Consider the following 230686-nt stretch of genomic DNA (forward strand, 5'->3'; position numbering starts at 1 on the left):
TTTCCTCGACTTCATTCCTAAAGGTTCAAAACAACAAGTAGTGAAGCAAAATATGTAATATCAATGGTTTGTTCAGATGCACTCTTGCCTGAGCTGAAAATTGCTGATAGTATTTACTGATAGTTCAAATGAACAGTTCAGCAGGATCAGAACATTATATTATAAACGATTAGCGAATCATCCAGGAACTCTATGATTTCAGACATCGACAACTTACGAAAAATCCCTGATTCAAAACCAGTTCGAATATTTGTTCCGTTAATCGACAAAGCTGAAAGATATAGGGCCAGTTGTGTACTGCAACAGTCGACTCCACCGAAGTTCAATCTGCTATTCAAACCCGGTGTTCTTCCTGCAGAGCTTATAAATACTAAAGAAACATGCCTGATTAACATAGACATGGGCGGTCCGAATGTATCTTTAGAAGCAAAGATCAGGAATATTGTCAGCGATCAATCTCTTGAAATGACTCTTGTTAAAACCATCAATCATGAGCAGATGCGAGAATTTTTCAGGGTTGATGCAAAAGCAAAGGTCATCAGCAGCTCATTTCACCCTGAATTTTATGACACTCCTAAAGACCCATGGTCAATTGAGGGTAAAACCCTGGATATCAGCGGCAGTGGTGTCCTGGCTCTCTTTAACACTGCTCCTCCAAGAGATAAACAGGTACGTCTTTCAATTATGCTCCCCAATAAAGATCTAGAAGTCATAAATGTACTGGCTCACCATGTCAGGATTCAACAAATAGGTGACGACCAATATGAAGTAGCCTATCATTTTGATGACATCAGCAGTGAAGACAGAGACAAAATAATTGGTTGTTGCCTCGTCATTCAACGTAAGCTGCTTCGTTTGAAGGTACAGGTTAAAAACTGAACATTTTTTCAGCACGTAAATATTTTTCATATATGCCTGAATCCGAACTAATTAACCTCATAAAGTCGATAAAAGACAGCCAGTCTGCCACTATTAAGTTGCACACTATCGGTGGAGCGGACATTCATCTCGATTGCATTTATAAGGAATCAATCGCACCAAATTTCTTTGTCGTTTTCCCTCCTGGTAAGATCCCTGAAAATCTAGACCCAAAGAAAGCCTGCGCTATTTCTTTTCATGATGACAACAAAGAGTCACCTGCGCTCAATGCAAAGATTACCGATATAACAAACGATAGAACAATTGAACTCACAGGCACAACGACAATCGATCCCTCAAGTCTTCGTGAATATTTTCGTGTTGATTTCAGGACCAGGATATCAATCAGTTTTGAGTCAAGAGCAAAGACGAGTAAAGCCCACAGCTGGTCGATAATTGGCCAAACACTCGATCTTTCCGGCTCAGGAGTTCTGTCATTATTCAACGAAAAACCACGCAATAATCACAGCATCTTTATAGAAATCGCTCTTACGCACCCTGTAAAGAATATACTTTGCATTGGCCATGTCGTAAGAATCCGTAGGCTTCGTCGTGGAAATTATCAGGTAGCCATACATTTCGATAACTTAACACAGAAAAACAGAGATGCTCTGATAACCAATTGCTTCTGGGAGCAACGTAGACAACTTCGGGAAAGAATTCAAATAAACTAATCGTGATTATCTTCTGTATAACACATTATACAGTAGCTGATTTTGCCCGGATTTTTCATCAAGAGTTTTTTGATTCTAAACGGAAAACATGCCGTTATTTGAGATAGTCATTTTTTTAATATAAAATCATATAGTTGAGTTTGTAATCAAAAAGATAAAGAAACGTCCGGATTACATCAAATGGTAGATCAGACTGCGACACGTATGCCCGAACGTATAGGATCATCTCCCCTTAATCGTTAACTTTTCGCTTCTCAGGGTCGATAATACACTATGAATATTATTACCCCACTTCAATCAATTAACCTCCCAGGGAAAACCAGTCCACAGGTCCCCACAGAAGGACGATCTCCTTTACAGATTCAACCGGGACAGCTATTAAAAGCGCTCGTTGTAGAGGCACGAACCGACAATAGCATTCTTCTAAAGATTGGAAATAATGAACTCGTAGCAAAATCTGAAGTACCTCTGAAGCCTGGTCAACAACTTCAGCTACAAGTCACCTCAACCTCGCCACAACTCCAGCTCAAAATCGTAGGCGATACCGTAAACCAATTTCTAGGACGCTCACTCACTCTAGTCGGTAACACTATAGATATCAAAGCACTCTTCCAATCATTACAACAACCATCATCTCTATTCGATAGCCTCAGCCTGAACAGCAAACAGTCACTTGAGAGCTTTTTTTCACTCCAGCAAACTAACCTTGCCTCAGGTAACGGTGGTAATGTCGTAAAACAAATGATCGATAACCTCGGACTCTCTTTTGAGAATGCCATAGCACGAGGTGATACAGGCAAGGCGGCATTAACTCTGAAAGCTTCGCTCATCGAAATACTCTCTTCGTTTGCCAAGGGAAGTCAGCCTTCTGAAAATGCCAACCGCCTTCTTTCAACGGTCGAATTCTTCCAGCTGGCGCAACTGCATGCAGACAGTAGTCAGCAATTTATCTTCCCGCTTCCGCTATCATTTCTTGAACAGGGTTTTCTGCTTATCGATAGAAATACAGACGATGAACAAGGCAACGGAGACTACGATAACCAGGAATACCGGTTTTCACTTCACATCAAAATGACCGAGCTTGGAAATATGCAAATAGATTTTTTCCACAGCACGGAAGGACTCTTTATTCGCTTTCATACAGACTCAAAAGAAAAAGCGGAATTTATTTCATCATTTAGTGATCAACTCAAAGAAGCCATTACTGATACACCGATACTCGGATTATCATTTGCCACTGACGCAGAAGATCCTGCGACAGAACTAGCCCGCCTGATTGTACCTGAAGGCAAATCGGTTCTCAACACTACTGCATAAAAATGTCAGAAAGAAAAGGTCCTCAAAAGGCTGTTGCCATTATTTATGATGATGCCGAATCTTCAGCACCGAAAGTTCTCGCCAGCGGCCAGGGACTTATTGCTGAGAAAATTATTGAAAAAGCTGAAGAAGCAGGCATTCATATCTATGAAGACCCCAACCTTATAGAGTTACTTGCAAAGGTGCCTGTAGGTGATGAAATTCCGGTTGAATTATACCAGACAGTCGCTGAAGTTCTCGCATTCGTGTATCAGGTCAATGAGAAGTTCAAGAATAAGGTACGAAAATAAAATATGATCGCATTACAAATATTTACCTGTTTCTCAAGAGAACTCCCAACAACAACCAATCAGAATTACGAAAAAAAGCGCGCAGATGCGATTTAAGGCATATGACCCACACATTAATGAGCGGTGAAATACCATAATCTAATTAAGCTCAGGCTGAATTCTTCAATCGTTGGATAATAATGAAAGCCAGAGCGGCTAATTCGTTACGGGATAAATCACCTTCAAGCTCTTTCAATCTTTTCTGGATTTTGGGGGATGCTTCTTTATCATCTTCAGCTAGCCGAATCGCCTCAGCCATTTGCTGTTCATTTATGCAGTGGACTGACTTCCCACCTAAAAGAGGAATAGGGTTAAGAGCCACAGGTTGCGCCTCCTTTATCAAATGTTGGAAAACCGGAAAGGGTAAAACTTGCACCACAGCCACAGGATGATTCATTACTGCTGTTACTGAATCTGAAACCTGCAGAGATAAGATCATCAGAATAATCTATTACAAGCCCTTTAAGAAACCCTATACTTTCCTCGTTTGATACTATACCGATATCTCCATCAGTCAGGACAGTTTTCTCACCATCTAGTTTTTTATCATCAATCTCAGCATCATAGGTCATTCCTGCACAGCCACCTGATTTCACTAATATACGCAGGAATTTTTCACCTCCTGCGCCCTGTTGATGAAGAACCATTCTCGCTTTATCTGTAATCGTAAGCATGTTATACCCTCATAGTTAGTGCCCCACCGAAAACCGCCAATTTCCCGTAATTGTTCGTTGGTCTCAAATTTTAATCTTCTAAATACTTAGTGTATTCAACTGCTTAAAATTCTCATCGCCTTGAACTTGAAAAAATTTGCAAATTTTCGTTCAAACACTCTTTTGACATTTCAAATCATATACAGAATACTCTGTTTGTAGGTGATACAATATGCCTTTTTTACCAAAGGGAAAGGGATGACAAATCTATTTTGTGCAAATGCTTACCATGAAGATGTAAAAAAAAAGCCTTCCGGAAGTACATCCGGAAGGCTAAAAAACTCGTACTATTTATGTGGTAGGTTACCAGCCGAGCGTCAGATAGTCGTGCATAGAGTTTGCAGCAGCACGGCCTGCACCCATAGCCAGAATAACAGTAGCAGCGCCGGTTACGATATCTCCACCAGCCCAGACACCTTTCATGGTTGTCTTGCCGTTTGCTTCATCAGCATCGATATTACCCCATCGATTCAGTTTAATATCAGGGGTCTCTGCAGTGAGTAGTGGATTAGCACCGGAACCGACAGCAACAATACAAAGATCAGTATCAAGCTGAAATTCAGAACCTTCAATTGCTACCGGGCGACGTCTTCCGGAAGCATCCGGCTCACCAAGTTCCATCTTCAGACATTCCATACCAATCAGGCGACCATTCTCGTCACCAATATACTTAGTCGGGTTGGTCAGCAGAAACAGTTCGATTCCCTCTTCTTCAGCATGATGAATTTCAGCACCACGGGCTGGCATCTCATCACGTGAACGACGGTATACTATACGAACTTTTTCTGCACCAAGACGCATTGCAGTACGTGCAGAATCCATAGCAACGTTACCTGCACCAAGAACTGTTACACTTTTTCCTTTTGGAATTGGCGTATCAACCTCAGGGTATTTGTAAGCCTTCATCAGGTTTGCACGTGTGAGATACTCGTTAGCAGAAAGGATGCCAACCAGGTTCTCGCCGGGAATGTTCATAAAACGCGGCAACCCTGCACCAACACCAACGTAGATAGCATCAAAACCCTGCTCGAATAATTCTTCAAGGCTCACAGTCTTTCCTACAACTGCGTTACATTCAACTTTAACACCAAGCCGCTCAAGAAAATTCACTTCCTGGGCTACGATATCTTTTGGCAGACGAAATTCAGGGATACCATAAACAAGAACGCCACCAGGCTTATGAAATGCTTCAAAAATGGTTACATCATGTCCTTTTACAATCAGATCGCCTGCTACGGTCAATCCAGAAGGACCGGAACCAACAACTGCAACTTTCTTACCGGTAGGCGCACCTACTGGCGGTGTCTCTCCGCTACCATTTTCGCGCTCATAGTCAGCACAGAATCTCTCAAGGTTACCGATAGCAACCGGCTCACCTTTTTTTCCGAGGATACAGAGACCTTCGCACTGTACTTCCTGGGGACATACACGGCCGCATACTGCTGGCAATGCATTCTTTGTCCATAAGTTCCGGATAGCGCCGGTCATGTCACCCTGGCTGAGCAGATCAATAAATCCCGGAATATCTACTCCAACAGGACAGCCCTGAACACAGGCAGGTTTTTTACATTGCAGACAGCGTGCAGCTTCTTCCTGAGCCATTTTCGGGGTATACCCGGTAGGTACTTCAAGGAAATTTCGAGCCCTGATTTGTGGCTCTTGTTCGGGCATCGCAATTCGTGGGTTCTTCACTTTCTTCGCAACTTTCTCGGCCATTATTGCCTCCATATATAGAAACGATAGAACTCGCTACTTATTGTTAAGGTAATTGCAGTCGTTAACACCTTCGACTGTAGCTCGGCGCTGTATAATTACTTAGCATCCCGAATAGTGCAGTAGTCATTGTGGCACTGTTTCTCATCTTCCTGATATGCGCGCAGTCTAAGCATAAGCTCATCATAATCAACCTTATGGCCGTCAAATTCGGGGCCATCAACGCAGGCAAATTTTGTTTCGCCGCCAATGCTTACACGACAGCCGCCGCACATCCCGGTTCCATCAACCATGATAGGATTAAGGCTCACCAGAGTCTCGACGTTATATTCCTTGGTGATATTACTGACAGCCTTCATCATAGGAACAGGACCAATGGCAACAACAAGCTTCACACCACCTTCTTCAAGAACCTCTTTCATTACTTCTGTAACAAAACCGTGATGACCGTAAGAACCATCATCAGTACAGATACGAAGGTCGTTACTTGCGCTTCTCATATGATCTTCCATCATCAGAAGACCTTTATTTCTAGCACCGATGATACAGGTAACATCGTTACCTACTTCTTTAAGCGCACGTGTAATCGGATGTAAAACCGCAACACCGGTTCCACCACCAACACAAACCACTTTACCAACTTTTTCAATGTGAGTGGCTTTACCGAGAGGTCCAATCACGTCCTGATAGCCCTCGCCAACTTTCAAGTCTCTGAAGAGGGCAGTTGATTTTCCTACAACCATATAAATAATTGTAATGGTGCCTTTTTCCGGGTCAGTATCTGCCATAGTCAGAGGAATACGTTCTCCTTCCTCGTTCGCCTTCAGGATTACAAATTGACCGGGTTTTGCTTTCTTCGCAATGAGAGGTGCATCAATTTCATTGAGAATCACCGTTCCTTCAGCCATCTCTTCACGTTTCACAATCTTAAACATATTTTTCCTCCGGGTTGAAAAATACTATTGGGCTGAACATATTACTAACAGTTCAGTTTATACATCAACACGAGCAAATCTGTTTACCTGCACGTAATTTAATGCGACACAATCTCTTGTGAGGCAGCAAATGCAAATTTTGATGACGAACGTACCGGGAGATAGTGAGATAATCAGTTTTCATCCCGATCTTCACGCTCTTATTACACCTGCCAACGCTTAGTCGATTTTCTGTGCTCTAGTCAAGGCAGAAAATCTCTTTTAGATAAATTAGTTATTTTATAATGCTCTATCAGGTTAGGCAAGACTTTGTTTTGTGCATACTAAACGTCTTGTGCCTCAAAATGTGGTTAATTTGTCGTCATTCTTCGTTTCAATTACGAAAAATAGCCCGTACGGGTAATACTCCTTGACCCATGGTACACATGTGTATCATATGGTTCATATGTGAACATTCCCGTTGTCGTCTTGTAACTTACCAGATTGGCAGCCATCCTTAAACCGTTATCCTGTATTTTTGTGGAGGAAAATCCATTATGAGTAAGCTCTACGAATTGTACCAGGCAGTCGGCAATGATGCCTTTTCAAAAGAAATCTCAAAAATTGCACCATATTTCTCAACAATAGACCCAATGTTCGTTGATCTCAAACCGGGATACGCCGAGATCACCATGCCTAACAGTCCGAAAGTCCATAACCACCTCGGCACAGTACATGCCATAGCAATGTGTAATGCTGCAGAAATGGTTGCAGGACTGATGACAGAAGTTTCGATTCCAAAAAATTATCGCTGGATTCCAATTGGCATGAACGTTAAATATCTCGCCAAAGCGACAACCGACCTTCGTGCGATTACAGTTGGGAGTGATATAAACTGGAAAAGTCCTGGCGAAAAAACAGTACCTGTCAAAATTACAGATACTCATGGGGTGGAAGTCTGTTTTGCCGAGATAACTGTTCTTATCAGCGAGAAACAGTCATGACTGAGATTGTGGCAGACTATATGCTTTTTTTTAAGCTCAATCTCTCCCAGAGAATTTTGCTTAAGTGGTCTGATCGAGAGCTAACCAGCCAGGTTGGTGCCACAACCACCCAGATAGCTGCAATCTTTTACCTCATGGGAAATGATGGTTGTCAGCTCGTGGACCTCAGTCGTGAATTACTTCAGAACAAATCTGCAATCACCACCCTGGTTGAGCGGATGGTAAAAAATGATCTCATAATTAAAAGCCCGTCATCAACCGACGGTCGTGCCTCCCATCTCTTCCTTACTGATAAGGGACGGAATATAGGTAAGAAAGCTATGCCGTACGTACTTGAGTACAATAGAGAATTAGTTAAAGGATTTTCCAGCACAGAGACAGAGGTAATCAACCGCTTTTTCAATTCGATTATTCAGCGGTTTGAAACTACCCCCGACAACTATTTCAAACAGCAGATTGGCAATATAGCTGTCGATTAATCAGCTGATTTGTATGCTAAAAAAGAAACAGCCGTGCAGGATCTATCCTGCACGGCTGTTTTTACGTATTTCCTACTGAAATAGTGGCAGTTACGAGAGCCTCTCCCTGATCTTTGCCGAAACATCACGTGTCAACTCAAGCACTTTAACGGCCTGCGCCCTGGTTACCGTTCCGGTTCCGCAACTCGGAGTGATAAAGCTCTGATTAAAAACTGTCTGCTGCGGAATACCGATAGCTTCGAGTTGAGCAGTCTGCTCAAACCACATATCAACAAGAGCGTCAACACTGGCTGTTTCAATCAGCTCTGCATCGGTCGGCACTATTCCTGTTGCCAGGATACCACCTCGAGCAAAAAAATCTTTTATCTGATCACGATAGAGCACCAGACGATCGAAATACGAATATGCATCGTAGCTGACAACATCAACACCTGCATCAAAGAGCAGCGACCACTCAGTATTGCCGCAAACATGAACGCCTGTAAGTCCATTCTCAGCCTTAACAGCAGCGAACACCTCTGAAAAAATGTTGATAACATCTTCTTTGCTGATAGTGATAAATGCAGAGGTACCGAAACCGGACAGACCAGGCTCATCAAAAAACACAATAGAAGGCGTACTGATCTCAGCCATTTTGCGCGCCTGAAACTGCGCTTTGAGTGCCAGCATTTTTACCGCCGCATCACGAAGCTGCTCATTATAAAAGATGGCGCGCCCTGCCTGATCAACAACGCCTGTACAGAAGGTGAATGGTCCGGTAATCTGGCCTTTAAGACCTTGCAAATCACTTTTCCGATCCTCTGCAATTTTCAGGAACTCAAAAAAGCCTTTTGCTACATCCGACGAAAGAGCAAATCTTGAATCTTCCAATGGTGCCCCGCCTTCTGTTACCATTAGAAATTCCTCAAAAAAAGCAAGAAAATCCATATCGAATTTTTCACCTTCACCATTAATAAACACCTTGCCATCACACTCATCAACACCCGGAAACCCAGGAAGAAACTGAGGGATCATCCCCTCTTCCTTAAATGCCGGCAATTGAGGCCAGATGGGAACTTCAGGCGTATGGTTAAAAATAAGCTCTGCAGCTTCTTTATGGTTATCAAGGGGAACACTTCCGATCAGAAGCGGGAGACAATTAGGGGTAAAATGAGACATCTTCTCAACCTTTTATTAATTCTTGATTTCTTGCGATTTATTCAGACTAAACGAGTAATAATGGTAATATCACTCTCGGATTTGTCACGATGTTTTTACAGTGTCAAATGCATTATCACTGATTAACGAAAACCAGTTGACCTACATATAAATAGGATCGCCACCCGGCTGCATGACGTTTTTCATCAATATTTGGACAGATAGCACAAAAGCCTAACTAATCAGGAAAAATTATTACTTGCCAAGAGCGCCGAAGTTACAGATACCTTCACATATTTGAAGAAATATTTTACACACCTGCCCTTTCCCTCTCCACACTCATTTGCTATTGTATGTTATGTATTTAATCACGCGTTTCTTTTTTCATGCATTTCATTTAGCTGTACGTAGCAACAATGGCAACTGAAGAGGATGGTGAAACGGGCCATCCCCGTGCAACCATCAGGTTTCAGCCCTCAAGTCATTACCAGAGTGGCACTGAAACTTCAAGAGAATGACTTTTTCAACCTTGAGGAAAATCTATGAAAATTGAATTAGATAAAAATGTTGTAGAGATTACCCCTGAGAATGAGCAGGAAGCAGAACAGCTCGACACCCTCTGGAAAGTCGTTGTTGATTGTGCCGGTACAAACAAGAAACTCGCACCTATCGGTGAATACATTCCCGTAAAGTCAACACTCGCCCGTTTCGTAATCGAATAATAACAGGCACTTTTTGCTTTAAGCGATTTAACCTTAAGCGCCCGGCAGATTCTTTTCCGGGCGTTTTTCATGTCAGTAATCCCTCTCCTGTGGTTGCGCTATTTCTCTACCTTTGCTCAAGCAATCGTGTGATTCATCACCCTCCACTTGATTTTCTTCATCAAAGATACCTATATTGTTGCTAATATCAGGTTGTTCTATTTATTAGCGCCGCATTGATGGTGAGTTGTTCAGGCACCGGTTCGTCTCCAGACGTTTCACTCCTCCGCATCAAACTCTCTTCGGCTTTTCGTAGTTTTATTCTTTGTATGACGTATTACATATTATGAAACCAGACTTTATTACCTACATTCAGGATCGGGTCATTCTTGGCGATGGCGCACTTGGCGCATATTTATACGAGTGCGGTATCAGCAGGGAGAAGAACCTTGATCTCCTCAACATACAATCCCCTGACACAGTATTTACCGCCCATGAAGAATACATACGTGCAGGTAGTCAACTCATTGAAACCAATACTTTCGGAGCAAATTCTTTCAAACTTGAACATATTGGCTTTGGCGACAAAGTCAGAGACATAAACCGTGCTGGAGCTGATATAGCCAAAAAAGCTGCTGGCAAAAAAGTGTATGTAGCCGGATCAGTCGGCCCTACTGGTACTCGCTTTCCGCTTGTAGACGATGAAACGACCATTGAAGACATCTCATCATCATTTACAGAACAGTGCATGGGTCTTGCCGAAGGCGGTGTTGACGCTCTCATTTTAGAGACATTCTCAAACCTCGAAGAAATGAAGCTGGCTCTTGCTGTTGCACAAAAATGCGTTCCTCACTTACCAGTTATCGCACAAATGGTTTTCCCAACAGGAGACACCACGCCTTATGGTGATGATATCATCACCTGCACACAAGAACTTCTTAAAGGCGGAGCATCAATCATTGGCACAAACTGCGGACGGGGTGTTCATTCTGCAGAGACTGCTATTCGAGCGATGGCACAGGCAGCACCTGCAAAAACCGTTCTTTCAGCCTTCCCTAATGCCGGGGTCCCTGAGATGATTGGAGACCGAACCATCTATCCCGCTCAGCCTGACTATATGGCTATGAGAGCCGCAGAGATGATACGCACAGGTGTACATCTTATTGGCGGTTGTTGCGGAACCACTCCTGCACATGTACACCGATTTAAATCAATTCTAAAAATTAAGCCGGTTCATGCAAAAGCGTCAATCCAGATAAAGCAGCAGAATGATCCAGGTAAACATTCCAGACGTAACAAGCCTGGTAAGTTTCTTAGCAACATAGAAAGAAATCGTTTACCCATAATCGTTGAACTTGATCCTCCAACCCACCTTGATGTAGAGCATATCTTAACGGGAGCCGAACATCTTGCAGCAGCAGGTGTGGATGCAATCTCACTTGCCGAAAACCCCCTGGCAATTCTGCGCGCAGGTAATCTTGGCCTTGCCTCACTTATACGGCAAAGAACATCACTTAAAACGATCCTGCATCAGACAGGCCGTGACCTCAACGCACTCGGTTTACAGGCACGAATGATGGAAGCACATCTGCTTGGTATCGAATCAGTTCTTGCTATCACTGGTGATTCAGCAACCGGTACTGACCAGCCTGGAGTGAGCGGTGTCTTTGATCTTCGTTCACATGGACTGATCAATATGCTGAGCGGTTTGAATAACGGAGTAAATATGGCTGGCAAGGATCTCAAAGGCCAAACTGATTTTTCTATTGGAGCTGCCTTTTGTTTCAAACCCGAAAACCCTGATATGCAAATTCGCCGTCTTGAGAAAAAGGCTGAACTCGGGGCTCGTTTTGCAATGACTCAACCACTATTTTCTGCCAAAGCCGTCATGCAGATGCTTGAGAAAACATCGCATATCGACATGTGTATTTTTCCAGGGATTTTTCCGCTTATTTCCCTACGAAATGCAGAATTTCTTCACAACGAGGTACCGGGCATTTATGTGCCGGAAGATATACGAAAGAAACTCGCAAAATATGACACTGTTACCGACCAGAAAAAAGCCGCCCTTGAATATACAGATCAAATGATCAGTGAAGTAGCTCAATTTGTCGATGGATTATACCTCATAAGTCCACTCAATAAATGGGATATAATTCTTGATTTCGTCAAAACTATTCGGGAAAATGCGTATAGTGGCAGTGGTAAAATCCACAATGTTCGTTAACGCTCGTATAAGCCAATTGCTCACCCGTACGTAAAAGTCGTATGAGACATTGTGGTAGTTCCACAATGTCTCATACGACCCTGTCCCACTCAATGCTATACCACTCTGTATCATTCAAATATATTGCAAAAACTATTCATTTTTATTGATATTTCCCACCAGCCCTATTACAACACTCAAATGTTAGAAACATCTAATATGCGCAATTGCCCATAACCACTATCACAGCGCTTACTTTACCTTCTGTTTCCAGTGTCTCTTACATTGCCAATTCGTACCTTCGTACAATTATCCCCTCAATCTAAATAATTGACTTTTAAAAAACCTGTCTGTAGATTCGATTTTTGCTTAATCACCAAAGACGGGAGATACACTGGACATAACTTGTATTTACTTCACCTATCTATAGGGACTGTACAGGTAACTCCACAAAAAGGATCACTCTCAACAGGAAATAGCGGCATGGTAATGTTTAGACCATCACAATTTCCGCTGTACTCTTATCCCGGCATTTCTATGTCGCTGGTCGGTGTATTGTTGTCTCAACCCTCCCGTCATCAAAAAATTTCCTCCAATCATTCTGCCTTAAGGTTTTTGCTATGATTCCGCATTACCTCAGGCATACCGAAATTTCACATCATCCTGCACAGGCTGATGTTACGTTTTTCTCGCATTTTGCTCCACCTCACCATGTAGCTAACCGTCATTTCGATACACATCGTCACGACGTTTATGGCATAACTTCGAACGTGCGTTCCCATTGGTGCGTAGATGGTTGAATCATTTCATCATGGGAATAAACCGAAACCATCTGATTCTATTATGGAGGTATAATTTTACAATATCAGCGGCTTAACAGACCGCTGCCTGAAGTGTGATGTTGTTTGTTCTGACTGACAATCGAGTTTAACCTGTGCCGCACTGCGGGCAGGGCAGAAAGAGGATTGAGTTTATGGCAGAAAGCAGTATCAAAATCAAAGGCAAGAAAGAGAGTTTCTTCATAGATAAGGTTAAAGATATCCTCCCTCAGGATGGTAATCTGAACCTTTGCCTTACCTGCGGCGCATGTGCTTCCGGTTGCCCGGCAACCGGACTGGCGGATATGGATCCACGTAAATTCCTCCGCATGTGTGCAATGGGTCTGGATGAAGAAGCTACTAAATCCCCATGGGTCTGGATGTGCACCATGTGTCAGCGGTGTATATATGTATGCCCCATGCAAATCGACATTCCCCAACTCGTATTTAACGCGAGGGCAACATGGCCCCGTGAAGATCGACCAAAAGGCATTCGCGATTCCTGCGACATGGCCTTAAGAAATCCTTCAAACAGTGCAATGGGTACCGCTCCAGACGATTTTATATTTGTCGTTGAAGACGTGCTCGCAGAGTACCAGGAATCACAACCTGAGTTTAAAGATATGGTTGCCCCTATCGACAAAGAGGGTGCCTTTTTCTTTCTCAATCAGAACTCAAGGGAGCCGGTAACAGAACCGGACGAACTTGTTCCCTTATGGAAAATCCTGAATCTTGCAGGAGTTGACTGGACCTACGGCAGTAAAGGCTGGGCAGCAGAAAATTACTGCTTGTTCCTGGCTGACAATGAATGCTGGGAAAAAGTAACCAGAGTATCTGCCAACCAGGCAAACGAACTCGGGTGTAAGGTCTTTCTAAATACTGAATGAGGACACATTACATTCTCAGTCCGGGCTGGACTGAAAAAATTCGGTATTGAGCACAACTTTGAAGTTGCATCTATCTATCAGTATTACGCGAAGTGGATCCGTGAAGGACGCCTGAAAGTCAATTCCGACTGGAATAAAGACAGAAAGGTCAAGTTCACTATCCAGGACCCGTGTCAGATAGTTCGTAAGGGCTATGGTGAATCAGTAGCTGACGATCTTAGATATGTTGTCCAATCTGTAGTTGGAAAAGAAAACGTCATTGAAATGACGCCAAACAGATCCAACAACTATTGCTGCGGCGGCGGTGGCGGATTCCTGCAATCAGGTTATCCGGAAGAACGACGTGCATATGGTAAAAAGAAGTTTGATCAGATAATTGAAACCGGTGCAGACTACTGCATTACCGGTTGTCATAACTGTCATGCACAGGTTCACGATATTGGACACCATTTCGGTGGCTCATATAGCACAGTTCACCTTTGGACACTCATCTGTCTTTCTCTTGGAATCTTAGGACCAAATGAGAGAGAGTACCTTGGTGAAGACTTAAAGGATGTAGACGTATTTCACCCTGAGTCATCTTTGTTTTAATAAGGTTTTAAACTCAGAAGTTGAAACGATCTCACTTGAACTGAATTAAAGGGAGCAAAGACGTATGAGTTTTCAAAAACGATTAGCAGCGAACGAATTCGTCGTCCTGGCAGAAATGCACACTCCGAAAGGAGTGAATATCTCCAGATTAGTCAGCGACGCCAAAAGAGTTAAAGGTAAAATAGACGCGGTAGTCATCCCTGATATGGATAACGGTATTATGCGCATGAGTGCATTGGCCGGTGGTGTCCTTATGCAGCAACAGGGAATCGAAACCATCATGCATGTCTATTGTCGTGACAGAAACAGAATGGCTCTGCAGGGTGATATCCTTGCTGCTCATGTCCTGGGTGTTCAGAACCTTCTTGTCGCGCATAGTGAAGATATCACTGAAGGTGATCACCGCGAGGCCACCGCAGTTAACGATATCGATGAAGTGCAACTGCTTGAGGCTATCGCTAAACTGCAAACCGGAAAAGACATGGAAGGCTTTGAGCTTGATGGCATTCCATCGTATACAGCCGGCTGCACGCTTGCACCTTTTAGTAATGACAAAGGGCTTGATGAACAGCTTAAACTTGCTCAGGCCAAAGTTAAGGCCGGCGCAGCGTTTATCATTACCCCACCAGTCTTCGACATGGTGCATTTCAGCGGTTTCTACTCCAAGGTTAAAGAACTTGGTGTACCTGTAATTCCTACAGTTTTTCTCATCAAATCACTTGCTATTGCTCAGTATATCGCTACCACCGATCCAGGTTCCAATATATCTGAAGATGTCATCAAACGTATTCGCAAATCATCTGATCGCGAATTGGAAGGCATCAAAATTGCCGGTGAGACCATCGCAGCGTTACGTGAGGTTACCCAGGGCGTGCTGATTCAAACTCTGGGTTGGGAGTACAAATTGCCCGACATCCTTGACGCAGCAGGAATCTGATTGAAGAGAGAACTTTGCAGAAGGAATGACCGATTATATCGTTTACCCCTGCGTAACCTTGTCAAATGAAGGGTAGAAATGCAGAACACAAATAGACTTCAAAGCAGCAACAAGGTACTTGTTATCGGCGGAGGTCTTGGTGGTATAAGAACGGCGCTCGATCTGGCTGAAGCTGAAAAGGATGTTATTTTAGTCGATAAGGCTCCCGCAATAGGCGGCCTTATGACCCAGCTCGACCGTACTTTTCCAACCAATAACTGCGACCTCTGCACGCTTGCTCCTAATCTCTCCGAGAGTAGCAGGCAGCAACATATTCAACTTTTGGAGCTGACAACTGTCACCGATGTTAAAGGTGAAAAAGGCAACTTTACAGTTAGCCTTACAACAGCTCCCAGGTACGTTAACCTCGACAAATGTACAGCCTGTGGCGAGTGTCATAAAGCCTTTCCGGAGTGCGTTACCTTTACTCCCGGTTTAGACCACCGCGCTCCGACCTGTATGCGTTATCCTCAGGCAACACCCCAGGCGTACGCTGTAAACCTCGACAAATGCAACGATGTTCAGGCTTTGATGAAGGTTTGCCCTGCCGGTGCAATCAATCCCGATGATATGGGTAGAATGCAGGAGATCAAGTGTAGCTCTATAGTGTACAGTCCCGGCGCTGCACTTTTTGATCCAAGTCATCTGGATTACTTGGCATACGCAACTCAACCAGATGTAGTAACCAGCCTGGAGTATGAGCGCATTCTCTCAGCTTCCGGTCCAACCATGGGAAACCTTGTTCGCCCGTCCAATGGTGAGCAACCGAAAAAAATTGCCTGGATTCAGTGTGTCGGCTCCAGGGGACTACAAAAAGGTGCAGGTGAATATTGCTCCAGCGCCTGTTGTATGTTCGCCTTAAAAGAGGCAATGGTTACCAGAGAACGTTTTGGTGATGATATCGAAACAACTATATTCTATATGGATATGCGTACTTTCGGTAAAAACTACGAGCTATACTTCGAGCGTGCAAGAGACGAGTTCGGTGTACGATTTATTCATAGTCGGCCTCACAGTATAGTGCAGCCGGAGGGTGAAGAAAAGCTCCTGTTGTCATATACCAATGATGGTTCTACCAAGCAGAACGATGAAGCTTTTGACATGGTTGTACTCTCCACCGGTTTCAAGGTGGCTGAAGATGTAAAAGAGCTTTCTGCAAAAATGGGACTTGAACTTCATACTGATAGCTTTCCAAAGACTGACAACTTCAATCCTCAGGCAACATCGGTTCCCGGTATTTATGTCAGTGGAACGTTTGAAAGCCCTAAAGATATCCCAGAAACAATGGTTCAGGCCAGCGCAGCTGCTTGTCTGGCGGCACGGGATGTTGAGACAGTTAAAGCTGATGAAAATGACGAAAGTGCCTTCCCTGCTGAACGCGACATAAGCGATGAAGAACCAAAGGTTGGAGTATTTATCTGCGATTGTGGTGAAAACATTGGCAATACCGTTAATGTAGATACCCTCGTTGAAAAAGCCTCCTCTCTCAAGCATGTTGCTGTAGTTAAAGCTGCAGGGCATGGTTGCAGTCGCGAGTCAATGGCAATGATCAAGGAGACCATTGAAACTGAAGGTCTCAACCGTGTGGTTATAGGCGGGTGTTCTCCACGATCTCATCAGGAGAAATTCCAGGATCTTATTCGCTCTGCTGGTCTCAATAAATACCTGATCGAGATTGCAAATATTCGCGAGCAGGCTACCTGGGTACATACAGGCGAACCAGAGAAAGCAACCACAAAGGCTAATGAGCTCATTCAGATGGCTGTCGGAAGTGTTGTCAAAGCACAGTCTCTGGCGGATTACTCACTACCGATCAATAAAGATGTACTGGTAGTCGGTGGTGGTGTTAGCGGAATGACAGCAGCTCTTGAGCTTGCTGACCAGGGCTCTAAAGTGTATCTGGCCGAAAAAACCACTGAACTTGGTGGTGTAGCAAAAAGCCTCAAGAAAACCCTTGAGGGTGGTGATGTTCAGCAATACCTGAGTGGTTTGGTTGAAGAAACTACAGCCCATGAAAACATTGAAGTTATTACCGGTGCATTACTTGTAGATCACGCCGGAATGCCTGGCATGTTTAAAACTGGTATGCAGGTTGGCCGTCAGCTTTTCTATCGCCAGATAGAGCACGGAATCACGATTATTGCTACCGGTGCTAAACCTAATCGCCCGAGCGAATATCTGCTTGATGAGTGTGATCAGGTTGCAACTCAGCTGGAAATTCACAAAATTATCCATGAACAACCTGAAAAAGTTAAGGGTTGGGACAATGTGGTAATGATCCAGTGTGTTGGCTCCAGAACCGAAGGCAATCCCAACTGCTCTCGCATCTGCTGCCAGAATGCAGTGAAAAACGCACTGTCCATTCTTGAGATTAACCCGGAAGCACGGGTATTTGTGCTTTACCGCGATATGCGTACATATGGTCGACAGGAAGAGTATTACCGTAAGGCCAGAGAGAAAGGTGTTATTTTTGTACGCTACGATCTGGACAGTAAACCACAGGTTGAAGCGGTTGACGGCAAAGTCGATGTCAGCTACACCGACCAGATTCTTGGCATGCAGGTAACAGTCAGTGCAGACTTCCTCTGTCTGAGCACCGGACTTATCGCCGATCAGGACTCAAACGAAGAACTTGCAATGACCTTCAAACTACCTCGTACAGAGGACGGATATTTTCTTGAAGATCATGTGAAACTGAGACCTGTCGACCTGCCACTTCCTGGCTTTTTTGTAGCAGGTACTGCACATTCACCGAAATCCATTCGTGAAAGTGTATCCCAGGCTCGTGCTGCAGCCTCTCGCGCTCAGACAATGCTCGCAAAAGACACAATCAACCTCGGTGCACGAATAGCCAGAGTTGATAGTAAAAAGTGTGCATCATGTCTCGTTTGTGTTCGCGAATGTCCTTACGACATCCCATTTATCAATGCAGACGGCTACTCGGAAATCGATCCGGCGCTCTGTCACGGTTGTGGAGCGTGTGCTGCGGAATGTCCTGCTAAAGCTATCCAGTTAATGGAATTTGAAGATGACAGGATACTGGCCAAGCTGGATGAACTTTTTGAGAAGGTGGTGGCATAATGGAAAATTTCGAACCGGTAATTGTGGCATTCTGCTGCCACTACTGTGCGTATACTGCGGCCGATATGGCAGGGACTCAGCGCCTTGCCTATCCATCCAATGTGAAAATTATTCGTGTCCCCTGCTCCTGTAAAGTTGACGCATTACATCTGGTCAAAGCGTTTGAAAAGGGTGCAGACGGTGTCTATGTCGCCGGTTGTCTTAAAGGTGATTGCCACTTTAAAAGCGGTAACGACAAAGCTGCGAATAGGGTGAAATACGTAAAACAGTACCTAGAAGAGATTGGTATTGAAAGCGAAAGGCTGGAGATGTTTCGCATGTCCGCAGGTATGGGATACCAATTCGCCCAGACCGCAAAGGACATGACTGAAAAAATCCGTGAGCTCGGTCCAAGCCCGATCAATATTGCCATTGCCCAGTTGAACGGGCAGGCAGCGTGATTGCAGGTAAATATAAGAAGGAGAGTGAATTACAATGATCACCGCTGAACGTAAACCTCTAGAAGAACTCATAGACTACATCTCGCCTTACAATAAGATTCTTCTTATTGGCTGTAACGAGTGTGTCACTGTTTGTGCTGCCGGTGGACGTAAGGAAGTCGGGCTGCTCGCATCCGGGTTACAGATGGCCATGTTAAAAAAGGGTAAAAGCGTTGAAATTCGAGAGCATACTCTTGAGAGACAATGTGACCCTGAATATGTAGAAGAACTGGTAAGCATGATAGATGGTGCTGATGCCGTCATGTCAATGGCCTGTGGCTGTGGTGTTCAATCCATCGCTGCTCGTTATAAAGACAAGCCTGTTTTTCCTGCTGTTAACACCAAGTTCATGGGTGCCTCTGAAAGTCAGGGTGTCTGGGCCGAACGATGCCAGGGTTGCGGTAACTGCCTTCTGGGTCAGACCGGTGGCGTATGTCCGATCGCCAGATGTGCCAAGCGATTAATGAACGGCCCTTGCGGCGGATCCACCAAGGGCAGTTGCGAGATCGATGAAAATGTCGATTGTGCATGGCAGCTTATCTGGGATCGTCTTAAGGCGCTTGGCCAGACCGAGAACTACGTAGAGATTGCTGCTGCCAAAGATTGGCGTACAGGCAATGGCAATGGACCCCGTAAGATCATCAGAGAGGACTTGGCAGAATGAAAACAGAAAGTAAATTAGAAAAAATACTGGCCGCAGGTCATCTTGCAGTAACCGGCGAGTGTGGTCCTCCACGTGGTGCCAATGGCGACAAGGTTCGGGAAAAATCCAAATACCTTGAAGGTGTAGTAGACGCCGTAAACATTACAGACAACCAGACCGCAATGGTACGTATGTCAAGCTTTGCAGCTTCTGTCATATGTAAACAGGAAGGGTTGAATCCACTGTTGCAAATGGTGACCCGTGATCGTAACAGACTCGCTATGCAAGCTGATATTCTTGGTGCCTATTCTTTGGGTATCGACACCATGCTCTGCCTGTCTGGTGATCACACCAAATTCGGTGACCATCCAATGGCCGCAAACGTCCATGATATCGACTCTATCCAGCTTATCCAGATGGTTAAGCAGATGCGGGATGAGGGAACATTTCAAGGTGGCGCGGAAATTAAAGCAGGCGCTCCCAAGATGTTTATCGGTGCAGCTGCAAATCCTTTCGCCGATCCGTTTGAACTTCGCGTGATGCGTCTTGCCAAGAAGATCAACGCCGGTGCTGACTTTATTCAGACTCAGTGTATCTTTAACGTACCCAAGTTTGAACAATGGATGGAAGGTGTTTGTAAGATGGGTCTCCATAAAAAGACCTATATCATGGCGGGTGTCACTCCAATGAAATCGGTTGGTGCAGCACGCTTCATGCAGAAAAGAGTACCAGGAATGGATGTCCCACAAGAGATAGTCGACCGCATGGCTTCAGTGCCAAAAGAAGAGCAAGCTGAAGAAGGCGTAAAGATCTGTGTCGAGACTATCGAGAGGCTCAAAAAAGTGGAAGGTGTTTCAGGTTTCCACATCATGGCCATCGAGTGGGAAGAAAAAGTTGAAGAAATTTGCGAAAGAGCGGGACTTCTTCCCAGACCTCAGGTATAAAAAGTGTTAGAAAAAATTCAATCCAACCTTGTCTAAGGAGGGAGTACACGTGAGCGATAAGCAACTGATTTTGGTCGTAGACGATGATACAGATCTCGTGGAAATGGTCTCCATGAAGCTGGAAAACGAGAATTTCAGGGTAGCAAAAGCGTATGACGGTCTCGAGGCAATGGACAGAATTAATGAAGAGCGGCCTGCTCTCATTATCCTTGACGTTATGATGCCTCGAAAAGATGGCTACACTCTCTGTGACGAATTGAAAAATTCGGACAACTACAAGGATATTAACATTATCCTGCTGACCGCTGTTACAGAAGCGATCGGCACAACCAACTACACCCATATGGGTGGCAAAACGACCTTGGCCGATGACTTTATTGCAAAGCCTATCGATCTTGACAAGCTCGTTGAAATTGTTAAAGACAACCTGTAAGATCCCCGGCCGGCCTCTTTCTATTTGAGAGGCCGGCCACTCTGCTTGCTACCTGGAGACACATGGATAGTCCCTCAGGGATACATCCCGAAAGAATTAGAGTCGGCGGGATTAAGATCAGTCCAGAGCTAGCTCAGTATATTTATACCCGCCCATCCAACAATCGGTGTGGACTCCAATCCGCTCTGGAAAAAATTGCATCACTCAACATCAACATTTCCTACCTGACACTCTCATCTGCTACAGATTCAATCAGCACCAGTTTTTGTGTTGCTGCAGATAATCTCAGCACGGTGCAGGGAATACTTCATAGTACCAGTGACATTTCTGACCAGGTTGAAATCATTCCATCTGTAGGTAGTCTCACACTTTTTCCCCACAGAAACAGTATGTTCATGCTTGGTAGAGTGCTTAAACTTTTTGGTAATCATAATCTCAAAATTTATGGAATCTGCACATCTATTTCTGCCCTCACGCTCATCACAGATTTTTCGCAACTCAATCAAGCCATAACTGCACTCGAAGAAATAGTGGAATTGCCTGAAAATCACTCGCCATTTCGCCAGGAATTTCAGATCCGCCAGATTGGTCAATAAATCTCAATATCAGACAGGAGCTAAAGTTGGAGACAATCGCTGTTTATTGGGAACCGGTCATTAGGGTTTATGGCATTGAGACACGAGTAGATGTTGCATTTATAGAACTGAATTTCCCTCTTGATGAGCTGGATTTCCACGGTAGCAATATCGAAAAGCTAGCAGGAACCTGCAACGATTTCATTATGGTGCTCCTCCAATATGTTGACCAGAAATCCGCTAAGATCTGCATTGCTTTAAAAGTCCAATATGCCAAGACGCTATATCACCATCTTGATCGATTAGCGGAAAAAGGATACAAGGTAACTGTCCACTTAAAAGAACATGTAGATATGGTCTTCTTTCATGGCCCTCATTTTCAGGACAGGTATGGAATTGCCGAAACGGCTTTCAGGGTTCTGGATCTTGAAACTGTTTCTCTTCTGGCAGTTGGTTGTACTGGAACCAGCGTCTATCTCGTGGTCAATAACGGTGAGGCAGACTTGGCAAGACATATGCTTTCCAAAGGTTTTATCATTCCAGATCACATGCAGAATAAACATTAACAGGTCTTCAATGCAAAGCTGAATACCATGGCTACCCCGTATGGAACAGATCCTTAACGAACTTGATTGGCGAATTCGAATTTTTGAATCCCTTTCCTACCCCACCCGGATTCTTAACGCGAATCGTGAAGTAATAGCCGCCAACCAGGTCTTTTACGATAGATTTCAAATAACAAAAGAGGATCTCCTTGGCAGAACCTGCCACGACGACAGCCTGCCTTACGCTTCTATCTCACACTTCCCATGTTCATCCGACAAATGCCCGCACCTCGCTGCACACGAAAGCTGTAAATCTCAATCAATTGAGGTACAAACCTGGGACAAAAATGGTAACACGATATGGGAAGAGCGAGTCTTTTCACCGATTTTAGACGATAAGGGCAAAGTAAAATATATAGTTGAAAGCATACGTGACATTACGCGTATAAAGCATCTTGAGAAAAGATACAGCGAGATGCGCGAGCTTATTGATAAAGTCGTGCAAAGTTCTGTCAGCGCTATAATGGCCGCAGACAGGGAGGGTAACATCATCCTCATGAATGAAGCTGCCGAAAAGCTCTTTGGCTACTCAGTTCTTGATGCAAACGAAATTAATATAGAAAATTTTTATCCATCAGGTGTTGCACGCGAGATAATGCGCAAGCTTCGTGATGAAGAGATTGGCGGCAAAGGGAAATTACCCATCACCAATGTGGACATTGTTAAGCAAGACGGAGAAAAAATTCCTGTAGAGATGACTGCCGCAATCATCTATGAAGGAGAGAATGAAGCTGCAACTGCAGCTATATTCAACGACCTAAGAGAAAAACAGGCTGTTGCAAAAAAGCTGGAAAATGCAGAAGTACAATTATTACAGTCGGAAAAACTCGCTTCCATAGGTCGGCTTGCGGCCGGTGTTGCCCATGAAATCAATAATCCACTTACCTCTATTCTCATGTACGGCAACATGATGTATGAAGAGCTGGATGCAGATCATCCGCTCATTCAACATCTTCGATATATTCTTGAGGATGCTGAAAGGTGTACAGGTATTGTCAAAAACCTGCTGGCATATTCAAGACAGGCGAGTCCATCAAGGGCCGTATTTTACTTAAACAATATGGTCAATGAGAGTTTAGGGCTTATAAGGGATCAGAAACTCTTCATGAATGTTCAGGTCGTTAAAAATTTCGACGACCATCAAATACTCGTTAATGCGGACAAAAATCAATTATGCCAGGTTGTGATCAATCTACTGATCAACGCCTTTGATGCAATGGAAGGTAGCGGCACTCTTACCCTGACAACCTATCGCAACGACTCACACCGCGCATTTATTGAAGTAAGTGATACTGGTTGTGGAATATCCGATGAGGATGCCTCCAAAATATTTGAACCATTTTTTACAACAAAGGAACTGGGGAAAGGTACAGGACTCGGATTGAGTATGGCTTACGGTATAATGCAGGAAAATGATGGAGGAATTTCCATAAAATCTACAGGGCCGGAAGGAACAACAATCGTGCTTGAACTCCCCGAAGAACCGGTGACCGATGAATTCACTTTTGTATCTATCGGCTGATACTGTTGTATTTGCGTTCTTTTGAAAATTCACCTGTACAATCTAGTGCTGTTTTCTATATCAATTTTATTGCCATTTATTATAAGAATTGTGGAATAAAAGCACGATACCAGTTATAAGATATAGAGAAAATAACCTGCCTCAATCTTTATGTGCATCCTGATGTGCATACCCTTTACAAAGGAATGGCACCCCGTGTCTCGGCCATAAGGAGGGAACCCGCCACACATTCACATTACACTTTAATAATACATGATATTCATGTGCATATAGAGTTCTGTGAATTGCTAGTCCGATAAATCCATTAACATTACAGAGGGAAGAGAGACTTATTATGAATTTCAACACACTTCTGGCATTGTCTGTTCTTATCTGTCTGGTTGGTTTGGCGTTACGGTTGTACGCATGGTTTACTCAGGGAATCCATCCCCCCTCTCCCACGATCCCTCTAGGCGACAGAATACGTAGCGGACTTCAAAGTATTTCCCATACGCTCTTTGGCGGAAAGGCTGTAACTCTCATTAAATCGTTCTTTGTCGACCTCATCTTCCAAAAGAGAATCATTCAAAAATCTGGCTTGCGCTGGACGGCACATACCCTCATATTTTTTGGTTTTATCTTTCTTCTACTGATGCACGCTATGGAAGCCGTGGTTAGTGAGAATATCTTTTCGAACTACTACTCCACGCTCAACCCATATCTCTTTTTACGAAATGTTTTTGGCCTGATGGTGCTCATCGGTGTCGGTCTTGCAGTATATCGACGGATTACTCTGGCAAATAAACGATTAAAAACCTATCCCAGCGATTGGGCAGCACTCATTCTGGTTGGTGGTATAATCCTCTCAGGAATGCTGCTGGAAGGTTCGCGTATTTCATCATACACCGTCTTTAGCGGAATGGTAGACGAGTATGGAGCATTTGATGATAAGGAAGTCCTTGATCTTGAAGCTTTCTGGGTTGCAGAAAATGGCCTTGCTGCGACCAATGTCGTTAAACCAATCTCAGCAGAACAAATTGAACTGGGACGCGAAGCAAATGAATCCAGTTGTATAGAATGTCATGCTGGAAACAGCTCAGCATTTGCAAGTTTTACGCTCAAAGGATTAACCAGGCCTTTTGCCTGGATACTTGGTGACAATGCAGCAGTTAACCTGTTTAGTTTTCTGCATATCCTTTTCTGCCTTGTTTTCCTTGCCTGGCTGCCATTCTCAAAGATGTTCCATATAATTGCAGCACCGATCAGTTTGTTGATTAACTCCATCATGGGCAAAGAGAATGCCACTGACACTGCCAATGTGCTTAATCGGCAAATGGTCGGTTTATCAGCCTGTACCCACTGCGGTTCATGTTCAGTTGAATGCTCTTCCAGTATGTTTTTTGAGTCATTCAAAAACGACTTCATCCTGCCTTCTGAAAAGGTACAGTACCTAAAAAACATTGCTGCTGGTAAAGAAATTGACGCCGCCACTCGAAAACAACTCCAGGAGGGACTATACGTCTGCACCAGTTGTGACAGATGCTCGGATATATGCCCATCTGGTATAAATTTACGTGATATCTTTGTCAGTGCTCGTTACGCATTACTTGAACATGGTGTTCCTGAGAAAACGCTCTTCAGCCATTTTTCATTTCCACTTGCTCTGGCGCAGCGTTTCTCCGGTGATCACCTAAAAGCGCTTAAAGCAGTTGAAGAGCTCTTCAGAAAGACTTTCCAGAAGATATCCGATCTCTCCCTGCCACTGTCACTCACACGTACCAGCGGAATGATGAACGAAAGCTATAAGAGTTGCTATTCGTGTCAGCGCTGTACAAATGTCTGTCCTGTTGTCCGCAGTTATGAAAATCCGGTCGAGGCTCTGGACATGTTACCTCATCAGCTGATATTCAGTCTTGGTATAGGCAACAGGGAAGTCGCCATGGGCTCAAAAATGATCTGGAGTTGCTCAACCTGTTATCTATGCCAGGAGCATTGCCCTAATCAGGTAGAGCTGACAGACATTTTCTATAACCTGAAAAATGCTGCATTGAATAAAATCGATTCAGGAGAGAATTCATGAAATATGCTTTTTTTCAAGGCTGTAACATTCCTATTCGAATTCAACAATATGCCCTGGCGACTGAGGCAGTATTTGCCAAATTTGATATAAAGCTGCAGGTAATGCCTGAGTTTAACTGTTGCGGCTATCCGATGCGTAACGTAGATGAGAAATCCTACATCCTTCCTTCAGTACGCAACATGGCACTGGCAGAGCAAGCAGGACTTGACATTATGGTCATCTGTAACTGCTGTTTTCAGAGCCTAAAAAAAGCCCAGAACGTCCTCAAAAATAATGATTCTCTTGCAGCAGAGATAAATGAGATTCTCGCAAAAGAAGGTTTGAAATACTCTGCTAAAACAGAAATCAAACATTTTCTTACTATATTACATACGGATATAGGCATTGAAACTATCAAGCAGAAGCTTGCATACAAATTTAAGGGATTGAATAGTGCCGTTATTCACGGTTGCCACCTGTTGCGCCCACGTGAAATAACCACTTTTGATAACTCTTTTGTTCCGATGATAACCGAGGAACTCATGCAGCTGGCTGGAGCGACCAGCCTCGACTGGCAAGGCCGACTCGAATGCTGTGGTGCTGCCCTTGCTGGCTATAATGACGAATTATCAATCAAGTTGCTTGAAGAGAAACTCAATGGCGCCAAGTCTGCTGGAGCCGATTTTATCACGCCTATCTGCTCGTATTGTCACCTGCAATTCGATACAGCACAACTCAACAACTTAGCGGATAAACCTGAAGCATCACCAATGCCAGTATTACTCTATCCGCAACTGCTCGGCCTGTGTCTTGGAATAGACGCCCAATCACTCGGTATTGCAGATAATAAAACAATATCAAATGACAATATTTCAACTCTGGTTTCTCTATTAGGCCCACCAGTCGAAGAAAAAAAACGACGTAAAAAAGCCAAATCAGCAGCCTGATCCCAGCTAATTACCCTGTAAAGCAATTACCTTATAAAGCAAAAAGCCGCCCTGCTCCATTGCAGGGCGGCTTTTTACTTTAATAAATCTCAGGAATGGTTATATCTATTGAGTGTCAAACACGAGCTGTACGACCACATGTCATACTAACACCCCACAAGGGGGTATACGTGTCTTAGTGGTTTAAAATAGTTCTAAGTATTCAAGTTCTCCGCGTTTTCTTGTTTTTTTTATACCCCTCAAGGGGATACTGTACTGAGTGACAGTTTTTCAGGAGTAAGGCACTAACCTTGAATGGAGATTATATGGGCAAAGTAATAGCATTTGCAGGAAAAGGAGGAGTGGGTAAAACCACCGTTGCATCACTCGTCATTCGTCATCTGTCAAAAACAGGAGAAACTCCCATCCTGGCAGTCGATGCTGATCCAAACAGCAACCTCGGCGAAACAATGGGGATTGATGTTCCAACAACTATTGGAGACATCCGTGAAAATTACATGCGAGACCCTCAGGGTATTCCATCCGGAATGGATAAAATCAACTACCTTGAAACTCTCGTAGAGCAAGCCTTGATAGAAAAACCTACCTTTGACCTGCTGGTCATGGGACGTCAGGAAGGCCAAGGTTGCTATTGCATGGTTAATAACATTCTGAACAACTTTACAGACAGACTCACAGCCAGCTATAAATACCTTGTTGTCGATAATGAAGCAGGTATGGAGCACTTGAGCAGACGAACTGCAGGTAAAGTTGATATGCTCTATTTAGTAACCGATTATTCCTTACGTGGCCTGCGTGCAGTACGACGTATTCATGACATGCTTGACAGCCTTAAACTTGAAATTAAGGATATGGGTATTGTTGTCACCAGAGCACCGGAACAACTCGGTGATGCATTCCTTGCAGAAGTAGATGAAATTGGTGCTAAAATTGTTGGCACTATCCCTACCGACCCTGCACTTCTTGAGTTCGATATGGAAAGAAGGTCACTCATGGATCTGCCCGACGATTCTCTTTCAGTTTTAGCCGTAAAGCAGATAATGTCTGAGCCTGTCACCGCATAACTGTTTACTTCTTAACAGGGGCGAAGAGTACGTATTACTCTTCGCTCCTGTGCCTAGTTCTTCATCCAATAAAAACAGCACTACTTGACCCAAGTCAAACGCAAGAGTTCAGTAATACTGTAATCTGAGTTTACAGTAAGAAAATACGCGTTATCGTTTCTTTGTTTGTTTTCTATTCGAGCGAAACATTGACAAAATTAGAGGTGCCCGATGAAATGCCCAGGTCAGGACATGCAGTATTGGAACTCCGAAGCAATCTTTGAAGTAAACTGCCCCAAATGTGGCAAGCATGTTGAATTCTATAAAGATGACACCACTCGCAAATGCAATCATTGTGGTAATCGATTTGTTAATCCCAAGATGGATTTCGGCTGTGCGGCATATTGTCAATTTGCAGAACAATGCCTGGGCACATTGCCTGAAGAATTTGTTGGCAGCCAGGATAATTTGCTTAAAGATAAAGTCGCAGTAGAAATGAAACGGCATTTCAAAAGTGACTTTCAGCGGATTGGTCACACCACCAGAGTTGCCCGATATGCAGAATCTATTGCTAAGGAGGAAGGTGCTAATGTTCCTATAATTCTCTGTGCAGCATATCTCCATGATCTTGAAGACGACAATTCAGCAGAAAAAGAACTCGTCACAGCACGAGAGATTCTAACCAAATTACATGCTAAAGAAGCGATGGCAGAATCAGTAATTGCCCTTTTGCAGTCGCAGGACCAACTGTCTTCAAACACATCAATCGAATTGCAACTCTTGCAGGATGCTAAACATTTAGCTACGCTGGAAGAACGGCTGAAAGCTCCAAGTACCCGTGAGGGGCTTGACACAGATGGAATTACATCCCATCTCAAAACAACTGCTGCCAGCAATACTGCCAAAAGCATTATTGAAAAATACAGTGCATAACAGAGATACCTCAGCTATTTGCCGGATAACCAATTTTACAAAAGTTAATCCGGCAAATGGCAGCTATGGTTTCTTCATCAAATCTGCAGCCACAATCTTAAGCGTAAATTTCCGCTGATTAAAACTCATTGTTCAACTAACGTACCTATCATCTCTTTTTTGAATGATTCAGCCTGGCCTTGTGTCGGAATTTCAGATGCCAGCAAACCAATAATGGTTTCAATATCTCCTGCTGAATCAAAATGGTCTTCACAAATGATAGCAGCCATCGGCCCGATATACCCGGCAAGTCTCTCTTCCAAAATCTGTTTGTGTTCTTTGCTTAAAACAGCTGCATGTACTTTTCTATCGTCAACATTTGCAGTGTCGGACAACTCTGTAACCAGCCCGTTAACAGGGTCCAACCCTGCTGCTGCAGCAAGATACCGTAAAATATCCTCTGTTCGTGGAAGCTCTGTGCGAAGAGACGAACTGCTCCCTTCCTGAAATCTGAAACGGCCGGAATCTATTTCAGCTAATGGCCTCAGGGCATCCCTACCCCGTTTATTAAAGAAATAGATGAATACAATTTCTCCATTATCAAGCATTAACTGTGCTGACTGATTCTCCTTTGAAGTGATATACATAACTCCAGTCTTGCCGTCAGCGCATAGAACTTTAAGTTTGGATACTATCTCAGCCAAAGGGATATAGTCTTCCTGTTTCATGTCTTTTTCCGCAGCCTGTCAAACGCCATTTGTAAACTCACGCCCATGCGTTCAATCGCCCTTGCAAGAGCACCTATTTCATCTTTGCGATTAACTTCCTGAATTACAGCATTGAGATTACCTCTACTTATTTGCTCTGCAATAGAGGTAAGATTTCTAATTGGAGTGCTAAGTCGTTGAGCAAGTAGAAATGCGATCAATACCACCATGATCAGTGTTACACCAAGAAGCATCAAAGCCTGCAGCCGTGCTTTATTTGCAGAACGATATGCCTCTTCGTAATCCTGCTGAACAATCAGTTGCCAGCCAAAGGCTGTCGTTAATGTATATCCGACAATTTTCTTCCCTTGATACTCAAATACAAATGAATTTTCGTCTAAGCGGGCTGTTGATTTAAGGACAGGGTGATTGCTCATATCCTGTAATTCGTTTGCTATCTTGCCCTGTCCATGGGCAATAAGTCTCTTCCTGTCATCCACAAGAATTGCAAACCCGGTTTCTCCAATCCGGGTTTTAGTGACTGTCGCTGACAGATCTTCAAGTGTCATGGCTATAGCCAGAACCCCTGCATTTTTATTTCTATCTGAAACAATTGGAGATGACAGGATATATGCAGGTTTGCCGGACGTTTTTCCCAACAGCACCTGCCGGCCAAAATCTTTCCCGCCCATTACCTGTTTAAAATAATCCCGATCTCCATAAAATTTAACTGGTTTACCATCGCTTCTACCAATATTCTCACCATCCGGCTGGATTGTGAAGGCAAGATAAATCCAGTCATAGGCATCAGTAATTGATTTGAGTACAGGATTTTGAGAGTCAGCATCCATAGCTCTCAAATCTGGTACCTTACTGTTTTGTTCTAGAAGTCTGAGGTTCATTGCTGTCCATTCATCAACCCGCTCAGACAACGACACAGTGTTACCAACCAGCGTGCGATAAATACTGGCAGACCAATCCTGCCTTGCTTTATGAATACTGATATACCAGAGGCCGCCCAGAGGAATAAGGGCAATAATCATCATTGTGATTAAAATTTGGTACCGGATTGTAAATCCACTAACGTTATCTTCCGATGCATTTGACGCTTCCATTTCTCTCCTCTTCAAACATTAAGATCTCCTATCAAAACCGTAATACGCGACTACGGTACCACATAAAATGAAACCTGGTTTCCAAAAGAGAGAAGGTCAAAAAAAATGCAGGACGATATAACGCTATCAACCTGAACAGCTACTGCTTTGAGTGAAATATTCTGTGACGCAACAACGGGGGTAATTCAAAATTCTCAAAGTGACCAGTAGCACGCAAAAGACCTGCAAACACAATCAACTCCACACCAACCTTGAACCAAGTTGCAATGACAGATTAGTCGAAATGACAATACCTGGCAAGATATTTTCATAGTAATACAGACGCTTACGGGACATACCTGCATTGCAAACAGGTATTTCACGGTATCGTTTTGTTAGCGTAGTCATACAATGACAACAAAATATTGCTTGAGCATGTTTCAACTGGAATTTCTTTGACTACTTTCAGAATATTCACCAAGACATAACTGATGTGGCAGTTCGTTTTGGTGTTTAGAAGTGTATTAATCGCCTGGCAATAACAATAAAAATTGGATCGTTATCAATAGTTGAAGACTTCAGAGGAACGATGGATGATGAGAGAATATATCACCTGAAGAATACATTGGGTGCTTATGTCACAGAGAACGTTGGGATCGGGATTGTATTTTTTTACCGTGATACCGGTCTTTAACAAAATTGCGTTACCACTATCAACCATGTGATACTAGTGTCATGTCATGTGTCAAATGTCGTAATAATGCGAAGCTTTTTCTCTTCCTGCAAGGCATGACTGATTGAGCATAGCAGCGCTATGTAACAGAAGGAGTAACGAAGTCAGGAAGTGAAAAGGGCGAGCAGAATTAGACATCTGATGCATGACAGGACACTAGGCCGGGATGAACAGTAGAAACAAAAAGGTATGCTTAAATTGATGTATGCATTTTAATAAATTCCTGCTCTACATTATATAGAGTTGTCACTGTATGGATTTACCAAAAAGAATGGCCGTTGAACGCTTTAAATAGTGTTCAACGGCCCAGCATAAAGGTAACACTTACTTCAATAAAAAATGCTCTAAATCACACTTTTCCCACCTGAAATCAAGTGTTAGCGCACGTCTTAGGGTCTACTTGCGCTTTACAGGCTGGGCATTTTGTTTTCTTTTCCATCTCATCTGAAAACACTTCAAATACTTTTCCGCAATCGGGACATGTAACTTTCACTTCGTTAAGACTCTTATTGCTTTCAAAACCTGGACAATGTTGGTCTGTCATAACACTATTCTCCCGTGATAAGGTTTACTTTCTCCCGGATCGTCTCAGACGCCCGGACAAGGATGCCAGTTACCGATTACTACCATTACTACCTAGTTCAATAGTCATCACACAAGAGCTGATGGCTCACAACCTCATTAAGCGTAGTAAAAAAATATGTCAGATTCTAAATACTAATAAGTTTTCCGGATAATAATGTTCCGGTCATTGCCAGACATTCCATATCAAGAAACTCTGCTGCGGAAGCTCTGTACAATATAGAGCAGTTTGCTGGAAAAAGATCATCAATATCATTAAAATTCAATACTATAGGGACACGCGGCAATGCCTTAAATACAAATGAACAATCGTATGAAGGATCGCGTCTTTCCTCGCCTCCAAACTCTCTGCATTTACTTCTTAATAGATTGAGCCTGCCGGAAAAAGTTGTCTCAAGTGTTTTATTCGTGTTCGTTGTAAAATATGAGATAAGCGGTGACGCACCTTTAAAATCTCTATACGTCATCAGCGGGTCACCAGCTGCCTGGTCAAACTCGTTACACGTAAGTACATATTTAGCTATTATTACTCTAACAGCAGTGGTTACCGGCAAGTCATCTTTCGCAAAAATACCATCTGATGAAACTATATAATTTCGGTTATAGAGCGGCACAATAAGCGAGTCATCCTGTATTTTAACCAGCAGCAGTTCTGCCTTAGCTAAAAAATCAATTGCTTGTATTTTAGAAATATAGTTTTGATACGTCTCTTCAAAAATCGTATTTTTTGTCATATCGAATCAGCATAATATATTCTGGAGCTTTTTAAGGAGTAAATCCCGCTCATCTTCAAGGGCCAGGAGTTCATGCATTACCGGAGGTTTAACGGAATGAGCAGGTAACCGCCCCATAACATCTTCTATTGCTTCATCGAGTTCGCTGATTTTCTTTTTCAATTCTTCTCTGGTCACACGAATTACCTTATTACGCTCTTAATACAATCATAGTATGCTTTGTGATCTTACTTCAAGTCAGCAAGCTCTTTTTCTATCAGCTTTTTTTCGCCCACAAGGGGCCTACGTTTTTCAGTCCGATAGAAATAGTTTTCCCCAAGACGACCACTTTCTGAAAAAACAATAACTTCGAATTCTCCGGAATTATCAATAACTTCTTCGGCCCAGAGTACCTTCTCGAAATCAATCGAAAAATCACTGCAAATATGCTTGGCAAACTTCTCTGGGTTTGAAGAGATCGAGACCCCCTCTCCCGTTTTTGAGTAAATACAGATATAGGGTTTAAGGTGCTTTACTGATGTATTGCTACTGGAAATATTAAATATTTTTAAGTTATACGTTCCGGGAAACCAGGCAATAGGCTCCTGATTATCATGTTTTTTACCATCCCAACTGTAACGCCCTGCAAATACCTTCATAAAGTACCTCCTGCTAACCTTTTTCCCAATACTATCTGTACTGTCATGACGAGTAGTATATGCCACCACCCGTCATGACAGAGTGCTCATCTTACAACGCCCTTCTGTCGGCCATATCGACAAGAACCCTTTCACGGACCTTGTCAATTCCAAGCTGCTGACGTTTTTTATCAATGTGGGCAATCATCTGTCTTGCCATTTCGATTGGGTCTGATGCAAAGCCCCACTTACCAAATCCTTTCCCTTCAAGTTCTTCAAAGAGATGACGTTCAAACCTGGTTCCTTTGGTAATAGGAAATGTGTGGCCAAAAACGGTGAAGACACCGGAAGCAACAAAATATTGACCAATAGCAATAGCCTTTTCACTCATCCATTCAGGCGCACATCCTGCGACCGGAAGATCCGCAATAGCTTCACCTAGCCCGCCTGTCTTAACCATCTCTGCAAGAATCATTAAAATACGACTATTATCCACGCAGGCGCCAAGTCCAAGCACTGGTGGAATACCTACAGTTTCGCATACCTCAGCCAAACCAGGTCCGGCCATAGCAGCAGCACCAGGTGTGGTGAGACCAGCCTTTGCCAATGCCATTTGTGAACATCCCGTCTGAACCACAAGCACATCATTCTTGATAAGCTCTTTAACCAGTTCTACATGTGAGAAGTCCTGTTTAGAACGTGGATTCGTACAACCGACAACTCCTGCAGCACCACGTATACGCCCGTTAATAATATTGTCATTTAACGGCTCATATCCACTCCTGAATGAGCCCCCAAGCATGTATTTAATATATTCATGGGAAAACCCATGAATACCTTTAGCTGTTCTTTTGGGTATCTGAATAGTTTTCGAACGATTCTTATACCGGCTTATGGCCTTAATTATAATCTCGTCAGTACAGTCAAGAGGCGAATGCTCATTCATTTCAATATGCATCGCACCTTCAATTTTTGCCCGATAATTTGTGGTGATAAACATTGTATCGTAGCATTCACTGACTCGAAGAAGATCCTGCTTTATACATTGTATATCAACAGTCATTGCGTCAACGGCTCCAGAGACAAGAACCGCCTCTGTCGATGAAAAGTTACCAGCATGTGGTATACCATGCCTAGAAAGGACATCAAGACCAGAGCAACACATACCTACCAGATTGATACCTTTCGCACCGGCGTCTGTTGCCATCCTCTTAAGAGATGGAGCACCAGCTGAAACTATCATTGCCTCGAGAAGAATCGGTTCATGACCGTGGACTATGATATTTACAAAATCCTCCTTAAGGACACCCATATCAACTTCAACCTCTACAGGAGAAGGCGTTCCAAAAAGAATATCCGATATATCTGTTGAGACCATTGAACCACCCCAACCGTCGGCAAGGGCTGTTCTTGATATCTGTTTAGTAAGGTTTTCATAATCCTGGTCTACACCCATTGCCGTGCGATGCATCATTTCCATGATCTCACGCATGGCTCCCCGTGGTACAATTCCTTCCTGTCTCCACGTCTCAAGAGTCTTTTTCGGAACGCGTTTCACTAGTGGAATCTCACCTTCTACCTGAGTATAGGTCAACTCCAGAGCCTTATACAAATCCATTGCCACTTCCTTAAGTGGTCTGCCTTCTGTTTCAATATCAAGTGACTCAGCAACCTCACGAAGCTTAACAGGATCTTTAATTTCAAAATCTTTAACCGTCCCGTCAATAACACCACGAAACAGATCCAGCATTGCCATTCCATGATCGGTGTGAGCAGCAGTTCCGGCTGCAACCATCCTTCCAAAGTTTCTCGCGACTATAGTATCTATGGTAGCACCACAAATACCAACTCTGGAGTATGGATCTTTTGTATTAAGCCTGCATGGCCCCATCGAACAATGTTTACAACATGCTGATTCATTCCCTATTGGACAAGGCCGCATATTCTCCGCCCTATCAAAAAACAGTTCGACACCATCCTTTCGAGCTTTATGAATCATTTGCTGTGTTGAATCACAGGTAGTGATGTCCTCTGGTCGAATCAGATCTTTGAGCTTAGCCATGGTTCCTCCGATGCCAATGAAATTATCTCACAATGATGACGCGTGCTCAAGGATATGCATACATACATCCCTTTCCGGTGATGTTTGAAGATACTGCTCCAGACACACCTCTCACGAATCAATCTAATGCAGCAACTGATATGATTTACCATATAATAATCACTCTCAGCTATGTATAAGATATATCGCTACAATGTGGTATTGTCAATGTCGATCGTTTGTTTTATTGCCAGAGAAATGAAAAGACTATTTCTTGATGACTTTCTAATGATCGCTTACTTCATGGAAGAACTGACAATAACGTAAAAGCAGGCAGAACTTACGAGAGGAAACAGATTTGAACACACAATATATGGGAAAAGATTGTTTAAGGATAAGCGGAGATAAAAATGAAACTCCCCGCAGAGATACACTCTATCTTCTGCAGGGAGGAAACACAGGAACAGCTACGATAAATCAATATCACTAATGCATACTATTGATTGTCATATGATCGTAATTTTTCAGCAACTGCAAACAGTTCTTTAGGGGCTTTTTGAATATCAGACTCAAATGGACGTGTACCATCTCTATCAGCAGAAACAATTGCGTCGTCCTCAGGCAAAAATCCAAGAATCTCGAAATCAGGTAACGATGATCTGATCAGTTCTTCGTCCTCTGGACCACGCACCCGGTTACCAAGTATCACGATATTTTTGATCCCGATATCCTGACCAAGTTGTCGAATCTTATGTGCCGCATTTCTACTGCGAGCACCTGGATTGACAACCACCACAAGCGCATCAACAGAGCCGGAAGTTGCTCTACCCAAATGCTCAACTCCAGCTTCCATGTCCATCAACACAATATCATCACGGTAAAGCACCAGATGAGTCATCAGGGCTTTAAGGATGGTACTTTCGGGACATATACACCCGGAACCACCACTTTGAACCGTCCCCATGACCAGAAGTTTAACACCGTCCCTTTCTTTTGAGAATCTGTCTGGAATATCATCAACCTTGGGATTCAGAGTGAAAAATCCACCCATAGTACCGGGTTTAGCTCCGGTTCGTTCACTGATCAATTCAGATAGTTCAGCAATCGGGGTAATAGGCTCGTCTTCTGGGATACCAAGCCCTGCAGCCAGGTTAGCAACGGGATCAGCATCTATGGCAATGACCTTGTTATTTTTATCAGCAGCCAGGCAACGAGCCAGTAATGCAGTTACTGTTGTCTTACCAACCCCACCTTTACCACCAATAGCAATCTTGAGACTCACGAGTTACATTCTCCTGTCAACACTGGGTTAAAGTTCTTCAAAGCTACTTGATAATTTTTCCGTTTTTATCTACCAACGCCACAACAAATTGATTTTGAGCAGCCTCTCTCTCCAACTCTTCCACATGAACAGCCTGCACTTCGTACTTTATGCCTTTTTCACGCGGCATTGTCAGAAAGCACTCATTAGCGTCATCTTTAGATGCAAAGGCAGGAATGAAATTCACTTCCTGCTCTTCGTTATAGAGGCCGAGAAATGTCTCTTTGACGCCTGATTTACTGACAAACACATATACCCAACTCGCATCGTTCTTATCAACAGTCATCTTTCATCCAATAAGCTAAAGTTATCTCAGTAAAATCAACTTCACCAAGCCAGCAAAACTCAACATTTTTTTCTGTATGAGATGTATACCGTAATACATCTTCACCTTGTAGCAAATATATATATTTACGGTTATTATTTTATTTCTTAGATAATGTTTTACCAGCCTAAAGCAAAAAAGGCCCCACCCTTTTCAAGGTGAGGCCTTTATACTCATGGTGTAACTAAATCAGATGTCAAGATATGAATCAGAGAACAGGTTTTCACCTGTGATAACCTTTACGGTTTTCACGTAATCACCAAGTTCTTTGCTCAGACTACTAATATCAGGAGCATTTCCATCCATGGTCTGATAGACAACATCGACGATATCCTGACGCTTACCTTTTGCTACGGCGGTAAGATTCTTATCAAGAGGATCGGATATTACAGACTTCATACCATATCTTCCGAGCATAACCATATAGGTAGTGTTCAAGATCGGGCGAAGCTCAACTGGAGGTCCGTTGGAGATATTAGACAGACCACAGGTAGACATTGCACCAGGAGCGATATCTTCAAGCATCATCTGAAAATTCAACAAGCTCATACACTGCTGTTGCTGAATATTCACTGGAGTAACAATACCGTCAACCCAGATTTTCTCATTTGGAATTCCTGCTTCATTCGCAGCATAAAGAAGCTCAACAGCAAGAGCTGCACGCTCATTTTCGTCACGAGGCAATCCATCAGGTCCCCACATAAGTGCTACAATGTCTGCTTCGTACTTTGCAGCCATAGGTAACATCACGGTGTAACGCTCAGGACGTGCCATGATTGAGTTCACAATATGTGGCTTTGCACATGGCTTCAGAACCTTCAGTCCTTCTTCAATGGCAGCTATATTAGAACTATCGAGAAGCAGAGGAATCTCAGGTACTACTTCCTGTACGACTTGGCAAACCCACGGCATCAATTCGTGGCCGTCTTTTTTAGCAGGTCCGAGATTGATGTCAATATAATCCATTCCCAGCTCTTTCTGCTCTAGGCACTCTTCCTGGATTGGTTTCGGATCACGCTCCTTGTATGCTTTTCCTATTATTGTAGAAATAACATTCAAGCTTTCACCAAAAAGAATCATTGTACTCCTCCGTTACTGAGTTCGTTGTCAGTATCCCTGCTTCAGGGACATATAATCTCAAGTGACACGATATATTAATATGTCACCGGATATTGTTAACTCTGCCGGAATAATTCCGACAGAGTTTTGTTCATTATTACACTTTCGCCTTCAGGAAACCTGCAAGGTGAGCAGATTCACGCGGTCCGACTGTAATCGTCCAGCCAGCAAGTTCTTCTTCAACATCACCAGCGATTGCTGCAGCATAACCTGGAATGACAAGCTCGGTGTGCTTAACTTTGTCCATGATACCGCATTTCTTCACAAACATTCCTACATCATCACCACCGAATTTACCAGCAGCCCATGCTGTAAGAACAGACAGGCCTTCCGCATCCTTAATCAGTAACCATGTAGGAACCTTACTTGCTTCAATCTCACCGGATACGATGAAGTAGGTAAGTGCAAAGTTAGTGGTAACGAGAACAGGTGAGTTCTCGTCTGGATTTCCGATAGGATAGATGCCCTCGGTTACCGTCATTGGTCTCTGAGGATCGGTGAAGATGTTCAGGCGCTCAAGCAGCAGCGGGAACACAACCTCAGTTTCCAGGCTGGAAAGCACAACAATACCGGCATACTTGGATACAAACATGCCTGCTACGAGGGCTTCCATATCCTTATTGGACGCCATCTCTGAAGCAAAAACGATTGTTGGAAAACCAACTGAACGATTATTGTCTTTCAGTGCTGAACGTCTGATTGCTACCTGATCTTCCAATGCCTGCTTCAGCTCGCGGGTACCTGTATCGATTACCAGATCCTTCAAGCCCATGCCGGTCAATTTCTCAGTTAAAGCGATGATACCGTCAATATTATCAGCTTTGACTGCCAGTGGCAGATCGTTATCAAGCGCAAGTTGTCCCATTGCATCAGCGTTTGCCTCTGTGGCAGCGTAGATGAGAGGACGTTTGAAACCACATGTTTCAACTGCTGCACTGATAACTGTAGCATCATCACTCATAAGAATGAGGTTAAACTCAGATGTCTCTGCAATTACTTTTGCAAGCGCAGCAAAAGCAGCTTTATCGCCATTTGTATCTTTTAACGCGATAAGCTCTGGACGCAGATTGAAACCAACACGCTCATACTGTAATGCATTCCAAGCTTTCAGGGTCGTCTCAACATCTGCTACAGATGTGTCAGAAGTTAAAGTCCCAGCAAAAAGTGTTGGATTAAAAAATGTTTTTTCATGTCTGAACATGACGGTTTCACCGCCAGTGGTCGCCTTCCGCACACCTTTACCAACAAGTACCGGACGAATAGGGGGAGCTGACGCCTCAGCCAGCTGTGCCCTTGCCTCATCAGATACGTACGGACATGAATCCAACTCCGCTTTACCGGAGGCCAGATTCATAGCAAACGCCAGACAGGTGGGAACACCACATTCCTTACAGTTGGTCTTCGGCAGGAGTTTAAAAATCTGTATACCTGTTAACGCCATTTGTGTTATCTCCTTATCAATATGTCAACTCGGTTTGCCCACTCATCCATACACTGGGATGAGCGAGCAAACTGTAGAGTAATTTAGCCAATAAGCGGATCCATGGTCATCGCAGGATGTCCCTTCTCCTGGAGCCATGGCATGATCTCCTCTTCAGTGATACCGACAGTTTCATCGGCTATCAAATCTGCGAAATTCTCAACGCCCATCTGAGCACCCCTGGCGTTAATTCTCTCACGCAACTCCTCTTTCAGCATTTTCGGCATCCAGACCATACGGAGTAATCCACCATCGCCCAGGATGAATTTACCCTGAGTAATGTTGAATTTGGAGTGACCTACAAAACCAGGTGAAGAAGCACCGCCACCCATAACACCAGCAAGTGTAGTGAACTTCATTCCAGATGGAGTCTCGCCTGCATAATCACGACCAACAGTCATGATACCGTTACAGCTAGGAAGCATCGCGGCGATACACTCACAGCAACCACAAGTGGTCATTGGAGCCTGAACCATTGAATAGAAGTTGTATGTATCAATAGCGCCTTTTGAAGCACTCTTAATAAATTCATCAACACCTTCAAAACGTCCAAGTAACGGATCAAGAACCTTGCCTTTCTGAATAGGCTGGTTAGGTCCGGTAGGATTGATCTCAAACGATGCTTTACAATCCATCCAGTTATACGCACCACAAAGACCGGTACGCTCAGGACTTACAGTACAAACATGACTTGGAGCAAAAGACTGACAAAGACTACAGCTGTAGAAGGTCTCTACATCTTCATCTGTCATGGTGTCAACACGCTCATCACGAGTTTTGTACTCAGCGCGAGCTTTAGCGGTCAACTTATCAACGTCTTCTTTATTGGTGTACAGAGTAACCTGAACCTTGTCGACAATCTTCTGGAAATCCTGATGAAACTTAGCGTGCAGTACGACACCGATATCTTTCAAGGTAAAACCTTTATCGATAGCAGCCTTACTTATACGAACCCAGGAAATATCCCTCTGACCGATATGCATAATGCCCTGGATATAGTTAACCAGATGATGAATCTGACGCTCCATGATAGGCTCGAAATCAGACTGGAACTCACGACCTGCAATCTGCACAAAAATACCGAGAGGCAGTGTGTCACCTTCTTTCATATCTTTGATGTCAGGGCCAATTACCTGAACCTTGGCATCTTCGATCTCGTTCATCTCCGCCATATTCACAAGCTCGGTACACTGAGTTTTACCACCACCCATCTGACCGAAGAGATCAGCACCACGTACACGCTCGCCCTCAAATGCAGGTCCGAATGCACAAGGAATATCAATCTCTGTTACGTTGATCTTCAGACCGCGAACTTCAACGGACTTCTGACAGATCTCATCGTGAGGAATATTGGCCACGACATGCTCGTAAGTACAAATACCTGTAGGCAGAATCTCTGGGATATCAGTATCAGCGAGAGTCGGGAAGCCCCAGTTAACACAACCGGCAGCTGCAACAGCCCACTCAGTGCCAACATCACCAAGGGCGTTAACAAAAGCAAAGATTCTGTTTTTGTTATACATGAGCATCTTGCGATAATCACCAGGCTGAACACCACCAAATGCCATAGCAGCTCTGTTAGCGAAACCAAGAGCAAATACAGCAGAGGAGATATCTGGTCCAAACGGTACTATACGAGTATTCCAACCTACCTGCATACCAGCTTCAAGACACTGCTCGATAGCTGTTTTACCGTAATGATTTGCCGCACAGAAGATATAGAGAGACTTCTTCTGATAATCTTCGATGATCATTTTGGCAGTTTCCGCATTAGGAGCTGCACCAACAATAGCAGCAAAGCCAGGAGCGGAACCATCAACAAACTCGACACCACGCTTTCTCAGGATGGTATCATCAGCAGGACCAACCCAGATTTTCCCGGCATCGATGTCAGGATCTTCTGTATATGTGTAGAAATCAGGTTCTTCGAGGATTCTAAGCGCTTCTTTAATCTCGTAAGCAAAAATACCTGCCATACCTGCGTCAAGCAGAGGTCCAAGATATGGAAGATGATTTTGTCCTTTGAGGTGAGGTGGCAGAAGACCGCGAGCAAACTCAAGAGGTTTTTTGAGGTCCTCAAGGGTTTCCACTTTCATACCGGTTAACGAGTAGATAACCGGAAGATAGTATGCGGTGTTACCGAAACCAACCTTAGTAGATGCATCGTGGGTTTGCAGTGCTCTTTCTAATGCACCCTCTACCTGAGATACAACCTTATAGCCGCCCTGAATCGCTGCAAATGCTACTAATCTAGACATGCGTTCCTCCTTCTTTGAGGATTAATTTATAACGGGTTCAGAATTCTCGAATGTTAGTCCATTCCAAGGGCCTGCCTGTCAGCCATATCCATCAATACCCTCTCGCGTGCCTTGTCAATTCCAAGCTCTTTACGCTTTTTATCGATATGGGCAATCATCTTATGAGCATGCTTGATTGGGTCTGGCTCGCAATCCCACTTACCGCCATAAATTTTTTCCATGTCATTATAGAGATGATCCTTGAATACAGGAGCACCCTCAAGCGGCATATGATATCCAAAAACGGTGTATACACCAGATGCAACAAAATACTGTCCAATGGCGATGGCTTTCTCACTCATCCATTCCGGAGCACTACCCGCTGCTGGTAAGTCAGAAATATCGTCACCAAGACCACCTGCATTAACAACCTCAGTTGCCGCAAGCAGAATTCGACTGTTATCAACACAGGAACCAAGATGCAGTACTGGCGGAATACCTACAGTTTCACAAACTTCTGCCAGACCCGGACCGCAATGAACAGCAGCAGCTTCAGGTGTTAACAGACCATGAATACCCGCGGTAATAGCACTACAACCGGTGGTAAGTACGATAACATCGTTCTTAATAAGCTCTTTGATGATGGTGATATGCTCTTCGTTATGCTTGGTACGAGCATTATTACACCCAACTACACCAGCGATACCACGAATACGACCGTTAATGATATTGTCATTCAGTGTGTAGTAGTCGCCACGGAAAGAACCACCAAGGTGATACTTAATTGACTCAACACCAAAACCTGCAATCTGCTTAGCTTTATGCTGAGGAATCATGACATCGGCACTACGGTTATTGAAGTTTTCGATAGCCATTTTGACAATGCGTTTTGCATCCTGCATTGCATAATGCTCATCAAACTCAATATGAATTACATTCTCCTGTTCCATCTTGGCAATAGGATGAGTGGTGATGAGTTTTGTATGAAAACATTTCGCTACGTTCGCAAGGTTCTGGAAAACACACTGTACATCGACAACCATTGCATCACATGCGCCTGTGATAATGGCTAATTCCTGCTGGAGATAGTTACCCGCAGGTGGTACTCCATGTCGCTGGAGAATTTCGTTAGCGGTACAACAGATACCACCAAGCTGAATGCCTTTAGCACCATGCTCTTTAGCATAGTCGAGCATTTCCTGGGACTGGGTTGCAGCAACAATCATTTCAGAAAGAAGAGGCTCATGTCCATGGACAATGATGTTAACATGATCTTCTTTCATGATTCCCAGATTCGCCTCAGACTGCAAAGGTGAAGGAGAACCGAACATTACGTCCTGAAGGTCTGTAGCAATCATAGCGCCACCCCAACCATCAGCGAGTGATGCGCGTGTTCCCTGCTTCATCAGGTTTTTGTAATCCTGATCAACACCCATATGGGTTCTGTGCATGATCTCAACTATTTCACGATCAATAGCACGAGGCTTAACGCCCTGCTCTTCCCACTTCTGCTGAAGTTTTGCAGGTGCTCTTTTAAGGTATGCAAGTGTACCTTCACTTTTTCCCCATTCAGCAATCGCAGCCTCACCTACACCGAGTGCGATTTCATACAAGTCTCTATCTAAAGTCTTACCATCAACTTCTATGGTAGTTGCTACATTAAAATATGGTGCAATCTGGATCAGTTTTGCAGGATCCTTAATGGTGTAATCTTTTGTTTCTTTTCTTGCCACAGCAAGAAAAGTCTCAACAACACCGCGACCATGATCAGAGTGAGCAGCAGCTCCACCGGCGATCATACGAATAAAGTTTCTTGCAGCAATTGTGTTTGCAGTTGCACCACACAATCCCTTACGAGTGTCTTCGCCTTCGATTCCATTTTTTGGCAACGGTAAACGACAAGGTCCCATAGCGCAATTCTTACAGCAGGTTCCCTGCATACCAATTGCACATGGTTTCATTGTTACTGCTCTATCAAATACGGTTTCAATCTGCAGTTTCTGCGCGCGACGGATCATTTCCTGGGTTGATACTTCAATTGAAGCTTCCATCGGATCTGCTAGTTTGGGAGCTTTAGCGGGTGCTTTTGTTGCTTCTGCCATCAGAGGTTCCTCCTCAAGTATGTTCTTAGCTTAATTCCCTTGCACTACCACAACTTCTCAACCACGCAACGGTCTACCTACCGTTTATGGAATCTATCCAGCATCTCGAGAATCTTCTCCTGGACAGTCGTTTGAACTTCCGCAGGGGTAACCTGTACTTCACCAGCCGGTGCGCTTGATCTTACAGCGGCATGTGATGCACGTTCTTTAGCACGCTCAGCTCTAAGTGCTGCCTCTTCGGCTTCACGTTTTTCTAATGCATCTTTAGCTGCCTGTGCTTCTGCTTCAGCTTTAGCCTTGGCATCGGCTGCAGCTTTAGCTTCGGCATCTGCTTTAGCTTTGACTTCAGCTGCTGCTTTGGCCTCGGCATCAGCCTTAGCTTTTGCTTCAGCTTCAACTTTAGCTTTAGCTTCTGCATCTGCTTTGGCTTTAGCTGCTTCAGCAGGATCAACTGCAGGAGCGGCAGGAGCTGCTTCTTTAAGCTCAGCCTTAGCTTCAACTTTAGGAGCTGCAGCGGCTGCAGGAGCTGCTTTCTTAGCTGCAGGAGCTGCTTTTTTTGCAGGAGCTGCTTTCTTCTCTTCTTCGATGGTCAGATCAAGTTCCGGTGCCAGGGCAGCAAAATCAATCTTGGTATCTGCAAGAAGTTTCTTGATAGGAGCAGCATCAGCAAGAGAACCACCACCTGCCATGACATCGATAAACTCTTTTGTCATACGGATAGCTTCAGGGTGACGCATAATGAGTATATTGGAACCGGTCATAAGGTAACTGACGGCGGCAATAGCTTCCATCAGGATACCGCGACGCTCAGGATCACCAAGAAGAGGAGCATCCTCAACTGTCAGCTTGGCTTCCTTACATTTCCAGACCTCGTTACCGAGGTTATTAATCATCGGGAATTGCAGTTTTTCATCGCCCTGGGTCATTGCGGCGAGAGTTAATCGCTCCATTACCGAATAGGTATATTCCAGACCGTAACCAAGTCCACCAGTGGTCGGATCAACCAGAACACGTTCCATTGGCATGCCAAGGTTTTCGAGCAGGATATTAACCTGTTTGGCAAGGTTTACATCGATAGGAGAAGATGCAATAACTGCATGTCCGTAACCCATCGCTGCAGCACCAATACCTTTGTAGTTCTTTTCTTCTACCGGGCCCAGTACAAGGTTTGCACCTTCACATGCCTCAGCCACAACTTTCATAACCTCTTCATCTTTTTCAGGATTAGCACAACCCCAGACAATAAGAGGAACATTAATCGCTGCTAGAACAGATTTAACAGTATTCGCGGCATCACTCGGACTTGCATTCCTATCGTTCGGATCCGTTGATTTCAACTGAAGAACTATTGCTTCTGCACCATACTCTTCAACACACTTTTTGGCCCAGGCGGCTGGATCTGCGAGAACACCCTGAAACGGAGCAGTGACCGCCTCCGGCCAATCCTCAGGTTCCATGTCCCAAATTTCCATTGCAATTACGGGTTTATTGGGCATCTCTCCTTCAAATGTATAGAAAGGAAATGATGTTTCGCCACCAACAGTAATAGCTGTATCGCCCTTACCAATGGAAATCTGTCTTATGCCACCAGAATAGGATTCCTTCTTGATTTCAAATCCCACTTTTGCCTCCTTAATGGTGAGTTATTAACTTGAAGGTTGCCGTTACCACCCACCTCAACCTTCCCTTTTTTTATGACTCAAATAGTAGAGGTACATACTTAATTGATTCTGTTCTTCACATAAATGGTCCAAATCTCCTTTTCAGCTTATATATTATTGATGATTACAGAAGCAACTCTGCAATCATTCCCTATTTATTACGTTGTTCCATTCGGTCTTTTAACCGTGGAAATTTTTCAATTTCTGTATGTGGAATAAACATTGCCGCAACATAATTATTCATATATGAAGGTGTTTCAGACAACTCAAAATTAGTCATCTTTCCGGTCACCTCCACCACATCCTGGCGAATTTTATTTGTCAGCACACTCATTCTCGCTCCTAGAAGAGAACCATTACCTATATAGGTGACCCTCTCAGGATCAATTTCTGGCAGCAAGCCGAGTGTCATGGCTTTTTCAAGATCTATATAGCTACCAAACCCACCTGCGAGAATTATACGCTCAATAGCATCCATGGTGAGGCCGACTTCTTCAAGCAAGGTCATGCATCCACTATAAATAGCACCCTTTGCCCGAATAAGGTTTTCAAGGTCGAGTTCTGTCAGGACGATGTCTCTGTCTACCTGCGTTTCCTCTTTCCAGGCAACCACATATTCCCAGATTTTTTCTTTACGCCTGATACGATCTGTATTCAGATCTCTATTGAATTTGCCACAGTTATTGATAATACCCATCTCAAACATCACTGCAGCCATTGTCAGCAATCCGGATCCACAAATACCTTTCGGCCTTTCATCGCCAATTGTTAGAATCATGGGTTCATAGGTGACAGGATCAATAAGAAAATCCTCAATTGCGCCTTTGGCTGCACGCATGCCAAATTCAACACCACCACCTTCAAATGCTGGCCCAGCTGAGCATGCAGTACATGCCAGCCAATCCTGATTTCCAATAACTAACTCAGCATTGGTGCCGATATCAAGAAAGAGTGTCAACTCTTCCTGGCGATACATCCCGGTTCCCATAATGCCGGCAACAATATCACCACCGACATAACTGGAAATTTGAGGAAAAACTAATGCAATTGTCTGCTCGTCAAGATCAATACCTATATCTGCAGCAGTGAATGGCGGGTAAAGCGTTGAAGCTGGTACATAAGGCGCTCTGCGCAAATGCCGTGGATCAATTCCCAGCAATAGTTGCGTCATAGTCGTATTGCCGGCAATGGAAATGGTAGAAATGTTTTCTTTCTCAATTCCCGCCATAGAAATTGATTTATTTAAAACATTATTAATTGTTTTAACAACAACATCCTGTAATGTTTTAAGCCCTTCACCCTTTTCTGCAAAGATTATTCTGCTAATAACATCTTCACCGTAACTAATCTGCCCGTTAAAATCACCGTATTCGCCAAGACATTTGCCAGTAATGAGATCAATAATCTGGCTGTAAACCGTGGTGGTACCAATATCTAGAGCTATTCCGTAGCATTTATCGGATGTATCTCCAGATTGAATATTCGTTATGAGCGTTTTACCATCATCACGCACAGGTTTAACCAGTGTGGCTGTGACCTTAAAGCCATCTTCACGCAAGACTGCAGGAAGCTTTCGAATTACCGGAAGGGTAAGTTCCAACTTATGCCATCCTGATTTCTTCCGAAGTTCTTCAACGAGTCGTGATACATCCGGCATATTATTCTGGGCATCAGGGGGGAGTATTTCCAGGTACTCTTTTATAACCGGAGGAAGAAAAAGCCCCTGCTCTTTCAGATTTTCAAAATCAATTTCCCTGATCACAGCTGTACGTCGTGGCGTGACCTGCTTGTTGAGCGCACTCGCGTCTATTGAGGATTCAACGGGAATACGAATAGTCACATCATTATCGACAGTTGCCAAACAAGCGAGACGATATCCCTTTTCAATGTCCTCTGACTCAAGACGATCAGAGACTCCTCCTGAAACGGATCCATCCTCAACAAGCACCCTGCATTTACCGCAGACACCGCCTCCACCACATGACGCATTCACATGCACTCCAGCCTGCATCGCACTCCTGATGAGGCTTTCACCAGCCGGCACATTTATCTTTCTGTCATGGGGCAGAAAGGTTACTTGAAATTTTTTTTCCTCTGATTGACTCATTCAGCTAACTCATCACTTCGTAATATTTCGAAAAAAGAGGTTTCAGCAAACGATACAACCCTCTTATGTAATTAACATATTCAGGGTGCCAGAATATGACCCCGGGCTACGCGAAAAAACACATCTGAGTTTATGGAACATGCCATGATGTTCTGCTCTAACCGTTTTCAATCCACGACCATTCACATTGAATAATTGAGGAATTACAGCAAGTAACACTTCATCAGTGAAAAATTTCTTTAACTCAGGCTTAGTGCATGTATCAGAAAGCAGCTCTTTCTGTGATAAATCAATGGTATATGTACTAGGCTCTATAGACAAAAAACAGGAGTGCGCCGTCTCTTCGACCACGCGGCGTGAAGACTGAGGGGGGTTCGACAACTTCAATGGGGGAGATTGTATTCCCACTGACAAATCACCTTATGCAAAAATTTTGCATCAACACACAGAGGAGTCCACCCATCCAGCAGCTCTGTGCACGAGACTCAACAACGCACTGTTTACATCGTAATTTGAGAAAAATCAACATTTAGCACGAATTGTTTTTGCTAACACTCCCTAAAGCTGACCTTCATCAATATTATTTCAAGACACCATAAAAACTACTTATTTCAACCAACCCCCACTCCCACTTTGTGGCTAACAAGTCATGAGATTGTGCCAATTGGTCGTAATCGCCAATACACAACAGGACCAGATGGAGGTTAGGCAGGTAAATGGAGGTGAAATACACTTTTCTGTATATGCAGAACACCTACACCTCAACCTCCTAGCTCCCATAAATACTAGTAGTAATATGACACCTGAATTTCAGTAGACTCAATGCCATCCAATCCTTGAAGGATCGTCTCCATGCGTCGCTGTATAATATGCCCCTGTTCCTCCGGGACTTTTACCTGAACTCTTACTGCACCCCTATCCACATAAACCCCGGCCTGGGGGTAGTCAAAGAGTGCAGCTTTAACTTCAGCCATCAACGCCAGATCCTGGATTTTTCTTGTTGATTCTGCGGTAGCCTGGTAACAGGAAAAATTTGCGCATTGTCGAATCAGCTCTACAGCCTCTTCAACTCCCATAGTGCTTATATTAAGAACCATGTCATAGCAGGAAGGATCAGAAATATCTATACCGTAGAGAAGCATTGCCCACTTCCGCCTCTCTTCATCATCCTGTATCAGCTGCAACCGCGCATCATCTTTCGAAATGTGTTTCCGTTCTGCTTCAGAAGCAACACGTTCATCGAGATCAGCAATAATCCGAATTTTTATGACATGCCTGACACCTTCGACAAAAAACTGTCCAGCCAGACCATGATAGACATGATTATCTTTTTTTAGGAATCGAAGGAGAGAAGAGGACATGTAGTTTATAAATCTCTCTCTCCCGAAGGAAAAGCGTTCAAGTACCTGAGCGGCATGCTTTACATTAGGCATGAGTTTGATTTCAGGGATGTCGAACTCATCACTGTTTTCCAACAAAGACCCACGAGATATGCATTCATACCTCAGAGTCTCGGCAACAGCCTGAGCGACTTCTCTTCCACGATGGTAACTTCCCCGCGAAATACTGATGATAGGCATAAATCAGTCCTTTATGCAAATTCACCCGCTATTAAGTACATCACCAATCCATAGTTAGCTTCTGCCCTCTACACTGCACGCATCCTAACTCAATGAAACATCAGAAGCAATAGCTTTTAACACCTTACGTTTAAGTAAACTATAGAAAATGATACTATTTCGCACTTTCCCTTCATAGTGTCATGTTGCTTGTGGAATTGTTGGAGATTACCTGAATCTAAACATCGCTCCATTTGACTGATTTGTATAATTCAGCAAGTTGCAAACGCAGATTTTGTAACAATTGCATGCACCAGCACATTCATGTATACTAATATACAATTTTATTAAGATAACTGTATTTTGTACACTTCGCGACGTATCAGCCACATCAATTTCAAGGAGAAAACATGCCAACGACAAATGAAAATTTGAAAGAAGCTTTTGCCGGAGAAAGCCAGGCCAATCAAAAATATAAAGCATTCGCCAAGAAAGCTGAAAAGGAAGGGTTTGCAAATATCGCCAAGCTCTTCAGAACCACTGCCGAAGCTGAGCGTATACACGCTGAAGGCCATCTTAAAGCACTTGATATGATCGCCTCAACAGCTGACAACCTTCAGTCAGCAATTGATGGTGAGACTTTTGAATTTACCAGTATGTACCCGCCCATGCTGGACAAAGCTACAGAAGACGGACATAAAGCCAAAACAATGTTCAGATTTGCAGTAGAAGCTGAAGAGGTTCATGCGCAAATTTATTCTAAGGCACTTGAGGCTGTTAAAAATGGCGTTGACATGGATGTCAGTGACTTCTACTTATGCCCTGTCTGTGGATATATCGAAGTCGGCAGTGTCCCTGAAAAATGTCCGGTCTGCAAGGCACTTGGAAAAATGTTCCACCTGGTTTCCTGAAATTCTGAGCATCTTTCATTGCAGATTAAAGAAGATATAGATTTTCTTTAATTATGTTGAGGGGAGTTCATCACTGGATTCCCCTTGCGCATTTCACTCAAGAAATATTGAAACCTTGACCCGAAATGCAATCCGCACATGCACCTAAGAGTCTGTCCGAGAATACGAATTTTCCCTTTGTAAATTAGATTTAATATTTATAGTAGCCTGGCTTACATTTTGTAAAAACCGGCTGGCTCAAAACACTCTATCCACAATCTAAAATTGCGGAATTACGGAGACAGTAACTTTTAAGACAGAAAATGTTATGATAACATTCTGACGTGTTTCTGAAATTGTATAGACGACGTACTCTATTAATTGCTTTAAACTGGTGCCCCACATGTACATCTTCGCTCGATCTTTGCTTTGCCTGCTTGTACTGCTATCTCAATTGCACACAAATGCGCTAGCTGTTGACATTGCAGCAAATCATAAAAAAATCAAATTTGAAGTTGAATCTATCACGCTTGGTGATGAAGTCTACGAAATTCCAGAACCGTGGATCGGGAACAGGATACCTGTACCTGAAATTCCTCAATCCTCATTTCGAATGATCCCACCTCTCCATGCTCACAAAGAGGCTCACCTCTATATCACCCAAGATGCACATTCAGCTCTGCTTGAACTTTTTAAAGCAGCCCAGGAAGATGGACTGCATCTCAAAATTGAGTCAGGCTATAGAAGCCCCGGCTATCAGAAGAAAATATTTATACGAATGATCAATGAAGGCAGAGAGTTCATCGATATAGTTAGATATGTTGCCCCCCCGGGATACTCCCAACATGCCTTGGGAACTGCAGTAGATTTTTATCCGAGCAACTGGCGGTTTGCCGATTTAGCTGAGTACAAATGGCTTCAGGAGAATGCGGCTGATTTTGGATTTACAGAGACGTACCCGGAAAAGAATAGTCTGCACTATCCGTGGGAAGCATGGCATTGGATTTACAATCCTGAAGAGCAATAGAGGCCAGGATCGGCCAACCATTTCAGCTGTTGAGATAACTTTGCCTTATAATACATTTCATCCAGGGCTATATCAACATTTTACAACACATCCTGTAGCTAAGAAGATAGCTGCAGTCACGCGAAACAAAAGCCGGGCCCCAGATTCTTTTTTGTATAAGACCCTTAAGTTCAGGAAAGAAGTGAAGACTTTCTTCTTCTAGTAGGTTTAGGCAACCTTCCCATAAGTACTCCAGCAAATAACACCCCTGCTCCTGCCAGAAACCAGTTGACTGCCTTATCTTTTTTCAGGCTTGTATTTTCTGACTCTATCACAACAAGCTTTTCAGCAAGCTGACTATTTTCATCAAGAGTCTTCTGGAGATCATCCTTAATTTTCACTACATCTGCAGTATCTCTTCTAAGCGCATCAAAATCGTTTCTTATCAGATCCCGCTCACCAATGCTCGTATTGAGTTCGGCTTTTGTTTCGGCAAGTTCATCTTCAAGATTCTGCATCGCCTGGGTAGCAAGCATCTCTTTTTCCTGCAGGTGCGCCATCTCTATCTTTAAAGATGAGACAAGATCGGCAAGAGGCCTGTCACTGCTCAGAAAGCGCTTCAGCATCCACCCTTCCTTACCGTTATCAAGGCGCACGAGTGAATATGAATCACTCTCCTCAAGTAGTTCTACGGCAGTACCATCTTTCACTATCCCGACTATCTTATAATCATTCCCCTGCCCTCTCCTGACAACGACCTCTGTACTTGGTTGCACATAGAGTGTTTCCGCCTCTACGGGATCTGCCTGGAATGTGCCAGCAGCCACAGAAAGCATAATAGTGAACGCTGAGGCAGACGCAGAAATATATTTGCGGATACGTTTTCTTCGGGCAATAATCATTGATTTGTATCTCCGTAATTCAACACAGTAGAAAGGAATCGTATTTATAAAGGAAATAAACGAATAGACACCCTGACGGGATGCAATCTATACCTGTTTCACGTATTTTCCAAACATGGCTATCCCTGCATATGAACGTCAGGTACCATGTCGCTATCTAATAGGAAAAATATTTACTAACCTGCTGGTTTAAAGTCAAGCGCTGTCTCTTTACTGCCTGAATATGTTATTTTCCTGACACCATGAAATATGCACAGGAGCATCAGGCGATACGATTATACCCATTTTCAATTGATCAAAACACTCTTACCTGCAAATACCCTATAGCTTTTGAACTCCCAATCCGTTTCTCCAACCTTAAATTGTATCCCTATCAGATAACAATCCACTGTCGGATTCAACTACCGGAATTTCGACACCACATTATCTTGTTATGAAATTTGACGCAGCTCACCTGAAAAGGCTATTATGTATACGTAACTACTATGATGTTTTTCATATCTGACTTTTCTCAAGAGGAATACGCTCATGTCTAACGAGAATGATATCATCACGCCAGGGATGCAAGACTATATTAACCGTAATAATTCCTACCTCGCCAAGCGATCCCAATATATACAGGACGAGGTGAAAAAATGGAAATTCGACACAATTGCGGTACACGGTCTGTATTCGGTTACTGATGCAATAAACGACTATCAGGGATCAATCATCGAACCGATATTTATGAGCACCTCCCAGGCATATCGTGATTCTGATGAAATGGCAGCAGCATTAGCGTATAAAATCCCGACATGGTGTTATTCCAGAATAGCCAATCCTTCAACGTATTATTACGAGTGGACTCTCGCCCTGCTTGAAGGATATGGCTTCGATGGTGAAACCACCTGCTGCTCAACATCCTCTGGTATGGCTGCCATCATGACCGCAGTTCAACCTTTTCTACACGTGTATAACACACCCGCTGAACCGAGAAATTTTGTGGCAACTGCTCAGTGCTATGGCGGCACGTTCCAACAGTTTTCAATTAGATTGATGCAGGAAAGAAATATAGAATGCCGTTGGGTCCTTGATGCAACCAATCTCGATGAATGGAATTCCAAAATTGATGAAAATACCAGGTTTCTCTATGGTGAGCTCCCCAGTAATCCACAACTCAGTTTCTTCGACATCAAAGCAGTTGCCGATCTGGCTCACAGCCATGAAATCCCGCTGATATGTGATTCAACCATCGCAACTCCAGCCCTTCTACGACCGATTTCCCATGGTGCAGATATTGTGGTTCAATCTGTTACCAAAAGTTTGACCAGTAGTGGGTTCGGCATAGCAGGAGCTGTTATTGCCAGAAAAAATCTTACATCAAAATTCTCTGATGATGAGTTAAAAGAAGACTTTGCCCTTAACGTCAAATTGCTGCAAAACAGGGATTTCGGCCCAAATCTCCATCCCTTACAGGCAGTAATGAGCTTAAACGATATGCGTACTATTCGCTCAAAGATGGATCTTATGAGTCGCTCCACCATGAAGATAGCCCGTAGTCTGAACAGTCATCCTCAAGTAGAAAGTGTTCAATATCTTGGATTACCCGATCATCCGCAACATGAACTGGCGAGTAAGTATATGTGGTTAGTCGATGCGGAATATGACGAGTTGTACAACAAGCCGGTCAATAGGTACGGGCATCTCATGTCGTTTTGCGTAAAAGGCGGAGCAGAAAAAACCAGAGGTGTTTTCGACAACCTCAAACGCATCTGGAGGGCAACGGATCTTGGACGGATAAAGTCTGTGGCAACGATCCCGGCCATATCCACCCACCAGCAGCAAGGTGAAGAAGGACGTAAGAAGGCTGGCATCCCGGCCAATATGATCCGCCTATGCGTAGGGGCCGAACATCCGGATGATATACTTGCCGACCTTGATCAGGCACTCAACGCCGCAAAATAAACCCTGCGGAGTTTTAACTGGTTACATTTGTCTACAGCGGTGTCCATGAAGAGATCGGGCTAATTATAGTGAAGTTCGTCCCACTCTTGGTATAGTGCCGTTTTATTTTTTATTCTTTATTTTCTATTTTTTAAGGATAAACGATGCACGATCTGCCATGGGCAGAAGATTATAAAACACGGAAACAGAAGGAGTAGTACACAGTGGAACTTAAAAGCAATCAGTCAGCCTTGATACTGGAAGTTGATGATGCCGATGAAATAAGTGTCAACGTCGCATCTGGAGACCAGGATGGTATAACCGCGCAATTATGCCAAGCCATTGCAATGAAGCTCATGTCTGACGAGACTTTTCAAGCTGAACTCATGGACATGCTGGATGACGAATAGCAGATCCTGATCTTCAGGAGCACACTCACAAGCATTACGATAGAGAATAGCCTGCATGTACGCATTCACTGCGACTACGACAGGCTTTTCTCTGTATGTTGCATATCTTTTCAACTCTACCGGCAGCGCATATCGACAGGGTTATGTTTCTGACACTCAGTCTTTAAAAGAACAACTCACTTTTCCCTAGTTGTGACAGTTTTTTTCGCAGATCACCCAGCTGCCCAAATACCTTCTCCAACATCTCTCTTTCCATATGAGTCAGATGGCTCAGTGGTATATGGTTATCAGGTTCCTTTCCTTCATCAACGCAAAGTACCTGGTGCTTAAATCGAAGTCGCATGAGAAAATCGTACGTCTCAACAATCTCATCATGAAGACTATTTGAGATACCTTTCATTTCAAGCAGACCAGCGAGTCGCTGCAAAGTACCTGTCGGTTTCAGGCCATGATAAATTGCCTGAATCCGGGCAAAGCCAATAATAACCGCAAGTGCATGTTTCATGTTAAAAGTGTCTGGGTGTTCTCCCCCCGACTCAACACTAAGCTTACCAAAAAAATCTACCGGAATCTTGAAATCGAGACAGTTTTGAGCGAGCTGAATGAAAAACGGCATCTGCTGAGCTGTTTTCAGCTGCACATATTCTCGAAGCTCTTCAGTAAATCGATCCTCTCCATAAATACATCTGAAATCGAAAAATATACTTACCTCCATAAGGTCTTCAGGGCTGGACTCAGCAATCCATTCTCTGAAATACGTTTTCCATATCGACAATGGCTGACACCATCTCTGGTTCATAGCCATCACCTCCCCCTTACAGAAACGATATCCAACCTGATCCAGACGGGTACACACCTTATTGCCAAGTCGCAGAAAATATTTCTTTACGTGTTCTTCATCTTCCTGCTGCATTTCAACATCTGCATAGATTATCGCGTTATCCTGATCTGTAGCCAGTGTCTGCTCTCCGCGCCCCTCGCTTCCAAGACTTATAAACGCAAAAGAAACCGGCGCGGCACCAAGCTCTTTTATCGTCATGTCGATAATCTTAACAAAAATCGAATCACTTATATTTGTAATCATCTTCGAAATATTGCCTGCATGCGAACCACTGTCACTCAAGGCTTTAACCATTCGCGGCATGCGTGCCTGGCTGGTTTGCAAATCTTCCACAGACTCTGCTTTCTTAATTTCACTCAACATAAATGACGATGAATATTGATGTACGTTAAGGAGCTGTTCGTTTGTCACAACACCGACAATTTCGCCCGAACTTTCACGCACTACCAGATGGTGGCCTCCCCGCTCCTGCAGCTTCAACAGTGCTTCATATATGAGTGCACTATCCTCAATATAGGTAAGCGGTGAACTCATGATTTCATATACTTGTGTCTCAGCAGACAGGTTCCTCGCCAAAATGCGCTCACACAGAATCGAATCGGTTATAATACCGATCATTTGACCAGATTCACTTGAGACAAGAATGTTGTTATGAACACTTCTGGACATTACGCGGGCAGCATCATGAACAGTGGTATGCAAATCACAGTGTATATAGGACGTTAGGATTGTACGAATAGGCTGATTAAGAAATAACATCGAGGTTTGGAGTTCAACAATAAACCTCTCCCGCTCTTCTTCACGTTTTTCCTGAGCGCTGATATCAAGCATAAAACCTTCATAATGCAACAGCCCATCATTTTCATCAGTAACAGGAACCATAGATAGCGAGACTGGCGTAGATTTACCTTCGCTCGACTTTACAATATAGTTTTTCCCCCTGACTCGTTTATCGCTTTGTAATAGTTCTGTTAACGATGCCCCACCGCGGGGAGTTTCTATGATGTCCAGCAAATTGCGCTTTAAGAGCGCCTCCTCATTATTTACACCTGCCAGTAAAGCTATCGTATTATTGGCCTCAAGAATCTTCAGTTGTCCATCCGCATCGACCTTAAATACACCTATCTCAAGATCAGATATGATCTGACGAAAATTCTCCCTGCTCTCCAAAAGCTGTCTTTCAACTCGTTTGGCAGCACGTACATCACGTACCGAGATAACCAGAACATTCTGCCTGCCGAACGTTTTTTCTGTTATGGCCGCGTGAACCAGCAGAACGTTTCCATCTTTGGTCTTTAGATTACATTCATAAGACCCGTCTGGATCTCTGCCCATAGCTTCTGCGAGAATATCTGTAACTCCGTTCTTCCCGCCCTGCGCATCTAAATCGTGCCCTACCAGTTCTGCAAGAGAAACTCCCTCAAGTTCAAACGTTTTGTAGCCCAGAAGTTGCTCCATACTCCCGTTGGCATAGATCACCAACTCTTCAAACACCATCATTATTGGCTCAACAGCCGCCTCAACGAGAACGCGGTATTTCTCTTCAGACTCTGCAAGATTCTCTTCCGCGGCTCTCCTTCGCCTCTCAATATTCAAGCTATGAAAAGTAACAACCATGAGCAGCAGAGTGATCAAGCCGACCGCTGAAAAGGTCATAACAGAGAGACTTCCCGTTATTTCACGTGTTTTAATCTCTACATCATCCAAGAAAACCCCTGTCCCTACTACCCAGTTCCAAGGGGAAAACTTTTTTACAAATGAAAGTTTCGGAACAATTTTTTCATCCGTGTATTTCCAGTTCCAGAGATAATCAATAAAGCCGCTATCACGATGCTCAACCGTTGCCAGAATTTCCCTGAACAGATAATTCCCCTCAGGAGTCTGGAAATTTCCAAGGTCGGTACCTATTAATTCTTTGGAGTAGGGGTGCATAATGAGATGCGGTTGCATGTCATTGATCCAGAAGTAATCTCTGCCATCATTACCGTAGCGTAAATGCTCTATCTCATCTAATGCATGACGCTGTGCCTGTTCTCTGGTCAGGGTCCCTGCAATCTCCTCTTTGTGATACATATCCATCACGCTCCATGCCACATTTGACAGTTCACGGAGCATTTCCCGTTTTGCCCCCATGAAACTATCTGTAAAGGCGGGGATGATAACCCGATAGATCGATCCAACAGAAATAAGGACTGCAAGAAGAGCAGGAAAGATTACGGCAAGAATAAACCTGAACCAGCTATTTTCTTTCAATTTTCGGCCCATTGCGTCTCCTTTGATACTGGTCGGTTTTCAACCTTGCATGGAAGATACAACATACGAACCCCAGGCATCTCCTGGAATAGGAAATGCCTGAATATACCTCATGTCGATTCAGATAAATATTGAAGGTGTAATGTCAAAATATCGTTTGAGATTTTCCCTGTGTATACGTAGCGCTTGCGGAGTATTCCCATTCTCACTGAAAAGATCAGGCTTTTTACTGATGACTGCAAAAAGCGATTCAACAAGTGTCGCATCAAACTGACTTCCTGCGTTTCGTTGCAATATGCCAATCGCATCAGCAAGTCGGATTCGGCGCATATGCTTTCTCCCGGCAAGCATAGTCTCCAAGGCATCACACACAGTTATTACGCGGGCACCAATTGGAATATCTTCACCCTTTAATCCGTCTGGGTAACCCGTGCCGTCAAAACGCTCATGGTGATGTAAAACGATGGGGAGGACATCACTCAAAAACTTGAGAGGACGAAGAATGCGTGCACCGATTACAGGATGCTGCTGGATTACGTTTCGCTCATTTTTCGACAATATGCCAAGACGCTCGATTATTGCATCATCAAGACCAATTTTCCCAATATCATGGAGTAGACCGCCATGATAAATTATCTCCCTTTCGTGCGGAGACAACGTGAGTTCTTCAGCCAGTAATCGAGCAAACCGTGCCACCCGGATCGAATGCCCATGAGTCATTTCATCCTTTGCCTCAAGAACAAGAGCAAAACCTTCAACCATTTGACGCAAACTCTCAACCATTTGCGTGTCATACATCAAGGCTTTATGTACGGCACTTGCGCCCTGCTCAGCAAACGCCATTAACAGATCCTGCTCCACCTCATTCAAGCAACGCGGTGTTGCAAACCAGACTGCAAGAATAGCTCGATAGGAATTAGAGATATCCATGGAAACGCCACACATAGCTCCGTTATCAAAAATTTCCGGGCAGGCAATTCCTGCAAAACGAGAATCTTCTCCAATATTTGTAATATTGACAACAGAACTGGCGCGAGATCTAAAAAGGGTACTGAGTGCGGAATAATTAAGATTCGGAACATCCCCATGGGCAGGGCCTTTCATCGTAACCGATTCTATCCGGCTGGTACTGTCATCAAGTATCCAGAAAAATGCCCCTCCAGCTGAAAGGCATTCTTTGGTATGTCCAACAATGGAAGCAAATATTTCAGCACTGTTTACACCTGTATTTATAGATTTACTCACCTGTGCAAAACGCTTAAAAAAGTTTTCGTTTTCCAGACTCATTAGCTGCTCCGTTCAACGTACAGGGGTATCGTCTGATATTTGGCTGGCTACACAATACCTTCTTCTGAAAATTCTTTTATTACGGTTTCACTATATCCCAATTCCAGCAACACCTCGCGAGTATGCTCTCCAAACTCTGCCGGTGCTGAGCGCAACGCCCCTGGTGTTTCACTGAGTTTGACCGGAATACCAAACGTTTTATGCGTTTTTCCATCTTTCCCTAAATACTCACAAACCATCTCGCGCTCTTTAAATAAAGCATCATCAAGAATTTCATCGATTGATCTTATTGCACTATAACAGGCACCTAATCCTGTCAGTTCATTGTCCCAATAATCTCGGTTTTCAGAATTAAATGTATGGCGTAACCAGGATATGATTTCAAGTCGATGTTCATTATCGTACTGCAACTGCGCATATTCAGGTTTGCCGAGACGTTCACAGAGTTTTTTCCAGAACCTGTTCTCAACTGCACCAAGTGCTATATACCTGCTATCTTTAGTTACATACGTATTATAACAGCCATAGCGATGTGAAAGTGTAGTATCTGATCGTACAGGAGTCTCACCATAGGCTTTTTCGAGGAAGCGAGGCAGAGTCAACAGCCCCAAAACACCGTCTGTCATCGATATATCTATATATTGGCCCCTGCCAGATTTTTCCCGCTGATACAACGCGAGGAGAATACCGATGGCTGCCTGCATAGAACCACCGGCAATATCAGCAATCTGAATCCCAGGGATCACCGGAGCATTATCCTTTTCTCCAATAAGATGAAGAAGCCCTGCAGTGCTCAAGTAGTTCACATCATGCCCGGGATCGTCACGTTTTTCTCCAGTCTGCCCATAACCGGAGATTGAACAGTAAATCAATCCAGGATTAATTTCACGCAGGCTATCGTAATCAACACCTAATCGCTTAACAACGCCCGGACGAAAGCCTTCCAACACCACATCGGCACGTTCTGCAAGTTTGAAGAAAATTCTTTTCCCTTCATCACTTTTGAGGTTAAGCGACATATGTCTCTTGTTTCTGTTAATCTCATCAAAAAACAGACCATCCCCTAAAAACCTGCGATCTTCAATGGCAATCACCTCAGCACCATGATCAGCAAGAATCATCGAACAATACGGCCCAGGAAGCAAACGGGATAAATCAAGAACCTTCACACCTGACAACGCACCTGCACCCAGCATGGCACACCTCGTTTGTAGCTATTATGTTTGAGTTATTTAGAATGTTTTTTCTGATTTCCACGTAGTAACAGCTTTATCCTCGTTTTGGTTTTCAGCGCAGTGGAAGAGATAATAATAAAAGCGAATGATGAGCGAAAAACGCGTTAGGCTTCATCCCGAAACGATGATTTCTCATCTGAATCGAGGGGCTCAAAAAATTGTACCGCAGCCATATCTCACATCTCGAAGTCTCGTTCCCCGCTTACCGGGAGGATCAAATTTTGAAAAATAACGAGACAAACGAAGACTCAGTGATTCAGATGGAAAGTACCTTTTTCAGGTGGAAACACATGAGGTCATGACACCATAATTTGTCACAAACCAATTAATATTCCACCCCTCTCTGCGCTTTTATTCCCTGGTCATAGGCATGTTTCACCGGGTCAATTACAGAAACGGTATCTGCAATCTCGACAAGAGACTCATGGGCATCACGCCCTGTCATGATAATAGTCAATCGCTCGGGTTTATTGGTTACAAGATCAACGATTTTCTCAACTTCGAGAAATCCGAATAATGGCAGATAGGTGATCTCATCGAGAATAATGAGATCGTACTCATCACTTTCGATTTTCTCTTTAGCCAGAGCGAAACCTTCTTCTGCCACCAACTTATCTGCTTCAATGTTTTCTTTATTAAAAACAAATCCCTTACCGCAGATAAACCAATCGAGATTAGCGAATTTATCAGCCATCAACCGCTCACCATAATCCCCCTGGCCTTTAAGAAACTGAATAACACACACTTTATGGTCATGGCCGAGTGCTCTGAATGCGGTTCCAAGAGCAGCTGTAGTCTTACCTTTTCCATGCCCTGTATTGAGGATTATTCTACCTTTTGCAGTTCTTTTCTTATCTGTGTCACAACTCATTACAGTGACCTCCTAATTTATTCCAGCCTCTCTCTTCGTGAAGAATCTCCTGTCTGCGATCAGCAAATTGTAAATTACCCAATACTTATCTGCAACTTACCTAACACCAACCACAATACTCGACTATCAGTAATTGGATAAACAGCTTCTTACCAGCTCTTCTATCACACTTCTTATGTATAAATTTTATTGACACTTCTCATCAGATATTCTACAAAATAAAGATGAGCGAGCGCTCGTTCATAGCACTTTTGTTCTAACGCTTATTCTTCGAAAACGCACATCATTTTTAAGTAGTTTCATTTTGTAACGAGGGCACTGTTTTTCAATCGTGGCACTCGATACATTATGCCACAGACATGCACCTGATATGTCGAAGATATATTTTTGAGAGTAACAACGATTCACTTGCAATTAACCGTTTTCAGTAAGAGACTACGTAGATACACCTATTAAAAGATTACCGTCGTTTCTGATCGTCACGACGAGCCTCATTTTTGATGTACAAAATATTATCACCACAGGTCTTTGTGTGTTGACTCTTTTCAGAAACCTAGTTTCTAATCATAAACACACAAAGGTAAAGTAGTAAACCTTTTCCAAAAGGAGGTAAAACGCGACAACTGCAGATACTCAGGTAACAGAATAGTGTTGCCGTATCCCTTGTTTTGACAATTTACAGTGGGCGATCACCAGCAACTGATGTTTTCCAGATGTTTGAGGAAAAGATGATTCAGGGTTTTCAGTATCTTTAAGGAGGCAAGAATGAATAAGGCGTATAAAAAGGAAATATGGTACACGCTCGGTTTCAGTGTTTTGCTGCTCATGTCAGGCCATCTCGGCCTGCTGTTTGTCGCATTTCCCTCTCTGCAGGGACACATGGTATTTGGTTTTCCCTCTCAATACATCATCCCCGTAATTATGGGTTGGCTTGGTCTGATGGCTATCGTTACTGTCCAGGCAAAACTCACGAACATGCTTGATGATGAAATTGAGAAAATGGACGGCGTTGTCGACGAGATTTAATCCGGTCAATAGGGGAACGTGATAATATGGAACCAAATAAATGGGTACTCGCTGATCCTACCATGGGGATCATCTTTGTTGCTGCATCGTTTGCATTTTTCTATTTTGTCGGCTGGTATTCCGCTAGAGCTGCAAAATCTTCAACAGACTACTGGACTGCCGGACGATCAATAGGCTCACTGGCTAACGGCCTTGGAATGGCTTCAAGCTATATGAGCCTGGCAACCTTTTTAGGTGTTACCGCACTCATCCTTAAACTGAAAGTACCATTTGTATACATGTGGATACAATTTGGTCTTTCCATTCCGCTCATCACTCTCTGGTACGGAACCCCGCTTCGAAGAATGGGCGCCTTCACACCCGCCCACTTTGTTCGTGAACGTTATGGATTGCGAACGTCGTATGTTGTCGCCATTTTCATGATCCTGATTATGGTGATGTATGCACTCGGTCAGATGATCGGCGTGGCTAAAGTCTTCGAGATGCTTTTCGGTATCAATTATAACGTCGCACTTATCTGTGGTGGTGCTCTTATTGTCGGTTACGTTGCTATCGGTGGTATGTACGGTACATCCTACAACGCTGCCTTTCAGATGGTGTTGATGGGTGTTGCTTTTATCATTCCTCTGGGCGCTATCATGAAAGCAATGGGTGGCTCCGGCTGGTATTTCCCACCACTGCTCTATGCCGATATGGTTCCAGCCATGCTTGATGCTGTTCCTGACTTTTTTGATATGAAGTACGGCTTCAAATGGTACTTCTCACTTATCCCGTGTTTTACAATCGGTGCAATGGGCCTACCGCATCTTGGAATGAGGATATACACCGCTCAGAACCTTAAAAGTGCCAGAGCCGCGATGGTCTGGTTTACCTTTTTTTGTGGTATAACCTTCAGTGCAACCTACACCATGGGTTTTTCAGGTGTATTCTTTCAAGCAACCTCAGGTACAGTCATTGCTCCGGCTGACCTTGACAAGATCACCCTCATCCTCAACAGTGTTTTCAACCCACCATGGGTACTTGCCCTGGTTATTGCCGGTGCTATTGCTGCCGGACTCTCAACTATATCTGCCAACCTGATGGCCATCGGTGCACTTATTGCCCAGGATATCATCCATACCCTCAAGCCGGACATGGAAGAAAATAAAACAAAAATCGTCAATTATTCGGCAATTTTTGGTGCAGGTCTTGTGAGTATCCTGATTGCACTTAAACCACCGACGTTTCTGGTTGTTTCCATCCTCTGGGCCTTCGGCCTTGCCGGTGTTACAGTTGCGCCTCTCGTGATTCTCGGCGTATGGTGGAAACAGGCTAATCGGTATGGTGCGATGTCCGCAGCCATTATTGGCGGAGGTACGTATATTATGGTTTCACCGTATGTGTTGCCAAACCTCACCATCGCTGGTGGCCTACCAGCCAAACTGGGTATGTCAGGCGCGCTTTTATGCGTACCTTTAAGCTTTCTGGTACTTACAGTTGTTTCATTAATAACTAACAAAATTCCTGCACTGCTTGAAAAAATCCCTCATGAAGCAGACAAAAAGCTTGTAGACGGAATTCACGGCTGGACAGTCTATAACGAAGAGCGCTACAACAGCACCATGGCAGGGGTAATCATTTCCGGCATCAGCCTGTTCTTTGTCGTATGGGCAATAATGCCGGGCGGCTGGTAACAGCATGTATCCGTTAAAAAATCGGTAATACTGCTATATTCAAAAACTGCCTCCTGCCTGGTTCGATCTGGCAGGAGGCAGTCATATGTTTCTTTATTCAAATACAGCGAAAGTGAGCAAATGAATTATATCGAATACTTTAAAGGATCGCTCTTTGGGGAAGAAAATATATTCCACCTGGCAAATGAGGGGAAAGTTCGAAAATTCGTTATCCTCAACATCATTATTCTTGGGATTCTTTTTGGAATGTCAGACCTTGCAGGCTTAGTGAAAGAAACTCCCGGGTTACCTCTTACCGGAAAATTTGTATTTATAACCCCGTTTCTCTTTTCTCTTTCCGGCATTTTCACCATGGTTATTGCCATAGTTGGCTGTACTCTGGTCTATTGGGCAGCGGCAAAGGCTTTTGGCGGTAACGGTACATTTAGCCTGACACTTGATCTGATCGGGCTCTCAGCAATACCTTTCTGGATTCTGGCACCTGTGCTCAATTACACTATCCGCTTTCAACCCGATCACCTGACCAGTCCACAATTCATACTACCTACCCTGCTGGCATTCTGGTGGTCCTGCTGGTTGCTGAGGCAGAGCCTGATCGGCGGACAGGGACTTTCCCCCGGCAGGGCAACCTGTGTTGTTCTCAGTGTATGGGTATTTTGTATTAGCTCGGTTTACGTATTCTTGCCCTGATCTGCAAGCTCATCAAACCGGCAACTCAGCAGCAAATCACCATCCTCAAGTTTTTTGCGAACTTTGTAGGGAAGCGTTTGAAACAGCCGTATCATGCCCTGGTTGCCTGGTGATGTAAACGCCATCAAACCGGCAAGGCCACTTTCACGACCCGCCTCTGCCAATTTGCGTAAAAACAATTTCCCAACCCCTTTACCCTGTAGTTCTTCGCTTACAGAAAAGGCTACTTCCGCCATATTACTGCCTTTGATTCGCATAGATTCGGCAACACCGACAATTTTACCAAAACCAAATTCACCGGTCACAGCTACCAGACTTAAGGCATTAACATAATCCGTCTGTGAGCGTGCTTCTACATCAGCTCTGGTAAAATGACTTTTCTGGCAAAAGAAGCGGGAAAGTACATCTTCTCGGGGAAGATTGTAATAGTGCTCCTGAATTCTTCGCTCATCAACCGGCTTAGATGGGCGGATAGTTATTCTTTCACCCTCAAGATCAATAACCTCTTCAAGTTTAACAGGGTAAATAGCCTTTACAGCTTCCCCCAGACTTCTTTCACTTCCGATTAGGCCGCGCTCCTTGGAAGCTGCGAACAGCTCTTCACGAAACTCCGGGTGAGCTATAGATATCATGGCTATAACTCTTTCCTGAAGGCTCTTGCCAAACAGGTTTACCATGCCATATTCTGAGGCGACAAAATGGACATCACCTCGAGGCACTACAACTACATCTTCGAGGATATGCGGTACAATGTTTGATTTCAGCACACCATCACTACCAATTGAGGTTGAACGAATCATCAGGATGGATTTGCCTCCCGGAGACCTTCTTGCCCCCCGGACGAAATCAGGAATCCCGGAAATACCGGCAAAGCGCGTAGCCGCTGTGGCCTCAGCTGCCATCTGCCCTGTCAGATCAATAGTATGTGCAACATTAAGTGAAACCATTCGATTATGCCGAGATATTACAAACGGGTCATTAACATAGTCTGATGGATGAAAATCAATGGCAGGGTTATCATTTAAAAATTCATACAGATGCTCACTACCGACAGCCATTGAAGCGACCATCTTCCCATCATTATACCCTTTTCGCCGATTAGTAATATTACCACGCGCATAGAGATGCATAATATCATCAGTAAGGAACTGGGAGTGCACTCCGAGATCATTCTTATTTGATAAGGCCTGCAGAGTTGCCTGCGATGCGGCATCAAGGCCTATCTGCAATGTTGAACCGTCTTCAATGACTCTGGCTATATGTTTGCCGATGAGTTGCTCGGGCTCTGAGGAAAGATTTTTATAGGGAACAGACAGCAACGCTTCTTCATGCTCTACGAACATATCAACATAATTAACATGAAGAAAACTCTGGCCCATAATCCGTGGCATGCGTGGATTGACCTGGGCAATTACAAAATCAGCAGATCGCGCAGCAGCAAGTGTTACATCTACGGAAATTCCTAAACTCATCCAACCGAAATCATCGGGTGGCGAGACCTGTATGAGTGCTACATTTAAAGGCAGTTTTCGCGTATTAAAGAGCGACGGTATATCCGACATATTCATCGGGGTGATAAACCGCTTATGCTTGGCAATTGCCTCGGATCGTGTTGATCCTAAATAAATAGAGCGTATATTCAGGCTGGCGTCTTTTGTTCTGTCAGCAATCGCAGCAAAAGAAATTGTTTCTTCAGTAAGCAGACGGAGAATCTCGAGCCCGCTAAAATGATCAGCCCTCGAAGTCAGGGCTCTTACGAGCTCCTGCGGTTCACCGCAACCGGAACCGATAAACACCCTTTGCCCTGAACATATCTTTGCAATGGCAGCCTGTGCAGTGACTGTTTTCTCGACATAACTGTCGGCCCAATGTTTAGAAGTCGGCATTTTTTATTCCCTTATCATCTCTTTTTGTTAAAGAGGTTTATTACAACTCGTTTTATCTTATCTGGGAGGCTATCCAAGAATAGCATTACCTCTCAGATCAATATTTTTCCAATATACCGAAACCATACACCGCACATCCGAGCATACGCTTACCTGTAAATAATATTTCCTAAACAACATCGAGATACGGAGAGGTGAATTTCCGGACAGCTTCACAATAGAAGTCATACATCAACCATATCTTTCTACAAGATATTTAAACAGTCTTTCTCAACTCTTTATTCGTCGCCCCGTCAACCATTATACCCCACTCACTCAACCTGCTGTTTTAGGACTGAGATTCCGAGATAACATCACGCACAAAATCATCTGCACTTCCACTCAAAAGCATACTGTAATGCTCCTGAAAAGTATCAAGAATTTCGTTAAGGGGCAAATCTGCATAGGTTCCGCGATTGTTTATATATTCCATATGCTTATTGCCGGAAGCATCAAAAGGATGAAAGATTGAATCATTCTCACCATCAAACTCAAGCGGTAATATGCCGAACTTTTCACATAACGCCAGGTTAAATGCAGGCGTCGCCTTAACCCATCGATCATTGAGCAATATGTCTGTATAACCATGCCAGTAAAAAACATCCGTCTGCATCCATTCCCGAAGACGTTCTGTTGTCAAATGATTACAGACATCACCAAACCCGAGTCGGGCCGGTATTCCAACATATCTGCAACAGGCTGCAAGCAGGATAGCTTTAGTTACACACCAGCCATACCCTTTTTCGACAGTGGTACTCGCCTTCATTCCGTCTGTTGTAAGATCGAGCCTGTACGGGTCATAACGAAACTGGTCCCGGACAGCGTAATAAAGAGCAATTGCAGCATCCTGCTGGCTCATGGTCTTCGAAACATGTTGTTCGACAAACCCACTAATCACCGGATTATCACAATCAAGAGTCGGAGTTCCGGCAAGAAATATTGCAGTCGATTCCATTTCATACGCTCCAGCTAGGTCATATATGTGTAATTAGATGGTTTAAATTTCAAGACAGACAGCCTGACCGAAGGTCTATCAACTATACTGATAATAACGTATTCAGTGAGTAAAATTTTACCAACCCTTCAAAAAACATTCTCTTTCCTATACGATAGAATAATGAAGCTCATTTAACAGCATTTTTCTACATTACCTGCACTATAAAAAGTGAGGGACGAATAGGATGAATCAGATAATTACGATTTTATCCAAAATGCTTAAACAGTGAGCATAGTCAAAACAACGGAGGATAACACCATGCTTAAGCGGCAAAAATTACAACTCACTGTTGTTACTGTTGCGCTGGCCTTTTCAGCGAGCCTTTTTGCCAGCGGCTGCACAATGAAATCTGCCCACTCTGATGACACTATGGCTCTTGTGCAACGAGCAGAGCAGGCCGCTGCCCGCGCAGAAGAAGCCGCTCTTAGAGCAGAAAAAGCTGCAGATAAGTCTGACATGATGGCTGACAAGTCTGAACGTATATTTAATAAAAAAATGAAGAAATAGCGGCAATACTCAGATTTATACAGTTCAATTATGCTCGATTTTCTTCCGGCACGTTGGTTCAGGTCTCTTCACCTCCCTTACCTGCAGACGTTCTTTTTCTTCTATAGAATACGCAGGCCACGAGACCTGAGCAGGTGCTGTTTTGTGCTGATCTGTACGCTCACCTGGTTCTTTTTTTCTCCTTTTCCTTCAATACACGCCACTACACTTGAATTTAAAGGTAAAGGTGAGCTTATTGTTGTTTCACCGCGTTCGCAGACTGCAGTTATCGATATTGCAGAAAAAAACAGGCAACGTATTATCGGCGGAAAACTCGCTCCTGATGCAATTCTATTAAAAAATGACAGAAAAGTTGACCTAAGCACCTTCCATGTTGGCGAAAATGTGATGGTGATCTGGCGAATTACCGAGAATGGCAAGGAGATTCTCTCTCTGCTTGGTTCTGGACAAATCGCAGATCAACCGATAAAAAACGTGCATTTACCATCGCCTCTATCTGTCCAACCAAAGTTATCTGTGCAAACGGTTCAATCAATTCAGCATGTTCAGGCCATTGAACCCGCAATCACACCTCCGTTCCATACGCCACCACTATCACAGGCAGTGTTATCTGAAAGCACTATTCGACCTGTTATCGGCACTCCTCTCTTTCATACCGTTGGTCCCAAAGAGACATTGCTCGATATAGCCAGACACTATGATCTGGGATTTAACGAACTCGTCGACCTTTACTCGGAGCTCGACCCCTGGCTTCCGCCTGCAGGAAAACGCTTAATGCTCCCTACAGAGCGTATCCTGCCTGAGGTGAATCAGGATGGAATAGTTATAAATATCGCTGAACTCAGACTGTATCATTATGTAAACGGAGAAGATCATTCTATTGTCAGATCATTCCCGGTGAGTATCGGAGATCCGCAATTCCAGACGCCTTCCGGCACATTCTCTGTCGGTAACAAGGTTATCCACCCGACATGGTTTATCCCGCCTTCATTGCGACCCAAATATCACATTGCCAGTGTACCTCCAGGTCCGGACAATCCTCTCGGTCAATACTGGGTGGGGTTGCGAGGTACCAGCTACGGTATTCACGGCACAGACATCGCCTGGTCCATAGGCAGAACAGTAACTCACGGCTGTATCAGGATGTACCCTGAAGATATTAAACGTTTCTTCCCGACCATTAACGTGGGAAGCACAATCCAACTTACCTACCAACCGGTCAAAGTAGCTTTGCTTGAAAACAGAGTCATCATTGAGGTCCATAAAGATATCTATTCTAAAATTGGTAACATGTTTACTTATGGCAGGGCAAAACTGCAATCACGTGGACTATGGAATAGTATAGATCAGGACGCGTTTAAGCAGGTAATTCAGAACCAGCACGGCATTCCTGTCGATATAACCCGGCCTGCCCAATCATTGACAGAGAAGACAACACTTTCTGAGATCCCGATAATTCAATCCAACAATAGAGAATATTAGCAAGCTGTAAACAGCACATGCTAGCAAGCCATTTCTAACTGTTCAGTTTTATGAGTTAGTACTACGTGAAGGGGAGGGCTGAAGAATCAATACAGCTATGCAGGATGTTGTAGGAAAGTTTGGCAAATCACCTGCAACACATAAAGAAATCAGACCCTCTATGTGTTGCAGGTGATTTTTACAGTATCTCTTATTATGAAAATTCCCGTAGAATCTCTCTTGAGATGATTACTCGCTGTATCTCACTTGTTCCCTCATAAATTGTGGTAATTCTGGCATCACGGGTATAGCGTTCAATAGGATATTCCTGTGTATATCCATATCCACCCAGAATCTGCATAGCCTCGTAGCAAGCCTTGTTCGCCGACTCGGTTGCAAATACTTTGGCCATTGACGCTTCCTTGGCGAAGTTACGCCCCTGCTCTTTTTTAAATGCCGCACTCAAGAGCAGCAACCTGCTTGCTTCAAGGGCTGTGTACATATCAGCAATCTTCCACTGGATTGCCTGAAAAGAACTGATCTGCTGGCCAAACTGTTTCCGCTCAAGCGAATAGCGGGTTGCGGCATCCATCGCTGCAAGACCAAGGCCGAGTGCGAGAGACCCAATACCGATCCGGCCACCAGCAAGCTCTGTCACCGCTACCCTGAAGCCATCGTTTAATTCTCCCATGAGAGCATTGGCCGGTACCCGACAATTCTGAAAGATGATTTCATTAGTTGCAGATGCGTGCTGGCCCATTTTTTCTTCTTTTTTGCCAACGATAAGGCCTTCAGTATCTGCCTCAACCAGGAAGAGACTTATCCCTTTTCCTTTAGAGGCTTTCGGATCTGTAACTGCCCATACAACAAAAACTCCTGCACAGTTGCCACTGGTTATAAACAGTTTAGAACCGTTTAATATCCAGTCATCACCGTCACGAACTGCTGTAGTCGTCATTCCAGCAGGGTCAGAACCTGCCCCTGGCTCGGTGAGAGCAAAGGCACCCGCCAGATAATCGCCGCTACAAATCTTAGAAATATACTTATTCTTCTGCTCTTCACTACCAAGCGCCTGTATAACCTCGTTTACCATATTATTTACAGAAACAGTCACTGCGGTTGAGGCACAAGCACGCGAAATCTCTGTCATGGCAACGCTAAATGCTATTACACCAGCTTCAGAGCCACCGTATTCATCCTTGATGTTTAGTCCCATAAGACCAAGTTCAGCGAGCTTTCTGATATTCTTATGAAATATCTTTTCACTCTGATCACTGCCCTTATCAAGTTCTGCTGCTACAGGTTCCAGTTCTGCCGCTGCAAAATCACGTGTCATTTCCTGTATCAGACGTTGTTCTTCCGTTAATTCAAAGTCCATATGAGCCTACCTTTATAAAAATAGAAAACTATTTCCCCTGGAAAGATGGTTTACGTTTCTCAAGAAATGCTTTCATACCTTCTTTCTGGTCTTCACTGGCAAAACACTGACCGAATTGAGTTGCCTCGTACCTATTTGCCCGTGTTATATCCATCTGCATGCCGTTGTTAACCGTCTCTTTGCAAAGCCGGATTGCTATCGGCCCTTTTGCCGTGATTTTAGAGGCCATTACCCTGCATGTATCGAGCAATTCGTCAGTAGCCACCACTTTATTTACCAGGCCAATCCTTAAAGCCTCTGCTGCATCAATCATGTCACCCGTGTATAGGAGCTCACACGCAATGCCTTTGCCGACTATCCGTGGTAATCGCTGAGTGCCGCCAAAACCAGGGATCACACCGAGATTAACCTCAGGCTGACCAAACTTTGCGGTTTCAGAGGCGACCCGGATATCACAAGCAAGCGAGAGTTCACATCCACCACCAAGCGCAAAACCATTAACCGCTGCAATAACCGGTTGTGGCGCATCTTCGATTGCAGCCATAACCGCATGACCAAGCGCGCCGAACTCAGCACCCTCAAGACCGTTTAATTCCTGCATATACGAAATGTCAGCACCAGCAACAAATGCCTTTTCTCCACCACCTGTGAGAATAATCGCACCGATTTCCTTTTCCTGGGCCAAAGTCTTAAAACAGTAAAGGAGTTCTTTTAACGTGTCGTAGTTCAAAGCATTAAGTGCTTTGGGGCGATCAATAACGACAACAGCAACTGCCCCCTCTTTTTCCAAACGGACATTATGTAATTCCATCATTTCTCCTTAACCGGTTTAATCAGGAAACAAAGCTTATTCTGGCGAAATTGAGAATCGCCACGCACAGTACCAGTCATCCGGATGCTTATCCGGCGGACAGCCAATGCACTCTGTCGTTATTCGTGTATCAATTGCTCTGGCAAAATACGTATATTCAACAAGACCTGCTGATTTACATGGATAATCTGCCAATCCTTTTCGTTTTCTGGCACTCTGTACCCGGCAATCGTTCATCTGAAACACAAACGATTCAGGTGTCTCTTCGACAATCGACTGGGTATTTATATTAGCGTAAACTCGAAATCCCAGAGCTCTTTTCAAACCTGCAAGGCCGGGTTGCTGTCCGAGTTGCAGTTGCTCTCGAATTGATTCCGCCTCAAAAGGTGAAAACTGGGCCCAGCAGGAATCGTTACATCGCTTAGCCTCATTCATTCCTTCGGAGAACTCGATAGCCTGAAACCAGACACCATCATTTACCAACCAGTTTTTTGCGACACGCTCACGGAGTTCATGGAGTTGAGTATCTTCCATTGCCAGAAGCGGCTCAGGGATTCCGTCAACCATGTCAAAACCAAATAGCTTTGCCAAATGCTTTAATTGTATTTGCGAACTTGTTTTGGCAGCATTATTCAGAATCTTAAATGCTTTATCTTCTCCCATCTGATGCCGCACTTCTGTATACCACAAGGCATGATGAATGATGATGCGGTGAAACAGATCCATCACATATTGTGCTGTCTGTTTTTGGTCCAGATCAGCTACACTGTCAGCGTTATCGAACATAGGATTCTCCGAAAAAGGTGTGATAGCGTTTACCTCTTAGATAAAACGAATTTGATCATCGAGATGATGTAATCTTTCCAATCCCTTATCAGTTACACGATGTGTATTTTCTATACCAACAACGCCTACACCGGGAAAGATCATCTTAGGCTCAAGTGCTATAACCATACCGGCCTCAAGTTTTAGCTTTTGCCCTTTTGCTATAAAGGGGAATTCGTCAAGTTCTAGACCGACACCATGCCCGGTGAATCGTATCTTTCGTTCGCCAACTCCCATAAATTTTTCGCCGTAGCCTTTCTTCTCTGCAAGCGCAATCATCTGATCATACAACTCACCAGTCTCAACACCGGGCAGCGCTAATTTTGACGCTGCCTCCTGGATTTCCAGCATTGCCCTGTGAGCCTCGAGCAACTCATCCGGTAATTCACCAATAGCAAAGATTCTGGCGTGATCTGAAATGTAACCGTCCAGTGCGAAAACGTAATCCACCAGTATAGGCTCATTTTTACAGATTTTTTTAAACCCTGCACCCTGCCCTATAAGTCCGCTTACCCCTTCGCCACCGGTGGGTGAAGCAAGATAGCTCGGCACCGCAGCTGCGGGCCCGGACATCAGATGACCATAGAAGAGCTCACTGCCAAATAACCGCATACGAACAATTCCCTGATGGCCAAAACTTCGTGCATACGCTTCCAATTCTCCAGCTACTTCAACCTCTGTCCTGCCTTCCTTAAGTAATTCCGGTACTCTTGCAGCAACCTTGTCCGAAAGCGCGCAGGCCTTGCCGATAATTCCCAACTCATAATCAGATTTCACAGCACGGATAAGACGAATATCAATTGAAACATCAACTATCTGCGAATCTTTAAATATTGAATCGTACTGAAAGTAGAGGTTGGCAGGGAGAACATCCAGTTCCATTCCGATAGTTTTGGGCAGGACATATCCCCTTTCTACCAAAGCCTCAGGCATCTTCTTAGGGCTGACAAGGGAGACAACCTCATGCAACTCTGATTCTGCTACAGCCCGCTCATATTCTTTAAACACCATTAGCAGCGGAGCACCTTCAACAGGAACATAGAGCCATCCCTGCTGAGAAGTACCTGAGAAATAGAACAGATCAGTTTTCTGGACTATCAACGCAGCATCACAATCTTTCTTCTGCAAAGAGTGTTGAAGCTTTTCTACTCTTGCATAAAGTTCAGAAGCAGGTGTCACTTGTCTGGAATAATCCATCACACTCCTCTTCAAATTCCTGAATCTTCATCTGCAATTGCCTTTCGTTGTACCCAGGTTGCTAATTACCGTTTTTCAATACTCATAAAAACCTTTGCCGACTTTCCGACCTAAATACCCCGCCTCTACGTATTTTCTCAGTAGTGGGCATGGGCGATACTTAGAATCCTTAAAGCCGTCATACAATGTATCCATAATCGCAAGGCATGTATCAAGCCCTATCAGATCCGCAAGTGCAAGCGGTCCCATCGGGTGATTCATACCAAGCATCATAACCGTATCAATGTCTTCTTTTTTGCCTACGCCCTGATAGAGACAAAAGATCGCCTCGTTGATCATCGGCATGAGTATTCTATTGGCGATAAACCCTGGGAAGTCATTGGCCTCAGCTGGTGTCTTGCCAAATTTTTCACAGAGATCCCATGTGATTTTAAAGGTCTCATCCGAGGTGGGCAGGCCTTTGATAACCTCAACAAGCTTCATAACAGGTACAGGATTCATAAAATGCATGCCAATTACCTTTTCAGGTCGTTTGGTCTGCGCAGCAATCCTGCCAATAGGAATGGATGAGGTATTTGTACCAAGAATCACATGGGCAGGGCAAATTTTATCCAGATCCTGAAAGACCTTGAATTTTAAATCTTCGCGCTCTGTAGCAGCCTCTACCACATAATCAACCTCGGCCATATCCTCGAGGTTTGTGGTGATCTTGATACGCGCCAGGGTCGCATTTCGATCGTCATCAGTAATTTTGCCCTTATCGACCATACGATTCAGGTTGCGTGCGATGTTAGCCAGCCCGTTCTCCGCAAATTCCTGCTTAATGTCACTCATCAGAACATTAAGGCCACTCGCGGCTGCAACCTGTGCGATACCGTTACCCATCTGACCTGATCCAACAACCCCAAATGCTTTCACGTTCATATCGTCCCTCGAATTTTCCCGATGATTTTATATTTTTCTAAATTCTACTTTTCGGAGGCCAACAATTTGTTTGAGAGTCACCATTTTACTCAAATCAAGGAATGTGAGAAAAATGGGTACTCTCTAACGAGTTTACATTCCGAAACTTACTAGCGTTTAACGATAAGCGCTACAGCCTCACCACCACCAAGACACAATGAAGTAAGACCACGCTTTACATCACGCCGTTTCATCTCATATATGAGATCTGTCAGTAACCTGGCCCCACTTGCACCAATAGGATGGCCGATTGCAACACTGCCGCCATTAACGTTTACCTTCGAGACGTCAAGCTCAAGTACCCTGTTAATTCCTACTGATGTGCCGCTGAATGCTTCGTTGATCTCAAACAGTTCTATATCATTTATTGACAAGCCTTCTTTCTTTAACACTTTGGGGATAGCATATATTGGTGCCATTAAGACATACTTCAACTCGATACCATGAGAAGCCTGAGCGCCAATCTCAACCAGGATTTCACAACCAAGTTCTTCTGCTTTTTCGCGACTCATAACTACCAAAGCCGCAGCGCCATCACTGATAATTGATGCGTTACCAGCGGTTCCTACGCCATCCTTTTTAAAGGCTGGACGCATTTTAGAAAGAGTATCGTAATCAGTAGGCTGAGGACATTCATCACGCGCAAACATCTTCGGTTCTTTTCCGCGCTGAGGGATCGGTACCGGAATTATCTGTTCATCAAACCTTCCCGATTGCACTGCTGCTATCGCTTTTTCGTACGATTCTGCTGCAAACTTATCCTGATCTACACGGTTGACTTTCCAGTTTTCACAAATCAACTCGTTGGACATACCCATATGGAAATCGTTAACCACATCCCATAAACCATCATGGACCATATGATCTTCTATTTTGCCCGGCCCCATACGATAGCCCCACCGCGCTTTTTCCATGTAATATGGTGCCATACTCATATTTTCCATACCACCTGCAACAACCACGTCAGCGTCTCCACACTGAATAGCTTGGGCAGCCAGCATGACTGCTTTGAGCGATGAACCACACACTTTATTGACGGTAATAGCTTCTACCAGATCAGGAAGTTCAGCTTTTATCGCCGCCTGCTTTGCAGGATTCTGCCCATAGCCGCATGGCAGAACCATACCCATGATACATTCATTAACTTCTTCCCCGGCAATGCCTGCACGCTTAACCGCTTCTTTAATCACATGCGCTCCAAGATCAGTCGCACCAATCTTTGATAATGAACCACCAAAACTCCCTAGTGGAGTTCGTACTGCACTGACTATCACAGCTTGTTTCATAGCTTTCCTCTCTAAATTGGTTCGTTTGACTGAACTGACGTGCTGTTTCTATACGAGCTGGTTACCTACAAAATACAGTAACCATATCCCTTTGAGCGCATTGGGAGAATTTTCTTCTTGATTCTCTATCGATTTCATTGTTTAATCGAACAAAATAAAAACCGACCAAGCGCTCGCTCTCCATATTGACGATGTTTATTCATACGGAGGTTTTTGTCAATCATTTTCCGGCATCATCAAAATATTTCCTAACAGTGAGAGTGAAATATTAATCGGTTCATAATGTTAACATTCAAAGATCAGGCGAACGAAAAACGTACAGGCTACAATTGTATATGTAGACAGGTAATCTGGTAGAATATTTATCTGTACTATGTATTTTTTCGAGGTTTTACAAATTTTCTTTGACAAACAATATGATTTGTTTTCTAGTTGCATTAATAAACCGACCGAGCGCTCGGTATTATATTTTTCAGTTTATGTAGCACGGCCAAATTAAGGCCCGGGTGTGGTGTGCATCTCTTAACTTGAACTGCAAGGAGTCATTATGAGTATGGTAAATCTGTACAAAGAGGTAATGGACCTCAACATGATGGATGACAACGACCAGAAAGAAGCGGTTGCAAAAGCTTTTTTCGAAAAGCTCAACGCGATGGAACTTCCAGAGAAATTTAACTGGGCTGAAGAAATTTTTGAAGGCTTGCATGTAAAAGATCGCCCTGACCACACCGCCCTTATCTGGGCCGATATTCACACTGAAGAAAGCCAAAGCTACTCCTACAAAGAGTTGGCAGATCGCGGCAACCAATGTCTGAACAAGCTTCATAGTGCCGGTATGGATATGGGCGATAACATGTACATGATGACTCCGATTGTACCTGAGACCTGGTTTGCAAGTTATGCTTGTGTAAAGGGCGGCATAGTAACCGTACCGACCGCTACCACTATGACTGTTCGTGAACTGCAATTCCGTTTTGAGACCTACGCACCAAGCTGTATCCTGGCCGATGAAATTTATGCAGACATCATGGATGAAGCTCTTAAGCTGACTGGAATTACACCTAAAATCAAGATCGTTCTCGGCGAAAAAGACGGTTGGGTTAGCTATCGTCAGCTTAACGACGAAAAAACAATGGCAAAAGCAGCACCTACTGGCTCCAGAGATTTGTTATTCTGTTTCTTCACATCCGGAACCACCGGCCTGCCAAAACGCGTTGGCCATACAGCAACGTCCTATCCACTAGGTCATATCTCAACAGCAGTTATGGTCGGTATTCGTCCTGACGATGTACATCATAACCTCAGTGCTCCCGGTTGGGCTAAATGGGCATGGTCAAGCTTCTTTGCTCCATTAAACGTTGGCGCAACCGTCGCCGGTTTTAACTTTAAAGCGCTTGATGGCCCCAAATACCTGACCGCAATTGCAAAGCATAAGGTTTCTACCTTCTGCGCTCCACCTACCGCATGGAGAATGTTCATTAATCAGGATCTTACCAAATACGACCTCTCTTCACTGAGACAATCCGTAGGTGCAGGCGAACCATTAAACCCTGAAGTAATTTCTAAGTGGAAAGAGCTGACTGGTACAGAAATACGCGATTTTTATGGTCAGACAGAATCAACAGCAATGATTGGTAATGCTCCATGGATGGCTGGCAAAATGCGCAGCGGATCATTTGGCAGCCCGTCATTTATGTACGACGTGACCCTTGCCGATGATGAAGGCAATGAAATAACCAAAGCAGATGAGCCAGGCCATATCGTAGTTCGTCTTGATCGCTGGAGAAGCCTCGGCTTATTTACCGAATATATTGGAACTCCTGAAAAGATGGCCAGTGTCTTCGTCGACAACTTCTATTACACCGGTGACAAAGCTTCGATTGATGAAGATGGGTACTGGTGGTTTGTCGGACGTAGTGACGATGTTATTAAGTCTTCAGATTTCCGCATCGGACCGTTTGAGGTCGAAAGTGCACTGATTGAGCATGACGCTGTTGGAGAATCTGCGGTTGTCGGTATCCCTGATCCTAAACGTCATCAGCTTGTAAAGGCCTTCGTTATCTTAAAAGAAGGTTTTGAGCCATCAGAACAACTTGCTCTTGACCTGTTCAAACATACCATCGACATCCTGGCGAAATTCAAGATTCCTCGCATAATCGAATTTGTCCCAGAGTTGCCGAAAACTCTTAGCGGCAAGATCAGACGAGTCGAGCTCCGCCAGAACGAGACAGACAAAAAAGAAGCCGGTAAAGCAGGCGAAAAACAAGAATACTTTTATTGGAATTTCCCAGAGTTAAGCTCCAAGAAGAAGTAATCAGCAATTGTTAGATCGAATAATTGTAGCTCTGGAAAGATGGAATTTTGTTCGATATCAAGGCGCGAAAAAATTTTAACCACAGGCGTATAAACAATACTCCGAGGATTAAAATTTTTAAGCAACGATGATAGCGGGCAAAAGGACACTTTCCAGGCACAATTAAGATTCATTCTACACCCGGCTGGCTTAGATCCGGCCCCTGTACCACCGCCCACTGGAACAGTTAGTCGTCGAAGACTCCTCCACCGGGTGTAGAATGGTTATTTTCAATTTTTTTAGATTTATTCGGAGTAGACGATATGAATTTCGAATTAACTGAGGAACAAAGCCTCATACGGGACATGGTCCGCGACTTCGCAGAAAATGAAATTGCCCCTTCTGCTAGAGAACGTGATGAAGAGGAACGCTTTGACCGCGCCCTGATGTTCGACAAGTTAGCCGAACTCGGCCTTACCGGTATTGTCTTTCCCGAAGAGTATGGTGGTGCCGGAGCTGACTATATCAGCTACGCCATTGCCGTTGAAGAACTGTCGAGGGTTTGCGCTTCCACCGGCGTAACACTCTCTGCCCATCTTTCGCTCGCCACCAACCCTATCTATCTTTTTGGTACTGAAGAGCAGAAACAGAAATTCATGGTCCCCATGGCCAAGGGTGAAAAGATGGGCGCATTTGGTCTTACAGAGCCTTCAGCCGGTTCCGACGCTGGTGGCACTAAGACAACTGCAATGAAAGAAGGTGATAAATACATCCTTAACGGATCAAAGATATTCATCACCAACGCAGGCGACGCCGAAGTGTACGTGGTTATGGCACGCACTGACAAAAATGCAGAAAAACATCACGGTATCAGCGCATTTATCGTAGAAAAGGGTACACCAGGATTTACCTTTGGCAAGAAAGAACAAAAAATGGGAATCCGCTCTTCACCAACCATGGAACTCGTTTTCGAAAAATGCGAGATCCCTGCCGAGAACCTCCTCGGTAAAGAGGGTGAAGGATTTAAGGTCGCTATGAAAACACTGGACGGCGGCCGTATAGGCATCGCCTCCCAGGCACTCGGCATTGCCCAGGGCGCACTGGAAGAAGCAGTCAATTACGCCAAAGAGCGTAAACAATTCGACCGCCCTATATCCAGCTTTCAGGGAATTATGTTCCAGCTTGCAGACATGGCATGCCAGGTCGAAGCAGCCAGACTTCTCGTCTATCAGGCAGCATACAAGGCCAGCAATAACCAATCATATACCCAGGCCTCCGCAATGGCAAAACTGGTAGCCAGCGAGACAGCAATGAAGGTATCCACTCAGGCGGTGCAGATACTTGGCGGCTACGGCTACACCAGAGAATTTCCGGTAGAGCGCATGATGCGCGATGCCAAAATCACTGAGATTTACGAAGGCACCAGTGAGATACAGAGATTGGTAATAGGCACCAATCTCTGCCGATAGGCTGGAACCATGTATTTTGATCGATCTCGGCGTTATGGTAACCTGTTTAATCCTCGACGTACAAACTGTACGTCTCCGGTTAACCTGATCCCCATGCCTTGATCTCGACAAAAATACACAGCTTCCACCTAGTACTTAGAACACGTCAAACTAGCAGTTGTTTTTAAACCAAAATTACGGGCTACCGGAAATAGAATTTTGTTCAAGATCAGGTAAGCGTCAGACTCCGAAACATGTGTCGAAATTATCCCACAGGCGTATATGTAATACGCCGAGGACATAATTTTGATACATAACGCTGACATTGAGCCAAAAGACATTTCCCAACCCTTGAAAAGAGATCCACTTATGAAAATTTTAGTATGCATTAAACAGGTTCCTGACATGGAATCCAAATTTAAAATAGATGCAGCAGGCATCTGGTACGATACCAGTGACCTCGCCTGGCGAATGAACGAATACGACGAATACGGAGTTGAACAGGCCGTCCAGTTAAAAGAACAGACCGGCGGCGATTTGACTGTACTCTGCATAGGCTCGGACCGCGTTAAAGAAACAATGAAAAAAGCACTCGCCATGGGTTGTGATCGCGGTGCGCATATTGACGACGCTGCGTATTTCTCTAAAGATCCATTTGAGATTGCCGGAATAATCGCTGAATACGCAAAAGATAAATCATTTGACGCGATCTTCACTGGCATGCAGTCGCAAGACCGTGGCAGTGCTCAGGTTGGTGTGTTGGTAGCCGAGATGCTCAATATCCCGTCAATCACAACAGTTGTCGAATTTTCATGTGAAGGTACTGCTTTTAAGGTTAAACGTGAGCTTGAAGGTGGAGTAAAAGCGTTGGTTTCTGTATCTGCCCCTGCCCTCTTCACCTGTCAACTCGGACTTAACACCCCGCGTTACCCAACTCTGCCCAATATTATGAAGGCAAAGAAAAAAGAGTTGCTCACCATCGCTGTTCAGGACCTTCTTAAGGTCGATGCTAAAATGGAAACCACCTCTATGCAGTTGCCTGAGAAAAAAGGCGGCGGATTGATACTTGAAGGTGATATAGGCGAACTGGCGGATAAACTGATTGCCATTCTTAAAGAAAAAACCGGCGTTCTTGCCAGATAGGGGTGACCATATGAAAGTATTATTGATTGCCGAATCACGTGATGGCAAGGTTCTCGGTTGCAGCAGCGAGTTAATAGCTTTTAGCAGGCAGATGAATGCTGAAAGCATCATGTTTATGGTTGGCAGCGAAACTGCGCTACCCGGATATGAAGGAACACTCTATCTCGCTGACAGTAACAGATATAACGAATACAATCCGTCAGTACATAAAGAGCTGATTCTTGAGATTGTGGCCCAGGAAAAACCAGATATGATCGTCTTCAGCCATTCATCATACGGCTGGGATCTGGCACCTCGTGTTGCCTATAGCCTGGGTGCGGCACAGTTCTCAGAAGTCTCTGAAATTGCTGATGGCACACCGGTTGTACCTGCATGCAACTCTAAACTTCGACGCAGGATGAAAGCTAACTCCGCAATTACAGTGGTCACACTCCAAGCTGGCGCATTCGGCCTGGCTGAAGATATAACTGCAAGCCCAATCGTTAAACAGATAGCAACCGATACAGCAGGAAATATAATTTTTCACGGCTATGAACTGGCTTCTGAGGATGGTGTAGATCTTGGAAAAGCTGATGTAATAGTCAGTGCAGGCCGCGGTGTTGGGGGTGCTGATAATATTGCAATCGTCTCAAATCTTGCCAAAGCACTTGGAGGCGAATACGGCGCAAGTCGTCCGGTTGTTGATGCCGAGTGGGTAGATCATGCCAGACAGGTTGGCACCACAGGCCAGACGGTCTCTCCGAAACTCTATGTTGCTTGCGGCATATCCGGCGCGATCCAGCATTTGGCAGGAATGAAGAAATCTGAATTTGTTGTAGCGGTCAACACCGATAAAGATGCACCTATCGGCGAAGTTGCAGATGTACTTGTAGTAGCGGACTTAAAACAGTTTTTACCTGAATTAACTCAGAAACTGCAGGTAGCCTGATAGATTGTTAATCACTCCGTGTGATGGATATTGTTACAATATCCATCACATAGGGTGAGATCTATCTACAGCGAAGTACATGTTTTACTTTTGTTCTTTTTAAATATTGTATAGTTTACCTGTTAATACTGTTTGAAGCTCATCTGAGAAACACTTCTAGTTGCTAGATTTTTTAATTTTGATCTTTTTAGCAATCAGCAATCATCAGAAATACAACACAGAGTAACGGTTTACATGAGAACAAAAGATACAGACGCAATTGAGGTAGAGACCCAGATAAAGAACCAGGACCTGGTGCATGAAAGACGTCGTCAGATTGTTGATGCCGCTGTTAAACTCTTTATCGAACACGGCTACCACAAGACAACAACACGTCTTCTCGCAAAGGCGACAGGGCTTTCCATCGGTACCATGTACGACTACATCTCAACGAAAGAAGATGTGCTCTACCTCGTCTGCATGGCGATCCACTCTGAAGTTGAAGAAGGTGTTAAAGAAGCTCTTGCACGGCCGCTTAGCGGCGCAGACGCCCTTGCAGAGGTAATCCGGGAGTTTTTCCTGGTTTGCGACAAAATGAGCGATCACGTACTGCTGATGTACCAGGTTACACACTTTCTCTCGCCTAAGTGGCAACGAAAAGTGCTGGAAGCCGAAATAGGAATCACTGACCTCTTCATAGAGGCAATGCAACAGATTAAGAAAACAGGCACACTGCCGGAACTGGATGACGATACCATTACCCTGATCGGCCATAATATCTCCGTTATTGGACATACCTGGGCATTCAGGCGGTGGTATTTCGCCAAACATTTTACCATCGAGAAATATATCGAGCAGCAGACCGAATTCATTATGAGTTTTCTGGCAAACAAGAAGAGTCCGGCAATAGGTTAAGCCTCCTTCTTAGTCAGATTTCTATCAGGATTCGCGTGAAATGTTTGTGCACCACGGCTTTAAAGGCCACGTCGTCATTTCTTTTAATGATTTGAGGTGAAACATGAACGCGAACGTTGAAGTATATTCCCCCCAACACAGTGTCAGGATTATTACCGCCACCTCCCTCTTCGACGGTCACGACGCCTCCACAAATATTATGCGGAGGATTCTTCAGGATTCCGGCGTTGAAGTTATTCATCTAGCCCATAACCGCTCGGTTCAAGAGCTCGTTGACACGGCCATAGAAGAAGATGCACATGGTATTGCAATGTCCAGCTATCAGGGCGGGCATATGGAGGCGTTCAAGTATATGATCGACCTCTTGAAAGAGAATGATGCATCACATATTAAGGTTTTTGGCGGTGGTGGTGGAGTTATTGTTGCCGACGAAATTCGCGAACTGGAAGAGTATGGAGTCACCAAAATCTATTCGCCTGAAGATGGTGCTTCAATGGGCTTGCAGGGTATGATCAATCATATGATCTCCTGCATGGATTTCTCGACCACCAGCCTTACCGATCTCAAACCCGAAAATCTGCACTATTCCGACAAAAAAGAAATAGCAAAATTTATTACTGCTGCCCAACAGGCAAAAAGCCAAAGTGAGGCCAATCTTACTGAGCTTATGGAGATGATTCAGCCAATGGCTGATAAATTCCATCCACCGGTAATTGGCATAACCGGGACTGGTGGTGCCGGTAAATCTTCGCTTACTGATGAACTGTTGCTGAGATTTTTGAACGATCTCGATGATCTTAATATCGCCATAATCTGTTGTGACCCTTCCCGTAGAAAGACTGGTGGAGCATTACTTGGTGACAGAATCAGGATGAACTCTATATCCGGGACTAATCGAGTGTATATGCGCAGCCTCGCAACTCGCGACTCAGCTAACGAGGTCTCTGAAGCGCTTCCGGAAGCTATTAAAATAGTAAAAGCTGCCGGCTTTGATCTGATTATCGCTGAAACAGCTGGTATCGGTCAGGGCGACTCAAGAATTACTGATCTTGCAGATATCTCTATGTATGTGATGACCAGTGAATATGGGGCACCATCACAACTTGAAAAGATCGATATGCTTGATTACGCCGATATTATCGTGGTCAATAAATTTGAAAAGAAAGGCAGCGACGATGCCATCCGTGACGTACGCAAGCAAGTGATGAGGAATCGAAAGGAGTTTTCCAAATCTCCTGAAGATTTTCCTGTCTATGGCACTATCGCCTCAAAGTTTAATGACGATGGTGTTACAGCGCTGTACCACGGCATAGTTGAGAAATTGAATGAAAAGATGGGCACAGACCTTCAGCCCAAACTTGCTAAACCAGAAAAGAAGACACCTTCCTCTAAAACTATCGTTATCCCGCCAAACCGTATCAGGTATCTCTCTGAAATCTCAGATACTGTTCGAGGTTATCACACAGAAACAGAAAAGCAGGCAGTTGCTGCCAGAAACTCATGGCATATGACCGAGAGTATTAACCTTATTGGGGACGGCAATGCAGATGTGATTACCATCCTCAAGCAGGAAGCTGACAAACTTGCTCAATCTGTAGATAAAGATACTGAAGAGACACTTCAAGCATGGAATGAATGCAAAGCTGCTTATTCCGGTGATGAACTTGTTTACCATGTACGTGGACGCGAGATCCGTGTACCGCTCTATACTGAATCACTCTCACACACTAAGATCCCGAAAATTGCTCTGCCCAAATTCACTGATCCGGGCGATACATACACCTGGCTCAGAAAAGAAAACCTCCCTGGATTTTTCCCGTTTACCGGAGGTGTTTTCCCGCTTAAGCGTGAAGGTGAAGATCCGACACGAATGTTCGCTGGCGAAGGTGGTCCTGGGCAGACAAATCAGCGTTTCAAGCTTCTGTCAGGGAACTACGATGCGAAGCGGCTCTCTACTGCATTTGATTCAGTAACACTTTACGGCTGGGATCCGGACAAGCGCCCCGATATCTACGGTAAGATCGGCACATCAGGTGTCTCCATCTGTACACTCGATGATGTTAAACTTCTCTATGATGGTTTTGATCTCTGTTCTCCGACCACATCTGTATCCATGACGATTAACGGCCCTGCCCCGATCATTCTTGCCATGTTTATGAACACAGCAATTGATCAGCAAGTGGCGAAATTTGAAACGGAGAATAATAGAAAAGCAGATAAAGACATAGCTGCCAAAATTAAACGGGATGTCCTCGCTAATGTTAGGGGAACTGTCCAGGCAGATATTCTTAAAGAAGATCAGGGACAAAACACCTGTATATTCTCAATTGAATTTGCTCTTAAAATGATGGGAGATATTCAGGAATTCTTTATTAAAAACGCCGTTCGTAATTTTTATTCTGTTTCCGTTTCCGGCTACCATATTGCTGAAGCCGGTGCCAACCCTATAACCCAGTTGGCTCTGACGCTTTCAAACGGCTTCACCTATGTAGAGTATTATCTGGCGCGAGGTATGGATATCGACAAGATAGCGCCAAACCTCTCGTTCTTCTTCTCAAACGGCATGGATCCTGAATACACAGTGATTGGCCGTGTTGCCCGCCGAATCTGGTCTGTAACAATGAGAGAAAAATACAATGCATCTGAACGCTCTCAAAAACTTAAATATCATATTCAAACTTCAGGACGCTCTCTTCATTGCCAGGAAATCCAATTCAACGATATCAGAACCACATTACAGGCTCTCTGCGCAATCTATGATAACTGCAACAGTTTGCACACCAATGCGTATGATGAAGCTATCACCACGCCAAGTTCTGAGTCTGTGAGACGCGCACTGGCAATCCAGCTCATTATTAACCGTGAATGGGGTCTTGCAAAGAACGAGAACCCACTACAGGGCAGCTTTATTGTCGATGAACTTACCGATCTGGTTGAAGAGGCGGTTCTCTCAGAATTCGATCGTATCAGCGACCGTGGCGGTGTCCTCGGCGCAATGGAAACCGGATACCAACGCAGCAAAATTCAGGAAGAATCTCTGTATTATGAACATCTCAAACATTCTGGCGAATACCCGATTATCGGTGTAAACACCTTCAGAAACCCTAACACAAGCTCTGATGAAGCAAATGCCAGTCTGGAGTTAGCACGGGCTACTGATGAAGTAAAAGAAGACCAGTTACGAAGACTGGCAGATTTTCAGGAAAGAAATAAAGAACACTCTGCTGATGAGCTGAAAAAACTCAAGCAGGTTGCCTTAAGCGGCGAAAATATTTTCGAACAACTGATTGATACAGTTAAATACTGTAGCCTTGGGCAGATCACCAATGCTCTGTATGAAGCTGGCGGGCAGTATCGTCGCAATATGTAATCACACCATAGAGCTATACTTCAAAGGCCCGTATGCTTTAAATAGCATCGGGCCTTTATTCATTCGTCACCTTCTTGCTATCAGGTTTGTCTAATTGATATCAACACGTTGTTTTTCTATCGATTAGAGTGAAAACCCATAACTACCTCCCTTCCAAATCTCACTAGAATGATCTCATCACGAGACTACAAAAATACTGGATAGTACTATTGATGTTCTTTCATAACCCGTAACAATTCTTTAGCATTTGCATGATCAGGTGCTAACGCCAACACCTCTTCTACAAGTGCACGTGCATGGTCATTCATTCTAAAATTCAAATAGAGATTAACGAGAGTAATGAAATATTCTTCTCTCTCAGGCTCCAGCAATATCGCCTGGTGTAAAGCTCCTGCCCCATCTTCCCATCGTTTAAGTTTGAGCAGTGCAAGACCATAATTGTAACGGGCACGTGAATATTGAGGCATAGCATCGGAAGCACGACCAAGCAACTCGGCTGCTTCTTCATATCTTTCACTTTCTGATAAAAGCAAGCCAAGGGAATAGGTAACCTCATGCATCTGGGGATGAGAAGTGACCACCTCTCGTAAAAGTTGCTCAGCCTGCTCTTTCTTACCGATATTGTTGTACCCCATTGCCAGATTAACTTTTGCAGGTATAAACTGATCATCGATATTTATGGCTTCCAGATAATACTCTATAGCATTTTGATAATTCCCTAATGCATTTTCAAGATTTCCGAGGTTGTACCGCTGAGGTGCAAAATCCGCATTATACTCCATGGATGTGCGATACTCATCAAGTGTGGCTGCCATGGTCGGCAGGTCTTCTTTTCGTAACTTTTCCTTTGGAATTCCAGCAAGCCTGGAGGCTGCCTCAATCCTCACTGCCTTTACAGGATCATAGAGTTTTGGTGCAACATGTTTTAACAACGTTTCCTCATCAGTTTGATTCAGTAAACGAATGGCCGTTTGACGAATGAGAGGATCGTCGCTCATAAGTGCATTCGAAACAGTATGAGCTGTCTTTTCACCCGGGTAATTTCGTAACAGATTGAGTGCAGTTGCCCGAACAATACCGGGAAGCAATTCATCATTGACCAAGGCAATGAGTTGCTGGTCTATGTTTTCCTCAACTTCTCTGCCTGCAGCAAGGATTTCTCCGTAGTGCGGTTTAGTAGTCTCACCATACCATTTGGTATAATGTTCAATAGTCCAATCCAATGGTTTATCACCATGGCAGTCAGAGGTAGAGCAACCGTTGGGTGTTCCGAGCTTTTTGGAGAGATCTGGACGTGGAATACGCAAACTATGATCGGGCCTGTAATCTATTCCCATATACATACGTCCGGGCATATGGCATTTTACGCATAAATACCCTTCACTTGGTTTCCCTTTGTATTCGGTTTTATGAAAATGATGTTGAGGGGTATCGTATTCTGAAGCTCTATGACATTGAAGACACAACGCATTATCTTTTTTATGCAGTTTGAGCGTGTGCGGATCATGGCAATCATTGCACCGAACATCATGTCGGTACATCTTACTTTGCACAAATGAGCCGTATACATATACCTCATCTTTGATCTGCCCATCCGGATAGTAAAGGTCTTCCGTTAATAACGAAGGCACCATGACATCAAGCAGTCCTTCATTCTTATGTTGATTATCTCCAAGTTGGTATCTGCGTGAATGACAGGGCGCGCATGTCATGATGTGCTGGTCTGCTGAAACATTGCTTGTCGGTATTACCAGACCAAAATCATCAAGTTGAGATCTTCCCAGTGCCGGCAACTCTGCCCATTTAAGATGTTCACTGCCTGGACCATGACACGCTTCGCAGCCAACATCTATCTCAAACCAGATCGTGGAGTATGAGTTGGATTCCATATCATAATTTTTCTGCAGACGAGTTGAATGACATTCTGCACACATACCATTCCATGTCTGCCCTCCTCTAGTCCAATGTAACCAATCGGTATGACTCACAACATCATACGGTGGTAAACGGTACCACGCTTTTTTTTCGACATCCCAGGCAATGCTCAGGCATTGGAGCTTACCATCAGGAAAGGGTATAAGATATTGCTGAAGAGGATAGACACCAAAGGTATGGGTGATGGTAAATATACCTGGCTTGCCATCCGGCCCTTCGGTTTCTACCTGATATTTACCATTATCCATAAAGAATCTGCTGATTCTATCTGTATATGGATCAGTAAAACTGACATTACTAAAATCACCAAGCACAGTCTCGCTATTGGCTTCAGCCATTGCCTTGTCATGATCAGACCCCTGCCACTTCTGATACGCATCACGATGACATTCCCGGCATGAGGCTGAACCTGTAAACTCTACATCTGTAGTCGGTAATAATTCAGAGCTGGCATTGATTCGCCAGGTGTAAACAAATGGTGTAAGCAAAATTATGCAAGCGGCAATGATTGCTGACAATTCCCAGCTTTTTGACGGATATTCCACGCTATTTTTCTCTGGTTCACGATCAGATATCGACATAGTTACGCCTTCACCGAGCGGGGTTTCCCGTTATCTAATCGTTTTTCAGATCTACCAATATTGACTCGAATCTCTCCGTTTTCAATCTTCAAAGGATAACTGTCAAGAGCTCTGGTCGCTGGCGGTGTCAGCACTTCCCCTTTGATATCAAACGTCGAGCCATGACATGGACAGATAAATTTCTGTTCACCATTATCCCAGGGAATTGAACAACCAAGGTGAGTACACGTTCTGGAAAGAGCAAGAAAGCTCCCATCCTGAAGGCAGGCTAGATAAAACTGGCCTCGAGGTATAGCTGTCACAGTGTTGGGTGAATAATCGATAATATTGCCAGCTGTTATTGTTCTTTCTTTTGTATCCGACTGTTTATTCGCTTGCCGGGATTTCAAAATAGATATAGTCAACCATCCCAACTCAAGAGTGGCTAGACAACCAAGAAATACCCATAGACGGTTCAAAAATTTCCGCCTTCCAGTTTTCGCTGGATTTCGCTGGTCCGAACATTCACACATATTTTTCATAGAGGAAAGATCCAATTACACAAGAGGAAACAATAACATCATACCTGGCCCCCGAAAGAAGACACCTGTCACCGTAAGACATATCATGACCGTAATAGCACTGACAAAACCAGCCATTACTGCCTCCGCCCGGGAATATGTAAATTGCCTTGTAAGCAGATAATAGCCTGCTATGAACAGCACGATTGTAATGGAAAGCGGAATGAATCCTCGTGTAACAGCATCAGTAGCAATCGCTTCTCCGGCAGATTTAATCTTTTCATCTACAACCAGGAGGACAAATGTCATGAATACACTGCCCCCAAAAACTCTTAATGTGAGCTGGCGGCCTTTTTTTCCTCCAAACCAGTTTCCCTTTGGTAACGAACTATTATTAATCCATGGCAACACCAGAAGACAAAACAAGCCCAGGGCCGGAAAGATACAAATTGCATAAACAGGATGTAGGTGCATAAGTAATTCCTGCAACCCCATAAGAAACCATGCCGCCTTTGCGGGATTAGGACTCATACCAGGATTAGCATGTTCTGCTAATGGAGCATCAAATAGTGCTGCAAAGAGTAATACAAAAGCCAGAAGACATAGACCAACGGCAGTTTCACGAACAATCAAATGTGGAATCACTGATACCATTTCAGAAGATGAATCTGATGTTTTACTTCGCTGTACAACACCACCAGCTTTGCGGATCAACCAGAAATGGAACAGAAGCACAATTGCTAAACAGAATGGTAAAACTGCGGTGTGTATAGCGTGAAAGGTAGAAAGTGTTGAGGTGCCGATCTCATCACCTCCGCGTAATAGCTGCGCGAGACCTGATCCAACAACTGGGATATAGCCGATCATATTAAGAAAGATCGTCACAGCCCAATATGACAACTGATCCCATGGAAGAAGATATCCGGTAAAATTGGCCGCAAATAGAAGAAACAGCAACCCAAGACCGACAACCCAGTTCCATTTCCGACCTGTAGAGAAAGCACCTGTAAAGAAAACCCGAAGCAGATGTAATGCAGCACTGATTATAAGCAAATTGCCCGACCAGTAATGTATATTTCGAATCCAGCCACTAAAATTCCCACCCTGTTGCATAGACACTACAGAAGTATATGCTCCACCTATCTCAGGTACATACGATATTGACTGTAAAATCCCAGTAATAGCAAGAATGATGACCAGCATTACAGAGATACCACCAAGGCCGAAAGTTAAACTGAAACGAAGTGTTTCAGAGGCTATTTTGGCAGGATGAATATGAAGAATAAATCCACGCAAAGATCCAGATCGGGCGCGACCAGATAATAATGTCATTTATTTCAAAATGTATGTTGATAAATTTTTATATGGAAAGCCACAATTAGACATCTACCTCCAGCAAAGCCAATCTAGATCTTGTCAGTTGAATAATGAACTCTTCCAAGTGACTCTTTACATATTACCTAACAGACTATACACTCACATGTAAGTTCAGTCCATTAACCTTTGACTGAACCTCATATTTATGCATTTCCCGTATTCACATTACTTCTAACATTAACTAAAAAAGGAGAATTGTATGAGTAGTATTTCTAATAAATCTCTCAAACAACTCGTAGCCGGTACAGCCATATGCCTGGGGGTGGTTATTGCCGCACACTCGCAGGCATTCGCTGCTGAGAAACCAAACATTGTTGTCATCTGGGGTGATGATATTGGCCAGACCAATATCTCAACCTACTCAAGAGGAATGATGGGCTACAAAACCCCAAATATTGATCGTATAGCCAGTGAAGGTATGATGTTCACAGATTATTACGGTGAGCAGAGCTGCACCGCAGGCCGATCATCGTTTATTACCGGACAATCAGTATTCCGAACTGGTTTGAGCAAAGTTGGATTACCCGGCGCTAAAGAAGGATTGGCTGCAGAAGATCCGACAATTGCGGAAATACTCAAGCCTCTTGGTTATGCTACAGGACAATTTGGCAAAAACCATCTTGGCGACAGAGATGAGCATCTGCCGACTAATCACGGATTTGATGAATTTCTCGGCAACCTCTATCACCTCAATGCAGAAGAAGAACCAGAAAATGAAGATTACCCCAAGAACCCGGAATTTCGTAAAAAATTTGGTCCACGTGGTGTAATCAAATCATTTGTAGATGGCAGAATTGAAGATACTGGCCCACTCACGAAAAAACGCATGGAGACCGTCGACGACGAGACAGTTGCAGCTGCGCTTGACTTCATGGATCGTCAACATGCAGCAGGCAAACCGTTCTTCCTCTGGTGGAATGGCACCCGCATGCATTTCCGAACTCACGTAAAAGAAGAGAATAGAGGAATTTCAGGTCAGGATGAGTACAGTGACGGCATGGTTGAACATGACAGGCACGTTGGTGAAATCCTGAAAAAAATTGATGATCTCGGGATTACGGATAATACCATTGTCTTCTACTCCACTGACAATGGCCCTCACTATAACACATGGCCTGACGCTGCTTCCACCCCATTCCGTGGTGAAAAAAACACCAACTGGGAAGGTGGATGGAGAGTACCTGCGATGGTCAAATGGCCTGGTAAAATTAAACCGGGAAGCGTATCCAACGAAATCATGCACCATATGGACTGGTTACCGACATTTGTCGCTGCTGCGGGCGTGACTGATGTGAAAGAACAATTGTTGAAAGGCTACAACGCTGACAATAAGAATTTCAAAGTTCATCTTGATGGATACAACTTTTTACCGTACCTCACAGGGCAGGAAGAATCATCTCCTCGTAAGGAGATTTTCTACTTTTCCGATGATGGAGATCTTACAGCCCTTCGATATCAGGACTGGAAGCTTATCTTTATGGAACAGCGTGCCGAAGCAACCCTGCAGGCATGGATCGAACCATTTGTACCTCTTCGCATACCACTGATATTTAATCTTCGTCGCGACCCGTATGAACGCTCTCAGATCACATCTAACACCTATTTTGACTGGTTACTCGATCGCGCATATCTTCTGGTACCGGCTCAAGCCTATGTAGGAGAATTCCTCAAGACATTTGCTGAATACCCACCACGCCAGAAACCTGCCAGTTTCAGCCTGGAACAGGTGATGGAAGTCCTCACCAGTCAAAGTGCTCAGTAACAACTAACAGACTCAAGAATAAGCCGGGGGGTTCCCCCGGCTTTTCAATTTTATAACCGGATCAGTTATACAACGAACACTCATTTTGTCAGCAGCGCTCGCTCTGAGTATTACCTGTTTCCCAGCCACTATCCCTACCTCTCTTATTGCAGCAACCAATAAGAACGAAAAATCAAAGAAACCGAGTAAGCAGGTCATTCAAAAGCAGTTACGCATCTTTTCGTTTAAACAGACCTTTGAATAATGCTCCTAGCCCAACAACGATAAAGACACCGAATTTCTTAATGAAAATAAGCCCGATCGCAAAAAATCCTGTTTTTGCAAGCACCTTACCAGCAACCAAAGCACCAATTCCATAGGCTGCAACTTTATCAATTTGAGGATCAAAGTCTTTATAGGTAGAACCCTGATCAAAATCTGCTAGAGACAATACTGTATCAAGCTTTGTCTCAATAAGTTCTTTTTGATCCATATCTGCGATGAAATTCAGCACAAGAACGCCTTTTCGACCAAGCACACGGATATTGTAGTTTAAGGTGTTAGTTTCCTGGTTTCCGAATTTAAGTTCTTTAGCCCAGTGGAGTTTATGTGATTCCTTGTCATAATACGGTTGGGCGGCCCATCCAACAAGAACAACAGGATCGTAACCCTGCTTAACGCGCTCTTCATTTTGAGCCGATGACGACGATTGCATTTCTTCAAGCAATTCCGAATAATCTATCTTATCAGCATCTTCATCAGAGACATACCCATCTTCTTCATAACTGATTGTCACAGCCCAGGAGTCTTGATCAAAAGGCGTGCTCTCTGCTGGAAAAAGCATCCCCAATGTATCCTGGCCCGGAGGATTACCCCAAACTTCAACAAGGATTCTCTCGGAATCTTTTGGTGACAAATAATAAAAATCCTCGGGGACATGCAATTTGGCACCAGCATCCGGCAACACAATATCACCGGTTTGGCGATCAATAGAATCCCATATTCCTTTCGCCCATTCGATATACTTCTCCTCATCAGTGAGAGGGGTTTCATTGTCAGCAAGCGCAAATAGAGGAGAAAACAGTATCAGTAATAATGTGACGAGTTTCAGCTTCAACTTAACTCCTTAAATTGTAGTAATTAACACGATTTTCAAAAAAACAGTCCAAAGCCCCATACAGATACTAACAACTACATTTAATATCAAACATTTATCACACAGTTGTTTTAATCATTATCATCAGGAAGAGATCTTACGATCTGCAATATCGCTGATATCAGAAAAGTAGAAGATAGAGAAAAAATGGAAAATTTTAGAGGTTACGCAAGATAAGATTATTGAGGGCAAAATTCACAGCAAGAGATCCATAGTCGCTGCGTAGTATTTTCGTTGATTTTCACGCTGGAAAATACGTGTAACAATTACAATTATAGTTCGTTATTTACGATATAAACTACCAAAGACCTCTCGCAACACCGAATCATCAAGGCGTTCAGCAAGCTGCTGCTCATACAGGTCAGGCTCAATACAGTTTTCATTTTGCTGCTCACTGATCTTTTGTGAAATATGTAGAACTGATTCATCTGCTAAAATAATTTCATCGCGTATATAAGAAGGGTCATTTGAGCTATACTCATCATGCTTTCTGCGATCCAGCCATTTATCTGTTTCATCATGACTACCAATAAATGGTATAAACAAGTCCTGTCCGACACGTATTGTCACCATGCGGTAACCATTTCCCAGATCGTATTTAACACAATTGCTCAACCGGTATTCGCCATGCTTCGTCCTTTTGGTATAGACCGATTCGCTTAACAGCTCCCCTTGCCTGATAAGGTTCACAAGCATCTGGTACTGTTCTGCAGCCAAGGATCCTGTCTGGCCGGATCTCCGGAATACTTTCAGTTGTTTTTCGATTGTTCGTGAATAATGCAGATACCGTATCACATGTTTCCCCATGTATTGGATGCATTTTCTCCTAAGAATAACTTCGTTTTGACAACATTATTTAATCGACATAAAATATATGTCAAATAGGTAGTTCCTATCAATATAGAGGTAATTATCCGTGCAATCTATATAACCCGATCATTACGAGGTATAAAAATCGGTGGGGCTGTATCAATTTAAATGATAGATGAAAAGATGTGGTTCATGAAGCGCGTACCGCAGTAATGTTGATGATACGTTTATAATATGGTATCAAAAAGCCCGCTTGCTGGTGGTACAGGACTTGGCCTTGCCATTGTAAATTAATTAATTTAATCCTTTGATGGCACGGTTTAGGAGGAAAGTGAATAAGGTACATTCTTTATCTTCAGGCCTATCATCAGAGCTACGCATGGGGCCGAAGTTATCAGATAGCAAGATTGAAAATTGAGATTACATTAGGAATATATAATAACAATTACTTTACAATGAACCTGGTAAACGAGTACCTCAACGATAAAGAAAACTGACTTGAGAACTGAATTCCGTTCTCGTTCTCTTTTGAATATAGGTAGATTGATTTTCCTGGGAATTGCTGAAGATTGTGTTGAAACTTTTATTCAAGAGATGTTATGCGTGATGTAGCTTTAGATAATTATAAATTCTTATTAATTACATTTGTCGTTGTCGGGCATGTTATTTCACCCCTTAAAGGTGATTACCCATGGGTCAAGTTTATATATATGTTTATATACATTTATCATATGCCTATGTTTGCCTATGTTTCAGGAGCGGTGTCGGGCAATGAAATCAACACTAGGATGATCAGAAAAATACTGAGTAAATTATTAATTCCATATATAATGTTAGAAATTTCACACTCACTACTTACTTATTGTTTTTCTTCAAAAAACACTTTGGAATTTTCTCCCCTCCTCCCGTCTTGGTCATTGTGGTATCTGCTTAGCTTGATTTTGTGGCGTATTTTGTCACCATTTGTTTCTCAGTTGAAATATCCAATTATTTGGGCGATCCTGATGGGGCTTGCGTGCGGAATAAACAACTACGATGATAACTTGTCATTTTCAAGAACTTTTGTTTTTTTCCCATTTTTTCTAATCGGACAGCACTACCACTCTAACATCATGGTTTTTTTACAAAAATTTAAAATGAGTAGGATTATTGGTGGAGGAACAATACTAGGAGTAATAATATTACTACTCATTTTTCCGGAAATGAAAGATATAAATACTGGTTGGCTATATGGAAATAAATCGTATTTGAGACTTGGTGTAGATTGGCAACACGGTGTTTTGTATCGATTTGTAATTTATTTGTTCGCGTTCGCTCTTGGCATGTCATTTTTGTCACTTATTTGGAAAACCTATAGTGTGTTCACTACATTTGGTGAACATTCTTTATATATATATGTATTACATGGATTTATCGTAAAAGGTCTTAAGGTTGCCGGAGTTTATTCGCTTATTAATCAGGACTATGAAATTGTAGGTTTAATTATCTTTTCCTTAATCATGTTACCCTTGTGTAGTTCGAAGCGAGCAAGGTATGTCGGTGATACGATCATGGATCCTTGTGGTAGATTTTTCAAAATTAATTTATCAAAACTGCTATTATCTCCCCCCCTTAAGTCTGGAGACTCTAGTAAAAAAGGTATTATCATATCGTAACGATCACTAGAACTGGTGAAGTAGATTGCTGGATATGTTGTGATCTATATTTTAAAAATGGAGCCTCAATGTTTTGAATGGATTTAGTACATTCAAGTTCATCTATAAACTGTCCTTTATAGAACAACTATGAACACCAGCGAAATCAGAATGCTTGGCCTTGATCTTCAGGCGCTGTAGAAATTTGTCATTCAACAATCAGACATAGAAAAGAACCCCTCGGTCAGGTGCAATTACAATACGATGAGACCTACAATAAGCAGCAGCAATGTCGGTCAATCAAGTTTCGTCTTAATAAAAGCCGATCGAGGGTCATCACTCCTTTCCCGTGCCCAACTTGTGGTCAAATATACAGAGCAGAGCGTTCAAGAGCTTGATAGCTTAAGATCAGAGGTAAGCTTACAAAGTAATACCTAGAAACAGGTAGCTCTTCAAGTATTGTTTTCACGAACCACACACCAGCTCCCATCAGATTTATTCGTTATGTGTACAATGATTTAAGTGATATGCATATCTGTAAAAACACTTGCACATGATCTTTTTCAAGGATATGGTGAGCCATTACATTGTCAGGAACATCTCGATATATTTATAAGCATCTCTGTACTCACAATAATTTCAAAATGTTTGTTGCTGCTGAGTAAAAACACCAGGCAGCTGACCCTTCCTGACAACATTAATCAGCACAAAAGAACAACAGCAAAACGTTAACCATACAGTTTAGATTCGTATCTGACACACACTATGATATCTAATATCTGATAGTCCAAACATGCAAAGAAGACATTAAGCTTTACCCAGGTATATGTGTTCAGTATCTAACAAGACTACTCTCGGAAGGATCAAAGCATGTCACAGGTTACCCTGAAAAATGTAGTGAAAAGTTATGGGGATGTGAAGGTTATTCACAACATCAATCTCGATATCCAAGACAATGAATTCATTGTGTTGGTTGGTCCATCAGGCTGCGGCAATTCAACAGCTCTACGGATGATTGCCGGCCTTGAAACAATCTCTGACGGGACGATTGAGATAGGCGATAAAGTTGTAAATGACGTGCCACCAAAATCCAGAAACACCTCCATGTTTTTTCAGGATTATGCACTCTACCCTGAGATGACTGTTTACCAGAATATTGCATTTAGTCTTCGTATGAAAAAATCTCAACAAGCAGATATTGAGAAAAAAGTTCAAAATCTTGCTGAACTACTCGACATCACAAACCTTCTTAATCGAAAGCTTCAGACACTTTCAGACAGCCAGCGACAACGTGTCGCAATGGGACGTACACTCGTTCGAGACCCTGAAGTTTTTCTGTTTGATGAACCGTTATCTAATCTCGATCCAAAACTCCGCAATCAGATGCGCGTTGAGCTGAAAAAGCTTCATACGAAGCTCAAGACAACCACTGTCTATGTAACCCATGATCAGGTAGAAGCAATGACCCTGGCGGATCGCATAGTGGTCATGAAAGACGGTCATATTCAGCAGGTTGGCACTCCTGCAGAGGTATATGAAAAACCGGCAAATATGTTTGTAGCTGATTTTATCGGGAACAGATCAATGAACATGGTCAAAGCCGAGATTTCTTAGGTATTTTTTCATCCTGCAACCAGGTAGATGGCAATACACCTTCGAAATATCAGCACGCAACAGTTAGAAACAAAAAACGGGGTATCACCAGCCAGGTGATACCCCGTTTAGAACTCCATCGCCAATATAGAAATTGCTCTATTTATCTTCTAAAATAAATGTGCCTGCTTCAATTTCCTGATCGATATCTTTCATAGCTCTGCGCATTTGTTTGAGCGCCTGCAGAATACGGTGTTCATTCTCTACAAGGGCAAGACGGAGATATCCGTCACCTTCCTCACCAAATCCTGCTCCCGGAGAAACAGCAACGTTCGCCCTCTCCATCATCTCAACTGAGAATCGGATAGAACCCATTTTATCATACGGTGCAGGAATCTTTACCCAAAGAAACATGCCTGCTTTAGGGATATCGACTTCCCAGCCCATACGAACCAGTCCGTCACAAAGCACATCACGTCGCTTCTCGTAAACACTTGCCTGTTCATTAATGAAATCATCGCAGTCACGCATAGCTACGATTCCGGCAACCTGAATAGCAGAGAAAATACCGTAATCGTAATACCCTTTGATCTTGGAGAGTCCTTCAATGATTTGTGAATTACCTACACAGTAGCCAAGTCTCCAGCCAGCCATATTGTATGATTTTGAGAACGAACCAAACTCAACACCAACATCAAGAGCACCTGGAACCTCAAGAAAACTTGGGGCCACGTAACCATCAAAGGTCACCTTTGCATAGGCGAAATCATTGATGACCATAAAATTATATTTTTTGGCGAGCTTTACCACCTCGGTAAAAAACTCTTTTGAAGCAAGCTGACCTGTCGGGTTATGAGGGAAGTTCAACATAACCAGTTTTGGAGCCGGAAAAAGGGATTTACACATCACTTCTATCTGCTCAAGGAAAGTGTCTTCGGTAGTCAGCGGAATGCGAAGTACGTTTGCTCCGGCAATTACAGCAGCATACACATGAATAGGAAATGCAGGAGCCGGGACAAGGACAGTATCACCCGGACCAAGCAGCACCAGACTCAAATGTGAAATACCCTCTTTAGAACCGATGGTGCAGATAACATCATTCTCACCGTTGAGGTTCACCCCGTAGGTTCTATCGTAGTAAAGAGCAATCTCGCGCTTGAGGTTTTTCATACCTCCAGCTACAGGGTAGCGGTGACTTTTGGGGTCTACGGCAACCTCGCAGAGTTTCTCGGTCACAGGACCAGGTGCTGGATCAACGGGGTTCCCCATGCCCAGGTCGATAACATCATCGCCCTTCCAGCGCTTTTCCATTTTCATCTTATTGATCATACCGAAAAGGTATGGGGGAAGCTGGTTCATACGTTCTGCAAAACGAATTTTAAACTGCGAGTCCATAGTTTTTCCTCACTTGAGGTAGATATGCTTGAAATATTCGCTTTAACATCCTTTTGGTTCATCAAGAAAAAAGACCAATTCAAAAAAGATGTAAAACACTGTTTTTATTAAATATCCAAACAAGAACCATTGATAAAGAGCACACCTCTGCAACGAATAATCGTATAATAATGTTATAGAGTAGTGTATGCCGGAATGTAACGCAGAATCAACGGAGTCTGTATTTTTTCAACAGCCTGCTTTTTCAGGAATTGGTATGATATCTGGAATAACGCATTGTCTCAAGCATAAAAATTCAGGAAGGTGACAGATGTTTATAAGTGTACTTGATCTTTTCAAGATTGGCATAGGCCCTTCAAGCTCACACACCATGGGTCCTATGGTTGCAGCCAAATCGTTTCGCGAGGCTGTTGAAAAGCATATAACAGAAAATAACTATACAGATAATTTAACGATTCGATGCGTCCTGAAAGGCTCCCTGGCCTACACCGGCAAAGGGCATGCAACCGACAAAGCAGTAATACTCGGGCTTCACGGATATTTACCTGAAGCACTAGTCAATATTAATGTGGCTGAACTTACTGATAGACTGACACAGTCGCACTCGTTAAACGCTGATGGCTCACTGAAATTTTCTGCAGATCAGGATATCATTTTTGATCTTGGTGCCCCGTTACCTGAGCATCCTAACGGTATGATTTTTGATCTGGTTGATGAGTCAGGTGAATCCTGTTTTCAAAAAACATACTTTTCTATTGGTGGCGGATTCTTGTCTACGCCTGATGAAATATCTTCACTTCAGGCTCCTCTGCAAATGAACTCAAGTGCCAAATATCCCTACCCTTTCGGTTCTGCAAAAGAAATGCTGGAGATGTCAAAAAAGAGTGGTTTTTCTATCTCTACAGTTAAACGTATTAATGAGGAAATTGATACCACAGAGAGCAAACTCGATATACAGCTCGATGCCATCTGGCGTGCCATGGAGGCTTCCGTGCTTAATGGCTTGAGTACAGAGGGAACATTGCCCGGTGGCCTGGAGATCCAACGTAGAGCAAAAAAACTTCATACCAAACTACGCAGAGTCCCTGAACGTGCCAGCGCCAATGAGTGGCTCTGCGCCTATGCACTCGCTGTCTCTGAAGAAAACGCTGCAGGTCATATGGTGGTTACAGCGCCCACTAATGGCGCTGCCGGTGTTATTCCTGCTGTGCTCTATTACGCCGTTACCCACCTGAAAGCATCTCAGGCCGATGTTCGGAAATTTCTTTTAACTGCAGCTTCTATTGGTGCAATCATTAAGCACAGAAGCTCGATCTCCGGCGCGGAGGTCGGTTGTCAGGGTGAGGTGGGCTCAGCATCAGCTATGGCCGCTGCCGGCCTATGTGAAATACGAGGTGGGTCGCCTGAACAAGTCGAACACGCTGCCGAAATGGCACTGGAACATCATCTGGGCATGACATGTGATCCGGTTGCCGGGCTGGTACAAGTTCCCTGTATTGAACGTAATGGGTTTGGCGCAGTAAAAGCATTCACTGCTGCCAGTCTTGCGTTGCTTGATGAAGGTAAACATTTCATGCCGCTTGATAGCTGTATTGCTGCGATGAAACAGACCGGGCTTGAGATGTCAGAAAAGTTTAAAGAGACTTCGCTTGGCGGACTGGCGATCAGCTACACAGAGTGTTAATGGCTAAGAAAACAGCCCTTTCACTCAACTTCATCGTTGCGAATCAGGTTTATATCTTCGCAGGTAAGCAAATACTCCGAACTGTTTAGTTTTCGGATAGAAACTAACTGAGGATTATTACCAGTAATTTCGTGAACAAAATCATACCAATCAATGCAATCGGGTAAACAGTTGCATAGGCAGAAGAAGCATAGTGCGTATCAGATAGATCGCCTACTGCAGCAAGCCCCGGGGTACTGGTCATAGAACCGGTCATGACTCCAAGCATCCGTAAAAAAGGGAGTTTTAGAATATATCTACAGATTAGCACAGAAGTAATCAGCGGAATGAGAGTAACTGCAACACCAGCTATAAACAGATCAACTCCCTGTTGACTGAGCGTTTCAAGAATAGTTTCTCCAGTTTTAGTGCCGACAGTCGCCATAAAGAGAACCAGGCCAAGTTCTCGGATAAATGTGTTCGCCGTACTGGGGATTTCCCAGACAAACGGACCGGTTTTATAGAGATTACTTAATACAATCCCTGCCACCAGCACACCGCCGGTTGTACCGAGGAAAAATGTACCGCCATAAGGAATATAGAGCGGAATCTTGCCTATAAGAAATCCGACCAGCAGACCTATAAAGATAGGCATAAGGCTTATGCTGTATAGCTCCTTGGTATTATCACCAAGAATTTTAGTTACATTTTCCAAAGCTCTGCTATCTCCTACTGCATGCACGGTATCCCCCATATGCAGACGCAGGTTAGGTGTTGCAGGAAGATCAATCCCGTTTCGGGTGATACGGGTAAGTTGCACATTGAAGACCTCGCGGCAATTCAATTGCTTTAAACTGATTCCGGTTACCTTCCGCTTTGAAACAATGATATTTTTTTTGACCAGTACCCGGTCAAACTCAATCTCCTGATCAATCGTGCGCCCGAGAAAAAGCTGTATTTTTTCTAAGTCCGTTTCTCTACCCGCAATGCGGAGATGATCTCCTTCACGCAAAACAGTGTCCGCACCTACCAGTACAGGTTCGTCTGCACCAACAGACAATAATCTGGTGATAACTACCGGTGCAATATTGCCAAGACGTAAATCCTTCACCTTTTTATCAAAAATATTCGGGTTCGTCAGTTCGATATGATGAATCTTGAAGGGAAGGTTGGCCTTGCTTATCTCTTCGTTAAGTGCCTCTTCTTCCTCACGAATGGATATCTTAAGAAATTTTGGCAGCAACTGAATAAAGATAATTACTCCGATAACACCAAAAAAATATGTTAGCCCATATGCTGCGGGTGCACCTTCACTACCAGCCATCTCCACCGCTACAGCTAAACCTGGTGTACTGGTAAGTGCACCGGCAAAGAGCCCGGCACCAATGCTCGCATCAAATCCAAAAAACCATGAAGCACTAAGAGCGGTAACAAAACCGATTGCAATAATAATCAAAGCACCGAGAGTCAGCTTAACGCCACGACTTCTGAGAGTATGCAAAAATCCCGGACCGGCCTGCAAGCCGATAGAATAGATAAACAGCACCAATCCAAGCGTCTGAAAATCAGCTGGCAGGGTATATCCGAAATGGCCGAATATCAGCGCAACAAAAATTATTCCGGCAGAACCCAGTGAAAAGGATTTAAAACGTAATTTACCAAGTGCTGTCCCAATCAGGGTGATGAGCAGCAATAAAAAAATATGGTTGTGCAACAGTTCCACGACAGCCTCTGTGAAATTACATGTAGGTTAGTTTTGAATGTTTTTGAAGAAACTCTGGAATAGGATGAGTTGTCTGCCTATGGCAAACAGGTCAACCATCCTATATCCTCTTTGCAGGAGCTGCAAGATTTATTCTAAATATATGGATAGAAAACAAAAGGCTAAATCTTGGCTGATAGAAATAGTGCAACGTCAAATTGAGTTAAAGACTGCCAATGTGATCGGCCCACTCTATTTTTTTGCGCCCTTTGCAGCCTTTGGATCTCTGAAGAGTATTCTACGACCGGTTTTCTTTACAGGTGCAGGTTCTTCTCCATTAAGATAACTCATTTCATCAGCGTTCAGTTCCCGCCATTCACCAGCGGCTAATTCGCCAAGGCCGATAGAACCAAATCGTGTCCGTTTAATATCAGTGAACTCAACACCGGCAGGATCACACAATTTTTTAATATGTTTGATTCGTCCTTCTAAAAGCTTAAATTTATAACTCGTTTCTGATAACTGTTTCAAACTATCCATACGGAATTTTACATTTTCTTTCTTGACTGTGCCTGTAAAAACATCCAGAACATCTTCGATAATCGGCTCGTTGACAACAACAACATATTCCGGTGCATGCATACACTCAGGACTGGCCAGCTTGTTACCGAGTGCACCATCATTTGTCAGAAGCAGCAGGCCATGAGCATCCTGATCTAATTTGCCAATTGGGAATATGCGATCAGGACCAAAATCAAAATCCATCAGTGTTTTTACCCATGGATTTTTTATCAAGGAGCAATCCACGTCTTTCGGCTTATTGAACAGGATAACTTTCTTGGGAGACGGTTTTTTCTTCTCAAGTTTTTGGCCATCTATAACAATATCCTCGTCGCCGGTAACCTTATCACCCAATATAGCTTTTTTACCATTAAGAGTAATTTTTCCTGCGCGGATCAATCCCTCAGCCTGCTTTCTTGAACAGTATCCAACTTCTGTTAAAAATTTTTGTAACCTCATACGCCCTACTCCCAATTATTTAAACACACTGAATTTACAAGCTATCCATCTCTTCATTATCACGTAATACAGCGGTCGTAAACAATGCTGAGGCTATAGAAAAGCTGCGACTATACAGGGTTCATACATTCATTACCACCCATTTAGATACTAAAGACAGTGCGGCTTACTGGTTACGAAAGCAATTATTAAATATAATTACTCTGCCAATGCATGGTGATTCATTGCCGGCCCCAGTAAAAGCAGTGTTAAAAATGCGCCCTATAATCACAATGTGGTATTGCTGATACGCCAACAATATAATAGGCTTTCATCTACTTTTCGTTCATACTATTTGACACCAAATATAGAATAGCTTTCATACCACAATTCAATTTCAGTCATTGTCTACTTGCTTCAACGAATCTACAAAGGAGAGTATGATGCGCGATTTCACTCTACACGATCTATTTGTACGAAATGCAAAAGTAGCAAAAAACACTATTGCCCTTGTCACAAATGATGACAGGATGACATTTGAGCAGCTCAATACCTACTCAAAACATCTATCCAACTGGCTTTCCGAAAAAGGTGTTAGCCAAGGAGATAGAGTCGCCCTGCTCTCAATGAATCATCCGGGATTTTTTATACTGTTTGCTGCAGCTGCACAATTAGGAGCAATTCTTGTTCCGCTCAATTGGCGTCTAGCTAATGATGAACTAGACTATATCCTTGGCGATTCAGGACCTAAACTCATCTTCGCAGACGATAATCAACTCTCCAAAGCACGTGAAGTTGCAGAACCTCGTAATCTGCCTGTCGTTAATATGGAAACTACTCTGATAGCTGATGACGCTATTTCCCGCGTTGCGCCTTCAGCTATTCCGGCAATATCAGCTGAAGACCCTATCTGCATTATCTATACTGCTGCTGTTGAAGGTAAACCGCGTGGTGCTGTACTCTCACACTCTAACCTTATCAGTGCAAATCTTCAGGTGATCGCTTCCATGGGGCTGACATCTGATGATGTTAACCTGAACATGCTACCACTTTTTCATATCACCGGCATGAATATGGCCCTGGCTGTTATGCAGCTCGGCGGTAAAAATGTAGTCATGGAAAAGTTTAATGAAGCTGAGGCGCTGCAATTAACCAATCAGGAAGATGTCACGATCTGGGGCAGTTTTCCACCAATTCTTCAGCGAATGACCACGGAACTTCAAGGCGCTGATCAACAGGTTGAAAGTCTTAAATATGTTGTAGGCATTGACGGTCCGGATAACATTCAGCCTTTTGAAGCAATCACCAAGGCAAAATTCTGGATTTTATACGGTCAGTCAGAAACATCTGGGTTTGTAACATTCTCTCAGGCTTCTGATAAACCTGGTACCGCTGGCAAACAGGGTTGTCTCAGTAACTACATACTCGTCGATGAAAATGACAACGAAGTGCCAGACGGGACCACTGGCGAAATAGCTGTTCGAGGTCCACTGGTTTTTCAGGGATACTGGCAGCAGCATGAGGCTAATGCCTGGACTTTTCGAAACGGCTGGCACCATACGGGCGATCTCGGCCAGCTGGACGAAGATGGCTTTCTTCTCTACAAAGGTAGAAAGCCTGAAAAAGAACTCATCAAACCAGGTGGAGAAAACGTCTACCCTGCAGAAGTCGAAAACGTTATTTTGCAACATCCAGATGTAACATCGGTATCGGTAATTGGTGTGCCTGATCCGAAATTCGGAGAAGGTGTAAAGGCGGTTTGCGTTCTGGTCGAAGACTCAGCCCTGACTGATAAAGAACTTATTGAGTTTGTCGGATCAAAAATTGCCAGATATAAAAAGCCTGGTTACGTACAGTTTGTAGATGCATTACCCATGGATGGCAACAAAATCGACCGAAACAAAGTCAAAGAACTCTATGGCTTTTGATAGTTCATCTATCCTGTACAGCATCTAACCTCGCCGGAATTGATTGGTGTTCACTTCTCCAACCTTCCCCTATCAATTCCGGCTTTTCGTTCTCGCCTCCCTGCAATATCTTTCATATCTCCCTGTCAGTGGCCGACGTCCAGCACCCTGCCTAACAAACATCATCATTGTAGATGCCGCCATAATGTGATTGAATACCAGAAACACGTACCCGATAATGGTCTTTACCAAGGAGCAGTAGTTATGGACTCTTACTCAGCTTCAACCCGCTGGTGGCTGATTTTCACCATTCCTCTGTTTTTTCTCCTTTCTATCTACTTTTTCTCACTCTATTACACTAATGACGCCATAGCGGAGAAACCTGCACCCGCTCTGCTTAAACCTGAATGGTACAGCGTTGATACAGCCCGTGGTGAATATCGGAAAAATGCGACAATTGTCGGAAACTGTCATATCTGTCATGCATTCTGGGTCCCTATCCCGCAAAGTGATCAGACGAGCAATCCCCGTTTTGCCCACTCCAACCTCCAATTGAATCACGGAGCAAATGATCGCTGCTATAACTGCCACCAGATAGCAGATCGCAATGAATACGTGGCTGATGATGGCTCGGCAATCATGAACGCAACACCGGAGGTCCTGTGCGCCAAATGCCACGGCTTAATTTTTAATGACTGGCAGGTCGGGACCCACGGTAAATGGACAGGTAAATATCTACCCGCCGGGTACTTTGAACAAACAACCTACACATGCACCGAATGTCATGATCCCCATGATCCAAAATTCAAATACAACATCCTTGCCCCACCACCTGTCTGGCCGAAAAAATACATCCGTACCCAAAACGAAGCCATACATGCCGGCCCATTGTCTAAAATTCTCATCGGGGAAGAACCAAAGGAAATTTTCTAATGGATGACGAATACAGGGATAACCCCTTAATGCCCGCGTATGCCGACGAGCAGAAAAAACTAAACAGACGGAATTTCATCGCAGGTTCAGCAGCACTTGTCACTGCACTTGCTGCCACCGGTGCCGCGCTCAGTCCTCTGCTCAATGCTGAAGAGGTTCCGACAGTCGATGAGATTCTGCAGAAGCATTACAAACAGCTCTCTACAGATGATAAAAAGGAAATATTTCAGCGTATCGAGCAGGACATACAAACTGAATATAACGTACCTGCAAACATCACAGATCCGCCACCCATCGATGGGAGTGAGTTTGTCTATGTACTCAATATAGGCAGGTGTATCGGCTGCAGAAAATGTGTTTACGCCTGCATGAAAGAAAATAACACCTCACGTGACCCGCAAATTCAATACATCCGGGTACTCAAGGTTAAACAGGGTGCTATTGATCTTGAGACCTCATCTCACGATTATCCTGAAAATGAAGCGGCAGATGAAAAGTATTATTACATGCCGGTTCAGTGCCAGCAGTGTCGCAAACCTCCATGTATAAAAGTTTGTCCGGTCAAGGCAACATGGAAAGAAAAAGACGGGCTGATAGTTGTCGATTACAACTGGTGCATCGGATGCCGATATTGCGAGGCAGCCTGCCCCTACCACGCACGGCGCTTCAATTTCAGCAAACCGAATATACCTGCCGAAGATATCAATCCGGAAATGGGCTATCTCTCAAACCGCCTACGGCCTCTTGGTGTTATGGAAAAATGCACCTTCTGCCTGCACCGAACGCGCGTTGGATTATATCCAGCATGCCATGATGCCTGTCCAACCGGCGCACGTAAATTCGGTAACCTGCGCGACCCGAATTCTGAAGTTCGTAAGATACTTGAAAAGGAACGGGTATTCGTACTCAAACAGGAAATCGGCACGTTACCAAAGTTTTATTATGTATTTGCGAAATAGTTGTAGAACGAGAATTTCAAAAAGTACTCACCATAGGTAATCATATGTTTCGATTTTTCGGTTACAGTCTTCAGGCTGCGTTTACCGGCAGTACCAAATACTGGTTGTGGATAATTCTGCTCTTTACTCTCTCGCTGATCGGCTTAAACGCATACGCGAGGCAACTTGCCTTTGGCCTTGGTACCACAGGTATGGGTGATGAGGTCTCTTGGGGACTCTACATAGCCAACTTCGCTTTTCTTGTTGGCATGGCTGCTGCAGCGGTGATGATGGTTATCCCTGCCTATATCTTTAAAGACAAAGAGATGCATAAAGTGGTCATCTTCAGCGAGCTTTTTGCCATTGCCGCCATGATCATGTGCATCCTTTTTATCGTTGTCGATATTGGTCGCCCAGACCGGCTCTGGCATATGCTTCCGGTAATCGGCTATTTCAACTTCCCCGGCTCGTTACTTACCTGGGATGTCATTGTGCTTAACGGCTATCTCCTGCTAAATCTCTGGGTCTGCTTTTATGTGCTTTATAAAGGGTTTCTTGACGAACAACCGAAGAAAATTCTCTATATCCCCATTGTTTTTCTTGCAATCGCCTGGGCACCATCCATCCATACAATTACCGCTTTTCTATTCCAGGGACTGGGTGGCCGGCCATTTTGGAACACAGGGCTTATCGCGCCACGTTTTCTTGTTTCCGCCTTTGCAGCAGGCCCTTCATTTATGCTGCTTGTTTTTACCTACCTGCGTGCCATCAATGCTATTGATTTTGAAGAAAAGGTTATCTACCGAATCAGGATAATAATTACCGTCAGCTTGCTCATTAATATCTTTCTGGCCGGCTCTGAACTCTTTGCAGACTTCTATGCGGAATCTGAACATGCGGTGCATATAAGTCACCTCTTTGGCTTGCATGGAACATCCCTTCTCGCCCCATGGATCATGGGCGCGCTGGGTTTAAATGTAGTTGCAGCGATCATCCTGCTCTCTCCTCTTAGAAAGATTACATTTTTTCTGCTTCTTGCCTGTGTAATGATTGTGGTAGGTATCTGGACGGAGAAAGGCTTGGGGTTTGTTATTCCGGGATTTATCCCTACTCCACTTGGTGATTTTGTTCAGTATCTACCGTCAAATAACGAACTGCTTATCTGCCTTGGCATCTGGTCGTTTGGCCTTCTGCTCTATTCCTTTTTTATCAAGGCGGCCATTCCGATTGTTAACAGATCTGAACAGTATTCTGATTACACCTGAAAACTCGACGAATAGCATCACGATTGATGAGGGGTAAAGGAGACGACAACTAATCTGGTAGCGGTAATATTTATCTCAACTACTTCAACCACACATGCATGGGGGATCTTATGCACAAACTCCGAATTCATCTGCTTCTGGGAACCTTTGGCCTATGCCTGGTTGCTGCGGCCACAGCGTATGGAGCTGGCGGCTGTAGCACTCAGGAATGTCATGAAGGAATCGCCAACATCAAACCCGACGATCATGAGATGATGCGTACCATCAAAATGAACGGTAGCCAGCATGGTGATCCTGATGGTTGTGTTATGTGTCATGGTGGTAATCCCAAAGCCACAAAAAAAGAAGAAGCACATGCGGGCGTGCCACCCACCCTCAAGATGGCGCCCGGTCCTAAAAACTTCTACCCTGACCCGGGCTCACTCTGGATTGCCAACAACTCCTGCGGTGCATGCCATCCGGGATATGTATATCGCAATCAACTCGGCCTGATGAACACCGAGGCCGGAAAAATCCAGGGTAACCTTACGACCTGGGGATTTGAAGAGACGAACAATTACAACGTTCCGTGGGGTAACTACAAAACTGAAGACATTGACGGCCTGACACCTCTTTCCGGTTCACCTGCCTATAAGGAATACATGCAAAAACAGATTGCCATGTATCCGAAACAATATCCGGCAAAGCTTGAGAAGCTGCCAAGTGCCACCATGGACGAGATCAATGCAGACCCGAAACTCGCAGGCTTAACGTATCAGCGTCATGAATGTCAGCGCTGCCATATAGGTGTGCGCGGAAGAGAGCGTCGCGGCGATTATCGCGGTATGGGTTGCTCTGCCTGTCATGTACTTTATGGTACAGACGGCTTCTATCAGGGAAAAGATAAAACCATCCCAAAAGATAAACCTGGGCACATGCTGACCCACGAAATAAAGGCATCCCGTAAAACTGGTGGTATCCCCGTTGAATCATGCAGCTCATGCCATAACCGCGGCAAGCGAATAGGTGTATCTTTTCAAGGTTTGATGGAATTCCCTTACGGCTCACCGTTTAATGAGCAAGGCCAAAAACAACCTAAGCTACATACCAAGCAATACCTGTTTGTATCGGATGATCTCCATCATCAGCAGCAAAGTCGTGAGGGTAACCCCAAGGGCGGCCTGCTCTGCCAGGATTGCCATACCTCTATCGATATGCATGGTGACGGTAATATCCACGGCACCACACTCGCTCAGGTTGAGATTGAATGTTCAGATTGTCATGGGCTGACCGACAAATATCCATGGGAATTACCTGTCGGTTATGGTGATGAATTTGGAAAGTCCATTGACGGCAAAGCACGCGGCCTGGCAACTGAACGGCTTATTCCGGGCAAACAGTTTGGTTATCCGTATGAAGCTGAGGACGGATTTCTACTCACTGCGCGCGGTAACCCTATTGGTAACGTGGTTCGCCGTGGTGATAAAGCCATTCTGCATTCTGCAACAGGAAATGATTTTGAGATCCCTGTTCTGAAGAACCTGCAGACCAGTAAGACATGGAAAGATCCTTCTGCGGAAGTGGCAATGAATGCCGTTTCCAAGCATATGGATAAGCTGGAGTGTTATTCCTGCCATGCTTCCTGGGCCCCGCAATGTTACGGCTGCCATGTGCAGGTCAACTACAAGGGCAAAGACGGTGCACCTGCAATGGGTACTGACTGGGTTGATTCAGGAAATGCTCAGAAAGAGAATGGCCAGACAGCTGAATCCGTACTTGGTTCAGGCGGTTTGAAATCGCCCGGTAAAATTGCTGAGACCCGTTCATATCTAAGATGGGAAGATCCTGTTCTTGGAATCAGCGGTGAAGGTCGTGTAACTCCGCTTATGCCTGGCTGTCAGGTTACCTATACAATCATCAACGACAAGGGTGAGACACTGATCAATAATGAGATAGCCTTAAACGCCGTTGAAGGTAAAGAGGTCGGACAGGAGCATGTTCCGCTGGCAATCGACATGGCACCGGTACAACCACATACGGCGCAGAGAAACGCGCGTACATGTGAATCCTGCCATACCAACCATAAGGTTGCAGGACTGGGCCTTGGCAACGGCACCTTCGGAATCCGCCAGAACGAGAATATCGTCATGGATCTGATTGATGCGACCACACGGGAACTTATTCCTGAAAAATACAGCGTGCAGATCCCTGCGATCCCGCGGCTTGATTTCGACTGGTCACAAATCGTCACCCGTGAGGGTAAACAACTGGCAACAGTTGGTACTCACTGGCCGATGTCCCGTGCATTCAACAAGCAGGAAATAGATAACTTCCTGCGCGCCGGAACCTGTATGGGCTGCCACCAGAACATGTCTAATACAGAACTCTGGAAGAAGGTTAATACAGAGCCGACTATAGATAGTAAAACCCATCTCGAAGCCATGAATCAGATGATAAAGTATATGGCCGAGCAAGGTAAAAAACCTGCCGAGATGAAACAGTAATCTTGTTTGTACCGGGCTTTGCCCGAATCTCCCGTGAATATGCCCGTCCCTCTTTTGAGGGATGGGCTATTCTATTTTTCCAGAATGTATTTTACATAATCGATAACTCATTGAGATTGCCGTTTTGTTTGATATACGTCAACGGAACAAAGTATAATGAAAGCATAACCAAACACCTTCATGCAGCGACTTCGTAAACCCTTTTTATAAAGGAGACAGCGATGACTACCTACCTCAGTAGTGATAATTTTCCCGACTCGACATCTCTGCTTACTGCTGAACTCGAAAGCATATTGCACAACGATTTCAGTGGCAGCTTTTATTCTATGCTTTCCGGCTACCAAAAAATTCTGGCCGACAACTCTCGACGTAAACAATGGCCCGCAATCCATAACACATTACAAACACTCTTTAAGTGCGGTAAAGCTGTACCTCTAGACGGGCCAATGATAGGCATTCCGTTATCAATTCGTGACAGTGACTATTTCCAGGATACAGTGCGGTATCTTGGTAAAGAGCGCTCAAGAATTGCCAGTATAGAATGGATGGCTACAGCCTGGAACTCAACCTTTGCAGATACAGGCCTGTGGATGGGTAAATCCTTTGAACCGGTAACGCAGGAAACCGTCGCCAGTAAGTGCAATGATAACCAGCAGGTAATGTCGGGGTTTGATCCTGAAACGTCACGAATAGGTCGTAATTTTTTCAGGCAACCTCCCGGGCAGGATCTTCTTCAGGGTATCAGCCTTGAAGTGCTCAGCAAGTTATGGAACCTGAGCGAAAGACCCTACTCAACAGATTCAACAGATTCAACAGATTTTGATGGTATCCTCACACAGGATAATCTCGATAAGGAAAAACCGATTCCATACAGCAAAACAGGCGGGTATTTCCTGGCCAATACAGGAACCTCGGTTGTCCCGGATATGAATAATAAAGACGTCTATCAGCTCAACTATCGCTGGCCTGCACTTAAACCGGTCTACCCGATGACCCGTCTGGTGGATGAAGTCGTGCAGATCGCTGAAGGAATCTATCTAGGCCAATTGGTATACGCCACAAAACATTACAGCCTTGGCCGTCTTCGATTGCCGTTTTGTCCTGATCTACCTGAAATCCCTCTCGGTGAAGCGTATGATCCGAACGGGCAGCACCCGTTAAATGCGCTTTTACGTCACTTCTCATTCATCGGAGACAATCAGACGGATGGCATTGATTACGGATATCAGAATAATGGCTATTTTCTGATGATGGATCCCGCCTACGCCAAAGAGGTCTATGCTGAGAATGCCTTCCCTCAGTTACGCCCTAGAAGGGGTGAAGTTGCCTATTACGAAATAGCTGATGACTTCTTAGATGAAGCAAAAACAGATGCTATACCCAAAGCTACTGATACTAAAAACTGGCAGGAAGGCTGGAAAGAGGATAGCGACCTTCAAAAGAAATTTACCACCTTCATACTTGAACCTTCCCCCATAGAAAGTGATGTAGATGACATTCAACAGATGTTACTTGAAGGTGAATCTATCCTGCAGATGCTGCAACGTATCAGCCATGAAATTTCAGCTCAAACTAAAGACGATGATCGATTAATCCATTTTGAAAAATTCCACCGACTTTTTCGTCGCGGCGTTGCACCGGTAATTGAAAATGGAGAGTTTAAAGGACACGGTAAAAAAGGCTATAACGTCAAGGCAGATGGAACAGAGCCGCGTGATTTTTATGGCGAGCAGGATGTCGCTCGTGGCTTCGATTATTATCATGGCGCCACGCTGAATCTGCATCTCGGATTTAGAGAAAGTTTTTGTCCGGATCCTGAGATGAGGTATGACCCGAGTGAGATATTCCCGAGCGGACTGGCAAGTCAGCTTGGCACATCACATGCCGGCCCCAATTTACTCAACATCACCTGGCACTCTATTGGTAAATACATCTTTCCATGGGCAGGTAAATCATTTGAAAAGATCAGTGGCCGTAAACTCAGCATGTTCCTTGATGAGAGTGATGATCTTGCTAAGAGATACCCGGAACGGGTTAACAGCCTTAAAACACATTTAGCCAGCGCCCCGCATTATGATCTGGTCCAAAAAAACAAACGCCACCACTGGAAAAAAGATGGGCCATACACTGCACATCTTAAAGGCGGGTCATGGGATAATGGCATGACAGATGCCAACAAATCCTTTTGGGAAAATGAGGCCAAAAATCGCTGGATCGACGGCAATAATATTCAGGATGAACGCATTGTCGCCTCTGACTCGTTAATGCGTATCATCGACATGAATTACCGTGTACCTGATCCTTCACTGCAGGCATTGTCAGAAACAGGTCCTTCACCTTTTTCACGACAAGGGTATATTTTTCTCGGTACATCAGACCGGGAATCTATCCTGCCAATGAACAATAGCGAAAATGCCAAAAAGAAGGTGTTCCAATTTCATTACCGCTACCCGATGATTGGCGGGCCTGTACCCATCGGATTCTGTCTGGATGAACTGGTCGAAATCGCTGACGGCCTGTTTCTTGGCCAACTCATTTATTCAACCAATCTGAATCTGCCTTACCATTCTTCGGTTGATCCTGCAGAGTACAAATATCAACTTTTCGGGTACTTTCTGCTGCTCGATGACGAGTGGCAGTATCACCGTCTGGTTATTGGCCTTGATACATGGCAGGAAGCGAGCATAAGGACTTAGGCTAAAGGTAAAAGGACTGAGTGTTTCAGAAGCGTATTGCATTTTCTATGCAATTTACTCAGTCCTCCCCCCTTTTACCTTAGTCCTTTTGTTGCGTTTCAAGGATCCCACGCAACCTGTAAGGCTGAGGTTTTGACTTATGGGTAATATGCATCCCTAGAAGCTTGTCCGAGAATAGCAATTTTCGTTCAGATCAAGGCAAACTCGGAAAATTACCGGAGGCATATAATCGATATCTCAGAGTCTCGTCCCTCGCTCACCGTAGGATAATTTTTTAAAAATTCTGAAGAGTTTGAGAAAAAGCCATCCTCGGACGGCCTCCTAGCAACCTACCCTGCCAGTTTTTTACTAATCCCAGCATCAAATTTTTCTTTATTGATAACAAATCGCTCATGCCTGCCACGGGTAATAAGATCAATACCATCGTGGGCCTCGACTTCAAAAATCAGCCTGCGACCATCAGTTTCTATCAGCTTTACTTTAGTCGCTACTTCAAGCCCTGCCGGTGTTGCTGCCAGATGACTCACTTCAACCTTTGTACCGACAGTTTGCTCAGCAGGCCAGTCCAGATGCGGCTTTAAAGCCTGAATACATGTCCATTCAATAAGACCAACGAGATAACCTGTGGCAAAGACGTTTGGCATTACTCCGAATTCTTCAGCTTCAGGAAATAACGCCGGTACCAGTTTGGATTCATCAATTTTAAAAGCAAAAGAATACTCTAAACCTGCCTGTAAAGTGTCTTTCATCATTCTCCCCAGATATGCATTGAAATGTTTTGGTGTTTTGTGTGTTCACCCTGTTTCTTTTAGAACATTCCGGCAACTTCAAGTTTCATAATGTCCCTGCAAATAACGAGCATTCAAGTTGCTATAATTCTATCTATGAAATCAGCAACCAATGGACCATGAGTCATTGAGATGAGATGGCCACCATCAGGGATTATTTCAACATCCCCCTCTGGAGGATAAATTACTAAATCACGTCGACCGTGTATTTGACAGATCTTACCTTGATAATCTGCAATACCATCCCAAGTAAAAACTGCACTGCACATAGCTCGGATAAACCTACAATCAGCACGCTGAAACATGCTCAGCACCTCATTACTTCCTGAAATATTCATTTTCCCAGCCAGAATCTGGAACAGCGTAAATGGCGCAATATTTGAAAATATGCTCAACATTCGCAAACCGGGATTAATCATTTCAGCCCCCGTTGCACTACCTATTAAAATCACTTTCTTCACATCTATAATTTTAGCAATCTCAATGGCCACAATTCCGCCAAGCGAAGATCCACCAACTAGCATATCAACAGTAATGTTATGTTCGTCAATTACACGTAACGCTAACGCTCTAATCGTTTGCTCACCATGATACTCCGGCCAATCAGCAAATCTCACACCTCGCAAAAATGCATAATATTTTAAGGGGAACATGGCAGAATCGGCACCCATGCCCGGCAAAATGAGAGTTTTCATTGCGCTGATACCTTATAGAGACAACTGGTGGAACCAATAAAAAATATACTACTCCAATTTCCTATCAAATCATGCAATGTATTCCACCAAGAAAGTATCAAGCAGCTAATCAATTGTCAGGATTTTTCAGTATTCCAGTTTCGTACTAATTCACTTACTGTCTTGTCTATATGTTCGATAATCGTTTTAAAAAAATCTCCATTTTCGGCATACGGCAAAAACGGATCCATAATTACTGAGCGAAGACAAACCACAGCTCTATCTGATGTCGTATTCTGCAGCGGTATATCTTTGAAAATGCGGTTTAAAAATCTATTTATGAACCGTTCTCCGTATTCACCTTCATTGAAGGTTGTTTTACTGAGGAAATACTTGGGAAACTCTTCTATGGGAACCGGGATTTTTTGGCCACTCCCCTCGGATACGGGTACATGAAATTTGTTATACACTGCTATATTGAACCGGTTCAATTCTTCAACACATTGTGTTAGTGGTAAACATGATTCTGTCAGTGGAAGAAACACATAATCAAGAATATTCAGGTCTGGACCAAAATTCCGGATCTCATCAGTACGTGATAAAGCAATTCGCTCATGCTGATTCAGCGACAGGAACGTTTTAGATAACGAATCCTGATCAACCTCACCCTCCTCGCACAAAAGAATTACGCGGTAATTAGAACTTTTCTTATTCAGCGCCGTGAGATAAAGGGCAAACAGTTTTGTGTTCTCCAGACACTGCCTGATTATTTTACCATGCCCAGTTACATCTGGCCGAATCACCCGGTGATTCAAAAACACTGCGGCTGCACTAGCCCCCGGCTTAGAGCCCTCAAGGCCATAAATTCCAACCGTCGGTTCAGCGCCAGGATCAATTGAGCCTGTACCGCCGATATATGCTCCTGTAAAAGTTGTGAGTCGCCTGATTATTCCATTGCGGTAAACAATTGCACCTGCCGGGTACTGTATATACCCCATTTTATGAGGATCAATGGTTACAGAATCACATTCGCATAGAGTAGCAAACTGTTGATAGACATAGTCACTCAGGCCACTCTCATTGGCATTTACAAACAGGTCTGCTGCAACATAAGGAGGAATATCAGGATGTTTCTCTGCCTGCTCGGCACTATCTTCAAGAGTATATGGCTTTCGCATAGCGGTAATGATATACCCACCCCAGGCAGCATCAGCATGTACGTAATACTCAAGCCCTTCCGCTCGATACATCCTGCGTTTTTCCAGTATTTCTGCCAGCGGATCTACAGCCCCTTCTTCAGTACTGCCAGTCACGCTGATTATCTGAGTAACAGGAATTTTGTTCTTTAGACAAAATTGTAAAGTTCGCTCCAATTGATCTAGATCCATCCTGGCACGTTCATCAACTTCAATGTGAAACACGCATCCACCGGCACTCATATCATTGTGATCAGTACCGGGTGCACCAAAGCCATACCCCAAAACAGCCGCAGCCTTTGGAATACTGTAATGCATCGTTGATGGGGCTATGATTACCGGTAATTTTGCTTCAGGCCAGCTTTGGCGGATATAGTGCATCATATTCATCCAGCCAAGATAATTAAGCGTATACGGCACAAGAGCCGACCAGACTACGTACACATCATTAATCCCATACGTTTGAGCAATTTTCTTCGGTAAGCTAAGCACTTCATCAAGGGTAATATTAAATAGAGGCCAGTAATCGAGTTCAGGATCAGTAAGGCAAATGCTAGTTCCATCACAGCAAATCACCTCTATGGGACGGGCGCTATTATTGATGGGTACTCGAACGAGACTACCCGCATCATTGTTCACCATAAATGCAGATAATGAATGAAGCATTTGCCGTATGGCTATTGCCAAAAACTTGGCTTCCCGACCAGCCCAACACGTCTCTATGTTAGCCACAGAACCATCACAGGTGATGTGAGCCCAGGGGTTATATTCCTGCTCATGTACTTTTCGATATACCGGGAAACCAATCATACCGCATAGATCCCATCCCACAAGAATCTCCAGTGGAGTTGTCGCACTTGATGCCTGGATCGTCACATTATTCGGGTTATGCAGCATTGTGGCAAAATATGCAGCCAACGATGGAAGCGTATTGTCCCAGAGCATATGGGCCTGATATCGCATGCTGAAATATGGTGTGGTATATTTCTGAAGAAAATTGACTAGACTCTCAAAAGCACTGGTCATATTCTTAACAGCCTGTTGGTAGTCAGCTGTCTTTTTCAGTTCTTCAGTAATTACAGTTGGGTCATCAGGTTCGAATTCCTGCCTGTATGCTATCGCCTTCTCTAGTGCCAGTTGGATTAAATTGGAAAACACTTCACGATTCTCTGCACGCGGGCCTAGAAACCAGGCTGCAACTTCACCCAGATCGCTTCCTGAGATATCCGGTACCCCCTTGACACCGCCGATCGTCAGGGTTCCATCGTCTTCGTGAATAACATCCTTGTATAAAAATATTCCTTTTTTTGATCGCTTTGTCATGGCCGTTTCTTTTAATTCTAACCGAGACGGGTAAAACGACAAATTCTCTTTTCCGAAAGGTGGCATTGCAGCTAAACCTACTGCCATACTCCCTACACTCAGGCTAGGACAATATCTTTACATGTAACTGTTTAACAGTGCCCTATATGGCGACAAACAGGGGTGTTGGCTTAATAGTCGTATTCGGGCCAGCCCGATCATGGTTAGATGGAGTGCTGCTGAATAATAACAAAAAAGGGCTGTCTTTACCTGAAGACAACCCTTTAAGTATTCATTGTCAACGTAATCGTTCAGCAGGTAGAGTGAAACAATCCAGCAACTGGAACGTTCTTAGATACGTAATCATTATATAATTTCACACCCTGCTTGGTGGATGTAACGATTACTTCAATGTTCTGTTCTTCAAGAAATGATTTGGTTTTATGTGGAACTTTGAGGCGAGATAATACACCGCGAGTCAGGATTACAACTTCAGCTCCTTGCGTAATCAGCTCTTTAACATCGTCAATCTGAATGCCCTTGGAGTGTCCGGTACCGTACTCGTCCCAGTCCCATGGTCTTCCTCCACCAGGCCATAGTTTGAAGTCCTTTCCTTTGCCAAGATCTTCAATCTCCATTTTCCCCCAACCTATGGAAAGAATCTTTGGAGAAGCATTACCATTTTTGCTCATATGCCACCTCTCTGATCGATGAAAATGTGAATCTAACTCGTACGTACCCTCCGAACCATCAGTAATCAATGCTGCAAATATGTTGATATTTTTTTTGTGTGTAAGAATATATTTCAACCAAAAAAATTACACCACTTATACTAAAAAGGCCACAATATCATATGCCAAACATAAGGAATTTTACTAATATTTTTGAGAATCACGATATTACTTGCAATCTGACCTAACATTTTCGTTCTTTTGCTTGAGGTAGTATAAGTAATCAGCACAAACAGCTATATATTGTCCTCTAAAGGTCTAGCATATTCAGCCAGGAGAAAGGCGTGAGAAGTGAACTGTAGTGTACATCTCACACTTCATAAAAGAGGAGTAGGGGGATCAGAATAAGCTATACAAACAATGATATTTGAATCTGATTCTGTTATGATTTCAGGTATATCTTGTATATTTTGTCATCTTATTCACATTTCCAGGCCAAATCTATGACCAGCAAATTTCCCCAGGCAATTTTCTTTGATTTTGACGGCGTACTTGTTGATTCCAATCAAATAAAAGTAACCGCATTTTATGAGCTGTTCAGGGATTTCGATACTGACGTGGCTGATAAGTTAGTGCATTACCACAAGCAGCATGGCGGGATAAGCAGAGTCGTCAAAATTCAGTACGCATTTGAAAAAATTCTCGGCATCCATCTCCCACAGGAAAAACTTAACACGATGGCTAAAGCGTATTCTGAGCTTGTTATTGAAAAGGTAATACACGCCAACTGGATACCGGGCGCAGAACAAACCCTACAAAATATTCAGGGAAAATTGCCTGTTTTCGTCATTTCAGGCACACCGCAGGATGAGCTACGATTGGTGATCACTCGCCGAAAAATCGGTCATTATTTTAATGAAATCCTCGGCTCCCCCATTATGAAGCCTGAACACATAGCCAACCTCTGCAAACAATATACACTTCAACCTGAGCAATGTGTGTTTGTCGGAGATGCCTTTACGGATTACGATGCTGCGCGGGGGTGTGATATGCCGTTTATAGGAATACAGGGGGATTTTACATTTGCAGAGGGTGTTACTGTCCTGCCTGACTGCAAAGGTTTACTGCAGGCCATTCGTGACCTTGGGAATTGTAAAGGCTAATGAGAAGGCAGCCACATAAAGTAGCCGCCTTCTCATTCCATTTAATATCCGATATTGACCTCGAACTCACGAAGACGTTTATATATAGAACGAAGCTCTGTAATGGTTGTCCAGTTGGAGATAAAAATCGAGAATGACTCGCGTACCTTACTAAAAGCGTTGGACACCTGTATAAGCGCACCAAGCGTGATTGCGGCAGTAAAAAGACCAGGCCCCATAATGAGATAAGGCACAATCATCATCAACTGCTCAAAGAAATTCACCCACACATCAAAGTAACCATAATGCAAAAACAATCTGTTATAGTTGAACTTCAAGCCGGTAAACAACTCTATAATTGTTGATGTACGTCCATAATTCACCTTGTCATCTTCAGCATAGACCAGTTCCTTACGAAATGCCGCTTCGACCTTCTGGTTGTTATACTCCAGACCAGGTAATTTGATACCAACAAACCAGGAAATAATAAGTCCACCTACAGAAACGATAAGGGCTACCCACACAAGACTTCCCGGAATACTTTTTATATAGGGTATATCAACACCACTGCTCAATCCCCAGAGAATTGGCAAGAAGGCAATAAGCGTCATGACTGCACGAACCACTTGCAATCCAAGGTTCTCAAAAATACGGGCAAATCGATATATATCTTCCTGAATACGCTGACTGGCACCTTCAACTTCCTCATCAACCTTCTGCCACCTCTCAATATACGAAAAAGTCATGGCCTCACGCCATTTAAACGCGTAAATTCGGGTGAAATACGCAGTAACGGTAGCAATGAGTACATACGGAATAGCAAGGTAATAAAATTCTATTATTTTAGTCCAGAACTCATCTACCGAATGCTCAGTAGCCTTCTGTAAAATGTCATAAAATCCGCCATACCAAGTGTTTATCTTAACAGTTATCTGTACCTGAAAAAAAAGAGCAAGCAACAAAATAGCAGCGCCCCCCCATGCCCACCAAGCCCATTCTTTACTCTTAAAAAACGCTCGAAACATCGTGCATCCTTGGTTAATTTTCTTCTAATCTTTTTCAGATGATACGATTCATCTGACAGTTATTTCCCTTGGCAAAACACCTTAGCATGTTCCCAACTGTAGTGACAATCAAAACAGTGCCAAATAAAGAGGTTGAACACGACAAGCCTCAACGCTTGACACCACCCGCTTGATGGGCATTTTATACCAACAGCGTTTCTGCACATCGGTAATTATTTCTTCGGCCGAGCCTCAATATTGAAATCATCGTCCGGCCTCAGTGCAGAATCAATCCTATCACTCCGATTATCTATAACAAAAATCATCCCTTGGAGATGTATATGACGTTAAATAGAATATTTTCAACCTGTACAGCACTTCTACTACTTACCTCTTCAGCAAGTCTGTCGTTTGGATCAGACGTAACACTCGTCTCTACTAAAGTAACTGACAACCTGTTTATGATCAGTGGTAAGGGTGGAAATCTTGGCGTTTTTACTGGTGAAGACGGCACGTTTTTAATTGATGACCAGTTTGCCCCGCTAACCGACCAAATCATCGAAACGATCAAATCCGTTGGTGGAGATACTCCTAAATTTCTTATAAATACCCACTATCACGGAGATCATACTGGTGGAAATGAGAATTTCGGCGACAAAGGAACACTGATATTCTCCCATGACAATGTTCGCGAGCGCTTAACCACGGGTTCATTTATACAAGAATTTGATATGAAGCGTGAGCCTGTCAGCAAATCAGGTCTCCCGGTCGTGACATTTTCTGAAGATATCAGCTTTCATCTAAACGGTGAAGATGTCAGAGCTATCCATGTTCCTCATGCCCACACAGATGGTGACAGTTTTATTGTTTTTAACTCTGCAAATATTATTCATGCAGGAGACATATTTTTTAATGGTTTCTACCCATTCATTGATGTCGGGCATGGGGGCAATCTCAAAGGCATGATCAGCGCCACTGATAAAATTCTTTCGTATTCCGATGCCACGACGCAGATAATCCCGGGCCATGGCCCTCTTGCCAACAAAGAGCAGCTCACAGCATATAAGGAGATGCTGTTAACAGTCTATGAACGGCTTAGCAAACTGAAAGCTTCTGGTAAATCCGTCAAGGAAGCGATTGAAGTCAAACCGCTTGCAGATCTTGAAGAAGAATGGGGTGATGGAATTTTTACTGGCGACCGCTGGATAGAAATAATCTACCCGGGCGTATAGATAAAAAACAACCTGATTACCACTACTCCTCAGCTAGTATGGTGAGGCGTAAGGAGTGAGGAATAATAGCCCCTTTCAAAATCTGACTACTGAGTATTGATGCAGGTACAGCACGTTGCCAATTTTTTCTGGGCTGATGTAGTTGTCACCTCACACTTCACTCCTTACACCTCCCTTTCTTCGGCTGAGTTTCGGTGGTAATTAAAAAACACAAAGAGATTAGTTCATACCGAATGCGACATTCATATGGTATCTTCCAGTAAATTGCGAAGGCAGGTAATATATATTTTATAGCTACTTTGAAAAGATACGTTTTGGTAGCCCTTTTAAAGAGATGTCGTAATGAACCAGTCAACCAGAACACAACTCATCCAGTCTGGAATATGTTTTTTCATCGCAATCCTGATGTTACTATCTTCAGGATTGCGATTCCCGTATATCGACAATGCAACTGACGACTATTTTTCAGAGTCAATTATCGAAGCAGGAGCCGCATATGCAAGCTGTAGAGTCCTCAACGCCTCAGTTTCTGTAGTACAGGAGTCGTCCCTGCATCTGGAACCGGCTGGGGTAGGAATTTCGCTCGCCGTCGGACAGGTACTCGACCCGATCAACGACATGACAGAACGGTTATCTGATATTCTCGTTACTGCTATAACCTCCATCGGGGTACAAAAGCTTATCTATGAAATAGCAATATCCGTTGTTTTTCAGCTGCTTGCATGCCTACTGTTGCTGCTTTCTGTTCTGCTCTGGTTTAACAACCCCAAAGTGGCCTCATTGACAACCACTCTCATGAAGGTCGCTGTACTTCTTGTGATTGCCCGTACCTGCCTACCCATATCTGCGCTGGCAAACAGCTATATAAACGACAATTTCTTTGCAGAGAAGATACATGAAGCCCGTGCAGAACTATCCATTGGTTCTGCTGAACTTGAAAAACTGGGAAACCTTGCCCTGCCCGAAATTGATGGAGTTCTCGGGACTATTGAAAACAGCACAAGCCTCCTCAAACAGAAATCAGACGAATTTAAAGCGGCACTCATCAATACAGCCCAAAACATGAGCCAAATTGTTGAAGCATTACTTAAACTCGCCTATCTCTATATAGGAATGTTTCTGATCCAGATCATTATTTTGCCCCTGCTTGCATTCTGGTTGATGGTTAAAATGACAAATTCGCTTTTTTACACCCATATCACCATGATCAGCCATGGACATAGTGGCTCTTAGAACCTGATCAATCTAAACAATCTGAACACTCCAGGAATCAACCCCATTAACTTAAACTATTACAAAAACATACTCGCCTCATGAATAAATCTGCAATTATTGAGAACACCGTTAATTTTGTCCGCGACACCCTGAAAAATGCTGAAGGTGCACATGACTGGTTCCATATTTATCGCGTCTGGAAGACATCTCACACCATTGGTCAGTCAGAGAATGTAGACATGTTTATTGTTGAACTAGGCGCCCTGCTCCATGATATCGCCGACTCAAAATTTCATGATGGCGACGAAGAAATTGGCCCGCGAAAGGCACGGGAATTTTTACAATCTCAAAACGTAGCTGATGAGATCATACATCACGTTGAACAGATCGTAGCTAATATCTCTTTTAAGGGCGGAAAACATAACCAGAACTTCAAATCACCGGAACTCGATGTAATCCAGGATGCCGACAGGCTTGATGCACTAGGTGCCATCGGAATCGCCAGGACATTTGCTTACGGTGGTCATAAAAACAGGGAGATCTACAACCCTGATATTGAGCCCGATCTCAATATGACCAAAGAACAATACAAAAATAGTACAGCTCCTTCGGTAAATCATTTTTATGAAAAGCTCTTCCTCTTAAAAGACCGGATGAATACCATCAGTGGCAAACGCCTCGCAGAGCACCGCCACCAGTTTATGAAACACTTTATGGATGAATTCTTTAAGGAATGGGATGGCGAAGTTTAGCTTACAGCACTCCCTTAACATTCATTGATCATAATCGAAAAATGCCTTTCCTCATACTCTTCAAACTAACTGGAGATATGCCATTGCTGAGATACACAGCAGTAAAGTGGGAAGCACGAATACTTTTTGTGAATATTTCTGGCTAACCAACAACCGCTTGATGATGCGTTGAGTAGCATAGAGTGAAGCAATCAGACCACCGATAATCGTAATTGTCTGAAGAACAAACGTGGCATCACGGCTCACGATTCGGCTAGGGGTGTAATCCCCTCCCATGCCTATAATATCCAGCAAATTTGCTGGTAAAAGCCACAAGCCGTCGATAAGAATTTCGAGATGCGCCGCCATAAAAGCACCAAGTACCAGCGGAATCATCCCATATCCAAAAATAGATGCCGTCACTTTCCAGCTATTCCCTGTCATCCTTGCCATAATAAGGGACATAACAGAATAACCACTCAGATAGACAATAATACAACCGAAAAACAGACCACTCAAAGTCGCCTCAAAGCTCTGTACCAAGCCAATAGAATTGAGGGCAGCTGTCCAGTTTTCAATAACTTCAGGAATATTTTGGTTTATGGCAAAAGGGAAAAATATAGCAGCAAGACTGACTATTAAAAAGCTATCCGCCAACCGTGGAGACTGCTGGTTCCACAGTTCCTGCGGAGCCAGACGCAGATTGAGATGAATTGAGTTCAGCTTACAATTTTTGATACACTGGCCACACAGAATACAATCCCGGTTGTTATCGACCATGAACGGATGACGAAACATTGGACATCCGGGAGCAGTATCGTCACCATTGTAGCATGAATGATCAGTGCATCGGTTCATGCACACATGGGAATTCGAACGTAATTCCAATATGGAAGGCATAGAAAACAAGGCGTTTATTGCCCCCAGCGGACAAAGATAACGGCACCAGACTCTACGTTTATAGAACATGCTGAAAAAGAGCGAACTGAGAGCAATGGTGAAAATTATCCAGGCAGTCAACCGTGGAGATTGATAGGCATTCCATGTTGTTTCTATCCAGAACAGAAGAATACAGAATACCCCGACTATCCAACCGGAATATTGTCGTATGAACTGCGGAGTTTGTCGCTGAGGTTTGAATGCCGATTGGGCAATCCAACCGGGAACAGAAAGACCGCAGATACTGCACCATGTCCGGGCCAGAAAAAAGAAAGAGAACATGAGCAGTGGCCAACCAATAACCCAGCTCAACGTCAACCCGATATTCTCATCAGGGCTTCGAGATCCCAAAAACAGTGCAACGAGTACAGCTACAAAAAAAATGCCGACAAAAGCTCTTGGCATGACAGGAAAGAAGCGACTAATAAAAACCGACCGAATCCCTTCCAACCGCAACAGATTGAATTCCAGTTTACCTTCCGGCTTTGGTACTCCCAACAATATCTGATCATTAAGCGGCCTGTCGTTTTTACCAAGAACAACAGCGCGCTGCAGCACACTGCTCAATTCAGTAAGGTTGCCGGGCCAATCATAATTCATGAATTTGCCAAGTGCCTGGTCATCCATCTGATAAATGCGCTTACCATACCGCTGGCTGAATATTTTGAGATAGTGCTGAATCAGGCGCGGGATATCACGCCTATGCTGGCGCAGCGGTGCCACCCTGAAATGATGATCTGCAAACAGGGAGTAGAGAGAAGGCAATAACCTGTTATGACCGTCCTGCTGACGCGGAGCGTCATCGCAAATAAGGATAATCCGGGAACGCAACTCAACCCGTGTTTCGCCACTAATCCGAAAAAAGAAGGATCGTTTCATCATCCTGGCAAGTTGGCGCTGAAAGTCAGGCTCCATGTATTCTGTGCCATAGATGACGACAGTCCCACTCTGCATTCGTTCAAATACTCCCAACTGATCTATCTGGGTAAATGCGAAAGAGTCCAGTTCGTAGCCAAAAAGCTCTCCCTCTAACTGCAGGGGATCAATGTTACGCAGATGAATTTCACTATAGGGTCCATTTCCATATGCACTGGTTTGATGAATTTTCTTTGCAACCAGATTACGCCCTGTACCAGTTTCTCCTGTAATAATTACAGGTTTCAGGGTTTCACAAAACTGCCTGGCAGCCTTGTTTATCTGTCGAGCGATTGAGGAATCTGGCTGTCGTTTCTCCTCATTCGAGTGCAGCAGCAGACCTCCGTCTCTATCCACCGAGTGGGAATTAACCAAAAAGCTCTGATCCAGATCGTCGTCACTCGAATTCGGAAGAGTAGTTCTTTTGGTCAGGGTGTTGGCATGATCACGAAAAGAAACACGTAAACGGTTGGCTAGAGCAATGTTGAGACGACAGAGAATAGTAGGATTGGAGAGCAGTAGTGACGTGAATTGGTCAGCGTCATAACAGAGCAGAGACAACTCGGACAAGGCACGTACATTCAAACTGTTACTGTTCTTTGTGAGTAAAGATGTCTCACCAAAATGCCCTCCTGCACCAATATGCCCGACGACATGATGTCCGCCATCCTGCACATTCAGTGTGAGTTCTACTTCACCGTCTATGACAATGTAAAACGTATTGCTATTCTCGCCTTGTCTGTAGACATATTGGCCCCGGTCTACAATTTGCCAGCGACCTACAGTAATAATGCGCTGTACATCGTGTTTAGCAACATCTTTGAAGAGCACCGATGAATACAGGCTCTGTATGAACGTATCGTTTTCGAACATGATCCGCGGCAGTTATGCTGCTTTTAAACGTTAGTTTATTACTGGAGCTCCAACAACGTTAACAGGCACCAACCTAACTCTTTCACACCGCCATTTCAATATTATAACACCAATCTTCATGCATATTGATGCATGATCTTGTGATTTTTTTTCGAGGTGATTTGCTCCCCTCATTCTCATTCACTTCATGTCTGGAATTATGAGAGATCCTGAAAACGATTCCGACAGCAACCACCTAACAACCTAAAGCGCTCTAAGGCATTATAAAGTACTGTTAATTTTCCATTAAGAGTTGGTTTGCAACAGGTTAGGCAACACCTACGCTATTCCATTGTATTTTCGACATATATTGACATATTCAGTTCTACAAACGACCAGAACCAAACCCACACCTAACAACGTATCGTATCGCACGATTTTCAGTAACTTAATTACTATGTTACTTTGTATCTCAACTCATATTTCCCCTAGTATTACAAGGGTATTGAGAATGTGTATCAAAATCCACTGTACTCTTTTGCAATCTTTCAACGTGTGTTTCTATTGCCCTTGAGTACATGTAATAAAAATTTTTCGATATGGTATGTAACTCTATGAAAAGATGTATTGTATTTTCAACATTGCTGTTTTTTCTGGCTTCACCCCACGCTTTCGCTCAGCCAGTAACTCCCACAACTCCAATTGTTGGCTCCGGTGCCAGTTTTCCTTTCCAGATTTATTCAATCTGGTTCTTACTCTTCAACCGGGATAATAAGGGGATTGAGGTACGCTATACGGCAAAGGGATCAGGAGGAGGCATACGAGACTTTCAAGCACATAAGGTTGATTTCGCAGCCAGCGATGCAGCTATGAGCGATGAAGAAATTGCTCAAGTCAAAGAAGGGGTTCAGCTTCTGCCCATGACAGCCGGCGAGGTAGTGCTTGCGTATAACCTCGATGGAATTGATGAACTAAAACTTTCCCGCCAGGTCTACTCAGACATTTTCCTCGGGAAGATTAAACAATGGAATGATCCTGCCATAACTCATACAAATCCTGATGTGACATTACCCGAACAGGATATAACCGTCGTAACACGAGCCGACAGTTCTGGTACGACATATGTCTTCACCAAACATCTCAGCGCAATATCTCAGCAATTTAACAGAGGCCCGGGATATGGTAAAAAAGTACACTGGCCAGCAGAGTTAAAACGAATGGAATCAAAGATTAATGCTGGTGTAGCTTCAACAATTAAGCAAACTCCAGGAGCAATAGGTTATATAGATTTCGGTTTTGCCCAGCTCATGCATCTTTCGACAGCAAGTTTAGAAAACAAGAATGGATATTTTATCCATCCCGGCCTGGAAAGTGGCCAGGCGGCACTAGCCGAAGCCATGATTCCTGAAGACATGATCGTCAGGTTGACCGACCCCGATGGCGATAAATCTTACCCAATAACTACCTATACCTGGATGGTGTTCTATAAACACTACAACGATCCGAAAAAGGCTGAAGCAATACGGCGTATGATTGCTTTCTATCTCGATTTCGGACAGAAATTATCATACAGATTCGGATATATTCCTTTGCCTCAGAACGTGGTTGAAAAGGTGAAGATAGCTTCTGCTACTATTCGGTAACAGCAATTTTGTTCGATGATGGGATCCTGCATTGCCTTGGAACTTAGGTCAGTAAAGCGGCAATGCAGGTAATCGTAATTCTATCAGCTGATCAAATTGCTCTTTGCTGAAAGCATATTTTTCGTCAGCAAGTCAACAATAGTATAGCAAAACGATTACTCATCGTCTTTGTCATCGTCGTCTTTAGATTTACCAAAGGCTTTTAAGTCCAGAACAAACTGCTTCAGCATCTCCTCAACTTTGCCGTTTACACTTTCTGCAGGATAGATACCATCTTCGCCTCTTTCGCCAGCTGACACGCCAGTTAACACCTCGATCGCATCATCGATAGTTTCAATCGACCAGATTGAGAATGTATTTTCCTGCATAGCTTTTACGACTTCACTCTTCAACATCAGGTGCCGAACGTTAGTGGTGGGAATAATTACCCCATGCTCACCTGTCAGTCCGCGGCTGAGACAAAGATCAAAAAAACCTTCTATTTTCTCATTCACCCCGCCAATAGCCTGAACTTCACCCTTCTGGCTGATTGAACCTGTAATGGCAATATTTTGCTTTATCGGCACATCAGCAATAGATGAAAGCAGAGCACAAAGTTCGGCGCATGATGCACTATCACCATCAACTCCTCCGTAAGATTGCTCAAACACCAGACTTGCCCGCAAACCGATCGGCATATTTCTCAGATATCTCGATCGTAAAAATGATTCGAGAATAAGTACACCTTTTGAGTGAATCGGCCCTCCAAGCTCAACGCGTTTCTCGATATCAATGATCTCACCCTCTTTACCCGGCCGGGTAAGGGCGGTGATGCGAGTCGGCAAACCAAAAGACATATTTCCAAGCCCAAGAACAGAGAGCCCGTTTACCTGACCACTCTTTGCTCCTGAGGTTTCAATCTGGCGTATCCCCTGCTCAACCGCTTCAAACATTCTGTCGCGGATTCGTGATTCCCGCCGTTTTCCTGCATCCAGTGCCTGCTGGACATGGCTTGCTGTAATTACAGTTTCCTTCAATTTTCTCGCGACATAATCGGCTTCCTGAATAATTGTCGAGAATTGCTCAAGATAGAGTGATATTTTTTCTGAATCTCCTGCTATCCTTGCACTATGCTCTATAATTCGTGCAACACCACCTTTGTCCATCGGCAACAGATTCTCATTATGTATCATCCCGGTAATAAGCGAAACATACTGGTTGATATTCTCACCGGATCTGTCCATCGTATGCTCAAAATCGACCTGCACCTTAAACAGCGAATCAAACTCAGGATCATACCGCTTTAAAAGATAATAGAGATACGCATCACCAATAAGCACAACCTTTGCTTTCATCGGGATCGGTTCCGGCTCAAGGCTTACCGTATTCATCAATCCGAGCAACCTTTCAAGAGGCTCAATCCTGATATGCTGAGCCCGTAAAGTACGCTTAAGCCCCTCATAAGCGTAAGCCTGCATCAACAGCCTGCGGGCATCAATAATGATGTAGCCGCCGTTGGCCATATGTAATGAGCCCGGCTTAATCAGGGTAAAATTCGTTGAAAGCATACCCATCTTTGCCACGTTTTCTATACGACCATGAAGATTCTGATAGGTCGGAAGATCTTCATACACAACCGGAGCATTGGGTGAATCATTGCCTACCAGAACATTTACATCATATCTCTCAAATGAAGGTGCCTGTGCTGCCATCATATGAAAAATATTTTCCCTATTATTAGTAGCATGATTGAGAAAATCATCTGCATGCTGAACAATATCGTCCTCAACATCCTGTAGATAGTTTTTTAGATCGTTCCTGTTTTGATATTTCGTCTTAAGGGTATTGGTAAGGCTTGATACCGCCTGGCGCGCCAGATCTGTTTTGAGTTTTCTTTTTAGCTCTTCAGCCTCACGTTTCGCATCTGTTATCTGCTGCATCCCATCCTGCAACTGAATTTGATACTTTTCTATCAACTCATCAATACGTTGCCTTGTCGATAGTGGAAGTTTAAGAAACTGTTCTGTATCAAGAATATTGCCCTCGCCATCCATCGGAGCAACCATGATGCCCTGATCACTTTTAACAACAGCTATCGATTCACGCTTAGCGTTCTCTTCAATTAATCGGTAAAGCCTATCAACCTTACGCTTAAACTCTTCATTAACCGCTTTAACCCTCGCTTTATGATCTTCGCCTTCAAACACTGTGGTAAGCGTCATGCGCAGCATATCAATCAGGTCAAACAATTCCTTTTTGAAAATTTGCGCCTCACCCTGGGGAAATTCAAAAGCCAGAGGTTTATGCTGTTGGTGGAAGTTGTTGACATAACACCAGTCGGAAGCAGGTTGACTCGCCATCGCCTTCTGATCGATAAAGGACCTGATAACGGTATGCCTGCCTGTGCCCTGGGGGCCGATAACAAAAAGGTTAAAACCTTTATGTTCAATTCCGATACCGAACTCTACAGCTTCCAAAGCCCTATCCTGCCCTGCTATTTTTACAACATCCTTGATATCATTGGTTGTTTCAAAATCAAGCAACTCAACAGGGTATATGGCACAAGCTTTGTCTGGATGAATCGACGAAATAGTCATGTTTCACCTTTGAGCGAGGTTCATAAGATTGCAACGTTAACGGTTTATTGACTGGAGGCTTGATACCAGTTTATCGGGCATTACAATTCAGTATCACTCCTACTGTATGATAGCACGGGATGGCGGAAGAAACAAAATTGTGGAAGAGCAATCAAGGAAGGAAAAGATCGAAAAAATCAGAAACCAACGGCAGTTACGACTGAATTCCACCGTTGGTTGAGTGCATATATTTGTACACGTGTGTTGTAATCTTAGCGATACTCAATATTTGGCTGATTACGTGGCGGAATCCTGTAATATTCATACTCAGGATAACCAATCATCGCTGCACCGTGTACAAGATGATCTTCTGGCAACTTTAGATACTCTTTGAGTGGCGGCCATTGGTTGGATGCACCATTCACATAGCCCGCCCAGCAGCTACCGGCACCATAGACAGGCAGCAGCAGTTCAAGGTAGGCGATCGCAGTATGGCAGTCCGCCGGTGCAACGCTGAACTCTTTCGCTGAGTAGGTAAATACCAGATGAGGTGCATCACGGCAGATGCGGTCTATACCGTTTGCCGCGTCATCAATAATCTTCTGCATATTCATTGTTGCTGCAACTTCAGGATGATTAACGACCACATATTTCATCCAGTCAATCACATGCGCTGCAATTGCTTCCACCTGCTCCCTCTGATGAAAGACCAGCCATTTTACTGGTTGACGATTACTTCCGGTAGGAGCGCATGAAGCTACTGCCAGGACTTTCTCAATAATTTCTTTTGGAAGATTCTTTTTACTGTAGGTGCGTATTGAACGCCTCGACGTAAGGAAATGGTGCGCCTGCTCCTCATTGGGCAGCAAGGATTTATCGATATCAATGCAATCCTCAGGCTTAAGAAAGTCTAGCCCAACCGCTTCGACAGGACATACAGCTACACAATGCCCGCAGCGAATACAGATTTCCTCACCACCTTCAACCATCACCGGCCCATCACCCTCCATACTCAAAATCTTGGCAGGGCACTCGTCTACACAGATATTATCCTGTATGCATTTTTCATTATCTACTGCAAAGAACATTTCCTCTCTCCTATAAAAGAGTTATCTCATCACACCACCAAATACTGCACCTGACAAGTAATTGATCACACATTTTACCAGATCTCAATAATCTCATTACCAGCTCAAAAAAATATCAATTAAATACAGTTAGTCACTAACTCCTTAACCCAATACCGACGCATAGAGCTATGTGTTTTATCGGGCGCAGCATAGATATGCTTACTACTTCGGCTTCTTTTATATACATATTTATTGTGATACACTTTTTTTAGCTTCAGACAAGAACCACCGTATATACTTACTAAACCACGATCAATACTCAATATTGGAGGTTAATACATGTCCCGCAAACGCAATGTCACACATCTACATTTACAGACCGTTTTACTGGTACTAATCGGTCTGGTATACGCCTGCTACCCTTCAATTGTTGTTGCAGAAGGACCAACCGCTGCAGAATATGGTGTTGTACTTAACCTCTCAGGTAAGCAAAGAATGCTATCGCAAAAGATGAGTAAAGAAGTGATGTTGATAGCACTGGATATCGAAACTGATAAAAACATTGAAAACCTTAAGGCCACAGCCGGCCTGTTTGACAAGACCCTGAAAGGTCTGCGTGACGGTGATGCAGATCTCAAACTGCCTCCGACAACCAATAGCCGAATCCTCAAACAAATCGATAAGGTCGAGTCGATCTGGACAGAATTCAACGCAGTAATTCAAGAAATAATAGCAGCAAAAAAAGTCAGTAAAGAACAGGTTGCTACAATCGCGACAAACAATCTTGAGCTGTTGAAAGAGATGAATAAATGCGTAACCCGCTATGAAAAAGATGCGAGCAAAGCCGGTCTTAAATCTGACCCGGGCCTTGCTGTAACCATAAATCTTGCTGGTAAACAACGGATGCTCACCCAAAAAATGAGCAAAGAATACCTGCTCATCGCTTACGGCCATGAAGTAGATTCCAACAAACTCAATCTTCTTGAGACCTATACACTGTTTGAGCGAACCCTCAAAGGTCTACTGGATGGCGATAGCACCCTCGATCTACCCGGAACAACAAACGAAGACATCAAAAAACAGCTAAACGTTGTTAAGGGATTGTGGGATGGTTTCCTTCCTATCATATCAGAAGGTGTCAGTCCTGCCACCACTTCAATACCAAAAGAAAAAGTTCAGGAACTCGCAAATGCCAACCTTCCTCTTTTAAAGGAAATGAATACAGCAGTCGGCATGTACGAAAAAGAGGCTGCAAAATAGCGTGTTTTTAACCCTACCGCATACCAGGAGGTATATACTGATGGTTATATCTTATAGGCGGAAACGATAATGTCGATCAAATTAAAGTTTTATGTAATGACCATAGGCCTGGTTGTTATGCTGACCGGCATATTGGCGCTAACCATATATTCGTTCATTAATCTCAATAACGGTTTTGATTTGATTGTTACAATGGCCGACACAGGCAAAAAACAATCCACCACGGCCGAACAAACATTTACCCAAAGCGATGCCGACATGGCTAATGTTTCTGAGACTATGGTCAAATTAGCAGAAGACATCGCTCTCACGGATATGCAGGTCAGGCTTGTCGAACGTAAACTGAAAAACTCTGTAGATATCCTCACCGATCTCACCGAGTCGATAGAAGAGGTGTATGATGAACTTGAAGATGGTGATGCCAAAGATACTCTTGAAGATATTGCTGATGCAGTAAGCGACATTCAGGACGGGATGAAAAAAGAGTCTCTCGTTGGAATGGCCTCAACATCCAGAAGCATGAAAAGATTTTCTGAAAAGTTGACTTCAGAAGTTGAACAGATCAGCCACTTATCTTCTGAACTTAACAAGGGTAAGCAGCTCAGTCAGGTTATCAGTGAAGGGAGCAATACTATCCGCACCATGTCCGAAACGTTTGGAAAAGAGATTCAACAATATAGGAATCTGCTTATTGTTATCATTTCCTCACTTATGATTGCCGTCCTTGCTGGCGGAATTCTGTTTATCGGTAAAATCACCAAACCTATTATTTCTGCCGCAGATGGTTTGCATGACGTGGCCGAAGGTGAAGGGGATTTAACAAAACGACTCGATGTCCAAACCAAAGACGAAATCGGCGCACTTTCTTCATCATTCAATACGTTCGTAGATAAACTTCAGGATATAATACGCAACCTTTCAAGCAACTCACAAAAAGTTGACCAATCATCAGGCAAGCTCCTTGAGATCGCTGAACAGGTCTATACCAGCTCTGCAGATGCCTCGGACAAATCGGCCAGCGTGGCTATGGCTGCAAATGAGATGAGCTCTAACCTAACAGGTATTGCTGCAGCAATGGAGCAGGCAACAACAAATTCATCCATGGTTGCAGCAGCAACAGAACAACTCTCTGCATCCATCGTCGGGGTTGCAGGTCATACAGCAAAAGCGCGGGAAATTACTACTCAGGCCGTTAATCAATCCGAAAAAGCGACTCAGTCAATCGCTGTAATGGAACAAACGGCCGCAAAAATCGGCCAGGTAACCGAAACTATCACAGATATATCTGATCAGACCAATCTTCTCGCCCTAAATGCCACTATTGAAGCAGCACGAGCAGGAGACGCAGGAAAAGGTTTTGCAGTTGTTGCCAATGAAATAAAAGAACTAGCCAAACAAACAGCTAAAGCGACCAGAGATATTAAGGCCCAGATTGAGGAAATCCAGCAATCGACCGTTGAAACAGTAAAAAATATTAATGAGATCACAGGAGTCATTAGCGGAACCAATGATATTGTTATGACAATTACCGAAGAAGTTGAGGAGCAATCCTCTGCAACCCAGGAAATTGCCAATAATATTGCCCAGACTTCACAAGGCATTGATGAAGTCAGTAGAGGTGTATTAAACTGTTCAACAGCCGCCTCAAACATCACAACCGATATCTCCACAGTGAACGAGGCGATCAACAGAATATCTGAAAAAAGTAGCAGTACACGTGAGCTTGCAGATCAACTCAAACAGCTTGCCAGCAACCAGACCCTTCAGATCAGCAGGTTCAAGGTGGAGTAAGGTAATTACAGACGCATAAGCAATCGATTATTACCCTGTAATCTGAAGCGGAGCCGACCTTAAAAGTCTGGTGGATTGGATAGAATGCACAATATTCGAGCCAAGCCACCAGGCTATACCGTATTCCCTTTACTCCTTACACTATTTACCGTCCTACCAGGCAATAAGCTTTCTATCTCGAAAAAAGCCACTGCTTAAACCATCTTCTGCCTCTGTCGCAAGCCACACTATAGTATCCGCCCCTTCCTCTGTTGAATGTGGCGCATTTTCACCACCCATTGCAGTGCGCACCCAACCTGGATCAACAGCATTCACGGTAATACCGGAACTCTTCAAATCTGCAGCAAGACTTTTTGTGAGCATGTTCACACCGTTTTTTGAAATGCTGTATGCCGGTGTCGAACCGTCCTGCTGAGCAATTGTTCCCGCTCCACTGGAAACGTTTATAATACGACCCCACCCCTGTCCAAGCATCAACGGAATAAATGCGTTGCACATACGCCAGGTGCCTATCAAATTCACATCAATTGTGTACTCAACTTCGGTAATCGAAACATGCCCTGCCCTCTGCCATGAATCATAATTGCCCCCGGCATTGTTGACCAATATATCGAGATAGCCGTATTTGTTCTGCACGTATTCGGCAAGCTCTGCAACACTATCGTTATCAGCCACTTCGAGCGGATGAAAGTCTATCAACTTTGCATGCTCCACCATATCCATCATCGCCATGTGACCGTCATGAGGATTGCGACAGGTAAAAATCGTTTTAATACCTTTAGCGCATAACGATTTCACAGTTGCCAAACCAATACCCCTGTTGCCACCGGTAACCAGCGCCAGCCGTTGTCGTGTCATAATACATCTCCAGCAAAATACACTTTCATTGAGTTTCAGAAAACAATAACACACCACTGGATATTTGACAGGATGAGAAAAATTAATACCCGAACAGAGGTTCGGACCTGAGAGGCTATCCCCGAATGCCTCTCGAAGTCTGCGCTTATCGACCCCAAATCGTCGTCATTTTGACAATAATATTGCTCAAAATATAGCTGATATTGAACAGTTGATAGTTTTCGGACGGGAACCAGGTAATACGTTGTCGCATTGGGCATATTCTACAAACCTGCAGATTTTCTATTACAAATCCAAAGACACCAAATTTTCATCCCTGTTTTCAAACTATTACCGACATCCAGTCATACTAAAATGTATTAACCCCACAAGACTGTTGCTTTTTTATGCTTATACTCTAATATCCCAACACATAGTCGGCTGATGTTCTGCCTGTTGACATTTCACACCACTCTTTTTATCCTCCTGAAGATTGTCAATTTTTCTGATACACAATTAAATCCAGTTTTTTAAGGAATGTTCATGACAAAGACTGTTGCACATACCAAAATTTCGCCACAGGGCTACCTCGACATCCTCTCGCAGATGGAAGCCCGACGTCTGCTCGAAACCAGTAAAGGCGACGTGCAGGCACTTTTTCGCAGTTGCTCTCTCGCTGTGCTTAATTGCGGCGACAACCTGGATGACAGTAAAAAGCTTCATGACCGATACGAAGATTTTGATATCCGCGTTTGTCGGGAAAACGGAGGCATTCAGCTTGAACTGCATAATGCTCCTGAAAGTGCTTTTGTAGACGGGAATATCATTCAGGGTATCAGCGAACATCTCTTCTCTGTACTTCGCGACATTGTCTATGTCGAAGACGAAATCGCCAATAACCCCGGTTTTGATATCAGCACATCGCGCGGCATCACTAATGCTGTGTTTTACATACTCCGCAACGCTGGCGTAATACGGGTTGGTAATTCTAACGGACTTGTTGTCTGTTGGGGCGGACACTCGATATCCCGCAATGAATACGATTACACCAAGGAAGTCGGCCACGAACTCGGTCTTCGAAACCTCAATATCTGTACAGGTTGCGGACCCGGTGCCATGAAAGGGCCAATGAAAGGTGCCGCTATCGGTCACTTTAAACAGCGCGTCTATAATGGCCAGTATCTTGGCATTACAGAACCGGGCATTATCGCAGCAGAGTCACCCAACCCCATCGTCAACGATCTGGTCATCATGCCTGACATTGAGAAGCGCCTTGAAGCATTCGTTAGAACAGGCCATGCAGTCATTGTATTTCCGGGCGGTGTCGGAACAGCCGAAGAAATCCTGTATATGCTGGCGATTCTGCTGGACCCGGATAATAAAAACATTCCGTTCCCGTTCATCTTAACGGGTCCACCTTCATCAAAAGCCTATTTCGAACAGATAGACGCGTTTATTGGCTCTACACTTGGAGATGAGGCTCGTGAAAAATACTCGATTATCATCGACAACCCTGTTGAAGTTGCAAGAGAAGTTGATAGAGGAACAGAGCGTGTCCGCCAATTCAGAAAAGAGAACGGCGATACTTTTTTCTATAACTGGTTGCTTAAGATACGAATCGATTCACAAAAACCGTTTAATCCAACCCATGAAAACATGCTGGAATTGAACCTTACTAAAGATCAGTCTACATACGATCTTGCCTCAAACATGCGTAAGGCGTTCTCCGGAATTGTTACTGGTAATGTGAAAAAATCCGGTATCCAGGCAATTGAAGAAAAAGGTTTATTTCAGTTACGGGGAGCAAAAGAAATAATGCAGCCACTCGACACTCTGCTCAGATCTTTTGTAGAACAGCAGCGCATGAAGATCCCTAGTGATCAAACATACAGCCCGTGCTATCACATCCTTCAGCCTGAAGATGCAGAGACTATCCGTAACTGATTGTTCCTGTTTCCTGTAGAAAAACACAGCATGCTATCCACACAAAAGGCCTGCCAGACATTAGAATCTAATGTTCGGCAGGCCTTTTCTATTTCTTTATGTTTATTCGTTTGTTGCTGTGCCTATTTACGCAGGATCTCAATAATCCAGATATATAGCCCATTAATCATATCTGCGAATAACAAATATATACAACAAACAACTTGAATTTCCTTACCAATACCGTATCTTTGTTAGCTTGTGAGAAAAGAAGTTTCCCTTAAATATTTCAGGAAAAAGAGCCAACATTACAGGGAAAAACACTTTTATTAGTGGCGTCTCCACCATTAAAGAGACTAGATCCCGGTAATTCTTATCACCACAGAGGAGTGTACATACGATGACTAAGGATATCGCATCTATTGAGATGCCTGATGAAAAAGGCTGGTTTGGTGAATATGGTGGAAGCTTCATACCACCGCAACTTGAAGAAATACTCAGCGACATCAACAAAGCCTATCTTGAAATCACCAAAGATCCTGCATTTCATGAAGAGCTTAATATGCTCTATCGCGACTTTGTCGGTCGTCCCAGCCCAATCTTTTACCTGAAAAATCTCACCGAAAAAATTGGTGGTGCAGGCATTTACTTAAAACGTGAAGACCTCAACCACACTGGTGCCCATAAAATCAATCACTGTCTTGGCGAAGCGCTGCTTTGCAAAAAGATGGGTAAGAAAAAGATTATCGCCGAAACAGGTGCAGGCCAGCACGGTGTTGCACTTGCAACCGCAGCTGTACTCGTTGGACTTGAATGCGATATCTATATGGGTGTGATTGATATAGCCAAAGAATACCCGAATGTTATCCGCATGAAGATCCTTGGCGCAAACGTGATCCCTGTCGAGCGCGGAACCCAGACCTTAAAAGATGCCGTTGATGCAGCTTTTGAAGCATATCTTGCAGATCCGGTAAACCAGCTCTACGCGATCGGCTCAGTGGTTGGACCTCACCCATTCCCGATGATGGTTCGTGACTTTCAGGCCGTTGTAGGTAATGAAGCCAAAGTCCAGTTCCAGGAAAAATACAATAAGCTCCCTGACAACCTTGTAGCCTGTGTCGGTGGCGGCTCAAACGCTATGGGGCTGTTCAGTGCATTCCTCGAAGACGAGCAGGTAGCCCTCTGGGGTGTTGAGCCTTCCGGTCGCGGTATGGATGATGGCGATCACGCAGCCACACTTACCAAGGGAACAGTTGGTGTTCTTCATGGCTTTAAGTCGTACGTCCTTCAAGATGCTGAAGGCGAGCCATTGCCAGTATATTCTGTTGCCAGTGGTCTTGATTACCCGGGTGTCGGTCCTCAGCACAGTTTGCTGAAAGATATCGGTCGCGCCAAGTATGAAACCGCAAGCGATGTTGAAGCTATCGATGCACTTTTTGAACTTTCAAGAACAGAAGGAATCATCCCTGCTATTGAAAGCGCCCACGCCATGGCTTTTGCAATGAAACTCGCAAAAGATCTTGATAAAGATCAGACAATTCTGGTCAATCTCTCAGGACGTGGTGACAAAGATATCGATTTCGTTGTTGAAAATTACGGTGCAAAATACGGCCTGTAATTTCTACGGTACACGAGATTCGTAACGGCTCTGGAGTCTCACACTTCAGAGCCGTTTTTCTTTGTAAACATGGCTCTTGTCCCATCCGGATAAATGGCTACAGTAGAAATACAAAATTTTAAGCGTGATTGACTTGTGTAGATGCACGTCATCTATCCAAACTCACTTACCCTATTTAAATAGAATAAAGGAAACTCAATATGCTTGAAGTAAGCGAAGAAGCATTAAAGCATCTGCAAAACGTTGGCGGAGAAGATAACACCGGTGTTCCCATCAGAGTTGCAGTAATGGGAAGCGGCGCAACCAATTGCGGCCTTGGCCTTATGATTGATGAAATGACTGAGAACGACACATCGTTCATCAAAGGTGATTTCACCGTCATCGTTGATACAAAGCTGATGGACTATTGTAAAACCATCACCATCGATTTTGCCAAAGGCGAAGCTGACAGATGTGATTCCCGCTCAAAACGGGGTTTTACTATTACAGCTGAAAATCCTGTCAATTTTTAGGATAGTGCTTTTCTGATTTAGCTAACCGGCAACTCAATAAGGAATGCCGGTTAGTTGAGTTATACTTATCACTTTCATACAAAAAGGTACCAAGTAGCCCTCCCGTTACTCGTTGTCACTCAGCCACAAACGATATCTCCCCCCACTTATCCATTACGCGATTACCTCACAGACATTAAACGCCCCTCTTAGAGAGTGTACTCACGTAACTTTCCACTTGGTACTGATGCTCCAAACCTCAAAAATCCGACAGACTTCAAATGATCCGATACTTTGTAGTGTAACTATCCGGAAAGTATTCTCATCATGTTAACTGTAAGTGATCTTCTCCTATATTATCTCCATATTCAGCATAGGTAACAGAGTAGAATTTTCAAATGTAGGGGCAAATACATAACACAATTTTTGTAATGTTATACAGAATGACGAAGCTGTTACACCAGCACTAGAAAAGTCTATTTCTCTAGTTTCACGATGGTTTTTTTCCTGATTAATGGGTAGATTGGTATAAAGAACGTCTTTCACTTCGCAAAATAGATCATTCTGTATAATACTCAGAATTGCCACTTATGAAGTTGCTACATAACCACGTGTTAACCTTTAGATACCAAATATGAATATAGAAAATGGTATTGTTTCAGATTGGAAGGAAGAAAAAGGATTCGGTTTTATCACACCCAAATCAGGCGGTAAAAAACTCTTTTTTCATATCAATGATTACAGCCATCGTCATAAACGCCCTCTAAAAAATCTTAAAGTTCAATATTTCCTATCATCAGATAAACAAGGTAGACTTTGCGCAATTGATGTTGCTCCTATACGAGGTCATAAAGACAATGGTTATGAGGTGAGGCAAAAGTTGATGTCACTATTAATTTTTGGCCTTTTTACAACCGTTCTATATTTTTTATACTCACTCAAAAAAATACCATTAGAAATTGTTTGTGTATATGGAGTAACAAGCTTTTTAGCATTCATAATGTATGCAAAAGACAAAAACGCTGCTGAATGGGGTAAATGGAGAACTCCTGAAAGTACGTTGCACCTCCTTGCTATCATTGGTGGTTGGCCAGGTGCCAAGATAGCTCAGAGTTTTCTTAGACATAAGTCAAAGAAGATATCGTTCAGAGTAACGTATTGGGTAACAGCCTGCATTAATTGTGGGGCATTATATTGGCTCACTACTCCAGAAGGCAGTATGTGGTTAAACACCATGTTAAGAAACATAAAATTTGGTTAAAAAATGGGTCAACACGGGCTCGCTGAAGCTCGCCGGCTACCCTTACACGTCAACAAATAACGACAAGGTAATTACGTGCAAATCTCAATTTATAGCATAGCATTATATTGCATCATATCCCTCTTTGCAGGTTTGTTGTTTATGAGGTGGTATTTGAGAAGATATGGCAACGAAGAAGTGCAAGACGTTCTAGACCATACTATGTGGCTTGAGTTGGCTTTCGTGTACAGAGATTTTACAAAATCTCATTTTGGAAAAGCCCATTATGTATACCAATTGATAATTGTGCTCATTTCAATTCTGTTTTGCTTTTTTATAGTTGGCATTTTTAATCATATGAAGACAGTGGAATACCCACTAAATATTGGAATATTCGCGTCTGCCGCGTTTGCAGTAGTGCTAATGCTTGGCTTAATCTATAAAACATCAAAAAAGAAATACTACATGCATAAATAAATCGGTAAGTTGGTCGGCAATCTGGGGGCCAGGACAAATCAACACATTTTAATCACAGCAAATATTCACTTATAAGTGATCGATTCCCCCTTTAAAATCCCTTTTACCCGATGGTAACTCTCTTTTAAGAATTCTCCCCTCTTCATCACATTATTATGGGCCTTGCAAGCAAGAAAAACACCTTTCGCGGGCTATGAACATATAATTTCAAACAGTTAATTTGGTCCGACCCCAATACTGCAAATCACACTTCAACAAAATACATTGTAGAAGACTCCAAACGGGGTCGGACTATGGCAACACACTGACATGAAGCAGACGGCGATCCTAATCCTCGGGCAATGCCAGATATGCTACTCCCACAGCACCCGGGCCTGTATGCGCTCCGACGATCGGCCCGAAATACGACACGACATGATCATGATTGGGAAATGATCCTTCGACGAGTTGTTTAATTTTCTCCGCTTTCTTCGGGGCACTGGCATGACAGATACCTACCTTTAGAGCCTTATTGGAATCACCGATTTCCTGCCGCATAAATTCGATCATTTTCTGCTGAGCCCTGCGACCGCCAATTGTTCGACCTTTAGCATTCACACCGCCTCCCACCATATCCAGAATTGGCTTGAAGCCAAAAAGTTTACCAAACATGGCTGAACCCCTGCCAATTCTTCCACCGCGCACAAGATAATCGAGATTATCCACCATAAAAAACACGCGTACTTCGTTTACCAATTTCTCTATATGATCTTTAATTGCGGCAAAGGACCATCCGGCTCGTATTTTCTCAGAGGCTTCCATCACAAGTAAAGTGGTTCCCATTGACACCATGCGACTGTCAATAAATTCCATCTGCACTTTTTTAGGCATATTGGGATTGGCGAGTCGTTGTTTAAGATAGGAATTGTATTGGCTCATTTTTGCCTGCCTGGCAATGTTTACTGTCTCACTCATCTTTTTAGAGATGAATATGCCCAAAATATCCTTGTCCGCTATGTTGTTGTTGAACACCCTTTGAAAATCAGCCTCGGATGGAGGATTCGTTACCGGAAACGTTTTTGATTTTTCCAACAACTCATAAAATTGCTCTGAGGAAATATCAACACCATCCCGATACTCTTTACCGCCGATACTGACCGTTAGAGGTATAACGACAATATTTCTTTCTCTCGCTATCTCCGGTGGAATGTCTGATGCACTATCAGTAACCAGTAAAATAGGGCTTTCGACACATCTCTTACCAATGGCCGTTATTGTCTCAGTAAGTTTATCATCTGGAACGCTGGTATCAGCAGAAATAAGCACCTTTTTCTCAAGCAGTTTCACCAAAAGTGCAGCCATTGCCTGGCGGTCGAGTACCCCACTTGCAATTATCTCTTCGAGTGGTTTGTTTTGGTCAATAAGAGAGAAGATGTGCGTTAGTTTTTCTGCACCGACAAGATCTTCCAGATAACCGGGAATGTTCGATTGACTGCTTTTCTTAAGTTGGATCACGGGGGGTCTCCTTTCAGGTGAAGTCACAAAGCGAACGCTGCGACAATTGGCCGATCTGATTGAATATCAGTATGTTTTGGCACCTACAGAGGAATCAAAATCACAATATTCCATTAAATCCAACCCCGCAACATTAATCTTTACGTAAACTGTTAACCTTAGGGCGTATATTAGGAATCAGCAGAGTAAGAGATATATTTTATGACAGGGTGCACCAGTGCGGCACAATGCTTCGTTTGAGGAAATTGGAAGTTCTTTTCTAAGATGAAGAGGGAAAACTGGTAGAAAAATACAATAGAGGAAAAAGACAAGGAAGGGAGTGGAGTGAGATTCAGCACTACAGCGTAATCCCACCCCACTCCCTTACAGACTACAGAATCTGGCTCAAAAAAAGCTTGGTACGTTCATGCTGCGGGTTGTCAAAAAAGGCATTCGGTTCATTTTCTTCGACAATTTCACCGAAATCCATAAAGATAACCCGATCGGCAACAGTCTTGGCAAAGCTCATTTCATGGGTCACAACAATCATGGTCATACCTTCAAGTGCCAGGTCTACCATAACGTCGAGAACCTCCTTGATCATCTCTGGGTCAAGGGCTGAAGTTGGCTCATCAAAGAGCATAATCTTTGGTTTCATACAGAGGCTTCTTGCAATGGCCACACGTTGCTGCTGGCCACCGGAAATCTGACCAGGATACTTATTTGCCTGTTCAGGAATACGCACGATTTCCAGATAATGCATTGCCAGTTCTTCAGCCTCTCTTTTCGGCATCTTCCTGACCCATATCGGGCCAAGCGTCAAGTTATCAAGGATTGTCAGATGGGGGAAAAGGTTGAAGTGCTGAAAGACCATTCCTACTTCAGCCCGTACCTTTTCGATATTTTTCAGATCCCTGGTCAGTTCAGTACCGTTCACGATAATATCGCCGCGCTGATGTTCCTCAAGCCGATTTATACAGCGTATCATGGTAGATTTCCCGGAGCCTGAAGGACCGCAAACCACGATCTTTTCCCGGGCTTTCACCTTGAGGTTGATATCTTTTAACACATGAAAGTCATCATACCATTTATGCATGTTGATGATTTCGATTATTGTTTTATCGGCTGCTGTGGCTGGCTGTGACTGCTCGATATTCATTGATCTATTACCTCTGGGATGTTTCTCAATTAATTTGTCGGAGCCTTATACTCAAGTTCTTTCTCAATACTTCTGCTGTACTGCGACATAGAGAAACAGCAGACGTAATATATCATCGCAACGAAGATATATGCCTCAGTGCTAAAACCAGTCCACTCAGGCACATTAAGAATAGATTTTGTGGTGTTGAGTATGTCGTAAAGGGCAATGATGACCACCAGTGAGGTGTCCTTAAAGGCGGAGATTAAAACGCCAACGGTCGGTGGAATGACAATTTTCAATGCCTGAGGAAGAATGATCAAACGCATTTTCGCCCAATAGGTCAAACCAATCGATTCCGCAGCTTCATACTGCCCCTTACTAATTGCCTGCAAACCGCCACGTACAACCTCAGCGATATACGCCGCGGTAAAGATAATGATTGCCATCTGCGCCCTCAATACCTTGTCGATAGTGATCCCTTCCGGCAGAAACAGCGGAAACATTACCGAGGACATAAAAAGCATGGTGATAAGCGGAACCCCACGAATAAGCTCAATGTAAACAACACAGAACGCTTTTATAACGGGTAGGCTTGATTGTCTGCCAAGAGCCAGAACAACACCTAAGGGATAGGAGGCCAGAATACCGAAAAATGATAGCAACAGGGTAAGGGGAAGGCCGCTCCATTTGGTACTCTCTACTGATACCAGGCCAAAAAGCCCGCCTTTCATCAGCACGCCCATAATAAAAAGGGCTAATAGCCAGCTATACCCGAGTTTCTTTGTCCATCGTTTCCAGTCCCTCGAATAGATGAGCATCGCAACTAGCATAAGCATGGCAACCAGCGGACGCCATTGCTCTTCATACGGATAGTAACCAAAAATATTAAATCTGATGTTCTGGGTTACAACGGACCAGCAGGCTCCGGTAGCCTCATGACATTCCTGCCCGGAGGTAAACCAGACACTATCGATAAACGCCCATTGAATGAACTCCGGTAATACACGCAGAGCTAACAATAATATCAGAATCGTGGCAATTGAATTAAATACACCGTTGAAAAGGTGACGTTTAACCCAGCCAAGCACGCCGACATTGGTTATCGGCGGTTTTATTTCAACTTTAGAATGAGTAGTCATAATCACCGTTCAACAATTGCAATTTTCTTATTGTACCAGTTCATGAAGGCAGAGGTGAGCAGGCTTAATGTCAGATAGACCATCATCATTAGCGCTACGCCTTCAACCGCCTGCCCTGTCTGGTTAATAGTTGTGCCCGCCACCTGCACAAAGTCCGGATAGCCGATAGCTACAGCCAGTGAACTGTTCTTCGTCAGGTTAAGCAACTGACTGGTGAGCGGCGGTACTATCACCCGAAGCGCCTGGGGGAATATAACCAGCGACAGGACATGCTTTTGTTTTAATCCAATAGACATGGCAGCTTCTGTCTGACCATGACTTATAGACTGGATTCCTGCCCGGACAATCTGGGCAACAAAAGAAGCAGTGTAGAGCACAAGCCCAATAAGCAGTGCAGAAAACTCAGGGCTGATATTATGCCCACCACTGAAGTTAAAGCCTTTAAGCTCAGGTACATTGAGTTCTACAGGCGCTCCGCAAATAACCCAGGTAATGAGTGGCAAGCCAACAATTATGCCCAGCCCAACCCAGAACGACGGGAATTGCTGCCCTGTCTGCTCCTGGCGCTTTCTGGCCCAACGGGATATGGCAAAGGCTATACAACTCGCAGCAATCACCGCATACGCCATATACGACCAGGCATAATGCGCAGCGGGTATAGCAAAATCCATTCCGCGGTTTGAAAAGAACACGCCGGGTATTGGATGCAAAGCCTGCCTGGGACCAGGAAAGGCCTCATAAAAAAGTGCATAAAAGAAAAATAGCTGCAGCAGAACGGGAACATTCTGAAACAGCTCTACATAGGCTGTAGCCAGTTTTGAGACCAGCCAGTTGCTGGAAAGTGTACAAATCCCAAGAAAGGTTCCGAGAAACGTAGTCAGAACCATGCCGACAAGGGAGATCTTCAGCGTATTGAGCACCCCGACAACCAGAGCACGGCCATACGTATCTGCCGCAGAATACTGAATAGAGGTTTCCCCAATTTCAAATGCAGCCTCCTTTTCTAAAAAATCAAAGCCACTGGCAATAGATTGCTTGGCCATATTTTCCTGGACGTTGGAGATCAGGTAATATCCTATGAAAGCGACCAGCAGAGCCGTCACTATCTGATAAATTATTCCCCGGGTCTTCTCATCATTCCAGAAGTATGTTTTTCCTGAATTTGTATTGATATTTTCAACCATTGAACCACATGCCGATTTTTTTAACGAAGAGAAGTGATTCTACGTCTTAGAACAACATAGAACCTGACAAATCAAATGATGGGTATTCCCTGTACGGTTCAGGAATGTTGACTGCCAGCAAGCCTGTACGGTTGTCATTAGGTGTCTGCTGCCAGTAGATGTTTAACGTCAGGCCACGTTGACTCAGGTTTACTGCAACCCATTCTGAAAGAATGTTTCCATCAGTTCAAAATGGGTCTCAGTACAGTAATCTACGTACAGGCGGGTAACTTGACTTACTACTTAAAAGGAGGAGAATACATCAAGCCCCCGTTGGTCCAGAGAGCGTTTAAGCCGCGCTCGATTCCAAGAGGAGTATTAACGCCAACATTGCGCTCAAAGATTTCACCGTAGTTTCCAACCTTCTTGATAATATTATAGGCAAATTTCTCATCAAGTCCAAGCGCCTTGCCATTACCTTCCGTAACGCCCAGGAATCGCATAATTTTTGGATCTTTGCTTTTAGTCATTTCATCAACGTTAGCAGAAGTAATGCCAAGTTCTTCAGCATTGATCATCGCAAGAACAGCATAGTTTACGATGTCTTTCCACTGATTGTCGCCATGACGTACGGCAGGAGCAAGAGGTTCTTTTGAAATGATTTCAGGAAGAATTGCGTAATCTGTAGCCTTCGGGGCACTTGCGCGAATACCTGCAAGCTGTGAAGCATCTGAGGTCATTACGTCACAACGACCGGCAAAGAATGCCTGAGAAAGTTCGGCGGTAGACTCAATTGTTACGGTTTTCCAATCCATGGAGTTGGAGCGGAAGAAATCGGCAGCGTTCTGCTCTGTAGTTGTTCCGGGAAGAACACAAACGGTAGCACCACTCAGTTCTTTAGCACTGGTAACACCGAGTTTTTTAGGAACCATGAAACCCTGACCGTCATAGTAATTGACCTGAGCGAAGTCGAGGCCGAGAGAGGTGTCTCTGCCGAGTGTCATGGTGGCATTTCTGGTCAGCAGGTCTATTTCTTTGGATTGCAGTGCTGTGAATCGGGTTTTTGCGGTAAGAGGAGTGTAGCGGATGCGATCTTTATAATCGCCAAAAATTGCGACTGCAACGGCACGTGCTGTATCAACATCAAGGCCTTTCCATACACCTTTCTGATCTGCCTTACCAAAACCAAAGAGATCACCGTTTACACCTACCTGGATATATCCCTTGTCCTGTACAGCCTTAAGGGTATCTCCGTTATCAGCAAAAGCGAAACTTGCTGAGGACAAAAGCAGGGTGCAGCCAATTACGAGACTTTTCACGTTGCGCATCTGAGCCCTCCAAAATGTGTTAATTAAAAACTACCGTATAACGCCTCCTAACAACTTCTTTAATATACAGAAGGATCTCTCCTTCCATGAATTCAACTTCACTATGTAGTAGCACACAATCATTGTATCCCGCAAGTTGTTATTCTTTCGTTCATCTTTCAATAGTGCGGGTAGTTTCAAGTAGCTAACCTAACTATTTAACCAACCTGGGTTAACGTAGTAAAACAACTGACGCGTAATAGCATTGGGCCTCAAGCCCCCTGCTTCGAAGTATGTCTTTTGTAGAATTTGTAAATATTTTATCATATACATAGACATGAAAGTACATGAAAACCTGCACCTTTTCTCTCTATACTTCATTGACTAAAGCTTGATACAGGGCTTCTTTCCTTTTTTGATCAAGATCAGATTTCTGTTTATCGCTGTTCAATACACGTCCTCATATTTTTTATGTTTTGAAAATAATCTCAGAAAACCTGTCTCCCGTTGTTACCGGACTATTCCTTTATGCTATGATATCAATAAACACCGATACAGGCTATATGCTGCAATGCGATCAGATCCTCCTGATGCGTTCATAAATATGGCTGAAGACCCACAAACACAAATGCCTACATTTTCGTAGCATTCAATGTTTCGTTTTTGCATTTTTATCACAATATCGTAACCTGTATTATCCCCTTATTCAGTATCTTAAAAGTCACTACGTCTTGCCCTTCGACTTTCACATCAGTTATATTTTACAATATATTGTGCACTTAAGAAGTAAATCTCATTATTCAACTCACTATACGTTTAATTCTACCAACTGGCACCCATCATGCATCTTATAAGATACATGATGCATGATGGGGGTCGATCACGAGCCCTCACATTACGACACCCTGCCCAGGCATATGTAACTATACGCCAAGGCGTTGATATGACAGCAGGGTATAATCAACAACCTGCACTTCAGGAGAGAACAATGAGAGAGAGATTAACCATAACCTGCTTTACCCTGGTCATGTTTATGATGCTGGCTGCAACGCAACTACATGCATCAACAGCCACTTCTACAAACACACTTGAAACAATAAAAAATTCCGGGACTCTCAAGGTTGCTGTCCCGCAGGATTTCCCACCTTTTGGTTCTGTAGGCCGGGATATGAAACCGATTGGCTATGATATTGACATGGCGCAGCTCATTGCCACACAACTCGGGGTTAAACTTAAACTTGTTCCAGTAACCAGCACAAACCGGATTCCATACCTGACGACCGGCAAGGTTGACATCATCATCTCTTCATTGGGAAAAAATCCGGATCGACAAAAAGTCATTGATTTCACCGATGCCTATGCACCTTTTTACAATGGTGTCTTTGGTCCGGCAAGCCTCAATGTTGAAAAAGCTATCGATCTCAGCAATACCACAATTGCAGTAACCCGTGGTTCAATTGAAGATCTCGAACTCACTAAAATTGCACCGGAATCAGCAACTATTCGAAGATTCGAAGATAATAGTTCAACGATCTCAGCCTATCTTTCAGAGCAGGTTGAGCTGGTTGCCACAGGTAATGTTGTAGCAGCATCTATCAATGAGCAAAATCCGCGCAAAGTGCTTGAGTCCAAATTCCTCATCAAAAACTCTCCATGCTATATCGGTATCAACAAAGCTCAGCCTGCACTGATGGCGGAACTCAACGCAATACTTGCTGCAGCCAAAACCAATGGCTCACTTGAAACAATTTCTCAGGAATGGCTCCATATCAAACTTCCGGAAAACCTCTAAGTAAAATGAGGCAGGTTCTTCGTGCACCTGCCTCAATCAGGAGATTTCTATCATGGAGTATCAATTCTCATTCGAGCCAATTTTCAGTAACTGGCAACTTCTTGCAAAAGGGGCTTTCCTTACCCTCGTTCTTACAGCAATAGGTTCAGTTGTCGGCTTGTCAATCGGCACCATTGGAGCAGTATCCAGAGCATGGCGGCTCCCTGCATTATCTGGCATTTTCACTATATATGTCGAATGCATACGCAACACTCCTTTTTTGGTTCAGCTCTATTTTATCTTCTTTGGCCTGCCTGCTCTCGGGGTAAAGCTTAATGGCTGGGAAGCCTCTATTCTGGCAATGGTCATCAATCTTGGTGCATACTCCACAGAGATTATTCGGGCAGGAGTAATGTCTATCCCTAAAGGAATGTTGGAAGCTGCAGAATCACTGGCAATGAACCGTTGGCAAAGCCTTCGTTATGTTGTTCTGCGACCCGCACTTAAAAATGTCTGGCCCGCACTATGCAGCCAGATAATTATTGTCATGCTCGGGTCTGCAGTCTGCTCACAGATAGCAGCAGAAGAGCTCACTTACGCTGCGAATTTAATCCAGACCCGCACGTTCAGAGCCTTTGAAATTTATCTAACCAGCACTCTCATATATCTGGCGTTAGCTCTATTTGTACGAAAAATCCTCCAGTTTATCGGCCAACAATTTATTGAAGGGAGGAAAGCATGATACAGTTCTCCACGTGGGACATTGTTTCCAACTTACTGGTGGGTGCAGGTTGGACAGTAGGACTTTCAATCGCCGCATTCGTTCTCGGCAGTACAGTGGGAATGATTACCCTTTTTGCCCGTGTCTCACCCAAATCGTTCCTCCAGACTCCAGCAAAAGTGTATATCGAGTTCTTCCAGGACACCCCTCTGCTTATGCAGCTCTTTCTGCTGTTTTTCGGATTGGCCCTGATTGGGTTTGATATTTCTCCACTGCTTACAGCTCTCCTCGGGCTGACACTCTTCACCAGCGCATATCTTGCAGAAATTTGGCGAGGCTGTGTGGAATCCTTATCGACTGGACAATGGGAAGCCTCTGCAAGTCTTGCAATGAATCGCTGGCAGCAAATGCGTTACGTTATTCTGCCACAGGCAATTCGTATAGCTATCCCCCCGACCGTTGGCTTTTCGGTACAGGTTGTAAAAGGTACGGCAGTTACCTCCATTATTGGTTTTATGGATATAACAAAAACCGGAACCATGATTGCCAACGCCACCTTTCGTCCACTTTTCGTATATGGCCTTGTAGCCCTGGGATATTTTCTAATTTGTTTTCCGTTGTCGGCTTTTGCCAGACACGTTGAGAGGAGAATGCATGTCGCTCATACACGTTGATGAACTGCATAAAAATTTTGGCGATCTTGAAGTCTTACGAGGGGTAACCTTCGACGTTGAAGAAGGTGAGGTTGTAGCCATCATCGGCCGCAGTGGCTCAGGAAAAAGCACGCTGTTACGTACGTTAAACGGCCTTGAGTCCTTTGATGACGGGATCATTAATATTGATGGCAAACGTTCCACCGGTCTGGAGGCGGAGTTGATACCATTACGACTTAAAGTTGGTATGGTTTTCCAGCAATTCAACCTGTTCCCACACCTTACCGCGGGGGAAAACGTTATGCTGGCGCCTCAGGTTGTCAAAAAGTTTTCCAAAGCTGAAGTAGAAAAGACAGCGCAAGACGTCCTTGAAAAAGTAGGCCTTGGCGACAAATTTTCATCGTACCCGGATCAGCTCTCAGGTGGCCAGCAACAACGCGTTGCTATAGCAAGAGCCCTTGCAATGCAACCCAAAGTCCTGCTCTGCGATGAAATCACTTCCGCCCTGGATCCTGAACTTGTTGGAGAGGTGCTCGAGGTGGTCCAACGCCTCGCCGCTGATGGAATGACACTTATAATGGTAACCCATGAAATGCGCTTTGCCAGAGAAGTAGGTGACAAGCTGATATTTATGCATCAGGGAAAGGTTCATGAAATGGGTGATCCCAAAGAACTCTTCGCAGCCCCTAAAACAGCGGAGCTTGCCTCATTTATACAATCTGTTGCCTGACGAAAATGCAACTTTAACTCACTGTTCTCGCAAACAACTCACTCCCGGATTCTCAGGCGAAACCGCCCGGGCTATAGAATAACCGACAAAGAGTGTATAAATGCGAATGCTCAATAAGGATCATAACGAGATGACAATCACCCGCGACATCCCCTACTACGCTGATTATATATCAGACGCGCTTTTAGAGCATCTACTTGCACAGGCAACACCGGTACCAGGCGTTACGGGAGCAAACGAGTGCGGCACATGTTCAGGTCTTGAAAACGCCGAAAGTCTGCAATTCACCTGTGAACTCTATGCCCGAGTGAAAGATGATCTTTTTCAGGTGCTCAAGCAACGAAAATGTGATCGAGTTTTTATTGATGAACAGACACTTCGTTGTGCAGAAACCAATGCACAATCCCATACAGGCTACCTTGACGATAACTATTATACTGTGATCGGAGCCAAAGATTCAAACGGTCGGGTTGTCGTGGGACCCCAGACTCCCACCACCATCTATTTTGACCGCAATGGTGAAGATATATCGCCAATATCTGAATGGTTGCGCCCACCTCATGTCACATTATTTGGGCCACCGGACTCTGCGAAACTGGCAGTCAATGCCATGAACGCCTATCATCGCAAGATGCCCGATGAACCTCGTATTATTGAAGAGTTACTCACCAGATCAAACAGCCTGCCAAAATGGGGAGCTGATGACGAAGATTCTAAAACTCCTCTTCGCAAGGATTTAATGAGTGCCAGCGCGAACCTCGCGAATTGTTTTAACGGTACTTTGCGTTGTATTGAGGATGAGCAATCATACGAGCTTGCTTGTGATCACCGCAGTCTGCCCATAAAACGGCTCCCCGGAATTGCACTGCCGTCACCATTCCTCTTTTACAGGAAGAACCCTCTTCCTCTTCATATTTATGATTTCGCGCTTCATCTCTATACACTATGGGAGAATCCAAAGGCCTTAGTCTTTTATATCCCGAAACTGGAAAATGAAGAGGAGGCACAGTATTTCAAGACGTTGGTAGCAACAGCTGAAGAGATGATACAGGAACTTCATCCTGAATACCGGATAGGCACTATTCGGTTAATGATAGTTCTCGAAAACCCGCGCGCTATTTTTCGTGTCAATGAGATAATGGATGCTTTATACCCATATTTCGTAGGCGCATCCCTTGGTTGGCATGATTATCTCGCTTCCGTGGCCAGGCTCTTTAAAGAGGATCATCAGTACCGTATTCCTGTTAAAAGTGATCCTGATATTGTCGTCAAATATATTAAGGCAAGTCACGAACTGCTCGCCAATGCAGTGGGCAAACGTGGGGGGATAAAAGTAGGCGGCATGTATGGTGTGCTACCCACAACATCTTATATTCATAGTGAATCCTTTCAGGTCACCATAAAAGGATATATCAAGGATGTTGTAACCCAGTTAAAACGTAATCTTGATGGTTTTTGGGTGGCTCACCCTGACTTTATCCGTACAGGTCTAGCCCTTGTTCAGGCATGGGCTGAGTTCAAGGCAGGAGATAAATCCTCACTTGAAGCTATTATCCAGTCTTTACTGCTACCTCACCACCATGATGAAGTTATTGAGTTTATCTATGCTGAGGATATTTGCGGCCTTGAGGTCTCGGATACCAGATTCCCACGAAGTCTTCTGGCAGCGGATATCCTTGAATCGTCAGTAATAGCCAATAACGATGAGCAGGAGATTCGCTATAATGTTTTTCAGTCCCTGCAATATATTACAGACTGGTTGCATGGAAATGGTTGTGTAGCCTTGCCGACTCGTATTGAAGGGCAACCTGTCCGGGTAATGGATGACCTCGCCACGGCTGAGCGCTCACGGTGGGAAGTATGGCATGAACTTTACCACCAACGCTTCAGCAGGAAGCGGCTCGTGGAAATTGCTCATGAGGAATTGAACTTTATCCGGGCTGAATCATCTACCTACACAAAGCAGGTGCAGGTAATCTGGAACGACCACACCGCTAAATGGTACCCTGTCGCTCTGAAACTGACACTTCTCCTTATGACAACTAGTCGCCCGGTTGAATTCGCTACGGAGCTGCTGCTGCCCTTCACCATTCAGGGCATCCAGGATGCTACAGATCCCTGGCTTGCTGCATGCACGATTGACAGGCAAAAATATACATTTGAAGCAGATATAAGCGAGTATCATGCGCAATGTGAAGCGCAATATAGCTGAACTGCAGATGATGATTCTCAAACACTATGTTATTCATAGAAAATATATACTCCCCGATCATCACCAATCGTCATCAGGTGTGACCACAACTTGATATTTTTGAGGAAACAATGACCTACCCACAAGGATTATTAACGACACGAGCGGTCATACGACCTGGTCAATATGCAGTTATTCCACCCGAAGGACGTGTAAAAAACGTGATACCTTCAATACAGGATTGCGAGATATCTATCCTTGCCTCCCCGAAACTTGGGGCCAGCTTTGTGCAGTACATCGGTACCGCACAGCCAGGTGGTGGAACACTCGAACCATTTGCCAGCGAAGCCGGTATTGAGTGCTTTCTGTTTGTTCTGGACGTGGATGGATCAATTGATGTGTCGTTTAACGGTGAGAACCACACTCTTGCACCTGGCGGATTTGTTTATGTCTCACCGGATCATGACCTCTCCTTTACCAATACAACAAAAAAGCCGGTTCGCTTCTTACTCTACAAGCAGCGCTACATTCCTTTCAGCACCCAAAGACCGCATAATGTTGTCGGTAACATCAATGATATTGAGGAACAGGAATATGACGATATGGCAAATGTATTCGTTAGAGACCTGCTCCCGACAGATGTCAGTTTTGATATGAATATGCATACATTAAGCTTTGAACCTGCAGGCTCGCACCCGTTTGTAGAGACCCATGTCCAGGAACATGGTGCCTACATTTACGAGGGAGAGGGAATATATCTGCTCGGGGATGACTGGATACCCGTACAGAATGAGGATTTTATTTTCTTTGGTCCGTACACCCCCCAGGCTGTATATGCAACCGGCCGTGGCAGACTGACATATATCTACTCCAAGGACTGCAACCGTGATATCGCTCTATAAACAGAAGAGCAGGTAATTACTAATTTTCACACGTGGATCAGTTACCGCAATGAATCAGAAAATCAGAATCAATCAGAAACGATTACAAAGACGTCTCGAAGAGATGGCGATGTTCGGCAAAACTGCAGCTGGTGGAGTAAGTCGTATAGCTCTAACTGAGGAAGACAAGCTCGGTCGTGAAACCCTTATCACGTGGCTAAAAGAGGAACAGTGTGAAGTCCATATTGATGCCATGGGCAATATTTTTGGTGTCTATCCCGGCAAAAATCGCGCTCTGGCACCAGTCCTCACAGGTTCTCACAATGATACACAACCCAAGGGCGGTCGATTTGACGGCACACTCGGAGTCATTGCCGGTGTCGAGGTTATCAGCACCCTGAGAGAAAATTCTATCAAACTGGAACGAGACGTTATACTCGCAAACTGGACCAATGAAGAAGGCACAAGGTTCACTCCGGGCTGCACAGGTTCCGGGGTCTGGTCCGGAAAACTCAGTCAGGAAGAGATGTACCTCCTAAAAGATCAGGAAGGAAAGACTTTTGGTGAGGAACTTGAAAAGATCGGCTTTAAAGGTTCTGCTCAATATCCTCCCCTACCCTTACACGCAGCCTTTGAACTGCATGTTGAACAGGGACCTGTTCTGGACTCCTCTGACGTTACCATTGGAATACCTGAAGGAATTGTCTCTCCAAGATGGTATGATGTCGATATTTATGGAGAAGCCAACCATGCGGGTTCCACCCCCATGCTCTGTCGCCAGGATGCTCTCTATGCTTTTTCAAAAATCCATCAGAGGATACGTGATCTTGCTGTTGAGGCCGGCGAAGTTGTAGCTACAGTCGGCCAGATAACCGCATCACCAAATTCACGAAATGTTATTGCCTCACATGTACATTTCACCATCGATGTCCGCGGTTGGGATGTCGCAAAGACCGACAATGTATGCGCCGGAATTGAAGAAGCAATAGCAACCATCGCCTCGGCAGATCAGTGCCAAGTAGAGATAGAACATACCTGGCGGGAAGACAGGGCCGATTTTGATCAGGCGCTGTTAAAGCAGATAGAAGAAAGTGCCAACCAGCTCGGTCTCACCTCCATGCGCATGTATTCCGGTGCTTCACACGATATGATATATATCAACCAGGTAGCACGCGGAGCGATGATTTTTGTACCAAGCGTTGGCGGCAAAAGTCATACGGAAATAGAAGAGACCTCATACGCCGACTGCGGAGCTGGAGCTGATGTTTTGCTCCAATGTATAATGAAATCCGCAAACGACCTTTGATATTTGCTACCACTCTCACCACAAGGGAACTAAGCCTAAATTCAACCTTTAACTTTTATGATGTAATACGTAATGGCACCTAAACAACCGACTCTAAAACGAAGACCGAACCTGGGCCAGATTGCCTACGACGAAATCAAGGCTATGATTCTGACTGGTGAACTGGAACCGGGGGAACGACTCGTCCTGGATGATCTCTCTATGAGCTTAAATCTCAGTGTCACCCCGATACGTGATGCATTAAACAAGCTTGAACAGGAGGATTTAATCGTCATTACTCCGCGTACAAGTCATTCAGTGGTACAATTAAATGCAACAGACGCATCAGATATTCTTGACCTGAGGTTGATGCTTGAAATGTATGCTCTTGAATCTGCCGGTAAAAGCCTGTCTCAATTTCCGGTAATGGAATTTCGTGAAAAATTTACAAGTGCGGCATGCAATGATACCCCCAAAGAGTTTATTGAGGCTGACAATCAGTTCCACTCTGCCATTCTTGCAATGAGCCCCAACCAGAGACTCCCCAGACTCTACTCGTACCTGCAAAACCTGATACAGGTAATTTCCGTCCAGGCAATCAAAGTAGAGGGGCGAATTGCACACGCGAACAGGGAGCATATGGATCTGCTTGATGCAATTGCACAGCAGAATATTGAACTCGCAAAAATCCGCCTTAAAGCGCACTTCAACGAGATGAAAAGCGTACTTCTGTATGTTACACGGTAAATGAACAGGACAATCAGTATAATTTGAATAAATTTAGATTATTAATACGGCCGTCAAATGAGAAGTGGCCCATCTTCAGGACCACTTCTCATTCATGTTGATATAAAGCCCCCTCAATCATTCCATCTCTATCGGCATTGATCATGTTCAATTTTATTAAGTGCCGATAATGCAGCAATCTTCAGCGACTCAGAGTATGTCGGATAGTTAAAAATGTTTTCGACAAACAGATCGATTTTTGCGTTATGGCAAAGTGCCATAAGGGCTATATGAACGATCTCAGTCGCCCCGCCGCCAAAGATGTGTACACCGAGAATTTCCCGCGTATCGGCATGGACGATCATTTTCAGCATACCTTCAGACTCACCGGATATCTGGCCACGCGGCAACTCTTCATACGAGCATCTGCCAACCACATATTTGAACTTTTGTTCTATTGCTTCTTCTTCTGTCATTCCGACATAGGAGATTTCGGGAATTGTATAGATACCAACCGGGAAGATACGCGGGAAGCCTTCTGATCGTTTTTGCAGAGCGTTAAGAGCAGCTAGTCTTCCCTGTATGATTGATGTTGCAGCAAGACTCGGCCAGCCAACAACATCTCCAACCGCGAAAATATGATCAACCGAGGTCTGGTAGAGATCATTTACCGTTATGTAGTGACGATCATTGACCTGTACGCCTGTATTTTCAAGCTTGAGTCCTTTAACATTAGCTTCACGGCCGAGAGCAAAAAACAGGGTATCTGCCTTAAATACCTTGCCATCATCCATCGTTATGCAGGCCTGATCATCTTCTATGCAGATATTGAAATCGCCGCAGTCGTGGATGCATTCAACATTCCCGTTCGGGAAATGTTCCTGCAGTTGATCAGTGATTTCTTTATCGATAAATTTCAGCAGTCGTGAGCCTTTATCGAGAAGAATCACCTTTACACCGAGTGCTGCAAAAATTGTCGCATACTCTGAACCGATAACACCGCCACCCAGAATGATCATTGAGGCAGGGATACTATCCATATCAAGTATTGATCGGGAATCAACTATAAGACGTCCATCAAACGGAATCTCCGGGGGATTACGTGGTCGGGAGCCGGTGGCGATAATGATAAAATCACCCTGCACAATGAGAGGTTCTGGATTACCAACCCGCTCAACCTGAATTGTGTGATCATCTAGAAACTGGGCTACGCCTCTCACAAGGTCAACACCGTTCCGCTCAAACTGTCGATCGATTATCGCATGTTCCTGCAAACGGACATTCTGTAATCGTCGCTTGAGTTTGTCCATCGAAACGTCTCGGGCATCAAGGTTGCACGAATCTTCTTCGAAAATCTGCCGTTTCAAATGACCTGTAAGATGGAGTACAGCCTCCCGAAGCGTTTTACTCGGAAATGTTCCCGTATTGACACAAACACCACCAAGGGAACCTTCTTTTTCAAGCACCAGCACCCTTCTTCTGCACTTTGCAGCAGTCATTGCGGCTGAGAAACCTGCCGGCCCGGTTCCAATAATTATAAAATCATACTTCTCAGGATTCATGCACCCACCTGCGGTTAGTATATCGTTTAACACTTCGGTTAAATACTCATTTTCACAATGTTTTGAACTTCGCATTTCGATTATAGCATATTTTAATCAACAATCGACTGCATCCATCTGAGATAAAGGTATATTTTCAATTTTCTGAGATCATAACGATCTCAGTTCTGGTTATACCTGCTTTCACGTTCACTACACAATTCTTTCTAGTAAAATACGATCGAGACAACAGAAGTATACACATATTCAGCTCCTGATAGTTAGTGACCGACCTGAAAAAGCCATTTTCCCCAACTTGTTCGTTGATCTCAAATTTTACCCCTCAGGTAAGCGAGGCACGAGACTCAGAGGTACTTGGTGTATTCATCCGGTTAAAATTATCGGCCACCTTGAACTTGAAAAAAATTACAGGTTTTCGTTCAGACACTGGCTAAAAGGAGAATACGATGAATGACAGTCGCCCCTCAGCCCCACGCGTTTACATTTCACTCTGATATAAACATATCAACAGCAGACACAACAATAAAGGTACCTGGACAATTTCTTACTAAATTATCCGTAACTTGCTGTCATTTGACATTCCCAACATACTCTTATAGGATTTATTTATCGCTCTCAGCCACATTCGTTATGCTTTCACACTCAATTATCAAGAATCAATAATGATCACACAAACACTTCAATACGTTTTCACCTCACTATTCGTTTGTACGTTATTCCTGCTCACAGGATGCAGTGAAAACAAACAGGTTGAATTTGAATGCAAAGACGAGCTTGGTTGTATCGACATTCGTCCAGATGAACCGGTTCTTATCGGTGTTCTGCAAGCATTGAGCGGTGAAATTGCGCCTCTTGGTGAAGCTCAGATCAGAGGATTAAAGCTTGCGCTTGCAAAACGGGGTGACCAGATTCTCAACCATCCTGTCTCGCTACTTATAAAAGACACCGGCTGTACTAGCGAGGGAGGTGCGAATGCAGCACTCAAAATAATTGCAAACCCTCAAACAGCTGCCATATTTGGAACAACCTGCTCAGGAGCTGCTGCTACAGCGGCAAAAGCCATGTCTTCTGCAGGACTGACCATGGTATCCGGCAATAATTCGGCACCTTTTCTCACATCTATTGGCGGTAAAGCTGCCCCTGCATGGCAGGCTGGATTTTTTCGTACTGCAAATAATGAAGAAAATGCCGGTCAGGCGGCCGCAGAATATGCCTACCAAGAGCTAAACGTCAGAAAAGCAGCAACAATACATGATAATGATATCTATACCAGAGGCCTAACTGATAGTTTCAAAAAAGCCTTCGAGGAACGAGGTGGTGTCATTACTCTGGGTACTGCAGTTAATAAAGGTGACACGGAGATGCTACCTGTTCTTACGGCAGTCGCCGCTTCCCAGGCAGAGTTACTGTTCTTCCCGCTTTTTCAACCGGAAGGCATAGAAATTCTTCAACAGGCACGATCATTTGATGGATTATCAGCAACAATACTCATGAGTGACGGTGCATTAATTCAACAGAGCTTTCTTGATGCAGCAGGTGACAAGGCGCAGGGTATGCTTTTTGTCGGTCCTGCAAAACCCGGTGGCAGTGCAGCAAGCAAACTTGAAGAACAATACATCACAACATTTAAAGAAAAACCTACTGTCAGCTATTATATTACAGGATACGATGCAGCAGACCTGTTATTGGACGCAATCGAAAAAGCTGCCGTAGTAGATTCAGCCAATGTACTCCATATCATGAAAAAACAGATTCGAGATGCAATGTACAATGTCCAGGCCTATCATGGTGCTTCAGGCATTCTTACCTGTAATAAGTTTGGCGACTGCGGTGAGCCTGCTTTCAACATTCTGCGCCTTGATAATCCTTCCAAAGGGCTCAATGGGCTGGAATCAAACGTTGTTTATAGGAAGACCACAAGCAACAATTAAACTTTCCCCGGCTAGAGCTGATCTATGTTATTGGAAAAATGGCGTTGGAAAAAATTTGGTTTAACGCTCAAATTCAGCATCGTCTTTGCGCTCCTGCTTTTCCTTTTTATCCTTATCGGGGTTACCGGATATATCTCCTATATTAATATCCAGACAGCTGAAGAGAAGATTCTTACAACCAAAAACATTACACGCCATGTTCTTGAAATGGATCGGGGCATGGAACGGGCATATCGTCTTCATGGCGATTTTTTTCTTCACTATCAATACATTGGCCTTCAAGAGGCACATGATCTATATGCCCTGCCCTCAGTCAAACAGGTAGCCAGGGTGATTAAGCTCAGTAACGAACTGAAACATCTCCTTTTCGAGACTGATCCCATTCACGTTAATACAAATTATGAAGCTGATGTTAATCTTTACCTGGCATCAGCAAAACGCTTTGCAGACACATCTATAGAAGCTGTAGAACTTGTAACACGTCGCTCGTTACCGGAAAGAGGTATAGAAGCGAGGTTGATGTCAGTTTGCAAATCAATCCAGGATAATCTGTCCCCCTATAAATCCCTTTTGGATCAAGCCAACAGGGCCTGCTCATTCTACAAAGACTACCTTATCAGTAGACACCGTCATCTCATGCAGTCTTCCCTCAATGAACTAAGTACACTCAGCGTCGAAATAGCAGAGCAAACCACACTCCCTGCGGATGTTAACAATGCCTTTCTTTACGACCGTAATCAATACCGGATGCTGAGTGATGCATTACTCACGATCGACTTGGCAATTAACGGAAAATTCAAAGACTTCCAACTGCAGCAAGAGACCTTAACTCCCATATCCACAACGCTGGTAAATCTTTCACGAACGGCAGAGATTGAGGCTCAAAAAACGATTGATCAGGCAAGCAGAACATCAGCCCTGATCATTCCCATCAGTACTTTACTTGGAATATTCATCATCATTTTTCTTTTCCGTCTGGTACATGCGAGTATTACAAAAAATGTCATACGCCTCACAGACGTTGCAAGTGAATTCAGCCGAGGCAATCTGCAGACCAGAGTTGAAAAAATCGGCTATGATGAGCTTGGTCAGCTTGCAGTCATATTTAACAATATGGCAGCCCACATTGCTGATCTCATCAACAACCTTGAGACAAAAGTTGTTCAGCGCACCAGTGAACTCGCTTTAAGTGAAGAACGATTTCGACAGTTGGTCCGCGAACTGCCTAACATAGCTGTTCAGGGGTATGATGAAAACAGGATAATCCGTTACTGGAACAGGGCCAGCGAAGTACTTTTCGGTTACAGCAGCGATGAAGCACTGGGGAAAAAAATAGAAGATCTGATTTATCCCGCAAATATTCACGACGACCTTTGCCAGCAAATAACCAACTGGTTTGATAACAATATTCCTATCACCGCCTCGGAAATCATGCTTCAGCACAAGAATGGCAGCGAGGTTCCGGTGTATGCTGCCTACGTAATGCAGGCAAACAGCGATGGGGTACAAACCATGTATTGTGTCCACGTTGATCTGGCAGAACTCAAACGCGCTCAGAAAGGCGAGCAACGAAGCGAATTTTTCTACAGACAACTCTTTGAACAATCAAGTAGTGCTGTTGCTGTCTATGAACCAGTTGATAGTGGAGATAACTTTATTATCAAGGACATCAATAGTGCCGGCGAAGTACTTGAAGGAACTAAAAGAGACAGGTTGATCGGGCACACACTCACCGAGGTATTCCCGAAATCTGAGAGTGAACAGTTACTCGAACTTTTCAGGAAAGTTCTCAAAAGTGGTAAGCCTGCATTCATACCAACTATAGTATATGACGACGACCAGCTTCGACAATGGCGTGAAAACAGGGTCTATCGACTACCATCAGGTGAAATTGTTATGCTTTATGATGACATCACCACCCAGAAAGAAACAGAAACAAAAAATCAAGCCATGGAACTTCGGCTTCAGCGCGCCCAGAAGATGGAAGCTATCGGCCTCATGGCGGGTGGCATTGCCCATGACCTGAATAATACATTATCCGCCATAATCGGTTACCCTGATCTGCTAATGCTGCAGCTTCCAGAAGAGAGTCAATTGAGAAAACCCCTCACCGCCATCAAGCAGGCAGGTGAACGAGCCTCTGCCGTAGTGGCAGACCTTCTTACAGTGGCAAGAGGCATAGCTACACCACAGCAGGAAGCAGATATCAATTTGCTGGTACAGGATTTTTTTCAATCTGAAAAAATGAGCAAATTACAAGAGGAGTACCCCAACATTCTATTTGAGCAGTACCTGGCTGGTGACTTGCCTCATATAGTCTGCTCGTCTGTACATATAATGAAATGTATTAATCATCTTGCTGTCAATGCTGTTGAGTCCATTAACAAGTGTGGAAAAGTGATATTTGCCACACGCATTCAAATCCCGAATCAATCCATAATCAATAAGTTCGGTCTGCAGCCAATACCACATTCGGTCCTGAGCATCTCTGACACGGGACCAGGCATGTCTACTGAGGATCTCGAACATATTTTTGAACCGTTCTACACGAAACGCTCTATGGGAAGAGTCAGCGGTACCGGTCTCGGCCTCTCTGTTGTATGGAATATCATGGAAGAACACAAGGGTGCTGTAGTGGTTGAAACCGATTCGAAAAGAACGTCATTTGATCTCTATTTCCCGACAGTTCCTCAAAAATCAATACGTCACAAAAATCCTGAAATCACACTTACAGACTTACGTGGAAACGGCGAAAAAATCCTGGTAGTAGATGATGAACCGCAACAGCGCGAACTCGCAAAAAAAGTCCTTGAGCATTACGGCTACAAAGTTGAGTGTCAACCTTCAGGTGAAGACGCTATTAGTTACCTGAAAACTCACTCTGTCGACCTGATAATTCTCGATATGATTATGACACCGGGAATAAGCGGGCGTCAGACCTATGAACTGGTCACACATATGCACCCAAACCAGAAAGCTATTATTGCAAGCGGCTTTTCTGAAAGTGAAGATATTCGGGAAACGTTACGAATGGGCGCAGGTAATTTTATCAAAAAACCCTACTCGATAAAAGAACTCGCCTCATGTGTGAAAAGCGAGCTATTAAAGTAACTCGAATAGAGTGCAGGCAACTAAACCAACTGAACGGATAGTGTGTTGTATTGGTACGAGCACGTTTCCGTTTTTTTTGCCACTCGATCTTCCCCACTCTCCAGCCCCACCCGACATATAGGCGTCCAACCATACAATCATTCAGATTGCTATACCAAACACAGTGTATTAAGAATGGTAACCTGATAAAAAAACATACCATTGCTGTCGGCAAAACCGCCAACTATCACCACTGAATACGAATGTCCTCAAGATCTGTGAAACAACGAAGAAAAGAAGAACGTAAATGGGCTGAACGGCAATATATAAAACATCGTCGACACAATATGGTCTATGCCAAACCGGGAGTTCAGGATTTTGTTATTGTCCTTGATAACCTCAAGCCTTCATTCAATATCGGCAAGATATTTCGAAGCGCTGATGCTCTAGGAGCACATTCAATACATCTTATAGGCACCGAGTACTTTGAGGTAAAAGCTGCCAAAGGATCATTTAAATGGATTCCCGCCTCTTTTCACCAGACGTTTGATGAATGTTATACGCAATTGCATAGTGAGGGGTATACGATGTTTGTTATGGAACCTGATGCTCCCGCACCTCTTCAGGAAATCGCACTCCCTAAAAAAAGTTGTTTCATCTTCGGTAACGAGGAGTTCGGTATAAGCTTTGACAAAAGTGCATATACAGATATTCAGGCAATACGTGTACCGCAGGTTGGGCGCGTTGAAAGTCTCAATGTTTCAATTGCTGCATCTATCGTTATGTATGAGTATTTCAGGCAGCACGCACCTTCACCGACGCATAATTAACCATTGATGTAATCCACTCCCGGCAAATTAATACCTACAGTACCCATGTCATAAAACCGTATCTTCAACTCTCGGATTGTGTTATGGCGACTATGTATGTTTCGTATTTCATGCTTTACGCCAATCGCCTTTTGGATAATTTCACAGTTTGCTTGAGGATAACCGTTGCAATCATCCGTTAAAATACAGCCGGCCAGCGCCAATGAACTCCCAATGGGTGCTTCCTTTTTCGCAATCTTTCTCTGCATGCTTTTCGGCGCAAATCCTGTTGCGGTCAAGATAACCCTCTCAGGGATCGGTATTTTTACCACTGCCGGGTTACGTTTTAGTATTGCTGCTGTAGTATTACTTCTATGGGCATATCTTGCCGGTAAATCACTGGCCATAAGCAAAAAACAGCTTTTACAGATGGCTGGCCTGGCAATACTGTTCTTTGTCCAGATTTCAACATTCTATTACGGCCAGAATAAAACCAGCGCTTCCCATGGTGCGCTTTTGGGTAACCTGCTACCGTTTATCGTCATGATCCTTGCCCACCTGTTTTTAAAGGATGATAAAATTACCACGAAAAAAATAGCAGGACTGGTTCTTGGTTTTACAGGTGTACTGTTGCTTTTTGTTGATTCACTCAACCTGACCACTGACGCCCTCAAAGGTGATTTCATTTTAGTGATTGCTGTTTTTCTGTGGGGCTGCAATGCCATTTATGTAAAAAAGATAACCAGCAGCTTCAGTGCTCTGCAAATCACCGTATATCCAATGATTCTTGCTATCCCACTCTATTTTTCAGCAGGATTCTTCTTTGACGGGACTATGATTCGTAACCTCAATATCCCTGTAGTGCAGGGAATTCTTTACCAGTCACTGGTTACAGCATCTTTTGGATTTGTCATGTGGAACACCCTGATACAGAAATACGGGGCGACCGCTTTACACTCGTTCATCTTTCTTATGCCCATCTCCGGAGTTACTCTTGGGATATTGCTGCTTAACGAACCCATTACGGCCAATCTGCTTGGGTCAATTGCATTTGTTACTACCGGGCTGATTGTAATTAATTGGAAAAAGAGACGGAAAACCTAAGAATACTACCTGCCAATAGTTGTATTTGTACTATCCACCTGATATATCTTGGTTTGCGATTTTCATTTATGCTAAATTATACATTCTCGATAACCATTATACAAACCGTAACATCAGGAGATGACACGATATGACACGTATTAAATCAGTTCTTTCTACTCTTATTGCTGCAGCCTTTGTTCTCACCCTCTCAGCCTGTGCACCTGAAGTCGGAAGTGAGAAGTGGTGTACCCAGATGAAGGAAAAACCTAAAGGTGAATGGTCAGCCAATGAAACTGCCGACTTTGCAAAACATTGCATTTTTAAATAATTTGTAATACTCCATTAAGGATTACAGTATCGGCACATTAAGGGAGAAGGTGCAACATACCTACCTTCTCCCTACCCGTCCCTAACAAACTTTCAAGGGAGCGCTCAATGGTCTCCACAGAGTTTCTGCTGACATCACTGGTCGTTGTCCTGATACCCGGGACAGGAGTTATCTACACAGTTTCCAATGGACTGTTTATCGGCTGGCGTGCAGCTATTGCCGCAGCAATTGGATGTACCGCAGGTATCGTCCCGCATCTCGTAACATCCATACTTGGGCTTTCTGCAATTCTGCACATGAGTGCCCTCGCCTTTCAAGCTATAAAATATGCAGGCGCCCTCTATTTACTTTTTCTTGCATGGTCAATGTGGAAAGAAACCGGTGGCATCAGCCTCACAACTACGGACAGGAGAAGCCTTCTTCAAGTCGGAATCAGAGGTATTCTGCTGAATATCCTGAATCCTAAACTCTCAATATTCTTCCTGGCATTTCTCCCGTTATTCATTTCTACAGAAACACCCACCCCAATGACAGATATGCTGCTGTTAAGTGGAATATTTATGGCAATGACACTGCTGGTGTTCATCATCTACGGATTATGTGCCAACGGAGTAAGAAAATATATCGTCAACTCCCCACGTATCGTTACCAGAGTACAACGATCTTTTGCGGCAGTATTTGCAATGCTTGGTTTAAAGCTTGCGCTTACTGAGCGGTAGGAATGTTAAACAGGAAGATTAGAGTAAAGATATATCAGGATTGCGCTGAAGAGTTACGAGTAAATATGTCATTCATAGCTGCCGGACATATCCTTCCAGGCTGGAAACTTTTCCCGATAGTCTTCAAGAGATTTTTTAGAAATTGTCAGTGTAATGGTTTCCTCTATTGGGCCGCATTTATGCAGTAAGCTCCCTTGTGGATCGATCAGGGAAGAACGTCCGTCATATTTCAAACCTTTTCCATCCACTCCTACTCTGTTTACCGCAGCTATATAGGCTTGATTTTCTATCGCTCTCGCCATTAACAGGGCATCCCAATGGGCGGAACGGGCTGCTGGCCAGTTGGCCACATAGATTCCGAGATCATATTCTTTGTGACTATTAGCACTCCACGCAGGAAATCGCAGATCGTAGCATATAAATGGGCGGATCTTCCAGTTTTTGTAGGAGATAATCAGTTTATTTTCGCCACTGCTAAAAACCTGATCTTCTTTTGCGTAGCGAAACAGATGGAATTTATCATAGTGGGAAACTTCACCTTCCGGGGTCACCCAGAGCAAACGATTATAGCACTTTGAACCATCCTTAACAATGATACTGCCGGTTATAGCTGCTCCGACAGACGTTGATGCATGTTTTAGCCAGGCGACAGTCGAACCTGTCATCTGTTCGGCAAGCGACTCAGCATTCAGGGTAAAGCCGGTGGTAAACATTTCCGGTAAAATGATCAGGTCAGTTGTTCCGGCAAGTGATGCAAACGTGTGGCTGAAAGCATCGCGGTTTGCAATGATGTCTTCCCAAACGAGATCAGCCTGAATCAGTGTAAGTCGTAAATCATTCAAATCGCATATACCCCGTGAATTTTAACTACAACTACCTGTCATCCCCAAGTATCAGTGAAACCCAGTCAACATCGGGCCTGTGTACCGCAATAACAAAAAGATGATCGTTTGGGTAAACCTCAACATCCTCACCAGGATTCATCATAATTGTACCATCTTCATCTCTTTTTATACCAACAAGCAGTGCATGCGCATCTGTAGAACGAAGCATTTGGCGAACACGCGGAACAGGAATCATCTTATCAAGGCCCGGCCATGCCTTTACTGAATAAAAGGTGTCACCCGCCTTGCTGTCCATAAGAAGCAACACAACCTCAGAAAGATCTGGGTTAGAAATTTCACGCGCCAGCATAAGATCATTTAAGCGCGTAATAACCCTTATGCGAGTATAATGAATACCATCAATATGGCGATGAGCAATTCTCGATTTATTGATCCTGTCGATATGGCGGATATTGGAGCGGTCACGTATATAGACAGTTGTAAAAGCTAATCTATTAATCTCGTCAACCGCAAGCGTAGTAAGAATAGTCTCTTCATCTGTATAGCCGTATATTATAACGCAATCGGCTGTATCTACGCATGACCGTTTCAATACATCATCACTACTGATAGCTCCTCTGATATATTCAACTTCATCACCAAAAGGATTCTCGTCATAGACGTCAGAACATACCACGAGGTCAGTTCTGCAGTAGAATGAATCATTCCGAATTTCTGCAATAAGGGTGTCTACTTTTTGTTTTGCACCACCACCGAGAATCACGATATGATTTTTCAGATTCAGCTGTTTAAGACCTCTCACGCGTAATTTCCTCCGCTCTATTAACTTATCGGCTCCGGCTCCAATGGCGGCTGCCATCAGACCGATACCAAAAATCATATCAAATATAGCGATAACCTGGCCGGGAATAGAATGTGGGACAATATCACCATACCCCACCGTTGTCGCGGTCACAAAAAACCACCAGGTTCCCTTCCACAACGTCTTGGCAATGGTTTCCTGAGCAAAGGTTTCATAATCAAAAAAGAGCAGAAGTGCTGCCGAAAATGCATGAAGACACAGCAGTATGATGATTATAGTGAACCAATCTGATTTCTTATATAATCTTCTGATTTTTTTATATATAACCAGATACATTGATCACTATTCCGTATAAGCCCTAATATTCGTTAAAAAAGCAATGCCCGACAATTTGCAGATTGGGCAGTGCCATAAAAGAGCGTCTATACTACTGAATATTGCGGAAAACGTCTTGGAAAAATTCTGGCAGGATATGAACCTAAAAGATGTGGTGCTTAGATGAATACTTGGTGGTACCGCAAATTGCGGAGTAACTACTCCCCCCGTACTCCCCGAACAGGGAGCACGGGCTTTAGTGACTTCGCTTCCAGTTACTTGTGGAAACTTACAACAATTTCATTTTTCGTTTTACGCCATTTTGCCGAATGTAACTCAAGGCCAGGCTTTCGATAACCAATAGGAAGCAGTAAAGGTACCCAATACTTGTCAGGGATTTTAAATTCCTTCCGGACTCCTTCATGATCAAATCCATCCATAGGGTGACTTTCAAGCCCAAGTTCTATGGCTGCATACATGAGGCTCATAGCGAAAAAACCAGCATTCTTCACAGCAAAAGCAAGATTGGCTTCAGGACTCCAATCGTAAAGTGACTTAGCAGCATTAAGAAACCATTCACGTTGTTCAGCTGTCATTGAGCCGCTATCAAGCATCTGCTGCCAGTTCTTCTCTACTATTTCATGCCCTTCAGCCCAGCCGCTCTTGTCGGCAAGCACAATCAGCACGACGGGCGCTTCAACCACTTTTGGCTGATCCCAGGCCAAAGCCTTCAACCGCTCCTTTTCATTCTGGTCACGTAATACAATAAGATTCCAGGGCTGCAGATTAAAACTCGATGGTGCTCTTGCTGCCATCTCTATCAGATCATTGAGTGACTCTTCACTAACATCTCTATCTGAGTCAAAGAAGTTTATGGATCGTCTCTGTGTGCTCACATCCTTAAAATTCATAGTTTCTCCTTTATGCATATGACCTGTAGTAATTACTTACAGGATTCTTTGGTAAAGTATATTATGTATTCATCATGTTTATGAAGGGACATCAATCAAAACCAGTTCAGATTGAGCCAAACTTTTAATCCTCAGGTCACTTTCACCACTGATCCTTGCCTGATCTCCTTTGCTACACAGTGTACCGTTCACATCGATCTCGCCATTCATCACATATATAAATAGCTTTCGTTCAGAGTCAGTTGAAAAGGCGAGATGGGTATCTTCATCCAACGCAGCACGATAAATACCGGCATCCGTGTTCAGACTGACGACATCATCACCACCCTTTTCTGAGGCTAAAAGTGCAAATCTGTTATGCCATGCTTCAGGCGTAAAAGATTTCTGATCATATGATGGAATTAGACCGCTCTTGTCCGGCAATATCCATATCTGATAAAAATGAACAGGTGTATCATTCACATTGACTTCAGAGTGGTAAAGGCCTGTACCTGCGGTCATTCGCTGCACATCACCGGCTTTTATAACGCTTTCATTCCCCATAGTATCTTTGTGAAACATCTCCCCTTCAAGAACTATGGAGACAATCTCCATCTCTTCATGCGGGTGTTTTCCAAACCCTTCTTGTGGTTCGACAATGTCATCATTAAAGACCCTCAGTCTGCCATGCTGAACATTAGTGGGGTCGTGATAATTACTAAAAGAAAAAAGCCAGTATGTCTTCAACCAGCCCATATCTGTAAAATGTCTATCTGGTGATTGGATTTTAGTGATCATAACTTCCTCCATGCTAACATTCTGCAGACTCTATGCAGTTAACCAGCAAATTGATTTAATGTTAAACTAACTATAGGATGATCGTTGTCAACCTCGGGTTGAATGGTTGAGTTCTCGATTTAGTATAAAAAGAAATCGTTCCAACTGGTTAAAAATCTTTTGTGAATTACTGTTTGCGGAGTAGCATTATTACAAGAAGCTGTAACACCTTTGAGTCACGTGTAATTGAACGTGGTACTTCCCTTAAGAGTTTTTTCTCCGCAAGGTTTACTATGCCAAAAGACAAATCCTTCCGTCGAACTCATCTTGGCAGCCATAAACTTGATGCCACCACCCAGATGACAGCGTATGGCTATGATGCAGCATTTTCAGAGGGGGCTGTAAAGCCACCAGTTTTTTTGACCTCTACTTTCGTGTTTCAATCCGCTGAAGAAGGAGCGGATTTTTTTGATGTGGTTGCCGGTCGCAAACCTGCACCGCAGGACGGAGGAGCTGGCGGTCTGGTCTACAGCCGTTTCAATAATCCGAACAGCGAAATTGTCGAAGACAGGCTCGCGCTTATTGATGGTGCCGAATCAGCACTCGTAACATCCTCCGGTATGGCGGCAATCAGCGCGGTGTTCCTGACCCTTACCCGTCCAGGTGATTCAGTTGTGCACTATACGCCGCTTTACGGTGGTACCGAAACCTTGCTAGCCAAAGTGTTTAGCAGTTGGGGTGTTAATCCTGTGCCATTTATGGATGGATTATCGGAATCTGCCCTTATTGATGCTCTCGAAAAAGCGCGGCAGCAAGGACCTGTAAAAATAGTCTATCTTGAAACTCCTGCAAATCCAACTAATGCCATGACCGACCTGGTCATGGTGCGCAGAGTTGTGGATCACTGGAGTAGGCAACACGATCAATGCCCTGTTATTGTCTGCGACAACACTATGCTCGGGCCGATTTTTCAAAAACCGCTTGAACTCGGTGTAGACATCTGTGTCTACTCACTGACCAAATACATTGGGGGTCACAGTGATTTAATCGGCGGCGGCATTACTGGCTCAAAAGAATTATTGAAACAGATTCGATTAACCCGCGGAAGTTTCGGATTTCAACTCGATGCACACTCTTGCTGGATGCTGTCTCGCTCCATGGAGACGCTTGCAATACGAATGGAACGTGCTGCTGATTCAGGGATGCAGGTTGCAGAGTGGCTTGCAAATAATACAATACTACCATGCAGATTGTTACACCCCGAATTTCTCGAAAACGAAGCTGCAAAGAAACTGTATAAACAACAGTGTACAGGGCCGGGTTCAACCTTTGCATTTATTGTCAAAGATGATCGCTCTACTGCGTTTAAAATACTTAACGAATTGCAGATATTTAAACTTGCCGTCAGTCTTGGTGGGACTGAATCCCTCGTATGCCATCCAGCATCGACGACTCATTCAGGCGTGCCGCTAGAGATGCGCCAGCAGGTTGGTGTGACTGAGGGGCTAATTCGAATATCTGTGGGCCTTGAACATCCGCTTGATCTTATAGAAGACCTGAAACGTGCTTTTACAAAAGCTGTAAACACTTTATGAACGTTTATTCCTAAGACAACTGGACACCTAATGGTGGTGCAACATTATAGCTGCACCACCATTAATCAGACAGAATATTTCTCACGCAACGTCCATCTTTCCAGAGATACAACTACACCATGCATCATTTTTGATGCACCACCTAACACATTTAATTTTATACTGTTTTAACACCCTACACATCCTCAAACACCACACTCAGCCCCTTTTCTAATCTACCTCTGCACCAAATGCCTCATTTATGTTGCACCGGAATTGTGCAATAGTTCACTATTTCATACATCTCTTTCTGGCAAAAGACAAAATACTATCATAAACTACTGATAATACGTCTGTATCAAACTCACCCACTTATCAGTATGAAGAACTGGCACAGATGGTGCTGTAAGTAATCCAAAGCAAAGGAAACTATGACTACTCGAAATCATATAACTCTATATACACTCGTTCTTCTGTTGTTCGGATTCTCCGATACGGCATGGGCGTTACAATCCCATGGTCCACCGGAAGGAATTTACGTTCACCAGATGGCGCACACCCTTTTTATGGCTGCTCTTGCCTATTTGTATTGGCATACCCGGCGTACACAGGAATTAACGAGTAAGGGATGGAAATACCTCCAACTCTTCTGTACCCTTCTCTTTTGCTGGAATGCATTGGCATTTACCGGCCACGAAGCGTTGGAATACCTCACGCCGCAGGACTTTATTGATAAAAACAGCTGGGGTGAGCAACTCGCCTTCCCGCTCAGCTTTATAAAGGTTCTTTATTACATAACTAAGATGGATCATTTCCTGATGGTTCCGGCCTTATTTGCACTGGTGATCAGCCTCAGGACCTTTTACAAGCAGGCATCTTCGGAGGCGGCAAAATGACCGGCCTATCCCTGATACCTGCCATAGTTGTAGAATTTGCCGGGTCAGCTCTGGCGATTATTCTCGCCTTTATTGCTTTAGCCTACGCACGGGCATTAGCAAAACTTCAGCCGAATAACTTTATCTGGGGTTTTCTCTGGTATTTTTCCATTGCTATGGCCGCCTTCTCTCTTTCGAGAGGGGTCGGACATATAGTGCGTATCAGTCTGGTCTACTCTGACAATAGTTTGATCTGGCAGAAACTTGCCCCGCTTTCAGGCGGTTTCAACACGATGCTGATGATATCCGTTGCTGCGGTAATCATCTATTATCATAAAGGCCTCGCCGCATACAAAGTGATCAGGAGCGAAGCAGAAAAACTGGCTGTTGCCAATTTAAAACTTGCATCAAATGCAAAAGAACTTCAGCAACTTAACAGTGGGCTTGAGACCATCGTTGATGCACGCACCCGTGACCTGTCAAAGTCTGAAAAGAAATTTCGCAATTTTTTCGAGAACTCAAAAGACATCGTCTATTTCTGCGACATCAACGGACGTATCACTAATATCAATAACAGTGGTTTGAAAATGCTTGGTTTCACACAGCATCCTGAAACTATAAATTTTCACGAACTTTTCAGTGACCCGGAAATTCTCAACCTTTACCTGTCCACTCTTGGAGAAGAAGGATTTATCAGCGATCTCGAAATGGAATGCACAGGAAGTGATGGTATTCCTCGTCACCTCCTGCTGTCTGCAAATGCAATTCTCGATCGGAATGGCAATATCATTGGTTATGAGGGGATCGGCAAAGACATGACTCGTCTGAAAACTATTACAGAACAACTCATCAACCATGAAAAAATGGCATCAGTAGGTGAAATGGCAGCTGGCATTGCTCATGAGATAAATACCCCGCTCGGAATAATTCTGGGATACACCCAGCTGATGCTTGATGACTTTGAAAGCGATTCAGATACTCACGACAACATGAAGGTCATTGAGCGGCAAACAAAGGTGTGCCGTCGTATCGTCGCCGATCTGCTGAAATTTTCTCGCCAGTCTCAAAGCGAGAAATCAAGCATCAATATCAATACAATAATAAATGACGTGCTTTCTGTTACTGAGCATTCCCTGAATATCAATAAAGTACGTGTTGTGCGCCAACTCGATCCATCACTTCCTGATGTCTACGCAGATGCTGAAAAGCTGCAACAGGTGTTTATCAACCTGTTCAACAACTCACAGTATGCCATGGCGGATGGCGGCAAGATCTGTATTTCAACAACGCACGACGAAAAGCATGTACACATTACCGTCAGAGATTCAGGTTCCGGTATACCAACTGATATAAAAAATAAAATATTCGATCCATTTTTCACAACTAAAGAAGTTGGAAAAGGTACAGGGCTTGGCCTTTCAGTGACGTATGGAATCATCAAGGATCATGAAGGAACTATCTCTGTTAACAGCCCTGTTTCTGATCTTGAAAACGACACAAAGACAAACGAAAACGCACCCGGCACTGAGTTTCACATTACTTTGCCGATTAAGACGTCCAACCCTTCAATAACAACTCAGGGATAATAGTGCCATGGCGGAAATACTCGCTTTAGATGACGTAATTGACGCGGCGATACTGGTCAAAAAAATTCTTGAACGACAGGGCCATACCGTCCACACCTTCACTGGAGAGGAAGACGCTATTCAATTCGTAAAGACTCATCGCGTCGATCTCGCCATTCTCGATATCAAGCTTAAGAAGATGAGCGGAGTTGAGGTGTTGAAAGAATTGAAAAAGATTGATCCGGAACTAAAAGCCATCATGCTTACCGGATACCCAACAATTGAAACAGCGCGAGAAGCGCTTGAGGTTGGCGCCAATGAATATTGCGTAAAACCTATTGATAAACAGGAATTAGAAGAGAAAGTGGCTCAGGTTCTTGAGCTGTAAACGAGAAATTTGCCCAATTTCAGCGTTTACAGAAAACACTATTTACTCGTACTGAAAGTAATTAAGAGAGGAGAGTTACATGAAAAAGTCAGTCTACTCCCTATGCGGCATGTGCACAGTGCGCTGCCCTATTCGTGTGGAGTCAGAAGACAACAAGATCACCTGGATTGAGGGAAATCCTCATCTGCTGGGTGGTGCTCTGTGTGCTAAAGGTTCAGCAGGAACAGCTCTTGTTGAAGATAACGAACGACCTCAGCAGCCCCTCATCAGAGTAGGTGCCCGTGGTGCCGGACGATGGCGTGAAGCGAGTTGGGACGAGGCGTTTGATTTTATCGCCGACAAACTCAGTACCATCAAAAAAGAACATGGCGCAGAATCTGTTGTTCTCTCCTCCCGTGGTGGTCCGTGGCAGGCGATGTACAAGGCGTTTATTCATGCCTTCGGCTCACCCAACTACACGAACCATGACTGTACCTGTGGCCGCAACACCCACCATGCAAGTCTTTCAATCAATGGTGTTGGTCGAAAAGGTTTCGCTTACGATATCAAAAATGCCAAGCATCTTGTACTTTTTGGCCGTGATATGTTCTCTGCACTTCGAATCGCAGAGAATCACCAGACCCTTGATATGCTCGATAAAGGCGGTCGCCTCACTTACGTAGATGTACGCCAGACCATGACAGGTGCCAAGGCTACCCGTTTCTTTCAGGTACGACCGGGGACCGACTACGCACTTGCCCTTGGTGTTATCCATGAAGTGATAAAGAAAGGACTGTTCGACAAGAAATTCATTGATCGTTATGTCACTGGTTTTGAAGAACTCTGTAAATTTGTAGAGCAATACACACCTGCATGGGCAGCTAAAGAATGTGGTGTAAAAGAAAAAAACATCCTCGCATTCGTTGAAGAAATCGCTCAGGACGCACCAAACGTCATTTTCCATCCAGGCTGGAACCTCGCCCGATATAAAGACTCGTTCTACGCCAGTCGCGCCATGCACATCCTCAATGTGCTGATGGGCAACATCGAGATGAAAGGTGGACTCTTTATCCCTAAAGGTGCTGGCGACTGTGGTAAGAAAGGCATCCGCAACATCGATCTGGGTAAACCTGATATCAAGCGTGGCGACGGCGTAGGTTGGGAATATAACCACTTTGATAAAGGCCCTGGGCTCGCTCACCTCTTCTTTAACAATATGCTGAAAGAAGATCCGTATCCGATCAAAGCATGGATCGCTATGCGCCATGACCCATTCAGCGGCATGCCTGATCCTGAACAGCAGAAGCTTGCGATGGATAAGTGTGATCTGCTTGTTTCAATCGATACCAACTACAGCGAGTTTGGCTGGTATAGCGATATCATCCTGCCAGAGTCTACCTACCTTGAGCGCGACACCCCGATTGTGCAGCAGAAAGGCCTCAAGCCGCGATTGGCACTTAGGCGCAAGGCCATTGAGCCTAAGTACGATACTAAGGCAAACTGGGAGATTTTCTGCGGTCTCGCTTCCCGTCTCGGTTTAGAGGAGACCTTCCCGTTCAAGACCATCGAAGATATCTGGGAATGGCAGCTTGAGCCTACCGGCTACACAATGGCGGATTTCGATGAGAAAGGCTTTGTGGAAATGATCGATTCTCCTGTGTTCTTTGACCGCGACAATCTTGATGACCAGTTCAAGACCCCAAGCGGAAAAATTGAGATCGTGAGTGAAAAACTGACCAAAGCAGGTCTGCCCTCGCTTAAAGAGTACGAGTCTCCAGCGGCCCCGGAAAAAGGTATGTTCCGTCTGATCTACGGTAAAATAGCGGTTCACACTCAGGGACACACCATTAACAACCCTCTTCTCAGTGAATTGATGCCGACCAATACTGTCTGGATTCATACCAAACAGGCAAAGAAACTTGGCATAGAGTCTGGCGATCTGCTTGAGGTCTCCTCAGCGGACAAATCCTACAGCGCTACTGTCGCTGCGCATGTGACTGATCATGTGCATCCTGAAGCGGTCTTTACTGTTCACGGTTTCGGTAAAGATATTCCGCTCCAGACCCGAAGCTTCAGAGCCGGGCTCAGTGACCAGAAACTGATGGTCGGCAAGCTCGACGACTGGGATCAGGCAGGAGGTGGAGTCAACCTCTGCGAAGTTTTTGTTCATGTTAAAAAGAGTATCCGCAACACCACGAGGAGAATCGCACTGTGAAAAAATATACACTCCATCTCAATAGTCGCAGATGTATCGCCTGCCATGGCTGTGAGGTGCACTGCAAGGTGAATAAGGATTTACCGGTCGGCCCTTTCCTCTGCGATATCAGCTGCACCCCTCTGCAGATTGTGGGTGGTGTACCGAAAACAGAGATTATTTTTTCAAGCTGTCGTCATTGTGATGACCCGCTCTGTGTTCCGGTCTGCCCAACTGATGCGATGATCCAGCGGGCAGACGGAATTGTCTATATAGATCAGGAAAAATGCATCGGTTGTATGGCCTGCCAAAAAGCGTGTCCATGGGATATTCCGGTACAGAACCCTGATGATAACAAAGCTGTTAAATGCGATCTGTGTATGGACAGAATTGACGCAGGATTACACCCTGCCTGTGTTGCAAAATGCACCACACATGCATTGAAACTGGTGGAATTACAGCCGGTATAATTCAATAAAGTAACCCAAAAATTGAGAAGCATCCAACCAGCCGCTGAAATCGCAGAAAAATCGATTTCAGCGGTAACAGGATAGTTGCATGAACAAACAGGAAACACATAAAGAGCAGGGATTCCTCAATGTTTTTCAGGAAGTCACTCGCCTCATCAGCATGGCCCATGATCCGCAGGAAGTTATGGATCTGGTCGTGCAGCGACTGCCGGGATTGCTTGAGGTCGACGCTGCCACCATCAGGCTTCTTGATGAGGGGACAGACACCTTTCTGCTTGGCGCTGCCTATGGTGTTTCTGATGAATACCTGTCTCGTGCAACTATCGATTCGCATGAAGTTATGGCCGAACTCAAGCAGGGTCACCCAACTGCACGAACTCATATCGACCGTATCTGCGACCATGACAGTTGTGAACACATTCAGCGCGAAGGTGTCAAAAGCGCCCTCTCTCTACCGATTCTCTATCAGGAAAAGGTTATCGGAATCCTGCGATTACTTACCAGAGAAGAGCGGAAGTTTCCGCAACATGAGATCGGCTTTGCAATGTCTCTTGCCGAACAGGTTGGTATTGCTATCACCAAAACCAGAATGTATCGGGAGATGGAAAATCAGGTGAAGTTCTTTCAGGAACTTCGCCAGATCTCAAGACTTGTTAACTCTACCCTTGATCTCGACCAGATTCTCACCACTATCGTTGAGAAACTTCCGACAATCATGGGGGTTAAAGGGTGCACCATTCGTCTCTTGCAACCTGCGACGAACAGACTTGAGCTGGTAGCGGCGTCCGGGCTTTCAAAAGAGTACCTGGACCGCGGGTCCATCAGCAGGGAAGACTCTATTTTCAAGGTATTAAAGGGAGAACCCGTTTCAATCTACAACGCCACCACTGATCCACGGGTTGATTACCACGAAGCTATTGCCAAAGAAGGCATCCAGTCAATTCTGGCAATTCCTATCCGTAATGAACTGGAGATTATAGGTGTGCTGCGTTTGCTCACCGCTGAGCACCACTCTTTTACGCCAGGCGAGATCAACTTTGCTATGACCGTGGCCGAAGAAGGCGGCAACGCAATTGAAAAGGCCCGTCTCTACAGAAAAATCACCCTGCTCTTCAACCAGATTGAGGAACACGAAAGATTTCTGCAGACCATTATGGACTCCCTGTGGATGCAAATCCTTGTCCTAAGTCCTGATAAACGTGTGGTTATGGCCAACAGCATGTTTCTCACTAATCAGGGGATCTCCGAAGCTGAAGTGCTTGGACGCAGTTATGACAGTGTCTCACCCTGGTCATCCCCGAAAGCAGCTGTTTCCGCTCTCGATCAAGTTCTGACCAGTGCCGCACCGATAGCCATTCTCGATCAGCTCGAATCAGGCAATACCCGCCTTTGGTTTGAACGTCACCTCACCCCGATCATTGATGAACGTGGCGAGGTCGAATTTGTAATCGAGGCAGTTCGAGACATCACGGACCAGAAGTTGCTGGAACAGGAAAAAATGGAACGGATGAAACTCCAGGGGGTCATCGAAATGGCAGGCACTGCCGCACATGAGTTGAACACTCCACTATTTGCTGCGCTTGGCACCGCTCAACTTTTAAAAGATGACCTAGAATCCGGTGAAGCAGCGGCGGATCTCGATATGATCATCCGTAACTTAAAGAATATTGCCGATCTCACGCGGGAGATGACCTCAGTGACCGGCTTTACAAGCAAACAGTATGTCGGCGAGACCCGCATGGTCGAGCTGAAGTCTGAAAACACGTAATTCATTTTTTTCTCAGAGAGTATCTGAGATAATGTATCAACCCAATTTTTTATCCATGGAGGAAAGAAAATGAAGCGAATCAACATGTTGATTTGTGCGATGTTCATGAGCGTTATCGCCATGACATCTTCAGCATTGGCAGCTGACGCCCAGTTGTCAACCCAAAACCTCAAAGCCGGTGAGACCATTAGTGTTACCGGACAGATTGAGCCTGGGACGGAACTGTATGTAGTTGTAGCCACTGAAAAGATGTTTAAACCTGCGGATGCCCTTGGCTCCAAAGAAATGAAAGAACTCCGTGACGGAAAAAATGGTAAGAACGCATTTGGCGACACCTCCATTCCTCCTGTCTACTATGTTCTTACAAGCAGCCCTGAAAGCCTGGCTACCCCGAAGTCTTCAACCAAGGGTCAGACCTCAGGCCCCTTTGCTTTCCCTCCATTTAAATATGAGGTGAAGGTTAATAAAATCAAGCCTTGGGCTGATATTGCTGAAGATATCAAGCCAATGCTCGGACCTGTTGCGGACAAGGCGCAGTGGGATTTCATCATCTTCACCCATGAAAACAAGTTCGGTATCAACACCATCTCCAAAGAAGCGCCTATCGGTGGTGGTAATGCCCGTGCCATCATGACTGACTTCAACACTCAGCAGGAAGCATGGAACGAAGGTGTTTCTCTCTCTTTGGACAAAGCGACCGGCAAGTACACCGTCGCAATGGCTCCGTACAAAAATCTCTCACCTGACACCAAGATGAAAGTCTGGGTAAACGGTGAGGAAGCAGGCACCTTTGCTATCGAGAAATCCACCTACTTCTTCTCGACCGCCAATATCTACATGAACCCACTGGTTGTTTTCATCGGTGCATTTATTATTGGCGTCCTGTTTGTTATCATGGGTGCTGCAGGTGGTCTCTTCACCGCTGCGTTCCAGGTAACCATTCTTGGCACCAAAGGTCCGCTCGGTATCAATGCAGCTAACACCATTAAACCTACAAACCTTTTCCTTACTCTTTGTTCTCCGATCACCGGGCTGATGAACTACTTCAAGGAGAAGCGTTTTGCATGGCCTGTGGCTATTTTCTTTGCCATCGGTATCGTTATCGGTGCATTCTTCCTCGGACCAAACTTTTCGGCTAAATACCTGCCGTTGAAAGCCTATAAATTCTACCTGGGTATCATCTGTCTGATTATCGGTATCAAGCTGTTTATGGAGTCTATGCCTGGTTCCATCGAGAAGAAGAAAGCGATGAAAGCCATTGTCCAGAAGTTCAACGCTGCTGTAAAAGAAGCGAAGTCTTCCGGTAAGGCCATGGAACTTGGTAAAGTTGAATTCGATAAATTCAACTTTGTTAAATTCGACATGAGATTCTGGGGCGAGACCTTTGTTGCCCGTCCGCTGACTATGCTCCTTTCCGGTATCCTGATGGGTATGATCGCATCATCCTTCGGTGTTGGCGGCGGTTTCATGTTCATGCCGTTCATGACCTCCGTTATGGGTTACCCGATGTATCTTGCTGTACCTATCGCTCTTGCCGGTACCTTCGCGACCTCTGTCGGCGGTATCACCAAGTACGCATTGATGGGTTACTCCCCGGACTGGTTCATGGCTGCGGCTATCGCTGCCGGTGCTATCTGTGGTGGTATGGTTGGTCCTAAAATTCAGAAGCATCTCCCTGAGATCTTCTTGAAGAGAATGCTGGCGATTGCTCTTATTATCGTTTTCGCGAATTACACTCAGATAATTCCATTTCTTCGATAACGAGTTTTGAAATAGCCGTATCTGCTTATTAGGCTGAGCAGTCAGTAATGGAAATACCATGCTGGCTGCTCAGATTTTCGCATTCGCGGCTGTCTCTTAGGCTATTGCTGTTCATTCGAAGCATACAGTAGTAAAATTGATTACATACGTATTTGAAGATAAATAAGAGGCTGATTACTCATGGAAAACTTATTGAAACCGTTTACAACTCTGCTGGATAGTATCTATTTTGGGATAATCAGCCCCGTATTTTCCTTCTTGAGCGGGGGGCTTGAACTGATTCTGCTCGAACCTCTCCGCATGCTGCAGTTACCTGTGGCTCTGCAAGTCGTCTGGGTATCGATCTTTGCGGCAGCGTTGTCGATTTATGTTCGAAAAATCATCAAGGTCGAAGAAAAAGAGGCTGCATTTAAAGCGCAATTCACTGCTAAAAGATCAAAACATGAAGATCTCAAATTGATCAGCGACTGGAAAAGCAGAGAAAAATTTGCCAAAGCGATTGATGATGATATCGATGAAGATTTCAACACCTACCTGGCAGGAAGATTTTCCCGCTACGGCATGGCCTATCTTCTGCCAATATTTATGACACTTTTCTGGCTTGATGGCATCATTACAGACACCTTTATAATTGCCCTGCCCGAATCCACCGGATACCAGGGAATCTCAACCCAGATTGTATTCCTGTCTGCTTACTGTATAACTTTATTCATCTATTTCAGACGGCGCAAAAATCGCCTTAAAAAAGCGGAAATGCAGAACATCTCTGCTCCGGCACAGGGTTCATACAGCTAGAAATACACTATGCTCAATATCCTCAAACAGTTTTCAGAACAGTTGCTTTCACCAGATCAACTGATCAGGAAACGTTATAGAACGTTTAAAGAGCTACTCGCCAGCGATCGCAAGTGTCATGAATTGCTGGCTGAGCTTGAGGATATTCATTACAACGGAAGAGCCGTAGACATAAACCGTCTGCGTATGCTCTTCGGCGATTTTTCAGCCTGTGTTGCAGCCATGATTTCCTGTCTGCAGACGCTGGCTCCCGGTCAATTCAGGAACCTCACAGATTATCATAAGAAGTTCGACTTTTACGCGCGATTTGCACTTTCACCACCCAAAACAGAAAGCGGCAAGCCCTGGATTCTGCCCATCAATGCCTCATATCAGGATGATCGTTTCACTGGCGGCAAAGGGCTGCACCTTTCCCAACTCTTCAATGAGCTCAGCTTTCCTGTTCCTGCCGGTTTTATTGTTTCGACTTCTGCCTGGAACAGCTTCGTAGAACAAAACACCCTGCGCCCGTTCATCAACAGTGAACTCGCTCGCATAAACATAAACTCGCTCGCCTCACTTCAGGAAGTCTCACAACAGGTGACTGACGCTATTAAGCAGGCCCCCATTTCGCCAGAAATAGCTGATGTATTCGGTACGGCCATTGAGGGCCTAATTTCAGCAACAGGTGCAACACGTTTTGCAGTACGTTCAAGCGCCATCGGAGAAGATTCTTCACTTTCTTTTGCAGGTCAGTATCGATCCCTTCTTCAGGTCACTGCCAATGAGGTGCAATCGGCCTGGCGCAAAGTTGTTGCCAGTAAATATTCACCTGAGGCGCTGCTTTACCGGATCATGAACGGTCTTGATGATGAAGCAACACCCATGGCAACACTCGTACTCAATATGGTTGATGCTCGCGTAAGCGGCGTAATCACAACGGGTAATGACGATACTGAGGGTAACAGCTCCAGCTGTATTCATCTCGTACCTGGCCTGGGTGACAGATTTATGGGTGGTCAGATGGTATCGACTACTATCAACATCCTGAATAGTGGCCAAAACTCAAGCGTTATTGACCGTAGTGATGGCAATGAGCTCATTCTCTTAGACAGAGATGCCCTGCAACTCAGTCACTGGGCCGAACAGGTAGCACGCTACTATGGTACCTCCCAGGAAATTGAATGGTGTCAGGATGCTTCAGGTTCAATCTACCTGCTACAAACCAGACGCCGTAACACCGCGTGTGACACAACCGAACCTTCACTGCAAATAGATATAGACCTTCCTTGTCTCTTTCAAGGTGGAGAAAATGCGTCACCCGGCATAGCAACCGGCCCGGCATTTCACCTTCGGTCCGCTGAAGATTTACCACGTATTCCAACCGGGGCAATACTCTTTTGCGACGTCACACCTCCCTCACTGGTCTCTGTTCTGCCTAAAATTGGAGGAGTCATAGCAGCCCTTGGGAGCGTAGCCGACCATTTTTCTTCAGTCGCACGAGAATTTAGGGTGCCAGTCCTGGTAAAAACCGGTAGCCACAAGATCGAGGTTAACAATGGAGACCCTCTGACTCTTTGGTCAGACACGTGTTCAGTCTATCTCGGCAAAACTGAATCTACAAACCGGCTTAAAACCACCAGACAACTCAATGAGACGAGCCCGGTTGCCCGTGCGCTCAAGATGGTTGTCGAATTTTCCTCACCACTTGAGCTCACTGACGCTAGTGCCGATAACTTTCAGGAACAGGGATGCCGGTCGATGCACGACATCATTCGCTTCGCTCACGAACAATCTGTTCAGGCGATGTTTCAGCGGAATCCCGACTCCTATTTCAGAAAGCCGAGCAGTTCCCGGCTGGTCAGTGACATCCCCCTTGAGGTGTTTATCATTGATGTCGGCGACACGCCTGCCAAAGAGAAAGCAATTCCCCGGGAAGTGCGCATTACAGACATCAATTCTCTGCCCTTTCATGCATTATGGCAGGGTTTAACTCATCAAAACGTCAACTGGCAAGACCGCAGCCATTTCGACTGGAAAAGCTACGACAGTATCGCCCTCGCCGGAGGAATCGCAACGAAAAACGATTCATCCTTTGCCAGTTACTGTTTGCTGAGCCCCGAATATCTTAACATCAACATGCGATTCGGCTATCATTTCGCCCTGCTTGATTGTTTATGCACCGATTCACCCGAAGAGAATTATATTCTGTTACGTTTTGCGGGAGGCGGTGGCACAGGTCGGGGCAAAGATCTCAGGCTCTCGTTTATTACCAGGGTTCTGGTAAAGCTGAACTTCGACTGCGAACAAACAGCCGAGTTGCTCGACGCCAGGTATATGCGGTATGATAAAGATAATACCGCGAATCGGTTGGATCAGGTCGGTCGATTGCTTGGTGCCACAAGGTTGCTCGACATGGTGCTGAAAGATGAAACGGAAATTGACAGTTTGGTAAAGGCCTTCTTTCAGGAAACATATGATTACTCAAACGGTTAGTATTTTCTAATGTCTGATTACCCTCTTACTTGGATCACCAGGAATCTTGCGGTAGGTCATGCCCCCATGTCCTACGACGAGCTTGACAGCATCAAATCCCAGGGGATAGATGCCATCGTCAACCTCTGCGGCGAATACTCAGATTTACATGAAATTGAAGAATCTTCGGGGTTCGAGGTATTCTTCCTACCAATCCCTGATGAAAATGCGCCTGCCATGACCGAGATGGAGGAAGGGCTTGAATGGCTTGATTCAGCTATTTATTTAGGGAAGAAGGTCCTGGTACACTGCCGGCATGGCATTGGTAGAACCGGCACATTTGTTACTGCATATCTGCTTCGTCGGGGATTCAGTCTGAAACAGGCTGGAAAGATGCTTAAAAGCACACGTGCCACTCCTACCAATTTTTCACAGTGGTGGTTACTGAGAAAATTCGGCAAACAGGAAGGACAGTTGACCCTCCAGGAACCAACCCCTGAAAATAGAAAAAGCGATGACCTGGAACCTTTTTTTACACGCTACGAACTCCTGATTGATTCATTGAATTCTAAATTTCCAGACTGCCCCGAATGCACATCACCAAAGAGGTGTGCTAGCTGTGACAGTACAACCAATCTGTACCTGATCGAAGCCCTCTACCTGCACTCCAAGATCAATGTATCGCTCAGCACCGAGCAGCGGAATACACTCATTACGCAGTCCAATTCTGTACAAAAATCATTTTCAGAAATAGACAAACAGACTATAAACGGCGAAACGCCAGCACCACAAAGCCCAATCTGCCCGCTCTATCAGGATGTTGCCTGCTTGCTGCATCAATTTCGGCCTGTAAGCTGTAGACTGCATGCTCTTGATGAAAACGAGACAGAGGCTGCTTGTCAGGACGAACTGGAACAGTTGTCTCAAGAGGTTTTTAGTTCAATTTTTGGTATACGTGTTAGTACACCGCTACCATTGGTGCGAATAACCGATGTAGTTTCAGGCAGATTTATACAGAATTACTTCCAATTTCTTGCAGCGCAAAAAAAACCAGGCACTCAATGACCAATACTGGCAACACCACTATTCAATCTCGAAAACTGGTCATGATCGTCGATGATGAACCGGACATGCTCAGCATGTTGCAGCTTGTTCTCGAAAAAAAATGCGCGTGTGATGTTATCACTGCAGCATCTGGTCGTATTGCTCTGGAGAAGCTTATAGAATACCAGCCGGATGTTATCGTAACCGATATCAAGATGCCCGATCTAGACGGATTGCAGCTGCTTAAAAAAATCCGCGAACATGATACGACGATTTCTGTTGTCATTATGACGGGGTACGGCACCATACACATGGCAGTCCAAGCATTGAAAGATGGTGCCTATGACTTCCTTGAAAAGCCTTTTGATCAGGATCATATTGTTCGCGTTGTGAAAAATTGCCTTGAGCGCACTACTCTTCTCCAGACAAACCAGCGCTTGCAGGAACAACTCAACACCATCGACCAGCCAGAAGGTTTTATCGGAAAAAGCCCTGCCCTTAAACGGGTTCTTGATCTCATTGGCAGGGTTGCTGACACAGATGCCACAGTGCTCATCCGTGGCGAAAGTGGTACAGGAAAAGAAGTCGCAGCCCGTGCCCTGCATAATCTCAGTAACCGAAAACACGCATTGATGGTAACTGTGAATTGCCCAGCCTTACCGGAGCATATCCTCGAAAGTGAGCTTTTCGGCTACTCAAAAGGTGCATTCACAGGTGCAATGCAGGCAAAAAAGGGGTTGTTTCTTGAGGCGGACAAATCAACCATTCTTCTGGATGAAATAGCAGATATTCCTGTTTCGGTGCAGACCAAGCTTTTACGTGTCCTGCAGGAAAAAGAGATACAGCCGCTTGGCCAGAATAAAACCATCAAGATTGATGCACGGGTCGTTGCTTCAACCAATCAGGATCTCGAAGCGAAAATCGAGGCTGGGGAATTCAGGGAAGACCTGTTTTATCGTCTGAATGTAGTTACTATAACTATGCCAAGCCTGAGGGAAATGTCAGAAGATATCCCGTTGCTGATTCACCATTACCTTTCACACTTCAAGAGCCGATATAATCGACAGGATGTAGAGGTTTCGCAGAAAACCCTTCAATACCTCTACACGTATAACTGGCCTGGAAATATCCGTGAATTACGCAATACTATAAAGCGGCTTGTTCTTCTGGGAGACGAAACTATTGCAGAAAGTAGCAGAACGGATAGCCAACCGGACTGTGACGAGAACACAGACCGTTTCGATGATCTGTACACCACCCAATACAACGACGCCAAATCCGAAATACTCAGACGTTTTTCTGTCGGTTATTTGCGTAATCTGTTGCAGGAACATCAGGGAAATGTGACGAATGCTGCAGTAGCCTGCGGTTTGGAACGACAGGGGTTACAGCGTATTATGCGTCGCTACAACATTGTATCTTCTGATTTCAAATCGTAGCGTTTCTTTTTTTATTACTGATTTCTAAGATCAGGCCCTCTTTGCTTCCGACCGTAACCTCGTAGTACAGACTACCCACCAATCTGATTCCCGCTAAGAATTAAGTACCTGCTTACGAGGCTTAATGTAATATCTGAAGTATCCAATAACATTCGAGCTCAAAAAGATTATCTCAAGCAATACAGCCCCGGGGGAACCTGCGATCACATTATGTACGATCCATATGCTGGTACCGACAAACATAAATTGACGCAGAATTTTATCATCTTTGCTAAACGCTGCAAAAGTCCCAAAAATAGTGCCTGTAAATCCGAGAATGGTCAGAAGACCTTCATACGTAAATGCGGATACAACAATTGCAATCATCAGAAATACCCATAGAAGCTTTCTCGATGTAGAGAACAGGCAGGCAATAAATCTGATAGCAGCAAGAAGAGCCAGACACGCTGCTGTCCAGTGTCCTAAACACCAGAAATGAATAGCAATCATTATGCAGGATATTAGCAGACAACTGACAATATGCACCCGTTCTTTAAACTGAAACGATGCGATATCAGTACATATAGCGATACCAACTAAAATCTGGGAGAGAACAAAGAGAGACATTTAATTCCATAATAAGGTAATTGTTGAGCTTCAAATATTTCAATCACCCGACTATACAGGCCTCACCTGCTTTCAACAATGTTTGAAATAGAAAGCCCCCGGTATTTCAATAATACCGGGGGCTTTAAGACTGGGAGTCTTATTCAAACTACGCAGCCAATATTTCAAGCACTTCTGAGCACTTCCTCTTAGCTCTATTCACTATAGTGTCAGCTTCATTCATGATCTCTTTTTTATATGCTTCGTCACGGATGCCTTCCATATTGATTACCACATTCTGGTAAGCTCCCCAAATGCCTGTTTCAAGTGATCTTGCTCCGACCTGGGTATCTGATCTGGAGGCTGGATTTCCGTAACGAGCGACAGTACACAAAGCATCCCATGCTGCATCGCCATAACGCATGGTGGTAAGCGGTACATTGATTGCCGTTTTTAAACCGGCCTGCATCTTGGCAGTTCTGGCTGTTCGCTCTTTTTCTGTATTTTTAGGCATCCTGAGACCATCCATATACTCATTGAAGGCTGAGGTATCCGCATCTATCATCGGTATAAGCTTAGCTGTCAAATCATGAAGCACAGGAATTGCCTCTATCATCTGAGGTTGTACATCCTCAAATTTTCTTACGCCCCACGTGAGTTTAGCCACCATTGAACCCAGGCCCGTACCAATCGCAGCAATGGTTGCAGATGCAGAACCACCACCGGGAGCGGATGTACGATCGGCAATCTCTTCTATAAAAGATCTAACAGTCATGCTGGCAAGCGGCTCATCAGCTTTTTCGGCAACGATATATTCAATGATCTTCTCTTGCGGCTTAAACTGCGCAACTGAGTTCAACCCCAATCGTTCCACTGCCAGGCGGATCTTCTGATCTTCCTGATAGATAAAGAGATTTTCTTTTTCTATATAGTAATCTGCAGCCATCAGCATTGCTTCAAGAGGCACAACACCCACGATTTCAGAACCAGTTACTGCAAGCTTTAAGGCAGCTGCCTCTTTTTTTGCCTCTTCGTATAAGATATGAATCGGGGTAACTTTGTAATCATTGAGGTTTACCGTGAGTTGGGCCATGTTATATTCATTTACAAACCAGCCCATCCCTTTCACTTCTTTCAGCTTTCCTGGTTCATCATCACCGCGCCCTGCCTCACGAAGATTCAGCGCAATACGATGAGCCTGATTTGAACTGCCGAGAATATTCACATTGTAGGCAATGAGAAATTTCCTGGCACCTGTCGCTGTGATACCCCAGCTTGGAACAAATTCTTGTGGTCCGAAATCCGGCTTCCATCTATCATCGGCTAACCGTTCTTCGAGTGCCTCATACTCGCCTTCCCGAAGATGTGGCAATTTACGTCGATATTCCTGTTCAGCCGCCTCTTCATAGAGGTAGAACGGAATGCCCAGCTCATCGGCTGCTCTGGCTGCAAATATTTTTGAGACCTGCACACATTCTTCCATGGTAACATTGGCTACCGGAACGAAAGGACAGACATCCATTGCGCCAAAGCGTGGATGCTCACCTTTGTGGGTGCGCATATCAATACGCTCTTTTGCCACCTTTGCCGCAGCAAGTGCTCCCTCGACTATGCTTTCAGGATCTCCGACAAAGGTATAGACCGTGCGGTTGGTAGATCGGCCCGGATCCATATCAATCAGCGTACAGCCGGGAGTAGATCTGATAGCTTCAGCTATAGCCTCAATAGTCTTTTCATCGCGGCCCTCTGAAAAGTTGGGCACACATTCAATTATTTTATTCATTGTTGTTCCTTGAACACTATCTATTAGAACTGGTTCAGCTATCCGACCCTGCAACCAATTCACCCTTTTTGTATACCTTTACAACCGGAGATACCCCTGCATGATACGCAAGAATCGCCGGAGATTTTCCATCCAGTACAAGGAAATCAGCCTGTTTACCGATATCAAGACTACCTACACGATCAGCAAGTCCTAGTGCATAGGCAGCATTCAATGTTGCACCGCAAAGTGCCTCTGCTGGGGACATATGCATATTGAGAACGGCAAGGCCTATTACAAAGGGCATTGATTCGGTGTAACTCGAACCCGGATTGCAATCGGTTGCCAGGGCAACAGGCAGATCATTATCAATCATAAACCGTGCACGCGCATACGGTTTTCGAAGACTGTAGGCAGTTGCGGGGAGAAGATTAGCCACCACTCCGGCAGACACCATGGCCCTGATATTTTCATCACTTGCTGCAAGAAGGTGATCAGCTGAGCATGCGTTAAGCTCCGCCGCCAAACCTGCACCGCCCAAATCATTAACTTCATCGGCGTGAATCTTAACTTTCATGCCGAGTGCTGAAGCTGCAGTAAGTAACTTTCGTCCCTGCTCTATTGAAAAGACACCTTCTTCACAAAAGATATCGCAGTGTTCTGCAATGCCCTGCTCTTTAACTGCAGGTAACATTTTATCTATCAGTAATGCTATAAATGCATCAGGGTTGTTCTTGTATTCTGGCGGAATGGCGTGAGCACCCATAAACGTTGCAACGACATCCTGCTTTCCGTTCCTGGACAGCCGATCAATAACACGCAGCATCTTCAACTCGTTTTCTGTGTCGAGTCCGTAACCACTTTTGATCTCAAGCGTAGTTGTGCCAAACTTCAGGGCAGTTTCCGCCCGAAGGCGGGTCGCCTCAAAAAGCTCTTCTTCGCTTGCTGCTTCAACAGCGCGTACTGAAGAGAGTATCCCGCCACCCTGTTTGAGAATCTCAAGATAGGGTGTACCCGTTAATCTTAACTCAAACTCCTCCTCGCGCCTTGCGGCAAAGCAAAGGTGGGTATGCGGATCAACAAATCCGGGGATGACACATTGCCCCTTAATATCAACAATCTCAACATCGGCATCACCGGAGTGAGATTTTAGCAGATCTGTATCACTGCCAATTGCCGCTATTTTTCCATCTTTGACAAGAAATGACCCTTGAGGATAATGTTGCAAATCTCCCTGAACAGTCCCCCCATGAGGACGACCTGAATCAACGGGAGTGTATATGTTTGCATTTCGATATAGTGTGGACATTTTATCTCCTTAAGCCCTCGGCTATTCAGCGCCTTTGCTGAACAGTTCGGCTACGGCATCGCTCACCTTTGACTCATCTGCCCGATATGGAATAGTAATCTGGTCGCCGTTTGCATTCTCTTTATTGTAGGCGACAGCAACCTCAATGGCGTTCGGATTACGCCCCCAGTTACGACGAGCCACTCCACCCATAACATCCCAACTCATTGCGGACCGCAGGATCTCATCCACGCGCTCGCTCCCATCCAGAACCATGCCGAAACCACCATTAATAGCCTTACCTATTCCGGTTCCACCACCATTATGCAGTGCCACCATCGACATTCCTCGTGCTGCATTTCCGGCGAAGCATTGAGTAGCCATATCAGCACAGACATTACTACCATCACGGATATTTGCAGTTTCCCTAAATGGAGAATCAGTTCCACCCGGATCATGGTGATCGCGCCCGAGAATAATTGGTCCGGTTTCACCAGTTCGTACCATTTCGTTGAACTTCAGAGCAATTGCTGCACGGCCGCCGGCATCCGAATAAAGAATGCGTGCCTGGCTACCTACTACAAGTTTGTTTTTTTCAGCATCCTGAATCCATATATAATTATCTCTGTCTTCAGATCGTCGATTTGGATCAATACATGACATGGCTGCCTTATCAGTCTTATGCAAATCAGCAGGATCGCCACTTAAGCAGACCCAGCGAAATGGACCGTAACCATAATCAAAAATAGGACCCATGATATCTTCAAAGTATGATGGGAATATGAAACCATCGCGAGCATCTACACCGTTTCTTGCAACCTCAGTCACCCCGGCATCGTAAACCGCTTTTAGAAAGGCATTCCCATAGTCAAAGAAATAGGTGCCCTGATCACTCATTTTTTGTACTGCAGCGATATGGCGCCTGAGGCTGATATCGACAAGCTCTTTAAATTTTTCGCGGTCAGTAGCCAGCAAATCTGTTCGTTCCTGAAAGCTTATGCCTGCAGGACAGTACCCACCATCATAGACAACATGGCAGGAGGTCTGATCAGAGAGCAGATCAACAGGGAATGCATGCTCTGCCATATACTCGAGCAGATCAACAACATTTCCATGATAGGCGATTGACAGATTTTCTTTTTTCTCTTTTGCACCAGAGGCGAGCTTCAGCACTTCAGCAATATCATCTGAGACAACATCCACCCACCCCTGCTCATACCTTGTTGTTATGCGGGAAAGATCAACCTCAGCAGTAATCGACACAGCACCTGAAATTTTGGCTGCCTTTGGTTGTGCGCCACTCATTCCGCCCAATCCTGACGATACAAAGAGTAATCCCTGCAAATCACCATCCTCTGCAACACCACACATCTTGCGACCGGCATTTAACAAGGTGTTGTACGTACCATGCACTATTCCCTGAGGACCTATATACATCCAGCCACCAGCAGTCATCTGGCCATACGAAGAGACTCCCATCTGCGCGGCGATTTCCCAGTCATCAGGATTATCATAGAGGCCGACCATAAGACCGTTGGTTATAATTACCCGTGGCTGATCCGGACTTGACTTGAATAAGCCAAGCGGGTGTCCCGACTGCATGACAAGCGTCTGCTCTTCTGTCAGTACCTTCAGGTATTTTTTAATCAACCTGTATTGCATCCAGTTCTGACATACTGATCCGGTTTCACCGTAGGTCACGAGTTCATAAGGGTAGAGTGCCACTTCAAAATCAAGATTGTTATCAATCATCAACTGAAAAGCTTTACCTGCAAGACATTTTCCTTCATATTCTTCAATCGGACGCGCATGTAATCGCCCATGCGGACGAAACCTGTAGCCATATATCCGGCCATGGTTCTTGAGTTCTTCGAGGAATTCTGGGATGAGTTTTTCGTGATGCTGCTCAGGTATGTATCTGAGTGCATTCTGCAGTGCGACCTCAGTCTGTGCTTGTGTCAGCCTGAAACCACGATCCGGCGCCCGCCGAATATTTTCATGAAAAGCAGGTTTCTCAGGCAAATCTCCATCCAGCTTAATTTTCATTGTTTCCGCAGCATCCGTATTGGTAAGCATCTCCAACTCCTGGAATTATATTGTTATTGTTCTATATTTTAGATCAGGACAGATTTATCTCTACCATCTGTTCCTCTGTCTTTTATTGTTGCATATCCTATGTTAGCAACGTCAACTTGTATATACAAGTAGTTTTTCCATTAACCCGCGACACTCCATCTCAATCAAATATAAATGTATATCAGATGACATTTTACGGTTGCGACTCCGCCAACTTGTATATACAATACCTGGAGATAGAATAATAAATGCGAAAACCAGCTCGAATATGAGTTCAATTCTTCCTGTAAAATACATTATGTGTACATTTGAAATAGATCCAGGTCACCTTACACTTTCACAACTCAGAGCTGTTTCCCGGGAGGATGCACATATCACCCTCTCAGCCGACTGCCGAAAAAACATAGATGCCTCTGTCGCAACAGTAAAAGAGCTCATTAGCAATGGCCGGGTAATATACGGCATTAATACAGGTTTTGGCCTGCTCGCCAATACCGTCATACCACATGAAGAACTCGAGCATTTACAGCGTTCTATCGTATTATCCCATGCCGCAGGCGTAGGTCGGCTCATGAATGAATCAACTGTCCGCCTGATGATGGTATTGAAGATAAACAGCCTTGCGCGAGGATATTCAGGTATACGTTACGAGGTAATTGATGCGCTTGTGCGACTCATAAACGCTGAAGTGTATCCTTGCATACCCATAAAAGGTTCTGTTGGTGCGTCAGGCGACCTTGCACCACTCGCTCATATGAGCACTGTCCTTCTTGGCGAAGGTGAAGTGTTGCATAAAGGCAAGCGACTGACAGGTCGTGAAGGTTTGGAAATCGCTGGAATGCAACCAATCACCTTAGGACCAAAAGAAGGACTAGCCTTATTAAATGGCACCCAGGCTTCAACAGCTCTTGCACTTGAAGGTCTCTTTGCGGCAGAAGACCTGTTTGCAGCGGCGGTGGTGTCCGGTAGTCTCTGTGTTGAGGCCGCCCTTGGTAGTCGCCGTCCGTTTGAACCAATGATACATGAAGTGCGCGGCCATCAGACCCAGATAGATGTTGCGGCAATGTACCGACAGTTACTGCAGCATAGTGAAATAGAAACATCTCATAAAGATTGTGAATCAGTTCAGGACCCCTACTCGCTTAGGTGCCAGCCTCAGGTGATGGGCGCATGCCTTACCCAGATACGAAACAGTGCGGAGATCCTTCTGGTTGAGTCAAATGCTGTCTCAGATAACCCGCTTGTTTTTGCGGCCGATAAAGACATCATCTCAGGTGGTAATTTTCACGCAGAACCTGTAGCAATGGCTGCAGATAATCTGGCACTTGCCATTGCCGAGACAGGTTCATTGTCTGAGCGAAGGATGGCTCTGCTTATCGATAGCCATATGAGCAAACTGCCGCCATTCCTTGTTGAAAAAGGTGGTCTCAACTCCGGTTTTATGATTGCCCAGGTAACATCGGCAGCTCTTGCCAGTGAGAATAAATCTCTTGCTCACCCCGCTTCTGTTGATAGTCTGCCAACCTCAGCAAATCAGGAAGATCATGTCTCAATGGCTACTTTTGCAGCACGCCGACTTACTGACATGGCTGAAAATACAGCCAACGTCCTGGCCATAGAATTACTTGCTGCATGCCAGGGTGTAGATTTCCGCGCTCCTCTAAAAACATCTGAATTGCTTGAATCTGCGAAAATGCTTGTGCGTAACGAGGTCCCGTTTTATGATCAGGATCGATATTTTTCCCCTGATATTGAGAAAATATACCACCTTATCCGAGATGGTCAGTTCAATTTTCTTATGCAGGATACTCTGCTTCCAAGCTTTAGCAATTGATGGCGTCGTAAAAAGCCCGATCTCCTTCGTTGTAGTTTATTCACAGGGCCTCAACATACCAAATGTATTATTGAGGTCCTGTGAATAACACTACGTCTCGTATATCGAGCTTTTTTAGTTTGCCATCCGATAAACGTAGACCTCGATAACTTCGAAAGACCTTTTTACGAGTCCATCAGTAATTGATAAAATTCGCATATTATGAGTAGTCCCAAAGTAACAGAAAGCACTAAACTGAGCGACACCGGTAGACCTCTCTACCAGCAGGTGAAAGAGCACATCGTGAGTAAAATTACTAACGGTGTATGGCAACCCGCCATGAAAATTGACTCTGAGGCTGAACTGGTTGCATCTACCGGTGTTTCGAGAATGACGGTAAACAGGGCACTTCGGGAACTTACTGCAGAGGGGCGCTTGATACGGCGTCAAGGCCAGGGAACGTTTGTTGCTGAAAGCAAGCCCCAGTCAGCGCTTCTTGAAATACATTCAATTGCCAGAGAAATTGAAGAACGCGGGGGGAAATATTCGTGTTCTGTACATCTACTCCAAGAGGAAAAAGCACGACCAGAACTCGCTGAATCAATGGGACTTGAGCCGTATACCACAGTATTTCATTCGGTAATTGTCCATAAAGATAACGGGTTGCCTATCCAGCTGAGCAGTAGGTTTATCAACCCTGATATAGCACCCGACTATCTCAAACAGGATTTCACCTCTATAACCCCGAACGAATACCTGCTGAGCCTTGTACCAATCTCTTCAGTGGAACATGTGGTAGAAGCACTTATCCCTGAAATGTGGATACGTGAATTGCTTGAGATCAACAGCTCTGAACCGTGCCTCGCTCTGTATAGAAAAACCTGGGTAGGTGATGTAATTGCGACAAATTCTACATTTTATTATCCAGGTTCCAGATATACTTTAGGAAGTAAATTTACCCCTACCACATCAGGCATCATTCAGGTAACCTGAATGATCGGGCCCAAACCCCACCTTTGTCGGGCCCGTCATTCAGTTCCGCCCCCTACAGGCAGTTTGTAGTCACGTAGTTTTGATTAAATCCACCGATCCGACAGTCTCTTAGTCAACTCAACGTATTCATTGCTTGAAAAAGAAATACATTGCTTCACTTTACTGAAGCTGGCATCTATGTTTAAGGTGCTCCCAATTTAGCCCATATCAAGGATATGGCAGCGTACAACGCTCAATGACATGACAAATACATTATAGGTTCCATCATCGAAAATGCCACTTATAGGCAATATATTATACCGATACGCGATATACCGAAAATGGCACCTTTAACATTTTATGGAAATCCATTAATTTCGTGCCCTTTTTTTCTATAGTGATATTCTGATAACTATCTGACGTAAAGACAACATCAATCACAATCTTCAACGACGCAGTTTATTGCAACTGGTAACCGTCCACTTATCATCTAACCATGAGTAAAACTGATTTAAATAGCCCTGAACCTGAATTTGACCATTCCAACCTTCTGGAACTTGCCGCAAGCAGAATGCCGTTTGGCAAATACTCAGGTAGATTACTGATAGACCTTCCAGAGCCTTATGTCGTATGGTTTGCAGGACAGGGGTTTCCACCAGGAAAACTCGGCCAAATGTTACAGACAGTCTATGAGATTAAAGTGAACGGCCTTGAGTATCTCTTTGAACCCCTTCGAGAGAAATAACTTCTTTTTTCCCAAATTCTTCACAATGGAGCCAAAATGAACATTGATTCCTCTGACGCAAAAGGCTTTTTAATTGAACTCTATTCAATGACAGAAGGCGACACAGCAAGACAGGTTTCAATGTATGATGTTGGGGAAAAGCTTGGGATGGAAAAAAATGCTATCTCATCGATTAGTGAAGATCTTATTATAGATCAACTTGTCGAGCTGAAGACACTTTCGGGAGGAATCGGAATTACCCAAGAGGGGCTTACAGCACTTCAAAAAGAAGGGTTAATTTCAGCTGCGCCTACTCATAACGTACAGAAACTCGGAAAAGGCCCGGTACTTGATGAGAATGATCTGAAAATTATCGAGCAACTTCTTTCGAGTATCAAAAATGCAGTATTTGGCTCTCAAACAAAATACGCTCAACTAGAAGAGATTGTTATTGATATTAAAACTATCGAAATACAGCTTCTTTCCCCCCGACCAAAGTTGTCTATCGCAATGGAGGTATTCAAATCCCTTCATACCACCTTACAGAATTCACAATCCAAAGAGATTGCCAAGGCAATTGGAAACCTGTTTTAAATACACAATTTTCCAACAGACAGATAGTGCTCTGATCGCTGAAGTTACAACGTGCTTCAGCGATTAATTAGCCGAAATCATTTTGCCTTTAAAGAAACTGCCACCCTCCGCAAGGCATCGAAATCGCTTAAGGCTCTCTTCGCCCATTACGCATTTTTTAATATCGTAACCAGTTTTCTCACCTGTTATCTTCTGCTCACCTTGTCAGAACCATACAAATTCCTTATCATTTCTCAAGTAATTTACTTTTTAGTGCCCGGTAGGTTCTTCTCTGTTTTTCTAGTGTCTTTAACCTTGTAACTTCAACTAGTGTCATGTCATTTGTCAGATGTCGTAATAATGTGAAGCTTTTTCTCTTCCTGCAAAGCATGCCTGATGGAGCATAGCAGCACTATGTGACTGAAGGAATAACCAAGTCAGGAAATGAACAGGGCGAGCAGAATTAGACATCTGAGGCATGACAGGACACTAGAAGTAAAGGAGCATCAACATGAGCAACTCCGGCAATCAGCTTTTCACCCCTTTTAAACTCAAGAACTTCACTTTAAAAAACAGAATCGGTGTCGCCCCCATGACCAGAATGTCAGGTGGTGAAACATCCATCCCCCGTCAGGACGTTCTGGATTTCCTGGTGCGCAGAGCAGAGAATGGTTCCGCCATAGTATACACCGAAGCACTAGTAACTGATTTTGAGAGTGCTCAGGGGTATCCCGGACAAGCAAGAATTACAACCCAGGCACAAATTGATGCATGGAAACCAGTAGTCAAGGGAATCCAGCAAACAGGTGCTATTGCCGTTATGCAACTTTTCCATTGTGGTCGAATGGGCTGGCCTGAAGTCAATCCTGCGCGCAGACTCATTGCTCCAAGCCCCATTGCTCCAGCTCAAGATAATCCGCTTACGGGTACTCCTTATCCTGTCCCTGAAGAGATGACACAGTTTGATATCGATCACGTAATCAATGGATTTGTAGAAACAGTAAAGGGTGCTGTTGCAGCAGGATTTGACGGGATTGAAATTCATGGAGCACATGGATACCTGATAAGTCAGTTCCTCTCTGAGTACTCAAACACCCGAACTGATAATTATGGTGGCACTGTAGAAAACAGATATCGCTTTACGCATGAAATTCTCCAGGCTGTAAGGAAAGTCATTCCTGAAGATAAGCTTCTGTTATTCAGACTCTCAAACTGGGGCGTAGCTGACATGGAGGTATCACTCTTTAAAAACGCAGCAGAATGGCAAAGTGTTATCCAAATGTTATCAGCAGAGCCAATTGATGCGCTTTCCGTATCTACCTATGATTTTCAGCAAAAAGCATTCGAAACACAAATGACAATGAGTGAACTCACTCGCACCTCAACCAATCTGCCTATTTTACTCTGCGGGAAAATTTACAACCGCCAGACAGCAGAAGAAGCTCTTGAGCATGCTGACATTGTACTCTTTGGCAAATCCGCACTTCTCAACCCTGACCTTGTAGAACAACTAAAAACAGACAGTGACCTGAAGTGTTTTAGTTCAGAAGATGCAAATATCGCCTACACTGACACACCTCTGCCATGACACAACCAGAGACTAGCCATTCTCAGAATGGCCGCGTAGCTGAGGTTAAGGATACCTTTTAATTTATGAGTTGACCATGAAACGATCTTTACCCGGCAGCGTAAGTTATCTTACGCTGCCGATCACTTATGCGTACGTTATGTTTCTTACTGTTCTCATTCTGGCTGGCTGCTCAGCTAATAACATTACAGAAGAAAAAATCAGAGAATTTATCAGCAATGCAGAAATTGCAATAGAAGAGGGCAATATCAGAAAAGTAGGTAACCTTATTGATGACACGTACAATGACAGCAGAGGACGAGGTAAAAAGGAACTGATTCAGTATGTCACCTATCAGGTCTTACGAAAGCGTTCCATTCATCTGTACACCTCAATAACATCCATATCGTTTCCTACCCCAGATACCGCTACAGTCCAGCTCTATGCTGCGATGACAGGCGTACCCGTGGAAAGCACGAGAGCTCTCCTTGATATGCGTGCTGATATCTATACATTCGATTGCACTCTTACACTGCATGATGAGAACTGGGTCCTTTCATCTGCATCATGGGAACCTGCATTACTTGAAGATCTACTGCCTGAATAATAACACGACCACGCACCACACTGCCCTGCACAATCCACAGCCAAACCATCTGAAGTGATACAAATTCTCAGGTCCTACAAGATATAGAAATCATAAGCACATTCTCCAGAGCATTCGCACTCACTGGAGTATGTGCATTTATTGGTAGAATTCGAAGGCATATTTTTGATACACTCTATGTATGCGCTGCTGATGAGTGTAATTTTCATATACCGACCTTCACCTTCCGCACAGGAAGTACGAATCAAGTACACTTCAGCAGAAATAATGACCTTGAGTACACGTTTTCCTCATTGATCAGTAACACCAGCATGGAGATGATTGCCATGTCGAATATATCAGAGTATTTGACCAATATGTGGATGATGCCTGTCGCACTGATCATCCTAACCACCCTCTTTATCATTACTACCTGGCTATTTGCAAGGTATTACAAAACTACCAAGTTTGGCTCGGTGTTTTTTCCCTTTCTACAAAACCAGCAAACCAACGGTGTTCAATTCAAAAATGATATTCGTCAATTAGAACGAATTGAGGTTGAAGGTATCCGCGCAGATATTTCTGATGGTATATCATCCTACAGTGGACTGATTACCAATATATCGACATTGGGATTATGCTTGAAAGATGTACCGGCCAACATGTCTACGTCCCGATCATTTCTTTCGGTTGTCATACGTGGAAAATCAGAGGAATACAGGATTGTGGCGAGACCGCGCTGGGAACAGATACAAAGCAATATGGGAAAAACTGTAGGTGCAGAGATTGCCAGTTCCCCGAATAGCTGGAACGACTTCGTACTCTCTCTTTAGAATATGAAAACAAAAAAGGGTTACAGCCATAATGACTGTAACCCTTGAAATTTGCTGGCGGGGCTGACGAGACTCGAACTCGCGACCTCCGGCGTGACAGGCCGGCATTCTAACCAACTGAACTACAACCCCAATCATGACACTTGACGTGGTGGGCGACACAGGGCTTGAACCTGTGACCCTCGGCTTGTAAGGCCGATGCTCTCCCAACTGAGCTAGTCGCCCGTCGTCAGCGTGAGAGACTATTTACCAACTTCACCCGAACTCGTCAAGCAAATATCTTCACTTTTTTAATATTCTATTCAACATTTTCAGCCCACCAAGACACTCCTTAAAAGGTAATTGAATTCTGACTTTTCATCTCCCTGTTATTCCGACAAACCTCTATTAGTCGTGTAAACCTTACCTGATTTTATATTATTACTACCATTTCAGGGATAGACAGATTTAAGGAATAATCCAGCATCACAGTCAATAAACACTGTGCTACCAAGCCATTGCTACATTTTATATGTACAAGAGGTAGTGAGAAGAAGAAAAATGCAGGAACATTCAGAGAATCAGACTTGTGGGATCACTATGCAACTGAAGAGACAAAAAAAAGGGTTACAGCCATAAAGACTGTAACCCTTGAAATTTGCTGGCGGGGCTGACGAGACTCGAACTCGCGACCTCCGGCGTGACAGGCCGGCATTCTAACCAACTGAACTACAACCCCAATCATGACACTTGACGTGGTGGGCGACACAGGGCTTGAACCTGTGACCCTCGGCTTGTAAGGCCGATGCTCTCCCAACTGAGCTAGTCGCCCGTCGTCAGCGTGAGAGACTATTTACCAACTTCACCCAAGCTCGTCAAGCAAATATCTCCAGTTTTTTTATTATGTCAGAAATAATTATAGAACGCAAAAATACTACTAAATAGATCTGTTCGTCCCGCCCTTTTCATCTCCCTGTTATTCCGGCAATCGAATATTTACTGAGGTTATTTGCTTGCCTCAAAGTGAAAAACAATTGCACCATCAAAATCCGACGCCTGCTTTACACTATCGCTAGCTAAATGCTTTTGAAAGAAAAAACAGAAAATGTTGAAAGAGTAAAAGCACGAAATGGCCACCTATATGTTCACACGCCAAAGATGTAACCAGCGGCTATATAATAAACACTACATAAAAGTTTATGATTAGCACTAATCTTCAGCTTGCAAAAGTGAGGAGAGAGGCGTGAGGTGTCGTAGATTGCCAAGTGGTGTTTTTTTTTAGATTCCCGTAATTTCATTAGTTGAGAAGAAGTCAGGAGCTTTGAGTTGTTACTCCTCACCCCTCTCTCCTCATTTCACTCAGCTGATCTTTGGTGGTAATCATATAAAGGCTTGAGGCAGCCTGGCATAACAACCACTCATATTGCTACACCTGAACATAAAACAATTAAAACGAACAACCTGTAGCTCGCTACACAGTTCAGATGAGATTTGTTGGCAAGATGCAATCAGGACGAATATCAACAGGTAGGCTGGAGATGATAGCAAAAAAGAAAGGAGATAAAAAACAAAAAAGGGTTACAGCCATAATGACTGTAACCCTTGAAATTTGCTGGCGGGGCTGACGAGACTCGAACTCGCGACCTCCGGCGTGACAGGCCGGCATTCTAACCAACTGAACTACAACCCCAATCATGACACTTAACGTGGTGGGCGACACAGGGCTTGAACCTGTGACCCTCGGCTTGTAAGGCCGATGCTCTCCCAACTGAGCTAGTCGCCCGTCGTCAGCGTGAGAGACTATTTACCAACTTCACCCGAGGGCGTCAAGCAAAATAATTAATGAGCTGAATTATGTTCCAACTCTTTTGCTTCAGCAGCAACCTCAGGAACGACAACTGGTTTAAGAACAGTTTCACCTTCTTTCAAAACAATCGCATGTTCAAGCACATTGTCCATATGCTCGACAAGCGTAATTGAAAGGCTCTTACGAATCTTGGCTGGAACATCATCTAAATCCCTCTCATTATCCTTCGGAATCAGGACATGAGTAATATTACCACGCTTGGCAGCAAGCAACTTCTCTGTCAAGCCGCCAATAGGCAGCACCCTGCCCCGCAGAGTGATCTCTCCCGTCATGGCAAGCTCATGCCTTACAGGAGCCTTTAACAGGGCTGATACAAGCGTAGTGGCTATGGTGATACCAGCTGACGGCCCATCCTTAGGGATGGCTCCCTCCGGCACATGTATATGTATATCAAGCTTCTGGTAGAAATCCGATTCCAGGCCAAGCATATCACCTCTTGAACGCACATAGCTGAGTGCAGCCTGAGCCGATTCCTGCATCACATCACCGAGTTTTCCGGTAATTATTAACTTACCGGCACCAGGCATGAGTGTAGCTTCAATCTGCAGCAACTCACCGCCAACTTCAGTCCAGGCCAGTCCGGTTGTAAGTCCAACCTCATCCTGCTCTTCTGCTAATCCAAATCTGTACTTTGGAGTTCCAAGGAATTTCAAAATAGACTGAGCACTAATACGATATTTTTTCTCAGGATCATTCCTCTTTAAGCGATCGCGCGCAATTTTTCTGCAAAGCGAAGCGATATTCCTCTCAAGATTCCTTACTCCAGCCTCGCGGGTGTAACGCCTGATAATTTCCAAAGTGGCCCCGTCGGTCATCTGGATATCGTCTGTAGCAAAACCGTTCGCCTCAACCTGCTTTGGTATCAGATACCCTTCAGCGATTTTCAGTTTTTCCTGCTCTGTATACCCACGGATCTGGATAATCTCCATCCTGTCCTGAAGCGGAACGGGAATACCATGAAGATTATTTGCTGTAGTAATAAAAAACACTTCAGAGAGATCGTAATCTATATCGAGATAGTGATCATTGAAGGCAGTATTCTGCTCGGGGTCCAATACCTCAAGAAGGGCCGAGGAAGGATCACCACGGAAATCCATGGACATTTTATCTACTTCGTCAAGACAGAATACCGGATTAGCCACATCCACCTTTTGCATAGACTGGATAATTTTACCAGGCATAGCGCCAATGTATGTACGCCTGTGTCCTCGGATTTCAGCCTCGTCACGTACGCCACCCAGAGAAAGTCGTGCAAACTTACGACCCATTGCCCGTGCAATTGAGCGGCAAATAGAGGTTTTACCAACACCTGGAGGTCCGACGAGACAAAGAATCGGTCCCTTTATCTTTTTCACCTGGGTCTGTACTGCCAGGTATTCAAGGATACGCTCTTTGGTTTTGGTAAGACCGTAATGATCTTCATCAAGAATTTTCTCAGCTTTAGCAATATCAAGCTGGGATTTGGACTTCTTCTGCCACGGCAGATTGACGATGCAGTCAATATAATTACGAACGACCGTCGTTTCCGCAGACATGGGAGGCATGTTTTTAAGCTTTTTCAGCTCTTTTACTGCTTTCTCCCTGGCAAGCTGCGGCATCTTTTTCTTCTTGATTGTCTCTTCGAGTTCACCCATCTCATCAAGACCATCTTCGCCCTGCCCCATCTCGGTCTGGATCTCCCTGACCTTCTCGCCCAGATAGTAATTACGCTGGGTTTTCCCCATACGCATTTTCACCTTTGCGTTGATGCTCTTTTCAAGCTCGGCAAGTTCGATCTCGCGATGAATAACTTCCAGGACCTTTTCTATTCGTACAACTATCTCATCACACTCAAGAATTTCTTGCTTCTCATTAGCTTTAAGTGGCAAATGGGAGCAGATAATATCAAGCAATTTCACTGGTTCTTCGATGGCTGCAACAGACTTGACTACCTCTTTGGCAATCTTTTTATTGCCTGCAGCATACTCTTCGAAAAATTTGCGTAGTTCACGCTCATACGCAACAATATCACCAGTTTTTTCTATATCATCAGACAGCTCTTCGACTTCCGCCTGAAGGAAATTATCGTTGGGAACATATGAGACGATTCTAGCTCTGGAACGCCCTTCAACAAGAGCTTTAATTGTTCCGTCAGGAAGACGGAGCAACTGCATTACAGATGCAAGAGTTCCATAGGTGTAGATTCCATCCTCTTCAGGATCATCTACTGTAGAATCTTTTTGCGTGACCAAAAGAATTTCGGTACGCTTCTCCATTGCATCTTCCAGGGCAAGGATCGACTTCTTCCGACCTACAACAAGCGGTGCGACCATGTGCGGGAAAATTACAATATCCCGCAACGGCATGAGCGGATAGAGCTTAGTCACAAATTCTCCTTTGTATATAAACCGACCTGAACTACAGCCGGGTTAAGCAGTCTTTAATTTATCTTCAGAACCATTTTGATACAGAACAACAGGATATTCGCCATTTACAATTACCTGCTCAGAAATTACACATTCCTGTACATTTTCTTTTGAAGGCAGATCGTACATCACATCCAGCATGGCAGCTTCCATTACAGAGCGAAGACCACGAGCACCTGATTTACGCTCGAGAGCCTTTTTAGCAATAGCAAGCAAGGCACCTTCAGTAAATCTGAGCTGTATTCCATCAAACTCAAAAAGTTTCTCGTACTGTTTGGTCAGAGCATTTTTAGGCTCACGAAGAATCTTAACCAGATCATCTTCCTGAAGTTCCTGCATTGTCGCAATAACAGGAAGTCGTCCAACAAGTTCAGGGATGAGTCCAAACTTCAGAAGATCTTCAGGCTGAACAGATGCAAGCAATTCACCAAGTTCCTTCTTAGCCCCGCCCATAACTTCAGCACCAAAACCGATCGATTTCTGCCCCTGACGCCTGTTAACAACGCTGTCCAAGCCAACAAAAGCACCACCACAAATAAACAGAATATTTGTAGTATCAACTTTTACAAGTTCCTGCTGAGGGTGCTTTCTGCCACCTTTAGGAGGAATTGAAGCAACTGTGCCTTCAATAATTTTCAGCAGAGCCTGTTGAACACCTTCACCAGAAACATCACGAGTCAGTGAAGGACTGTCAGATTTTCTGGCGATTTTATCGATCTCATCAATATAAATAATACCGCGCTCAGCTTTCTCAATATCATAATCGGCAGCTTGCAGAAGGTTGACAAGGATATTTTCGACATCATCACCGACATATCCCGCCTCTGTGAGCGTAGTCGCATCAGCCATACAAAACGGAACGTTCAGGATTCTAGCCAGGGTCTGAGCAACAAGTGTTTTTCCTGAGCCGGTTGGTCCAATAAGAATGATATTGGATTTCTGCAGCTCTACTGAATCGTCATCAACCGGAGCATCGATTCTCTTATAATGATTGTGTACAGCGACAGAAAGAACCTTTTTGGCATACTCCTGCCCTATCACGTAATCATTAAGATAGTCGTGTATTTCCATTGGCTTAAGAGATGACGCCACCAAAGAGTCTCCATCGTCTTCTGCATTCTCAAGCTCTTCAGAAACAATTTCATTGCACAACTCAATGCATTCATCACAGATAAATACATCAGGCCCTGCTATGAGCTTTTCGACTTCATCCTGATTCTTACCACAAAAGGAGCAATGACATTCCGGTTCATTGTTCTCAATATCACTCATGTTATTTATCCTCAGCTATCACGTCTCTGTTCACGATCACTTTATCAATTAAACCGTACTCTGCGGCTTCGGCAGCACTCATAAAGTTATCGCGTTCTGTGTCAACGGAAATTTTTTCGATATCATGCCCGGTATGGTGAGAAAGGATTTTATTCAGATCTTCACGCATCCTCAAAATTTCACGGGCGTGGATATCAATATCCGTTGCCTGACCCTGAAAACCACCCATTGGCTGATGTATCATGATTCTTGAATTAGGCAGAGAATAACGTTTGCCTGCAGTTCCTGCAGCAAGCAATAATGCTCCCATAGAAGCAGCCTGCCCGAGACAGAGAGTTGCAATGTCACACTTGACATATTGCATGGTATCATAAATTGCCATGCCAGCGGTAACAGAACCGCCAGGAGAGTTGATGTAAAATGTCACATCTTTCTCAGGATCCTCAGCTTCGAGAAAAAGAAACTGGGCAATTATAACGTTAGCGACATCATCGTTGACGCCTGAACCAAGAAAAACAATACGTTCTTTGAGAAGACGGGAGTAAATATCGTAGGCACGTTCGCCGCGGGGACTCTGCTCAACTACCATTGGGACAAGATTCATCGTCACACTCCTAAAATGGGACGACTGCAACGGGCGTGCGCCGGCTGCAGTCGTCAAAGTTATGTATAAGATCTGACGTGACGCTCTTCAATCAGCGACCAGATCAAATATATATCCATTCCCGGCAGAATGCCAGGAGGCTGTTAACTTTCTTCAGATTCTTCTTCTTTTTTCTCAGCATCTTCTGCAGGAACAGGTTTTTCAGCAACCATTACCGCCTGCTCTTTTAAGAAATGAAGAATTTTCTCGTTAAGCAACTCATTCATGAACGGGAGAAGATCGTCACGGCTCTGGAAAAATTCTTTAACCTTTGCAACAGTCATATTGTACTGATCGCCGATGCGTTTGAAGCCACGCTCCATATCCTCATCTTCGACCTTGATCTCTTCAACCTCACCAATCTTTTTAAGGATGAAATCACCACGTACACGCTTTGCAGCTACATCAGCATTCTGCTCTGCAAGCTTCTCTTTAGAGAGACCTGCAGCCTCAAGAGTGATTCCGCTCTGCTTAAGCTGATCTTCGGTCTGCTTGATCATCTGCTCAATTTCAAAAGCGACAAGTCTGTTTGGCACTTCAAAGTCGTGTGCTTCAAGCAGCTTCTGCATCAAACGATCTGTAATGATACCTTCAGCACTCTCTTCGCGCTCTTTGATCTTGCGCTCACGAATAGACTCTTTAAGGGCATCAATTGTCTCAAAAGACTCACTTACCTCTTTGGCAAATTCGTCATTAAGATCAGCCAGTACACGTTCTTTCACATCTTTAACGATGATTTTGAACTCTACTTTTTTACCTTTAAGAATCGGGTTTGGATGAGACTCGGGGAAATCAACTTCATGAGAAGCTTCTTCACCTTTTTTCATGCCAACAAGTTTTTCCTCAAACTCAGGTCCCATGCGGCCAGAACCGACATCAACACTGTAGTCTTCGTTTTTAACCTGCTTCATCTCGTTACCTTTGTGGTAACCCTGGAAATCAACGATGACAACATCGCCGTTCTGAATCTCGCGGTCATCTACTGAACGAAGCACTGCCATTTCTTTCTGAAGAGTAGCGATTTCAGCGTCGATTTCCTCTTCGGAAATTTCAACTTCCGGCTTTTCTACTTCGATACCCTTATACTCACCCAGCTCAAACTCAGGGCGGGTATCTACATTCGCGATATAAGTAAACGATCCATCTTCGTTGTAATTAACGCTGGTAATTTCAGGATGGGTAACTGCATCAATGTTCTCTTTCTCGATAACATCAAAATAAGTTTCCTGTACCAGTTTCTCACCAATTTCGCCTTCAACCTGCGGCTTATAGTTCTTAACAACGACAGATCTAGGCACTTTACCACGCCTGAAACCTTTCATCTTTGAGTCTTTTTTGAGCTTATCGTATTCAGCATTCAGTCTTGGCTGAACTTCACTTTCCGGGAGCGTAATAGTGAGCTTTTTGGTAAGAGCACCAACACCTTCAATGTTTACTTCCATCTGAGTCATCCTTTCGTTTTTGTTCCCTGAAGTCTATATATACGAGCCGAGCATACATATGCCCTGATTGTCATCAGGCACCTGCCATAAACGTCATCGGCTATCTGACTGCATGGATTATTGTTCGTACCGGGAAGAAGTCTTGCAAATCTGCTTGATCAGGAGATGGTGCGAGAGGGGGGAGTCGAACCCCCACACCGTAAGGCGCCAGATCCTAAGTCTGGTGCGTCTACCAATTCCGCCACCCTCGCAGCTCCTGATCGTACCTGGACATGCCAACAGTACGAAAATGTATTCAAGCCAGTTTCCCTCTAAAGCTCATTACAAGCAAGAAGAATACATAAGTATTTAATCTGAGACTTTGTAATTCACATCCACCGCCCAGTCAAGGCCGGACTTTAATCATTCTGCAAAGTGGCGCAAAAAAGTTGCTATAAATACCATTTCGGCGCTACACTTTCCACAATTATTTGAACATTCCCCTTCAAAAGATGTCTTTAGGGGGCAGAATCCAATAATTATTTGCTTTCTTGCGAAAAAGAATAACATTAGCTAAGGTTCTATTAAGGCCTAAGTAATCAACATAAAATAATAACTCATTTTTTTGAGGTACATATGAGATTAACACCAACCCTAGTCGCCTGCATGGCTCTGTTTCTGGGAGCCTCCCCGGCTCTATCCGAGACTGTGGCTCAAGCAGGTCGTGACCAAAACGTTGAATGGCAGGTACGGTCCAGCTGGCAACTTGACAGTAAACCTATCGATATTGTTCATTCTCTCGACGGCAACCGTGTTTTTATACTTGACGCTCAGCAACGAGTCCTCATCTATGATAACAAAGGCGAATTACAGGGAAGAATGCCCGTAGGTGAAGGTGTAACAGCTATTGATATCGCTCCACAAGGAGAAGCGCTTTATCTCATCGACGAAAAGGCCAACAGCTTCACCAGTCTTCAACTCAGCTTTGTCCATGATATAGATGTTACAGGCTCCCCTTTCAAAGGAAAGGCGGATGCTCCGGTAACGATTGCCGTGTTTACGGATTTCGAATGACCTTACTGTGGCAAAATTGAGCCACTACTCGAGCAGGTGTTCGAGAACAACAAAGAAAACGTCAAGCTGGTATTCAAAAACATGCCACTTTACAAAATTCACAAAATGGCAGATGCCTCTCACAGAGCTGCAATGGCAGCAGGGATGCAAGGAAAATTCTGGGAATATCATGACAAGCTTTTTGCTGCTAAAAAACTCAGTAATGATCTTCTCGACTCTACAGCTAAAGAGCTGGGCCTCGATCTGGACAAGTTCAAAAAGGACATGAATTCTAACACCGTCCGACAGCTAATTCGTAAAGACCTTACAGATGCCCAGAAAGCCGGTGTCACCGGAACGCCATCTGTATTTATTAATGGAAGAGCTCTCACTCAAAGATCTGTGCAGGGATTTCAGAGTCTGATTGATGAAGAACTGGCACAATCCAAAGAAGGTAAATAGTATATTAATGAATAATCAGTGTGTAAGCCAGGAACTGGCATTTGATGACAACCAGGCAGTCATCAGCTTGTATGGAGATCTCAACAGAAATCTACAGCTTATCGAGAAAAGCTCAGGAGTAAAAATCAGTGCTCGCGGAAACAACCTGTCTGTTTCCGGCAATCAGCACGATGTTGATATTGCATGCGAATTACTTTCGCAGCTCTATGACCTCATTGGAAAGGGCTATCCTGTATACAGCTCAGATTTCGCTTTTGGCATTCGCATACTCGAATCAACCCCCAATGCCAGCCTGGCCAAGATTTTTCTGGATAAAGTATATGTCACTACACAAAACCGTGTCATATCACCGAAAACCCGGAACCAGAAAATTTACATTGATTCTATTCGCACCAATGATGTCGTCTTTGGTATAGGACCAGCTGGCACCGGCAAGACCTACCTTGCCGTTGCCATGGCTGCATCTGCCCTGGTTACAGGTCAGGTTCGCTCAATAATACTGACCCGTCCAGCCGTAGAAGCCGGAGAAAAACTTGGATTTCTTCCCGGCGATCTCGCCCAGAAAGTAAATCCTTATCTCAGGCCTTTGCACGATGCGCTCAACGATATGGTTGGCGCTGAAAAATGCCAGGATCTCATTGAGAGGGGTGTTATTGAAATAGCACCCTTAGCTTTCATGCGCGGCAGAACACTGAGCAACGCGTTTATAATTCTTGACGAAGCTCAGAACACAACCAGAGAACAGATGAAAATGTTTCTCACACGGGTCGGTTTTGATTCGATGGCTGTAATAACCGGCGATATTACCCAGGTTGATTTGCCCAACAAACATCACTCAGGTCTTCTGGAAGCGCAAAAACTGCTAAAATCGATAGAGGGCATTTCTTTTTGCAGCTTCTCCAAAGATGATGTTGTACGGCATCCTCTTGTGCAAAAAATTATCCACGCCTACGAAACAAAACAGGATAGCAACACCGACTAAGTAAAAACGGTAATTCCAAAAAATTACAGCAATGTATTCAACGTAACTCATTCATAACAATATATCTGCAACTCCAAACTGCCATGCCAGTAGACATATCCGCCCACTACACTCTGGATAGCCACCCGATCAGTCACAAAAAACTTGAGTTGCTGACCCGGTGGTTTATGAAACAACTTGAAGTGACGAATCACACCGTCTCTCTTCTGCTCGTCGACGACGAGGAAATCCGTTGGTTAAACAGTCAGTATAGAAATAAAGACACAGCGACAAACGTCCTTTCTTTCGCACTGACTGAAGGCGAAGCTGATACCCTCGACTTTCTGCCAATCAACGAACTTGGAGATATAATTATATCTCTTGATACCGCGTTGCGGGAATCCATCGAATTCGGCCAGTCTCTTCAATACAGGATGAGTTGGCTCATATTACACGGACTGCTGCATCTCTTAGGCCACGACCATGAACGCTCTGAACAGGAAGCCGAAGATATGTATGCAAAAGAGCAGGAGCTCTTAAAACGATTAGAACATTACAGGAGACATATAATGCCGCAACTTGCTATTAATGTTGATCATGTTGCTACAGTCCGGCAGGCCCGCGGAACTACTGAGCCTGATCCGGTTACTGCCGCAGGTATCTGCGAACTTGCTGGAGCATCCGGCATCGTGGTTCATCTGCGTGAAGACCGCAGACATATACAGGACCGCGATGTACAACTGCTCAGGCAAACTATAAAAACCAGAATGAACCTTGAAATGGGTGCTACCAAAGAGATGATCGGTATTGCCCAGAATCTTGTTCCCGATATGGTGACCCTTGTCCCTGAAAAACGACAGGAACTCACAACTGAAGGTGGTCTTGATGTTGTAGGCCAGCAGAAAAAAATTACCAAAGCTATTGAAAAGCTTAGTCAGAAAAATATCCCCGTTTCACTCTTTGTAGATCCGGATATCGAGCAGATAGCGGCTAGTCGTCAAGCTGGCGCAACCTTTGTTGAAATACATACGGGTCGTTATAGTGACGCTCTTTCAGATGAAGAGCGAGATCTAGAATTCACCTTGATTGAAGAAGCGGCCCAGGAAGCGTTTCAAATGGGGTTGCGCGTTAATGCAGGCCACGGTCTGGATTACATTAATACCGCACGGGTTGCGGCCCTGGATACCATAGAAGAGCTTTCTATTGGTCACGCGGTTATCAGCCGTGCAGTATTTGTCGGCCTTGATCAGGCTGTTCGTGAAATGCTTGCGATTGTTCAGCAGGCTAAAATGTCATTCTAACTCAATCAGCTTTACTACGTTCACCTGATTCATATTAGTCTGCACACAAACAGATAAAATATACAGCCTTGCAATGCTCTTCATAAATGCACCTGGAATCAACAGAGAATTAATACGTTAGAAATAAAATAACATTGTTTGTGAAAAAACTATGCAGAAAGACATGATTGACAATTGACAATCTTTAAACTGATGTGGTAAATACAACGTCGCGCCTGGGTGGTGGAACTGGTAGACACCCGAGACTTAAAATCTCGTGGGCCTTGCGCCCGTGCGAGTTCGATTCTCGCCCTAGGCACCAAAAGACAGAGGGCTTTCTGATTTGTAGTTAATCAGAAAGCCCTTTTCTTTTTTAGTAACACATACATTCTACACCTGCACATATCACATACAGACATATCACTCCCCGGCAGTCATTTTACCACGTTCCCAGGCCTGTACCGCACAGCGTATTTGAAAGCATCGCTAACTATAAAATTTCCTTGGGTACCTCGAAAAATTTATCTTTCCTGATGATATATCGATAATACTTCAGTATTATCACCCTTCTGCCTAACATACTCTGCGCTCGATATATTTTCATTAAATAGCATTTTTATCAAATTATTCGCTTAGCTCAAAAACAGACCTAGCGCCTTGATTTACAACTACAATTCACTTTTTCAACAAATTATTGCTCTTGAAATTACGTATATTTACCCATTTACAGAACAGTTCTAAAAATATAGCATAGTCAGTGGAGATAAGCAGTTAGGGTAATCCATTGTCAATGCAACTTTTAATGAGGAATAAAATGGATCGCACCGGAGAAGACGACGGATCAAAATTTCCGCCTAAAAGAAAATCGGAAAAGAGTAAACGCAAGACTGATACATTTACTTCAGAAATGCACTTTATCGTAACACGAAATAAACGAAACATCTGGCAGGATGATATGTATGACACTCCTCCAAACAGCGCAGACTTACCAGTCTTCAATTAATTGTCTGGCAATTCACAGGTCGCCTAAAAAACCAAAATCCCGGTTCTAGCATGAAACCGGGATTTTTTTGTTTTGATTACTGCATAATTACGACCAATTCATCAGAATCAGTCGATTTCAGAGCTGACAGTCACATTCGTTGATTCTCAAAAATCAGCTGAGATATTTTGCAATTTCACTCTCAGACAATCCGACAATTTCATCCAGCATTTCTTCCAGGTCCCCCTTTTCGCATGATTGCGCTACAGCAGCCACTACTGCTGACGACAAACCGTTGATGGTTCGTTTATCAAAGAGCGTCCGAAGTGCAATTTCAACTCCGAAGTAATTTTTTATACGAACAGCAACTCGTGTGGCAGCAAGAGAATGTCCTCCAATCTCAAAAAAATCGGCATTGACATCAGGGCATTCCATATGAAGAACATCGCACCAGATTGAGGCAATTGCTTTCTCGGTTGAAGTCCGGGGGGCAACCGGAAGTGAACAGCTTTTTACTCGATTTATAGGCATCTTACTCAGTTTTGTATAGTCGACCTTACCATTGATCGTCAGCGGAATAGCATCAATTTTCATGATACCTCCCGGCTGCATATACGGTGGTAAATATCTGCCCAGATGTTCACGCAACTCATTCTCCTCGATGACACTCTCTGCGGTATAAAAGGCGGCCAGGAAACTTTCGCCTGTTCCTTCAGGAGGATTGGAATATCCCAGTGTATTTAAAATGGAGTATGTGTTTGTCATATCAGGAGAAACATCAAGTTCGGCAAGGAAATCCTCCCTGGTCCGGTGACCAATGCGAACTTCCCAACTGCCCGGAAGTGCATAATTGTGAAATCCCCGTTCGCGTTGATGCACATAGATTCCTGCATCGTTAATTGCACAGTTCGTCGAACATCCGATTTCTTTAGGACTGATCCAAATCATGTGTTTCTTCAAATACGAAAAAATATCGGCCCGGGTAACATCACAGTAACGATAAAAATCGATAAATTCTATTTGTTCGAAAACATTATCCGTCGCAAACAAATCACCCGCCATGGTTCTCCGCACAGAATCATCCATGCGATGATACGCCTTACGAGCTTCAAGCACCGCGGCATCAATCCCGACATTATCAAATATTCCGCCAGAAAAGAGTTCGCCCAGCCGGGTTTCAAATAGTTGTCCCCGGGAAAGGCCGGTAACGATATATGGAATGTTTTTATCCTGTGCGGTTTGTATCGCTGCAGTATAGATGCTTTTGAAACACCCGTTACACACATTGCTGTATATTTCGAGGCTTTCGGAAAGAATACTGCTCATAGAAGGCGGGGTATGAATCAGGTAATCAACTCCGAGATGCGCCACTGCTGCTTTAATGTTCTGAATGGCACTTTCATACAGGTAGCCATTGTCGAGTGTGAAAATCAGTATTTTGTACCCCATCTCAACCAGCCTGCAGAGCATGTATGTGCTGTCTTTTCCCCCACTATATAGCACCAGAATATCGTATGGGCCGCTACCTTTTCTCATGACGGTTTTAAGATCGTCGAGTGTACAGAAGTAGCCCATTGCACGATCCTTATATGCCTTAAAGTCATTACATATACTGCATGCTCCCATTGTGTCGAAACTGATTCCCGGGTAGTTGGAAGGCATCCCGCAGCTGCTGCAGTGATGTAATTCTTTCTGATCGATGGGTATTTCGTCAATCTCCCGACAAACAACAGCTGCATTCTGTATAGCAGGATGCTCAAGGAGTCCTGATTCAATCTCTCCCGGTTCAACCCTGTACCCACGGATCTTTACCTGCCTGTCAACTCTACCAAGATAGGTGATTTTCCCGTCTTCTTCCCATCTCGCCCGATCACCAGTGCGATACAATCGGATTCCGGGATGGGTTGGACTTTCAATAAACCTCTCTGCAGTCAGTGCCTCTCTGCCGAAGTATTCTCTGGCGACTCCTATTCCACCGATACAAAGTTCACCGGAAACACCTATTGGAGCAAAATTCAGATTTCGATCAAGAATATAGATGACACTGTTGTCAATGGGACCACCTATAGAGACAGAGCCTGTTTTTTCTACTTCAGGATCATATTCATGTATCATACAGCCAACCGTTGCTTCGGTAGGCCCATATTCATTATAGATTGCCACCCTGCCTTGTGCCATTTTATGTGCTGCACTGGTCAACTCTACTTTCAGGTCTTCACCTCCCAGAATCAGACTATGAATTCGTTTTGGAGAAAATCCTTCTGCCAACACCAGTGCAAGATGGGCAGGAGTCAGCTTAACTACATCGACCAGATCATCAGCTATTACCCGAAGAATCACTGGCGCAGAATCGACATCATCATAAATCCGCACCACACCGCCGCTAATCAGCGGTACAAATAACGAAGTAACCGTCAGGTCAAATGCCAGAGAGGAAAAAAGAGGAAAATCTACAGCATTGCCATTACCGTACTGCCGAAGTGCCCAGGTTATGTAGTTCACCACACTCTGATGCTCTACCATAACCCCTTTGGGTTCACCGGTGGAGCCAGAGGTGTATATAATATAGGCTCCGTTTGATGGGGTGATATTACTGACGAATAATGTATCATCAACTGTGGTGTGATGGCGCTTCAGTATATCAGAACGAAGAATGACTGGCGAATCCTGCCCTTCAACCAACTCGGCTAAGGATTCACGGACTTTCCCTTCTCTCTTTTGATCAACAATGACAGAACGCATTCGACAGTCTTTAGCTACAAAGGCAGTTCGTTTGGATGGCCATACAGGATCCATTGGCACATAGACCCCGCCAGCCTTTAGAATCCCAAGCAATATGGCAAGCATCTCTGCTGATCGCCCCATACAGACCCCAATGCGATCCTCTTGCGTAATTCCGTTATCGAGCAAATACCGGGCGATCCGGTTTGCATCCGCCTCAAGCTCCTTATAGGTTTTGGATATTCCATCAACTTCAATTGCCGCCGGAGCATCCGGATGTGCAATGACCTGCGCTGAAAACAGCTCATGAATACACTGTTGCGGAACAGGAAATACACACCCCTTGCCTATACGGGTGAGATGGTCGTGTTCTCCGACAGGTAAAAGTGACAAACCATCTGCCTGCACATCTACATCGTTAACCACCTCCGTAAGAACGACCTGAAAATGACGCCAAAGTCTTTCAATAGTTGTACGCTCAAAGAGTGCCTTCTTATAAACAACATCACATTGAATTGAGTCATCAACCTCCCAGAGATACACTTCAACATCAAAACGTACTGTGCGTGTGCCTATCGGATAACTCGTGACAGTAAGTCCCTCCAGGGAAAGTTCTGCAATGGGGGCGTTCTGCATGATAACCATTATCTGGACCAGCGGCATCGCCTCATTGCTCCGCTCAGGCCGACTGATCTCTACTATTTTATCGTAAGGAATCTCCTGATGACCATAGGCATCCAGAGTAACATCCCGAACCCTGGTTATCAGCTCACGAACAGTAGGAGATCCTGACAGATCCAGACGAAGCGGTAAAGTATTGACAAAGAAACCGATGAGAGGTTCAAGTTCTGCTCGCTGCCGATTGGCGATTAGAGAGCCCAAAATGATATCATCACTATTGGCATACCTGCCGAAGACAATCGAAAAAGCGGTCAATAGTATCATGTAGGGGCTGGCCTGCAACTGACTGCTCACAGTGATAATCGATTGTGAAAGATGTGGAGAAAGCTCAGAATGAAATACATCCGCTTCATGAGAAGGCTCAGTGCTCGCAGGCGTCCTTGTTGGTAACAGAGGTACAATCGAGCTCTTTTCGAGTTTTTGCTTCCAATAGTATACAGATGTATCCCGCTGACCACTCGCCATTTCCTCCTGTTGCCTTCTGGCAAAAGCAGTGTATTGAATAGGGAGAGGATGTAGCGGTGAACCATGCCCTTCTATAAATGCACCATAGAGCGAGGCAATCTCATTGACCAGTACCCCCATCGACCAGCCATCCGAAACAATATGGTGCATAGTCAATAAACAAATATATTCAGTATCTTCAATCTGTATGAGAAGGATACGTGCCAATGGTCCCCTGGTAAGCTCAAACCGTGTAACAGCTTGCTGTTCGACCATGATTGAGGCCTGTAATTCACGATCCTCTTCGGCAACGGTTCTGAGATCTACATATCTGATGGGAATTTCCATCCTGGTATAAACCACCTGCTCCACACCATCTTCCCCATACCTGAAAATAGTACGTAGAACATCATGTCGTTTCACCACTTCCTGAATGCTTTTTTCAAAAATCGCTCTATTCAGGTTTCCCTTGAGTCGGAGCCCTGCCGGAATGTTATAAAGAATTTCGTCCGGATCGAATTGTTCGAGAAACCACAGGCGCTCCTGCGCAAACGACAGAGGCGCGATCAGTTGTATTGTCGATGCAGCATCGTCGCTACTCATATCGCTACAGTCCTTTGCAGGCAAGTGATCCATACATTCTGCTCCTTGTACTGAAGGTTGTGACTTACATCAAGCTACTGTCTTTTCAATCACCGTATCATTACTGTCATTCGATAGTTCTTCTATGTGTAGCGCCAGATCGGACAAAACAGGATTATCGAAGATGACTCGAAGAGAAAGCTCTATTGACAAGTCCTGCCTCACCCTGGAGGCCATCCTCGTAGCCGACAATGAATGGCCACCTAGAGAGAAAAAATTATCATCGCGGCTGATACTCTCGACACCAATCACCTCACGCCAGATAGTGCAGAGTTGCTCTTCAGTCGGAGTTACAGGTTGCCTTTCGTGCACGTGATCATCTTCGACGCTTTCAAGCAGCACTGTCTCCCGAAGTTTCTTACGGTCAATCTTGCTACTCACAGTGAGTGGGAACTCCTCGACCCAGACAAAACGTGTCGGGATCATATATTCAGGTATTACCTTGCGTAAAAAAGCCCGTAACTCTTTTGATGGTGGTCTTTGCTCATACTGACTTGATTCAGGTATGAGGAATGCGACCAGTATTTCTCCACCATGTTCATCTCTGGATATGACTGCGGCCCCCCGCACCATGGGATGTTCACAAAGGGATTTTTCGACTTCCATCGGTTCAATACGAAATCCCCTGATCTGTATCTGCGTATCGATTCGCCCAAGAAAATCAAGCCCACCCTTCTTTGCAAGACGAACCCTGTCACCCGTTCTGTAAACACGGTCCCCTTCTTTCAAAGGATGAGGGATAAATCGCTCTTCAGTAAGGTCCTCACGTCCTACATACCCCTGCGCGACCCCAGCACCACCAATAAAAAGTTCACCTATTGCACCGGGAGCCGTTTTCCGACCATGGTGATCACGTATAAAAATCTCGGTATTGTCGATAGGGTAACCAATGGGAATGGGCTGTTCGTTGTCAAATCCAGTAACTTCGACAGCCGTCGCAATGACCGTACCTTCTGTCGGTCCGTAGTTGTTGAACACCCTGAGACTGCCATCGCCAACATATCGCACGACATCAGCACCGGTCAGTATTTTGAAATCAGGATGTAATCTTCCCCCATGAATCTTGCAGATTTCCTCGCAAAGTACCGGTGGCAGATAGACCATGTTGATATCATGTTTTTGGTAGAAAACAATCAGTTGCTCCCCATCGATAAAGGTATCTTTTAAACAATAAATAGAACCACCACTCAACAGCACAGGAATCAGCTCTAGAATTGAGGCATCAAACGCCGGTGATGCGATCATTGTGCTACGCGTACTATTATCGAATTCATAATAATGGCCAATCCAGGAGGCGAAATTAATCACTGACGCTGAAGATATCGCAACCCCTTTCGGAGTACCTGTCGAACCGGAGGTATAGAAGATATAGGCAGGGCTGCCCTGTGGAGCAGGGATCGACTCAGCCAAAAAATACTTTTCTTCTATAGCTGTAACATCTGTAATGAGGATATCGGAGGGCCAGTCCAGAGATTCATAAAGGTCCGGCAAGCTCAAAACAATTGTACATCCACAATTTTTGAGGATTGCCGCGGCACGTTGCTCCGGGCACAGGGGATCAAGAGGCACATACGTTGCCCCCGCCTGCAATATTCCAAACAGCGCCGCAGGAAGCCACCGACTGCGATCAATCATTACCGCAACACATGATCCCGGACTAAAGTTGGACTGCTGGCGAAGAAAACCTGCAACCCGACCGGATAAAGCAGCAAGTTCTAAGTACGTCAAAGAACCTTTATCGTCGGTTATAGCCCTGCCAGAAGGAAATGCGCTCACCTGTCGCTCAAACAGCCTGCTCAACGTTGTGTCAGTTTCAAAAGGACGGATCGTAGAATTGAGGGAATCAAGCAGCGAATATTCCTCAGTTGAAAGCGGCTCACATTCTTCAATGAGCATTTCAGGGTTTCTAACGAGATCTTCAAGCAAGGTTTGCACATGTCGGGCAACGTTATTCGCCGTAGCATCATCATACGCCGAGCGATTATACTGCAGTTCAATCTCAAACGTTTCCTGAGGTACGACAATCAGAGCCAGATCATAATTTATCTGCTCATGGGAACGGGTTGGTTGAATAGTCAGTGCATCGAGATTTTCCGAAAACGTTTTCGGAAAATTCTCGACGGCGACAATATGGTTAATCAGGCTACGCTTGGCAGATGTCGAATTCTGGATCTCAGCCAGGTCGGAAAAATGGTGATCAGAAGCTTCAAGTGATCGCCTCTGCGCATCAACAGCAATCTGGCGAATACTCATGCCCTTCCGAAACTGCATCCGAACCGGGATGGTATTTATACACAGCCCGACAATACGGTCAGAACCGTACAAGGACTCAGGACGACCAGAAACAACAGTACCGAACACCACATCATCGCTGTCATTGTACCAGCCAAGTAACACCGCCCATAACGTGTGAATGATAGTACTTAAAGTGACCTGCCAGCGTGTCGCAATTTCCTGAAGATCTGCCCCTAATCCCGGATCACAGATTAGATGGACTGATTCTGCCAGGTAAGGGTTTTTATTCCGATGTTTCAGTTCTCCGGGCACTACTGTTTTAGCCTGATATCCCTCTAATTCCTTCTGCCAGTAGACAAGAGATTCGTTATTATCCCTCTTCTCCAACCAGGTTACATACCGGCTGAAAGGAACTACCTCAGGCGGCTGTATACGCACCCCACTGACGGCTGAGCGATAAAATTCCATCAACTCTGAATACAAAATCCCGGTGCTCCAGCCATCAACAACAATATGGTGCATACTCCATATGAGTTCAAAGCACGACTCACCTAAAGTGACCAGAGTAATGCGAATGGGCAATTCGCTTGTACAATCCAAGCCTTTCTCGATATCAAGAGATCGAACCATATTGAGCGCATGATCCTGCTCATTGGCGCTCATGCCACTCAAGTCCTTTTGTTGCCAGGGGACTGGTCTGGGTTTAAGCGCAATCTGCAAGGGACGTTTCGATTTCTTTGCCACAAATATCGTTCTCAAAGATGCATGGCGCTCGACCAGGAAGTTGAACGCATCCTGCAGGATACCGATATCTAGAGAGCCGGTTATCCGATACGATCGTTGCTCAAAATATGTTGATCTGGATTCTGGATGCAGGAGGAAATGAAGCAGCATGCTCTCCTGCATCGGTGAAAGCGGGTAAATATCAGCAATATCGTTTTTCGTGAACATTAAATGATGCCCTCCAGCTCATCCAGGCTTAGGTCTGAATAGGTGAAATCTGCCGGCGTCATTTCAGTCTTTCTACCATCGCAGCAATGTTGGATGAGATGTAGTATTTCTGCATGGAAGAGGTCTGCAAGCGATTGTGCAGCATCCTCAGGGCAGGCTTGCCGCGAATATGACAGGGAGATGTTTAATACTTCATCGACAACAATGCCGCTGACATCAACTATATGCTGTCGCTTCGCATCCGGATTTACCGCCGAACCATGATCTGAATCGAGTTCAACAGTAAACTCAGTGTCCGTTTGATCCTCAAGACGACCGAGATAATTGAAGCTGATTGCCGGAGAACAGGAAATATCGTAGGTTCCAGTTATGTCGTCCGGCGCCAGGAACCTCAATATCCCATAGCCAATACCACTCTCAGGAACCGCTCGCAGAGATTCTTTTACCGATTTGATATGATACGCCACATCTCTCTCAGGGTTAATAGAGAGTGCAAACGGGTACGTTACTGTCAACCAACCGCACGTTCTGCTGAGATCCAAACCGAATGTCTCTTCTCTGCCATGACTCTCGAGCGTAATCAAAGTAGTGCTATGCCCGTGTCCGGCGTAAAGTGCACGCCCGAGTGCACACAGCAGAAGATCCTCAACCGTAGTTGAATAGGCATGATGCACTGACAGACACAGCTTCTCAGTTTCTTCTCTACTCAGTTTAAATTGAATCATTGAAACATTGCGGTAGGTGTTATCACGAGCATCTGACCACATATCAGGGATATGCGTATTACTTTGCGCAACAGCCTGCCAGTACGGTAACTGGGTGACTATCCGCGAATCACTCATATGCATTGTGAGCGTGTTAGCCCACTGTATGAGGGATACCGGCGATGGCGTCAACGTCACGTTTAAACCTGCCCGGGCATCTGTATACAGTTGAACGAGTTCTTTAAGAAGAATCCTCCAGGAAATCCCGTCTACCACTAAGTGATGAATCACCAGAAGTATGCGGTCTCCGTCATTGGTTCGGATGCATGCTGCCAACGCAAGCTTGCCGGATTCAATATCAAGAGAGCTATGGAGCAATTCAGCAATGTCTTCGTAACTGAGACGTTTCTCACCCGTATTACGGATATCATACTCTTCGATGAGCCGTGATTGGAACTCGCTGAGTTCCTGATGCCATATACCCTGGTCCTGATAAAAAGTATTGCCAAGAGACACATGGGTAGCAAGAAGACAATCCCAGGCTGCCTGCAACGCTTCTATGTCAATATGCTTCGTACTTGAAAGCACCATGGCATGATTAAATCGCTCGGGCTCCACCGTGTGATTCTGAAAAAAATTCGTTTGAATCGGCGTCAACGGCCCGTGGTCTGCACGTACTTCAGCACCACTTTTTTTCTCTCTGACAGGAGTAATATGTACGGCAAGTTCTGCAATTGTCGGATAGCGGAACAAGTCACGGATGGTCACCACCCAACCAGCTCGTGCCACCTGGGAAACAACAGTAATAGCTTTGATCGAATCGCCGCCCAGGGCGAAATAATTATCATGTATGCTTAATTCATCTTTGCCGAGCACAGTTGCCCAGCATAAAGCCAACACCTGTTCTTCTTCGGAACGAGCCTTTTCTATTTCAGCTCCACGGGTTAGAGAGTTTGTCGGCACCATACTTCTCAATTGCCGACGGTCAAGTTTTCCTGATGAATTGAGGGGCAGTTCAGCAACTTTACTGAACATCGAAGGAATCATATAGGCAGGAAGATAACTGCGCAGATACTCCTGCAAGGCCTCAACCGTGATTTCTGCCAGGGTAACGACAAAAGCTGTCAGCGTTCCCGGACCATCACCTGACACGATCGCAGTGACCGCGCAATTGGCAACTGCAGGATGGCGGCACAAACATTTCTCAATCTCCTCGGGTTCGATGCGATAGCCACGCACTTTGATCTGATTGTCTATCCGGCCACCGAACTCAATCATCCCCTCTTTGGTCCAGCGCGCCCTGTCTCCAGTACGATATAGTCGACCACCATCAGCGTAAGGATCTGACACAAAACTCCGTGCACTCTCATCCGGCCTGTTCACATACTCCCGCGCAACCCCCTCACCACCAACATAGAGTTCACCAAAGACGCCCCGTGGCACCAGTCGCATTGACCTGTCAAGAATACGAAAATAGCCGTTATCAATGGCTCTACCAAGTGGGAGCTGCCCCCATGTACGGTAGGAATCGTGATTAAAGAGAAAGGAGGACGCATCGACACAACACTCGGTCGGACCATACATATTACGAATGACAATACCCCGGTGTTCGGGATGGGCATACAACCTGTCAATCATGGAGCGTGAAAGTTTCTCTGCACCAACAAGTAACTGATCAAGGACCATAACTGAGCCACCCTGATCCATTGCGTCGAGCATCATTGCCAACCTGCTCGGGGTAACGTTTACCATCTGAATATGATGTTCTTTCAGGTAATCAAGCAATAACAAGGGGTCAGCAGCCGTATCGTCAGCTACAAGATGCAGGGTATACCCTGATAGAAATGCACCGAAAATCTGCTGGACCGAAACATCAAATATTAACGGCGCCACGGTTGCTTCGTTTATCGTTGAGGGATACCTGGCATAGATCGTTCGCCTTACCCAACCGATAAGGTTCTGTATAGAATGGTGCTCAATCACTACCCCTTTAGGGTTACCAGTGGAACCTGAGGTGTAAATGATGTACGCAACATCCGTTGGCATGACGTTACGTTGCGGATTTTCAACAGAACCATTTTCGATACTGCCGGATAACTTTTCCATGCTTAAAAACTGGCATGACGATTCGCACATTCTTTGCCGCTGCTCTGCTGGGATATAGGCAACCCCTGCAACATTTTTAAGCAGATCACTCTTTGCAAAACCATCATTTCGGCTCAGCATTATCTCAACTATTTCGCAAATAGTCGCCTCTCCCTCGCCAATTACTGCTGCATCAACGTTGAGATCCCGCAACAACAGGTCTGTGCTTGAGGTTGCATAGGGGCCTCCTGCAATAATCGGTACGGTGAAACCCCACTGGCGAATAAGTTCAATACTCTTATGGAAAAAATTCTTATAATACGTAAGGGTTCTCACCCCGATAAAATCCGGCTGAAACTCTTCCAATAGCCTGCGCAGACCATCAAAATCTTCAAAATCAATCCGCGCCTTAGCAATCTTTCCCGTGATTTTTTCGCCAAACCGTTGATTCAGCACGGTAAGCAGCGATGCCAGACCTAAGGGAGGTTCAACCACATCGTAAAGCAAGGTCCTGTCCTCAACGAAATACTGACTTAGATCAAGCAGCAGAATTCGCAGACCCTCTTTTTTTTGACTAGGCTTTTGAGGTGCAAACACCTTAGCAATTCGTCTGTTTAAGTCAGGTGGTCGAATTTCCGATTCGTTAATACAGGAGACATTGCCTAAATCTGCATGGTTCAAGCCGGCAACAGCTAATAGATCGTCAAGTGTATGTATATCCGCAGGTAGATAACTGTCATATTTCAGAGCAAGGGATCTCTCATCCATCACCTTCATCTGATATGGCAGTACCTGTTTCAGCCTATCCTTACTCAGGAAATATTCGTTGAGAAAAGCCATCTGGTAATGGGTTGCAACCTCTCTAGCGAAAGGCAGTGTTGTTGGAAGCTCATGATAACCCAACTCCATCGATTCCATGATAGCCTGTTCACTGATGCCGTGATTGTGTGCAATACCAGCCATTTCTGTATCGGGGAAGATCCGCAGAATAAAAACATAGGGGAAATGAATCCAGTTCACGCCCTTCATAAACTCCAGGGTCATCTTTGCCTCTTCGGGAGTTTCCGAAGGGAAGCCATGCATAGTGAACAGTTCCAGAATAACCTGAGGGTATTTCGAGGCAATATAATTGAGGTTGTCGTGAAGCCTATCTATTTTCAACTGTTTTTGAATAAGTTTCTGCAGGCGTGCACTTGCTGTTTCTAAGGCAAAAGCCATTTGAATGGTACCTGCAGAGATCATGAGATCAATGTCGTCATGACTGAGAATGTCACCCCGCAACCCATTTGAAAAAAAGAACTGACACTGCAAATTCTTTGCGATCACTTTTTCAAAGAAGGATCGACTTGCAGCACGATCAAGATTGAAGATATCGTCTATGAATACAAAACGTCTTACCCCGCATTCGTAGAGTTGTTCTATCTCTGTAAAAAGATGTTCCGGCGATCGCCGCACATGCTTCTTCGGCCATATCTTATGACAGTAAGCGCATTGATACGGACACCCTCTCGTAGCCTGAATTGCCACCGAAAACCGGGCTGTCGACTGGCCAAGAAATTGGTGATATGCTTCGTAATCGATAAGGGACCTATCAATAATCGGCAAAGTATCGAGATTGGCAATCGGGGTCCGGGGCGAAGTATAAAAGGGATCTACGGATTCGAAAGATTCTGCAAGCCTATGCTTGAATGGCAGCTTTATGAGGGTCCCGGTTTCGAGAACAACATATTTGGCATGGCACTCATGGACCATATGAGCCAGCCGTTTTTCAGGCATCTCCTGATCTAGTGGCAGATAGGCCGCACCAGCCTTGAGTATGCCCAAAATAGAAACAATATACTCAGTTGACCTTGATAGCAGGATGGCAACGACATCGCCATGCTGCACATCATATCCATCAATCAGCGCATGCGCGAAACGGTTTGCACGTTGATTAAGCTCAGCGTAGCTCAGGTGATCATTTCCAGATACCAGAGCAATTGCCTCCGGCGTTTTTATTACCTGTTGTTCAAATAAATCCACCACTGTCCCATCAGGCTGCGGATGAACTGTCGAATTCAGATCAAACAGGAGGTGATCAATTTCTGTTCTGTTCATTATTTGAACAGCATCAATTGGTGAAGTAAATTCATTAACGCACGCTGAAACACACCTGGAAAAATGTCGGATCAGAGCTTCAATCTGCTCATCCTCATAGTGGTCACGACCATAAAAAAATGTGCAGCGCAACCCGTCATTGGTTGGCAGAAACTGTATATCCAACGCATAGTTGGTCCGCTCATGGATAGTTGTACTTTCTAAAACAAACCCGGAATCACCCGAGCGGGCAGCACTCTCCACAGCTACATCGACCGGATAACTTTCAACTACCATGATCGTACTGAACAGACCTGCCGGCAACGCACTCGCACGCTGAATTGCCGCAAGAGATGAATGGTGATGAGAGGCAGAACGTAACGACTTCTCCTGAACGTTTATTGCCAGTGAACGCCAGCTCATATCCTTTTCAATACACACCCGAACAGGTACGGTATTAATGAGGTTGCCCACCATGTGTTCAATACCCTCAACTTCAGCGGGTCGTCCGGATACAACCATGCCGAACACCACATCAGAGCAATCGTTATATCTGCTTAAAATCACTGACCAGATACATTGAAGAAGAACACTTACAGTCACTCCACATTCAGCTGCCCGCGTCTGCAGCTCACCATAAAGACCAGGTTCAAGTAAGGTGCTGACAGATTCCTGCTCTCCGGCATTTGCAGACAGATCGAGGCTGGATTGTGGAATCTCAGCAATTCGACTGTAACCTTGCAGGTAATCATCCCAGAACGCGTATGACACCTCACGGGACTGTTGCTCAAGCCAACTGATATAGCCGTTAACAGGTACCGAAGGTGAAAGAACTGTTAGCCGATCTTCCTTTAAAGATGAATATATCTGTAAAAACTCACTCAGCAGAATACCCACTGACCAGCCATCCAGCAGGAGATGGTGATGAGTCCAGACAACATCATAGAGATCATCGCCCCGCTGAATGACAAACATCCGCATAAGCAGGTCACGACTGAGATTAAAGGGGGTCGTTCGCTGGAACACCAATATTTCATTTCGAACCGAATCACGCCTCGTCTCATCTATAGCACGCAGATCCTGAAAATCGACTTTCAATGAAGCTTCTTTAACGACCACCTGAAGGGGACGATCGGTGCCTTCATGGGCAAACACTGTCCGCAGGCTGTCATGCCGTGCTATCAGTGTATTCCAGCTTCTCTCAAGTAATTTAATATCCAACGCTCCACGAATGGACCAGCAGACCTGCTGCATATAGGATACATGCCCGGTATCTGCCAGTGCATGATGCAACATACCTTCCTGCATCGGTGAGAGAGGGTAGACACCTTTGATATTATCTTTAGTCGTTCGCATCTCAGCTCTCCGTGAAAGTGTTCAAGAAAGAGTTTACTTCGTCAGACCCCACCCCTGTGTAATCTATGGTCGACGGCCCGGGATCCTTAGTTACCACAGCAAGAGCATGATTAACTACGACATGAAGCTCTTCAACCCATGAGGCCATAAGTGCTTTGACCCGCGAGGTATCGATCGTTGTTCCATACTCGATGGAAAGCTGAATTCTTCCATCGGTGCACATACCGGTAACCTCAAGAGCAAAAGGCACTATTGCATCCGGATGAATAACAGCCCCGACCTCCTCTGTGGCTAGTTCGAACAGATCCGAACGTAATTCCCCATCAAAATCTCCGAGGTAATTAAACAGAATGGGAGGGAGCGCTTCCCTACGATCACTCGACTTACTGCCGCTCCCCCAGCGACGCATGCCAAATTCAATTCCGACTGAACCGGCCTTATGGATGGCCCGCTGCACTGCCTGTATATTTTCAGCCACCTCAACTGACGAACTAAAATCTAAAACAACAGGATACATGGAAGTAAACCACCCTACAGTGCGATCAAGCTCAACATCCTCAAAAATCGATTCCCTGCCGTAACCTTCCAGAGTAATAGCAAAACAGTCTGTACCTGCCTCATTGTGTACCGCTCGGCCAAAGGCGCACACAAGCATATCTGTAATACCGGTCTGGTATGCCTGATGTACATGTGTTTGCAAGCGTTTACTCAGATCTCTGGACAGATGTTTGCTATGCCGCTGTCGCTCTTTGTAGGTAAAAGGTTCAGAGACATAAGGGGATGAAACTGGTTTTGACTGAATATTCGACGTATTCTCCGACCAGATCCGGCGCTTTGGTTGAAGTGATTGCGCATGAACTGCAAGCCGGTCCGACCATTCCTTGAATGATGTTGTTTTCACACCCAATCCGGGTTCATTACCTGAGAGAATCTGAGTATACGCGGAATGCAGATCCTGAAGCAATATTCGCCATGAAACCCCGTCCACCACAAGGTGATGGGCAGTAAGTAAAAGACGGTCATCATCATGCATCCGGTACAGAACTGCTGCAAACGGGGAACCTGCCGCCAGGTCTGTCCGGCTCATAACACCACAACTATGTTCACGCATTGCGTCTAGGCCCAGTGCATTCTGGCGAAGATCGACATACTCAAAACGCACTGGTGAGGTGTGCTCCATCACCTCTTGTCTCCACACACCGGTATCATCCTCGAAAAAACGTGACCTGAGCATATCATGATGCGCCTGCAGTATCTGGAGACTTCCTCTCAGTGCCGACTCATCCATCCTCTTGGCAGGCCGAAGCAGCACAGCCTGATGAAAGTGGTGTTTAGTTGATGTAAAGTGCTCAAAAAACCATGATTGAATAGAGGTAAGCGGTACCCGGCCTATGGCATGACTATGAGGCCTGGCAGCTATCCCTTCTTTCATAAGAGGAGCCAGTTGAGCAATGGTAGGAAATTGAAAAATATCTTTTAGAGCAATCTGATAATGGTGTTTTCTCAAGCGCGAAACAATCTGCAGCGCCTTTATTGAATCTCCGCCGAGCATAAAGTATTTATCATGAATGTCGGGAGCCTCCACATTCAGAACATCCTGCCACACTCCTGAGAGTATTTTTTCTTTCTCCGTTCGCGGCGGGCAGTGCTTTTGGGACTCTTTTTGCAGTTGTACAAGATCGAGTGACAGCAACGCTGAACGATCAACTTTGCCGCTGGTACTTCTCGGAAAGGAAGAAAGAGTAAAAAAACGGGCCGGGATCATGTAATGCGGTAGTTTTTCAGAAATCCCCCCATACAGATGCTCCAGTGTAACTCTCTCATCACCAACAGCCAGATACGCTACGAGCTCATAGTGTGAATTTTCTGTTTCCCGGGTGCAAACCACAGCATCGCGCACCATTGAGTACTGCCGCAAACACTGTTCAATCTCACCCGTTTCGATTCGATACCCATTAACCTTCACCTGATTGTCTGTACGCCCAAGAAAAGCGATAGTACCATCAGCAAGAAACCTTACCCTGTCACCGGTTCGATATAGCCGTTTTCCTTGAAAGAAGGGGTTGTCGACGAAACGATCCGCAGTAAGAGCATCCAGTCCCAGATACCCTCGTCCCACTCCGGGGCCACCAATGTATAGTTCACCAGGCATACCGGGAGCAACCGGTTGCCGTTGCTCATCAAGAATATAGGTTTCGGTATTGGCCATGGGTCGACCAATTGGAATAATTGCAAGTTCAGGTAACACATCGGACGGACAGGTAAAGGCAGTAGCATCCACACAGCACTCGGTAGGTCCATAGATATTCGTTACCGTCAGTCTGCGCCCGAATGAACCCGACTGTAACCTGTTCACAGTTTCATATGGAAGTGGCTCACCACCAATAATGAGATGTTTGAGTGCCAGTCCCTCCATCTCCGCCAGTCCGGATTCAAGAAGCAGACGAAGCAGCGTCGGAGTACCGTCCGCAATGGTAACACCCTCCTCTCGCCAATAGTCGAGAAGCAATGAATGGTTCTCTCGGCTGGCAGTATCCAGAACATGAAGTGTATGGCCACCACACAGGGCCGCAAAAATCTGCTGCACCGATGCGTCAAAAACTGTTGAGGCAAAGAGCGAAACCTGTTGTGGCCCCTGATAATGCGAATATACAATTTCTTCTAATCCACCAATCAAATTGACCACAGACCGGTGCTCGATCATTACCCCCTTCGGGGTACCGGTTGATCCTGAAGTGTAAATCAGGTAGGCAAGATTATCCGGCCGGACAGTTCGTTTAGTCTGAAAAGTCGCACCCCTGTTCAGAGAAGTCTGTGAAATCTGCAGGGGATCAACCACTGTCACTCCGGAAATATCAGGAATACTATGATTGTCGGCAGCGATGATTATCTGCGCCTCACTGTCGCTAAGCATATTGTGCAGACGACTTTTAGGATGATCAGGCTCAAGAGGCAGATAGGCCGCACCAGTTTTAAGGATGGCCAGAATAGAGGCAATAAGATCAACAGATCGATCCAGACACACTCCAATAACTGTTTCTGTGTCGGCTCCTACCCGTTCGAGATGCAAGGCAATCGCGTCGGAGCGCTCATCGAGTTGGCGGTATGTGAGACGCTGACCGCCACACACCACTGCTAATCTATCAGGATTTTGTGTTGCACTGGCTGAGAACAGTTCATGCAGGCACAACTCAGGAACGGGTATGGTAGACGAACGGCTCCAGGTGTCGATGACTAAGGCCCGCTGCACACTATTGCAGCAATCCAGCAACTGTAACGGCTTAGAGGGACTTTTCATTGCTTCTTCAGCAAGGTGTTGAAAGCTTGAGGCCAGATGAACTATCGTATCGTCTTCAAAGAGGTCCGTCGCATATTCCCATTCAAGAACAATTTTGTCCCGGGTCTCGACAGCGATAAGGCTGAGGTCATATTTAGCAGTGGTTCTCTCAACCTGAATTTGTTCGACATGCAAACCGTCAAGTTTCGGTGGTTCTATCGTACCATCCTGTAAAACAAAACCTATCTGAAATATCGGAGAGAAGCTCTGCTGGCGCTGCCCGAGCACTTCGACAACCTTTTCGAAGGGAACTATCTGATGTGCAAAGGCATCCAGTGTTGTTTGGCGCACCTGTGCCACGAGATCTTCATATGATAATCTACCATCTGCTGCTACCCGGATGACCAGGCTGTTCACAAAAAATCCCAGCAGATCGTAGAGTTCCTTAAAAGGGCGGTTCGCTGTTGGAGTACCGAAAATGCAATCATTATCATTTTTGTATCGCCGCAGGAGCTCGACAAAAACGGTTGCCAGGGCCATATACAGCGTGCAGCCTGTTTCCCGCGCTATCTCTTTGATGGCCCGGGTGAGCTCATGCCCAAATTCGCGGACAATTACCCTGCCGCGCCCACGTGGCCTCGCCGGCCTGAAACGATCAGGCAAAAGAGAAGCGGGAGATGGGAGGTTTTTCAGTGTTTCCTGCCAATATTGAATATGGGGCTCAAGAAATTTATTTGTCAGTTGTTTCCGTTGCCAATAAACAAAATCACGGTAGTCGACATTAAGCTGCTTCAGCTCCGGCTCCACTCCCTTCAGGTAGGAGTTGTAATACGCTGCAAGCTCTTTGCTCAGGATTCCTTTTGACCAGCCATCAGCGATCATATGGTGCATTGTGAGGCAGAAAATATGTTCATGCTCACCTAGCTGAACCAAACAGGTTCTAAATAAAGGTCCGGCCTGGAGGTCAAAGATGCTATCTGCTTCTGTGGTTATACGATGTAAGGCCTTCGCTTTACGCTCATGTGGTTCCACCCAGCGTATATCAACGACCGGGATATCGACATTTACACTCTCTGCAACATAGAGGCAGGCATCCCCTTTATCCTCACGAATTGACGCACGAAGCATAGCGTGACGTTCAACGATTTTTTGCAGAGACTGCCGAAGTACATTACGATCAAGGGGGCCGTTGAGCACAACAGCTTCAGGAATATTATAGGCGGCATGCCCCCCGTTCATCTGATGCAAAACCCAGAGACCTTGCTGACCAAAAGACAATAGACCTGAGTTGCGGGCACCGGTTGCAAGCGAAGGAAGCATAGCAGCTGCACTGTCTTCTGCCCTGTTGCTACGCAGAAAGGCAAGAATCTCAGGTTTTCGTGAGCGCAAGGTCTGAATGGTCTCTGCGTTAAGAGTACCTCGTGGAGCCCTGTAATGAAGCGTCTCTCCTTCGAGCCAGAATTTGACCCCCTGCGTCCCCAGTTGGGAAAGAACTTTTTCGATCCGTATCATAGGGTACCTGTATCATCCATATCAAAATCTTCATCCGACCAGACATTTTCATCTGAAACCATTGCGCGCATTGCCTCAATACGTTCCGATAGCCTAGCGACAGTCTGATCCTCAAAGAGTGCACGGACAGTAATATTGGCCTCAAATACTTCACTCAACCGCGCAACAACCTTGATAGCGATCAGTGAATCACCACCTATTTCCGAGAAAACATCATCGAGACCGATACGTTCGATACCCAGTACATCTTGCCAGACAGCGACGATCGTTTTTTGAGTATCACTGACTGGAGCTGTATAGGCGCTGTTCAATACAGGCCGGGATTGCATCGATACAGGCCCTGGAACGCGATCAGCAATATTTGCTGAAGTACCGGCTCTGGCCTCACTGATCCAACCGTTGAACGGCCGTGTTGAAACCACAATCTGGCCTGAATACGGGTTGTCCAGAATGCGGGCAAATGCATCCATCCCCTCTTCAGCTGACATTCCACCCATCGGCTTGCTGCCACTCAAGCTCAGAAACCGTTTTTCAAAAGAAGCAGCCATGCCAGTGCCGATCCACCTGTCCCAATCAATGGCAACAGTATACCTGTCAGTGTTTTTGGCCTTAGCCGAAGCAAAGGCATCGGCAAAAGCATTTACCGCCGTATATTCCACATCGCCAACCCCACCCAGTATTGAGGTTATTGATGAACAAATAACCATAAAGTCAAGAGAACGCGTCTTAAACAACTCATCAAGCACTATGGAACCATTGACTTTAGCGGCAAACTCTGGGCCCTCGGTGCCTACCTCTTTCAACTGAATTGCACCACGATTTTCGACAGCCGCCGAATGTATAACCCCATGAATATTCCCGAACTCAGCTTCCACTGCATTGATTACAGCCTCCATCTGTTCAGGGTCAGAAATGTCTGCAGCGTATGTTCTTACCTCCGCTCCCATCTCCTCCAATCTGGTCATCCGTTTACTTAATACCTCTGTTGGTATGCCAGAAGTATTGCCAGGTAAGGTGTGTCTGGGTGCCATGCCAACCACAAGGCAGCAGTCATGCTCAACTCTTTTTGCACTATCCAGAGGATAGGCGTGGACATTATCAAAACCGACCTTTGACAGGACAGTCTCCCATCTATCAGCCTTTAGTAAAGGCCCCTCAGGACGAAGATCAGTATCTTCATAAAGCCACCAGCCTTCGGCCAGACCATAGATCATTGTTGTCCAGCGAGGAGTAGAGGTCGATTCTGCCATCAACAGCATTCCTTCAGGGACAAGTAAACGCCTTAAATTGCCAAGGGTCGAGATGATGCGCGGAGTGGCATGCACCACATCCAGCTCAATAATCATGTCATAACTTCCAGCTTTATATCCTTGCGCTGAGAAATCCCGACCTATATCAAATGTACCGAAACGCATGTCATCGTAACCTTTCTGAGCAGCCCAAGCCCTCGCCTCTGCAACAAAAGACGGACCAATATCAGTAAAAGTATATTCAACATTTTTTCCGGATATTAGTGGCATAACATGCTTCGTCAGAATACCTGCACCGCCACCGATTTCGAGTATTCGTATGCATCTGCCATTAGCTGCATCAACCACTTCCCTGACTTTTTCGGCCAGAAGCATGCAGTAAACCCTGTGAAATGTGTGTTCCTCTATTTCGTCGGCGATCTTCTTTAAGGCAGTTGAATCTCCTTGAGGATAGAGAACCGAGATAGCCTCTTTTTCACTGGTCAATGCACGAGGATACTTATCAGCACAATGCTCCAGAAATTGTATCATCGGAGCAAAGGCGGGAAACTCTTCAATAAGAGAAGCAACTGAGATGATTGGATCTTCAAGCTCTTCGACTGAACCGAGAAAAGTAATGCTACCGTCCTGCAGACGAGCATGCCCATCTTCCGAAAGTGTTGAGATAAGAAATGAGAAAAGC

168 protein-coding genes, 8 tRNA genes and 1 pseudogene (1 of these 177 cut by a window edge) are annotated in these 230686 nt (G+C 44.5%); 97 read left to right on the top strand and 80 right to left on the bottom strand.

Annotation, left to right across the window (positions count from 1 at the left end; translation table 11 throughout):
• Window positions 1-192 precede the first annotated feature (192 nt).
• The 4 genes from FCL46_RS13370 to FCL46_RS13385 all read left to right on the top strand — a co-directional run bounded on the left by FCL46_RS13370 (window position 193) and on the right by FCL46_RS13385 (window position 3199).
• A complete protein-coding gene (locus FCL46_RS13370) occupies window positions 193-879 on the top strand; it encodes a PilZ domain-containing protein (protein WP_136807848.1) in 687 nt (228 codons plus the stop codon).
• Window positions 880-911: 32 nt separating this feature from the next.
• Window positions 912-1592 (top strand): PilZ domain-containing protein, encoded by a 681-nt coding sequence (locus FCL46_RS13375; protein WP_136807847.1) that lies wholly within the window; start codon window positions 912-914, stop codon window positions 1590-1592.
• Window positions 1593-1865: 273 nt separating this feature from the next.
• Complete coding sequence (locus FCL46_RS13380) at window positions 1866-2909, top strand: hypothetical protein (protein ID WP_136807846.1); 1044 nt, start codon at window positions 1866-1868, stop codon at window positions 2907-2909.
• A 2-nt stretch (window positions 2910-2911) separates the two neighbouring features.
• Complete coding sequence (locus FCL46_RS13385) at window positions 2912-3199, top strand: EscU/YscU/HrcU family type III secretion system export apparatus switch protein (RefSeq protein ID WP_136807845.1); 288 nt, start codon at window positions 2912-2914, stop codon at window positions 3197-3199.
• A gap of 148 nt (window positions 3200-3347) precedes the next feature.
• Here the strand turns inward: FCL46_RS13385 and FCL46_RS13390 are convergent, their stop codons facing one another.
• The 4 genes from FCL46_RS13390 to FCL46_RS13405 form a co-directional block, all read right to left on the bottom strand.
• Window positions 3348-3560: a hypothetical protein gene (locus FCL46_RS13390; RefSeq protein WP_136807844.1), complete on the bottom strand. Its 213-nt coding sequence runs from the start codon at window positions 3558-3560 to the stop codon at window positions 3348-3350.
• Complete coding sequence (locus FCL46_RS13395) at window positions 3550-3912, bottom strand: HesB/IscA family protein (RefSeq protein WP_136807843.1); 363 nt, start codon at window positions 3910-3912, stop codon at window positions 3550-3552. The genes FCL46_RS13390 and FCL46_RS13395 overlap by 11 nt, the downstream gene beginning before the upstream one ends.
• A 342-nt stretch (window positions 3913-4254) precedes the next feature.
• Entirely contained in the window at window positions 4255-5667 is a 1413-nt protein-coding gene (gene gltA / locus FCL46_RS13400) for an NADPH-dependent glutamate synthase (RefSeq protein WP_136807842.1), read from the bottom strand.
• 95 nt (window positions 5668-5762) lie between these two features.
• On the bottom strand, window positions 5763-6599 hold the full coding sequence (locus FCL46_RS13405; protein WP_136807841.1) for a sulfide/dihydroorotate dehydrogenase-like FAD/NAD-binding protein: 837 nt from the start codon (window positions 6597-6599) through the stop codon (window positions 5763-5765).
• A gap of 536 nt (window positions 6600-7135) precedes the next feature.
• On the opposite strand from FCL46_RS13405, the gene FCL46_RS13410 reads away from it, so the two are divergent.
• Window positions 7136-7582: a hotdog fold domain-containing protein gene (locus tag FCL46_RS13410; protein ID WP_136807840.1), complete on the top strand. Its 447-nt coding sequence runs from the start codon at window positions 7136-7138 to the stop codon at window positions 7580-7582.
• Entirely contained in the window at window positions 7579-8061 is a 483-nt protein-coding gene (locus tag FCL46_RS13415) for a MarR family winged helix-turn-helix transcriptional regulator (RefSeq protein WP_136807839.1), read from the top strand. Before FCL46_RS13410 ends, FCL46_RS13415 begins: the two co-directional genes overlap by 4 nt.
• 90 nt (window positions 8062-8151) lie before the next feature.
• Here the strand turns inward: FCL46_RS13415 and FCL46_RS13420 are convergent, their stop codons facing one another.
• On the bottom strand, window positions 8152-9219 hold the full coding sequence (locus tag FCL46_RS13420; protein WP_136807838.1) for a uroporphyrinogen decarboxylase/cobalamine-independent methonine synthase family protein: 1068 nt from the start codon (window positions 9217-9219) through the stop codon (window positions 8152-8154).
• Window positions 9220-9740: 521 nt separating this feature from the next.
• Here FCL46_RS13420 and FCL46_RS13425 point away from each other — a divergent pair.
• The 16 genes from FCL46_RS13425 to FCL46_RS13500 all read left to right on the top strand — a co-directional run bounded on the left by FCL46_RS13425 (window position 9741) and on the right by FCL46_RS13500 (window position 28620).
• Window positions 9741-9920, top strand: coding sequence for a hypothetical protein (locus FCL46_RS13425; RefSeq protein ID WP_136807837.1), 180 nt, complete (start codon window positions 9741-9743; stop codon window positions 9918-9920).
• 325 nt (window positions 9921-10245) lie between these two features.
• Window positions 10246-12126, top strand: coding sequence for a bifunctional homocysteine S-methyltransferase/methylenetetrahydrofolate reductase (locus FCL46_RS13430; protein WP_136807836.1), 1881 nt, complete (start codon window positions 10246-10248; stop codon window positions 12124-12126).
• 952 nt (window positions 12127-13078) lie between these two features.
• Complete coding sequence (locus FCL46_RS13435) at window positions 13079-14401, top strand: (Fe-S)-binding protein (RefSeq protein WP_136807835.1); 1323 nt, start codon at window positions 13079-13081, stop codon at window positions 14399-14401.
• 64 nt (window positions 14402-14465) lie between these two features.
• The gene (locus FCL46_RS13440) at window positions 14466-15338 is read left to right on the top strand and encodes a methylenetetrahydrofolate reductase (protein WP_136807834.1); all 873 of its coding nucleotides are present in this window, start codon (window positions 14466-14468) and stop codon (window positions 15336-15338) included.
• A gap of 78 nt (window positions 15339-15416) precedes the next feature.
• Entirely contained in the window at window positions 15417-18458 is a 3042-nt protein-coding gene (locus tag FCL46_RS13445; protein WP_136807833.1) for an FAD-dependent oxidoreductase, read from the top strand.
• Complete coding sequence (locus FCL46_RS13450) at window positions 18458-18898, top strand: hydrogenase iron-sulfur subunit (RefSeq protein WP_136807832.1); 441 nt, start codon at window positions 18458-18460, stop codon at window positions 18896-18898. The genes FCL46_RS13445 and FCL46_RS13450 overlap by 1 nt, the downstream gene beginning before the upstream one ends.
• A gap of 34 nt (window positions 18899-18932) precedes the next feature.
• A complete protein-coding gene (locus tag FCL46_RS13455; RefSeq protein ID WP_136807831.1) occupies window positions 18933-19601 on the top strand; it encodes a methylenetetrahydrofolate reductase C-terminal domain-containing protein in 669 nt (222 codons plus the stop codon).
• On the top strand, window positions 19598-20524 hold the full coding sequence (locus FCL46_RS13460; RefSeq protein WP_136807830.1) for a methylenetetrahydrofolate reductase: 927 nt from the start codon (window positions 19598-19600) through the stop codon (window positions 20522-20524). Before FCL46_RS13455 ends, FCL46_RS13460 begins: the two co-directional genes overlap by 4 nt.
• 49 nt (window positions 20525-20573) lie before the next feature.
• A complete protein-coding gene (locus FCL46_RS13465; protein ID WP_136807829.1) occupies window positions 20574-20957 on the top strand; it encodes a response regulator transcription factor in 384 nt (127 codons plus the stop codon).
• Between the two features lie 62 nt (window positions 20958-21019).
• Window positions 21020-21553 carry a hypothetical protein gene (locus FCL46_RS13470; RefSeq protein ID WP_136807828.1) on the top strand — a complete coding sequence of 178 codons (534 nt, stop codon included), beginning with the start codon at window positions 21020-21022 and terminating at the stop codon, window positions 21551-21553.
• A gap of 26 nt (window positions 21554-21579) precedes the next feature.
• Window positions 21580-22098: a hypothetical protein gene (locus FCL46_RS13475; RefSeq protein ID WP_136807827.1), complete on the top strand. Its 519-nt coding sequence runs from the start codon at window positions 21580-21582 to the stop codon at window positions 22096-22098.
• A gap of 40 nt (window positions 22099-22138) precedes the next feature.
• Window positions 22139-23659: a PAS domain-containing sensor histidine kinase gene (locus FCL46_RS13480; RefSeq protein WP_136807826.1), complete on the top strand. Its 1521-nt coding sequence runs from the start codon at window positions 22139-22141 to the stop codon at window positions 23657-23659.
• Between the two features lie 334 nt (window positions 23660-23993).
• Window positions 23994-25718 (top strand): 4Fe-4S dicluster domain-containing protein, encoded by a 1725-nt coding sequence (locus FCL46_RS13485; protein WP_136807825.1) that lies wholly within the window; start codon window positions 23994-23996, stop codon window positions 25716-25718.
• Window positions 25715-26644 carry a CoB--CoM heterodisulfide reductase iron-sulfur subunit B family protein gene (locus FCL46_RS13490; RefSeq protein ID WP_136807824.1) on the top strand — a complete coding sequence of 310 codons (930 nt, stop codon included), beginning with the start codon at window positions 25715-25717 and terminating at the stop codon, window positions 26642-26644. The genes FCL46_RS13485 and FCL46_RS13490 overlap by 4 nt, the downstream gene beginning before the upstream one ends.
• 305 nt (window positions 26645-26949) lie before the next feature.
• The gene (locus FCL46_RS13495; RefSeq protein ID WP_136807823.1) at window positions 26950-27708 is read left to right on the top strand and encodes an ATP-binding protein; all 759 of its coding nucleotides are present in this window, start codon (window positions 26950-26952) and stop codon (window positions 27706-27708) included.
• A gap of 210 nt (window positions 27709-27918) precedes the next feature.
• Entirely contained in the window at window positions 27919-28620 is a 702-nt protein-coding gene (locus tag FCL46_RS13500) for an HD domain-containing protein (RefSeq protein WP_136807822.1), read from the top strand.
• Between the two features lie 125 nt (window positions 28621-28745).
• On the opposite strand, the gene FCL46_RS13505 is transcribed toward FCL46_RS13500, so the two are convergent.
• The 15 genes from FCL46_RS13505 to FCL46_RS13575 form a co-directional block, all read right to left on the bottom strand.
• Window positions 28746-29327, bottom strand: coding sequence for a DUF4388 domain-containing protein (locus FCL46_RS13505; protein WP_136807821.1), 582 nt, complete (start codon window positions 29325-29327; stop codon window positions 28746-28748).
• Entirely contained in the window at window positions 29324-30421 is a 1098-nt protein-coding gene (locus FCL46_RS13510; protein ID WP_136807820.1) for a cache domain-containing protein, read from the bottom strand. Before FCL46_RS13510 ends, FCL46_RS13505 begins: the two co-directional genes overlap by 4 nt.
• Before the next feature lie 1422 nt (window positions 30422-31843).
• Complete coding sequence (locus FCL46_RS13515) at window positions 31844-32449, bottom strand: DUF3786 domain-containing protein (protein ID WP_136807819.1); 606 nt, start codon at window positions 32447-32449, stop codon at window positions 31844-31846.
• Between the two features lie 6 nt (window positions 32450-32455).
• A complete protein-coding gene (locus FCL46_RS13520) occupies window positions 32456-32626 on the bottom strand; it encodes a hypothetical protein (RefSeq protein WP_153307124.1) in 171 nt (56 codons plus the stop codon).
• Between the two features lie 50 nt (window positions 32627-32676).
• Entirely contained in the window at window positions 32677-33087 is a 411-nt protein-coding gene (locus tag FCL46_RS13525) for a hypothetical protein (RefSeq protein ID WP_136807818.1), read from the bottom strand.
• A gap of 91 nt (window positions 33088-33178) precedes the next feature.
• On the bottom strand, window positions 33179-35128 hold the full coding sequence (gene cooS, locus FCL46_RS13530) for an anaerobic carbon-monoxide dehydrogenase catalytic subunit (protein ID WP_136807817.1): 1950 nt from the start codon (window positions 35126-35128) through the stop codon (window positions 33179-33181).
• Between the two features lie 475 nt (window positions 35129-35603).
• Entirely contained in the window at window positions 35604-36389 is a 786-nt protein-coding gene (locus tag FCL46_RS13535) for an ATP-binding protein (RefSeq protein WP_136807816.1), read from the bottom strand.
• A gap of 43 nt (window positions 36390-36432) precedes the next feature.
• Entirely contained in the window at window positions 36433-36714 is a 282-nt protein-coding gene (locus tag FCL46_RS13540; protein ID WP_136807815.1) for a DUF3110 domain-containing protein, read from the bottom strand.
• A gap of 228 nt (window positions 36715-36942) precedes the next feature.
• The gene (locus FCL46_RS13545; protein WP_136807814.1) at window positions 36943-37833 is read right to left on the bottom strand and encodes a dihydropteroate synthase; all 891 of its coding nucleotides are present in this window, start codon (window positions 37831-37833) and stop codon (window positions 36943-36945) included.
• Window positions 37834-37969: 136 nt separating this feature from the next.
• Window positions 37970-39313, bottom strand: a complete 1344-nt coding sequence (acsC, locus tag FCL46_RS13550) for an acetyl-CoA decarbonylase/synthase complex subunit gamma (protein WP_136807813.1) — start codon at window positions 39311-39313, stop codon at window positions 37970-37972.
• Window positions 39314-39396: 83 nt separating this feature from the next.
• A complete protein-coding gene (acsB, locus tag FCL46_RS13555; protein ID WP_136807812.1) occupies window positions 39397-41610 on the bottom strand; it encodes an acetyl-CoA decarbonylase/synthase complex subunit alpha/beta in 2214 nt (737 codons plus the stop codon).
• 53 nt (window positions 41611-41663) lie between these two features.
• Window positions 41664-43691, bottom strand: a complete 2028-nt coding sequence (cooS, locus tag FCL46_RS13560) for an anaerobic carbon-monoxide dehydrogenase catalytic subunit (protein WP_136807811.1) — start codon at window positions 43689-43691, stop codon at window positions 41664-41666.
• 77 nt (window positions 43692-43768) lie between these two features.
• Window positions 43769-45313 (bottom strand): acetyl-CoA decarbonylase/synthase complex subunit delta, encoded by a 1545-nt coding sequence (locus FCL46_RS13565; protein ID WP_136807810.1) that lies wholly within the window; start codon window positions 45311-45313, stop codon window positions 43769-43771.
• Window positions 45314-45503: 190 nt separating this feature from the next.
• On the bottom strand, window positions 45504-47459 hold the full coding sequence (locus FCL46_RS13570) for an ASKHA domain-containing protein (RefSeq protein ID WP_136807809.1): 1956 nt from the start codon (window positions 47457-47459) through the stop codon (window positions 45504-45506).
• A 785-nt stretch (window positions 47460-48244) separates the two neighbouring features.
• Window positions 48245-49039 (bottom strand): cytidylate kinase-like family protein, encoded by a 795-nt coding sequence (locus FCL46_RS13575; protein WP_136807808.1) that lies wholly within the window; start codon window positions 49037-49039, stop codon window positions 48245-48247.
• Window positions 49040-49428: 389 nt separating this feature from the next.
• On the opposite strand from FCL46_RS13575, the gene FCL46_RS13580 reads away from it, so the two are divergent.
• A complete protein-coding gene (locus FCL46_RS13580; RefSeq protein WP_136807807.1) occupies window positions 49429-49929 on the top strand; it encodes a rubrerythrin family protein in 501 nt (166 codons plus the stop codon).
• Window positions 49930-50311: 382 nt separating this feature from the next.
• Window positions 50312-50935 carry a M15 family metallopeptidase gene (locus FCL46_RS13585; protein ID WP_136807806.1) on the top strand — a complete coding sequence of 208 codons (624 nt, stop codon included), beginning with the start codon at window positions 50312-50314 and terminating at the stop codon, window positions 50933-50935.
• Window positions 50936-51105: 170 nt separating this feature from the next.
• On the opposite strand, the gene FCL46_RS13590 is transcribed toward FCL46_RS13585, so the two are convergent.
• Window positions 51106-51816, bottom strand: a complete 711-nt coding sequence (locus FCL46_RS13590; RefSeq protein WP_136807805.1) for a TIGR04211 family SH3 domain-containing protein — start codon at window positions 51814-51816, stop codon at window positions 51106-51108.
• Window positions 51817-52344: 528 nt separating this feature from the next.
• Between FCL46_RS13590 and FCL46_RS13595 the strand changes: the two genes are divergently transcribed.
• Together FCL46_RS13595 and FCL46_RS13600 are read left to right on the top strand one after the other, a co-directional pair.
• Complete coding sequence (locus tag FCL46_RS13595) at window positions 52345-53760, top strand: PLP-dependent transferase (protein ID WP_136807804.1); 1416 nt, start codon at window positions 52345-52347, stop codon at window positions 53758-53760.
• A 203-nt stretch (window positions 53761-53963) separates the two neighbouring features.
• On the top strand, window positions 53964-54149 hold the full coding sequence (locus tag FCL46_RS13600; protein ID WP_136807803.1) for a twitching motility protein: 186 nt from the start codon (window positions 53964-53966) through the stop codon (window positions 54147-54149).
• 163 nt (window positions 54150-54312) lie between these two features.
• Here FCL46_RS13600 and FCL46_RS13605 read toward each other — a convergent pair whose 3' ends face one another.
• From FCL46_RS13605 to cobO, 4 genes are all read right to left on the bottom strand, one after another.
• Window positions 54313-57255, bottom strand: coding sequence for a DUF294 nucleotidyltransferase-like domain-containing protein (locus tag FCL46_RS13605; RefSeq protein ID WP_136807802.1), 2943 nt, complete (start codon window positions 57253-57255; stop codon window positions 54313-54315).
• A gap of 108 nt (window positions 57256-57363) precedes the next feature.
• Window positions 57364-58530: an HD-GYP domain-containing protein gene (locus FCL46_RS13610; RefSeq protein ID WP_136807801.1), complete on the bottom strand. Its 1167-nt coding sequence runs from the start codon at window positions 58528-58530 to the stop codon at window positions 57364-57366.
• A gap of 47 nt (window positions 58531-58577) precedes the next feature.
• The gene (locus FCL46_RS13615) at window positions 58578-59726 is read right to left on the bottom strand and encodes a CaiB/BaiF CoA transferase family protein (protein ID WP_136807800.1); all 1149 of its coding nucleotides are present in this window, start codon (window positions 59724-59726) and stop codon (window positions 58578-58580) included.
• Window positions 59727-60090: 364 nt separating this feature from the next.
• On the bottom strand, window positions 60091-60636 hold the full coding sequence (gene cobO, locus FCL46_RS13620; protein WP_136807799.1) for a cob(I)yrinic acid a,c-diamide adenosyltransferase: 546 nt from the start codon (window positions 60634-60636) through the stop codon (window positions 60091-60093).
• A gap of 765 nt (window positions 60637-61401) precedes the next feature.
• Here cobO and FCL46_RS13625 point away from each other — a divergent pair.
• The 3 genes from FCL46_RS13625 to FCL46_RS13635 all read left to right on the top strand — a co-directional run bounded on the left by FCL46_RS13625 (window position 61402) and on the right by FCL46_RS13635 (window position 64025).
• Complete coding sequence (locus tag FCL46_RS13625) at window positions 61402-61662, top strand: hypothetical protein (RefSeq protein WP_136807798.1); 261 nt, start codon at window positions 61402-61404, stop codon at window positions 61660-61662.
• Between the two features lie 26 nt (window positions 61663-61688).
• Entirely contained in the window at window positions 61689-63335 is a 1647-nt protein-coding gene (locus FCL46_RS13630; RefSeq protein ID WP_136807797.1) for a sodium:solute symporter family transporter, read from the top strand.
• Window positions 63336-63455: 120 nt separating this feature from the next.
• Window positions 63456-64025, top strand: a complete 570-nt coding sequence (locus FCL46_RS13635) for a YIP1 family protein (RefSeq protein WP_136807795.1) — start codon at window positions 63456-63458, stop codon at window positions 64023-64025.
• On the opposite strand, the gene FCL46_RS13640 is transcribed toward FCL46_RS13635, so the two are convergent.
• Both FCL46_RS13640 and FCL46_RS13645 read right to left on the bottom strand, forming a co-directional pair.
• Window positions 64007-65911: a GNAT family N-acetyltransferase gene (locus tag FCL46_RS13640; protein ID WP_136807793.1), complete on the bottom strand. Its 1905-nt coding sequence runs from the start codon at window positions 65909-65911 to the stop codon at window positions 64007-64009. The genes FCL46_RS13635 and FCL46_RS13640 overlap by 19 nt on opposite strands.
• 328 nt (window positions 65912-66239) lie before the next feature.
• Window positions 66240-66905 (bottom strand): transglutaminase-like domain-containing protein, encoded by a 666-nt coding sequence (locus tag FCL46_RS13645; protein ID WP_136807791.1) that lies wholly within the window; start codon window positions 66903-66905, stop codon window positions 66240-66242.
• A 300-nt stretch (window positions 66906-67205) separates the two neighbouring features.
• Between FCL46_RS13645 and FCL46_RS13650 the strand changes: the two genes are divergently transcribed.
• Both FCL46_RS13650 and FCL46_RS13655 read left to right on the top strand, forming a co-directional pair.
• On the top strand, window positions 67206-67454 hold the full coding sequence (locus FCL46_RS13650) for an alanine-zipper protein (protein WP_136807789.1): 249 nt from the start codon (window positions 67206-67208) through the stop codon (window positions 67452-67454).
• 30 nt (window positions 67455-67484) lie between these two features.
• Window positions 67485-68936: a L,D-transpeptidase family protein gene (locus FCL46_RS13655; RefSeq protein WP_136807787.1), complete on the top strand. Its 1452-nt coding sequence runs from the start codon at window positions 67485-67487 to the stop codon at window positions 68934-68936.
• A gap of 193 nt (window positions 68937-69129) precedes the next feature.
• Here the strand turns inward: FCL46_RS13655 and FCL46_RS13660 are convergent, their stop codons facing one another.
• The 6 genes from FCL46_RS13660 to FCL46_RS13685 form a co-directional block, all read right to left on the bottom strand.
• Window positions 69130-70293: an acyl-CoA dehydrogenase family protein gene (locus FCL46_RS13660; protein WP_136807785.1), complete on the bottom strand. Its 1164-nt coding sequence runs from the start codon at window positions 70291-70293 to the stop codon at window positions 69130-69132.
• A gap of 28 nt (window positions 70294-70321) precedes the next feature.
• Entirely contained in the window at window positions 70322-71104 is a 783-nt protein-coding gene (locus FCL46_RS13665) for a short-chain-enoyl-CoA hydratase (protein ID WP_136807914.1), read from the bottom strand.
• A gap of 36 nt (window positions 71105-71140) precedes the next feature.
• A complete protein-coding gene (locus tag FCL46_RS13670) occupies window positions 71141-71890 on the bottom strand; it encodes a DUF6125 family protein (protein WP_136807783.1) in 750 nt (249 codons plus the stop codon).
• Between the two features lie 36 nt (window positions 71891-71926).
• Window positions 71927-73126 (bottom strand): M24 family metallopeptidase, encoded by a 1200-nt coding sequence (locus tag FCL46_RS13675; protein WP_228723395.1) that lies wholly within the window; start codon window positions 73124-73126, stop codon window positions 71927-71929.
• A 75-nt stretch (window positions 73127-73201) separates the two neighbouring features.
• A complete protein-coding gene (locus FCL46_RS13680) occupies window positions 73202-74050 on the bottom strand; it encodes a 3-hydroxybutyryl-CoA dehydrogenase (RefSeq protein ID WP_136807779.1) in 849 nt (282 codons plus the stop codon).
• A gap of 149 nt (window positions 74051-74199) precedes the next feature.
• Window positions 74200-75375: an acetyl-CoA C-acetyltransferase gene (locus FCL46_RS13685; RefSeq protein ID WP_136807778.1), complete on the bottom strand. Its 1176-nt coding sequence runs from the start codon at window positions 75373-75375 to the stop codon at window positions 74200-74202.
• A 547-nt stretch (window positions 75376-75922) separates the two neighbouring features.
• Here FCL46_RS13685 and FCL46_RS13690 point away from each other — a divergent pair.
• The 6 genes from FCL46_RS13690 to icmF all read left to right on the top strand — a co-directional run bounded on the left by FCL46_RS13690 (window position 75923) and on the right by icmF (window position 85451).
• Window positions 75923-77689 carry an acetate--CoA ligase gene (locus FCL46_RS13690; RefSeq protein WP_136807776.1) on the top strand — a complete coding sequence of 589 codons (1767 nt, stop codon included), beginning with the start codon at window positions 75923-75925 and terminating at the stop codon, window positions 77687-77689.
• 302 nt (window positions 77690-77991) lie between these two features.
• Window positions 77992-79137: an acyl-CoA dehydrogenase gene (locus FCL46_RS13695; protein WP_136807774.1), complete on the top strand. Its 1146-nt coding sequence runs from the start codon at window positions 77992-77994 to the stop codon at window positions 79135-79137.
• A gap of 348 nt (window positions 79138-79485) precedes the next feature.
• Entirely contained in the window at window positions 79486-80259 is a 774-nt protein-coding gene (locus tag FCL46_RS13700; protein ID WP_136807772.1) for an electron transfer flavoprotein subunit beta/FixA family protein, read from the top strand.
• A 10-nt stretch (window positions 80260-80269) separates the two neighbouring features.
• Window positions 80270-81187, top strand: coding sequence for an electron transfer flavoprotein subunit alpha/FixB family protein (locus FCL46_RS13705; protein WP_136807770.1), 918 nt, complete (start codon window positions 80270-80272; stop codon window positions 81185-81187).
• A gap of 234 nt (window positions 81188-81421) precedes the next feature.
• Window positions 81422-82081: a TetR/AcrR family transcriptional regulator gene (locus FCL46_RS13710; protein ID WP_136807768.1), complete on the top strand. Its 660-nt coding sequence runs from the start codon at window positions 81422-81424 to the stop codon at window positions 82079-82081.
• Window positions 82082-82184: 103 nt separating this feature from the next.
• Complete coding sequence (gene icmF, locus FCL46_RS13715; RefSeq protein WP_136807766.1) at window positions 82185-85451, top strand: fused isobutyryl-CoA mutase/GTPase IcmF; 3267 nt, start codon at window positions 82185-82187, stop codon at window positions 85449-85451.
• Between the two features lie 206 nt (window positions 85452-85657).
• Here icmF and FCL46_RS13720 read toward each other — a convergent pair whose 3' ends face one another.
• From FCL46_RS13720 to FCL46_RS13730, 3 genes are all read right to left on the bottom strand, one after another.
• Window positions 85658-87967 carry a tetratricopeptide repeat protein gene (locus FCL46_RS13720; RefSeq protein WP_136807764.1) on the bottom strand — a complete coding sequence of 770 codons (2310 nt, stop codon included), beginning with the start codon at window positions 87965-87967 and terminating at the stop codon, window positions 85658-85660.
• Window positions 87968-87969: 2 nt separating this feature from the next.
• Window positions 87970-88425 (bottom strand): QcrA and Rieske domain-containing protein, encoded by a 456-nt coding sequence (locus tag FCL46_RS13725; protein WP_217909629.1) that lies wholly within the window; start codon window positions 88423-88425, stop codon window positions 87970-87972.
• 78 nt (window positions 88426-88503) lie between these two features.
• Window positions 88504-89799: a cytochrome b N-terminal domain-containing protein gene (locus tag FCL46_RS13730; protein WP_136807762.1), complete on the bottom strand. Its 1296-nt coding sequence runs from the start codon at window positions 89797-89799 to the stop codon at window positions 88504-88506.
• Window positions 89800-90043: 244 nt separating this feature from the next.
• On the opposite strand from FCL46_RS13730, the gene FCL46_RS13735 reads away from it, so the two are divergent.
• Complete coding sequence (locus FCL46_RS13735; RefSeq protein ID WP_136807760.1) at window positions 90044-91606, top strand: arylsulfatase; 1563 nt, start codon at window positions 90044-90046, stop codon at window positions 91604-91606.
• A 208-nt stretch (window positions 91607-91814) separates the two neighbouring features.
• Here the strand turns inward: FCL46_RS13735 and FCL46_RS13740 are convergent, their stop codons facing one another.
• The gene (locus tag FCL46_RS13740) at window positions 91815-92702 is read right to left on the bottom strand and encodes a DUF2167 domain-containing protein (protein ID WP_136807758.1); all 888 of its coding nucleotides are present in this window, start codon (window positions 92700-92702) and stop codon (window positions 91815-91817) included.
• Window positions 92703-93023: 321 nt separating this feature from the next.
• Complete coding sequence (locus FCL46_RS13745) at window positions 93024-93536, bottom strand: hypothetical protein (RefSeq protein WP_136807756.1); 513 nt, start codon at window positions 93534-93536, stop codon at window positions 93024-93026.
• A 614-nt stretch (window positions 93537-94150) separates the two neighbouring features.
• Here FCL46_RS13745 and FCL46_RS13750 point away from each other — a divergent pair.
• Window positions 94151-95206, top strand: coding sequence for an acyltransferase family protein (locus tag FCL46_RS13750; RefSeq protein WP_136807754.1), 1056 nt, complete (start codon window positions 94151-94153; stop codon window positions 95204-95206).
• 849 nt (window positions 95207-96055) lie between these two features.
• Window positions 96056-96793: pseudogene (locus tag FCL46_RS13755) on the top strand (ABC transporter ATP-binding protein); the annotation flags it as partial.
• Window positions 96794-96937: 144 nt separating this feature from the next.
• On the opposite strand, the gene FCL46_RS13760 reads toward FCL46_RS13755, so the two are convergent.
• On the bottom strand, window positions 96938-98173 hold the full coding sequence (locus tag FCL46_RS13760) for an aminotransferase class I/II-fold pyridoxal phosphate-dependent enzyme (RefSeq protein ID WP_136807750.1): 1236 nt from the start codon (window positions 98171-98173) through the stop codon (window positions 96938-96940).
• Between the two features lie 310 nt (window positions 98174-98483).
• Here FCL46_RS13760 and FCL46_RS13765 point away from each other — a divergent pair, with 310 nt between their 5' ends.
• Window positions 98484-99857, top strand: coding sequence for an L-serine ammonia-lyase (locus FCL46_RS13765; protein WP_136807748.1), 1374 nt, complete (start codon window positions 98484-98486; stop codon window positions 99855-99857).
• 103 nt (window positions 99858-99960) lie between these two features.
• On the opposite strand, the gene FCL46_RS13770 is transcribed toward FCL46_RS13765, so the two are convergent.
• Together FCL46_RS13770 and FCL46_RS13775 are read right to left on the bottom strand one after the other, a co-directional pair.
• Window positions 99961-101559, bottom strand: a complete 1599-nt coding sequence (locus FCL46_RS13770; RefSeq protein ID WP_136807746.1) for an aspartate:alanine exchanger family transporter — start codon at window positions 101557-101559, stop codon at window positions 99961-99963.
• 231 nt (window positions 101560-101790) lie between these two features.
• Window positions 101791-102558 carry a pseudouridine synthase gene (locus FCL46_RS13775; protein ID WP_136807744.1) on the bottom strand — a complete coding sequence of 256 codons (768 nt, stop codon included), beginning with the start codon at window positions 102556-102558 and terminating at the stop codon, window positions 101791-101793.
• A 419-nt stretch (window positions 102559-102977) separates the two neighbouring features.
• On the opposite strand from FCL46_RS13775, the gene FCL46_RS13780 reads away from it, so the two are divergent.
• The 6 genes from FCL46_RS13780 (at window position 102978) to FCL46_RS13805 (ending at window position 112759) form a co-directional block, all read left to right on the top strand.
• Complete coding sequence (locus FCL46_RS13780; protein ID WP_228723396.1) at window positions 102978-104465, top strand: AMP-binding protein; 1488 nt, start codon at window positions 102978-102980, stop codon at window positions 104463-104465.
• A 243-nt stretch (window positions 104466-104708) separates the two neighbouring features.
• Window positions 104709-105377, top strand: coding sequence for a hypothetical protein (locus tag FCL46_RS13785; RefSeq protein ID WP_136807742.1), 669 nt, complete (start codon window positions 104709-104711; stop codon window positions 105375-105377).
• The gene (locus FCL46_RS13790; RefSeq protein ID WP_217909630.1) at window positions 105377-106336 is read left to right on the top strand and encodes a 4Fe-4S dicluster domain-containing protein; all 960 of its coding nucleotides are present in this window, start codon (window positions 105377-105379) and stop codon (window positions 106334-106336) included. The genes FCL46_RS13785 and FCL46_RS13790 overlap by 1 nt, the downstream gene beginning before the upstream one ends.
• A gap of 44 nt (window positions 106337-106380) precedes the next feature.
• A complete protein-coding gene (dsrP, locus tag FCL46_RS13795) occupies window positions 106381-107580 on the top strand; it encodes a sulfate reduction electron transfer complex DsrMKJOP subunit DsrP (RefSeq protein WP_136807740.1) in 1200 nt (399 codons plus the stop codon).
• Window positions 107581-107690: 110 nt separating this feature from the next.
• Complete coding sequence (locus FCL46_RS13800) at window positions 107691-110063, top strand: cytochrome C (RefSeq protein WP_136807738.1); 2373 nt, start codon at window positions 107691-107693, stop codon at window positions 110061-110063.
• Between the two features lie 221 nt (window positions 110064-110284).
• Window positions 110285-112759, top strand: a complete 2475-nt coding sequence (locus FCL46_RS13805) for a hypothetical protein (protein ID WP_136807736.1) — start codon at window positions 110285-110287, stop codon at window positions 112757-112759.
• Window positions 112760-113088: 329 nt separating this feature from the next.
• Here FCL46_RS13805 and FCL46_RS13810 read toward each other — a convergent pair whose 3' ends face one another.
• From FCL46_RS13810 to FCL46_RS13825, 4 genes are all read right to left on the bottom strand, one after another.
• Window positions 113089-113511: a thioesterase family protein gene (locus FCL46_RS13810; protein WP_228723397.1), complete on the bottom strand. Its 423-nt coding sequence runs from the start codon at window positions 113509-113511 to the stop codon at window positions 113089-113091.
• A gap of 110 nt (window positions 113512-113621) precedes the next feature.
• The gene (locus FCL46_RS13815; RefSeq protein ID WP_136807734.1) at window positions 113622-114242 is read right to left on the bottom strand and encodes an alpha/beta fold hydrolase; all 621 of its coding nucleotides are present in this window, start codon (window positions 114240-114242) and stop codon (window positions 113622-113624) included.
• 116 nt (window positions 114243-114358) lie between these two features.
• Window positions 114359-116740 (bottom strand): pyridoxal-dependent decarboxylase, encoded by a 2382-nt coding sequence (locus tag FCL46_RS13820; RefSeq protein ID WP_167505885.1) that lies wholly within the window; start codon window positions 116738-116740, stop codon window positions 114359-114361.
• A gap of 290 nt (window positions 116741-117030) precedes the next feature.
• Entirely contained in the window at window positions 117031-117411 is a 381-nt protein-coding gene (locus tag FCL46_RS13825) for an Mth938-like domain-containing protein (RefSeq protein WP_136807730.1), read from the bottom strand.
• A 482-nt stretch (window positions 117412-117893) separates the two neighbouring features.
• On the opposite strand from FCL46_RS13825, the gene FCL46_RS13830 reads away from it, so the two are divergent.
• On the top strand, window positions 117894-118553 hold the full coding sequence (locus FCL46_RS13830) for an HAD family hydrolase (RefSeq protein ID WP_136807728.1): 660 nt from the start codon (window positions 117894-117896) through the stop codon (window positions 118551-118553).
• Window positions 118554-118594: 41 nt separating this feature from the next.
• Here the strand turns inward: FCL46_RS13830 and FCL46_RS13835 are convergent, their stop codons facing one another.
• Window positions 118595-119557 (bottom strand): putative transporter, encoded by a 963-nt coding sequence (locus FCL46_RS13835; RefSeq protein ID WP_136807726.1) that lies wholly within the window; start codon window positions 119555-119557, stop codon window positions 118595-118597.
• Window positions 119558-119877: 320 nt separating this feature from the next.
• On the opposite strand from FCL46_RS13835, the gene FCL46_RS13840 reads away from it, so the two are divergent.
• The 3 genes from FCL46_RS13840 (at window position 119878) to FCL46_RS13850 (ending at window position 122735) form a co-directional block, all read left to right on the top strand.
• Window positions 119878-120768 carry an MBL fold metallo-hydrolase gene (locus FCL46_RS13840; RefSeq protein WP_167505884.1) on the top strand — a complete coding sequence of 297 codons (891 nt, stop codon included), beginning with the start codon at window positions 119878-119880 and terminating at the stop codon, window positions 120766-120768.
• Window positions 120769-121110: 342 nt separating this feature from the next.
• Window positions 121111-122001 (top strand): hypothetical protein, encoded by an 891-nt coding sequence (locus tag FCL46_RS13845; protein ID WP_136807722.1) that lies wholly within the window; start codon window positions 121111-121113, stop codon window positions 121999-122001.
• Between the two features lie 80 nt (window positions 122002-122081).
• Window positions 122082-122735 carry an HD domain-containing protein gene (locus FCL46_RS13850; RefSeq protein WP_136807720.1) on the top strand — a complete coding sequence of 218 codons (654 nt, stop codon included), beginning with the start codon at window positions 122082-122084 and terminating at the stop codon, window positions 122733-122735.
• A gap of 60 nt (window positions 122736-122795) precedes the next feature.
• Here the strand turns inward: FCL46_RS13850 and FCL46_RS13855 are convergent, their stop codons facing one another.
• On the bottom strand, window positions 122796-125441 hold the full coding sequence (locus tag FCL46_RS13855; RefSeq protein WP_136807718.1) for a sigma 54-interacting transcriptional regulator: 2646 nt from the start codon (window positions 125439-125441) through the stop codon (window positions 122796-122798).
• A gap of 593 nt (window positions 125442-126034) precedes the next feature.
• On the opposite strand from FCL46_RS13855, the gene pstS reads away from it, so the two are divergent.
• Complete coding sequence (gene pstS / locus FCL46_RS13860) at window positions 126035-127063, top strand: phosphate ABC transporter substrate-binding protein PstS (protein WP_136807716.1); 1029 nt, start codon at window positions 126035-126037, stop codon at window positions 127061-127063.
• 155 nt (window positions 127064-127218) lie between these two features.
• Here pstS and FCL46_RS13865 read toward each other — a convergent pair whose 3' ends face one another.
• Both FCL46_RS13865 and FCL46_RS13870 read right to left on the bottom strand, forming a co-directional pair.
• Window positions 127219-129639, bottom strand: coding sequence for an ATP-binding protein (locus FCL46_RS13865; RefSeq protein ID WP_136807714.1), 2421 nt, complete (start codon window positions 129637-129639; stop codon window positions 127219-127221).
• 251 nt (window positions 129640-129890) lie between these two features.
• Window positions 129891-130706, bottom strand: coding sequence for a nitroreductase family protein (locus FCL46_RS13870; RefSeq protein WP_136807712.1), 816 nt, complete (start codon window positions 130704-130706; stop codon window positions 129891-129893).
• A gap of 321 nt (window positions 130707-131027) precedes the next feature.
• Here FCL46_RS13870 and FCL46_RS13875 point away from each other — a divergent pair, with 321 nt between their 5' ends.
• Together FCL46_RS13875 and FCL46_RS13880 are read left to right on the top strand one after the other, a co-directional pair.
• Window positions 131028-131948 (top strand): type IV pili methyl-accepting chemotaxis transducer N-terminal domain-containing protein, encoded by a 921-nt coding sequence (locus tag FCL46_RS13875; RefSeq protein ID WP_136807710.1) that lies wholly within the window; start codon window positions 131028-131030, stop codon window positions 131946-131948.
• Between the two features lie 69 nt (window positions 131949-132017).
• Window positions 132018-133739 carry a methyl-accepting chemotaxis protein gene (locus FCL46_RS13880; protein WP_136807708.1) on the top strand — a complete coding sequence of 574 codons (1722 nt, stop codon included), beginning with the start codon at window positions 132018-132020 and terminating at the stop codon, window positions 133737-133739.
• 153 nt (window positions 133740-133892) lie between these two features.
• Here FCL46_RS13880 and FCL46_RS13885 read toward each other — a convergent pair whose 3' ends face one another.
• Window positions 133893-134597, bottom strand: coding sequence for an SDR family NAD(P)-dependent oxidoreductase (locus FCL46_RS13885; RefSeq protein ID WP_136807706.1), 705 nt, complete (start codon window positions 134595-134597; stop codon window positions 133893-133895).
• A 522-nt stretch (window positions 134598-135119) separates the two neighbouring features.
• On the opposite strand from FCL46_RS13885, the gene ppnN reads away from it, so the two are divergent.
• From ppnN to FCL46_RS13905, 4 genes are all read left to right on the top strand, one after another.
• Complete coding sequence (ppnN, locus tag FCL46_RS13890) at window positions 135120-136520, top strand: nucleotide 5'-monophosphate nucleosidase PpnN (RefSeq protein ID WP_136807704.1); 1401 nt, start codon at window positions 135120-135122, stop codon at window positions 136518-136520.
• A 379-nt stretch (window positions 136521-136899) separates the two neighbouring features.
• The gene (gene trpB / locus FCL46_RS13895; RefSeq protein ID WP_136807703.1) at window positions 136900-138117 is read left to right on the top strand and encodes a tryptophan synthase subunit beta; all 1218 of its coding nucleotides are present in this window, start codon (window positions 136900-136902) and stop codon (window positions 138115-138117) included.
• Window positions 138118-138317: 200 nt separating this feature from the next.
• Entirely contained in the window at window positions 138318-138629 is a 312-nt protein-coding gene (locus FCL46_RS13900) for a hypothetical protein (RefSeq protein ID WP_136807701.1), read from the top strand.
• A 613-nt stretch (window positions 138630-139242) separates the two neighbouring features.
• Window positions 139243-139869, top strand: a complete 627-nt coding sequence (locus FCL46_RS13905; RefSeq protein ID WP_136807699.1) for a cold shock and DUF1294 domain-containing protein — start codon at window positions 139243-139245, stop codon at window positions 139867-139869.
• Window positions 139870-140652: 783 nt separating this feature from the next.
• On the opposite strand, the gene FCL46_RS13910 is transcribed toward FCL46_RS13905, so the two are convergent.
• The 5 genes from FCL46_RS13910 to FCL46_RS13930 all read right to left on the bottom strand — a co-directional run bounded on the left by FCL46_RS13910 (window position 140653) and on the right by FCL46_RS13930 (window position 146569).
• Window positions 140653-141819: a DegV family protein gene (locus FCL46_RS13910; RefSeq protein WP_136807697.1), complete on the bottom strand. Its 1167-nt coding sequence runs from the start codon at window positions 141817-141819 to the stop codon at window positions 140653-140655.
• A gap of 370 nt (window positions 141820-142189) precedes the next feature.
• Window positions 142190-142957: an ATP-binding cassette domain-containing protein gene (locus FCL46_RS13915; RefSeq protein WP_136807695.1), complete on the bottom strand. Its 768-nt coding sequence runs from the start codon at window positions 142955-142957 to the stop codon at window positions 142190-142192.
• A gap of 29 nt (window positions 142958-142986) precedes the next feature.
• The gene (locus FCL46_RS13920) at window positions 142987-144078 is read right to left on the bottom strand and encodes an amino acid ABC transporter permease (protein ID WP_136807693.1); all 1092 of its coding nucleotides are present in this window, start codon (window positions 144076-144078) and stop codon (window positions 142987-142989) included.
• Window positions 144079-144080: 2 nt separating this feature from the next.
• Entirely contained in the window at window positions 144081-145262 is a 1182-nt protein-coding gene (locus FCL46_RS13925) for an amino acid ABC transporter permease (protein WP_136807691.1), read from the bottom strand.
• A 278-nt stretch (window positions 145263-145540) separates the two neighbouring features.
• Entirely contained in the window at window positions 145541-146569 is a 1029-nt protein-coding gene (locus FCL46_RS13930) for an amino acid ABC transporter substrate-binding protein (protein WP_136807689.1), read from the bottom strand.
• A 967-nt stretch (window positions 146570-147536) separates the two neighbouring features.
• Between FCL46_RS13930 and FCL46_RS13935 the strand changes: the two genes are divergently transcribed.
• The 8 genes from FCL46_RS13935 to FCL46_RS13970 all read left to right on the top strand — a co-directional run bounded on the left by FCL46_RS13935 (window position 147537) and on the right by FCL46_RS13970 (window position 155527).
• Window positions 147537-148340: a transporter substrate-binding domain-containing protein gene (locus FCL46_RS13935; protein ID WP_217909631.1), complete on the top strand. Its 804-nt coding sequence runs from the start codon at window positions 147537-147539 to the stop codon at window positions 148338-148340.
• A 52-nt stretch (window positions 148341-148392) separates the two neighbouring features.
• Window positions 148393-149061 (top strand): amino acid ABC transporter permease, encoded by a 669-nt coding sequence (locus FCL46_RS13940; protein ID WP_136807688.1) that lies wholly within the window; start codon window positions 148393-148395, stop codon window positions 149059-149061.
• Complete coding sequence (locus FCL46_RS13945) at window positions 149058-149714, top strand: amino acid ABC transporter permease (RefSeq protein WP_136807686.1); 657 nt, start codon at window positions 149058-149060, stop codon at window positions 149712-149714. The genes FCL46_RS13940 and FCL46_RS13945 overlap by 4 nt, the downstream gene beginning before the upstream one ends.
• Window positions 149695-150423 (top strand): amino acid ABC transporter ATP-binding protein, encoded by a 729-nt coding sequence (locus FCL46_RS13950; RefSeq protein WP_136807684.1) that lies wholly within the window; start codon window positions 149695-149697, stop codon window positions 150421-150423. Before FCL46_RS13945 ends, FCL46_RS13950 begins: the two co-directional genes overlap by 20 nt.
• Before the next feature lie 100 nt (window positions 150424-150523).
• Window positions 150524-152635: an aldolase/citrate lyase/malate synthase family protein gene (locus tag FCL46_RS13955; protein WP_136807682.1), complete on the top strand. Its 2112-nt coding sequence runs from the start codon at window positions 150524-150526 to the stop codon at window positions 152633-152635.
• 110 nt (window positions 152636-152745) lie between these two features.
• On the top strand, window positions 152746-153516 hold the full coding sequence (allE, locus tag FCL46_RS13960; RefSeq protein WP_136807680.1) for a (S)-ureidoglycine aminohydrolase: 771 nt from the start codon (window positions 152746-152748) through the stop codon (window positions 153514-153516).
• A gap of 49 nt (window positions 153517-153565) precedes the next feature.
• Window positions 153566-154801: a Zn-dependent hydrolase gene (locus FCL46_RS13965; RefSeq protein WP_136807678.1), complete on the top strand. Its 1236-nt coding sequence runs from the start codon at window positions 153566-153568 to the stop codon at window positions 154799-154801.
• A gap of 72 nt (window positions 154802-154873) precedes the next feature.
• Complete coding sequence (locus tag FCL46_RS13970; RefSeq protein WP_136807676.1) at window positions 154874-155527, top strand: GntR family transcriptional regulator; 654 nt, start codon at window positions 154874-154876, stop codon at window positions 155525-155527.
• A 128-nt stretch (window positions 155528-155655) separates the two neighbouring features.
• On the opposite strand, the gene sthA is transcribed toward FCL46_RS13970, so the two are convergent.
• Window positions 155656-157068, bottom strand: coding sequence for a Si-specific NAD(P)(+) transhydrogenase (gene sthA, locus FCL46_RS13975; protein ID WP_167505882.1), 1413 nt, complete (start codon window positions 157066-157068; stop codon window positions 155656-155658).
• A gap of 662 nt (window positions 157069-157730) precedes the next feature.
• On the opposite strand from sthA, the gene FCL46_RS13980 reads away from it, so the two are divergent.
• From FCL46_RS13980 to FCL46_RS14005, 6 genes are all read left to right on the top strand, one after another.
• Entirely contained in the window at window positions 157731-158999 is a 1269-nt protein-coding gene (locus FCL46_RS13980) for a branched-chain amino acid ABC transporter substrate-binding protein (protein WP_136807672.1), read from the top strand.
• 24 nt (window positions 159000-159023) lie between these two features.
• Window positions 159024-162110 (top strand): hybrid sensor histidine kinase/response regulator, encoded by a 3087-nt coding sequence (locus tag FCL46_RS13985; RefSeq protein ID WP_136807670.1) that lies wholly within the window; start codon window positions 159024-159026, stop codon window positions 162108-162110.
• A 242-nt stretch (window positions 162111-162352) separates the two neighbouring features.
• Window positions 162353-162919, top strand: a complete 567-nt coding sequence (locus FCL46_RS13990; RefSeq protein WP_136807668.1) for a TrmH family RNA methyltransferase — start codon at window positions 162353-162355, stop codon at window positions 162917-162919.
• 165 nt (window positions 162920-163084) lie between these two features.
• A complete protein-coding gene (locus tag FCL46_RS13995) occupies window positions 163085-164002 on the top strand; it encodes a DMT family transporter (RefSeq protein ID WP_228723398.1) in 918 nt (305 codons plus the stop codon).
• Between the two features lie 130 nt (window positions 164003-164132).
• Complete coding sequence (locus FCL46_RS14000) at window positions 164133-164312, top strand: DUF3012 domain-containing protein (protein WP_136807666.1); 180 nt, start codon at window positions 164133-164135, stop codon at window positions 164310-164312.
• 107 nt (window positions 164313-164419) lie between these two features.
• On the top strand, window positions 164420-165031 hold the full coding sequence (locus tag FCL46_RS14005) for a LysE family translocator (protein ID WP_136807664.1): 612 nt from the start codon (window positions 164420-164422) through the stop codon (window positions 165029-165031).
• A 68-nt stretch (window positions 165032-165099) separates the two neighbouring features.
• Here the strand turns inward: FCL46_RS14005 and FCL46_RS14010 are convergent, their stop codons facing one another.
• From FCL46_RS14010 to FCL46_RS14025, 4 genes are all read right to left on the bottom strand, one after another.
• Entirely contained in the window at window positions 165100-165873 is a 774-nt protein-coding gene (locus FCL46_RS14010; protein ID WP_136807662.1) for an amidohydrolase, read from the bottom strand.
• Between the two features lie 31 nt (window positions 165874-165904).
• A complete protein-coding gene (locus FCL46_RS14015; RefSeq protein WP_136807660.1) occupies window positions 165905-167014 on the bottom strand; it encodes a potassium channel family protein in 1110 nt (369 codons plus the stop codon).
• Window positions 167015-167268: 254 nt separating this feature from the next.
• Window positions 167269-167904, bottom strand: a complete 636-nt coding sequence (locus FCL46_RS14020) for a nitroreductase family protein (RefSeq protein ID WP_136807658.1) — start codon at window positions 167902-167904, stop codon at window positions 167269-167271.
• A gap of 78 nt (window positions 167905-167982) precedes the next feature.
• Complete coding sequence (locus tag FCL46_RS14025; protein ID WP_217909632.1) at window positions 167983-168681, bottom strand: pirin family protein; 699 nt, start codon at window positions 168679-168681, stop codon at window positions 167983-167985.
• A 272-nt stretch (window positions 168682-168953) separates the two neighbouring features.
• Here FCL46_RS14025 and FCL46_RS14030 point away from each other — a divergent pair, with 272 nt between their 5' ends.
• The 12 genes from FCL46_RS14030 (at window position 168954) to FCL46_RS14085 (ending at window position 184966) form a co-directional block, all read left to right on the top strand.
• Window positions 168954-170255, top strand: a complete 1302-nt coding sequence (locus FCL46_RS14030; protein ID WP_136807654.1) for a cystathionine gamma-synthase family protein — start codon at window positions 168954-168956, stop codon at window positions 170253-170255.
• 410 nt (window positions 170256-170665) lie between these two features.
• On the top strand, window positions 170666-171130 hold the full coding sequence (locus FCL46_RS14035) for a hypothetical protein (RefSeq protein ID WP_136807652.1): 465 nt from the start codon (window positions 170666-170668) through the stop codon (window positions 171128-171130).
• Window positions 171127-172695 (top strand): two-component system sensor histidine kinase NtrB, encoded by a 1569-nt coding sequence (locus FCL46_RS14040; RefSeq protein ID WP_136807650.1) that lies wholly within the window; start codon window positions 171127-171129, stop codon window positions 172693-172695. Before FCL46_RS14035 ends, FCL46_RS14040 begins: the two co-directional genes overlap by 4 nt.
• Window positions 172696-172702: 7 nt before the next feature.
• Window positions 172703-173062, top strand: a complete 360-nt coding sequence (locus FCL46_RS14045) for a response regulator (RefSeq protein WP_136807648.1) — start codon at window positions 172703-172705, stop codon at window positions 173060-173062.
• Between the two features lie 79 nt (window positions 173063-173141).
• Window positions 173142-175256 (top strand): molybdopterin-containing oxidoreductase family protein, encoded by a 2115-nt coding sequence (locus FCL46_RS14050; RefSeq protein WP_136807646.1) that lies wholly within the window; start codon window positions 173142-173144, stop codon window positions 175254-175256.
• Window positions 175253-175705, top strand: coding sequence for a 4Fe-4S dicluster domain-containing protein (locus FCL46_RS14055; protein WP_136807644.1), 453 nt, complete (start codon window positions 175253-175255; stop codon window positions 175703-175705). Before FCL46_RS14050 ends, FCL46_RS14055 begins: the two co-directional genes overlap by 4 nt.
• 88 nt (window positions 175706-175793) lie before the next feature.
• Window positions 175794-177473: a GAF domain-containing protein gene (locus FCL46_RS14060; protein ID WP_136807642.1), complete on the top strand. Its 1680-nt coding sequence runs from the start codon at window positions 175794-175796 to the stop codon at window positions 177471-177473.
• A 69-nt stretch (window positions 177474-177542) separates the two neighbouring features.
• Complete coding sequence (locus FCL46_RS14065; protein WP_136807640.1) at window positions 177543-179234, top strand: sulfite exporter TauE/SafE family protein; 1692 nt, start codon at window positions 177543-177545, stop codon at window positions 179232-179234.
• A gap of 180 nt (window positions 179235-179414) precedes the next feature.
• Window positions 179415-180029: a hypothetical protein gene (locus tag FCL46_RS14070; RefSeq protein ID WP_136807638.1), complete on the top strand. Its 615-nt coding sequence runs from the start codon at window positions 179415-179417 to the stop codon at window positions 180027-180029.
• Window positions 180030-180038: 9 nt separating this feature from the next.
• A complete protein-coding gene (locus FCL46_RS14075; RefSeq protein ID WP_136807636.1) occupies window positions 180039-182504 on the top strand; it encodes a PEP/pyruvate-binding domain-containing protein in 2466 nt (821 codons plus the stop codon).
• Window positions 182505-182513: 9 nt separating this feature from the next.
• On the top strand, window positions 182514-183548 hold the full coding sequence (locus FCL46_RS14080; RefSeq protein WP_136807634.1) for a protein-tyrosine phosphatase family protein: 1035 nt from the start codon (window positions 182514-182516) through the stop codon (window positions 183546-183548).
• On the top strand, window positions 183545-184966 hold the full coding sequence (locus FCL46_RS14085; RefSeq protein ID WP_136807632.1) for a sigma-54-dependent transcriptional regulator: 1422 nt from the start codon (window positions 183545-183547) through the stop codon (window positions 184964-184966). The genes FCL46_RS14080 and FCL46_RS14085 overlap by 4 nt, the downstream gene beginning before the upstream one ends.
• Window positions 184967-185059: 93 nt before the next feature.
• Here the strand turns inward: FCL46_RS14085 and FCL46_RS14090 are convergent, their stop codons facing one another.
• From FCL46_RS14090 to FCL46_RS14105, 4 genes are all read right to left on the bottom strand, one after another.
• Complete coding sequence (locus tag FCL46_RS14090) at window positions 185060-185572, bottom strand: YgjV family protein (protein ID WP_136807630.1); 513 nt, start codon at window positions 185570-185572, stop codon at window positions 185060-185062.
• Window positions 185573-185720: 148 nt separating this feature from the next.
• Entirely contained in the window at window positions 185721-187334 is a 1614-nt protein-coding gene (gene ftcD / locus FCL46_RS14095) for a glutamate formimidoyltransferase (RefSeq protein WP_136807628.1), read from the bottom strand.
• Window positions 187335-187368: 34 nt separating this feature from the next.
• Window positions 187369-188622, bottom strand: a complete 1254-nt coding sequence (gene hutI, locus FCL46_RS14100) for an imidazolonepropionase (RefSeq protein WP_136807626.1) — start codon at window positions 188620-188622, stop codon at window positions 187369-187371.
• Between the two features lie 21 nt (window positions 188623-188643).
• Window positions 188644-190677: a urocanate hydratase gene (locus tag FCL46_RS14105; protein ID WP_136807624.1), complete on the bottom strand. Its 2034-nt coding sequence runs from the start codon at window positions 190675-190677 to the stop codon at window positions 188644-188646.
• Between the two features lie 298 nt (window positions 190678-190975).
• On the opposite strand from FCL46_RS14105, the gene hutH reads away from it, so the two are divergent.
• The 7 genes from hutH to FCL46_RS14140 all read left to right on the top strand — a co-directional run bounded on the left by hutH (window position 190976) and on the right by FCL46_RS14140 (window position 197745).
• Window positions 190976-192511 carry a histidine ammonia-lyase gene (hutH, locus tag FCL46_RS14110; RefSeq protein WP_136807907.1) on the top strand — a complete coding sequence of 512 codons (1536 nt, stop codon included), beginning with the start codon at window positions 190976-190978 and terminating at the stop codon, window positions 192509-192511.
• Between the two features lie 198 nt (window positions 192512-192709).
• Window positions 192710-193483, top strand: coding sequence for a histidine utilization repressor (gene hutC / locus FCL46_RS14115; protein WP_420811275.1), 774 nt, complete (start codon window positions 192710-192712; stop codon window positions 193481-193483).
• 475 nt (window positions 193484-193958) lie between these two features.
• Window positions 193959-194207, top strand: coding sequence for a DUF3820 family protein (locus FCL46_RS14120; RefSeq protein WP_136807620.1), 249 nt, complete (start codon window positions 193959-193961; stop codon window positions 194205-194207).
• Window positions 194208-194243: 36 nt separating this feature from the next.
• A complete protein-coding gene (locus FCL46_RS14125; RefSeq protein ID WP_136807618.1) occupies window positions 194244-194780 on the top strand; it encodes a hypothetical protein in 537 nt (178 codons plus the stop codon).
• Between the two features lie 490 nt (window positions 194781-195270).
• Window positions 195271-196347: an oxidoreductase gene (locus tag FCL46_RS14130; protein WP_136807616.1), complete on the top strand. Its 1077-nt coding sequence runs from the start codon at window positions 195271-195273 to the stop codon at window positions 196345-196347.
• 76 nt (window positions 196348-196423) lie between these two features.
• Complete coding sequence (locus FCL46_RS14135) at window positions 196424-196933, top strand: hypothetical protein (RefSeq protein WP_136807614.1); 510 nt, start codon at window positions 196424-196426, stop codon at window positions 196931-196933.
• Between the two features lie 326 nt (window positions 196934-197259).
• Window positions 197260-197745, top strand: coding sequence for a hypothetical protein (locus tag FCL46_RS14140; protein ID WP_136807612.1), 486 nt, complete (start codon window positions 197260-197262; stop codon window positions 197743-197745).
• A gap of 55 nt (window positions 197746-197800) precedes the next feature.
• On the opposite strand, the gene FCL46_RS14145 is transcribed toward FCL46_RS14140, so the two are convergent.
• From FCL46_RS14145 to FCL46_RS14195, 11 genes are all read right to left on the bottom strand, one after another.
• Window positions 197801-197877: transfer RNA gene (locus tag FCL46_RS14145), tRNA-Asp, on the bottom strand.
• A gap of 17 nt (window positions 197878-197894) precedes the next feature.
• A tRNA-Val gene (locus FCL46_RS14150) sits at window positions 197895-197970 on the bottom strand.
• A gap of 416 nt (window positions 197971-198386) precedes the next feature.
• Window positions 198387-198463, bottom strand: a tRNA-Asp gene (locus FCL46_RS14155).
• 17 nt (window positions 198464-198480) lie between these two features.
• Window positions 198481-198556, bottom strand: a tRNA-Val gene (locus tag FCL46_RS14160).
• Between the two features lie 781 nt (window positions 198557-199337).
• Window positions 199338-199414: transfer RNA gene (locus FCL46_RS14165), tRNA-Asp, on the bottom strand.
• 17 nt (window positions 199415-199431) lie between these two features.
• Window positions 199432-199507: transfer RNA gene (locus tag FCL46_RS14170), tRNA-Val, on the bottom strand.
• Window positions 199508-199563: 56 nt separating this feature from the next.
• Window positions 199564-201936: an endopeptidase La gene (gene lon, locus FCL46_RS14175; protein ID WP_136807906.1), complete on the bottom strand. Its 2373-nt coding sequence runs from the start codon at window positions 201934-201936 to the stop codon at window positions 199564-199566.
• Between the two features lie 63 nt (window positions 201937-201999).
• Window positions 202000-203268, bottom strand: a complete 1269-nt coding sequence (clpX, locus tag FCL46_RS14180; protein ID WP_136807610.1) for an ATP-dependent Clp protease ATP-binding subunit ClpX — start codon at window positions 203266-203268, stop codon at window positions 202000-202002.
• A gap of 1 nt (window position 203269) precedes the next feature.
• Window positions 203270-203872, bottom strand: coding sequence for an ATP-dependent Clp endopeptidase proteolytic subunit ClpP (clpP, locus tag FCL46_RS14185; protein ID WP_136807608.1), 603 nt, complete (start codon window positions 203870-203872; stop codon window positions 203270-203272).
• A gap of 143 nt (window positions 203873-204015) precedes the next feature.
• Complete coding sequence (tig, locus tag FCL46_RS14190) at window positions 204016-205353, bottom strand: trigger factor (protein WP_136807606.1); 1338 nt, start codon at window positions 205351-205353, stop codon at window positions 204016-204018.
• Window positions 205354-205519: 166 nt separating this feature from the next.
• Window positions 205520-205604: transfer RNA gene (locus FCL46_RS14195), tRNA-Leu, on the bottom strand.
• Window positions 205605-205968: 364 nt separating this feature from the next.
• Between FCL46_RS14195 and FCL46_RS14200 the strand changes: the two genes are divergently transcribed.
• The 6 genes from FCL46_RS14200 to FCL46_RS14225 all read left to right on the top strand — a co-directional run bounded on the left by FCL46_RS14200 (window position 205969) and on the right by FCL46_RS14225 (window position 210091).
• Window positions 205969-206406: a YncE family protein gene (locus FCL46_RS14200; protein ID WP_136807604.1), complete on the top strand. Its 438-nt coding sequence runs from the start codon at window positions 205969-205971 to the stop codon at window positions 206404-206406.
• Window positions 206407-206442: 36 nt separating this feature from the next.
• Window positions 206443-206847: a DsbA family protein gene (locus FCL46_RS14205; protein WP_167505881.1), complete on the top strand. Its 405-nt coding sequence runs from the start codon at window positions 206443-206445 to the stop codon at window positions 206845-206847.
• Window positions 206848-206854: 7 nt separating this feature from the next.
• The gene (locus tag FCL46_RS14210) at window positions 206855-207829 is read left to right on the top strand and encodes a PhoH family protein (RefSeq protein ID WP_136807601.1); all 975 of its coding nucleotides are present in this window, start codon (window positions 206855-206857) and stop codon (window positions 207827-207829) included.
• Between the two features lie 83 nt (window positions 207830-207912).
• Complete coding sequence (locus tag FCL46_RS14215) at window positions 207913-209109, top strand: pyridoxine 5'-phosphate synthase (RefSeq protein ID WP_136807599.1); 1197 nt, start codon at window positions 207913-207915, stop codon at window positions 209107-209109.
• A 213-nt stretch (window positions 209110-209322) separates the two neighbouring features.
• Window positions 209323-209410, top strand: a tRNA-Leu gene (locus FCL46_RS14220).
• Window positions 209411-209902: 492 nt separating this feature from the next.
• Window positions 209903-210091, top strand: coding sequence for a hypothetical protein (locus FCL46_RS14225; RefSeq protein WP_136807597.1), 189 nt, complete (start codon window positions 209903-209905; stop codon window positions 210089-210091).
• A 153-nt stretch (window positions 210092-210244) separates the two neighbouring features.
• Here FCL46_RS14225 and FCL46_RS14230 read toward each other — a convergent pair whose 3' ends face one another.
• The 5 genes in view from FCL46_RS14230 to FCL46_RS14250 are tightly spaced (at most 36 nt apart) and all read right to left on the bottom strand, a layout consistent with a single transcriptional unit that may run on beyond the window.
• The gene (locus FCL46_RS14230) at window positions 210245-214552 is read right to left on the bottom strand and encodes a non-ribosomal peptide synthetase (RefSeq protein ID WP_136807595.1); all 4308 of its coding nucleotides are present in this window, start codon (window positions 214550-214552) and stop codon (window positions 210245-210247) included.
• A gap of 36 nt (window positions 214553-214588) precedes the next feature.
• Entirely contained in the window at window positions 214589-217744 is a 3156-nt protein-coding gene (locus FCL46_RS14235) for a non-ribosomal peptide synthetase (RefSeq protein WP_136807593.1), read from the bottom strand.
• On the bottom strand, window positions 217744-223965 hold the full coding sequence (locus FCL46_RS14240) for a condensation domain-containing protein (RefSeq protein ID WP_136807591.1): 6222 nt from the start codon (window positions 223963-223965) through the stop codon (window positions 217744-217746). Before FCL46_RS14240 ends, FCL46_RS14235 begins: the two co-directional genes overlap by 1 nt.
• A 1-nt stretch (window position 223966) precedes the next feature.
• A complete protein-coding gene (locus FCL46_RS14245; protein ID WP_136807589.1) occupies window positions 223967-228754 on the bottom strand; it encodes a non-ribosomal peptide synthetase in 4788 nt (1595 codons plus the stop codon).
• Window positions 228751-230686: the final stretch of a type I polyketide synthase gene (locus FCL46_RS14250; RefSeq protein WP_136807588.1), read on the bottom strand. It continues 3842 nt past the right edge of the window; 1936 of the gene's 5778 nt are visible here — the last part of the coding sequence; its start codon lies off the right edge, out of view; it ends in the stop codon at window positions 228751-228753. Before FCL46_RS14250 ends, FCL46_RS14245 begins: the two co-directional genes overlap by 4 nt.

The organism is Desulfosediminicola flagellatus (genome assembly GCF_005116655.2).
In the GTDB taxonomy this organism is placed as follows: domain Bacteria; phylum Desulfobacterota; class Desulfobulbia; order Desulfobulbales; family Desulfocapsaceae; genus Desulfopila; species Desulfopila flagellata.

Excerpts from the sequence above, each read along its gene's own strand:
- sthA (WP_167505882.1), bottom strand. The coding sequence starts at position 157,068 with ATGAATCCTGAGAAGTATGATTTTATAATTATTGGAACCGGGCCGGCA.
- FCL46_RS13540 (WP_136807815.1), bottom strand. The coding sequence starts at position 36,714 with ATGACTGTTGATAAGAACGATGCGAGTTGGGTATATGTGTTTGTCAGT.
- FCL46_RS13785 (WP_136807742.1), top strand. The coding sequence starts at position 104,709 with ATGGACTCTTACTCAGCTTCAACCCGCTGGTGGCTGATTTTCACCATT.
- FCL46_RS14140 (WP_136807612.1), top strand. The coding sequence starts at position 197,260 with ATGTCGAATATATCAGAGTATTTGACCAATATGTGGATGATGCCTGTC.
- FCL46_RS13410 (WP_136807840.1), top strand. The coding sequence starts at position 7,136 with ATGAGTAAGCTCTACGAATTGTACCAGGCAGTCGGCAATGATGCCTTT.
- FCL46_RS14080 (WP_136807634.1), top strand. The coding sequence starts at position 182,514 with ATGTCTGATTACCCTCTTACTTGGATCACCAGGAATCTTGCGGTAGGT.
- FCL46_RS13500 (WP_136807822.1), top strand. The coding sequence starts at position 27,919 with ATGAAATGCCCAGGTCAGGACATGCAGTATTGGAACTCCGAAGCAATC.
- FCL46_RS13650 (WP_136807789.1), top strand. The coding sequence starts at position 67,206 with ATGCTTAAGCGGCAAAAATTACAACTCACTGTTGTTACTGTTGCGCTG.
- FCL46_RS13385 (WP_136807845.1), top strand. The coding sequence starts at position 2,912 with ATGTCAGAAAGAAAAGGTCCTCAAAAGGCTGTTGCCATTATTTATGAT.
- FCL46_RS13660 (WP_136807785.1), bottom strand. The coding sequence starts at position 70,293 with ATGGACTTTGAATTAACGGAAGAACAACGTCTGATACAGGAAATGACA.
- FCL46_RS13445 (WP_136807833.1), top strand. The coding sequence starts at position 15,417 with ATGCAGAACACAAATAGACTTCAAAGCAGCAACAAGGTACTTGTTATC.
- FCL46_RS13765 (WP_136807748.1), top strand. The coding sequence starts at position 98,484 with ATGTTTATAAGTGTACTTGATCTTTTCAAGATTGGCATAGGCCCTTCA.
- FCL46_RS13690 (WP_136807776.1), top strand. The coding sequence starts at position 75,923 with ATGAGTATGGTAAATCTGTACAAAGAGGTAATGGACCTCAACATGATG.
- FCL46_RS13945 (WP_136807686.1), top strand. The coding sequence starts at position 149,058 with ATGATACAGTTCTCCACGTGGGACATTGTTTCCAACTTACTGGTGGGT.
- FCL46_RS13705 (WP_136807770.1), top strand. The coding sequence starts at position 80,270 with ATGAAAGTATTATTGATTGCCGAATCACGTGATGGCAAGGTTCTCGGT.
- FCL46_RS13515 (WP_136807819.1), bottom strand. The coding sequence starts at position 32,449 with ATGACAAAAAATACGATTTTTGAAGAGACGTATCAAAACTATATTTCT.
- FCL46_RS14240 (WP_136807591.1), bottom strand. The coding sequence starts at position 223,965 with ATGCGAACGACTAAAGATAATATCAAAGGTGTCTACCCTCTCTCACCG.
- FCL46_RS13375 (WP_136807847.1), top strand. The coding sequence starts at position 912 with ATGCCTGAATCCGAACTAATTAACCTCATAAAGTCGATAAAAGACAGC.
- FCL46_RS13730 (WP_136807762.1), bottom strand. The coding sequence starts at position 89,799 with ATGACATTATTATCTGGTCGCGCCCGATCTGGATCTTTGCGTGGATTT.
- FCL46_RS13835 (WP_136807726.1), bottom strand. The coding sequence starts at position 119,557 with ATGTTTCGAGCGTTTTTTAAGAGTAAAGAATGGGCTTGGTGGGCATGG.
- FCL46_RS13940 (WP_136807688.1), top strand. The coding sequence starts at position 148,393 with ATGGAGTATCAATTCTCATTCGAGCCAATTTTCAGTAACTGGCAACTT.
- FCL46_RS14025 (WP_217909632.1), bottom strand. The coding sequence starts at position 168,681 with ATGATCACTAAAATCCAATCACCAGATAGACATTTTACAGATATGGGC.
- FCL46_RS13665 (WP_136807914.1), bottom strand. The coding sequence starts at position 71,104 with ATGGAATTACATAATGTCCGTTTGGAAAAAGAGGGGGCAGTTGCTGTT.
- FCL46_RS13900 (WP_136807701.1), top strand. The coding sequence starts at position 138,318 with ATGCTTGAAGTAAGCGAAGAAGCATTAAAGCATCTGCAAAACGTTGGC.
- FCL46_RS13370 (WP_136807848.1), top strand. The coding sequence starts at position 193 with ATGATTTCAGACATCGACAACTTACGAAAAATCCCTGATTCAAAACCA.
- FCL46_RS14125 (WP_136807618.1), top strand. The coding sequence starts at position 194,244 with ATGAACATTGATTCCTCTGACGCAAAAGGCTTTTTAATTGAACTCTAT.
- FCL46_RS13735 (WP_136807760.1), top strand. The coding sequence starts at position 90,044 with ATGAGTAGTATTTCTAATAAATCTCTCAAACAACTCGTAGCCGGTACA.
- hutI (WP_136807626.1), bottom strand. The coding sequence starts at position 188,622 with ATGTCCACACTATATCGAAATGCAAACATATACACTCCCGTTGATTCA.
- FCL46_RS13420 (WP_136807838.1), bottom strand. The coding sequence starts at position 9,219 with ATGTCTCATTTTACCCCTAATTGTCTCCCGCTTCTGATCGGAAGTGTT.
- FCL46_RS13615 (WP_136807800.1), bottom strand. The coding sequence starts at position 59,726 with ATGCTGGGTGCAGGTGCGTTGTCAGGTGTGAAGGTTCTTGATTTATCC.
- FCL46_RS13485 (WP_136807825.1), top strand. The coding sequence starts at position 23,994 with ATGAATTTCAACACACTTCTGGCATTGTCTGTTCTTATCTGTCTGGTT.
- FCL46_RS13985 (WP_136807670.1), top strand. The coding sequence starts at position 159,024 with ATGTTATTGGAAAAATGGCGTTGGAAAAAATTTGGTTTAACGCTCAAA.
- FCL46_RS14035 (WP_136807652.1), top strand. The coding sequence starts at position 170,666 with ATGACTACTCGAAATCATATAACTCTATATACACTCGTTCTTCTGTTG.
- FCL46_RS14225 (WP_136807597.1), top strand. The coding sequence starts at position 209,903 with ATGGATCGCACCGGAGAAGACGACGGATCAAAATTTCCGCCTAAAAGA.
- FCL46_RS13450 (WP_136807832.1), top strand. The coding sequence starts at position 18,458 with ATGGAAAATTTCGAACCGGTAATTGTGGCATTCTGCTGCCACTACTGT.
- FCL46_RS14085 (WP_136807632.1), top strand. The coding sequence starts at position 183,545 with ATGACCAATACTGGCAACACCACTATTCAATCTCGAAAACTGGTCATG.
- FCL46_RS14230 (WP_136807595.1), bottom strand. The coding sequence starts at position 214,552 with ATGGATCACTTGCCTGCAAAGGACTGTAGCGATATGAGTAGCGACGAT.
- FCL46_RS14030 (WP_136807654.1), top strand. The coding sequence starts at position 168,954 with ATGCCAAAAGACAAATCCTTCCGTCGAACTCATCTTGGCAGCCATAAA.
- FCL46_RS13865 (WP_136807714.1), bottom strand. The coding sequence starts at position 129,639 with ATGACTATTTCGTCGATTCATCCAGACAAAGCTTGTGCCATATACCCT.
- FCL46_RS13695 (WP_136807774.1), top strand. The coding sequence starts at position 77,992 with ATGAATTTCGAATTAACTGAGGAACAAAGCCTCATACGGGACATGGTC.
- FCL46_RS13430 (WP_136807836.1), top strand. The coding sequence starts at position 10,246 with ATGAAACCAGACTTTATTACCTACATTCAGGATCGGGTCATTCTTGGC.
- FCL46_RS14020 (WP_136807658.1), bottom strand. The coding sequence starts at position 167,904 with ATGAATTTTAAGGATGTGAGCACACAGAGACGATCCATAAACTTCTTT.
- FCL46_RS13635 (WP_136807795.1), top strand. The coding sequence starts at position 63,456 with ATGAATTATATCGAATACTTTAAAGGATCGCTCTTTGGGGAAGAAAAT.
- FCL46_RS13870 (WP_136807712.1), bottom strand. The coding sequence starts at position 130,706 with ATGTTCTTTGCAGTAGATAATGAAAAATGCATACAGGATAATATCTGT.
- FCL46_RS13820 (WP_167505885.1), bottom strand. The coding sequence starts at position 116,740 with ATGACAAAGCGATCAAAAAAAGGAATATTTTTATACAAGGATGTTATT.
- clpX (WP_136807610.1), bottom strand. The coding sequence starts at position 203,268 with ATGAGTGATATTGAGAACAATGAACCGGAATGTCATTGCTCCTTTTGT.
- FCL46_RS14000 (WP_136807666.1), top strand. The coding sequence starts at position 164,133 with ATGACACGTATTAAATCAGTTCTTTCTACTCTTATTGCTGCAGCCTTT.
- FCL46_RS13815 (WP_136807734.1), bottom strand. The coding sequence starts at position 114,242 with ATGAAAACTCTCATTTTGCCGGGCATGGGTGCCGATTCTGCCATGTTC.
- FCL46_RS14065 (WP_136807640.1), top strand. The coding sequence starts at position 177,543 with ATGAAGCGAATCAACATGTTGATTTGTGCGATGTTCATGAGCGTTATC.
- FCL46_RS14060 (WP_136807642.1), top strand. The coding sequence starts at position 175,794 with ATGAACAAACAGGAAACACATAAAGAGCAGGGATTCCTCAATGTTTTT.
- FCL46_RS13425 (WP_136807837.1), top strand. The coding sequence starts at position 9,741 with ATGAAAATTGAATTAGATAAAAATGTTGTAGAGATTACCCCTGAGAAT.
- FCL46_RS13710 (WP_136807768.1), top strand. The coding sequence starts at position 81,422 with ATGAGAACAAAAGATACAGACGCAATTGAGGTAGAGACCCAGATAAAG.
- acsC (WP_136807813.1), bottom strand. The coding sequence starts at position 39,313 with ATGGCGTTAACAGGTATACAGATTTTTAAACTCCTGCCGAAGACCAAC.
- FCL46_RS13680 (WP_136807779.1), bottom strand. The coding sequence starts at position 74,050 with ATGAACGTGAAAGCATTTGGGGTTGTTGGATCAGGTCAGATGGGTAAC.
- clpP (WP_136807608.1), bottom strand. The coding sequence starts at position 203,872 with ATGAATCTTGTCCCAATGGTAGTTGAGCAGAGTCCCCGCGGCGAACGT.
- FCL46_RS14210 (WP_136807601.1), top strand. The coding sequence starts at position 206,855 with ATGAATAATCAGTGTGTAAGCCAGGAACTGGCATTTGATGACAACCAG.
- FCL46_RS13965 (WP_136807678.1), top strand. The coding sequence starts at position 153,566 with ATGAATCAGAAAATCAGAATCAATCAGAAACGATTACAAAGACGTCTC.
- icmF (WP_136807766.1), top strand. The coding sequence starts at position 82,185 with ATGAACGCGAACGTTGAAGTATATTCCCCCCAACACAGTGTCAGGATT.
- FCL46_RS13395 (WP_136807843.1), bottom strand. The coding sequence starts at position 3,912 with ATGCTTACGATTACAGATAAAGCGAGAATGGTTCTTCATCAACAGGGC.
- FCL46_RS13830 (WP_136807728.1), top strand. The coding sequence starts at position 117,894 with ATGACCAGCAAATTTCCCCAGGCAATTTTCTTTGATTTTGACGGCGTA.
- FCL46_RS13645 (WP_136807791.1), bottom strand. The coding sequence starts at position 66,905 with ATGGAATCGACTGCAATATTTCTTGCCGGAACTCCGACTCTTGATTGT.
- cooS (WP_136807817.1), bottom strand. The coding sequence starts at position 35,128 with ATGGCTAAGCTCAAAGATCTGATTCGACCAGAGGACATCACTACCTGT.
- FCL46_RS13670 (WP_136807783.1), bottom strand. The coding sequence starts at position 71,890 with ATGTTCGATAACGCTGACAGTGTAGCTGATCTGGACCAAAAACAGACA.
- FCL46_RS13625 (WP_136807798.1), top strand. The coding sequence starts at position 61,402 with ATGAATAAGGCGTATAAAAAGGAAATATGGTACACGCTCGGTTTCAGT.
- FCL46_RS13805 (WP_136807736.1), top strand. The coding sequence starts at position 110,285 with ATGACTACCTACCTCAGTAGTGATAATTTTCCCGACTCGACATCTCTG.
- FCL46_RS14075 (WP_136807636.1), top strand. The coding sequence starts at position 180,039 with ATGCTCAATATCCTCAAACAGTTTTCAGAACAGTTGCTTTCACCAGAT.
- FCL46_RS13810 (WP_228723397.1), bottom strand. The coding sequence starts at position 113,511 with ATGATGAAAGACACTTTACAGGCAGGTTTAGAGTATTCTTTTGCTTTT.
- FCL46_RS13790 (WP_217909630.1), top strand. The coding sequence starts at position 105,377 with ATGGATGACGAATACAGGGATAACCCCTTAATGCCCGCGTATGCCGAC.
- FCL46_RS14120 (WP_136807620.1), top strand. The coding sequence starts at position 193,959 with ATGAGTAAAACTGATTTAAATAGCCCTGAACCTGAATTTGACCATTCC.
- FCL46_RS13605 (WP_136807802.1), bottom strand. The coding sequence starts at position 57,255 with ATGGGCCGAAAATTGAAAGAAAATAGCTGGTTCAGGTTTATTCTTGCC.
- trpB (WP_136807703.1), top strand. The coding sequence starts at position 136,900 with ATGACTAAGGATATCGCATCTATTGAGATGCCTGATGAAAAAGGCTGG.
- FCL46_RS13510 (WP_136807820.1), bottom strand. The coding sequence starts at position 30,421 with ATGGAAGCGTCAAATGCATCGGAAGATAACGTTAGTGGATTTACAATC.
- FCL46_RS13825 (WP_136807730.1), bottom strand. The coding sequence starts at position 117,411 with ATGAGCAAAAATGGTAATGCTTCTCCAAAGATTCTTTCCATAGGTTGG.
- FCL46_RS14045 (WP_136807648.1), top strand. The coding sequence starts at position 172,703 with ATGGCGGAAATACTCGCTTTAGATGACGTAATTGACGCGGCGATACTG.
- FCL46_RS13480 (WP_136807826.1), top strand. The coding sequence starts at position 22,139 with ATGGAACAGATCCTTAACGAACTTGATTGGCGAATTCGAATTTTTGAA.
- ftcD (WP_136807628.1), bottom strand. The coding sequence starts at position 187,334 with ATGAATAAAATAATTGAATGTGTGCCCAACTTTTCAGAGGGCCGCGAT.
- FCL46_RS13455 (WP_136807831.1), top strand. The coding sequence starts at position 18,933 with ATGATCACCGCTGAACGTAAACCTCTAGAAGAACTCATAGACTACATC.
- FCL46_RS13655 (WP_136807787.1), top strand. The coding sequence starts at position 67,485 with ATGCTCGATTTTCTTCCGGCACGTTGGTTCAGGTCTCTTCACCTCCCT.
- FCL46_RS13905 (WP_136807699.1), top strand. The coding sequence starts at position 139,243 with ATGAATATAGAAAATGGTATTGTTTCAGATTGGAAGGAAGAAAAAGGA.
- FCL46_RS14040 (WP_136807650.1), top strand. The coding sequence starts at position 171,127 with ATGACCGGCCTATCCCTGATACCTGCCATAGTTGTAGAATTTGCCGGG.
- FCL46_RS13415 (WP_136807839.1), top strand. The coding sequence starts at position 7,579 with ATGACTGAGATTGTGGCAGACTATATGCTTTTTTTTAAGCTCAATCTC.
- FCL46_RS13570 (WP_136807809.1), bottom strand. The coding sequence starts at position 47,459 with ATGAGTCAATCAGAGGAAAAAAAATTTCAAGTAACCTTTCTGCCCCAT.
- allE (WP_136807680.1), top strand. The coding sequence starts at position 152,746 with ATGACCTACCCACAAGGATTATTAACGACACGAGCGGTCATACGACCT.
- FCL46_RS13880 (WP_136807708.1), top strand. The coding sequence starts at position 132,018 with ATGTCGATCAAATTAAAGTTTTATGTAATGACCATAGGCCTGGTTGTT.
- FCL46_RS13545 (WP_136807814.1), bottom strand. The coding sequence starts at position 37,833 with ATGATTCTTTTTGGTGAAAGCTTGAATGTTATTTCTACAATAATAGGA.
- FCL46_RS13675 (WP_228723395.1), bottom strand. The coding sequence starts at position 73,126 with ATGGATTATTCCAGACAAGTGACACCTGCTTCTGAACTTTATGCAAGA.
- FCL46_RS13875 (WP_136807710.1), top strand. The coding sequence starts at position 131,028 with ATGTCCCGCAAACGCAATGTCACACATCTACATTTACAGACCGTTTTA.
- FCL46_RS13575 (WP_136807808.1), bottom strand. The coding sequence starts at position 49,039 with ATGCCTATCATCAGTATTTCGCGGGGAAGTTACCATCGTGGAAGAGAA.
- FCL46_RS13980 (WP_136807672.1), top strand. The coding sequence starts at position 157,731 with ATGATCACACAAACACTTCAATACGTTTTCACCTCACTATTCGTTTGT.
- FCL46_RS14050 (WP_136807646.1), top strand. The coding sequence starts at position 173,142 with ATGAAAAAGTCAGTCTACTCCCTATGCGGCATGTGCACAGTGCGCTGC.
- FCL46_RS13775 (WP_136807744.1), bottom strand. The coding sequence starts at position 102,558 with ATGAGGTTACAAAAATTTTTAACAGAAGTTGGATACTGTTCAAGAAAG.
- FCL46_RS13590 (WP_136807805.1), bottom strand. The coding sequence starts at position 51,816 with ATGATTATTGCCCGAAGAAAACGTATCCGCAAATATATTTCTGCGTCT.
- FCL46_RS13525 (WP_136807818.1), bottom strand. The coding sequence starts at position 33,087 with ATGAAGGTATTTGCAGGGCGTTACAGTTGGGATGGTAAAAAACATGAT.
- ppnN (WP_136807704.1), top strand. The coding sequence starts at position 135,120 with ATGACAAAGACTGTTGCACATACCAAAATTTCGCCACAGGGCTACCTC.
- FCL46_RS13950 (WP_136807684.1), top strand. The coding sequence starts at position 149,695 with ATGTCGCTCATACACGTTGATGAACTGCATAAAAATTTTGGCGATCTT.
- FCL46_RS13930 (WP_136807689.1), bottom strand. The coding sequence starts at position 146,569 with ATGCGCAACGTGAAAAGTCTCGTAATTGGCTGCACCCTGCTTTTGTCC.
- FCL46_RS13440 (WP_136807834.1), top strand. The coding sequence starts at position 14,466 with ATGAGTTTTCAAAAACGATTAGCAGCGAACGAATTCGTCGTCCTGGCA.
- gltA (WP_136807842.1), bottom strand. The coding sequence starts at position 5,667 with ATGGCCGAGAAAGTTGCGAAGAAAGTGAAGAACCCACGAATTGCGATG.
- FCL46_RS13720 (WP_136807764.1), bottom strand. The coding sequence starts at position 87,967 with ATGTCGATATCTGATCGTGAACCAGAGAAAAATAGCGTGGAATATCCG.
- cobO (WP_136807799.1), bottom strand. The coding sequence starts at position 60,636 with ATGAGTTGTGACACAGATAAGAAAAGAACTGCAAAAGGTAGAATAATC.
- pstS (WP_136807716.1), top strand. The coding sequence starts at position 126,035 with ATGAAAAGATGTATTGTATTTTCAACATTGCTGTTTTTTCTGGCTTCA.
- FCL46_RS13800 (WP_136807738.1), top strand. The coding sequence starts at position 107,691 with ATGCACAAACTCCGAATTCATCTGCTTCTGGGAACCTTTGGCCTATGC.
- dsrP (WP_136807740.1), top strand. The coding sequence starts at position 106,381 with ATGTTTCGATTTTTCGGTTACAGTCTTCAGGCTGCGTTTACCGGCAGT.
- FCL46_RS13490 (WP_136807824.1), top strand. The coding sequence starts at position 25,715 with ATGAAATATGCTTTTTTTCAAGGCTGTAACATTCCTATTCGAATTCAA.
- FCL46_RS13750 (WP_136807754.1), top strand. The coding sequence starts at position 94,151 with ATGCGTGATGTAGCTTTAGATAATTATAAATTCTTATTAATTACATTT.
- FCL46_RS13580 (WP_136807807.1), top strand. The coding sequence starts at position 49,429 with ATGCCAACGACAAATGAAAATTTGAAAGAAGCTTTTGCCGGAGAAAGC.
- FCL46_RS13885 (WP_136807706.1), bottom strand. The coding sequence starts at position 134,597 with ATGACACGACAACGGCTGGCGCTGGTTACCGGTGGCAACAGGGGTATT.
- FCL46_RS14130 (WP_136807616.1), top strand. The coding sequence starts at position 195,271 with ATGAGCAACTCCGGCAATCAGCTTTTCACCCCTTTTAAACTCAAGAAC.
- FCL46_RS13470 (WP_136807828.1), top strand. The coding sequence starts at position 21,020 with ATGGATAGTCCCTCAGGGATACATCCCGAAAGAATTAGAGTCGGCGGG.
- FCL46_RS13935 (WP_217909631.1), top strand. The coding sequence starts at position 147,537 with ATGAGAGAGAGATTAACCATAACCTGCTTTACCCTGGTCATGTTTATG.
- FCL46_RS13915 (WP_136807695.1), bottom strand. The coding sequence starts at position 142,957 with ATGAATATCGAGCAGTCACAGCCAGCCACAGCAGCCGATAAAACAATA.
- FCL46_RS13460 (WP_136807830.1), top strand. The coding sequence starts at position 19,598 with ATGAAAACAGAAAGTAAATTAGAAAAAATACTGGCCGCAGGTCATCTT.
- FCL46_RS13970 (WP_136807676.1), top strand. The coding sequence starts at position 154,874 with ATGGCACCTAAACAACCGACTCTAAAACGAAGACCGAACCTGGGCCAG.
- FCL46_RS13495 (WP_136807823.1), top strand. The coding sequence starts at position 26,950 with ATGGGCAAAGTAATAGCATTTGCAGGAAAAGGAGGAGTGGGTAAAACC.
- FCL46_RS13685 (WP_136807778.1), bottom strand. The coding sequence starts at position 75,375 with ATGAAACAAGCTGTGATAGTCAGTGCAGTACGAACTCCACTAGGGAGT.
- FCL46_RS14245 (WP_136807589.1), bottom strand. The coding sequence starts at position 228,754 with ATGATACGGATCGAAAAAGTTCTTTCCCAACTGGGGACGCAGGGGGTC.
- FCL46_RS13845 (WP_136807722.1), top strand. The coding sequence starts at position 121,111 with ATGAACCAGTCAACCAGAACACAACTCATCCAGTCTGGAATATGTTTT.
- FCL46_RS13505 (WP_136807821.1), bottom strand. The coding sequence starts at position 29,327 with ATGAAACAGGAAGACTATATCCCTTTGGCTGAGATAGTATCCAAACTT.
- FCL46_RS13610 (WP_136807801.1), bottom strand. The coding sequence starts at position 58,530 with ATGAGTCTGGAAAACGAAAACTTTTTTAAGCGTTTTGCACAGGTGAGT.
- FCL46_RS14235 (WP_136807593.1), bottom strand. The coding sequence starts at position 217,744 with ATGTTCACGAAAAACGATATTGCTGATATTTACCCGCTTTCACCGATG.
- lon (WP_136807906.1), bottom strand. The coding sequence starts at position 201,936 with ATGCCGTTGCGGGATATTGTAATTTTCCCGCACATGGTCGCACCGCTT.
- FCL46_RS13850 (WP_136807720.1), top strand. The coding sequence starts at position 122,082 with ATGAATAAATCTGCAATTATTGAGAACACCGTTAATTTTGTCCGCGAC.
- FCL46_RS14015 (WP_136807660.1), bottom strand. The coding sequence starts at position 167,014 with ATGTATCTGGTTATATATAAAAAAATCAGAAGATTATATAAGAAATCA.
- FCL46_RS13955 (WP_136807682.1), top strand. The coding sequence starts at position 150,524 with ATGCGAATGCTCAATAAGGATCATAACGAGATGACAATCACCCGCGAC.
- FCL46_RS13925 (WP_136807691.1), bottom strand. The coding sequence starts at position 145,262 with ATGGTTGAAAATATCAATACAAATTCAGGAAAAACATACTTCTGGAAT.
- FCL46_RS13585 (WP_136807806.1), top strand. The coding sequence starts at position 50,312 with ATGTACATCTTCGCTCGATCTTTGCTTTGCCTGCTTGTACTGCTATCT.
- FCL46_RS13920 (WP_136807693.1), bottom strand. The coding sequence starts at position 144,078 with ATGACTACTCATTCTAAAGTTGAAATAAAACCGCCGATAACCAATGTC.
- FCL46_RS14070 (WP_136807638.1), top strand. The coding sequence starts at position 179,415 with ATGGAAAACTTATTGAAACCGTTTACAACTCTGCTGGATAGTATCTAT.
- FCL46_RS14090 (WP_136807630.1), bottom strand. The coding sequence starts at position 185,572 with ATGTCTCTCTTTGTTCTCTCCCAGATTTTAGTTGGTATCGCTATATGT.
- FCL46_RS14200 (WP_136807604.1), top strand. The coding sequence starts at position 205,969 with ATGAGATTAACACCAACCCTAGTCGCCTGCATGGCTCTGTTTCTGGGA.
- FCL46_RS14005 (WP_136807664.1), top strand. The coding sequence starts at position 164,420 with ATGGTCTCCACAGAGTTTCTGCTGACATCACTGGTCGTTGTCCTGATA.
- acsB (WP_136807812.1), bottom strand. The coding sequence starts at position 41,610 with ATGTCTAGATTAGTAGCATTTGCAGCGATTCAGGGCGGCTATAAGGTT.
- cooS (WP_136807811.1), bottom strand. The coding sequence starts at position 43,691 with ATGGCAGAAGCAACAAAAGCACCCGCTAAAGCTCCCAAACTAGCAGAT.
- FCL46_RS14135 (WP_136807614.1), top strand. The coding sequence starts at position 196,424 with ATGAAACGATCTTTACCCGGCAGCGTAAGTTATCTTACGCTGCCGATC.
- FCL46_RS13380 (WP_136807846.1), top strand. The coding sequence starts at position 1,866 with ATGAATATTATTACCCCACTTCAATCAATTAACCTCCCAGGGAAAACC.
- FCL46_RS13405 (WP_136807841.1), bottom strand. The coding sequence starts at position 6,599 with ATGTTTAAGATTGTGAAACGTGAAGAGATGGCTGAAGGAACGGTGATT.
- FCL46_RS13840 (WP_167505884.1), top strand. The coding sequence starts at position 119,878 with ATGACGTTAAATAGAATATTTTCAACCTGTACAGCACTTCTACTACTT.
- tig (WP_136807606.1), bottom strand. The coding sequence starts at position 205,353 with ATGGAAGTAAACATTGAAGGTGTTGGTGCTCTTACCAAAAAGCTCACT.
- FCL46_RS14105 (WP_136807624.1), bottom strand. The coding sequence starts at position 190,677 with ATGCTTACCAATACGGATGCTGCGGAAACAATGAAAATTAAGCTGGAT.
- FCL46_RS13640 (WP_136807793.1), bottom strand. The coding sequence starts at position 65,911 with ATGCCGACTTCTAAACATTGGGCCGACAGTTATGTCGAGAAAACAGTC.
- FCL46_RS13630 (WP_136807797.1), top strand. The coding sequence starts at position 61,689 with ATGGAACCAAATAAATGGGTACTCGCTGATCCTACCATGGGGATCATC.
- FCL46_RS13855 (WP_136807718.1), bottom strand. The coding sequence starts at position 125,441 with ATGTTCGAAAACGATACGTTCATACAGAGCCTGTATTCATCGGTGCTC.
- FCL46_RS14215 (WP_136807599.1), top strand. The coding sequence starts at position 207,913 with ATGCCAGTAGACATATCCGCCCACTACACTCTGGATAGCCACCCGATC.
- FCL46_RS13760 (WP_136807750.1), bottom strand. The coding sequence starts at position 98,173 with ATGGACTCGCAGTTTAAAATTCGTTTTGCAGAACGTATGAACCAGCTT.
- FCL46_RS13595 (WP_136807804.1), top strand. The coding sequence starts at position 52,345 with ATGTCTAACGAGAATGATATCATCACGCCAGGGATGCAAGACTATATT.
- FCL46_RS13780 (WP_228723396.1), top strand. The coding sequence starts at position 102,978 with ATGATGCGCGATTTCACTCTACACGATCTATTTGTACGAAATGCAAAA.
- FCL46_RS13990 (WP_136807668.1), top strand. The coding sequence starts at position 162,353 with ATGTCCTCAAGATCTGTGAAACAACGAAGAAAAGAAGAACGTAAATGG.
- FCL46_RS13700 (WP_136807772.1), top strand. The coding sequence starts at position 79,486 with ATGAAAATTTTAGTATGCATTAAACAGGTTCCTGACATGGAATCCAAA.
- hutH (WP_136807907.1), top strand. The coding sequence starts at position 190,976 with ATGTGTACATTTGAAATAGATCCAGGTCACCTTACACTTTCACAACTC.